The sequence below is a fragment of the Geobacter sulfurreducens PCA genome (genome assembly GCF_000007985.2).
GTDB classification, from domain to species: domain Bacteria; phylum Desulfobacterota; class Desulfuromonadia; order Geobacterales; family Geobacteraceae; genus Geobacter; species Geobacter sulfurreducens.
Genome location: NC_002939.5, coordinates 458268 through 682500, shown reverse-complemented (window position 1 = coordinate 682500; position 224233 = coordinate 458268). Strand labels below are relative to the sequence as shown.

At 61.9% G+C, this 224233-nt stretch carries 216 protein-coding genes, 3 tRNA genes, 1 pseudogene and 2 riboswitches (2 of these 222 only partly in view); of the genes and pseudogenes, 72 read left to right on the top strand and 148 right to left on the bottom strand.

The window, feature by feature from the left end:
• The 11 genes from GS_RS03225 to GS_RS03175 all read right to left on the bottom strand — a co-directional run.
• Nucleotides 1-642, bottom strand: partial view of a nitrilase-related carbon-nitrogen hydrolase gene (locus tag GS_RS03225; protein WP_010941312.1) — the 5' portion only. It extends 210 nt beyond the left edge of the window; the window shows 642 of its 852 coding nt (coding positions 1-642); it begins with the start codon at nucleotides 640-642; its stop codon lies beyond the left edge, outside the window.
• A 68-nt stretch (nucleotides 643-710) separates the two neighbouring features.
• Nucleotides 711-1097: a YraN family protein gene (locus GS_RS03220; protein ID WP_010941311.1), complete on the bottom strand. Its 387-nt coding sequence runs from the start codon at nucleotides 1095-1097 to the stop codon at nucleotides 711-713.
• The gene (locus GS_RS03215; RefSeq protein ID WP_010941310.1) at nucleotides 1088-1741 is read right to left on the bottom strand and encodes a ribonuclease HII; all 654 of its coding nucleotides are present in this window, start codon (nucleotides 1739-1741) and stop codon (nucleotides 1088-1090) included. Before GS_RS03215 ends, GS_RS03220 begins: the two co-directional genes overlap by 10 nt.
• A 54-nt stretch (nucleotides 1742-1795) precedes the next feature.
• Nucleotides 1796-2152: a 50S ribosomal protein L19 gene (gene rplS / locus GS_RS03210; RefSeq protein ID WP_010941309.1), complete on the bottom strand. Its 357-nt coding sequence runs from the start codon at nucleotides 2150-2152 to the stop codon at nucleotides 1796-1798.
• Nucleotides 2153-2226: 74 nt separating this feature from the next.
• Entirely contained in the window at nucleotides 2227-2811 is a 585-nt protein-coding gene (locus tag GS_RS03205) for an RNA methyltransferase (protein ID WP_010941308.1), read from the bottom strand.
• Nucleotides 2808-3545, bottom strand: coding sequence for a tRNA (guanosine(37)-N1)-methyltransferase TrmD (trmD, locus tag GS_RS03200; RefSeq protein WP_010941307.1), 738 nt, complete (start codon nucleotides 3543-3545; stop codon nucleotides 2808-2810). Before trmD ends, GS_RS03205 begins: the two co-directional genes overlap by 4 nt.
• Complete coding sequence (gene rimM, locus GS_RS03195; protein ID WP_200858943.1) at nucleotides 3542-4081, bottom strand: ribosome maturation factor RimM; 540 nt, start codon at nucleotides 4079-4081, stop codon at nucleotides 3542-3544. Before rimM ends, trmD begins: the two co-directional genes overlap by 4 nt.
• On the bottom strand, nucleotides 4081-4311 hold the full coding sequence (locus GS_RS03190; RefSeq protein WP_010941305.1) for a KH domain-containing protein: 231 nt from the start codon (nucleotides 4309-4311) through the stop codon (nucleotides 4081-4083). Before GS_RS03190 ends, rimM begins: the two co-directional genes overlap by 1 nt.
• 52 nt (nucleotides 4312-4363) lie before the next feature.
• Nucleotides 4364-4651 carry a 30S ribosomal protein S16 gene (gene rpsP, locus GS_RS03185; RefSeq protein WP_164930419.1) on the bottom strand — a complete coding sequence of 96 codons (288 nt, stop codon included), beginning with the start codon at nucleotides 4649-4651 and terminating at the stop codon, nucleotides 4364-4366.
• A 60-nt stretch (nucleotides 4652-4711) separates the two neighbouring features.
• Nucleotides 4712-6070 (bottom strand): signal recognition particle protein, encoded by a 1359-nt coding sequence (gene ffh / locus GS_RS03180; protein ID WP_010941303.1) that lies wholly within the window; start codon nucleotides 6068-6070, stop codon nucleotides 4712-4714.
• 202 nt (nucleotides 6071-6272) lie between these two features.
• A complete protein-coding gene (locus tag GS_RS03175) occupies nucleotides 6273-6527 on the bottom strand; it encodes a DUF3343 domain-containing protein (protein ID WP_010941302.1) in 255 nt (84 codons plus the stop codon).
• A gap of 80 nt (nucleotides 6528-6607) precedes the next feature.
• On the opposite strand from GS_RS03175, the gene GS_RS03170 reads away from it, so the two are divergent.
• Together GS_RS03170 and GS_RS03165 are read left to right on the top strand one after the other, a co-directional pair.
• Entirely contained in the window at nucleotides 6608-6865 is a 258-nt protein-coding gene (locus GS_RS03170; RefSeq protein WP_010941301.1) for a hypothetical protein, read from the top strand.
• The gene (locus tag GS_RS03165) at nucleotides 6858-7337 is read left to right on the top strand and encodes a DUF721 domain-containing protein (RefSeq protein WP_010941300.1); all 480 of its coding nucleotides are present in this window, start codon (nucleotides 6858-6860) and stop codon (nucleotides 7335-7337) included. Before GS_RS03170 ends, GS_RS03165 begins: the two co-directional genes overlap by 8 nt.
• Here GS_RS03165 and GS_RS03160 read toward each other — a convergent pair.
• From GS_RS03160 to alr, 30 genes are all read right to left on the bottom strand, one after another.
• On the bottom strand, nucleotides 7316-8092 hold the full coding sequence (locus GS_RS03160) for a tRNA1(Val) (adenine(37)-N6)-methyltransferase (protein WP_010941299.1): 777 nt from the start codon (nucleotides 8090-8092) through the stop codon (nucleotides 7316-7318). The two genes, GS_RS03165 and GS_RS03160, sit on opposite strands and share 22 nt — an antisense overlap.
• A 2-nt stretch (nucleotides 8093-8094) precedes the next feature.
• Nucleotides 8095-10530 carry a YfhO family protein gene (locus GS_RS03155; RefSeq protein WP_010941298.1) on the bottom strand — a complete coding sequence of 812 codons (2436 nt, stop codon included), beginning with the start codon at nucleotides 10528-10530 and terminating at the stop codon, nucleotides 8095-8097.
• The gene (locus GS_RS03150) at nucleotides 10527-11723 is read right to left on the bottom strand and encodes a glycosyltransferase family 4 protein (protein WP_010941297.1); all 1197 of its coding nucleotides are present in this window, start codon (nucleotides 11721-11723) and stop codon (nucleotides 10527-10529) included. The genes GS_RS03155 and GS_RS03150 overlap by 4 nt, the downstream gene beginning before the upstream one ends.
• A gap of 4 nt (nucleotides 11724-11727) precedes the next feature.
• Nucleotides 11728-12591, bottom strand: coding sequence for a glycosyltransferase family 2 protein (locus GS_RS03145; protein ID WP_010941296.1), 864 nt, complete (start codon nucleotides 12589-12591; stop codon nucleotides 11728-11730).
• Nucleotides 12588-13391, bottom strand: coding sequence for a methyltransferase domain-containing protein (locus tag GS_RS03140; protein WP_010941295.1), 804 nt, complete (start codon nucleotides 13389-13391; stop codon nucleotides 12588-12590). The genes GS_RS03145 and GS_RS03140 overlap by 4 nt, the downstream gene beginning before the upstream one ends.
• A gap of 25 nt (nucleotides 13392-13416) precedes the next feature.
• The gene (locus GS_RS03135) at nucleotides 13417-14382 is read right to left on the bottom strand and encodes a glycosyltransferase family 2 protein (protein ID WP_010941294.1); all 966 of its coding nucleotides are present in this window, start codon (nucleotides 14380-14382) and stop codon (nucleotides 13417-13419) included.
• Between the two features lie 11 nt (nucleotides 14383-14393).
• Entirely contained in the window at nucleotides 14394-15116 is a 723-nt protein-coding gene (locus tag GS_RS03130; RefSeq protein WP_010941293.1) for a class I SAM-dependent methyltransferase, read from the bottom strand.
• The gene (locus tag GS_RS03125; RefSeq protein WP_235044959.1) at nucleotides 15116-16519 is read right to left on the bottom strand and encodes an oligosaccharide flippase family protein; all 1404 of its coding nucleotides are present in this window, start codon (nucleotides 16517-16519) and stop codon (nucleotides 15116-15118) included. The genes GS_RS03130 and GS_RS03125 overlap by 1 nt, the downstream gene beginning before the upstream one ends.
• Nucleotides 16516-17361 (bottom strand): class I SAM-dependent methyltransferase, encoded by an 846-nt coding sequence (locus GS_RS03120; protein WP_010941291.1) that lies wholly within the window; start codon nucleotides 17359-17361, stop codon nucleotides 16516-16518. Before GS_RS03120 ends, GS_RS03125 begins: the two co-directional genes overlap by 4 nt.
• Nucleotides 17358-18302: a GDP-L-fucose synthase gene (locus GS_RS03115; protein WP_010941290.1), complete on the bottom strand. Its 945-nt coding sequence runs from the start codon at nucleotides 18300-18302 to the stop codon at nucleotides 17358-17360. The genes GS_RS03120 and GS_RS03115 overlap by 4 nt, the downstream gene beginning before the upstream one ends.
• The gene (gene gmd / locus GS_RS03110) at nucleotides 18295-19344 is read right to left on the bottom strand and encodes a GDP-mannose 4,6-dehydratase (RefSeq protein WP_010941289.1); all 1050 of its coding nucleotides are present in this window, start codon (nucleotides 19342-19344) and stop codon (nucleotides 18295-18297) included. Before gmd ends, GS_RS03115 begins: the two co-directional genes overlap by 8 nt.
• A complete protein-coding gene (locus tag GS_RS03105) occupies nucleotides 19341-19979 on the bottom strand; it encodes a winged helix-turn-helix transcriptional regulator (RefSeq protein ID WP_010941288.1) in 639 nt (212 codons plus the stop codon). Before GS_RS03105 ends, gmd begins: the two co-directional genes overlap by 4 nt.
• 40 nt (nucleotides 19980-20019) lie before the next feature.
• Entirely contained in the window at nucleotides 20020-21171 is a 1152-nt protein-coding gene (locus GS_RS03100) for a glycosyltransferase family 4 protein (RefSeq protein ID WP_010941287.1), read from the bottom strand.
• A 24-nt stretch (nucleotides 21172-21195) separates the two neighbouring features.
• Nucleotides 21196-22146 (bottom strand): glycosyltransferase family 2 protein, encoded by a 951-nt coding sequence (locus GS_RS03095; RefSeq protein ID WP_010941286.1) that lies wholly within the window; start codon nucleotides 22144-22146, stop codon nucleotides 21196-21198.
• 8 nt (nucleotides 22147-22154) lie between these two features.
• A complete protein-coding gene (locus tag GS_RS03090) occupies nucleotides 22155-23654 on the bottom strand; it encodes a tetratricopeptide repeat protein (RefSeq protein ID WP_010941285.1) in 1500 nt (499 codons plus the stop codon).
• The gene (locus GS_RS03085) at nucleotides 23651-24652 is read right to left on the bottom strand and encodes a glycosyltransferase family 2 protein (protein ID WP_010941284.1); all 1002 of its coding nucleotides are present in this window, start codon (nucleotides 24650-24652) and stop codon (nucleotides 23651-23653) included. Before GS_RS03085 ends, GS_RS03090 begins: the two co-directional genes overlap by 4 nt.
• Nucleotides 24653-24726: 74 nt before the next feature.
• Entirely contained in the window at nucleotides 24727-26985 is a 2259-nt protein-coding gene (locus tag GS_RS03080; protein ID WP_161598787.1) for a hypothetical protein, read from the bottom strand.
• A gap of 163 nt (nucleotides 26986-27148) precedes the next feature.
• Nucleotides 27149-27847 (bottom strand): cytochrome c3 family protein, encoded by a 699-nt coding sequence (locus GS_RS03075; RefSeq protein WP_010941282.1) that lies wholly within the window; start codon nucleotides 27845-27847, stop codon nucleotides 27149-27151.
• A gap of 575 nt (nucleotides 27848-28422) precedes the next feature.
• Nucleotides 28423-29508, bottom strand: coding sequence for a 6-bladed beta-propeller (locus GS_RS03070; RefSeq protein WP_010941279.1), 1086 nt, complete (start codon nucleotides 29506-29508; stop codon nucleotides 28423-28425).
• Between the two features lie 55 nt (nucleotides 29509-29563).
• Complete coding sequence (locus GS_RS03065) at nucleotides 29564-30556, bottom strand: cytochrome c3 family protein (RefSeq protein ID WP_010941278.1); 993 nt, start codon at nucleotides 30554-30556, stop codon at nucleotides 29564-29566.
• A gap of 14 nt (nucleotides 30557-30570) precedes the next feature.
• Complete coding sequence (locus GS_RS03060) at nucleotides 30571-31425, bottom strand: cytochrome c3 family protein (protein ID WP_235044958.1); 855 nt, start codon at nucleotides 31423-31425, stop codon at nucleotides 30571-30573.
• 272 nt (nucleotides 31426-31697) lie between these two features.
• The gene (gene ccsB, locus GS_RS03055) at nucleotides 31698-32549 is read right to left on the bottom strand and encodes a c-type cytochrome biogenesis protein CcsB (RefSeq protein ID WP_010941276.1); all 852 of its coding nucleotides are present in this window, start codon (nucleotides 32547-32549) and stop codon (nucleotides 31698-31700) included.
• Between the two features lie 21 nt (nucleotides 32550-32570).
• On the bottom strand, nucleotides 32571-33935 hold the full coding sequence (locus tag GS_RS03050) for a cytochrome c biogenesis protein ResB (protein ID WP_010941275.1): 1365 nt from the start codon (nucleotides 33933-33935) through the stop codon (nucleotides 32571-32573).
• Between the two features lie 198 nt (nucleotides 33936-34133).
• Entirely contained in the window at nucleotides 34134-34409 is a 276-nt protein-coding gene (locus tag GS_RS03045; RefSeq protein ID WP_010941274.1) for a cytochrome c7, read from the bottom strand.
• Nucleotides 34410-34541: 132 nt separating this feature from the next.
• Entirely contained in the window at nucleotides 34542-35051 is a 510-nt protein-coding gene (purE, locus tag GS_RS03040; protein WP_010941273.1) for a 5-(carboxyamino)imidazole ribonucleotide mutase, read from the bottom strand.
• A gap of 14 nt (nucleotides 35052-35065) precedes the next feature.
• The gene (gene purD, locus GS_RS03035; protein WP_010941272.1) at nucleotides 35066-36337 is read right to left on the bottom strand and encodes a phosphoribosylamine--glycine ligase; all 1272 of its coding nucleotides are present in this window, start codon (nucleotides 36335-36337) and stop codon (nucleotides 35066-35068) included.
• Nucleotides 36338-36365: 28 nt separating this feature from the next.
• Nucleotides 36366-37931 (bottom strand): bifunctional phosphoribosylaminoimidazolecarboxamide formyltransferase/IMP cyclohydrolase, encoded by a 1566-nt coding sequence (gene purH, locus GS_RS03030; RefSeq protein ID WP_010941271.1) that lies wholly within the window; start codon nucleotides 37929-37931, stop codon nucleotides 36366-36368.
• Between the two features lie 52 nt (nucleotides 37932-37983).
• The gene (locus GS_RS03025) at nucleotides 37984-39264 is read right to left on the bottom strand and encodes an ASKHA domain-containing protein (RefSeq protein WP_010941270.1); all 1281 of its coding nucleotides are present in this window, start codon (nucleotides 39262-39264) and stop codon (nucleotides 37984-37986) included.
• Nucleotides 39251-40288, bottom strand: a complete 1038-nt coding sequence (gene selD, locus GS_RS03020) for a selenide, water dikinase SelD (protein ID WP_010941269.1) — start codon at nucleotides 40286-40288, stop codon at nucleotides 39251-39253. The genes GS_RS03025 and selD overlap by 14 nt, the downstream gene beginning before the upstream one ends.
• A 16-nt stretch (nucleotides 40289-40304) precedes the next feature.
• Nucleotides 40305-41453, bottom strand: coding sequence for an alanine racemase (gene alr / locus GS_RS03015; RefSeq protein WP_010941268.1), 1149 nt, complete (start codon nucleotides 41451-41453; stop codon nucleotides 40305-40307).
• A 122-nt stretch (nucleotides 41454-41575) separates the two neighbouring features.
• A riboswitch (TPP riboswitch) is annotated at nucleotides 41576-41677 on the top strand.
• 66 nt (nucleotides 41678-41743) lie between these two features.
• Here alr and thiD point away from each other — a divergent pair.
• The 4 genes from thiD to GS_RS02995 all read left to right on the top strand — a co-directional run bounded on the left by thiD (nucleotide 41744) and on the right by GS_RS02995 (nucleotide 46018).
• A complete protein-coding gene (gene thiD / locus GS_RS03010; RefSeq protein ID WP_010941267.1) occupies nucleotides 41744-43216 on the top strand; it encodes a bifunctional hydroxymethylpyrimidine kinase/phosphomethylpyrimidine kinase in 1473 nt (490 codons plus the stop codon).
• 49 nt (nucleotides 43217-43265) lie between these two features.
• Nucleotides 43266-44576: a phosphomethylpyrimidine synthase ThiC gene (gene thiC / locus GS_RS03005; protein ID WP_010941266.1), complete on the top strand. Its 1311-nt coding sequence runs from the start codon at nucleotides 43266-43268 to the stop codon at nucleotides 44574-44576.
• Between the two features lie 146 nt (nucleotides 44577-44722).
• Nucleotides 44723-44798, top strand: a tRNA-Thr gene (locus GS_RS03000).
• 302 nt (nucleotides 44799-45100) lie between these two features.
• Nucleotides 45101-46018 (top strand): hypothetical protein, encoded by a 918-nt coding sequence (locus tag GS_RS02995; protein ID WP_235044957.1) that lies wholly within the window; start codon nucleotides 45101-45103, stop codon nucleotides 46016-46018.
• On the opposite strand, the gene GS_RS02990 is transcribed toward GS_RS02995, so the two are convergent.
• Entirely contained in the window at nucleotides 45988-46689 is a 702-nt protein-coding gene (locus GS_RS02990; RefSeq protein WP_235044956.1) for a zinc-dependent peptidase, read from the bottom strand. The two genes, GS_RS02995 and GS_RS02990, sit on opposite strands and share 31 nt — an antisense overlap.
• A 99-nt stretch (nucleotides 46690-46788) precedes the next feature.
• On the bottom strand, nucleotides 46789-50334 hold the full coding sequence (locus GS_RS02985) for an alpha-amylase family glycosyl hydrolase (RefSeq protein ID WP_010941263.1): 3546 nt from the start codon (nucleotides 50332-50334) through the stop codon (nucleotides 46789-46791).
• Nucleotides 50335-50531: 197 nt separating this feature from the next.
• Between GS_RS02985 and GS_RS02980 the strand changes: the two genes are divergently transcribed.
• Nucleotides 50532-52142 carry a sensor histidine kinase gene (locus tag GS_RS02980; protein ID WP_010941262.1) on the top strand — a complete coding sequence of 537 codons (1611 nt, stop codon included), beginning with the start codon at nucleotides 50532-50534 and terminating at the stop codon, nucleotides 52140-52142.
• 96 nt (nucleotides 52143-52238) lie between these two features.
• Here GS_RS02980 and GS_RS02975 read toward each other — a convergent pair whose 3' ends face one another.
• Nucleotides 52239-53651, bottom strand: a complete 1413-nt coding sequence (locus GS_RS02975) for a sigma-54-dependent transcriptional regulator (protein WP_010941261.1) — start codon at nucleotides 53649-53651, stop codon at nucleotides 52239-52241.
• Nucleotides 53652-54168: 517 nt separating this feature from the next.
• Here GS_RS02975 and GS_RS02970 point away from each other — a divergent pair.
• The 15 genes from GS_RS02970 to GS_RS02900 all read left to right on the top strand — a co-directional run bounded on the left by GS_RS02970 (nucleotide 54169) and on the right by GS_RS02900 (nucleotide 66798).
• Entirely contained in the window at nucleotides 54169-54411 is a 243-nt protein-coding gene (locus tag GS_RS02970; protein WP_010941260.1) for a hypothetical protein, read from the top strand.
• A 50-nt stretch (nucleotides 54412-54461) separates the two neighbouring features.
• Complete coding sequence (locus GS_RS02965) at nucleotides 54462-54854, top strand: response regulator (RefSeq protein WP_010941259.1); 393 nt, start codon at nucleotides 54462-54464, stop codon at nucleotides 54852-54854.
• Between the two features lie 73 nt (nucleotides 54855-54927).
• Nucleotides 54928-55161, top strand: a complete 234-nt coding sequence (locus GS_RS02960; RefSeq protein ID WP_010941258.1) for a hypothetical protein — start codon at nucleotides 54928-54930, stop codon at nucleotides 55159-55161.
• 90 nt (nucleotides 55162-55251) lie between these two features.
• Nucleotides 55252-56301 (top strand): cytochrome c3 family protein, encoded by a 1050-nt coding sequence (locus GS_RS02955; RefSeq protein WP_010941257.1) that lies wholly within the window; start codon nucleotides 55252-55254, stop codon nucleotides 56299-56301.
• A 3-nt stretch (nucleotides 56302-56304) separates the two neighbouring features.
• On the top strand, nucleotides 56305-56961 hold the full coding sequence (locus GS_RS02950; protein ID WP_010941256.1) for a cytochrome b/b6 domain-containing protein: 657 nt from the start codon (nucleotides 56305-56307) through the stop codon (nucleotides 56959-56961).
• A 187-nt stretch (nucleotides 56962-57148) separates the two neighbouring features.
• Complete coding sequence (locus GS_RS02945; protein ID WP_010941255.1) at nucleotides 57149-58138, top strand: cytochrome c3 family protein; 990 nt, start codon at nucleotides 57149-57151, stop codon at nucleotides 58136-58138.
• Nucleotides 58139-58254: 116 nt separating this feature from the next.
• On the top strand, nucleotides 58255-59106 hold the full coding sequence (locus GS_RS02940; protein ID WP_010941254.1) for a HAMP domain-containing protein: 852 nt from the start codon (nucleotides 58255-58257) through the stop codon (nucleotides 59104-59106).
• A gap of 35 nt (nucleotides 59107-59141) precedes the next feature.
• A complete protein-coding gene (locus GS_RS02935; protein ID WP_010941253.1) occupies nucleotides 59142-59672 on the top strand; it encodes a hypothetical protein in 531 nt (176 codons plus the stop codon).
• Between the two features lie 104 nt (nucleotides 59673-59776).
• Nucleotides 59777-59929, top strand: a riboswitch (TPP riboswitch).
• 73 nt (nucleotides 59930-60002) lie between these two features.
• Nucleotides 60003-60200, top strand: a complete 198-nt coding sequence (thiS, locus tag GS_RS02930) for a sulfur carrier protein ThiS (protein ID WP_010941252.1) — start codon at nucleotides 60003-60005, stop codon at nucleotides 60198-60200.
• Nucleotides 60201-60271: 71 nt separating this feature from the next.
• Nucleotides 60272-61054, top strand: a complete 783-nt coding sequence (locus tag GS_RS02925) for a thiazole synthase (protein ID WP_010941251.1) — start codon at nucleotides 60272-60274, stop codon at nucleotides 61052-61054.
• Complete coding sequence (gene thiE, locus GS_RS02920; protein WP_010941250.1) at nucleotides 61047-61688, top strand: thiamine phosphate synthase; 642 nt, start codon at nucleotides 61047-61049, stop codon at nucleotides 61686-61688. The genes GS_RS02925 and thiE overlap by 8 nt, the downstream gene beginning before the upstream one ends.
• A 3-nt stretch (nucleotides 61689-61691) precedes the next feature.
• On the top strand, nucleotides 61692-62651 hold the full coding sequence (locus GS_RS02915; RefSeq protein WP_010941249.1) for a TIGR01212 family radical SAM protein: 960 nt from the start codon (nucleotides 61692-61694) through the stop codon (nucleotides 62649-62651).
• Between the two features lie 27 nt (nucleotides 62652-62678).
• Complete coding sequence (locus GS_RS02910) at nucleotides 62679-63335, top strand: fumarylacetoacetate hydrolase family protein (protein WP_010941248.1); 657 nt, start codon at nucleotides 62679-62681, stop codon at nucleotides 63333-63335.
• Between the two features lie 377 nt (nucleotides 63336-63712).
• Complete coding sequence (locus GS_RS02905; protein WP_010941247.1) at nucleotides 63713-64987, top strand: hypothetical protein; 1275 nt, start codon at nucleotides 63713-63715, stop codon at nucleotides 64985-64987.
• A gap of 110 nt (nucleotides 64988-65097) precedes the next feature.
• Complete coding sequence (locus tag GS_RS02900; RefSeq protein ID WP_010941246.1) at nucleotides 65098-66798, top strand: methyl-accepting chemotaxis protein; 1701 nt, start codon at nucleotides 65098-65100, stop codon at nucleotides 66796-66798.
• A gap of 12 nt (nucleotides 66799-66810) precedes the next feature.
• Here the strand turns inward: GS_RS02900 and GS_RS02895 are convergent, their stop codons facing one another.
• The 32 genes and pseudogenes from GS_RS02895 to GS_RS02740 form a co-directional block, all read right to left on the bottom strand.
• Nucleotides 66811-68901, bottom strand: coding sequence for a methyl-accepting chemotaxis protein (locus tag GS_RS02895; protein WP_010941245.1), 2091 nt, complete (start codon nucleotides 68899-68901; stop codon nucleotides 66811-66813).
• A 200-nt stretch (nucleotides 68902-69101) separates the two neighbouring features.
• Nucleotides 69102-69302: a cold-shock protein gene (locus tag GS_RS02890; RefSeq protein WP_010941244.1), complete on the bottom strand. Its 201-nt coding sequence runs from the start codon at nucleotides 69300-69302 to the stop codon at nucleotides 69102-69104.
• Between the two features lie 157 nt (nucleotides 69303-69459).
• Nucleotides 69460-72126, bottom strand: coding sequence for a pyruvate, phosphate dikinase (gene ppdK / locus GS_RS02885; protein WP_010941243.1), 2667 nt, complete (start codon nucleotides 72124-72126; stop codon nucleotides 69460-69462).
• Between the two features lie 120 nt (nucleotides 72127-72246).
• Nucleotides 72247-74310 (bottom strand): glycine--tRNA ligase subunit beta, encoded by a 2064-nt coding sequence (glyS, locus tag GS_RS02880; RefSeq protein ID WP_010941242.1) that lies wholly within the window; start codon nucleotides 74308-74310, stop codon nucleotides 72247-72249.
• Between the two features lies 1 nt (nucleotide 74311).
• Nucleotides 74312-75190, bottom strand: a complete 879-nt coding sequence (gene glyQ, locus GS_RS02875; protein ID WP_010941241.1) for a glycine--tRNA ligase subunit alpha — start codon at nucleotides 75188-75190, stop codon at nucleotides 74312-74314.
• 277 nt (nucleotides 75191-75467) lie between these two features.
• The gene (gene recO / locus GS_RS02870; RefSeq protein WP_010941240.1) at nucleotides 75468-76199 is read right to left on the bottom strand and encodes a DNA repair protein RecO; all 732 of its coding nucleotides are present in this window, start codon (nucleotides 76197-76199) and stop codon (nucleotides 75468-75470) included.
• 66 nt (nucleotides 76200-76265) lie between these two features.
• A complete protein-coding gene (locus tag GS_RS02865) occupies nucleotides 76266-76709 on the bottom strand; it encodes a tetratricopeptide repeat protein (protein WP_010941239.1) in 444 nt (147 codons plus the stop codon).
• A 269-nt stretch (nucleotides 76710-76978) separates the two neighbouring features.
• Nucleotides 76979-78907, bottom strand: coding sequence for a carbon starvation CstA family protein (locus GS_RS02860; RefSeq protein WP_010941238.1), 1929 nt, complete (start codon nucleotides 78905-78907; stop codon nucleotides 76979-76981).
• A 124-nt stretch (nucleotides 78908-79031) separates the two neighbouring features.
• Nucleotides 79032-79958 (bottom strand): DMT family transporter, encoded by a 927-nt coding sequence (locus GS_RS02855; RefSeq protein ID WP_010941237.1) that lies wholly within the window; start codon nucleotides 79956-79958, stop codon nucleotides 79032-79034.
• A gap of 342 nt (nucleotides 79959-80300) precedes the next feature.
• Nucleotides 80301-81293: a zinc-dependent alcohol dehydrogenase family protein gene (locus GS_RS02850; protein WP_010941236.1), complete on the bottom strand. Its 993-nt coding sequence runs from the start codon at nucleotides 81291-81293 to the stop codon at nucleotides 80301-80303.
• A gap of 1 nt (nucleotide 81294) precedes the next feature.
• A complete protein-coding gene (locus GS_RS02845) occupies nucleotides 81295-82443 on the bottom strand; it encodes an HAD-IA family hydrolase (RefSeq protein ID WP_010941235.1) in 1149 nt (382 codons plus the stop codon).
• Nucleotides 82440-82922 (bottom strand): dihydrofolate reductase, encoded by a 483-nt coding sequence (locus tag GS_RS02840; RefSeq protein ID WP_010941234.1) that lies wholly within the window; start codon nucleotides 82920-82922, stop codon nucleotides 82440-82442. The genes GS_RS02845 and GS_RS02840 overlap by 4 nt, the downstream gene beginning before the upstream one ends.
• Before the next feature lie 14 nt (nucleotides 82923-82936).
• The gene (locus GS_RS02835) at nucleotides 82937-83542 is read right to left on the bottom strand and encodes an SAM-dependent methyltransferase (RefSeq protein WP_010941233.1); all 606 of its coding nucleotides are present in this window, start codon (nucleotides 83540-83542) and stop codon (nucleotides 82937-82939) included.
• Nucleotides 83543-83582: 40 nt separating this feature from the next.
• Nucleotides 83583-84131 carry a cysteine hydrolase family protein gene (locus tag GS_RS02830; protein WP_010941232.1) on the bottom strand — a complete coding sequence of 183 codons (549 nt, stop codon included), beginning with the start codon at nucleotides 84129-84131 and terminating at the stop codon, nucleotides 83583-83585.
• A gap of 39 nt (nucleotides 84132-84170) precedes the next feature.
• A complete protein-coding gene (locus GS_RS02825) occupies nucleotides 84171-84572 on the bottom strand; it encodes a hypothetical protein (RefSeq protein WP_010941231.1) in 402 nt (133 codons plus the stop codon).
• The gene (locus tag GS_RS02820; protein ID WP_010941230.1) at nucleotides 84569-85144 is read right to left on the bottom strand and encodes a DNA-3-methyladenine glycosylase I; all 576 of its coding nucleotides are present in this window, start codon (nucleotides 85142-85144) and stop codon (nucleotides 84569-84571) included. Before GS_RS02820 ends, GS_RS02825 begins: the two co-directional genes overlap by 4 nt.
• A 42-nt stretch (nucleotides 85145-85186) precedes the next feature.
• Nucleotides 85187-85678, bottom strand: coding sequence for a glutaredoxin domain-containing protein (locus tag GS_RS02815; RefSeq protein WP_010941229.1), 492 nt, complete (start codon nucleotides 85676-85678; stop codon nucleotides 85187-85189).
• 118 nt (nucleotides 85679-85796) lie between these two features.
• Nucleotides 85797-87020: a zinc ribbon domain-containing protein gene (locus GS_RS02810; RefSeq protein ID WP_010941228.1), complete on the bottom strand. Its 1224-nt coding sequence runs from the start codon at nucleotides 87018-87020 to the stop codon at nucleotides 85797-85799.
• 89 nt (nucleotides 87021-87109) lie between these two features.
• Nucleotides 87110-87553 (bottom strand): hypothetical protein, encoded by a 444-nt coding sequence (locus tag GS_RS02805; protein ID WP_164930418.1) that lies wholly within the window; start codon nucleotides 87551-87553, stop codon nucleotides 87110-87112.
• A gap of 128 nt (nucleotides 87554-87681) precedes the next feature.
• Nucleotides 87682-88278 (bottom strand): dihydrofolate reductase family protein, encoded by a 597-nt coding sequence (locus tag GS_RS02800; protein WP_010941226.1) that lies wholly within the window; start codon nucleotides 88276-88278, stop codon nucleotides 87682-87684.
• A gap of 63 nt (nucleotides 88279-88341) precedes the next feature.
• A pseudogene (locus GS_RS02795) lies at nucleotides 88342-90303 on the bottom strand (P-loop NTPase fold protein); the annotation flags it as partial.
• 160 nt (nucleotides 90304-90463) lie between these two features.
• Entirely contained in the window at nucleotides 90464-91549 is a 1086-nt protein-coding gene (locus GS_RS02790; protein ID WP_010941225.1) for an IS5-like element ISGsu2 family transposase, read from the bottom strand.
• 62 nt (nucleotides 91550-91611) lie between these two features.
• Entirely contained in the window at nucleotides 91612-91860 is a 249-nt protein-coding gene (locus GS_RS02785; RefSeq protein WP_010941224.1) for a P-loop NTPase fold protein, read from the bottom strand.
• Between the two features lie 124 nt (nucleotides 91861-91984).
• The gene (locus tag GS_RS02780; protein ID WP_164930417.1) at nucleotides 91985-92161 is read right to left on the bottom strand and encodes a hypothetical protein; all 177 of its coding nucleotides are present in this window, start codon (nucleotides 92159-92161) and stop codon (nucleotides 91985-91987) included.
• Nucleotides 92162-92215: 54 nt separating this feature from the next.
• Nucleotides 92216-93106: an IS3 family transposase gene (locus GS_RS02775; protein WP_010941223.1), complete on the bottom strand. Its 891-nt coding sequence runs from the start codon at nucleotides 93104-93106 to the stop codon at nucleotides 92216-92218.
• Nucleotides 93103-93465 carry an IS3 family transposase ISGsu7 gene (locus tag GS_RS02770; RefSeq protein WP_010941222.1) on the bottom strand — a complete coding sequence of 121 codons (363 nt, stop codon included), beginning with the start codon at nucleotides 93463-93465 and terminating at the stop codon, nucleotides 93103-93105. The genes GS_RS02775 and GS_RS02770 overlap by 4 nt, the downstream gene beginning before the upstream one ends.
• A gap of 25 nt (nucleotides 93466-93490) precedes the next feature.
• Nucleotides 93491-94852, bottom strand: a complete 1362-nt coding sequence (locus tag GS_RS02765) for a hypothetical protein (RefSeq protein ID WP_164930416.1) — start codon at nucleotides 94850-94852, stop codon at nucleotides 93491-93493.
• The gene (locus GS_RS02760) at nucleotides 94845-96260 is read right to left on the bottom strand and encodes a toll/interleukin-1 receptor domain-containing protein (RefSeq protein ID WP_164930415.1); all 1416 of its coding nucleotides are present in this window, start codon (nucleotides 96258-96260) and stop codon (nucleotides 94845-94847) included. Before GS_RS02760 ends, GS_RS02765 begins: the two co-directional genes overlap by 8 nt.
• Nucleotides 96261-96342: 82 nt before the next feature.
• Nucleotides 96343-97581 carry an RNA-directed DNA polymerase gene (locus GS_RS02755; protein WP_235045019.1) on the bottom strand — a complete coding sequence of 413 codons (1239 nt, stop codon included), beginning with the start codon at nucleotides 97579-97581 and terminating at the stop codon, nucleotides 96343-96345.
• Between the two features lie 432 nt (nucleotides 97582-98013).
• A complete protein-coding gene (locus GS_RS02750; RefSeq protein WP_010941219.1) occupies nucleotides 98014-98355 on the bottom strand; it encodes a transcriptional regulator in 342 nt (113 codons plus the stop codon).
• A 1-nt stretch (nucleotide 98356) separates the two neighbouring features.
• On the bottom strand, nucleotides 98357-98638 hold the full coding sequence (locus tag GS_RS02745) for a toxin-antitoxin system TumE family protein (protein ID WP_045668639.1): 282 nt from the start codon (nucleotides 98636-98638) through the stop codon (nucleotides 98357-98359).
• 62 nt (nucleotides 98639-98700) lie between these two features.
• Complete coding sequence (locus tag GS_RS02740) at nucleotides 98701-99381, bottom strand: class I SAM-dependent methyltransferase (protein ID WP_010941217.1); 681 nt, start codon at nucleotides 99379-99381, stop codon at nucleotides 98701-98703.
• 121 nt (nucleotides 99382-99502) lie between these two features.
• Between GS_RS02740 and GS_RS02735 the strand changes: the two genes are divergently transcribed.
• Nucleotides 99503-101017, top strand: a complete 1515-nt coding sequence (locus tag GS_RS02735) for a B12-binding domain-containing radical SAM protein (RefSeq protein WP_010941216.1) — start codon at nucleotides 99503-99505, stop codon at nucleotides 101015-101017.
• A 21-nt stretch (nucleotides 101018-101038) separates the two neighbouring features.
• Here the strand turns inward: GS_RS02735 and GS_RS02730 are convergent, their stop codons facing one another.
• The 3 genes from GS_RS02730 to GS_RS02720 are packed head-to-tail and all read right to left on the bottom strand — an operon-like array spanning nucleotide 101039 to nucleotide 104723.
• On the bottom strand, nucleotides 101039-103417 hold the full coding sequence (locus tag GS_RS02730; RefSeq protein ID WP_010941215.1) for an endonuclease MutS2: 2379 nt from the start codon (nucleotides 103415-103417) through the stop codon (nucleotides 101039-101041).
• A complete protein-coding gene (locus GS_RS02725; RefSeq protein ID WP_010941214.1) occupies nucleotides 103414-103794 on the bottom strand; it encodes a peptide chain release factor family protein in 381 nt (126 codons plus the stop codon). The genes GS_RS02730 and GS_RS02725 overlap by 4 nt, the downstream gene beginning before the upstream one ends.
• 2 nt (nucleotides 103795-103796) lie before the next feature.
• Nucleotides 103797-104723: a DMT family transporter gene (locus tag GS_RS02720; RefSeq protein ID WP_010941213.1), complete on the bottom strand. Its 927-nt coding sequence runs from the start codon at nucleotides 104721-104723 to the stop codon at nucleotides 103797-103799.
• Between the two features lie 148 nt (nucleotides 104724-104871).
• Between GS_RS02720 and GS_RS02715 the strand changes: the two genes are divergently transcribed.
• A complete protein-coding gene (locus GS_RS02715) occupies nucleotides 104872-105501 on the top strand; it encodes an O-methyltransferase (protein ID WP_010941212.1) in 630 nt (209 codons plus the stop codon).
• 16 nt (nucleotides 105502-105517) lie between these two features.
• A complete protein-coding gene (locus tag GS_RS02710) occupies nucleotides 105518-106015 on the top strand; it encodes a Slp family lipoprotein (protein ID WP_010941211.1) in 498 nt (165 codons plus the stop codon).
• Between the two features lie 24 nt (nucleotides 106016-106039).
• On the opposite strand, the gene GS_RS02705 is transcribed toward GS_RS02710, so the two are convergent.
• The 3 genes from GS_RS02705 to GS_RS02695 form a co-directional block, all read right to left on the bottom strand.
• A complete protein-coding gene (locus tag GS_RS02705) occupies nucleotides 106040-107065 on the bottom strand; it encodes a GGDEF domain-containing protein (RefSeq protein WP_010941210.1) in 1026 nt (341 codons plus the stop codon).
• Between the two features lie 189 nt (nucleotides 107066-107254).
• Entirely contained in the window at nucleotides 107255-109930 is a 2676-nt protein-coding gene (gene polA, locus GS_RS02700; protein WP_010941209.1) for a DNA polymerase I, read from the bottom strand.
• Entirely contained in the window at nucleotides 109931-110110 is a 180-nt protein-coding gene (locus tag GS_RS02695; RefSeq protein ID WP_010941208.1) for a DUF4177 domain-containing protein, read from the bottom strand.
• A gap of 279 nt (nucleotides 110111-110389) precedes the next feature.
• Between GS_RS02695 and GS_RS02690 the strand changes: the two genes are divergently transcribed.
• Complete coding sequence (locus GS_RS02690; RefSeq protein WP_162470143.1) at nucleotides 110390-110542, top strand: hypothetical protein; 153 nt, start codon at nucleotides 110390-110392, stop codon at nucleotides 110540-110542.
• A 146-nt stretch (nucleotides 110543-110688) separates the two neighbouring features.
• The gene (locus tag GS_RS02685; protein WP_010941206.1) at nucleotides 110689-111132 is read left to right on the top strand and encodes an Hsp20/alpha crystallin family protein; all 444 of its coding nucleotides are present in this window, start codon (nucleotides 110689-110691) and stop codon (nucleotides 111130-111132) included.
• Here the strand turns inward: GS_RS02685 and GS_RS02680 are convergent.
• The 6 genes from GS_RS02680 to GS_RS02655 all read right to left on the bottom strand — a co-directional run bounded on the left by GS_RS02680 (nucleotide 111113) and on the right by GS_RS02655 (nucleotide 116544).
• On the bottom strand, nucleotides 111113-113332 hold the full coding sequence (locus GS_RS02680; RefSeq protein WP_010941205.1) for a putative bifunctional diguanylate cyclase/phosphodiesterase: 2220 nt from the start codon (nucleotides 113330-113332) through the stop codon (nucleotides 111113-111115). The two genes, GS_RS02685 and GS_RS02680, sit on opposite strands and share 20 nt — an antisense overlap.
• Before the next feature lie 76 nt (nucleotides 113333-113408).
• Entirely contained in the window at nucleotides 113409-114218 is an 810-nt protein-coding gene (larE, locus tag GS_RS02675; protein WP_010941204.1) for an ATP-dependent sacrificial sulfur transferase LarE, read from the bottom strand.
• Nucleotides 114219-114281: 63 nt separating this feature from the next.
• Nucleotides 114282-115205: a cysteine synthase A gene (gene cysK, locus GS_RS02670; protein WP_010941203.1), complete on the bottom strand. Its 924-nt coding sequence runs from the start codon at nucleotides 115203-115205 to the stop codon at nucleotides 114282-114284.
• A gap of 20 nt (nucleotides 115206-115225) precedes the next feature.
• Complete coding sequence (locus GS_RS02665) at nucleotides 115226-115690, bottom strand: RrF2 family transcriptional regulator (protein WP_010941202.1); 465 nt, start codon at nucleotides 115688-115690, stop codon at nucleotides 115226-115228.
• Between the two features lie 149 nt (nucleotides 115691-115839).
• Entirely contained in the window at nucleotides 115840-116244 is a 405-nt protein-coding gene (locus GS_RS02660) for a cytochrome c3 family protein (RefSeq protein ID WP_010941201.1), read from the bottom strand.
• A gap of 90 nt (nucleotides 116245-116334) precedes the next feature.
• Nucleotides 116335-116544 carry a hypothetical protein gene (locus tag GS_RS02655; RefSeq protein ID WP_010941200.1) on the bottom strand — a complete coding sequence of 70 codons (210 nt, stop codon included), beginning with the start codon at nucleotides 116542-116544 and terminating at the stop codon, nucleotides 116335-116337.
• Nucleotides 116545-116700: 156 nt separating this feature from the next.
• On the opposite strand from GS_RS02655, the gene dapF reads away from it, so the two are divergent.
• From dapF to pabB, 9 genes are all read left to right on the top strand, one after another.
• Complete coding sequence (gene dapF, locus GS_RS02650) at nucleotides 116701-117549, top strand: diaminopimelate epimerase (protein ID WP_010941199.1); 849 nt, start codon at nucleotides 116701-116703, stop codon at nucleotides 117547-117549.
• A gap of 105 nt (nucleotides 117550-117654) precedes the next feature.
• Nucleotides 117655-118074, top strand: coding sequence for an HIT family protein (locus tag GS_RS02645; RefSeq protein ID WP_010941198.1), 420 nt, complete (start codon nucleotides 117655-117657; stop codon nucleotides 118072-118074).
• A gap of 3 nt (nucleotides 118075-118077) precedes the next feature.
• Entirely contained in the window at nucleotides 118078-118968 is an 891-nt protein-coding gene (locus GS_RS02640; protein WP_010941197.1) for a deoxyribonuclease IV, read from the top strand.
• Complete coding sequence (locus GS_RS02635; protein ID WP_010941196.1) at nucleotides 118956-119780, top strand: nitroreductase family protein; 825 nt, start codon at nucleotides 118956-118958, stop codon at nucleotides 119778-119780. Before GS_RS02640 ends, GS_RS02635 begins: the two co-directional genes overlap by 13 nt.
• A 21-nt stretch (nucleotides 119781-119801) precedes the next feature.
• Nucleotides 119802-121496 (top strand): potassium channel family protein, encoded by a 1695-nt coding sequence (locus tag GS_RS02630; RefSeq protein ID WP_010941195.1) that lies wholly within the window; start codon nucleotides 119802-119804, stop codon nucleotides 121494-121496.
• 144 nt (nucleotides 121497-121640) lie between these two features.
• Nucleotides 121641-122162 (top strand): O-acetyl-ADP-ribose deacetylase, encoded by a 522-nt coding sequence (locus tag GS_RS02625; protein ID WP_010941194.1) that lies wholly within the window; start codon nucleotides 121641-121643, stop codon nucleotides 122160-122162.
• Nucleotides 122159-122617 (top strand): D-aminoacyl-tRNA deacylase, encoded by a 459-nt coding sequence (dtd, locus tag GS_RS02620; RefSeq protein ID WP_010941193.1) that lies wholly within the window; start codon nucleotides 122159-122161, stop codon nucleotides 122615-122617. Before GS_RS02625 ends, dtd begins: the two co-directional genes overlap by 4 nt.
• A 142-nt stretch (nucleotides 122618-122759) precedes the next feature.
• On the top strand, nucleotides 122760-123617 hold the full coding sequence (locus tag GS_RS02615; protein WP_010941192.1) for a TIGR02757 family protein: 858 nt from the start codon (nucleotides 122760-122762) through the stop codon (nucleotides 123615-123617).
• Nucleotides 123614-125404: an aminodeoxychorismate synthase component I gene (gene pabB / locus GS_RS02610; protein WP_010941191.1), complete on the top strand. Its 1791-nt coding sequence runs from the start codon at nucleotides 123614-123616 to the stop codon at nucleotides 125402-125404. The genes GS_RS02615 and pabB overlap by 4 nt, the downstream gene beginning before the upstream one ends.
• A gap of 68 nt (nucleotides 125405-125472) precedes the next feature.
• Here the strand turns inward: pabB and GS_RS02605 are convergent, their stop codons facing one another.
• Nucleotides 125473-126804 (bottom strand): DEAD/DEAH box helicase, encoded by a 1332-nt coding sequence (locus tag GS_RS02605; protein ID WP_010941190.1) that lies wholly within the window; start codon nucleotides 126802-126804, stop codon nucleotides 125473-125475.
• A gap of 139 nt (nucleotides 126805-126943) precedes the next feature.
• Here GS_RS02605 and trmB point away from each other — a divergent pair, with 139 nt between their 5' ends.
• The 6 genes from trmB to GS_RS02575 all read left to right on the top strand — a co-directional run bounded on the left by trmB (nucleotide 126944) and on the right by GS_RS02575 (nucleotide 132755).
• The gene (gene trmB, locus GS_RS02600) at nucleotides 126944-127573 is read left to right on the top strand and encodes a tRNA (guanosine(46)-N7)-methyltransferase TrmB (protein WP_010941189.1); all 630 of its coding nucleotides are present in this window, start codon (nucleotides 126944-126946) and stop codon (nucleotides 127571-127573) included.
• Between the two features lie 3 nt (nucleotides 127574-127576).
• The gene (truD, locus tag GS_RS02595) at nucleotides 127577-128803 is read left to right on the top strand and encodes a tRNA pseudouridine(13) synthase TruD (RefSeq protein WP_010941188.1); all 1227 of its coding nucleotides are present in this window, start codon (nucleotides 127577-127579) and stop codon (nucleotides 128801-128803) included.
• Between the two features lie 76 nt (nucleotides 128804-128879).
• Nucleotides 128880-129206 carry a DUF4212 domain-containing protein gene (locus tag GS_RS02590; protein ID WP_010941187.1) on the top strand — a complete coding sequence of 109 codons (327 nt, stop codon included), beginning with the start codon at nucleotides 128880-128882 and terminating at the stop codon, nucleotides 129204-129206.
• Nucleotides 129199-130722, top strand: a complete 1524-nt coding sequence (locus tag GS_RS02585) for a sodium:solute symporter family protein (RefSeq protein ID WP_010941186.1) — start codon at nucleotides 129199-129201, stop codon at nucleotides 130720-130722. Before GS_RS02590 ends, GS_RS02585 begins: the two co-directional genes overlap by 8 nt.
• 21 nt (nucleotides 130723-130743) lie before the next feature.
• Nucleotides 130744-131958 (top strand): putative nucleotidyltransferase substrate binding domain-containing protein, encoded by a 1215-nt coding sequence (locus tag GS_RS02580; RefSeq protein WP_010941185.1) that lies wholly within the window; start codon nucleotides 130744-130746, stop codon nucleotides 131956-131958.
• 5 nt (nucleotides 131959-131963) lie between these two features.
• Nucleotides 131964-132755, top strand: coding sequence for a sugar phosphate isomerase/epimerase family protein (locus GS_RS02575; RefSeq protein ID WP_010941184.1), 792 nt, complete (start codon nucleotides 131964-131966; stop codon nucleotides 132753-132755).
• 132 nt (nucleotides 132756-132887) lie between these two features.
• On the opposite strand, the gene GS_RS02570 is transcribed toward GS_RS02575, so the two are convergent.
• Complete coding sequence (locus GS_RS02570) at nucleotides 132888-133343, bottom strand: universal stress protein (protein ID WP_010941183.1); 456 nt, start codon at nucleotides 133341-133343, stop codon at nucleotides 132888-132890.
• 313 nt (nucleotides 133344-133656) lie between these two features.
• Here GS_RS02570 and GS_RS02565 point away from each other — a divergent pair, with 313 nt between their 5' ends.
• Nucleotides 133657-134439 (top strand): IclR family transcriptional regulator, encoded by a 783-nt coding sequence (locus tag GS_RS02565; RefSeq protein ID WP_010941182.1) that lies wholly within the window; start codon nucleotides 133657-133659, stop codon nucleotides 134437-134439.
• Nucleotides 134440-134470: 31 nt separating this feature from the next.
• On the opposite strand, the gene coaE is transcribed toward GS_RS02565, so the two are convergent.
• The 3 genes from coaE to GS_RS02550 all read right to left on the bottom strand — a co-directional run bounded on the left by coaE (nucleotide 134471) and on the right by GS_RS02550 (nucleotide 138021).
• Nucleotides 134471-135064 carry a dephospho-CoA kinase gene (coaE, locus tag GS_RS02560; RefSeq protein ID WP_010941181.1) on the bottom strand — a complete coding sequence of 198 codons (594 nt, stop codon included), beginning with the start codon at nucleotides 135062-135064 and terminating at the stop codon, nucleotides 134471-134473.
• Nucleotides 135065-135166: 102 nt separating this feature from the next.
• Nucleotides 135167-136807: a FapA family protein gene (locus GS_RS02555; protein ID WP_010941180.1), complete on the bottom strand. Its 1641-nt coding sequence runs from the start codon at nucleotides 136805-136807 to the stop codon at nucleotides 135167-135169.
• An 89-nt stretch (nucleotides 136808-136896) separates the two neighbouring features.
• Nucleotides 136897-138021, bottom strand: a complete 1125-nt coding sequence (locus GS_RS02550) for an aminopeptidase (protein ID WP_010941179.1) — start codon at nucleotides 138019-138021, stop codon at nucleotides 136897-136899.
• Between the two features lie 269 nt (nucleotides 138022-138290).
• Between GS_RS02550 and GS_RS02545 the strand changes: the two genes are divergently transcribed.
• Both GS_RS02545 and GS_RS02540 read left to right on the top strand, forming a co-directional pair.
• On the top strand, nucleotides 138291-140309 hold the full coding sequence (locus GS_RS02545; RefSeq protein WP_010941178.1) for an FAD-dependent oxidoreductase: 2019 nt from the start codon (nucleotides 138291-138293) through the stop codon (nucleotides 140307-140309).
• Nucleotides 140310-140432: 123 nt separating this feature from the next.
• A complete protein-coding gene (locus GS_RS02540; protein ID WP_010941177.1) occupies nucleotides 140433-142967 on the top strand; it encodes a molybdopterin-dependent oxidoreductase in 2535 nt (844 codons plus the stop codon).
• 57 nt (nucleotides 142968-143024) lie between these two features.
• Here the strand turns inward: GS_RS02540 and mltG are convergent, their stop codons facing one another.
• From mltG to typA, 9 genes are all read right to left on the bottom strand, one after another.
• Nucleotides 143025-144047 carry an endolytic transglycosylase MltG gene (gene mltG, locus GS_RS02535; RefSeq protein WP_010941176.1) on the bottom strand — a complete coding sequence of 341 codons (1023 nt, stop codon included), beginning with the start codon at nucleotides 144045-144047 and terminating at the stop codon, nucleotides 143025-143027.
• Nucleotides 144044-144628, bottom strand: a complete 585-nt coding sequence (gene plsY / locus GS_RS02530) for a glycerol-3-phosphate 1-O-acyltransferase PlsY (RefSeq protein WP_010941175.1) — start codon at nucleotides 144626-144628, stop codon at nucleotides 144044-144046. The genes mltG and plsY overlap by 4 nt, the downstream gene beginning before the upstream one ends.
• A 73-nt stretch (nucleotides 144629-144701) precedes the next feature.
• The gene (locus GS_RS02525) at nucleotides 144702-145118 is read right to left on the bottom strand and encodes a MauE/DoxX family redox-associated membrane protein (protein WP_010941174.1); all 417 of its coding nucleotides are present in this window, start codon (nucleotides 145116-145118) and stop codon (nucleotides 144702-144704) included.
• Nucleotides 145118-145627: a rhodanese-like domain-containing protein gene (locus GS_RS02520; RefSeq protein ID WP_010941173.1), complete on the bottom strand. Its 510-nt coding sequence runs from the start codon at nucleotides 145625-145627 to the stop codon at nucleotides 145118-145120. Before GS_RS02520 ends, GS_RS02525 begins: the two co-directional genes overlap by 1 nt.
• The gene (locus tag GS_RS02515; protein ID WP_010941172.1) at nucleotides 145624-145983 is read right to left on the bottom strand and encodes a DUF190 domain-containing protein; all 360 of its coding nucleotides are present in this window, start codon (nucleotides 145981-145983) and stop codon (nucleotides 145624-145626) included. The genes GS_RS02520 and GS_RS02515 overlap by 4 nt, the downstream gene beginning before the upstream one ends.
• A 9-nt stretch (nucleotides 145984-145992) precedes the next feature.
• Nucleotides 145993-146367 carry a fluoride efflux transporter CrcB gene (gene crcB / locus GS_RS02510; protein WP_010941171.1) on the bottom strand — a complete coding sequence of 125 codons (375 nt, stop codon included), beginning with the start codon at nucleotides 146365-146367 and terminating at the stop codon, nucleotides 145993-145995.
• Nucleotides 146368-146398: 31 nt separating this feature from the next.
• Nucleotides 146399-146770 carry a YybH family protein gene (locus GS_RS02505; protein WP_010941170.1) on the bottom strand — a complete coding sequence of 124 codons (372 nt, stop codon included), beginning with the start codon at nucleotides 146768-146770 and terminating at the stop codon, nucleotides 146399-146401.
• Nucleotide 146771: 1 nt separating this feature from the next.
• Nucleotides 146772-147536 (bottom strand): outer membrane protein assembly factor BamD, encoded by a 765-nt coding sequence (locus GS_RS02500; protein WP_010941169.1) that lies wholly within the window; start codon nucleotides 147534-147536, stop codon nucleotides 146772-146774.
• A 115-nt stretch (nucleotides 147537-147651) separates the two neighbouring features.
• Nucleotides 147652-149448 carry a translational GTPase TypA gene (typA, locus tag GS_RS02495; protein ID WP_010941168.1) on the bottom strand — a complete coding sequence of 599 codons (1797 nt, stop codon included), beginning with the start codon at nucleotides 149446-149448 and terminating at the stop codon, nucleotides 147652-147654.
• A gap of 215 nt (nucleotides 149449-149663) precedes the next feature.
• Here typA and GS_RS17680 point away from each other — a divergent pair, with 215 nt between their 5' ends.
• Both GS_RS17680 and GS_RS02490 read left to right on the top strand, forming a co-directional pair.
• The gene (locus tag GS_RS17680; RefSeq protein WP_262421259.1) at nucleotides 149664-149795 is read left to right on the top strand and encodes a hypothetical protein; all 132 of its coding nucleotides are present in this window, start codon (nucleotides 149664-149666) and stop codon (nucleotides 149793-149795) included.
• Between the two features lie 8 nt (nucleotides 149796-149803).
• Nucleotides 149804-150409: a M23 family metallopeptidase gene (locus tag GS_RS02490; protein ID WP_010941167.1), complete on the top strand. Its 606-nt coding sequence runs from the start codon at nucleotides 149804-149806 to the stop codon at nucleotides 150407-150409.
• Nucleotides 150410-150416: 7 nt separating this feature from the next.
• Here GS_RS02490 and GS_RS17385 read toward each other — a convergent pair whose 3' ends face one another.
• From GS_RS17385 to GS_RS02465, 6 genes are all read right to left on the bottom strand, one after another.
• Entirely contained in the window at nucleotides 150417-150587 is a 171-nt protein-coding gene (locus tag GS_RS17385; protein WP_010941166.1) for a hypothetical protein, read from the bottom strand.
• A gap of 30 nt (nucleotides 150588-150617) precedes the next feature.
• Complete coding sequence (locus GS_RS02485) at nucleotides 150618-151844, bottom strand: ABC transporter permease (protein WP_010941165.1); 1227 nt, start codon at nucleotides 151842-151844, stop codon at nucleotides 150618-150620.
• The gene (locus GS_RS02480; RefSeq protein WP_010941164.1) at nucleotides 151841-152548 is read right to left on the bottom strand and encodes an ABC transporter ATP-binding protein; all 708 of its coding nucleotides are present in this window, start codon (nucleotides 152546-152548) and stop codon (nucleotides 151841-151843) included. Before GS_RS02480 ends, GS_RS02485 begins: the two co-directional genes overlap by 4 nt.
• Nucleotides 152549-153757: an efflux RND transporter periplasmic adaptor subunit gene (locus tag GS_RS02475; RefSeq protein WP_010941163.1), complete on the bottom strand. Its 1209-nt coding sequence runs from the start codon at nucleotides 153755-153757 to the stop codon at nucleotides 152549-152551.
• A 299-nt stretch (nucleotides 153758-154056) separates the two neighbouring features.
• Nucleotides 154057-155187, bottom strand: coding sequence for a DUF362 domain-containing protein (locus GS_RS02470; RefSeq protein WP_010941162.1), 1131 nt, complete (start codon nucleotides 155185-155187; stop codon nucleotides 154057-154059).
• On the bottom strand, nucleotides 155175-156434 hold the full coding sequence (locus GS_RS02465; protein WP_010941161.1) for an NAD(P)/FAD-dependent oxidoreductase: 1260 nt from the start codon (nucleotides 156432-156434) through the stop codon (nucleotides 155175-155177). The genes GS_RS02470 and GS_RS02465 overlap by 13 nt, the downstream gene beginning before the upstream one ends.
• 190 nt (nucleotides 156435-156624) lie before the next feature.
• On the opposite strand from GS_RS02465, the gene xerC reads away from it, so the two are divergent.
• Complete coding sequence (gene xerC, locus GS_RS02460; protein WP_010941160.1) at nucleotides 156625-157509, top strand: tyrosine recombinase XerC; 885 nt, start codon at nucleotides 156625-156627, stop codon at nucleotides 157507-157509.
• A gap of 427 nt (nucleotides 157510-157936) precedes the next feature.
• A complete protein-coding gene (locus GS_RS02455; protein WP_010941159.1) occupies nucleotides 157937-159289 on the top strand; it encodes a DEAD/DEAH box helicase in 1353 nt (450 codons plus the stop codon).
• A gap of 103 nt (nucleotides 159290-159392) precedes the next feature.
• On the opposite strand, the gene GS_RS02450 is transcribed toward GS_RS02455, so the two are convergent.
• The 3 genes from GS_RS02450 to trxB all read right to left on the bottom strand — a co-directional run bounded on the left by GS_RS02450 (nucleotide 159393) and on the right by trxB (nucleotide 163725).
• Nucleotides 159393-160988 carry an acetyl-CoA hydrolase/transferase C-terminal domain-containing protein gene (locus tag GS_RS02450; RefSeq protein WP_010941158.1) on the bottom strand — a complete coding sequence of 532 codons (1596 nt, stop codon included), beginning with the start codon at nucleotides 160986-160988 and terminating at the stop codon, nucleotides 159393-159395.
• 251 nt (nucleotides 160989-161239) lie between these two features.
• The gene (locus tag GS_RS02445) at nucleotides 161240-162769 is read right to left on the bottom strand and encodes a YifB family Mg chelatase-like AAA ATPase (protein WP_010941157.1); all 1530 of its coding nucleotides are present in this window, start codon (nucleotides 162767-162769) and stop codon (nucleotides 161240-161242) included.
• A 5-nt stretch (nucleotides 162770-162774) separates the two neighbouring features.
• Entirely contained in the window at nucleotides 162775-163725 is a 951-nt protein-coding gene (gene trxB / locus GS_RS02440; protein ID WP_010941156.1) for a thioredoxin-disulfide reductase, read from the bottom strand.
• Between the two features lie 157 nt (nucleotides 163726-163882).
• Here trxB and GS_RS02435 point away from each other — a divergent pair, with 157 nt between their 5' ends.
• A complete protein-coding gene (locus GS_RS02435; RefSeq protein ID WP_010941155.1) occupies nucleotides 163883-164878 on the top strand; it encodes a cation diffusion facilitator family transporter in 996 nt (331 codons plus the stop codon).
• 21 nt (nucleotides 164879-164899) lie between these two features.
• Nucleotides 164900-166108, top strand: a complete 1209-nt coding sequence (gene ilvA, locus GS_RS02430) for a threonine ammonia-lyase (protein WP_010941154.1) — start codon at nucleotides 164900-164902, stop codon at nucleotides 166106-166108.
• On the opposite strand, the gene GS_RS02425 is transcribed toward ilvA, so the two are convergent.
• From GS_RS02425 to GS_RS02380, 10 genes are all read right to left on the bottom strand, one after another.
• On the bottom strand, nucleotides 166059-166742 hold the full coding sequence (locus tag GS_RS02425) for a TIGR04282 family arsenosugar biosynthesis glycosyltransferase (RefSeq protein WP_238525120.1): 684 nt from the start codon (nucleotides 166740-166742) through the stop codon (nucleotides 166059-166061). The genes ilvA and GS_RS02425 overlap by 50 nt on opposite strands.
• A gap of 167 nt (nucleotides 166743-166909) precedes the next feature.
• Nucleotides 166910-167686 (bottom strand): GTP cyclohydrolase FolE2, encoded by a 777-nt coding sequence (folE2, locus tag GS_RS02420; protein ID WP_010941152.1) that lies wholly within the window; start codon nucleotides 167684-167686, stop codon nucleotides 166910-166912.
• Nucleotides 167687-167751: 65 nt separating this feature from the next.
• Nucleotides 167752-168465 carry a 7-cyano-7-deazaguanine synthase QueC gene (gene queC / locus GS_RS02415; RefSeq protein WP_010941151.1) on the bottom strand — a complete coding sequence of 238 codons (714 nt, stop codon included), beginning with the start codon at nucleotides 168463-168465 and terminating at the stop codon, nucleotides 167752-167754.
• Between the two features lie 90 nt (nucleotides 168466-168555).
• Nucleotides 168556-169746 carry a phospholipase D-like domain-containing protein gene (locus GS_RS02410; RefSeq protein WP_010941150.1) on the bottom strand — a complete coding sequence of 397 codons (1191 nt, stop codon included), beginning with the start codon at nucleotides 169744-169746 and terminating at the stop codon, nucleotides 168556-168558.
• 134 nt (nucleotides 169747-169880) lie between these two features.
• Entirely contained in the window at nucleotides 169881-170081 is a 201-nt protein-coding gene (locus tag GS_RS02405) for a hypothetical protein (RefSeq protein WP_010941149.1), read from the bottom strand.
• 36 nt (nucleotides 170082-170117) lie between these two features.
• Nucleotides 170118-170342, bottom strand: coding sequence for a NifU family protein (locus GS_RS02400; RefSeq protein WP_010941148.1), 225 nt, complete (start codon nucleotides 170340-170342; stop codon nucleotides 170118-170120).
• A gap of 43 nt (nucleotides 170343-170385) precedes the next feature.
• Nucleotides 170386-171777 (bottom strand): aspartate ammonia-lyase, encoded by a 1392-nt coding sequence (locus GS_RS02395; protein ID WP_010941147.1) that lies wholly within the window; start codon nucleotides 171775-171777, stop codon nucleotides 170386-170388.
• A gap of 31 nt (nucleotides 171778-171808) precedes the next feature.
• Nucleotides 171809-172267, bottom strand: coding sequence for a ferritin family protein (locus tag GS_RS02390; protein WP_010941146.1), 459 nt, complete (start codon nucleotides 172265-172267; stop codon nucleotides 171809-171811).
• Nucleotides 172264-172902 (bottom strand): HAD family hydrolase, encoded by a 639-nt coding sequence (locus tag GS_RS02385; RefSeq protein WP_010941145.1) that lies wholly within the window; start codon nucleotides 172900-172902, stop codon nucleotides 172264-172266. The genes GS_RS02390 and GS_RS02385 overlap by 4 nt, the downstream gene beginning before the upstream one ends.
• A gap of 70 nt (nucleotides 172903-172972) precedes the next feature.
• Nucleotides 172973-174133: a class I SAM-dependent methyltransferase gene (locus GS_RS02380; RefSeq protein ID WP_010941144.1), complete on the bottom strand. Its 1161-nt coding sequence runs from the start codon at nucleotides 174131-174133 to the stop codon at nucleotides 172973-172975.
• A 331-nt stretch (nucleotides 174134-174464) separates the two neighbouring features.
• Here GS_RS02380 and GS_RS02375 point away from each other — a divergent pair, with 331 nt between their 5' ends.
• Nucleotides 174465-176333 (top strand): sensor histidine kinase, encoded by a 1869-nt coding sequence (locus GS_RS02375; RefSeq protein ID WP_010941143.1) that lies wholly within the window; start codon nucleotides 174465-174467, stop codon nucleotides 176331-176333.
• On the opposite strand, the gene GS_RS02370 is transcribed toward GS_RS02375, so the two are convergent.
• The 3 genes from GS_RS02370 to GS_RS02360 all read right to left on the bottom strand — a co-directional run bounded on the left by GS_RS02370 (nucleotide 176323) and on the right by GS_RS02360 (nucleotide 180442).
• The gene (locus GS_RS02370) at nucleotides 176323-178701 is read right to left on the bottom strand and encodes a putative bifunctional diguanylate cyclase/phosphodiesterase (protein WP_010941142.1); all 2379 of its coding nucleotides are present in this window, start codon (nucleotides 178699-178701) and stop codon (nucleotides 176323-176325) included. The two genes, GS_RS02375 and GS_RS02370, sit on opposite strands and share 11 nt — an antisense overlap.
• A 132-nt stretch (nucleotides 178702-178833) precedes the next feature.
• Complete coding sequence (locus tag GS_RS02365; RefSeq protein WP_010941141.1) at nucleotides 178834-179838, bottom strand: helix-turn-helix transcriptional regulator; 1005 nt, start codon at nucleotides 179836-179838, stop codon at nucleotides 178834-178836.
• Nucleotides 179839-179971: 133 nt separating this feature from the next.
• Entirely contained in the window at nucleotides 179972-180442 is a 471-nt protein-coding gene (locus tag GS_RS02360; protein ID WP_010941140.1) for an SRPBCC family protein, read from the bottom strand.
• A gap of 162 nt (nucleotides 180443-180604) precedes the next feature.
• Between GS_RS02360 and GS_RS02355 the strand changes: the two genes are divergently transcribed.
• The 6 genes from GS_RS02355 to GS_RS02330 all read left to right on the top strand — a co-directional run bounded on the left by GS_RS02355 (nucleotide 180605) and on the right by GS_RS02330 (nucleotide 186337).
• Complete coding sequence (locus GS_RS02355) at nucleotides 180605-181840, top strand: two-component system sensor histidine kinase NtrB (RefSeq protein WP_010941139.1); 1236 nt, start codon at nucleotides 180605-180607, stop codon at nucleotides 181838-181840.
• 16 nt (nucleotides 181841-181856) lie between these two features.
• Nucleotides 181857-183218, top strand: coding sequence for a sigma-54-dependent transcriptional regulator (locus GS_RS02350; RefSeq protein ID WP_010941138.1), 1362 nt, complete (start codon nucleotides 181857-181859; stop codon nucleotides 183216-183218).
• 181 nt (nucleotides 183219-183399) lie between these two features.
• Nucleotides 183400-183753 carry a hypothetical protein gene (locus tag GS_RS02345; protein WP_010941137.1) on the top strand — a complete coding sequence of 118 codons (354 nt, stop codon included), beginning with the start codon at nucleotides 183400-183402 and terminating at the stop codon, nucleotides 183751-183753.
• Nucleotides 183754-183781: 28 nt separating this feature from the next.
• Nucleotides 183782-184294 carry a hypothetical protein gene (locus tag GS_RS02340; protein WP_010941136.1) on the top strand — a complete coding sequence of 171 codons (513 nt, stop codon included), beginning with the start codon at nucleotides 183782-183784 and terminating at the stop codon, nucleotides 184292-184294.
• A gap of 5 nt (nucleotides 184295-184299) precedes the next feature.
• A complete protein-coding gene (locus GS_RS02335; protein ID WP_235044954.1) occupies nucleotides 184300-185202 on the top strand; it encodes a transporter in 903 nt (300 codons plus the stop codon).
• Between the two features lie 94 nt (nucleotides 185203-185296).
• Nucleotides 185297-186337 (top strand): cytochrome-c peroxidase, encoded by a 1041-nt coding sequence (locus GS_RS02330; RefSeq protein WP_010941134.1) that lies wholly within the window; start codon nucleotides 185297-185299, stop codon nucleotides 186335-186337.
• Between the two features lie 64 nt (nucleotides 186338-186401).
• On the opposite strand, the gene GS_RS02325 is transcribed toward GS_RS02330, so the two are convergent.
• Both GS_RS02325 and GS_RS02320 read right to left on the bottom strand, forming a co-directional pair.
• Nucleotides 186402-186477 (bottom strand) — tRNA-Phe (locus GS_RS02325).
• Between the two features lie 100 nt (nucleotides 186478-186577).
• Nucleotides 186578-187141 carry an elongation factor P gene (locus GS_RS02320; RefSeq protein WP_010941133.1) on the bottom strand — a complete coding sequence of 188 codons (564 nt, stop codon included), beginning with the start codon at nucleotides 187139-187141 and terminating at the stop codon, nucleotides 186578-186580.
• 97 nt (nucleotides 187142-187238) lie between these two features.
• Here GS_RS02320 and GS_RS02315 point away from each other — a divergent pair, with 97 nt between their 5' ends.
• From GS_RS02315 to GS_RS02270, 10 genes are all read left to right on the top strand, one after another.
• On the top strand, nucleotides 187239-187436 hold the full coding sequence (locus GS_RS02315; RefSeq protein ID WP_010941132.1) for an RNA-binding S4 domain-containing protein: 198 nt from the start codon (nucleotides 187239-187241) through the stop codon (nucleotides 187434-187436).
• Between the two features lie 13 nt (nucleotides 187437-187449).
• Nucleotides 187450-188691 (top strand): DUF898 family protein, encoded by a 1242-nt coding sequence (locus GS_RS02310; RefSeq protein WP_010941131.1) that lies wholly within the window; start codon nucleotides 187450-187452, stop codon nucleotides 188689-188691.
• Entirely contained in the window at nucleotides 188688-189761 is a 1074-nt protein-coding gene (locus tag GS_RS02305) for a M48 family metallopeptidase (RefSeq protein WP_010941130.1), read from the top strand. The genes GS_RS02310 and GS_RS02305 overlap by 4 nt, the downstream gene beginning before the upstream one ends.
• A 48-nt stretch (nucleotides 189762-189809) precedes the next feature.
• Nucleotides 189810-190550, top strand: coding sequence for a 3-oxoacyl-ACP reductase family protein (locus GS_RS02300; protein WP_010941129.1), 741 nt, complete (start codon nucleotides 189810-189812; stop codon nucleotides 190548-190550).
• A gap of 134 nt (nucleotides 190551-190684) precedes the next feature.
• Nucleotides 190685-191890 (top strand): beta-ketoacyl-[acyl-carrier-protein] synthase family protein, encoded by a 1206-nt coding sequence (locus GS_RS02295; protein ID WP_010941128.1) that lies wholly within the window; start codon nucleotides 190685-190687, stop codon nucleotides 191888-191890.
• 11 nt (nucleotides 191891-191901) lie between these two features.
• Nucleotides 191902-192927 carry a beta-ketoacyl synthase N-terminal-like domain-containing protein gene (locus GS_RS02290; RefSeq protein WP_010941127.1) on the top strand — a complete coding sequence of 342 codons (1026 nt, stop codon included), beginning with the start codon at nucleotides 191902-191904 and terminating at the stop codon, nucleotides 192925-192927.
• Nucleotides 192920-193309: a 3-hydroxyacyl-ACP dehydratase FabZ family protein gene (locus GS_RS02285; RefSeq protein WP_010941126.1), complete on the top strand. Its 390-nt coding sequence runs from the start codon at nucleotides 192920-192922 to the stop codon at nucleotides 193307-193309. Before GS_RS02290 ends, GS_RS02285 begins: the two co-directional genes overlap by 8 nt.
• Entirely contained in the window at nucleotides 193309-193932 is a 624-nt protein-coding gene (locus GS_RS02280; protein ID WP_010941125.1) for a LolA family protein, read from the top strand. Before GS_RS02285 ends, GS_RS02280 begins: the two co-directional genes overlap by 1 nt.
• Nucleotides 193933-193945: 13 nt before the next feature.
• On the top strand, nucleotides 193946-194635 hold the full coding sequence (locus tag GS_RS02275; RefSeq protein ID WP_010941124.1) for an outer membrane lipoprotein LolB: 690 nt from the start codon (nucleotides 193946-193948) through the stop codon (nucleotides 194633-194635).
• Nucleotides 194636-197185, top strand: a complete 2550-nt coding sequence (locus tag GS_RS02270) for an efflux RND transporter permease subunit (RefSeq protein WP_010941123.1) — start codon at nucleotides 194636-194638, stop codon at nucleotides 197183-197185.
• Nucleotides 197186-197236: 51 nt separating this feature from the next.
• Here GS_RS02270 and GS_RS02265 read toward each other — a convergent pair whose 3' ends face one another.
• From GS_RS02265 to GS_RS02235, 7 genes are all read right to left on the bottom strand, one after another.
• Nucleotides 197237-197689, bottom strand: a complete 453-nt coding sequence (locus GS_RS02265; RefSeq protein WP_010941122.1) for a septal ring lytic transglycosylase RlpA family protein — start codon at nucleotides 197687-197689, stop codon at nucleotides 197237-197239.
• 102 nt (nucleotides 197690-197791) lie between these two features.
• Nucleotides 197792-198628, bottom strand: coding sequence for a 1,4-dihydroxy-6-naphthoate synthase (locus GS_RS02260; RefSeq protein ID WP_010941121.1), 837 nt, complete (start codon nucleotides 198626-198628; stop codon nucleotides 197792-197794).
• Nucleotides 198628-199359: a futalosine hydrolase gene (gene mqnB, locus GS_RS02255; protein ID WP_010941120.1), complete on the bottom strand. Its 732-nt coding sequence runs from the start codon at nucleotides 199357-199359 to the stop codon at nucleotides 198628-198630. The genes GS_RS02260 and mqnB overlap by 1 nt, the downstream gene beginning before the upstream one ends.
• Before the next feature lie 5 nt (nucleotides 199360-199364).
• Entirely contained in the window at nucleotides 199365-200774 is a 1410-nt protein-coding gene (locus GS_RS02250) for a sensor histidine kinase (protein ID WP_010941119.1), read from the bottom strand.
• Nucleotides 200775-200777: 3 nt separating this feature from the next.
• Nucleotides 200778-201452 carry a response regulator gene (locus GS_RS02245; RefSeq protein ID WP_010941118.1) on the bottom strand — a complete coding sequence of 225 codons (675 nt, stop codon included), beginning with the start codon at nucleotides 201450-201452 and terminating at the stop codon, nucleotides 200778-200780.
• A 47-nt stretch (nucleotides 201453-201499) separates the two neighbouring features.
• Nucleotides 201500-202309, bottom strand: a complete 810-nt coding sequence (locus tag GS_RS02240) for a pyruvate, water dikinase regulatory protein (protein WP_010941117.1) — start codon at nucleotides 202307-202309, stop codon at nucleotides 201500-201502.
• Nucleotides 202310-202445: 136 nt separating this feature from the next.
• Nucleotides 202446-203609: a M20 family metallopeptidase gene (locus GS_RS02235; RefSeq protein ID WP_010941116.1), complete on the bottom strand. Its 1164-nt coding sequence runs from the start codon at nucleotides 203607-203609 to the stop codon at nucleotides 202446-202448.
• Between the two features lie 144 nt (nucleotides 203610-203753).
• On the opposite strand from GS_RS02235, the gene prmA reads away from it, so the two are divergent.
• Genes prmA through GS_RS02220 form a run of 3 tightly spaced genes read left to right on the top strand, consistent with a single transcriptional unit; the run spans nucleotide 203754 to nucleotide 206200 of the window.
• Nucleotides 203754-204653, top strand: a complete 900-nt coding sequence (gene prmA / locus GS_RS02230) for a 50S ribosomal protein L11 methyltransferase (RefSeq protein ID WP_010941115.1) — start codon at nucleotides 203754-203756, stop codon at nucleotides 204651-204653.
• A gap of 2 nt (nucleotides 204654-204655) precedes the next feature.
• On the top strand, nucleotides 204656-205438 hold the full coding sequence (locus GS_RS02225; protein WP_010941114.1) for a 16S rRNA (uracil(1498)-N(3))-methyltransferase: 783 nt from the start codon (nucleotides 204656-204658) through the stop codon (nucleotides 205436-205438).
• A 39-nt stretch (nucleotides 205439-205477) separates the two neighbouring features.
• Nucleotides 205478-206200 carry a hypothetical protein gene (locus GS_RS02220; protein ID WP_010941113.1) on the top strand — a complete coding sequence of 241 codons (723 nt, stop codon included), beginning with the start codon at nucleotides 205478-205480 and terminating at the stop codon, nucleotides 206198-206200.
• A 137-nt stretch (nucleotides 206201-206337) separates the two neighbouring features.
• Here GS_RS02220 and GS_RS02215 read toward each other — a convergent pair whose 3' ends face one another.
• The 10 genes from GS_RS02215 to GS_RS02170 all read right to left on the bottom strand — a co-directional run bounded on the left by GS_RS02215 (nucleotide 206338) and on the right by GS_RS02170 (nucleotide 216382).
• Nucleotides 206338-207483, bottom strand: a complete 1146-nt coding sequence (locus GS_RS02215) for a ribonuclease D (RefSeq protein ID WP_010941112.1) — start codon at nucleotides 207481-207483, stop codon at nucleotides 206338-206340.
• Between the two features lie 166 nt (nucleotides 207484-207649).
• Nucleotides 207650-208699: a cyclic dehypoxanthinyl futalosine synthase gene (gene mqnC / locus GS_RS02210; protein WP_235044953.1), complete on the bottom strand. Its 1050-nt coding sequence runs from the start codon at nucleotides 208697-208699 to the stop codon at nucleotides 207650-207652.
• Between the two features lie 14 nt (nucleotides 208700-208713).
• Nucleotides 208714-209799 (bottom strand): aminofutalosine synthase MqnE, encoded by a 1086-nt coding sequence (gene mqnE / locus GS_RS02205; protein WP_010941110.1) that lies wholly within the window; start codon nucleotides 209797-209799, stop codon nucleotides 208714-208716.
• A 4-nt stretch (nucleotides 209800-209803) separates the two neighbouring features.
• Nucleotides 209804-210427 (bottom strand): UbiX family flavin prenyltransferase, encoded by a 624-nt coding sequence (locus tag GS_RS02200; RefSeq protein ID WP_010941109.1) that lies wholly within the window; start codon nucleotides 210425-210427, stop codon nucleotides 209804-209806.
• Entirely contained in the window at nucleotides 210424-211320 is an 897-nt protein-coding gene (locus tag GS_RS02195) for a 4-hydroxybenzoate octaprenyltransferase (protein WP_010941108.1), read from the bottom strand. The genes GS_RS02200 and GS_RS02195 overlap by 4 nt, the downstream gene beginning before the upstream one ends.
• A complete protein-coding gene (locus GS_RS02190) occupies nucleotides 211320-211850 on the bottom strand; it encodes a lipoprotein (RefSeq protein ID WP_010941107.1) in 531 nt (176 codons plus the stop codon). Before GS_RS02190 ends, GS_RS02195 begins: the two co-directional genes overlap by 1 nt.
• Nucleotides 211850-213265, bottom strand: coding sequence for a UbiD family decarboxylase (locus GS_RS02185; protein ID WP_010941106.1), 1416 nt, complete (start codon nucleotides 213263-213265; stop codon nucleotides 211850-211852). The genes GS_RS02190 and GS_RS02185 overlap by 1 nt, the downstream gene beginning before the upstream one ends.
• 249 nt (nucleotides 213266-213514) lie before the next feature.
• Nucleotides 213515-213591 (bottom strand) — tRNA-Pro (locus GS_RS02180).
• A 57-nt stretch (nucleotides 213592-213648) separates the two neighbouring features.
• Nucleotides 213649-214719 carry a type IV pilus twitching motility protein PilT gene (locus GS_RS02175; protein WP_010941105.1) on the bottom strand — a complete coding sequence of 357 codons (1071 nt, stop codon included), beginning with the start codon at nucleotides 214717-214719 and terminating at the stop codon, nucleotides 213649-213651.
• Nucleotides 214720-214732: 13 nt separating this feature from the next.
• Nucleotides 214733-216382: a GspE/PulE family protein gene (locus tag GS_RS02170; protein WP_010941104.1), complete on the bottom strand. Its 1650-nt coding sequence runs from the start codon at nucleotides 216380-216382 to the stop codon at nucleotides 214733-214735.
• A 173-nt stretch (nucleotides 216383-216555) separates the two neighbouring features.
• Between GS_RS02170 and GS_RS02165 the strand changes: the two genes are divergently transcribed.
• A complete protein-coding gene (locus GS_RS02165; RefSeq protein WP_010941103.1) occupies nucleotides 216556-217560 on the top strand; it encodes a hypothetical protein in 1005 nt (334 codons plus the stop codon).
• A 9-nt stretch (nucleotides 217561-217569) separates the two neighbouring features.
• Here GS_RS02165 and tssH read toward each other — a convergent pair whose 3' ends face one another.
• The 5 genes in view from tssH to tssK are tightly spaced (at most 28 nt apart) and all read right to left on the bottom strand, a layout consistent with a single transcriptional unit that may run on beyond the window.
• The gene (gene tssH / locus GS_RS02160) at nucleotides 217570-220197 is read right to left on the bottom strand and encodes a type VI secretion system ATPase TssH (protein WP_010941102.1); all 2628 of its coding nucleotides are present in this window, start codon (nucleotides 220195-220197) and stop codon (nucleotides 217570-217572) included.
• 12 nt (nucleotides 220198-220209) lie between these two features.
• Nucleotides 220210-221202, bottom strand: a complete 993-nt coding sequence (gene tssG, locus GS_RS02155; RefSeq protein ID WP_010941101.1) for a type VI secretion system baseplate subunit TssG — start codon at nucleotides 221200-221202, stop codon at nucleotides 220210-220212.
• Nucleotides 221166-222899, bottom strand: coding sequence for a type VI secretion system baseplate subunit TssF (gene tssF, locus GS_RS02150; RefSeq protein WP_010941100.1), 1734 nt, complete (start codon nucleotides 222897-222899; stop codon nucleotides 221166-221168). Before tssF ends, tssG begins: the two co-directional genes overlap by 37 nt.
• Before the next feature lie 28 nt (nucleotides 222900-222927).
• A complete protein-coding gene (gene tssE, locus GS_RS02145) occupies nucleotides 222928-223335 on the bottom strand; it encodes a type VI secretion system baseplate subunit TssE (RefSeq protein WP_010941099.1) in 408 nt (135 codons plus the stop codon).
• Nucleotides 223336-223338: 3 nt separating this feature from the next.
• Nucleotides 223339-224233 carry the 3' portion of a type VI secretion system baseplate subunit TssK gene (gene tssK / locus GS_RS02140; RefSeq protein ID WP_010941098.1) on the bottom strand. Its footprint extends 497 nt past the window's final position, so only the last 895 of its 1392 coding nucleotides appear in the window; the start codon falls outside the window, past its right edge; the stop codon is at nucleotides 223339-223341.

Genomic DNA, 224233 nt, shown 5'->3' with positions numbered 1-224233 from the left:
GTCTTCATAACCTACGCGGTTGCAGTAGAGAACACGGCAATTGAAAAACATGGCCGTCGTCGACGTCAGCTTCTGCCACGCAATGGTCGAACCGAGGCTGTCATCCTCGGTCAATCCCCGGCCAGGGCTGCTCGAGAGACAGATCACCGTGGTCGCACCGTCCATGGCAAGAATGTAGGGAGCGGAAAGATGCCACATATCCTCGCATATGAGGAGCCCCATCCGGCCGAAGCGGGAGTCGAAGGCCCGGAAGTGCTCGCCTCGCGCGAGATAACGCTGCTCATCGAAGAGCCCGTAGGTGGGCAGGTACACTTTTCTGTGAACGTGGCGCACCTCTCCCCCTTCAAGATAGAGAGAGGTATTGAAAAAACGATAGTCGGCCGACACCTCTACAAGGCCCACCGCAATGGAAATATGGCGGGAAAGCTCCCGGAGGGCATTGATTTCAGGCGCGTCCAGCCGCAGTGCTACATCGGGAACCAAGTCTTTGAGAAAGTAGCCCGTAAGCGCCAGTTCAGGAAAAACGACAAGATCGGCCTTCTCGTCGATTCCCCGCTCCACGGCCTGACGAACCATGAGGCAGTTATCGGCGACACAGCCAAGTTTCGGTTTGATCTGGGCCAGTGCAACAGTGAAATCCACGACATCTCCCCCGTAAGTTTCGGCCTACGGTACCACAGGGGTGGGGAGGTTTCAACGGTAATTCCGGGTCAGTAGGCAAGCTCGAAAGCGTTGGTGATATGTTCGATGCGGGGGGCGTCGGGGGAAAGAATGGTTATTGCGATAACATCGAACCTGGCGTTTACGTCTAACATGCCCTTGCGGGTGAGCCAGGCAAGAGCCGCCTTGGAAATCTGCCGCTGCTTGAAGGGAGTGACCGCCAACTGGGGGACGCCGTAACCGGCCGTCCTCCTGGTTTTGACCTCGACGAACACAAGTGTCTTTCCGTCACGGGCTACGATGTCGACCTCCCCCCCCCTGCAGCGGAAGTTCCGGTCGATGATACGGTAACGGAGCCGTTCAAGGTAGGCTGCGGCCAGGTCCTCGCCGCGAACACCGAGGATCTTGTTATGATGGCTGCCTTCTCCTACCGGCACCGACTTTCTCCCAGGTGCTCCCTGACCCCGCGGAAGGTTGTGCGGTGAATGGGCGAAGGCCCCAGTGCGGCAATAGCTGCCATATGGGAGGCGCTCCCGTACCCCTTGTGCTCGGCAAAGCCATACCCGGGGTAGAGTTGATCGTACTCCGCCATCAGCCGGTCGCGGGTGACCTTGGCAATGATAGAAGCTGCGGCAATGGAAATGCTCGCACTGTCGCCTTTTTTGATGGTTTGCTGAGCCACGGGAAGAGGGACGGGGGAAATCCCGTCCACCAGAAGGTAGTCGGGCGGATCGGTCAGACATTCCACGGCTTCGCGCATGGCTGCGAGAGTGGCCTGAAGGATATTGATCCGGTCAATGACCTTGTGGTCCGCCACACCGACACCGATAGCAAGGGCGGTGCCTTGGATGAGGGTAAACAGGTCATCTCGTCGTGCTGGGGTGAGCTTTTTGGAATCGTCGACGCCCGGCAGGTCGGTGCCGAAGGGAAGGATGACGGCCGCCGCCACTACGGGTCCGGCAAGGGGACCGCGCCCTGCCTCATCAATGCCCGCAATGGTGCGATAGCCGCGGCGAGCAGCCCGGCTCTCGAAATCCCAGACCGCCGGCTGCGGCTCATGATCGAACAGGGTTAACGACACTGCCTCCCCTCCAGCCGAAAAAACGAAAGCCCCGCACTGGGCGGGGCTTCGTGGTTACTGAGCCGCCACGTACTTCTTTTCGCGGATGCGGGCGGCCTTGCCGCGCAGCTTGCGGAGATAGTAGAGCTTTGCCCGGCGGACATGACCGCGGGTAATCACTTCAATAGCGTCAACGGTGGGCGAGTGAAGCGGGAACACACGCTCGACCCCGATGTTGTTGGAAATCTTGCGGACGGTGAACGACTCACGGATGCCGCCGTTTTGTCGGCTGATGCACACCCCTTGGAACGCCTGGATACGGCTCTTGTCGCCTTCCACGATTTTCACGTGAACCTTGAGAGTATCGCCCGGCTTGAAGGGGGGGATGTTCTTTTTCATTTGCTCCAGTTCGATTGCATCAATCTTGTTCATGCTTCTCTTCCTCCCGTTTATCTGACAGAAAACGTCTGTTTGTTGTCAGGTCTATCTGGCGCGGGGCACCGCTTTCATCGCACCCCGAACAGCCTGTCCATGATGATTGCCGCTGCCGACCGAACCGACAAGTGGTTATACTCGCCCGGCCCCTGAATCGGGGCGAGCACAAAGTCCGCCCGGTCGAAAAAATCCTCCGTAAGCCCCCATCCCGTACCGAACACAATGAGATAGGGATGCTCACGATCATGTGCCATTATCGACGCCATCTGCTCATACCCGATACTGCGCGGATGCTGGCGGGCGCCGGTGGTAACGAGCCGGGCAGGTGCGCCGTATTCGTTGCCGAGTTCTTCCAGGACCTCTTCAATGGAATTCGAAATCCGCACGAGGTCCAAAGCTGCCTTGCGTTTGGGGTTATAGGATGCCCCCCATCCTTCCCGCCAATGCCTGATAATCCGCCCGGCCAACTCCTTCTGGCCCTCGACGGGGGTAACCAGGTAGTAATGATTGAGGCCGAACGTCCTGGCAGAGCGGGAAATATCATGGATGTCAAGATTGGTGACGGCCGTTGCGACTACCTGCCGATTCTTGTCATACACCGGATAGTGGACAAGAGCCACACTCACCGCAGGCCTGCTGCACTCACCGCAGGTCATGGCTCGCCTTCCCTTTCGAGCATCGCCAGACAGTCCCGGTCACTGCTGCTTAGTTCCGCTTTGTGGAGCAGATCGGGACGCACCCGCCTCGTCAACTCAAGAGCTTTCTGGCGCCGCCATCGGCTGATCTCGGCGTGGTTTCCCGACAGGAGGACCCCTGGCACTTGAACCCCCCGGAACTCCACCGGACGGGTGTACTGAGGATATTCGAGCAGGCCGTCAGCGAATGAATCATATTCCGCCGAGCCGGGAGAACCGAGGACGCCGGGGATAAAACGGATCACCGCGTCGATCATGACCATTGCGGCAAGTTCGCCTCCCGTGAGGACGAAATCGCCGATGGAAAATTCGTCATCCACAAAGAGATCGCGCACCCGTTCGTCTATTCCTTCATAACGGCCGCAAACGATGATGAGCTCTTCGTAGCCGGCCAGCTCGCGGGCGGCGTCATGGTCGAATCGCCGCCCCCGGGGGGTGGTCAGGATGACCCGCGCTGCCGGCCGCTCTGCCTTCACCGCCTCAATGCAGGCGGCAAGAGGCTCGACTTTCATGACCATGCCATCACCGCCGCCGTACGGGGCATCATCAACGACCCGGTGCCGATCGGTTGCGTAGTCGCGAATATTGTGCAGACTGATATCCACGAACCCCCGTTCCACGGCCCGCCGGATGATGCTTTCGGTAAGAGGCCCGTCGAACATGGCTGGAAACAGCGTCAATATGTCAAATTTCATAGATCGAGCAGCCCCTCGGGGGGACTGACCGTCATGGTGCCTGCCTCAAGGTCGACCTGCACCACCACATCCTCTACGGCCGGGATGAGATATTCCCTGTCGGCACCGCGTACCACGTAGACATCATGACTTTCCGTGGGGAGTATCGAGTCGAGCCGGCCGATGACGGTTCCCGCCGCTGTCACAACCTGGAGACCTATGAGGTCGCACCAGTAATACTCCCCCTCTTCCAAGGGGGGAAACTGATCGCGATGGGCGTAGCTCACAGCCGAAATCAGATGAAGTACTTCGTTTATATTCGTAAACGGCGTAAGCGAAAGGAGCACCCGGTCATGATGCACGGTCGCCCGTGCCACGGGGAATGTCTCCATCCTGCCGTCCTTTCCCTTGAGCACGACCGTCTCAAGGGAAAGGATCGTATCAAATTCACCGGAAAAGGAAGCGACCTTGAGTTGCCCCCGAATCCCGTGAGTTGTTACTATCTTGCCGAGCAGCTTGAGATCATCCTGCCGCACCGGCTCACTGCTTCGCGTCATTATTCCACAATCTTCAGCACAGCTTTCTTGTTGTCCTTGGTCGAAACCGCATTTAGCAGGGTCCTGATGGCCTTGGCCGTACGACCCTCCTTACCGATGATTCTTCCCATGTCCTCCTTGGCAACGGTCAACTTAATCACCGTCGCATCGTCCTCCATCTCCTCGGTGGTCCGTACCTGGGTGGGATCGTCCACAAGCGCCCTGGCAATGGTCTCTACGAGTTCTCTCATGTCGGTAACCTCTGTGATGGAAATGACCGGCGGACCGGGAATCAGATTTCAGTTACACAGACTTTGCGACGAATTTCTCCCAGATACCTGCTTTTTTGAGAATCTGCTTGACCGTATCGGTCGGCTGAGCTCCCTTGCCAAGCCACTCGAGGGTTTTGGCTTCCTCGAACTTGACGGCGGCGGGGTTCTGATTGGGGTCATAGGTCCCCACGTTCTCGATGAATCGACCGTCTCTCCGACTACGCACGTCGGCGACGATAATCTGGTAAAAGGGCTTCTTCTTGGCCCCGGCACGAGCCAGACGAATCTTGTGGCCATCTCTTCCTCCTGGTGGTGTCACGGCCCGGAGGCCGCATAGGTGAATGTCGTTATATCCTGCTTCGGACTTCGTATGAATGCATCAAAAGGGAAACATCCCCTTGCCCATCCCTTTCATACCGCGCATCAGGCCCTTTGGTCCGAGCTTCTGAAGCTGCTTCATCATTTTCTGCGCCTCGGTGAAACGCTTGAGAAGCTGGTTCACCTCCTGAACGGTGGTGCCGCTCCCCTTGGCGATGCGCAGCCGCCTGCTGCCATTGATGATCGCGTGGTTCGCACGCTCGGCAGGGGTCATGGAGCCAATGATCGCCTCGATCCGCTTGAGCTCTCGCTCGGAAGGTTGAGCGCCCTGCAGTTGCTTCATGGCCTTACCGACCCCCGGAATCATGCCGAGAATCGACTCAATGGAGCCCATCTTCTTGATCTGTTGCAGCTGGTTGCGGAAATCCTCCAGATCGAACTGGCTTTTCTTGAGCTTCTGCTGAAGCCGTTCGGCCTCCTGAGAATCGAAGGTCGCCTGGGCCTTCTCCACAAGGGTAAGAATATCACCCATTCCGAGGATGCGCGACACCAGACGATCCGCATGAAAAACTTCCAGGGCGTCGAGCTTTTCGCCGACCCCCACAAGTTTCACCGGCTTGCCGGTCACCGCCCGGATTGAGAGCGCTGCCCCCCCCTTCGCATCACCGTCGAGCTTGGTAAGGACCACGCCGGTAATATCGAGCCGGTCATTGAAGCCGCTGGCCACATTGACCGCTTCCTGGCCGGTCATGGCGTCGGCGACGAAGAGGATTTCCCGCGGCTCCGCCGCCTCCTTGATCCTGACGAGCTCATTCATGAGATACTCGTCGATCTGGTGGCGGCCGGCGGTGTCAAGAATGACCACGTCGAAGCCGTTGAGAGTTGCGTAACGGAGCGCTTCGCGGCAGATGTCGACCGGATCCTGATCTGCCCGGGAATCGAACACTTCCACGGACAGCTGCCGCCCGAGGGTCTTCAGCTGCTCAATCGCAGCAGGCCGGTAGACGTCGGCAGGCACCAGGAGCGGTCGACGCCGCTGCCCCTTGAGCAGCCGGGCCAGCTTGCCGCAGGAGGTGGTCTTGCCGGCCCCCTGAAGGCCTACCATCATGATGGGGACCGGCGGCTTTGCAGCCAGATCGAGACTATTGTCCTCGCCCCCGCCCATGAGGGCCACAAGCTCTTCCTGAACAATCTTGATGACCTGCTGCCCCGGCGTGAGACTCTGGAGCACCTGGGTGCCGACGGCACGGACACGAACTCTTTCGACAAAGTCCTTGACGACCTTGAAGTTAACGTCGGCTTCAAGAAGAACGAGCCGCACCTCGCGCAGCGCCTCCTTGATATTCTCCTCGCTCATCACTCCCTGACCGCGGAGTTTTTTAAAGAGGACGTCAAGCTTGTCGGAAAGATTTTCGAGCATTATCTCAATTAATTCAATATATTATGCGGCCACACCAAAAACTACGGCTACTGCGCGCACGTTACCATGGAGAAAGAGGTTAACTATAGCCCCCCTGTCTTCGGCCTGTCAAGACAAAAAAAGACTTTGCCGCAGGCGAAGATAACGCCCCGGAAGGAACCGAACATGGCGACACGCGGCAACGGACGCTGCGTACCTAGGATTACGGCAACCGGCTGTAGCCGACAGCTGTCTTTTCGTGGATCTCCTCGGGCTCGAGATCGGCCTCCCGCAGGCTCGACTCAACCGCTACGGCATCGGCCGATGCATAGCGGATGGCAAGACCGCAATCAGCGTGGAGGTCGCGGGGCGCGGGAATGAGAAGTATCACCATCCCCTGGCCTTTGAGGAGTTTTTCGGCTTTCATGACGCGGTGGATCGAGTTGAAAATCGCAACGCGCTCTCCCTCGCGAACCATGGCGCTCCTTTCAGGTCGAGAGTTCGCTGGCCAATTGACAAACGGCACAGACTTCCATACTATGCCGAAAGAGGTGAACAATGCACGCATTTTTTATGATTTCGGGCCTGACGCTGACGGCTCTCCTCATCAATATTCCCCTCGGCTATCTTCGTCAAGGGTGCGAGAAGTTCACTTTCGGCTGGTATTTCTACATCCACATCTCCATTCCCCTTATCATCTACCTGCGTGTAAAGGCCGGCTTCAGCTGGAAATTCATCCCCCTCACCCTCGGTGGCGCCGTCGCGGGGCAGCTTATTGGCGGATTCATCCATCGCCGCCGCCAAAACAATGGGTGACGTTCGCGGACGGATGGGCAAGCCCCGGGTGGTAGGCGACCTCCTGGCCGATGTCCTGCGAGGCAAGCCCGCGGAACGTCGCCTGAAAGAGGGACGCATCTGGCTGTTCTGGGACGAGGCTGTGGGAGAACGCATTGCGGCCCGTGCCCGGCCGGTGGCCTTTCGCGACGGCACCCTCACCCTGGCCGTGGTGAGCGCGCCCTGGATGCAGCAGTTGAGTTTCCTGAAGGGTGAGATTACCGACAGATTGAATAGCCTGCTGGGCGAGCCGGTCGTGCGCGACATCTACCTCAAGGCCGGACACATCGCCCCACCGGCGCAAGACGGGGACACCCCGTCCAGGCCTTCCAGAGAACTGAGTTCCGCCGAAGAGCGGTTTATCGAGGACACCACGGACCAGATGGACGATGAGGAGCTCCGTGAGGCCCTAGCCTCGCTGATGCAACGCCACTATTGCTCCGACGTGGAGTAACCCCCTTCCGGGCCGTATTCCCCCAGCAGCTCCGCAACTTCTGCCGAGTAGGTATAGTCATCGTTTCGCACAACAAGAGGCGGCAGGACCTCAAGGTCGCCCCGGCGCCCCTTGGCGAACTCCACCATGGCCATGCGCGCCGGCGCGGTGCGGGTGCCGTGTACGAGCCGAAGGCGCAGACAGGCGAGTTTGAGGCTTGCAGCGTGGGCCATGAGCTCGGGGAGGCGGGCCGGGTGATAGATGAAACAGATCCGGCCCGTGGTTTTTACGAGATATTTGGCGCTTTCAAGAAAATCGGCCAGGGTTGCGGTCGATTCGTGGCGGGCATCGTCCCGACCGGCCCGTGGACTTATCTTTCCGGTCCCCCTCCTGCGGTAGGGAGGGTTGGACAGTACCAGATCAAAGGATGACACGGGAAAGCGTCGACGGAGACCGAGTACGTCTTCCCGCAGGATGGCGATCCTTTCGGCGAGGCCGTTGAGGTGAACGTTTCGCTCGGCGAGGTGCGCCATTCTTTCCTGGAACTCGACCCCAACGAAGGTGCTCCCCGGACAGCGGCGGGCAAGCACAAGGGGGATTATGCCGCTGCCAGTCCCCAGGTCGATTCCCCGTCCCCCCTCTGTCAGACAGGAAAACGCACACAGGAGCAGGGGATCGAGGGAAAAGCGGTAGCCGTCCCGTTGCTGGAGAATCTTGAGATCGTAAGCCCGGAGCTCATCCAGGGTTTCCGTCCCTTCCTCCGGGGCGCCACTCATCGTCACTCCCCGCCCCCTCTCCGCGTGCGGCTCAACAGCCACTCCCGTCCGACCATCAGGAGGAAAATAGCAAACGAAGTGAGCGTCAGGTACTTGCCGACCTTGAAGGGAAGCGGGTCGAAGGTGAACTCGACCCGGTGCCGGCCGGGGGAAAGGTAGACGCCTCGCAGGATGTAGTTGACGCGGTGAATCTCCGTGGGCGTTCCATCAACCCGGGCCCGCCATCCGGCGTGGAACTTCTCGCCCAACACCAGCAGGGCGTTGCGTCCCGCCCTGACGTCACAGGCGATATCGTTGGCCTCGTAGCGGGTTACCGTCACCTCGCCCGCATCGCCCTTGGGCTGAGCCATCGGCGGAGGCATGGGGATGGGAGGCTGCTCCTCAACGACGGCAAAGGAGCGGGGATTGTACGACGGCTGCTGCATGATGCCGAGGATCTGGCGTGGATCGCTGAGAAGCAAGGCGCTGGGTGCGAGCCACGCCTTGGGCAGGACTCCCCGGTTTTCCAGCACCAGCCGGCTACCGTCCGGCGAGGCAAAGACCGGCACATAGCGCGGGCCGAGCGCTTGGCGATCGTCCTCGTACTGTTGGGCATCGTGCACCAGATAGCGGACATTCATCATATCCGGCATGGCCGAATCAAAGCTGAAGGATTCGAGAAAATCCTGCCAGCGGGCGATCTGCACGGGATTCGAGGTAAACATGACCGGAATGCCGTGGCTCACATATTCCATGGGGTCGCTGCCGTCGATGGGGAGCACCCGGCCGGTCTTCGGCATGGGGGCAAGGAACTCCACCACCGGCGATTTCTCGCCCTTGACCTTCTGCGGCACATCCTGCAGCAGCATGAACTTGGCATTCACCCGCCCCACATCGACCAGGAATACCCCCACGAGCAGGTAGGGCAGGGCCCGACGCGAGAACCACCCCCGTGCCCAGCTCCACAACACGGCGCCGTAGACCGCGGCAAATGCGGCGGCAATGCCGATTTCCCGCTGAATGGTCTGCAACCGCTGGGCCACCAGGGCCGGTCCCTGCTCGAAGCGGGTCGGCTGGGTGATCATGGGTGACAGGAGATCCATAACATAGGGACGCGCGGCCATGGTGATGCCGAGCAAGGCCAGGAGCGCCGGAACAAGGGCGATGGCTCCTGCGAGATAGCGACTGAAAGCCGATGTGGCACGGACCTCGTCATCCAGCAGGAGGTCGGCTCCCCGGGCCGCGAGGACCGCGAGCCCCAGGGTCGTGACGAACAGCATCATTTTGGGGACCCGGAAATGATCGATACCGGGGAAGTGCTCGTAGAGCAGCCAGTAAAAAGGGGTGTACTTGCCGAAGGAGAAGAAGAGCCCCCCGACAACGGCGCCAAAGGCGAGCCAGGCATACCGGTCGCGGCGGAAGATGAACGGCAGCGGGGCCAGGAGCCAGGGGAGCAGCCCCATGTAGTCCGTGGTCTGGGTGAAGACCATCCGCCCCCAGTAGTAGGTGCCGTGAGAGGGATCATCGTAGCCCCCTTCCTGGCGGGACAGACCGAAAAATCCGGGGATCACGAAGGTGACAGCCTCCTCCGGCGGCATGGACCAGGACATGGCCTCTTCCACCTGGAGCCCCCCCTGCCCCTGGTTCGACCCGCTCTGGAGGCCGCGGGTGGTCTCCCTGGACCAATCGGCCAAGGGGATGAGGGAGATGGCGACAGTGGAAAGGAAAAAGCAGAGGATGACTGCATTGAGACCGACGAGCCGGGCAATCCCCTTACCCGTCCGGCTGTCGGGATCACCCGCGATGATGCCGGCGGTCCGGCACAGGCCGTACGCCCCGATGGCAAGGCAGGTATAGAAGGCGATCTGCCAGTGCATGTTGAAGAACTGGATGGCCAGCACCACGGCACTGGCGAGGAAGAATATCGTCCGCCGGGACTGGTATCCCCGCTCAAGGAAATAGAATGCCCACGGGGCAAAGCTGATGGTGGCGATCTTCTGGGCGTGTCCCGCATTGATAAGCGAGGCGTTTTCCGGCGCGATGGCGAAAATCAGCCCGCCCAGAAGCGCTGCGGCGCGCCCCGTGCCGATGGCGCGGCAGAGAAAATAGGTGCCAGCCCCACCCACGAAGAGGTGGAACACGATGAACCAGGCCACGTTGGCCGGCGCCGGGAAGAGCCAGAAAATGAGGCTGCGGTAGAAAAGGAACTGGAGCGACAGGGTCCCGCCCCCTTCGGTCGTCCCGCCGTTGGTAAGCCAGTCCCAGCCGGCCCGGAGATGCACTCGGAACAGGTCCAGGAACCCCATTTCCTTGTAGTGCTTGATGGTCCAGTAGAACTCGTTGGTAATGTCCGGAGCCCTGATGATCTTGCCGGTAAAGAGGATCTTGGCGAAAAAGAGCACGAGGATCGCCAGGAGTGCCCCCATCAGCAGGAGGTCTTTTTTTCGTTCGGTAGTCACGCTAGGTTCCGTCTCCTCGTCAGGTTGTCGTAGAAAGCGTCGAGCCGCGCCGCGGCATCGCGCCAATTGAAGCGGGACAGGATTCTCTCGCGTCCGGCCGTGCCCACGGCCCGGCGCCGGACCGGGTCGGCCAGGAGCTCGGCAATCCGCGCGATCATCTCGTCGGGGGCACTGGGGCGACAGAGGATGCCGGAGATGCCATCCTCAACGTATTCGGCGATCTGTCCCACCCGGTCGGCCACCACCGGCACGCCGGCGCGCATCAGCTCCGTCAACTTGGCGGGACATTTGGCGCGATTCACCAGGGTGTCCGCAAAGGGATAGAGGGCCACGTCGCCGGCGGCAAGCCAATGGGGCAGTTCATCGGGCTCCACCCAACCGGCGATGTGGAGGGAATCGGCAAAGCCCTCTGCCCGCGCCGCGGCCGCCAGCAGTTCCTCCTCCCGGTTCCGCCCCGTTCCCACCACCAGGAACCGGATGCCGGGCACCTTACGGGAAAGCCCGGCAAAAACCCGGTGCAGATCTTCCTGGCTGAACTCGAAAAAACGGGTATAGAGCAGGACCACGGGTGCGTTGCCGTCGATGCCGAGGCGTGCCCTCACCCGCGCGCCGTTACCCAGCGGCTGGTCATCAACGCAGTTGGGCAGGTAAAGCAGCCGTTCCGGCGCTACCCCCATGGCGGCAATCCGCGCCTCCAGCTCGCGGCTCGCCACAGTCACCCCCCTGACGCGGGGCGGCAGCCACTCTTCCTGGAACGCAAACAGGAGACGCTGGGCCGGGGAGTAGTCATGGAGGGCGTTCATGCCGCCCCGGCCTTCCCAATCGTCCGTATCGAGGAACAGCGGCGAGCTCCTGGACGCGGTCAGCAGGTGGAGCATGGCGGCAAGTCCCCCATACCCCTTTGGCTTGAACAGGTGGATCAGATCCGGCTCCTCCTCCCGCGCGGCCCGGTACATGCGCCAGGCCATGACCGGCGCCGACAGGGCTGCGCCGCCGGGAGCCAGCCGGATATTCCGCAGCCGCACCCCCCGGATCTCCTCCGTGTGCCCCGAATCTTCGGGATTGGTGTACGGCGGGGCGACAATCGTGACCCGGTGGCCGAGCGCCTGGAGCTCCGCCGCCAGGGGGACCATGCGGGCCACAACCGTTCCCTTGGGACGGATGCCGAAGGGTGCCAGGAAGACAATCTTCATGCCGCTATCCCCCATAGGGCCCGAACCTGCCGCGTCGGAAATCGAGGAATCCCCGCCACATCATGCGCAGCTTGGCCGTCTTTTCCCGCTCGAAGATGAGGATACTCGCCACCTCCTTGCCGAGCCGTACCAGGTCGAAGAGGCAATGGACCGGGAAGTCCCGCAGGTATTCGGCAAAGACGGCGCAGCGGTTGCGGGTCTTGTAATAGCGGCGCAGCGGCGAGTGGTGCGTGGCCACGAACGGCCCGTAGCGCCGCAGGTCACCGACCCGGTGATGGAGCAGCGCCCGGTTGGCGCGAACGACCTGAAAGCCCTTTTTCCGCAGGCGGAGACAGTATTCGTTGTCCACGAAGTCGATGAAAAAGTCGTCGCGGAACGGTCCGACCTCCCGGAATGCGGCGAGATTCACCAGACATCCCGATGTCATGGGGGTCATGACGTCGCTGCACGGGGTTGTTCCGCCGGGCGCCGGCCGGGCACCGGTCAGGTGGAAGGGGGCGATGAGCCCCACCCGCTCGCGCCAGTCGCTGCCGAGGCACGCCAGCATCTGCTCAACCATTCCGGGTTCGGCGCGGCTGTCCTGATCCATGGTCAGGAGGAGGTCGAAGCCTTCAGCCAGAGCCTCCCTGGCCGCCCGGTTCAGCGCGGCGGCAATGCCGAGGTTCCGGCCTTCGCCGACAATGGTCGCGCCGAACCTGTCCCGCAGTCGGGAATGGAGTTTATGGTCCTGCTCTTCGGAGTTGTCGACCACGATCAGTTCATGCACCTGATGCCGGTAACTCGCGATAGCGTCCAGGACAGAGCTGTCGGGCCGGTAGAGAACGACCACCCCGATCGTTCTGATGTCAGCCAGCCGATCACCCTTCATCTGCCGGCCCGGGGCGATCGTTCCAGAATTGCCAGGGATTCGGCCCCGCCCCGGGATCTGATCACTGCCTTGACGCTGAAATCGCTCCTGATGCTGGTGGTGAAGTAGTCGAGCAGGGTCACGAACGATTCCCTCGAAAAGACATGGAAATGGATTTCCGCCTTGCCGGCCGACATGGTTTCCACCAGGGACTCGAGCTCTTCGCCGGACAGGTTCCGGTAGTGCCGGTTTCGTGCATCGGAATTGGGCGTGGAGATGGTCAGCCACTCCCGATAATGCAGCCGGTTTCTTTCGTCCAGCGACTGGGACGTGCCATCCCGCACCAGTTCATAGTCATCGATGAAGTGCTGCAGAGGCGTCAGCGGACGCCCCTTGTCGAAACACCTGCTGCCGATCGGCACGGTAATGAACAGCGTTCCCCCCGGCCGGAGGACCCTTGCCCAGTTGGACAGGACCTGGAGTGGATTCGATGCGTGCTCGAGCACGTGGTTGGCGATCACGAAATCCTGGGAGCAGTCCGGAATACTGGCAAGGGTAAATCCATCTTCCAGGTAGTCGGTCGGCACGATGCTGGCCGCATCGAGCTCGGGGAATTTGCGGATGTTTTCCTCCCGCGACACGTAATCCACATACTTGACGGTTACGCCGGGCGGGACCTGCAGCGGAAAGTGGAGCGCTCCTATTTCGAGCCCGCTTCCCCTCAGGAATCGCGCGGCTGCCCTTTTTCTGGCCAGATACGACGGGAATATTCCCGATTCCTTGACCGCTGCCTTCAGGGATGACAAAAACCGTGTAGCCACTCTGCTCCCCTCTCTCCGTAACGAATCAGATTGCCCGGGCGGCAATGAGCTTGCTGAAGACGAACAGGAGTTTCTCCCACCTGCCGGCGGCGGGGAAAAGCGTCTCCCTGTATTTCAGTGCCAGAGCGAATGTTTTCATCCTGTTGCCGCCGGAAAGAAGAGATTCCGCATACTCGCCGATCTCTTCCAGAAACGACCGTTCCGCCGGGGTCAGGTTCAACCTGTCGGCCATGGCACGATAGCGACGCGCCCTGTTGGCAAGCAGCTCATAGTATCCGCGTTTTTCCGCCGCGGTTTTGCCCATGAGGTGGGCGGCGATCCGCGCCGGCAGCCCCGCCCTCACATTTGCGCCGGTATAATTGTGTGCATGCTGCCGATACTCCGTCAGCTTCGCGGCATGATAAACGACCCCGTTGCGGCGCGAGGCCGCGACCGCGAGCCACCAGTCGTGGTAGGTTTCCGCTTCGGGGATCGGCAGCGCGGTTGCCAGGAGATCACGCCTGAGCATGGCCGTGCACCCGGTGACACAATTGTTGCAGACAAAGTATTCAAAGCAGGTGCCGCTGACCGGCCTTACCCCGGAAACCTCCACCAGTGAGCCGGGCAACGGCTGGTCGTCCCCGTCGATCAGGAGCGCGTCGGTATATATCAGAGAGTGCGGGCCGATCTCTCGCACCAGGGTCTCGATCTTTTCGGGGAGCCAGATGTCATCCTGATCGGAAAGCGCTATGAACTCTCCGCGGCAACCGGCAAGGGCGCGTTCGAAATTCCTCACAAAGCCGAGATTGCGTTCATTCACCCGGAAGGTTATGCCGTGCGCCCGGCGGTACTCCTCCAGAATGGCAACCGTTCCATCGCGCGAACAGTCGTCGGAGACGACGATTTCGATGTTGCGATAGGTCTGCGCCAGAACCGAGTCAAGCTGGCGCCTGAGATAGCGTTCGCCGTTATAGGTCGCCAGGGCGACTGACACAAGCGGAATCTCGCGCATGCACGCCCCTCTCATTTGCGGGCCGTCAGCTCCCAGCCCCACGGGTCGTTCCGGACCGTGTCGAAACGGTCGAGGAAAAGAAGCATGGCCTGGCAGACGGGAATCACCAGTCCCAGCGCGACGCGGAGAGGATAGAGAAACACGCCGGCGAGACGGATTCCGGATACCCCGCTGTTCCGCGCCTTGGGGAACATGCGCAGCGCCCTGGGCAGTTCGTAGGCCCACCGCAGGAACATCCCGCCCATGGGGACAACGCTCACCTCGCTGAATCCCGCCGCCGTGCAGAGGTACTTGAGCCCGTACGAGGTATACCTGAAATAATCGTACGGGGTCTGATGTTCGTCCTGCGCCATGGGCACCGTCAGGAAAAGGCGGCCGCCCGGCTTCAGGACGCGGTACATCTCCTTGACGCATTCAAGGGGCTTCTGCAGGTGCTCAAGGACCTGGGTGCACAGCACGGCGTCGAAGCTGGCGTCCGGAATCGGCAGATTGTCGAGGGGGGCCTTATAGTCCAGGTGGTCGTAATTCCACGTGCTGTCGCCTATCGCCATATCAGCCGCCTTGTAGTCGCAGTGGCGGAAGAGCCCCTTGTAGGCGCATTCCCCCGCGCCGGCATCCAGCAGGCTGCTTCCCGGCGCAAGCCCGTCAGCGACCGATTTGACGAATGCCGTAACGCAGTAGCGGCCCAGATCGGAGTACTTTGATTTGGCGATGAAGTCATCGGTAATTGTCATCAAACTGCATCCTTCCAGAGACGAGAGTAACGGGTTCGTACCAGCACCAAAACGAGAACCGCATATGAAGCGGCATAGACCGTCATCAGGATTACGGCGTTTTCAACGGCCAGACCGAGTGCCAGCACGAGAAGCAGAGGAACGCACGCCATGACCGCAAACAGCAGCAGGTCGGAGAGTATCGGATAATCGGTCACGTTCCTGAAATGACGGTACGCGGCCAGGGCAACCGCCAGCTTGGCCGCCACGGTCGACAGGGCCGCACCCACGCCCCCCAGGGAAGGGATGAGCGCGATATTGAGCAGCACATTGAAGATGTTGCCGTATGTCATGGTTGCCCCATACTCCCGAGCCATATTCCAGGCCGAAAACGGCAGCACGATCGCCCCTGCCGCATAGCCGAGCGTAATAGCGAAGCCAAGCACCTGCAAACAGGCGATGCTTTCGCTGAACGAAGGACCGTACAGGGTTATGATGATGCTCTCCGAAAACAGCAGCAGGAAAAATCCCAGGGGAACCGTACCAACAAGCATCAAAAAGGTGAAGCGCGAAAGTACCGCGGCCGGTGTCCCCTGTTTGAACGATTGGGCAAGCGGCCGGAACATCGTCGGCGTGACGATGGAACTGATGGCATAGAACGGATTGATGATCTTGTATGCCGCCTCATAGATGCCGACCGCATGGGGAGTGGCGAAGTAATACAGGATCAGCCGGTCTGACGTAGTGAACACGTACAGAGAGAGATCCGCTTTGAGAAAGTGACGGCTCTCCGCGAACGCCTGGCGGATTTTCCGGCCATAGGTTGAACCGAACTGTCGCCGGTCCAGTGCACGCACCCTGTGCCGGCCGAGGAACAGCAGTGCGAGCACGCAGCCCAATGCCGAGTTCAGCACCATGATGTACGGCAGCTTCTGCCAGTCGAGGGGCGCCCGTATGAACGCAAACACGACCAGGGCATAGATGGAGCTTTGGGCGACCCGGATAAAGGACGCCGTGTTGATCTCTCCCAGTGCCACGAAAACCCACGCAGGAGAGAACACCTCGAAAAAGATGAGAAAGACGGCCGTTGATAGGAAGTACGCCAGCCGCGGATCGATCCCGGCGAACCTGACCACCAGCAGCGTTGCGGCGATCACCGCGCACGAGAGAACGATCTTCGGCGGAACAGTCAACGCGAGGAGAGCGCCCAGGGTGTCGTCGTCGCGGGCAAGCCGCTGCGAAGAAAGCGCGGTAAGTCCTCCGTCGGCGAAGCGGGTCAGCAGGAGCAGGACCGCACTTGTCGCGGCGCTGAAACCGACGTACTCCGGACCGACAACCCGGCTCATGTAGATCATGCTCGCCGCGCCCAGCAGAAGGGCGACTGCTTCGGCGACCGCCCGAAACGTAAGCTTGCCGTCCATCATGCTGCCTTTTTACCGATAAACACGGAGATGATCTCTCCGTGCCGGCCGGGGAGCTGCATCTCCAGGCACGGGAACCCTTCGCGGCTCAGACAGGAGGCGGCATCCCTGCCGAAATCCCTGAATACGAGCACGCCGGTGTTCCGCACCGTATCGCCGTGCATGACCGGCGACTTGAGATACTCGATGCCTCCCTGCCCCATGCGGGCTCTCTCGACAGTGTGCTCCAGGGAATAGTCGACCGGTACCGTCAGAACGTGATAACCACCGGGTTTCAGCACCCTTCGGACTTCTTCGAGCGACTTATCGAGATCCGCCACATGCTCAAGCACATCACTGTTGATAACCACATCGAAACTGTCGTCGGGAAAGGTCAGGCATTCGAGGGATTCGTTCCGCACGCCGCCGATGGTTTCGCCGAACCGGTCGGGAGCGAGATATTCCGAAACCACGTAGCGCGGGCATGCCTTCAGGGCGTCGATGCGGAAGATGTTGTATGCCGCTGTTTCGTAGACCGAAAACAGTGGGTCGGAGCAGAGCCTGCGCGCCAGGTCCCCGCTCGTGGCGTGGCCGCACAGATCGAGCACGGTCCGGGCCAGCATCCTCATCCTGGAATTGGCCATGCAGGTGACGCAGAGGAAATTCTCCCTCATGGCGAGCATACGCTTGAAGTCTTCCCCGGCCTCCCACGACGCGGTAAGGTCGGCCAGCCACCGTTCGAGTTCGCGCGAATAGACAATCATGCTCCGGGTGTCGCAGACGGGGCAGTAGTCGAACGAAACGAACCGCCACGCTCTCCGGTGCATCAGGAACCGGGCGATGTTTTTCACCGGAACAGGGATCACATCGTCTCCGCGGGGAACCCCTGGCCGACAAACCACTCGTACGTTTCCCGCACCCCGTCCTCCAGCCCGATCCGGTGCCGCCAGCCCAGCGAATGCAGCCGGGACACGTCCGAGAGCTTGCGGGGGGTGCCGTCGGGCTTTGACGCGTCAAAGACGAGCTCACCTTCGAAGCCCACGACTATTTTAACCAGCAGCGCCAGGTCCCGAATGGAGATCTCTTCGCCGCTGCCGATATTGACGATGTCATTGCCTTCGTGGTGGCGCATGAGATAGAGCGCGGCGTCGGCCACGTCATCCACGTGGATGAACTCCCGCAGCGGCGCCCCTGTTCCCCAGACCGTGACCGTCGGAGCTCCGGCGATCTTTGCCTCGTGGAACTTGCGGATCAGAGCGGGGAGGACATGGGACTTCTCAAGATCGAAGTTGTCGTTGGGACCGTAAAGGTTGGTCGGCATGGCCGCAATGAAGCGGGTGCCGTACTGCCGGTTGTAGGAGCGGCACAGGGATATGCCGGCGATCTTGGCGATGGCGTAGGCTTCGTTGGTGGGCTCCAGTGGACCGGTCAGGAGATACTCCTCGCGGATTGGCTGGGACGCCATCTTGGGGTAGATGCAGGTGCTCCCCAGGAAGAGGAGCTTCGACACGCCGGTGCGATAGGAGCTGTGGATGACGTTGGCCTCAATCATCAGGTTGTCGTAGATGAACTCGGCCGGATAGGTGTTGTTGGCGACGATGCCCCCCACCTTGGCCGCGGCGAGAAAGACGTAATCGGGCTGTTCCGCAGCGAAGAACGCCGCCACAGCGGCCTGGTCCCGCAGGTCCAGCTCACCGCTCGTGCGCAGGAGCAGGTTCCCGTATCCCTCTGCGGTCAGTTTCCGCACAATGGCCGACCCCACCAATCCCCGGTGGCCGGCAACGTAGATCCTGGCGTTCCTATCCATCGGCCCGCTTCTCCCGCTCGGCCAATGCCAGGTCCGCATCGGTCATCATATCCACGAGCCCCTGGAAGTCCACCCGGGGCTGCCAGCCGAGCTGGCGCCGGGCCTTGGCAGGATCGCCCAGCAGCAGGTCCACCTCCGCCGGCCGGAAATAGCGGGGGTCGATCTCGATCACGATCTTCCCGCTGTTCGTGTCGATCCCCTTCTCGTGCCCCCCTTTCCCCTGCCACTCAAGGGGCATGCCGAGCCGCGCGAAGACCCGTTCGGCGAACTCCCGCACCGACCAGGTCTCGCCCGTGGCCACCACGAAGTCGTCGGCCTCCTGCTGCTGGAGCATGAGCCACATGGCTTCCACGTAGTCCCCGGCAAAGCCCCAGTCGCGCTTGGCATCCAGATTCCCGAGATAGAGCCGATCCTGAAGACCCGTCTTGATCCGGCCGGCAGCCCGGGTGATCTTCCGGGTGACGAACGTCTCGCCGCGACGCGGCGACTCATGGTTGAACAGAATGCCGTTACAGGCATACATGCCATAACTCTCGCGATAGTTGACGGTGATGTAGTAGGCGTAGGCCTTGGCGCAGGCATAGGGTGAGCGGGGGTAGAAGGGGGTGGTTTCCTTCTGGGGCGTCTCCACCACCTTGCCGTACAGCTCGGAGGACGAGGCCTGGTAGAATCTCGTGTTCAGGCCGGTCTCGCGGATGCCTTCCAGTAGCCGCACCGTGCCGAGGGCATCGATTTCCCCGGTGTACTCGGGGACATCGAATGAAACCCGGACATGGCTCTGGGCGCCCAGGTTGTAGATCTCGTCGGGCCGCACCTCGCGCAGGACCCGGTTGATGGAGCTGGCGTCGTTCAAGTCGCCGTAGTGGAGGAAAAGCCGCACGTCGGGCTCGTGGGGGTCCCGATAGAGGTGGTCGATCCGCCCGGTATTGAATGATGACGAACGCCGGATGACGCCGTGAACCTCGTATCCCTTGCCAAGGAGCAGTTCCGCCAGGTACGAGCCGTCCTGGCCAGAAATGCCGGTTATGAGTGCGCGTTTCACGGATGTTCCTCCCTGATTGACTGAGTTTCCCCGGCCGGCTCGCCGGCTTGGTGCAGAAGTTCCGAAGCCACGCCCCGCTGCAGGAGTTCTTCCCGCAATGCCTCGCGGCGCTTGAACGTGGTGATGACGATATGGTGGTTGCCCGCCAGGAGCCCATGGGGAATGGACACCACGGGCTTGCCGAAGAACTCGCGTCCGTCGGTCGCCTGGTCCATGACCAGCGCCAGCTCCAGTCCCACCTCCCGCAGCGACAGATAGGCGATCTCCGCCACCTCGTCCACCCCGCAGAAGGCCACCCGCCCGACCCCCTGGGTCTTGAGCGCCCGGAACAGGGCGAGATAATCCTGGCGAGCGACCCGGAAAAGGGTCGTGAATGAGCTCAGGTGCTCATAGGCAAGGCGACTCTTTTCGGCAAGCCCCCGGGGGGTGAGGAGATAGGCGTAGCGGTTTCGGGGAAAGGACTTGATCCGCACGAACCCCTTGTCCACGAGGTGTTTCAGGTAGGAGTTGACGAGCCCGAGGGCGATGCCGACCTGGCGGGCGATCTCGCGCTGGGACAGGGGCTCCTCCGACGAGATGGCCGACAGGAGCAGAAAGGAACGATAGGATTCATCCTTTTCGCGAAGCTCGTTCATGAAATGAACGATACTCTACTTCCCACGGGAATGCAACCGGTTATGCGCGTTTCATCCGGCGGTAGACCGCTTCGAGGACATCGGCCCGCGCCTGCCAGGAATGTTCGCGCTCGGCCCGCTCCCGCGCCAGGCGAGCACGCTCGGCCCGAGCCGCCGCATCGCCGGCCAGGCCGGCCAGGTGCGCGGCCAGATCCGCCGCGTCGCCATAACGGGCGTAGATGCCCGTCTCACCCAGGATTTCCCGGTTCACCGGCGTATCGAACGCAATCGTAGGGAGCCCGCACGCCATGTAGTTGAAGAGCTTGCCGTTGGCCTCGGTGAGGGACACCTTGGGCGACACGGCCATATCCCCCGCCGAGAGGTAGAGGGGCGCCTTGCCGTAGTCGATCCGCCCGGTGAAGGTCACCATGTCGGCAATACCCAGGTCGCGCGCCTTCTGCCGGTACCCCTCTTCCGGAAATCCCATGACCAGGAGCCGGAGCGGGTTCCCCCGGGATTTGAGGATCACCATGGCCGACAGGAGAAGATCGATCCCCTGGTAGCGGTTCAGCACTCCTAGATAGACCGCCAGCGGCACGTCCGGCGCGATGCCGAGCCGGCGGCGAACCTCCGTGCGGTCATGGGGACGGAACACCGCGGTATCGACCCCGTCCATGAGGGCCGTCACCTTTACAGCCGGCACCCCCCATTTCGTGACGAGATCGTCCCTGCCCGGCCCCGAACTGGTCACGATGGCATCGGCGCTGCGGTTGATTCCCCCCTCCATTAGGGCGAAAAAACGGTAGAGCAGCGACCCTTCGCGGACAAACCCGTGGTCGGCCAGCTCCATGGTGAGGCTCCCCTGACAGTCGAACAGAAGGGGGATACCCATCAGTTTTTTCAGGAACACGCCGAAGAACGCCCCTTCATGCAGATGGGCATGAATCAGGTCGGGGCGCAGGCGCCGGGCGGTGCGCAGGGCGGTGCCGCAGAGGAGAACATCCAGGTAGGGCTTGTGCCAGGAGGGTCCGGCGGAAAGCTTCGTGTACCAGGGGACGCGCAGGGTGCGGTCCGTGGGGATGCCCGCCATGTCCCGCCCCAGATGGTAGGTGACTATCCGCACCTGGTGCCCGCGGGCAATGAGCGTCCGGGCCTCTTCGTAAATCCTGACGTGGCACCCGCGGTCGGCGAAAAACGGCGTGGGGGCCAGCATGAGAATCCTCACGGCGCCGCCCCCCTACCTTTCATCCAGGTTGATTTTCTCCCGGACGACGTAAATCGGTTTCCCCTGGGACTCGTGGTAGGTTCGGGCGTTCACCTCTCCCAGCAGCCCGAGGGCGATGAACTGCACCCCTCCGAAGAGGAGAAAGGCGGTCAGGATCAGCAGGGGATTGCGGTTCATGCTCATCCCCTCGAAGAGTTTCATAGAGAGGGTAAGCCCGCCGGTCAGGAACCCGGCCAGGATGGTATAGATGCCCCACTTGCCGAAGAGCTGGATCGGCTTGGTGGAATAGGTGAGCAGGAACTTCACCGTCATCAGGTCCAGAACGACGCGCATGGTACGGGAAATGCCGTATTTGCTCGTGCCATAGAGGCGGGCATGGTGGCGGACCGGTATCTCCGTCACCCGCGCCCCCACCTGGGAGGCCAGGGCGGGGACGAACCGGTGCATCTCTCCGTACAGATTGACCCCGTCCAGCACTTCGCGCCGGTAGGCCTTCAGGGTGCAGCCGTAATCGTGGAGGTGAACCCCTGTCATCCGGGAGATGAGCGCATTTGCGATAATGGAGGGAAGGCGCCGGTTGACGAAGGTGTCCTGCCGGTCCTTGCGCCAGCCCGAGACCACGTCGTACCCCTCGTCGATCGTGGCCAGGAGCATCGGAATGTCAGCCGGGTCGTTCTGGAGGTCGCCGTCCATGGGCACGATGACCCTTCCCCGGGCGGCATCGAAGCCGGCCGCCATGGCGGCGGTCTGGCCGAAGTTGCGGCGGAAGCGGATCACCTTCACCCGCCGGTCTTGTTGGGCAATCTCCCGCAGCAGGGCGAACGAGCCGTCAGAGGAGCCGTCATCCACGAGAATCAGCTCGTAGTCGATGCCTGACCCGACCAGGGCGTCGCTCACCCGCGCATGAAGATGCGGAATAGTCTCTTCCTCATTGTAGATCGGAACAACGATACTCAGTTCCACCGGGCACCTCACTGATGTTGCTTCTGCACTGCCTGACGCTGCCGCAGGACAGGCAGATAGAGCCTGACCTCGGCGGCTTCGTCCGGGTACTCCATGGCGCCGAACATGGCGAACATCTCGTAATTGAGCACCGCCTCGGCCAGATTGCCGCGCCGTTCCTCGGCCTTGGCCAGGGTCAGGTACGCCCGGATATTGAACCGGTCGATCCGTAGCGCCTCCCGCGCATGCGCCGCCGCCTGGTTGTAATCCCCCGTCAGCAGGTAACTCAGCCCCACCGTCTCGCGCACCCAGGTAGAGTCGGGATTGACCGTGACTGCATGCCGCCAGAGGGTATGTTCGCTGCGCCAGTACCCGTTTTGTATCACGGTGAGCCCGGCGAACACAACAATCACGAGGCAGGAGGCGCCGACAAATCTCCGGTGGGGCCAGCGTTGGAGGCACCCCGCCAGGACGAGCCCAACGCCGGGAAGGCAGAGGTACATGTACCGGTCCGCCGCCAGGTAGGCCACGGGAACCAGGTTGGAAACCGGCAGCCAGAAAATGAGGAACCAGCCGATACCGAACGATACCAGGGGAAGCCGGCGACGGAGAAAGACCGTCGCGCTTGCCACTGACGCAAGGAGCCCGAGCGACAGCAACGCCCACGGTTGCCAGAGGCTTTCGGAGAGTCGGAATACATACTCGGGGGCTAGGCGGACCGGGAGAACGATCTTGGAGAGATAGAATCCGAAGGCCTTCATGGCACCCATGAAGAGGGGAAGATAGTTCTCCGAAGCACCAAAGCTGTTCTTGGAATAGACCGTGAGCAGATGTTCAGGTGCCAGGAGCCCCCGGAACCGGTACATGAGCGCCGCACCGGCCGCCACGAGGAAGAGAAGTGTCACGAGGGGACGCCTGAGCAGCACCCTTTTTCTTGGTTCAACCATCAGCCATTCGTAGAGGAGAGCCACGAGCGGCAGCGTCACCGTGGCCTCATTGGCAAGGAGTGCGCCACCGTACGCGGCAAGAGCAGCGAGCCACAAGGCAAGGCGCCGCCCCCCGGCGGCGGCGAAACTCCCCACGAAACAGAGCACGGCACCGAGGGCAAAGAACAGGGCCAGCAACTCCTTGCGGTGCGCGATGCCGGCCACCGACTCGGACTGGAGGGGATGCACCAGGAAGAGGAGCGCCCCCATGAGGGCAAAGGGAAGCTCTACCCCCAGGGCGTGGAAAAGGGCGACCAGCAACAGTCCGTTCACTCCGTGCCAGGCCAGCTGCTGGATGCGATAGCCGGCGGGCTGGTCGCCGAACAGGAGATGGTCGGGGATGTAGGTGAGCTCGCGTATGGGGCGGCCGGGCATCGTGTTCCGGGCAAAACCGGCAAGCGAGTGGGCATCGGGATTCTTCAGGACAACGGGGATATCGTCATAGGTCCACTGGTTGAAAAAGGTGTTCCCGTAGACCGTCACGGTCACCAGAAGAAAAAAGACGAGCAGGATGCGCTTGTGCGGCAGCGGCGATGCCGTCATCGCGGGACCTCCCTGGGACCGTGGGCAGGCAGATGCCAAGGAGTGCCGAACTCCTTGACGCAACGGATCGTGACCGGCGCGGTTTCCCCGCCACCGGACCTGAAGCGGGGTGCCAGCAGGCCTTTCAAGAGGCCGGCCCCATAACAGAGGTGGAGTGTCGGATAGAGCACAACGAGCCACGGTAATGCGGCATAGAGGCGCGAATGCACGGCACCCGACAGGGCCGACACCATAACCGCCGCACCGTAGAGGGCAGCAGGCAGGAAACAGGGAGCCCAGGGCGCGACCGGCAGGAGAAGCAGGTAGATCAGAAACACCGTTGGCAGGAAATCCACCACTGAGCGCACACCGGCTATGCGGGTCTGCTCGCCGCGGCCCCTTCCATAGCCGAAAAACTGACGGACAAACGCCCGGAACGTGGGTCGCTGGCTCCGCCGGACAGCCAGGTCCGGATCGTGTACGAGGCTCATTCCCCGCTTCGAGATCCGGTCCATGAGTTCGTTCTCCTCGTTGGGGTAGAGCCGCTCGTCAAGCCCCCCCTCCGCCAGGAAGACATCCCGGCGCATGGCCAGGTTGCACAGGATCAGTTCCCGCTCGCTCGTGCGGCGGGGGCTGCCGGTGGCGCGGTAGCGGTTGCGCGCCCCGCCCCCACCCAGCCGCGATGCCAGAACGACGCCGATGGCGCGCTGGAATCGGCTGTCGGATGCAGGGGTGAGCGACGGGCCGCCCACGGCGGCTATGGATGGATCGGCCAGGTGTGCCGCAGCCCGCGCCAGAAAATCCGGTGACGTCAGAGAGTCGTCATCCAGAAAATAGAGTATCTCGCCCGCTGCAGCGGCTGCAGCCTGGTTACGCTGACGGCTCGGCCGCGTCCCCTCGGCCACCAGGACCTCCATGTGCGAGGAGGGATACTCGGCCGATCCGAGGCGATCGAGGGCACGGACGGTTCCGCCCGGCTTCACGGGAATGATGATGGAAAAGGTAATCGAATCGGCCATGGCGACAAAAGAAAAACCGGGTCCGGCCCGGTTTTTTTACAGTTGGTATCCAGGAGGGGCGACGGAACCCGTTGTCAGAAGAACTTCTTCACGTTTGCGGCGATCCGCTTCTCGATCCGGTTGTCGCTGCCGTCCCGCTTGCCGTAGGTATACTCCAGGTTAGCCTGGAGTTTCCGGAAATTGAGCCCCACCACGCCGGTATAGAGTTGCTCCGTGATGCTTCCCGGCTCGATGAGCGAGTAGCGCGCATCCGCCCCAACAAACAGGCTGCGGAGCGGGAAATACCGAACCCCCAGGGTAAACCGCCTGGTAGTGTTGAGCTCGTTGGCCACCGTCCCCGTGTTCAGGGTGCGATTATAGGTGAACTCCTCGTAGAGTTCCAGCAGTTTCCTGTTCGCCCCGCTCAGGGTGTAGAAGCTGTAACCCAGCCGCTGCCGCAGGTCCAGGAACTCGCTCCTGGTGTTCACGTCCACGTCGCCCACGTTGTAGGTATAGGTGAGAAGTCCCTCCAACTGCCGGACGGGACGGTATTCCAGGATGCCCACGCTTTCCAGATAGTCGATGCTCTCGCCACCGACCATCCGCACGTTGTAGCTGTTGCGCATCCGGGCCAAAAAGGTCGGCGTACTGTAGTCGATGGTACTGCGGAAGGTGGTCAGGAAGTCGGTCGGCGCTCCCGACTGCATGAGGACGTCTTCGCTGACCGAAAAGCTGAGCGAGGTGCGGGAGAAGGGACGCCAAGCCGCGCTGACCGTGGTAACGGAGCGGACATATTCGTCGATTTCGCTGTTGCGTCGCTGGAACGAGATGGCAGAGCCCGATACCGTGCTCGTGCCGCTGCTGAATCCGCTGTTCACGGTGATAGCCGAATTGTTGAAGTTGCGCGGATTGGTGCCGCTGGCCGCTGACAGGTCCTCCTCCACCTCGAAACGCCAGGTGGGCGATGCCGCATACGCCACGCGACCAAGGACGTTCTGGTTGAGGTAGCCGTCGCCCGAACCGGTACCGCCGGTCGCATCGAAGTACTTGACCGTATAGCTCCCCGACAGGCTGTAGTCGCGCGAAAGGCGCGCAGTGCTTGCCGTTTCGACGCCTCCTTCGAAGGAAAGCAGTTTCGAGCCGTAACTCTCGGTGCTCTCCCCACGCACCACCACCCCCAGAGTGAAGGGAGAGCGCCGGAACATGTCGGCGCGGACCGAAGCGCTGTAGTTGGAGTTGTTGACCACGCTGCCGCTGGGGGACTGAATCTTCTTTTCATTGGAATAGAGGCTGGCCTTCCAGTCTACATCGGCCCCGAGGACACCGCTTGCATAGAAGGGCACCGTCCGCTCCAGGGTAATCCCTTCATCGTCGAGCAGCCGGGAAAAACTGGAAAAGGTCCGAGCATCCCAGGTCTTGCGGGAAGCCACGGCGAACAGGTTAAGCTCGTAAGCTTCGAAGGAGTTGGCCGGCATTGAACTCGCGTGTTTGGTGAACTGGCCGTCGGCCGAGATCTTCACCCAGTTGGTCAAATCGATCCACCGCCGCGCCAGCAGGTGATCGACCGTGCCGATCTGCATCTGGGTTTCCTTGAAGGACTGGTCGGTGTTGAGGTAATCCCTGAAATCGGTGGTCCGGTAGTGGAACCAGTTGTCCCTCTTGTTCAGACTCACGAAGGCCAGACGGCGCATGCGCGTATCCACGGGAGCCAGACTCTTCAGGTCCCGGTTGACATCGTCGCGGTAGTCGAGCATGACCAGCGGGATATGCCGGAAAATGGCGTTATAACCGTTGGTCAGGCCGTTCTTGACCCCGAAGACGAGAGTTGCGCCACTGTTGATATGCATGCCGTCGTAAAGGTTGGTGATCAGCCTCGGCGCAAAGATCGACGAACCGTCAATGCCGGACAGGTCCTCGTGCATGTTGATCCGGTTCGTGTCATAGCTGTAGGCTCTGAGCCGCAGGGGGAGCTCCAGCGGATCGAGCACCACTTCGCCGCGATACAGCAGATGTCCGGCACTGACGGAGGGGTTGTAGTTGGTCTGGGGGTCGGTGGGATTGGAGGGATTCTTTATCTTAGTATCAAAGGAGCCCCACTCGTAGCCCAGGGCAAGGTCGTAGCGCCCTACCCTGCCCTTGTAAAGCTCGCCGGATGTCTCATACAGCAAGGAGTAGCGCTGATAGAACGAATGGGCATCGCTGACCCGCGCGCCGTTGGCATCGGCCTCATAGCGCACGTATCCCAGCTCCGCCTCGCCGGAAATACCGGCCCGCACCGATGCGGGCGAGCAAAGAACCAGGCCGGCCAAGACCGACACTGACGCCAGCCCTATGTGCATGCGTCCTAGCGTCATGGAACCCACGAATCACTCCGGTATACCGCCGGAGACGGCAACACATTCACACCCGCTCCACGAGAAACCACCCTCCGGGCGACCGGCTGCAGGCACCACAAGCCGGACTGCTGCGTAAAAAAAGGGTGGACCGGAGTCCACCCTTTTCCCGGAGAGGAACCCCCTACTTCTTGTGGCAACCCAGACAGAGCTTGCTGCCCGCCATGGTGGTACGGAGGAACGGAGCGTCGGTGTTGTCGTGGACCTTGTGGCAGCTGCCGCACTCGAGGGTCGTGGCTCCGCGGGCTGACTTGAAGAGGGGGAGGCCGTTGGTCACGTCCCCGGTCTTCATGGTCGGCGGGTTGGTGCCGGTATCGAGGGCGCCCAGGTTGCCGTCGGCGGCAATTCCGGCTGGGGTTACCTCGAAGTTAACGGGGTGATCATTGCTCAGATCGGTGCCCAGGTTGGCTTCACCGGTGATCAAATCGTTCCCCCCCACCATGGCGATTGCCGCACCATTGGGGTCGTTGTGCACCGCGCCCCCCAGGCCGGTGGCCCCGTCATGACAGCTCATGCAGAAGAGCGAGATGGAGTCGGCCGTAAAGCCCTGCTTGACCGGCACGTTATTCATGCTGCTGGACGAGTAGAGGGTGAAGGTGCTGGCCGTGGGGTTGCCGCGGTTCCACAGGGGAATGTCCTGTTGCGCGTTGTGCGGGGTGTGACAGAACACGCAGATCTGGTCGGTGTTCGTCGCCTTGAATGTGGCGCCGGTGCTTCCGGAGCTCAGGTCGTGCTTGGTATTCTTGATGCTGGCGGCTCCCGCCGCGGTAACGGCCACCAGAAGTGCGGTCAGGGCCAATCCGATTTTTACTTCGCTTCTCATTCTGCGTTCTCCTTTCACGTGAGTACTATGTGCTTTCTCAGCCGTTCGCGTTGACACCAATGGATGAAGAAACACAATGCAACCAGCACGCCAATATTCAACGCATTCTCATAAAAGAGCTGAAATGAATAATTACGGATAGATACACGCACACGAATCACACCAACCAAGCCCATTTCTCTCGGCAACGTTGTCCCAGGACGTATTTCCGAGAAGATCATACGTCATATAACGCTACATTTTTTTGGCACCAACCGCAATTCGCTACAACACCGGACGGAAGATGGCACCGGCACTCAATGCATCCGCGAAATAGCTTATTGATGACAAAAATAAGAAGGCCCCCGACAGCAACCATGCTGGCGAGGGCTCTTCGGAAACCGCGGGTTCCAGGCGTCTGCCGGACTTACCATAAAACTGCTGCAAATCCGTCTGGCCGGTTCATATTTCGCCGGGTTTCCGGCCAATAAAATGACCATTAACCTGCACAAGTCGACACAAGCAGCCCTGGCCCAGCCGAGTTTTTGCTTCGATTTCCAAGTCCGACAGGCTCCTGGCAGGTGATGAAACTGATATTACTCCTGCCATCCCGGGATGGGGTTGCGCTTGAGGAAATCGTCGGAGATGTACTGGAACACCTGGAACCGCCGATTGAGTTGGTCAACCACGTAAATGACGTCCTTATCGTCAATAAAGACTCCTTGCGGGATGACGAATCCGCCGGGGGCCTGCTTGCCGGTGGTGATGGCGGAGTAGAGTCCGCCCACGGTGAGAAGATACTCGCCGTTGGTGCCGAAGATAATGAGCTTGTGACCTTTTCCCTCGGTCACATAGATATGATCCTCCGAGTCGACGGCCACGCCTTTCATGATCTGGAAATCAGCCGGCCCGTCGCCACGGCGCCCGAACTTGCGGAGAAACTTCCCGTCCTGATCGAAGATCTGAACCCGGGCGTTCATGGCATCGCCCACGATAATCTCCCCCTTGTGATTGATGGCCACCGCCACGGGGAAGTTGAATTCGCCGTCTTCGATGCCACGCTTCCCAAAGGCGGAAAGCAGCCCCCCCTGCATGTCGAGGATGGCAATCCGGTGCTCGCGCGCATCCACCACGAGAATTCTCTGACCCTTTTCATCCACGGCGATGTCAGTGTTTCTCTTGACAGCAGCTTTGGTGTCGATAAAACGACGCGGCACCTCAAATCTGTCAAAAATCAGTATCCCACCCTTTTCCGCATCGGAAACATAAATATTCCCCTGGGAATCACCGGTGACCGAAACCGGGGTATTAAACTGGTTAGCCGCCTGGGGTCCGCCGAGCATCGACACGCTCCGCTCTTTCATATTGAACACAACCACGCCGCGAAGTCCCGGATCTGCCACATAAATCCGGTCCTGGCCATCCGCATAGACATCCAGCGGCTTGGTCAGGCTCATGGCCTGTTCTTCTCCGGCAATGGCTGCCATGAACGACGCGAATCCCTGCTTCGGGAAGTCGTTCTGGCTGCTGTAGGCACCGAGCCATTCGATCCTGGGACGCTCGGGCAGCGGCGGCCAGAAGTAGCGCCGCTCCTCCCGGACCTGTTGTCCTGCGCAACCGGCGCACAGGGCGCACAGGGCGGCCGCACCGACGAACCTGCGGATGAGCTTCAGAACGTTCATATGGTCACCTCGTTCCATGAGAATAGTCCGGCAATCGTACGCCGCCAGCCCCAGTCTACTTGTTATGGCACATCTGGCACAATGCCATGCGTTCTTCCGCGTTATTCACAAAGAAATAACGCACATCCGCCGCATGGGGATTGTGGCATGATATGCACGACATATCGCGCCCCGAGGCTGACGCAGAGGGGTCTTTCCTGCCGCTTACCGGGTGTCCCTCTCCCGACGGGGTCCTCAGGATATGGGGCCTCCTGGCAACGGTCTCATGGCAGGAAAGACAGAGCGTGTTGATCGGCATCCGCAACTGGGCCCGGTTGGCGCTGCCGTGGGGATCATGACAGACCTCGCACATGCCGCCGGCAATGGGGCCGTGAACGTATTTCCGCTTGGCGAAATCCGTTGACTTGTCCTCGTGGCACTCGACACAGAGCGCACTGTCGCGCTTGGGCACCGAATATTTCGGGGATGCCTTTTCCTTGTGACAATAGACGCAGGAGTAAGTCCCGGCCGGGCCATGGACAAACGCCACCTTGAGCATGCCGCGATGGCAGCCGAAACAGGGGTTTTCCCGCTCCTGGGTGCTCAGAAGCTGGGCCGGGCTCGGTTCCATGTTGTGGCAACCGGCACACCTGCTCTCCGTATCGGCCACATGGAAGACAAACGGCTTGAACTCAGGCGGCACCGTCGCACCATCCCTGCCAGGAGCGTAATAGACGGACGCTACGGCGGTCTCGACCCGCTCCTTGCCGGCATACGCCTCCACGGAGACTTCATTGCGGCCCTGATCCCAGAGGGGCTGCACGATGAGAAAATCCTGGAAGGCCTTGCGGTACTCGGGCGACGAGATAGCCAGCATATCGCCGACAACACCATTGACATTAATGCGGACAGCGGTGATTTCGGGATTGTTCAGCTTGAGAACCAGATGGTCCGATCGGCCGACCCAGGTATTCGGCGTCGGCGCCACAAAGGCGATTGTGCCCGCCGTCGCCGGCGTGCCCAGCAGTATCACGGCACAGACGGCCAGCCATAGTCCTTTCCCCAGCATGTATCCTCCAGCCGCTACGGGTTGCTCACCGCGCGGAGCCTGTCGTAGGATTTCGGCTTGTGGCACCCCACAACGCAGGTGCCGCCGGTATCCGTCTTTGTGTATCGGATGGGTATGTCCCAACTGCCGAAGCCGGGAATCCGCTCTTTGACAAGCCGCTGCTGCGGCGCCGCATGGGCGTCGTGGCAGGTCTTGCACGAACGCCCCTTGTCGGGTTTGTTGATGTGCAGATAGTGCAGATTATTGTCACCGTTGCGGAAGCCGGTGAGGGTATCCGTGCGGCGGTCGTCGGCCATCTGGCGGGAGTGGCACGTGAAACAGAGGGCAAAGTCATTCTGCTCGTAGCTCAGGTACAGCGCCTCGGGATAGGCATTCCGCAGAAGCTTCGGGAAGGAGGACCCGTGCGGGTTATGACAGTCGCAGCACTCTCCCCGCGCCACGGGTTGGTGAATTGACCGGCCCGCTGCCATTTTTTCGTCATGGCACCGGAAACAAAGAGCCGCCCCGCTCCCGCGGAGAAGCCTCGGGGAGTCTGACTGATGGGGGTCGTGGCACTTCAGGCATTCGCCGGTGGTGACGGGCAGATGGCCATGGCGGACGGAAAAGGCAGCGGCATCGTGGCAACCGAAGCAGAGCGCAGCACCGCGCGCCTTGAGAAGTGACGGATTGGCCGACTGGTGAGGGTCATGGCAGGAGAGGCACTCTCCTCCGCCAACCGGGGGATGAACCACCCTCTTCGATGCCATGCTTTCATGGCAGGTCTGGCAGAGGGCAGCACCTTTCGCCACGGGCCGGAACGCCCCCTGCTGCTTGGGGTGGACCGCCGCGCCGACGGGATTGTGACAGGCGATGCAATCATCGGAGGCCACCGGCCCATGCACTACGCCATCGCGGGCCTTGCTCCTGTGACAACGCGTGGCGCATCCGTCAGGGATGCCGGGTATAGGCGCCGACCAAAGGGAAGTGGCTGACATAACGAGGGAAACGGCCAGAAGGCGACAAACACTGCCGGCCAGCAACGCTTTCATGGCGGAACGCACGAACTTCGGCGCCCATGCGGGCGCCGAAGCGATGAGGGGATGTCGGGAGAAATTGTCAGGCATGCCCTGCACATGATGCAAGAGCATTGCCAACAGAAGGCCTACCCTCCTCCGTAACTGTGGAGACCGGAGAGAAGAAGGTTCACACCGAGGTAGCAGAAGATAGTGGCCGCGAATCCGACAATGGAAAGGATGGCGGCGCGCTTCCCGACCCACCCGCGGGTAAAGCGGGCATGCAGGAATGCGGCATAAACGAACCAGACGATCAGCGACCAGGTCTCTTTCGGGTCCCAGCTCCAGTAGGTACCCCAGGCGTAGTTGGCCCATGCTGCGCCGGTGATTATACCGAGCGTGAGCAGCGGGAACCCGATCATGATCGCCTTGTAGTTGAGATCATCAAGGATCTTCGTAGGGGGAAACATCGAGATGATTCCGCCGGCCTGTGCCGATTGGGATGAGTCCTCTTTCCCCGCCTTGATCAGATACATGATGGAGATGCCGCAGGCAACGGCAAAGGCGGCATACCCCAGGAAGCAGGTGACGACGTGATAGAGCAGCCAGTTGCTCTGGAGCGCCGGGACAAGAGGCTCGATGCCGCTGTTGAGCGTCAGCTGGGCCCAGGCCATGCCGAGGAGCGCAAAGGGCATGACGAACGCGCCCACGACCCGGTACTTGTACTTCAGGTCAATGATGCCGAAGATGAGAACGATGGTCCAGGCAAAGAAAACCACCGACTCGTAGAGATTCGACAGGGGAGCGTGGCCGTGCCCGATGTCATAGGACTCCTTCCAGCGGAGCAGAATGGCAGCCGTGTGGACGAAGAAGCCAAAATAGGAAATGAGACTCCCCGCCATCCCCAGGTGACGGTTCCTGCTCGCCAGGAAGGCAAAAAAAGCGAGCATGGAGACCAGGTAGGTGAACGTCGTGATGTTGAACAGCATGGAACTGGTCATTAGTCAATCCTCCGCCCGTACTTACAGAGTTTTCAGTTTATCGACAAGGGTGTCGAAGGCGAGTTGGAATCCCGGCTGGTTCTTGTTGGCGGTGCCGCCGAGGGTCACATGCCCCTTGCGAACCCGTATCCAGATCCGCTTGTGGGACATGAAGAAGGCCATGCAACAGCCAACCACCATCAGGGTGCATCCCAGCCACACTACCCAGACACCCGGGTCTTTGGCGACCTGAAGTCCGGTGAACATCTTGAGATCGGCCCCTTCATACGTGAAGATATGGTCCGCTCCACGCTGGACGTCGAATTCCGGATAGTTCTGGAACACGATGAACGCCTGGGGCTCGCCGCTCTTGGGCTCCACAGCGACCCGCACCGCCGGGCCCCGGAACTGGGGAATGAAGCGCCCGATTTCGTCAGTAGCCTCCAGGAGCTGGACTGCGGAGCCGTCGGGCAGGACCTTCCGCTCTCCCATGGACAGAGATAGCCGTACGGGAGCTCCTCCCTTGCGCTCGCGCACGGTGAGGTGATAGAGGCCGCCTTCATCCGCAGGGCCGTAGCTCGACTGGTAAAACGTTATCCCCTTGTAGGTCAGCGGCTCGTTCACGATGACAGGGCGTTTGTCGATGACCACCTTGCCGCCGTCGATGACGGTGAGGAGACTCTTGAATTCTTTTGGGGCCCCGGTGTCGTAAAACGAAACCGAAAAATCCTCACACTTAACCGTAAAGCCGAGATCAATCGGCACGCCCTTGCGAGACATGACCGTAGAGGCTCCCGAGCCTTCCACGATATTCACATAGGCCTTGTACCCGAAGAACGATCCGAGCAGGGCACCGATGAATATGATGACGATGCTCAGGTGCACGACATAAACACCCAGCCTGCTGTACGGCGACTTCTGGGCGAAGAGGTGGAACTCTCCGTCCCGCTCGGTCACCACCGGCTCGGCGAACTCGCTCTTGAGGAAAGCCTTCATCTTCTCGTTCAGGTCAGCCGCATCACCCTCTTTCTTGAAGTCATGGGTGAGCGTCAGGGTCCGCTCAAAGCCCTCGTCCATGACGAGCGTCGGCTCGGAAATGGTTTTCCATACCCGGGGCAGCCGCTTGATGGAACAGGCTACGATGTTGACCGTGAACAGATAGAGCAGGAGAATGAACCACCAGGAGTGGTACATATCAAAGAAGCCAAGGGTCGAGTAGACCTTGAACTTCATGCTTCCCGTGCCGCCTATGGCCGCGATGTACTCGGGGGGAAGCGGATTCTGCTGCGGAATGATCGTACCGATGATGGACGTTGCCGCTAGAAGAATGAGAAGGAAGATTGCCAACTTGAGGGAACAGAAGAAATCCCACAGTGCCTGCAAGAAGCCGCGATCGCTGGTTGTCAAGGTAACGCTCCCGCAATGTTTAGGATTATGGTCGTCAATGCCAGATCCCCGACCAGGGCAGAGACGATTATAAACAAAAATATCCGGAAAAAACAAACAGTTAATTTAATTTAATTATTTTAGCGGTCAAGAAAAAGGGATAACAGTAAGTTCTGTTATCCCTTCGGTGCACCTCAGTGAAGTAACGTCAAATCATCATTACTTCTTGTGGCACTCGCCGCACTTCGTCGGCCCCTTCTTCATTTCTTCGTGGCACCCCTTGCAGCCCTTGCCATGAGCCATCTCTTTGCCGAAGCCCTCGATCTTGCCCGGGCCTTTCTCGTGGCACTTCTTACAGTCGGGAACAGCCTTCTGGTGGGCCTTGTGCGGGAACTTCACATCACCGTTCTTGGCCTTGAGGACGATGTCGTCGGCGGCAAAGGCGAGGCCGGCGCAGAATACGGACAGCGCGAGAGAAGCAATAACCTTTTTCATGTGATTCTTACCCCTTTCTAACAGGTTGATGAAAACGCAACCTTTTATACAGCACATGCAGATTTTGTCAAGTGGAAAGCTGCCGGAAGCCGCGTCAAACCCGCACGATTACAGCAAGTTAATCTAGCCGGGCTACGCGCGGCCCAACTTGACCTGAAGGGCCCGATCCTTGGCCTCCACCTCTTCCGCCATACTCGCCTTGTATTCCACGAGCCTGCCGGCCATGGCGGCATCCCCGAGGGCCAGGATCTGCACCGCGAACAGCCCGGCATTTTTGGCTCCTGCCTTGCCGATGGCCATAGTAGCCACCGGAATCCCGCCAGGCATCTGCACCATGGAGTACAGGGCATCAACGCCGTTGAGCGCCCCTCCCGGCATTGGTACCGCGATAACCGGCAGAATAGTCTCGGCGGCGAGGACCCCCGCAAGGTGGGCAGCCACGCCGGCACCGGCGATGATCGCCTTCACGCCGCGCGCGGCCGCGTTCGAGGCGAGATCTGCCGCTTTTTTCGGCGAACGGTGGGCCGACGCCACTCGCATTTCCCAGGTCACGCCGAAAGCATCAAGGGCCTTTGCCGCTTCTTCCATGACGGGAACGTCCGAATCACTTCCCATAATGATGAGTACCTGCGGGTTTTCCATCGCGACCTCCCCTGTCAACGTGTGAGCGCCTTGGCGCCGATGTCTTTGCGGTAGTGGACGCCGTCCCATGAGATTGCCGCAACGCCCCGGTAGGCGCGATCAATGGCCTCACCCACCGTAGCGCCAAGGGCAGTAACCCCAAGCACCCGCCCCCCGCTGGTGACGATACGGCCGTTTTTCCGGGATGTGCCGGCGTGGAACACGAACAGATCCTCCATGCGAGCCGCATCCTCCAGCCCCCGGATCTCGTCTCCCTTGCGGTAATCGGCGGGATACCCCCCGGAAGCCATGACGACACAGACGGCAGCCATGTCATGCCATTCGAGCTCAATGCCCGACAGGTCGCCACGGGCAACCGCAAGGAGCACGGGCACGATGTCCGACTTCATCCGCATGAGCAGCGGCTGGCACTCTGGGTCGCCGAAGCGCGCGTTGAACTCGAGGGTTTTCACCTGGTCACCGTTGATCATGAGACCGGCATACAGCACCCCGCGATAAGGACGCCCCTCGGCAGCCATGCCGTCCACGGTCCGGCGCATCACCTCGGCCATGACCTTATCATGAATGGCAGGGGTGACTACCGGCGCGGGTGAATAGGCGCCCATGCCGCCGGTATTGGGTCCCGTGTCGCCGTCAAAGACCGCCTTGTGGTCCTGGGCGCTGGCCAGGGGAATGATGTTCTTGCCGTCGGTGAAGGCGAGAAACGATGCCTCCTCCCCGGTGAGAAACTCTTCGATGACCACCCGCGAACCGGCATCGCCGAAGGCGTTGCCCGACAGCATGTCCATCACGGCGCCAACGGCTTCCTCACGGGTATGGGCGATGATAACCCCTTTGCCGGCGGCCAGCCCGTCCGCCTTGACGACGATGGGCACCCCTACCCGGTCGATGAAAGCCACGGCCGGCTCCACCTCGGTAAAGACGTCATAGGCGGCGGTGGGTACCTGATACTTTTTCATCAGGTCTTTCGAAAACGCCTTGCTCGCTTCGATGATGGCGGCATTCCGGCGGGCGCCGAAGATCAGTAGCCCCTTTTCCTCGAACCGGTCAACGATGCCGAGGGAAAGAGGTAGTTCCGGCCCCACCACGGTGAGGTCGATAGACTGTTCCGTCGCAAAGGCGGCGAGCCCGTCCAGGTCATCCACCGCCAGGGACACGTTCTCGGCGATAAGGCCGATGCCGGGGTTGCCCGGCGCGCAGTACACCTTGCTTACCAGGGGTGACTGGGCGATTTTCCAGACCAGGGCGTGCTCCCTGCCCCCCCCTCCGATTACCAGTACCTTCATGGGTTCCTCCCCGTGATCGTTCCCTGTCTCAGTGTCTGAAATGCCTCATGCCGGTGAATACCATCGCCATGCCGTGCTCGTCGGCGGCGGCGATCACCTCAGCGTCGCGCATGCTGCCGCCCGGCTGGATAACCGCGGTGATGCCCACGGCAGCCGCGTTGTCGATGCCGTCGCGGAAGGGGAAGAAGGCATCGGACGCCATAACGGCCCCCTTCACCTCAAGCCCCGCGTGCTCGGCCTTGATGGCGGCGATGCGGGCCGAGTTGACCCGGCTCATCTGGCCGGCCCCCACGCCGATGGTCATATTGCCCTTGCCGTAGACAATGGCGTTGGACTTGACGAACTTGGCCACGCGCCAGGCAAAGAGCAGGTCCTTCATCTCCTGCTCCGTGGGCTGCCGCTTGGTCACGACCTTCAGTTCGGCGTACAGGTCGAGATCGGTGTCCTGCACCAGGATGCCGCCGTTCACCCGCTTCAGGTCGAGGCGCGGCTGTTGCTTCTCCGGCCAGGTGCCGCACTCCAGGAGACGCACGTTCTTCTTGGCGGCAACAACTTCCGTGGCCTCCGGCGATACGGCGGGAGCGATGATGACCTCCACGAACTGGCGGTCGCAGATTGCCCGCGCCGTGTCGGCGTCCAGTTCCCGGTTGAAGGCGATGATGCCCCCGAAGGCCGACTCGGGATCGGTGGCATAGGCCCGGTCGTAGGCCTCCAGCAACGTCCCGCCCACGGCCACGCCGCAGGGGTTGGCATGCTTTACGATGACGCAGGCGGGGCCTTCGGCAAACTGCTTCACGCACTCCAGGGCCGCGTCGGTGTCGGCGATGTTGTTGTAGGAAAGCTCCTTGCCCTGGAGCTGGCGGGCCGTGGCGACGGACGCTTCCTTCACCTGGCGCTCCACATAGAAGGCGGCACCCTGGTGGGGGTTCTCGCCGTAGCGCATCTCCTGGGCCTTTCTGAACTGAAGCGTGACGGTGTCGGGATAGGCGGCGATCCCTTCGCCGGTCCGGGCGCCGAGCCAGTTGGAAATGGCGCCGTCATAGGCTGCAGTGTGCTGGTAGACTTTCACCGCCAGGCAAAAGTTGGTCTCCCGGGACACGGCGCCGCCGGATGCCTTCATTTCATCGAGAACCGGCCGATAGTCCGCCGGATCCACGAGCACGGTCACGTCGGCGTTGTTCTTGGCCGCGGAGCGGAGCATGGTGGGACCGCCGATATCGATGTTCTCGATGGCATCTTCCAGGGTGCATTCGGGCTTGGCCACGGTGGCCTCGAAGGGGTAGAGGTTCACCACCACCAAGTCGATGGGCTCGATGCCGTGCGCCTTCATGGTTGCCACATGGTCTGGGTTGGAGCGCATTCCCAGAAGGCCCCCGTGGACCTTGGGGTGAAGCGTCTTGACCCGGCCGTCGAGCATCTCCGGAAAGCCGGTAAAATCGGAGACGTCCTTGACCGCGAGTCCCGCGTCGCGGAGAAGCTTTGCGGTACCGCCGGTGGAGAGGATCTCCACGCCGTAGCCGGCCAGTTCCCGGGCGAAATCAAGGATGCCGGTCTTGTCCGAGACGCTGATGAGCGCACGTGTTATCTTTGCCATGGTTTACCCCTTTGACATGAGCTGAGATCACCACGGAGCTCCGTGGCGGATGTTAGCGAGACGGGAAGTCGATGTGCTTCAGAAAGTGTTTCTCGAAGGCAGGCGTACCCGAGAGGGGGATGACCCGGAGCGCCCGGGCCAGTCGGTCAACGGCCTCGAACCCCTCCGGGGCGGTCAGTGCCCTTTCGGCACCGGCCAAGGCACCCTCCCGGACGAAACGGGTCGTTTGTACCATCTTTTCCGTGAAAATTCCAATGAATTTTAGGCTCCGGGGTGAGAGAACCGCGCCGAAAGAGCCGGTCAGGACAACCTCTTCAATATCCTCACACCGGATGCGGGCCCGTTCGCACAGGACCTCCATGCCGGCGCGGATTGCCCCCTTGGCGAGCTGCACCTGGCGGATATCCCCCTGGGAGAGATAGATGGTCCGCGCCGCATCCCGATGAAGAATGAACGCGGGCTCCCCGCCCACCGTTCCCATGCGGGCGCCGACAGGTGACGCGATCTCTTCCGGCGGCAGAAGGCGGCCGGTGGAGTCCAGAAGCCCCTCTTCCAGAAGAAGCGCAACCGTGTCCAGCACCGCAGAACCGCAGATACCGAGGGGCTGGCCGCCTCCGATCGTCGTGACGCGCACGCGGTCTCCATCCCGGATGATGCCGTTCACGGCCCCCGGCAGGGCAGCCATGCCGCAGGCGAGCCCTCCCCCCTCGAAGGCGGGACCGGCGGCGGCCGATGTGCCCAGCAGCACATCACCGCACTGGAGAACCATCTCGCCATTGGTTCCCATGTCCAGAAACAGACGGGGACCAGGGCACGGGGCACACACATCGGGAACACCGAACAAGAAGGCTACCGTATCGCCGCCCACAAAGCCGCCCGGCAGCGGGAAGAGCGCGACCCGGCCGGACAGGTCCCACCCCAGGTCTGCCGCGGAAATATGCGTGGAGGTCGAGAACAGCGGGCGGTAGGGGGGGTATGCCAGCCGGACAACGGGTAGTCCGAGCAGGAGGTGTTCCATGGCGGGATTGCCGGCCACAGCCACCATGCGCAGGCGGTCCCGTGCCTCGCCGGCGCTGTCGAGCAGACGGGCCGCGAGGCGGTACAACTCCTCCCTGACCAGCGCGGCCATGCGTTGCAGTGCCTCACCGGAACGACAGGCGGCATCGAGCCGCGAGACCACGTCGGCGCCGAATTCCCGCTGGGGGTTCAGAGACCCGGCGGAAGCCAGTCTTTCCCCGGATGAAAGATCGACCAGCGAAGCGGCAAGGGTAGTGGTGCCCAGGTCAACGGCAATGCCGAGGCCTGGATCAACGTTGGAGTCAGACGATGTCAACGGCGCACTCCCCGGCGGGGAGGACCTCCCCCACCTCCAGGGCAAACAGCCCCCGGTCGCCGGCCGCAGCGAGGAACCGGCCGGCGGAGGACGGAGACAAGGACAGGAGGAGCCCCCCCGATGTCTGGGGATCGAAGAGGGGAAGAAGCCGGTCGTCGTCGCTGCGGGGCGCGCCGACAAAGGGTGCATAGTGATCCCTGTTGCGATAGCAGCCGGCCGGCACGAGCCCGTCGGCCACCAGGCCCATGACGCCGTCCAGCACCGGCACCTGTTCCAGGTGAAGACGCAGGGTCACTCCTGCCCCCCGAGCCACCTCGCAGGCGTGTCCGACCAGGCCGAAACCGGTCACGTCGGTACAGGCGGAGGCCCCGCACTCGAGCATGAGCCCCGCGGCTTCGGCGTTCAGCATGGTCATCCAGCGGACGGCTTCGGCCGTGAGCGCAGCCGGTGCCATGTCGGCCTTGATTGCCGTCGAGACGATGCCGGTGCCGAGCGGCTTGGTGAGCACCAGCCGGTCCCCGGCACGTGCAGTGGCATTGCGCACCACGCGCGACGGACTGATGAGTCCGGTCACGGCCAGGCCGTACTTGAGCTCGTCGTCCTCCACCGTATGGCCGCCCACGAGACAGGCCCCCGCCTCGCGCAGGGCGTCGTGCCCGCCGGCCAGAATGGCGGAAAGGACCGACCCCGGTAGCGCGCACGCCGGGAAGAAGACGAGGTTCATGGCCGTGACCGGCCGGCCGCCCATGGCGAAGACATCCGACAGGGCATTGGCCGCCGCGATCCGGCCGAAGGTGTAGGGATCATCCACCAGTGGGGTGATGATGTCCACCGTCTCCACCAGGGCGAGCCCCTCCCCTATCCGGTACACCCCCGCGTCGTCGGCGGTTTCCGGCCCCACCAGCAGATTCGGATCGTCTTCCCGAACCATGTCGCTCAGCGCTTGTTCCAGGCCCGCCGGGCCCAGCTTGGCCGCTCAGCCGGCTGCTTTGACGAGCGATGTCAGCTTGATGCCTTCGGTCATCGGAGTTTCCCTTCTCTCACCTGTGCCTGATCGACGGGTTGAGGTAGACGCGCGGCACCCGCTTGCTGATGCCGCAGAAAATTTCGTAGGGGATGGTACCGGCCCACTCGGCAAGTTCTTCGGCACGGACGCAGTTTCCCTCCTGGTCGCACCCCAGAAGCGTCACCTCGTCGCCAACGGTCACGCCGGAGACGTGGGTCACGTCGGCCATGATCCAGTCCATGCAGACGGTGCCCACGACCGGAGCGCGCCGGCCGCGCACGACAACCTCCCCACGGTTGGTGAGAGAACGGCTGTAGCCGTCTGCGTAGCCAACCGGAATACTGGCCACGAGTCGCCGGTCGGGAGCGGTGAAGCGGCGGGCGTAGCTGATGCTTGTGCCCGGTTCCACCCATTTGAGCATGGCGATGGAACTGCGCAGGCGCATGATGGGCTTGAGCGCCATCTTCCCCTCGAAGTCGCCGGAAGGGAGCGCGCCGTAGAGGACGATGCCGGGCCGGACGAGGTTGCAGAACGGCAGGTCCATCCCGAAGGCGGCCGCGCTGTTGGCGATATGGACATAGCGAGGCTCGAACCCCTCGTGGCGGGCCGCCGCGACCGCCGCGGCAAACCGGCTCGCCTGGAGATCGGAGTAGCGCCGGCCATCCTCGTCGAGTTCGTCGGCGGAGGCGAAGTGGGAGATGATCCCCTCCAGGTCCAGGTGCTTCAACTCCCGCAGGGCGCTAAAAAAGGCCGACGCCTCCTCGTGGGGGATGCCGAGGCGCCCCATGCCGGTATCGATCTTCGCATGGACCCTGGCCCGGCGATACAGGCGACCGGCCGCATCGTCCAGAACCCGCGCCTGCTCCAGGCTGAACAGGGCCGTGGACAGATTGAACCCGACACACTTGCGTTCCTGGCCGGGATAAACCCCTCCCAGGATCAGGACGGGACGATCGATTCCGCTCTTGCGCAGTTGAATTCCCTCGGCCAGAAAGGCAACGCCGAAGGCAGTCACTCCCAGTGTCTCCAACTCGCGGGCGATATCCATGAAACCGTGGCCGTAGGCGTCGGCCTTGACTACCGCCAGGATTCCGCACCCCCGGGGAATCGTACGGACGACAAGGTCGTAGTTGTGGCGGAGGGCGGCGAGATCGACTTCAGCAATGGTGGGCCGGCTGTCCATGCCCCTTTAGGTACCACTTCTCACCCCGCCTGTAAAGGATGAAAACCTGCGCCTTCCCGCCCGGCAAATCCATGTTAATTCCGTTGACTTGTGGGGGATTATCGTTTAGCTTTGTTTACACCATAGTCTGCTGGGGGAGTTCTTGGGAACTGAGACGGGCAACGCCCGAACCCTTTGAACCTGATCCGGTTTATACCGGCGTAGGGAAGCGGCCAGAAACAATCATCCGTACGTCTTTTCTGGAACCGCGACTTTGCCGTCGCGGTTTTTTTTTGAGGAGATTTCCTTTCATGGCCTCTAACGGTCACACGCTTCGGCTCGTCATAAACCGGGACAAGCACGACTCGGTCATCCGGGGGCTCTACCTGGTGACCGATCACGACGACAACCTCATCCCGCGGGTTGAGGCGGCCATCGACGGCGGCGCCCGAGTGGTCCAGTACCGCAACAAGAATCAGGACCGGGAGAGCCGGCTCGCCCTCGGCCTGGAGCTGCGGGAGCTGTGCCGCAGGCGGAGCATCCCCTTCATCGTGAACGACGACCTGGAGATGGCCGTGAGCCTCAAGGCCGACGGGCTTCACCTGGGCCAGGGTGACGGCGATCCCCGCGAAGCGCGACGCGTTCTCGGCCCCGGCAAGATCATCGGCGTGTCCACCCACACCCTGAGCGAAGCCTTGGAGGCCCAGGCGGCCGGGGTGGACTACATCGGCCTCGGCGCCATGTTCCCCTCCCGGAGTAAGGAGGTCGAGCATGTGGCCGGATCGGAGCTGCTCGCGGCCATCCGGAGTTCCATCAGCATCCCCATTGTCGCCATCGGCGGCATTACCCGCGATAACGGCGCCAGCGTCATTGATGCCGGTGCCGATGCCGTGGCAGTCATATCGGCGGTTCTGTCCCATCCCGATCCGGCCCTGGCGGCCACCGAGATAGCACTGCTCTTCAACCGGCGCGCACCGTTTCCGCGCGGCTCCGTCCTCACCGTGGCCGGCAGCGATTCGGGGGGAGGCGCGGGCATCCAGGCAGACCTGAAAACCGTCACCCTGCTCGGGAGCTATGGCTCGTCGGTCCTCACGGCCCTGACAGCCCAGAACACCCGGGGGGTCAGCGGCATCCACGGCGTACCGCCGGCGTTCGTTGCCGACCAGCTCGACGCGGTCTTCTCCGACATTCCCGTGGATGTGGTCAAGACCGGCATGCTCTTCTCGGCGGAAACCATCGTCGCAATCGCCGCGAAGCTTACCGAGTACCGGCGGCGAATGGTAGTGGTCGATCCCGTTATGGTGGCCAAGGGGGGGGCGAACCTGATCGACCGCGGAGCGGTAAGCGTGCTCAAGGAGCGGCTCTTTCCCCTCGCCTACCTCGTTACCCCCAATATACCCGAGGCCGAGCGGCTCACCGGTGCAAACATCTCCGACGAAGAATCGATGCGGGAGGCGGCCCGCCGCCTGCACCGGCTGGGGGCACGCAACGTTCTTCTCAAGGGCGGCCACCTGCTGGCCGGCGACTCGGTGGACATCCTCTTCGACGGGGCAGCCTTCCACCGCTTCGTCTCACCGCGAATCCTCTCGAAAAACACCCACGGCACCGGCTGTACCTTCGCCTCGGCCATTGCCACCTATCTGGCCCAGGGCGACCCCCTGCGCGAAGCCATCGCCCGGGCCAAACGTTACATCACCGCTGCCATCCGCCTTGCCCAGCCCTTGGGACGCGGACACGGACCGGTCAACCATATCCTCGCCGCGGAGGACGTCAGGGACCGGTGATCGGGGACCGGCAGAAATCACCCGGATAACGACCAAGGAGTATCGACACATGGCTATGACGCAACTGGAATACGCCCGCAACGGAATCATCACCGACAAGATGAAAGAGGCCGCCCTGGCCGAAGGGGTATCGCCCGAATTCATCAAGGCGGGCATTGCCGACGGGACCATCATCATCTGCCACAACAACAAGCATCACAACGGCCGCCCCCTGGCCGTGGGCACAGGGCTACGGACCAAGGTCAACGCAAACATCGGCACCTCCGCCGACGACACGGATATCACCAAGGAGCTTGAGAAGGCCCGGGTGGCGGTTCGCCACGGTGCCGACGCCATCATGGATCTCTCCACCGGCGGACCGGTGGACGAAATCCGCCGCGCGATCATCGCCGAGACGAATGCCTGCATCGGCAGCGTCCCCCTCTACCAGGCGGCCCTTGATGCGGTCAGGACCAAGAAAAAGGCCATCGTCGACATGACCGTGGACGATATCTTCGAGGGGATCATCAAGCATGCCGAGGACGGAGTCGACTTCATAACCGTCCACTGCGGCGTGACCCGCGCCACGGTCGAGCGCATGAAGAACGAGGGGCGCATCATGGACGTGGTTTCCCGCGGCGGCGCCTTCACCGTGGAGTGGATGACCTACAACAACGCCGAAAACCCTCTCTTCGAGCACTTTGACCGGCTGCTCGACATCGTCAAGGCATATGACATGACCCTGTCGCTGGGGGACGGCTTCCGCCCCGGCTGCCTCGCGGATGCCACTGACCGGGCCCAGATCCACGAGCTGATCCTTCTGGGCGAGCTGACCCAGCGGGCTCAGGACGTCGGGGTTCAGGTCATGATCGAAGGCCCCGGGCACGTGCCGCTCAACCAGATCGAAGCGAACATTCTCCTCCAGAAGCGACTCTGCCACGGCGCTCCCTTTTATGTCCTCGGCCCGCTGGTAACCGATATCGCTCCCGGCTACGACCACATCACCTGCGCGATCGGCGGCGCCATCGCCGCGGCGGCCGGGGCCGACTTCCTCTGCTACGTGACACCGAGCGAGCACCTGCGACTGCCGAGCGTGGAAGACGTCCGCGAAGGGGTCATCGCCTCCCGCATCGCCGCCCATGCCGCCGATATAGCCAAAGGGGTAAAGGGGGCCATGGCTAAGGACATCGCCATGGCTAAATGCCGTAAGAAGCTGGACTGGGAAGGTCAATTCGAACAGGCCCTCGACCCGGAAAAAGCCCGGCGCATGCGCGACGAATCGGGCGTGGCCGAGCACGGCGCCTGCACCATGTGTGGCGAGTTCTGTGCTTACAAGGTGATGGACGACGCCATGGAAAAGCAGCGGACGGCAACCCTCTAGCGACCGGGATTACTTATTGACACCATCCGCCAGTTAGGTTAAATACTGGTGTCTCTTCATTGCAGACGATGCATTCCATGGCAGGCCGCCGGCTTCCGATGAAATGCAGCCGCCTGATCAGGGACACAATGCAGTTTGCAGCACAGGCCACCGTAGCTCAGTCGGTAGAGCAGCTGATTCGTAATCAGCAGGTCGTCCGTTCAAGTCGGATCGGTGGCTCCAGCATATACAAATGGGGCTGCGGCACACGCCGCAGCCCCATTTGCGCTTTCCGGCCCGAACGCAGCAAAGCCGATGCCCCACCCCGCCAAACATTTTGCTGGAAATCGAGTAGCGGATATGTATAATTAGACATTCCTAACTATCCGCAACCCACCCCATCCTCCGGCAGTATCAGAAACAGACCGTTCGTCTTCCTTCCTGGCGGGATGAATCTCTTCATGCGTGTCATTGACGGAAGCGAACCAGCTCGAAAGGAGATCCCCGTGCGTTTGGACAGATGCATTCACTTCGCGAGACAGGCCATGGCAGCAACGGCAGGTACCGCGTTGTTACTCGCAGCACCCGTGCAGGCAATGGTTTCGGCGGCCCCGCAGGATTACCTGACGGTGGAGGCACACGAAGCCTCTCCGGCCGAACGGACGCTCGCCCCCCTCTTCTCCCCCTCGTTCCAGTACCGGGATATTACGGTTACCACAGAGGGAGATCGCCGGCTCGTGACCATCACCTCAGACCGGGGAATTACCAGCAGAAACGTGCGCAAACTTAATGAAAGCCTGATTTCCCGGGGGATCAGCATCTACGGGGCCGCCTACTATGGCGACTTCGCATGGGATCGGACCGTCCTGGACGCGGCAATCACCATGACGCGAAAGGTGGAAGGCGAACCGGATACCATTGAAATCTCCGACGGAACGGTCCGGGACATCAAGACCAACAAACCTCTTGTTCCTCTTACGGCGGCGGTTTACGAGCTTCACATCCCCGTGAGTACCGGTTTTGCCACCTCATGGAAAAAACAGCGAATCATTCCCGCCGTCGACATTCCCGCCCCTGAGCCGCGGACCGGCCGCTTTCCCGGCTCCCGCGTGTTTCAGATCCGCGAAAATGAGGCTCTGCGGCGTAACGTGCTCTACGCGGTAAAGGGAGAACTGCGGGAGGTGGAACAATTCTTCGACCGGAAGCTCAAAGAGATTCACCGGACCGTGATCGTGGCTGGGGATGCTGAGGGGATGCCGGCGCCCGCCGAGGTTTTCGGCATCAAGACATCGGCACAGGTCATCGTGTTGTCGGGGTACTCCTACGTCAACAAGAAACTTGTCTCCACCGAGGTCACCCTGCGCCGCGCCAGCGACCCCAACCTCTCGGACTACATCGAAATTGAGGTGGTGGAGACTTCACCTGACGAGGGTTATTCCCAGACGGCAGGGTCCTGGCGGTAGTACGAACGCAACAATTCGTAGAGTCCCGTATGACGGGCCTTCAACTCGCCGGGCATCTCGAAAAAGCTCTCGGTCGCCACTGCGAAAAATTCCGCTGGGCTTTCGGCCCCGTAGGGGTCGAGAAACGTCCAGCGGCCGGCTTCGTCATCGTCAATCAGGCGCCGGTATTCCCGCTCCAGAATCTCACGCCAGGGCGACTGCTCGGGTTCATTGGGCAGAAAGCCGTCATAATCGGTGAGCCGGTCCTCGTGATCGAGCTGGTGAGCGAATTCATGGAACACCACATTGAACCCGTCATCGGGTGCCTGGGCGTCCAGCACCACATCCTTCCAGGAAAGGACAACGGTCCCCAACTCCCATGACTCGCCCACCCGGGGCTCGGGACCCTCGGTGACCACCCCTCCCTCGTCCCAGCGCTGCCGCTGGCCGACGTATTCATCGGGGTAGATGACGATCGATGAAAGGTACGGGTAGTAATCGCCGGGTCGATGGAGGATGAGCAGGCAGGCAAGGGCGGCAACCGTAACCTTTATCTCGTCGGTTACCTGTATGCCGCTGCAGCCTTCGAAACTCTTTTCTGCCACGAATACCTGCACATGCCGCAGCAGCTCCTGTTGGTCGTCAACACAAAGACGACCGTAGAACGGCACGTTGCGTTCAACGATTTTCAACCATTGGGGCGGGAATCCGCCTCTCCGCAACCTTTTTCTCCGCCATCGCGCAAACAGGCCCATTAGCTCCGCCACCACCCACAGAGACAAGCCATCGCGTTACCGGTTGCCACAAGGTTTAGGCGCCGAAACAGGTTTCTTGCTGGCGCGAGGACGTTTGCGCTCCGTCGTCTCCAGCAGGGCCGCCCGCATGAGATCGACCCGATAGCCGGCCGTGCGCGCCATCGCCGTCAGGCGCGCCACCTCGCGGGCACGCATCGTTCGGTAGCCGGCATGCCAGCCCGTTTGTTTCGAAACGGCGGCATCCCGGCCTGCGAGGGACAGAATCCAGCCCACCAGGGCCTCGAACCGCTCCTGAACGAACCAGTCGATACCCCCGCTACGGTGGACGCCGAGAAGACGGGCTGCCTCGCGGTCGGCAAAAAGTCCCGCCAGGCAGCGATCCAGCGCCTCTGGGGTGTCAAGGCCTTCCTCTCCCAGACCCAGGAGCACTTCGACCAGAAGGACAGCCCAATCCGCGCGCGACGCCTCACTGTCGCCGCTATCGCATGCTGCGCGAAGGATGTTGGCCAGAGCTCGCCGCAGCCCCAGGGTCACAAACCATTCAGCGGAGCGGGCGCGGTAGCCTTCAGCGCTGGCGAGTCGACCCGCTTCGCCGACAACCGCGAGGCAACCACGGATCAATCGGTCCAGCGAGGCGTCACCGGGAGCGGCACAGGTGCCGGGGCCATGCTCGTCCGTCTTTCCCGGCTTGACTGCGCCCAGCGTCACCCGCAGAGCCAGCCGGGCCATGATCGTGTCAGCAACGGTCCCCACCTCGCCTGACGCCCCTGTCTCCCGGGCCAACTCCGTCAGGAACGCCACGAGCTTCTCACGGAACGCCGCCGTCACCTTCCGGCGCGCTGCAGTGACGCTGCCGGGGGAGGCGAGGATGTCAAGCACCGCCGGCTCGTCCCAGAGATCGACGAACCGCGCCACGAGCGTACCATGGCGGACGAGCTTTACCTCCTCGTCGATGCTTGGCGCCCCACCTCCACTCAATCGATGGCAGAGGTGACCCCAGGTTCCGAAATCGTCATCACGGATTTCTCTGAAATCGAGGAACACATGGAACTCGTACGGCTCCAGGGAAACGAACAGCCCCTCCCTGCAAAGCTCACGGCCGTTTCGCAGGTATTCGAGTCCCGCCGCGTGGTCGCGGAACGCGTAGTAGTGCCGGCCATCGTCGTTGAAGCCGAGGGCCGTCCCCAGATCGGTCTGGACGGGGGCAGTGTCACCCGTTTCAGGGTTGGCGACCTTGGCGCATGAACTCCTGATCCAGCCGGAAGTGGCGGCAAACCGGTTGTGGAAGACAACGAGCGCCCGATCGTCTCCCCGGCGGTTGGAGTAGGCGAACACATCCTCGTTTACCGCTCCGTTCACGAAAAAGTCATAGAGCACGAAGTTGCCCGACCCGGAGAAAAGGGGGCGACGGCGCATGAGCGGGAAAATCCAACGCTCGTGTCCGGACACCAAATGCTCGTCCACCGGCTCGTCCCAGTAGGCGCGCCGGTACTCCATGCCGTACTTCTCGTGGAATCCCTCAACCTGTCCGTGGCCGAGCATGGGAAGGCCCGGCATGGTGACCAGCAGCACTGCGGCACCGAAGTACTTTCCCTCCTTGCCGAACTGCTCTACGGCGGTCCGCTCGTCGGGGTTGTTCATGAAGTTCACGAACCGCTGGAGAATGCGGTGATCATAGGCCAGTACATTCTTGATGGTCTGGCGGTACTTGGCGTTCTCCTCCATCTTGAGCATGTTCATGAAGGCGCTGTTGTATACCCTGTGCATACCGAGGGTCCGGACGAAGTATCCCTCCATCAGCCAGAAGGCCTCGGCCAGCAGCAGGGTATCGGGCGCTTCGGCGGCAACCCGGTCCACCACCTGACGCCAGAACTCCTCGGGCATGGCGGCATCAAAAGCGGCCCTGGTCATGCCGTGCTCGGCCCGTGAGGGGACTCCGCTGTGCCCCGGCTGAGGAAACCAGAGGCGCTGGTAGTGGCGTTTGGCCAGGGTCATGGCCGCGTCGAACCGGATAATGGGGAAGTTGTGGGCCACATGGAGTATGGTCCGGATCACCGCCTCGCGCACTTCCGGCTTGAGGTAGTCCAGTTGGGCCGTATCGTTCCAGGGGGTGCTCGTGCCGTCGTTGCCGTGGTACACGTAGCGGGTGGACCCATCCCGATGATCGTACATTTTGAAGACGACGGCGGCGTCGGTGCGGTCCCAGTAGCCGTCCTCGATGTGAACGCTCACCTCGGGGGAACCGGAGAGATCGGGACCGGTGAAGCGGTACGTGGGGTAGGGGGGGTGGTCGAGCTGGATGAACCAGTCAGGGTGCTCCACGATCCACTTGGAGTAGATGCCGGTGTGGTTGGGGACCATGTCGCTGGCGAGGCGGATGCCGCGGCGCAACGCCCGTTCCTTCAGGTCGTGGAGCGCGTCCCATCCGCCCAAGTCGTCGGCAATCCGATAGTCGAAGAGTGAATATGCGGATGCGATGGCGTCGACATTGCCGGAGCGGTGCTTGATGGCACGCGAGGCGCTGGAGCGCTCCCATATGCCGATGAGCCAGAGTCCCGTAACTCCCCAGCTGGCCAGCTTGTCGAGCTCCGCATCGGGAACCTGGTCCAGGCGGGTGATCTCGCGGCCGTACCAACGGGACAACTGCCCGAGCCATACGTAGACCATCTTTGCAATGAGGACCACGTTCGGCATCCAGTCCACGTCGGGGGAGAACCGCTCGGGCTCCGGATAGTGGTCGTCAGGACCGGAGAACCCGGCCCCGGGTCCGAACCTGAGAACCTGCGGAGGCCCGGCTCCTCCCCAGCGTGCGCGGGTTTCTTCCTCAAGGATGCCGAAGGCGATGGCGATATCCTCCACAAGCTCGGACGGCAGAAAGGTCCCCCATTGCTCCCGGACAAATGAGAGTTGCCCCTCCAGGGAGTCGGGCGCAGCCTTGAGGGGGGCACGCAGCAGTTCGGGAAGGGTCAGACCGAGTCCCGGCACGTGAGGAAGCGCTCCAAGCGTGCCCTCGACCGCTTCCATCACGCGTCGGTAGGGAGAAACGGCTGCCAGCTCGCCGTCGTCAAACAGGTGGCGGAAGGTATCGGTCGCCCGGTTTTCCGACGCCACCCGCAGGAGCAGGAGTTCGGTCGCCACATGGCAACGCCGCTGTTCGCGGTATGCGGCAACGTCCAGAAAGCGATCAGGACTCTCTCCGCCGAGAAGCACCGCGGCAGGAGGGAAAAGCCCCACGAAACTCCGCTCAACCGTCTCGACAGCGTCTTCGCCGCAGACGGCGCCGGCCGTTCCCAGTGACGACAGGAGCGCTCCCGGCAGTCCCTTTTCATCGTAGAGGGCGACCATGCCGCGCAACGCCCGAAGCAAGAGCGTATAGAGGTTAAGGGCTCCGGCGAAGACCTGCCGCCCCTTCGCTTCAGAAGCGACATCAAGACGCTCTGCGATCCGGCGCAGGAACAGAATGCGCCCCCCTGATGGCGGAAGCCCCTTGGCTGCCGTTTCCAGGTCGAGGCGTTGCCACGCCCGGCCGGACACGTGCAGTTCAAAGGGGAAATAGAGTTCTCTACGTTTCGTTCCGGTCATTACCACCTCGTGAAGCGCCTCGTTCAGGCCAACCATTTCACATCATACATACTATTCCCGCCGGTGTCACCTCCGGAGACTCCCGATCCGGAGTCACAAGCAGCTTGACTATTAATGCCCTGCACATTAATCTTCTGTTAATACAATTTTTACAGTCACTTCACAGCAACTCCGTCAGATAATCGGGAACCGCTGCCGTGCGCCTGAGCCTTCTCGCCAAATTCACGATTGCCACCAGCTTCGTACTCCTCGTCACCATGGGGCTCTTTGCCTATATCAACGTGGAGCAGCTGGAGAAACTCCTCTTTGAAGAGGCGGTTTCCGACGCCGACAAGCTCAGCGAAACGATCATCCGCACCACCCACTACCACATGCTCGAAGACAACCGCGAGCGCGCCTATCAGATCATCAACGAGGTGGGGAGTCAGAAGGGAATCACCCAGCGGATCAGAATGATCAACAAGTTCGGCCAGGTGACCCATTCGACGGACCAGAGGGAAATCGGCTACTTCCTGGATAAAAAGGCCGAGGCTTGCAACATGTGCCATTCGGGCCCCTCGCCCCTGGTCCATGCCACCACCATGAACCGCAGCCGCCTCTTCACCGACAGGGAAGGAAAACAGGTTCTCGGCCTTGCAAAGGCCATCTACAACGACGAGCGCTGCTTTACCGCCCCCTGCCACTATCACCCGAAGGAGGCAAAAGTCCTGGGAGTCCTCGACGTTATCGTCTCCCTCGACCCCATGCATCAGAAGGTCTACGCCTACCGCAACGAGATCATCGTGCTGACGGTGCTGCAGATCACGCTCATCGCCCTCTGCCTGACCTTTTTCACCCAGCGCTTCGTCAACAGACCGGTACGGCAGCTAGTCAGGCTTACCCAGCAGGTTGGCGAAGGAGATCTGGATACTCGGGTGACGCTGTCGTCCCATGACGAGCTGGGAGAATTGGCATCGGCCTTCAACTCCATGACCGTCAACCTCAAGAAGGTTCATGGCGAGCTTGAGGATTGGGGCAAAAACCTGGAGGTAAAAGTTGAGGAGCGGACCCAGGAGCTCAAGAACATTCAGGCCCAGCTCGTCCATTCCGAAAAACTTGCCTCTCTGGGCGAACTGGTGGCCGGCATTGCCCACGAAATCAACAACCCCCTGACCGGCATCCTGGTCTTCGCGTCGCTCATGGCCAGTGACAAAAAACTTGATCCGTCGCTCAAGGCCGACCTGGACCTGATCGTCAAAGAGACCCAGCGCTGTGCCAAGATCGTCAAGGGGCTCCTCGATTTCTCCAGGGAGTCGATCCCGCAGAAAAAGCCCTCTTCCATCAATGCCATCATGGATGCCACCCTGACCTTGGTGGTCCACCAGTCATGCTTCCACGACATCACCGTCGTTAAAGAGTACAACCCGGACATACCGGAAATGCTCCTTGATCCCCACCAGATTGAACAGGTATTCATCAACCTCCTCCTGAACGCCTGCCACGCCATTGCCGGCTCGGGAGAAGTACACATCAGGACGGGGTTTGATCACGTGAATGACGAGGTCAGCGTTGCAATTACCGATACAGGCTGTGGTATCCCCGATGAAATAATCGGCAAGATATTCGACCCCTTCTTTACCACCAAGGAAACCAAAGGGACGGGGCTGGGCCTCTCGGTTTCTTACGGGATCATCGAGGGGCACGGCGGCAGGATCGATGTGCAGAGTACCGTGGGGGCGGGTACCACGTTCACTGTGCGCCTCCCCCTCCTCCACGAGGCGCCCCTCGAAGCTGCAGCAGCAGCCGGCCAGCGACAGCAAAGCGCCTGATCCGACTGCGGTACGGACATCAAGACAGCCGTAAATACAAAAAGGGGCACACGCGCGTGTGCCCCTTTTTGTATTTGAGCCGGTACGCCGAGATGTTCAGTTCGTCATCTGGTTACGTACTGAAATCCGGAGTTTTTTGAGCAATGCCTGAAAGTTGGGACGCAACATCCCCGTCTCTTCGGCTGCCCTGGTAATGTTCCAGTTGTTGCGCTTGAGCGCCTGGAGCACGAACGCCTTCTCTATGGGCTCCACGGCCCGCTCCCGTATCTGGCGCTTTGTCTCCTTGAGCTCTTCCACATTCTGGGGAACATAGCCACCAACCCCGGCCTGGGAGTCCGTAGCGACGCGAAGCTCCAGGTCCTCCTTCTGAATCAGGTCTCCCTCTGCGAGAACAACGGCCCGTTCAATGATGTTCTCAAGCTCCCGTACGTTGCCCGGGAAGGCATAGTCTTCCAGAAGGGCCAGGGCATCAGGGGCTAGCCCGCGGATATCCCGCCCCATCTCCTCGGAAAAGGTGGCGAGAAAATGCCCGATGAGGAGGTGGAGATCGCCCTTGCGCTCCCGTAGGGGCGGCAGATCAATGGGAATGATGTTGAGCCGGAAGAAGAGGTCCTCCCGGAACGTCCCTTGGGAGACGAGAGTGCGCAGATTCTTGTTGGTGGCGGCCACGAGCCGGATGTCGATGGGGATCGGCTGGGTACCGCCGATGGGGGTAATCTCCCGCTCCTGCAGCACCCTCAGCAGTTTTGCCTGAGTGGTGAGACTGATGTTGGAGATTTCGTCCAAAAAGAGCGTGCCGCCGTCGGCCACCTTGAACAAGCCGGTTTTGGTCTGGATGGCCCCGGTGAACGAGCCCTTGATGTGGCCGAACAGCTCGCTTTCCAGAAGATTTTCAGCAAGGGAGGTGCAGTCCACCGCCACAAAGGGGTTGTCGCGACGGTGACTGTTGTTGTGGACGGCCCGGGCCACCAGTTCTTTGCCGGTCCCGCTTTCACCGGTAATGAGAACGGTGCTGTCGGTGGGAGCAACCTGGATGATGCGGCGATAAACCTTCTGCATCTCTTTGCTCTCGCCCACGAAGATATCGAAACCGTGGTGCTCGCCCAGCTCCTTTTTCAGAAAGATGTTCTCGAGCAGTACTGCTCGCTGCTCGAGGGCTTTCCTCACTTTCTCCGTAATCTGGTCCGGAGTAAAAGGTTTCGCAATATAGTCGAAGGCGCCGTTTTTCATAGCCTCGACCGCGGTATCGACGGTGGAGAATCCGGTAATGATGATGACGGGAACTTCGGGCTGCAGGACCTTGATGGCCTTGAGAACTTCCATGCCGCTCATGCCGGGCATTTTAAGGTCGGTAATAACCAGACCGTAGTTCTCATCCTGCAGTCTCTCCAGGGCAATCTGTCCGCTGGCGGAGGTCTCCACATGGTAGCCCTCCTTTTCGAGGATCCTCCGCAGACCCTCCCGGATAATCGCTTCATCGTCAACTACAAGTACATCAATGTTTTCCATCCGCCACCATCCCCTTTCCGTTGCCGCCCCTACCCCATTTATTCATGAGAACAGCGACTGAACTCTATGGTTCCAGACAGATTAACCCCCTGACAAATAAAGGTAAATATTAGTTGTTTTTAAATTACATCAATCAGGAGGGGAAGTCAAACCCATTGACAACGCGCAGGTAAAAAGTGATGCATACACCTTTCATCAGCATCTAGCAATTTCAACATGTTACACTGCAAACTAAGTGTATATTTTTTTATACACAGTATCCGAAGCCGACAATGCCCGCAACTTCAGCCAGTTACATAACACGCGGTCTCGCAGCGAGCCAGACACCATTGGCTACCGTGTATAGGGCAACCATACAGCCCTCACTCGCTCGAAAAGACTCGCACCATTCTGGCCTGCAAAATACCCCTGTCATTTCAGTACAATAGAAAATTTTAATAAATAAAACTCATCCTGGCATACGGGGTGCACTACCTGAAATCAAAAGGCTCACATCTCCGGATCAGGGAGGATTGATATGAAAACGACGTCGAAAGCACTGATGGTAACACTGGCAACGGGAGGGACGGTATGGGCGGCCAGCGGCGCTGAATCAGAAGCGAACGGCCTGCTGGTAACCATGTTTCTCGCATTCGGCGCACTGATCATCGTGTTCCAACTCCTGCCGGGGCTCATGCTCTTCGCAGCGATGGTCAAGGGACTGTTTATCAGGCCGGCGAAAGATATCGCCACCGGAACATCGGGCAACGAAACGGCGTAAGCGGCGCGGAACGAGCTGCCACAGCGAAGCCGACAGAGAGAGGGACGACCATGTTAGGACTTCTCATAGCGGACAATGATACGGAAGCTCGCAAGCAGATGGCTGATCTCTTCATTGAGGCGGGGTACAACGTCATCGTGACCAACTCGGCGGCCAACGCGATCTACGGAATCCTCAAGAGGGCGGCCCAGGTTGTCCTGATGGGGAGCGAGTTCGATGAGTTCAAGGCTGGCGAACTGGTCCCCCTGCTCAAAAAATGCAACCGTGACCTGACAATCATCCTGGTGTCAGATGAGGCGTCTCTGCCGACCATGAGAAAACTCCGCAAAGAAGGGATTTTCTATCACGCCCTGAAGCCCAGCAAGCCGGAGGATAAGGAAGAAATACGCCAAGCCGTTCGCTGCGCGTTCGACAGCCTGCTCAGTTGCCGGCCGGCGCGATAGCGATCCGGTTCATCGACCAGAGCAACTCGATCATCAATAGCAGGAGCCATAAAACTCGAAGGAGGAAACAGCCATGAAACCCACAACGATCACACAGGCAGCGGCACTTTGGCTCGGCAGCGTCGTACCGGCTCTGGCAGCCTCGGGAGCACGGGAAGACAACAGCGGCGTCTTCGTATGGATATTCCTCGGATTCTGCGCGCTCATCATCGTGGCGCAGCTGATGCCCGCCGTTCTCATGATGCTCGGCTTTGCCAAGGGGCTCCAGAAAGAACCGACCATGGCCAAGGAAGAGGCACGCCACTAGCCAATCGGCGCGGGAGCGACACCTCCGCGCGCCACGGAGCCCGGCCGGCCCTTGGGGGCCGGCCCCGACATCACTTCAAGGAGGCACACGATGCGCACCCTACGGAAGACGGCAATTGTGCTGTCGCTCCTCGCGATACTCCCCGCCGCGGCTCTGGCTGAAGACAAAACGGCCGATGCCTGCCTCAGCTGCCACAGCAGTAAGGATATCGGGAAGAGCGGTTCCCACCTCTATATTGATGCCGCAAAATACAGCCGTACCACCCACGCCATCATCGGCTGCACCTCGTGTCATGACAGTGTCACTGCGAGCCACCCCGACGATGGCATCCGCCCCTCACGGGCTGCGTGCCGTGAATGCCATTCACCGATCGCCAAAGAATACACCGCGAGCCTCCACGCCAATAATGCCGGCTGCGCGGACTGCCACGACCCCCATACGGTGAAGCCGCCCGCCCTGACTTCCGGCCGGGACATGAACGCCATGTGCGCTAAATGCCATGAGACGGCAAAAATGATCGAAGTTCACAGCAAATGGCTTCCTCAGGCGGATCTGCATATCGATGCTCTGCCGTGCATCACCTGCCACACCGGTTCCGAAAACTACGTGATCACCTTGTACATCCAGAAGCGGGCCGGGGAAAAACCCCAGAGCGACTTCAAAACGGCGACCTATGAAGATCTCTCCCGCACCCTCCCCGGCGACCGGGACGTGAAGGCGATCATCGACACCAATAACGACAACTACATCTCATTGGCCGAGCTGCGCTCGTTCAACAAAAGCGCCAGACACGACGGCATGAGACTCTGGGGGATGATGACCCCTGAAAAAGTGACCCACACCTACCAGATTCTGGATAACCGCTGGGACTGCACCTTCTGTCACGCATCGGGTCCCCGGGCAATGCAGACGAGCTTCGTCGCATTCCCCGACAAAAACGGCACCTACAGCCGCGTTGCGGTTGAAAAAGGTGCGGTCCTCGACCTTCTCTACGGGACCCCCGACTTCTACATGATGGGCTCCACCCGCAGCATGGCACTGTCCATCATCGGCGGACTGATAGTAAGCGGCGGCATCGCCTTCGCGGGGATTCACGGGACCTTCAGATTCCTGACCAGGAAAAACAGAAAGGAGCACTGAGCCATGAGCGCCCATAACGAGCATGCCGAACATAAGGAATTCATCTACCTCACCCCGATGCCGATCAGGATCTGGCACTGGATCAACGCCCTCGGGATCGTGACCCTCTGCCTGACCGGCATCCAGATCCGCTTCCCCGAATATGTGAACATCTTCGGGACCTACAAGGCAGCCATCAGGCTCCACAACACGGCAGGGATCACGGTATCGATCTTCTATGCCATCTGGTTTGCCTATTACCTGATCGTCAAGGGCAACCTGTTCAAGCTCTATGTACCGAACACTTACGACATCAAAATGGGAATCTTCCGGCAGGTGCTCTACTACTTCTACTACTTCTTCAAAGGGGGACAAAGCCCCCATCACGCCACCCCCGACGACAAGTTCAACCCCATGCAGAAGGTGGCCTACATGGGACTCATGCTCGCCCTGATGCCTCTTGTGATCGTGACCGGCATCCTGATTCTGAACGTAGCACCTCTTCGCGAACTGATCCTGCTCATGGGAGGGCTCAAAATCCTCGTAAGCGCACACTTCCTGATTGCGTGCTGCTTCTTCGCCTTCCTCTTCGTCCACGTCTACCTTGCCACCATGGGGCACACCCCCCTTGCTCACTTCAAACCCATGTGGGATGGCTGGGAAGAGGTTGAGCATCACTGAATACCTCCCGGCAGAGCCAAAGGCGAAACGGTCCGATCCGTTTCGCCTTTTTTATGGAAATCGCCGGAAATCCACCGCCTGCCAGACCGGAAACAGTATTTAAAATTGACTAATCTAGACCTGTTACTTATAATCCAGCTGCTTTGTGCATACAGCATACAGTATCCACTTGTCACAGGAGGCTACCATGAGATTCCGCTGTTTACCCCTTCTCGCGGTATGTATCATCTCACTTGCCGGTTTCGCCTACGGCATCACCATCAAAGATGCGGTATTCCAAACGAAGGACGCCGGTCGGGTAGTCTTCAGCCACAAGGCTCACATCGGCAAGAAGGGGATAGAAAATAACTGCAAGGCGTGTCACGACGGGATCTTCAGCCTCAGGAAGAAGGTCTCGTACACCATGGCCGACATGGAAAAGGGCAAATCGTGCGGCGCCTGCCATAATGGCAAGGAGGGAGTATTCCCCCTGAAGGAATGTGCCCGCTGTCACGCAGTGAAAGAGATCACGTATCAGGTCAAGTCCACGGGGCCGACCCCCTTCAGCCACCAGAAACATTTGGCCGTCTATGACAACTGCAATGCCTGCCACCCCAAACTCTTCAACGCCGGCCCAAACAAGCGCGCAACCATGGCCGACATGGAAAAAGGCAAGTCGTGCGGCGCCTGCCACAACGGCAAGACCGCCTTCGGTCTCAATGAATGCGCCACCTGCCACATGGTGAAGGAGGTCCTCCTCTCTTCGCCCGGCACGGGCAAGATAATCTTCAGCCACAAGCTGCACGCCGGCAAGATGAAGTGCGACCAGTGTCACAACAAACTCTATGTGCCGGGAAGGAACAAGCCGGTCGGCATGGCCGCCATGGAGAAAGGTAAATCGTGCGGTGCCTGCCACAACGGCAAATCGGTCTTCGACGTGAAGCAGTGCGCCAAGTGCCACCCGGTGAAAGAAGTGAACTACAAGGTCAAGGGAGCCGGTCCTGCCACCTTCAGCCATGCCCTGCACCTCTCCATGTACACGTGCTCCGATTGCCACAACAAGCTCTACAAGACGGGTCGCAACACGAAGGTCGTGACGATGCACGAAATGGAGAAGGGCAAGTCGTGCGGCGCCTGCCACAACGGCAAGACCGCCTTCAGCGTCCGGGAAGACTGCGTCAAGTGCCACAACATGTAACCGCATGACATCACGGTAACCAGCTACGAAAAGGGCGGGGGAGCGTACCCCGCCCTTGCATTTTGTGTAATTGAGGATAACCTTCAACATGAAAACCTTTTTTTAAAGGAGCCCTCATGCCCCGGAGTTTCGCCGCAAAAGCCATCGTCCCGCCGGCTATTGCCGTAACAGGGTTCGTCATTGTCTGCTGCATCCTCCTTTACTCGGTCATCAAGACCGACATGCTGAATGATGCCATCCAGCATGAGACCAATCTGGCGGATACCATCGTCAAGTCGGCGCGCTATGCCATGCTCAAGGACGACCGGGAAACCCTGCGCAACATCATTGACAACGTGGGGCAGCAGAAAGGAGTCGAGCACGCCCGCATCTTCAACAAAAAAGGGGTGATCATGTTTTCGGCCCACCCCGAGGACATCGGAAAACTCCTGGACAAAAAGGAGGCGGGATGCGTGGCCTGCCACTCCGGCCCGGTTCCCCTCACCAGCATGGGGCGTATGGATCAAGCGCGCCGCTTCATCAATGAAAAGGGGCGGCACGTCATCGCCATAACCGTTCCCGTCTACAATGAGCCCGAATGTTTCAACGCAGCGTGCCACGTTCACAGCCCGAGCCAGAAGGTGCTCGGCACCCTCGACATAGGCCTGTCCGAAGCCCCGCTTCAGAAAACCCTCAACGTCATGCAGGGGAGGATGATCGTCTTCTGCCTGATGGTGCTGTTGCTGACCGTGGGAGGGGTCTCGGCCCTGCTGCGCCGGAATGTGCTGCTGCCGGTCCGGGAACTGGCCGATTACGTCTCCGCCGTCAAGAGGGGAGACCTGAGCCGTAAGGCACCAGCCTACCGCGATGAAGTGGGAGAGCTGGCCCGGGCCTACCAGGAGTTGGCCCACCAGTTGAAAGAGCGGCGCGAGTCACCGGACGAGGCCACCCAAGACGGACCGGCCGGCGACCGCGGGAACCGCTCCTGACGCCGTCGTCAGGCCAGCGCATCGAAACGGCACCCATGAAGCGAACAACCGAACGTTCCCCCTCACACGACAATGGCATTTCACCGCCCAACCGCGACCTGGTAAGACAGGAAGCGGTTGGGCGCATCCGCCGCTACCGCGTCACGGCAAGCCGTGGGCTGTGGGCCATGGCCCTGTTCCTTGCGGTAAGCACCGCTGCCCTCTGGGACTTCAGCTTCCTGCCACCCATGTCGGACCAGGTCCGGGCATTCCTGGGGAAACCGCCTTCAGCGACCATGATCAGCGGGGTACTCATGCTCTATACCTTCTCTGCCATCATCCTCATACTGGCCCGGATGATGGGGGGAGCGGAACAGTACAGCGGGTTCGCCCACGTGGGATACCTGACAGCCTTCTATCTGTTCTACCATTTTGCAAGGGCGCTGAATGACAACTACTGGGCCGTTTTCGTGGCGGGAATCACCATCCTGGGACTTGAGAGCTACCACATCTGGAACTTCTGCTCTGAAGCGATCCGCAAGGACCAAGAGATTATCGACACCATCGACCGGAACCGCAGAGAGTAGCGGCCGGGGCAGCCCCAGCGGCCGGGGCGGGAAAAGGCTTGACGAAAATGGGGAGAATTGCTAGCTTTGTCTGAGCGTTAGACTGTTTCGACAATCACATACCATCGAACCGCTAGGGGAGTTTCGGCTGAGAGCCCGTCTGTGATGCCGTTCGGACCGCGCCCGGATAACAGGGAATAACGCGGCACGGAGCGGCAGGGCGACCCTTCGAACCTGATCCGGGTAATACCGGCGTAGGGAAGCGATAGAACATGGATCACCACAACCCATGGGCCGCTTCTGCGGCCTTTTTTGTTTACACAACCCCACCGTATCCCGACAGGAGGCCCCATGAACATAACCGTCAACGGCGAAGCCAAGAGCATCGCAACCATGAACGTCCATGACTTTCTCCACTCCATCGACATCGATCCGCGCAGGGTCGCAGTGGAGTTGAACATGGACATCCTGCCCAAGGCGGAGTACCAGGCCACCGTCCTCAAGGACGGCGACGCACTGGAAATCGTCCACTTCGTAGGTGGCGGGTAAGGTCGGCCGCATCGGTCCGCCCCAGCGCCCGACAATGCGTCGCGATTCAAACACTTCAAGGAGATTACACCATGTCCAATGCAGCCGATAAACTGGTCATCGCCGGCCGCGAGTTTTCCTCCCGCCTCATGGTCGGCACCGGCAAGTACGCCAGCAACGAGCAGATGATCAAGGCCCTGGAGGTTTCAGGCGCAGAAATCATTACGGTGGCGGTACGTCGGGTGAATCTGGCCGACCGGGGCAAAGGGTGCCTGCTTGACTTCATCGATCCGAAAAAGTACACGCTCCTGCCCAACACCGCCGGCTGCTACACGGCCGATGACGCGGTCAGAACCTGCCGACTGGCCCGGGAGGCCGGCATGAGCGATCTGGTGAAGCTGGAGGTGCTCGGCGACGAGAAGACCCTCTTCCCTGACAATGAAGAACTGCTCAAGGCAGCAAAAATCTTGGTGAAGGAAGGGTTTACCGTCCTTCCCTACACCAGCGACGATCCCATTGTCTGCAAAAAGCTTGAAGATATCGGCTGTGCCGCGGTCATGCCGCTGGGCGCCCCCATCGGCAGCGGCCTGGGCATTCGGAATCCGTACAACATCCTGATCATCAAGGAAACGGTCAAGGTGCCGGTCATCGTCGATGCCGGTGTCGGCACCGCCTCCGACGCCGCCATCGCCATGGAGTTGGGCATCGACGGAGTTCTCATGAATACCGGCATCGCCGGCGCCAGGGATCCCATCGCCATGGCAGAGGCAATGAACATGGCGGTGCGGGCCGGCCGGCTCGCCTACCTGGCGGGACGCATTCCCAAGAAACTCTATGCCACGGCATCGAGCCCCATCGAGGGGATGATTGGCTAAGGTCGATTTTTCGCTCTACCTGATCACCGACCGCCACCAGGCTGGTGGCAGGGACCTGCTCGCCGTGGTCGAGGGAGCCCTGGCCGGTGGCGTGCGGTGCGTTCAACTCAGGGAAAAGGACCTGCCGGCCCGGACGCTGCTTGAGCTGGCCCGGGCCATGCGCCGCCTCACCGACCGCTTCGGGGCCAGGCTCCTGATCAACGACCGGGTCGACATCGCCCTGGCCGCGGGAGCCGACGGCGTTCACCTGGGCGAGGAGGGCATGCCGGCTGCCGTGGCGCGGGAACTGCTCGGTTCCGGGCGACTCATCGGTGTTTCGTGTCACGGCCGCGGCGGGGCAGCAGCAGCCGTAGCACAGGGGGCAGACTTCATCACGTTCGGGCCGGTCTACCCCACCCCGTCGAAAGCAGCCTACGGTGAGCCGGTGGGCATTGACCAACTGGCCGCAACGACGAAGGAGATACACATTCCGGTGTTCGCCTTGGGAGGAATCAAGGAGGCGAACATCCCCGAGGCGCTGGCTGCCGGTGCGGCAGGGGTTGCCCTGATTTCTGCCATCATCGCCGACCCGGACCCCAGGGAACGCGCCCGGGCGCTCCTTGCGCTCCTGCCGCCCCGAACCCGAGACGAGTAAGCCATGTCAGACCTGTTCATACATCCCGAGCTTCGCTTCCACTCCTACGGCACCTGGCTGCGCCGCCGCTTCGGCTGCAACGTGAGCAAGGTGAACGTGGACGGCGGCTTCACCTGCCCCAATCGCGACGGCAGCCGCGGCACCGGCGGCTGCATCTACTGCGACAACGCCTCCTTTTCCCCCGGCGGCACCGTCCCCGACAAGTCGATCGAACTGCAGATGGCCGAGGGCATGGCCTACCACCGGCAACGGCTGGGAAGCGAGAAGTTCATCATCTACTTCCAGAAGTTCACCAACACCTACGCGCCGGCTGCCCGTTTGCGGGACCTGTATACCCGCGCCCTGTCCCATCCCGACGTGGTGGGGATTTCGGTGGGCACCAGGCCCGACGCCCTGGCGGACGAGGCCCTTGAGCTACTGGCCGATCTGGCGCAGGAGCACTACGTCTGCATTGAACTGGGGCTTCAGTCCATGGACGACGCCATCCTGGAGCGGATCAACCGGGGCCACACCCTGGACGAGTACCTCCGAACCGTGGATCGGATCGCGGGACGCGGCATCGCCCTCTGCACCCATCTCATTTACGGCTTTCCCGGCGAAACCCGCGAAGGATTCCTGAAAACCGCGCACCTGCTGGCAGGACTCCCGGTGGACTCGGTGAAGCTCCACCAGCTCCATGCGGTAAAGGGAACCCGTCTGGCCGAACTCTACCATCGGCGCGAATTCGTGCCGATAACCCTTGCTGAGTACGTGACCACGGCCTGCGACTTCCTGGAGCTTCTTCCCCCCCGCATTGCCGTCCAGCGACTCTACGGCTCGGCCCCCCTCGCCATCCGGGTGGCGCCCACCTGGAACCTGAAGAACAACCAGATGTGGTACGCAATCGTGAACGAGCTGCGTCGGCGCGGCACCTGGCAGGGGTGCAGGCTCGACCGGGAGCACTGCCGCGTCGGCAACCTGTAGACCTCATCCACCCCAAGGAGGCACGAGATGAAAACCGCCAGGCTTTCCCCGTCGGGGAATGAGTTTCCCATCGGCAAGATACTCTGCATCGGCCGCAATTACGCCGAGCACATCAAGGAGTTGGGCAACGAAACTCCCGACGCGCCGGTTGTTTTCATGAAGCCCGCCACGGCCGTCATCGGCGACGGGGAAACCATCATCATCCCCTCCTATTCGCGCGAATGTCACCATGAGGCCGAGCTGGCGCTCCTCATCGGAAAAGGGGGGAAAGACATCCCGCCCGAACGGGCACTGGAGCATGTGGCCGGTTACGGGGTTGCCATCGATTTGACGCTGCGGGACGTGCAGGCCGAATTGAAGAAGAAGGGGTTGCCCTGGGAGATCGCCAAGGGATTCGACACCTCCTGCCCCCTTTCCTCTTTTGTCCCGGCAGACCGGGTGGCCGATCCCCACGACCTGCACATTACCCTCCGGGTGAACGGAGAGATGCGCCAGGACGGCTCCTCTTCCCTCATGATCCACCGGATTCCCCAGATCCTCAGTTACATGTCGGGAGTTTTCACCCTGGAACCGGGAGACGTGATCCTGACCGGGACCCCCGCCGGCGTCGGCCCCCTCGCGGCGGGAGACGCCGTGGAAGCCGAGGTCGTCGGCGTGGCGGCGATCCGGGTTACCGTTAAATAATATAAATTATCATATTATTGACACTATTTTTGCACTTCCTCTCGTTAGCGAGTGAATAACTGACGGGGGTATTCTATGGAAACACAGAAAAACTGCCCTGAATGTCAGGGGCTTATGCTCCTGCTGCCGGGGTGAGGGGGCCTCTTCTGGCGGTGCCAGAAGTGCGGCAAGAAAGCGCCGTTTGGCGGACGAGAGATGCATTCTTGCGGTTGCGGCGACTGAGCCACTGAAAAGGGGAATGGGTAATCCATTCCCCTTTTTCTTTGCCGGCAAACGGTCCGGTGGTTTTCCGGCGCCGGCAAGGCATTGATTGTAGTTGACCGGCCCGGTGGTAGAATGGTACCGATACTATTGACCCTACAATCAGCGGAGCACCGATGCCCATAGACGTTTTCGATGCCATCAAGCCGAGCCTCCAGGGACTGCTCGGCGGAGCCCGGGTTGCCCTCACGGGGCCGGGAGAGGAAGAAGCCGAAGAGGGGCACGTCCTGCGCAAACCCATGGTCGTCGATGAGGTCACCTACCTCTTTTCGGCGTGCCGGCACTCCATTCCCTTCACCCGCACCGAGGAAGTTTTCTGCGGCGAACTGGTAGCCGCCTTTGCCGTGCTCTACTCGGGGTTCAGACAGGAGGGCTATGCAGCTCACTTTCGCACCGCACTCCTGGCCTCCCTGATGGACATCACGGTGGCCCGCTTCCTCCGGGGCGACCACCGCAAGGCATTCTGGTCCATCCAGCAGTTGATCCAGCTCCTCAAGAACCTCTCCTACCAGCGCTACGAGGGGAAGCCCGCCACCACCGGCTTCCTCGTATACCGGACAACGCTGGTGGAGTTCCGCAAACGGGTGCGCTACCAGAAGAGCGCATGGCTCGATCTGAATCCCCAGCAGGCGCTGACGCCCACTCTTTTCGACAATCCCATCACCTACCGCTTCATCGATGGAACCAATTCGCTGTTTGCCGCCAATGTCCAGATGCAGCTCACCGGTATCGTCAAGCCCAGCGGCCTTGCCGAACGGGATGAGGTGGACCGCCATGCCCACCGCAGCGTCTTCGCCCTGCTCCGAAACGCCGGGGCCGGCGCCTTTGCGGTCAAAGTCAACGAGTCATCGGAAATCGAAGCCATCATCTGCCCCGACAAACTCCTGGTGCGACGCAGGGGGCAATGGGGCATTTTTGATCCAGACATCTTCCGCTCGTTCCTGGCCGGCTGCCTCGATCCGGAGGAAATCGAGGAACTGGCCTGGACCCTCTATACGCTTTCCAAAGCCCGCCACGGCACGGTAGTGCTGATCCTGGAGCGGGGGGACCGGCAACTTGCCCGTCTCAAGCGGGGCTCGGTGGGGGGCGACGACCCCCTTGGCATGATGTTGGCGAAGCGGGTGAAAGGAAAGACCATCAGCCAGCTCAAGCAATCGGGCGAACTGATGCGACTCCTCTCGTCCGACGGCATGACCGTCTTCAGCCGCCGTGGCAGGCTGCTGGACACGGGGGTCATCATTGACACCTCCCACGCCCGGGAACTGGTGACCGGCGGCGGCCGTACTACCGCGGCCACGGCAGCTTCCTTTTCGGGGAGGGTCATCAAGGTTTCCGAGGATGGCCCCATCGAACTCTACCAGGGAGGAGCGCGCGTTTATTCTTTTGGGTAACGCCGTTCCGGCCATCATGTCGGGAATGCCATTTGCATACAACCTCGCAACTTGACGTATTGCGTCAGCATTCCGCACACCTTACCACCACCATATACCGGGAGATTGCCGTGGCAAAGAATCTCAGCCTGGGGTCCAGACTCATTCGTTTCTCGCTCACCGCCGGCTTTATCGTGGGAACGGCGGGAGCAGTCATGGCGCTTAACTATGCACCAGCAGCCGGCTACGACAGGGGACATGCGCACCTTCTGGCGGGCATGCTCGGGTGCAACGCCCTGCTGTCGCTCTTCGCCCTCTGGATGCTTTCCGCCAGAAAACTGGTGGTTCGTGTCAACAATCTGGCATCTGCCATGGACCGCGGCGCCGAAGGAGACCTCACGGTCACCGTCACTGATGAATCGTCCGACGAACTCGGGCAGCTAACCGACAACTTTAATGCCATGTTCGGCCGCCTGGCGGGCATGGTCACCCGGGTCAAGGAGGCCGTCGAAGAGCTGCGGGCCATCTCGGCCACGGTCAAGGACGCGGTTGAGCGTGGGCTCGACACGGCGGAAGTCCAGACAGGGGCAGTGCAGCGGACGACCGACGGCATCCGCGCCATCGACCGGTCGGTGAACGAGGTCGCCCAGTCGGTGGAAAGCCTGTCGCGCACGGCCTCCGAGAATGCCGCCGCCATCGTCCAGATGTCAACGAGCATCGAGGTGGTGGCGGAGCACATGGAAGGGCTTGCCCGGGAGGTAGACGAGGTGAGTTCATCCATCATCCAGATGGCGGCTGCGGAAAAGGAAATAGGCAGAAGCGTCCGGGTGCTCATGGAGGATGCGTCCCGCACCGCCTCGCTCGTTGCCGAAATGGATCTGTCCATCAGGCAGGTGGAGAAAAGCGCCCTGGAAACCGCCGCCATTTCGGAAGAAGTGCTGCGCGATGCGGAACTGGGACGTGACTCGGTTGACCGGACCATCTCGGGCATCAGCGAGATCCGCCGTTCCTCCCGCAGTGCCTCTGACACCATTACCACCCTCTCCCACCGGGTCGGCGACATCGGCACCATCATCTCGGTCATCAACGAAATCGCGGAGCAGACCAAGCTCCTGGCCCTCAATGCCTCCATCATCGCAGCCCAAGCCGGGGAACACGGCAAGGGTTTCGCCGTGGTGGCGAACGAAATCAAGGAACTTGCCAAACGGACCACCAGTTCCACCGGAGAAATCGCAGAAATCATCTCGGGACTCCGGGAGGAAACGGTTCGGGCGGTTCAGGCCATCAAGCAGGCGGAAGACCGGATCGGCGAGGGGGAAACGCTCTCCTACCGTTCGGGTGAGGCGCTCGAAAAGATCGTGGACGGGGTGAAAATGGCGGTCGACCAGGTGGGCGAGATCGCGCGGACGACCGTTGAGCAGGCCCAGGGCAGCGAAAATATGCGCCGGGCCATGGAACGGGTTGCGGAAATGGTCGAGCAGATCATGCGCGCCACCCAGGAGCAGGCCCACGGCACCGAGTTGATCACCGAGGCTGCGGACCGCATGAAGAGCCTCACGGGGCGCGTCTTCAGTTCCACCCGGGAACAGCGCGATACCAGTACCCACATCGTCCGCTCCAGTGAAGGTGTGACGCACATGATCTCAACCATCCGCCAGGCATCCCAGGTTCAGGCGGAAAACAGCCAGAAGATCGTTGAAGCAGTTGAAAACATGGAGACTACTGCGGTCAACGGTCTCGATACGACCCGGCTCATGGAAGAGGCCGTCTCCCGACTTGCGCGCCAGACAGAAGGGCTCACCGAGGCCATGGCCGGCTTCAAGGTCCGGTAACCGGAGCCGGCCTCAATCGTCGGCCCGGTAGCCGATCCTCACGGCACCCCAGTGCCTGCCGCCGATAACAATCGGCACTGAAAGGTCATTCATCACCTCGCCCGTGTCCCGCAGGTAGGTCTGCAGCAGGAAACTCCCCGTATTGCCCGCGCACCGCAGCCCCGTACGATCCTCAAAAATCCGTTTGGTCCGGTTATGCTCCTTGTCCGCCTCCCGGTTGCCGGTAAGAGGGCGCGAATAGCGGAGGTTATGGGAAGGACAGTAACCGCGCCGGTCAACGCAGATGGCGTAGTACATGCCGCTGTCGCGCCCCAGGATCTCCTCCTGGATCGGTGAAATAATCTCGTCGAAGAGCCGGTCTGAGGGCGTGCGGTATTTCTGGGGGAAGGTGTCGGGGATCGGCGTGTACTCGCTGCTGAACAGCGCATCAAGAGTAACGCGCCGATCCGACGCGGCCCGCTCAAGCGTCGCGACGACCCGGTCGCGCATCTCCGACGCCAGCCCTTTGACCGTATCGTGATAGGTCCCCACCTTGAACCGCCCCACGGTGCCGTAAATCTGCTCGGCCGTCTCCGAGAGCTCCCGGAAGATTCCCGCCGTCTGCTCCATCTGGCCGTTTACCCGTTCAGCCGTGCCCGAAACCTGGGATATCTTTTCGGATATCTCGCCGGTGGTGGCGCTCTGCTCCTCTGTTGCCGTGGCGATCTGGTTGATCATGTCCGTGGACTCAGCCGCCAGGCGCAGGATATCCTCCAGCTGCCGCCGCGCCGTAGTTGACCGTTCGACGCCCACCTCGACCTTGTCCTTCCCTTCGGCAATGGATGCCACCACCGCGCGGATCTCCGCCTGAATGCTCCTGATGATGGTCCCGATTTCCCGGGTGGAGGAGGCAGTCCGGTCCGACAGTACCTTCACCTCATTGGCCACCACCGCGAATCCCTTGCCCGAGTCTCCCGCCCGGGCCGCTTCTATTGCCGCGTTGAGCGCCAGGAGGTTGGTCTGGTCGGCGATGTCCCCGATGATGCCGACAATCTCACCGATCTGGCCCGACGACTGCTGCAGCTTGTCCATGGTGTCGAGCGTTGCCATGACGCTGTCCTTGATCCGGTCGATACTCTCGGCGGTCTCCGTCACGGTGGCCATCCCCTCATGGGCGGCCCGGTCCACGGAAAGGGACAGCTGGGCTGCCCGCTGGGTATTGACGGCGACATCGTTGAGTGTTGCCGCCATCTCCTCGGAGGCAACCGCCACTGACGTGGACAGATCCTTCTGCTCGTGGGTGGAGGCCACCAGCCGCTCGGTTTCCTTGATGGTGCGGCAGGCGGAAATGGCGATATGTCCGGCCTGGTGATACAGGCCCGAGATAATCTCCCTGAGCTTGGTTACAAGAAGGTTGATTCCCTCGGCCAGAACCCCGAGTTCGTCGCTTGAACGCACCGGCACGGAGGCGGTAAGGTCCCCCTCACCCTGGGCGATTTCCTGCACCCGTCTCGATATCTCACCGATATTCCTGATGATGACCCGATTGAAAAACAGGTACATCACGCCAAGGAGGAGAAAGAACGAGCATACGCCCACCAGGGCCAGGGCCAGGGTCAGGTTCCGGGCGCCGGCGTATCCTTCCTCCAGCGACGTTGTGAGAAGCATGGCGCCATTGAAGCGGGCGCCCTGCTCATGGCACGACTGACAGCGCACCTCATTGGCCAGGGGAACGATAAAGCTCAGCACGTGCCGCCCGTCCACCTTGTGACGCTTTTCCGCAGTGGCCCCGGAGGTCAGGGCCGCCTGCACCTCTCCGTCGGGCGCATCCTGCTTTTTGCCGGCCGGCCTTCCCGCGGCATCATAGATGCGCAGGTCGAGAACGGCACCCTTGCCTCGAACGTCGGCCACGTAGCGCTCAATGACGGCCATGTCACCCGCCATCATGAGTTCGCCGATGTCACGGACCACCAGGGTCGAGAGCCCGCGGGTGTTGCGGGTCTGGAGATCCATGATTGCGTTGTATTCAAGCCAGATAGAGGTGATTCCGAGGGCGGCAAACCCTAAAAACAGAGTTATACCGATAATGGCGAGAACCTTGAAGGCAAGTCTCGTTCGAAACATGACGGGGCTCCTTCTGACCGTGGCGTGTACTTATCTTATTGTATCGGCAGGCCTCCCCAGACCTTTAACAATTTATAAAATTGTTTTAGCAAGATGAATACACTGCGACGATCATCCGTTCATTCCCGCACTCTGAACACGCAAAAAGCCCCGGGTTCCCCCGGGGCTTCGCAATGCGCAACCGTGTGCGGATGTGCTGCCTACGCCTTCATGACATTGGCCGCCTGGAGGCCCTTGGCCCCCTGAACCACATCAAAGGTCACCGCCTGTCCTTCGACCAAGGTCTTGAACCCGTCGCCCTGGATCGAGGAAAAATGAACAAACACATCCTCGCCGTTTTCCTGCTCGATAAAGCCATACCCCTTGCTGTCATTGAACCATTTCACCACACCTTTAGCCATTACTCCTCTCCTCCTGTTACTGCCAGCGGCATAATGGGGCTTTGGGTGAGCCCGGACGAATTTTTCGCTTTCTAGCACCAATACACACGGCCTGTCAAGCTGATATTTGGCCGAAAAAAAGCGGGGGAGACCCTGTCCCCCCCGCTGATGCACTCTGCTACTTCCCTTCCTCCAGGGCGGCATGGGCCGCCGCGAGCCGGGCGATGGGCACCCGGAACGGCGAGCAGGATACATAGTCGAGACCGATCTGGTGGCAGAAGATGACCGAGGACGGATCGCCGCCATGCTCGCCGCAAATGCCGAGCTTGATGCCGGGGCGGGTGGCGCGCCCTTTTTCCACTGCCATCTTCACAAGAAGACCGACCCCGTTCTGGTCAAGGGAGACAAAGGGGTCGTCTTCCAGCAAACCGGTTTCCACATAGAACGGCAGGAACTTGCCGGCATCGTCGCGGGAAAGGCCGAACGTGGTCTGGGTCAGGTCGTTGGTGCCGAAGGAGAAGAATTCGGCCTCCCGGGCAATCTCATCGGCGGTGAGGGCGGCACGGGGGAGCTCGATCATGGTGCCGATCAGGTACTCCACCTTGACGCCGTAGGCGGCGACGACCTCCTCGCACACGCGCACCGTGTTCTCCCGCAGGCGGGCAAGCTCGGTCACCACCCCCACCAGCGGGATCATGATCTCGGGCACGATGCTGAACCCTTCGTTCTTGGTCAGTTCGCAGGCGGCTTCCATGATGGCCTGCACCTGCATGTCGTAAATCTCCGGGAAGGTGAGCCCAAGCCGGCAGCCGCGGTGGCCGAGCATCGGGTTGAACTCGTGGAGGTAATCCACCTTGGCCCTGAGCGATTGAGGCGTTACCCCCATGGTCTTGGCCAGGGCATCGATGTCCTTGTCCTCGTGGGGAAGGAACTCGTGGAGCGGCGGATCCAGCAGGCGAATGGTGACGGGCAGTCCTTTCATCTCCCTGAAGATGCCGACGAAGTCACCCTTCTGCATGGGCAGAATCTTGGCAAGGGCCTTCTTGCGCCCCTCAACGTCCTCGGCGAGAATCATCTCGCGCACGGCGGCAATCCGGTCGGCCTCGAAGAACATGTGCTCGGTGCGGCAGAGGCCGATCCCCTCGGCGCCGAACTCGCGGGCCACCCGCGAATCATTGGGGGTGTCGGCATTAGTTCGCACTTTCAACTTGCGGAAGCGGTCCACCCACTCCATCAGGGTGCCGAAGTCCCCGGTAAGCTGCGGCGGAACTGTCGGCACCTCGCCGAGCATCACCTCGCCGGTGGAGCCGTCCAGGGTGATGACATCCCCCTTCTTGACCACCTGCCCCTTGGCGGTGGCGAACTGGCTCCCGGCGTAATCGACCTTGATGTCGCCGCAGCCGGCGACGCAGCACTTGCCCATGCCCCTTGCGACCACCGCCGCGTGGGAGGTCATGCCGCCCCGGGCGGTGAGGATCCCCTGGGCCGCGTGCATGCCGTGAATATCCTCGGGGCTCGTCTCGACCCGAACTAGGATCACCTTGAGCCCCAGGCGGGCGGCAGCCTCAGCCTCGTCCGCGGTGAAGACAACCTCGCCGCTGGCCGCTCCGGGGGAGGCAGGAAGGCCCTTGGCAATGACCCTTTTCTGAGCCTTGGGATCAAGGGACGGATGGAGGAGCTGGTCAAGCTGGGACGGAGACACCCGCAGCACAGCGGTCTTTTCGTCGATGAGCCCCTCCCGCACCATGTCCACGGCGATCTTGATGGCCGCCTTGGCGGTCCGCTTGCCGTTGCGGGTCTGGAGCATGAACAGCTTGCCCTTCTCGATGGTGAACTCGATGTCCTGCATGTCCCTGTAGTGCTTCTCAAGGATGCCGCGGATCTGGACGAGCTGCTGATAGCACTCGGGCAGCACGTCTTCCATGGCCGGGAGGGTGGTGTCCTTGCTGTTGGCCCGGTTGATGGGCTGCGGGGTTCGGATGCCGGCCACCACGTCCTCACCCTGGGCGTTCACCAGGTACTCGCCGTAGAAATAGTTTTCACCAGTGGAGGGGTCGCGGGTAAAGGCAACGCCGGTGGCGCAGTCGTTCCCCATGTTGCCGTAAACCATGGACTGAACGTTGACTGCGGTGCCCCAGTCGGCGGGAATGTTATTGAGCCGGCGATAGGTGATGGCCCGCTGGTTCATCCAGGAGCCGAACACGGCACCCACGGCGCCCCAGAGCTGCTCCTGCGGATCTTCGGGGAACTCCTTGCCGAGGGTCTCGCGGATCTTGGCCTTGAACTTGCCGACCAGTTCCTTCCAGTCGGCGGCGGTGAGATCCGTGTCCAGATGGACCCCTTTCTCCTCCTTCTTCTGCTCCAAGAGGTGTTCGAGCAGGTCCTTGTCCATGCCCATGACCACATCGGAATACATCTGCACGAAGCGGCGGTAGGCATCGTAGGCGAAACGCTCGTCTCCGCTCTGGGCGATGATTCCCTGGACTGTCTCATCGTTGAGTCCCAGGTTAAGGATGGTATCCATCATACCCGGCATGGAAGCCCGGGCGCCGGAACGGACCGACACCAGCAGGGGGTTGTTCCGGTCGCCGAAGGTGCGCCCCATGAGGGCCTCCACCTTCTTCAGGTTATCGGCAACCTCGGCCGCCAGGGTCGGCGGATAGCTCCGGTTGTTGGCGTAGTAGTAGGTGCAGACCTCGGTGGTGATGGTGAACCCCGGCGGAACCGGGAGCCCGATCGCTGTCATCTCCGCCAGGTTGGCACCCTTGCCCCCCAGCAGATTCTTCATCTCGGCCTTTCCTTCGGCCTGGCCATTGCCGAAGAAGTAAACATACTTGCCAGCCATTGCACGCCTCCTTGAGTTTTTACTGACGGTCAAACCCGTTCAGCTGCGATAAATTTTTTTTAATGCTGCTCAAGCGGTATTTAGGGAAATTAAAACGATAAAAAAACCGCCTAGCATGAGCTAGGCGGCTATCTTCGCGAAGTCCGCGACGCCTCCGAAGAGCCGGGCGATCCCGGTCAGCAATGCTAACCGGTTTGTTCGGACCCGTTCGTCCTCGGCCATAACCATCACCTTGTCGAAGAAGTCGTCCACGGCGCCCTTGAGAGCGGCAATACCGGTGAGCGCAGCCAGGTAATCGCCGGATGCGGTGCGGGCCTCCACGTCGGCGCGGACCTGCTGGAACGCCGCGAACAGGGCACCCTCGGCCGGCTCCTGGAACAGGGCGGCATCCACGGGCTGATCGACCCCGTCCTTGACGATGTTGCAGACCCGTTTGAAGGCCACTGCCAGGGAGTCGAAATCCGGGCGCCCCTTGAAGGCCGCCAGTGCGCCGATGCGGGCCTCGGCGTCCACCAGGTCGTCGAAGCCGGCGGCAATGGCCGCGTCCACGGCATCGGCCGGATAGCGGTCGGCCATGAGGTTCACGAACCGGCCCCGGAAGAATTCCAGCACATCAGCCATCACCTCGGCGGCGGGGCGGGTCAGTTTGGCGGAGAGGAGTTCCAGGGCCTTCCCGATCTCTCCTTCCAGCGAGAGGCGGCAGCCCCGGTCGAGAATGATGTTGATGATGCCCAGGGCCGAACGGCGCAGGGCATAGGGATCGGCCGAACCGGTGGGGATCAGCCCCACCCCGAAGCAGCCGCAGATGGTATCGAGCTTGTCGGCGATGGAGACGAAGGCGCCGATGTCGGATGCGGGGAGGTCCCCACCGGCCTGGGTGGGGAGGTAGTGCTCGGCGATGGCGGCGGCAACTTCGGCGTCTTCGCCTTGGAGCAGGGCATACTCACGGCCCATGATCCCCTGTACCTCGGGGAACTCACCGACCATACCCGAAACCAGGTCGGCCTTGCAGAGGAAGGCGGCCCGGGATGTCTTGGCCTTAACCGCCGGATTGAGGAGGTCGGCCAGCCCCTCGGCCAGGGCGCGAAAGCGCTCCATCTTCTCGTAGGAGGTGCCGAGCTTCTGCTGGTAGACCACGTTTTTCAAGGACTCCACCCGGGTCTCCAGCTTCACCTTCTGATCTTCCTCGAAGAAGAAGCGGGCGTCGGAGAGGCGGGCGCGCAGGACGCGCTCGTTCCCCTTGACCACCACGGAGGGGTCCTCGGTCAGGGTATTGTTGATGGTGATGAAACCGGGCATGAGCTTGCCGGCGTCGTCGACGATGGAGAAGTAGCGCTGGTGGCTCCGCATGGAGGTGATGAGCACCTCGCGGGGAACCTTGAGAAAATCGGGCGAGAAGGTGCCGTGGACCACGCTGGGGTACTCCACCAGGTAAGCAACCTCGTCCAGGAGTCCCTCGTCGGGGAGGAGGTGGCCACCGGCGGTCTTGGCAACCCGGTGGATCTCCCGGCGGATGGTTTCCTTTCGCCGCTCGGGATCGGGGATCACGAAGTGCCGCTCGCACTCGTCCAGGTAGTGGGCGAAGTCACGGACCGGGAACGGCTGGTTGGCCATGAACCGGTGCCCCCGCGAGACATTGCCGCTCTGGACGTTGCCGAAGGCGAAGGGGACGACGACCCCGTCGAACAGGGCCACGATCCAGTGGATCGGGCGGGCGAAACGCACGTCCAGATCAGCCCAGCGCATGGACTTGCGGAACGGGATGCCCCCCACCAGCCGCGGCAGGATCTCGGCGAGGAGGTCCGGTACCGGCCGGCCGCTCTCCTTGCGGACAGCGGCCACGTATTCGCCCTTCTCGGTGGAGACCAGGGTCAGGGACGCCACGTCGACCCCCTGGCCACGGGCGAAGCCCTCGGCCGCCTTGGACGGCGTGCCGTCGGGACCGAAGGCGATGTTCCTGGCCGGCCCCAGGGCGGTAATCTCGGCATCGGGCTGAACTGTCGGCAGCCCCTTCACCACCAGCGCCAGACGACGGGGGGTGGCGAAGGTCTTCACCTCGCCGAAGGCAAGGCGGGCGTTCTCCAGCTCCTTCGTGACGATGGCCTCCATGTCGGCCATGGCCTTGGGCAGGAAGCCGGCGGGGATCTCCTCGGTGCCTATTTCGAGAAACAGTTCCTTGCTCATGTTACTTCCGTCCTCCTTTCAGCAGCGGGAAGCCCAGGCTTTCGCGGAGCTTCAGGTAGCCTTCGGCGCAGAGACGGGCCACATTGCGGACCCGGCCGATGTAGGAGGCGCGCTCGGTGACCGAGATGGCCCCCCGGGCATCCAGGAGGTTGAAGGTGTGGGAGCACTTCATGACGAAATCGTAGGCCGGGAGCACGAGACCGCGCTCCACCAGGCGCACGCACTCCTTCTCGTACATGGTGAACAGGGTGAGGAGCATGTCCACGTCCGCTTCCTCGAAGTTGTAGGTGGAAAACTCCACCTCGGTCCGGTGGTGGATATCGCCGTAGCTCACCCCCTTGACCCACTCCAGGTCGTAGACGTTGTCGACCCCTTGCAGGTACATGGCGATCCGCTCGCAGCCGTAGGTGATCTCCGACGATACCGGCTTCAGGTCGATCCCGCCGGCCTGCTGGAAATAGGTGAACTGGGTGATCTCCATGCCGTCGAGCCAGACCTCCCAGCCCAAGCCCCAGGCACCAAGGGTCGGCGACTCCCAGTCATCCTCAACGAAGCGGATGTCGTGCTTCGCGGGGTCGATGCCGAAGGCCCGGAGCGAATCCAGATAGAGATCCAGGATATTCATGGGGGACGGCTTCATGATCACCTGGAACTGGTAGTAGTGCTGGAGGCGGTTGGGGTTTTCACCGTAGCGCCCGTCGGTGGGACGGCGGGACGGCTCCACGTAGGCGACGTTCCACGGCTCGGGGCCGAGAACGCGAAGGAAGGTGGCGGGGTTGAAGGTACCGGCACCCTTTTCGGTGTCGTAGGGCTGCTGGATGACGCATCCCTGCTGTGCCCAGTATCCCTGGAGGGCGAGAATCAGATCCTGGAAGGTCAAGGTGGTTCCTCCCCTGGCATAAAATGAAAAAAGCTTTATCGTGCGTAAACAGGATTTGGCCAAAGTGAAAAAGCGTCCAAGTTACGCACAATTAGAGCACACGAGATTACAATGCTTCTCCCCCCCTGTCAAGGATTAATCCGCCGCAACCCGCAATCCATCAGGCCCGGAAATCAGTCGTCCCCGAAGCACCCGCGTCCGTCGCGCCGGCACCCATTCGTTCAGCCGCGCCTTCCGGAATCGCGGATTCAGTGGTGCCGCGACGGGCACAATGGGTTCACGGGGTCAACTGGCGCAGAAAGGCGAGGGAATTGAGAGGACGGGCGAGATGGGCCCCGATGGCGCCATCCAGGAGTGGCCCCGCTTCCCCGAGGGGCTCGGGGGGGAAGACAATGGCGCCGAACCGCCCGGTACCCAGGCACCGGTGCAGGAGACGGACGGTCTCCGCCGACAGCGGCGCACCGTAGCGGCCGCAACCAGTGCAGAGCACCGTGCCCGCCGCACCGGCGCGCCGAGCCGCATCGGCGGGGAACTCAACGCCGCAGGCGGCACAGGCATCGAGGGAAAGGCGGTAGCCGAGGATATTCAGCAGATTGGCTTCAAAGAAGCGCCGATCCGAGGGAGAGGCGCCCCCCTGGTCCAGGTGCTCCAGGTAAGAAACGAGGAGCCGGAACAGCCGGGGAACCGACGCCCCGTCGGGCAGGAGGCGGTCGACCAGCTCCACGGCATACCCGCCGTGGCCGATGGCGGCCAGGTCCTGCCGGATGCGGGGATAGACGGTCACAATGTCCACGCCGCGCAGGGACGAGAGCCCCTCCCGGACGACCAACTCCACGCTCAGGCGGGCAAAGGGCTCCAGGGCGCCCCCGAAGCGCCGCATGCTCTTGCGGGCGCCCCGGGCCAGGCCGCGCACCTTGCCGTGGCAGAGCGTGAACAGGGTGACGATCCGGTCGCTCTCCCGGTAGTCCATGGTGGCGAGCACAACGGCTTCGCAGCGGATGGGATGCATGGGGCAACCGTACCACCTCCGTCCCCCGGCGGTCAATCCCCGCGGAAACGGGCGGCGGCGAAGGGGCTACCGCAGGCCCAGGCGGGAGAGGACGATCCCCAGGTACTTGTTGACGGGGTGATTGCGGGGCAGACGCTTGATGGGGGGAGCACGGCGGGTGCCGAGCCGTTCGAGCTCGCTGGTAATATCCTCTCCGCCCCCAACGCGCAGCCCCTGGCGGAAGGTTTCGATGGCCTCGGTCCGCTTGCCCGCCAGCAGATAGATGCACCCCAGGTTATGGTAGAGTGCAGGGTTTGCGGGATCAGCCGCCACAGCCTCCCGTGCGCTGGCAATGGCGTCGCTGAAGGTGCCCCGCGTCTTGGCCTGGCAAAGGGCCAGGTAGGATGAGGAAAGCGGTGACCGCTGCTCTGTCACCGCCTGCTCGAAGCAGGCGCGGGCCAGATAGACGTGGTCGTGGTGGAGGGCTTCGACTCCCTTGGCAAACCATTCCGTCATATTCGTCACTGTCATGATGTGCCTCGTTCGTTGACCTGCCGGGACAGGAAATCCATGCCGTGCGAACGAGGCAATTCAATTATCAGGCCAGCTAAAAAACGAAATAAACCGTGCCCACCAACATAGTGCAACTACGGGCATTAAATAGACTATACAATAAATTACACACAGATCGGCACTCGTTATGCCAGAAAATCAATGACAGTATTTACGTTAAATAACCAAAATATGCACAATTCAAGATAGGGAGCGACCAATTCTGTCACCATCCCGAAACGGCACCATTACGCCGCCTCTTCGTACTCCAGGACCTCGCTCGTGACCACCGGGCGGGTGGAGGTGAGGTATCCGTACCACTTGTGGAGCATGTCGCCCAGGGTCACTACCGCCAGGATCGCCATGACCGCCACCAGCCCGCCGTTGATCCTGAAGGTGAGAGCCTCGGCCGCGGTGGGGGCCGTTGCCGCCTTGCGCAGGAATGAGCCGGTCAGCTGCCAGGAGGCGGCAAAGGTGGTGACATACATGAACGCCATGGGCAGAGCCGTAGTCCAGGCATATCGGACCTTGCCCCCCTTGATCAGGACCGTGGTGCCGATGCCCAGGGCGATCGCCGCCAGCAGCTGGTTGGAAACCCCGAACATGGGCCAGATGGTGGAGACGTTGCCGGACCAGATCAGGTACGACCAGGCAACCACCACCATCAGGCTCGTGGCGATGATACCCGGCAGCCAGCGGGGTTGCCCCAGGGGAGCGTAGACCCGGCTCCCCAGCTCCTGGAGGAGGAAACGGGCCACGCGGGTGCCGGTGTCCACGGTGGTGAGGATGAACAGAGCCTCGAACATGAGGGCGAAATTGTACCAGTAGGGCATGAGCCCCGCCATGCCCGGGAGCGAGGAAAGAATGGAAGCCATCCCCACGGCCAGGGAAACCGCTCCGCCGGGACGACCGGCCACATCGGTCCCCACCAAGGCCGACAGCTCCCGCACCCGCTCAACCGGGAAGCCGAGCGCCGCGATGGCGTCGAAGGAGAGCTTGGTGTTGATGGCGAAGTAGTCGCCGGGGATCAGGATGGTGGCCGCCACCAGCGCCATGACCGCCACGAATCCCTCGGCCAGCATGGCGCCATAGCCGATCATCGGGATCTCGCGCTCGGAGGTGATCATCTTGGGGGTGGTGCCCGAGGAGATCAGGGAGTGGAACCCCGAAATGGCCCCGCAGGCGATGGTGATGAACATGAAGGGGAAGAGCGTGCCGGGGATGATCGGCCCTCCCCCGCTCACGAACCGGGTCACCGGCGGCATCTGGAGGGTCGGGGCCATGAAGATGACCCCGCAGGCCAGCAGCAGCACCGTCCCGATCTTCATATAGGTGGAGAGGTAGTCGCGGGGGCAGAGGAGCATCCAGACCGGCAGAATGGAGGCCACAAAGCCGTAGGCCGCCATGGCCACCACCAGGCCGTGCTTGGAGAGGTTGAAATACGGTTCGATGGGTGAGCCGGGAATGTAGTGGCCGGCAAAGACCGCAGCCAAGAGCAGTACGAAGCCGATGGCGCTCACCTCGCCCACCCTGCCCGGTCGGATCTTGTACAGGTAGAGCCCCATAAAGAGGGCGATGGGGATGGTGAGAAAGATGGTAAAGGTCCCCCAGGGGCTCTTGGCCAGGGAGTTGACCACCGCCAGGCCCAGGCCGGCCAAGGCCACGATCAGGATGAAGAGAATGGCCAGGGAGGCGGCCAGCCCCCCCACCGGGCCGATCTCGTCCTTGGCGATCTGGGCCAGGGAGCGGCCGTTGCGCCGCACCGACGCCCCCAGGATGACCATGTCGTGCACGGCCCCCACCAGCACCGAGCCGATCAGAATCCAGAGGAAGCCGGGGAGATAGCCGAACTGGGCCGCCAGCATGGGGCCGATGAGGGGGCCCGCCCCGGCAATGGCCGCGAAATGATGGCCGAAGAGGACCCAGCGGTTGGTGGGGTGGAAATCCATCCCGTCGGCCAGACGCCGGGCCGGGGTGCGGAGCGCCGGATCCAGGGAGAGGACCCGGGCCGCCAGGAAGGCCCCGTAGAACCGGTAGGCGACCATGTAGAAACAGGCCGCCGCGGTCACCAGCCAGAGGGCGTTCACCTTTTCCGCCGGATTCACCACCCCGGCCACCACGGCCAGTGAACAGGCGGCAACCAGCGAGACAACCAGCCAGAATCCCTTTGCAAGCATGACAGGCACCTCCCCACGGACATGAACACGACCGGGAGGGAATTATACACCTCTCATGGTATGGAGGGGGGGTGAAAAATGTGCCGGCAGCCATTTCCCGACCGGTTCATTTCCCCCCCCGGGCTCAGGCAGCTGAAGACTGACGGCGGCGGACCGGCCGGGCCAGGAGGCCGATGGCCCCGAACAAGAGGACCGCGCCGACGGCGCCGAGCGGACCCAGCCGTTCGCCGAAGATGAGCCAGGCCAGGACCGTCGACACCAGCGGCTCCAGAAGGGTGCAGATACTCGCGGCCGTGGCCGTGGTGGTCCGCATGCCCGCCAGAAAAAGGGCATAGGCCAGGGCCGTGGGTACCACCCCCAGGTAGAGGAGCAGCACCCAGCCCGCGGCCGGATAGGTCAGCACCAGGCCGTCGGCCAGGGCCGTGGGAAGCAGGAACAGGGCGCCCGCGGCAAAACCGATGGCCACCGGCTGGAGCGGGTGGTAGCGGCCCGCCAGGGTACGGCTGGCCACGGTCACCGAGGCATAGCTGAAGGCCGAGCCGAGGGCCTGGGCAATCCCCAGGGGGATGTTGCCCCCTTCGCCGGCCAGCGGCCGCAGCCCCACCAGGAGCGCCGTGCCGGCCAGGGCGCAGGCCAGGGAGAGGAGCACCCGGCCCGAGGGTCGCTCGCCGGTCAGGATGGCGGAAAGAAGCGCCACGATCACCGGCGCCGTGCAGAGGGTGACGAGCGTGGCGGCTGCCACGCCGATCTGGCGGATGGCCGCGAAATAGCAAACCTGGTAGAGGGCCGTCATGGCCCCCACCACAATCATGGTGCCCAGGTCGCGCCGCGCCACCCGGAACATGGCCGGACCGGTGGCGAGCCGGCAGGCCGCCACGAGCACGGGCACGGCCAGCGCCAGCCGGAAAAAGCCTATGGAAAGGGGAGTTGTGTCGGCCAGGCCGTAGAGGGCCTTGGTGGTGATGCCCACGGTTCCCCAGAGCATGGCCGAAAAAAGGATGAGAAAAAGCCCGTGCCGCGAATCGGCATGGGCTCTCGATGCTGTCTGCATGGAAGCCTCCTGTCCTCACGGTGTCGATGAACGGTGTGAACAGGGCAGGAGGGCGCACGCCGCCGGCAGGCGCGCCGGCGCGATGGTGTGTGCCGCGTGGTTATGTCCCGAACGTCATCCCGGATCGTCCGATCTGCGTCGCTACGCAGCGACTAGACCGGAAGCCCTCGGCATTCCTTCGGTGACCGACCAGACGGCCCACAAGGGGAAAACTGCGGCCGACCTGCCCTGTCAGGCAGGAACGACCGGAGGGGGAGTTGCGGTGAGAAAATTGAGCGTATTCATGCCTCTACCGATAGCACGGCGGCGGTCCGGGTGTCAACCCTCCCGGAGCACGGCACATTATCCCTCGTCGATCACCAGGACGCCGGCGCCCCGCAGGCGCCCGCGCCGCAGGTCGTCGAGGGCTTCGTTGGCCGCGCTGAGGGGATAGGCAGTCACCTCGGTCCTGACGGGCACCTTCGGCGCCAGGGCGAGGAATTCCTCCCCGTCGCGCCGGGTCAGGTTGGCCACGGAGCGGATGCTCCGCTCCCCCCAGAGGATATCGTAGGGGATCGGCGGGATGTCGCTCATGTGGATGCCGCCGCAGACCACGACGCCCCCCTTGCCCACCGCCCGCAGCGCCGCCGGCACCAGCTCTCCGGCGGGCGCGAAGATGATGGCGGCGTCAAGCTCCTCGGGCGGCCGCTCGTGGGAGGCCCCGGCCCAGACCGCTCCCATCTCCCGGGCAAAGGCCTGGCCGGCACGGTCGTCGGGACGGGTGAAGGCGTAGACCCGCCATCCCCGGAAGCGGGCCACCTGGGTCACGATGTGGGCCGCGGCGCCGAAGCCATAAATGCCCAGCCGTTCCCCCTCACCGGCCATGACCAGGGAGCGGTAGCCGATGAGCCCGGCGCAGAGCAGCGGCGCCGCCTGGAGGTCCGGGTATCCCCCGGGGATCGGAAAGCAGAAGCGGGCATCGGCAACGGTGAACTCGGCAAAGCCGCCGTCGCGCTGATACCCGGTGAACCGGGCGTGGTCGCACAGGTTTTCCCGTCCCGACCGGCAGTAGCGGCAGGCGCCGCAGGTGGCGCCGAGCCAGGGGACCCCCACCCGCGTCCCCTCCCGGAAACGCTCGACCCCCTCCCCCAGCTTTGCCACGCTCCCCACGATCTGGTGGCCGGGGATGAGCGGCAGGGCGGGCTCCGTCAGCTCGCCGTCCACGATGTGAACATCCGTCCGGCAGATACCGCAGGCGTGAACCTTGAGCAGCACCTCGCCCGGCCCCGGTTCGGGGACCGGCACCCGGACCGGCCGCAGCGGTTTTCCCACCTCCTCGAACAGCATGGCGCGCATGCTACACCTCCGTGTACCGTTTCAGGTCCCGCTCGAACCGTGGCTCGTCCTCGAACAGGATGCCCCGCATCCCCCGGCTTTCGGCCCGCACCACGTTGGCGAGCATGTCGTCCACAAAGAGCGCCTCGCCGGGGGCGATGCCCAGCTCCCGCGCCACGTCGTCGAACACCGAAGGGTCCCGCTTCCCCTTGCCCAGCCGGTAGCTGTTGAAGACCCGTTCGAACTCCCGGAAAAAGCCGTCGCGCCGGTCGAGCCACTCGAGCCAGTCGGTCTGGTCGCTGAGGATGACGGTCCGGTACCCCTGCGCCCTCAGGGCGCGGACGGCCTCCATCATCCGGGGCCGGAGCACGAAGCGGTCGAGGATCAGGTTCGACAGCTCCCGGTCGCTCCCCCGCAGACCGGTCCGCTCCCGCAGCGACTGCCAGAATGCCGACTGGCTTCCCTTACCCAGCACGTAGCCGCTGGCGTAGACCGCCTCCATGCCGGCACCGTGCACCGCAACGGGGTCGAGCCCCTGGCGCCGGGCAAGCTCGAACAGCCCCTCCCGGAATCCCTCCTCGGCCAGCACCCCGCCATAGTCGAAAATAACCGTCGTAACCTTCTCCGCCGGTGCCCCCAGCCGCAACCGGAAGAGGGTCTGCCAGCGCCGGGCGTCGCTCCAGCCGGTGACTGGATCGGGGACCACGATCTTCACCTGGTCGAAGCGGATCTCCCGCCGGTCCAGGGCCACCGTGCGGGCGGCAGCCTCCTTGGCCGCCAGGGGCAGATCGGCATAGAGGAGCGAGAGATGCGGAACGAGCACGTAGCCCGGGTCCTGCGCCACCGCACCTTTCACTGCCTCGTGGAGCCGCCGGAGCGCCGGGTCTTCTCCGAACGCTACGAACAGCGACCGGAAGTATTCCTCGGTCACGCCGAGCCCGGCCACCGGCAGGGTGATCTGACCCGTCCCGGCCGCAGCATCCGCTAGGGCCCGCCGTACCGGCTCCAGTTCGGCATCGTTGCTGAACGCGCCGCCGTAGACCGTCACGTGGGGCTCGAAGGGGAGCGTATCGTAGCGGTCGGCCAGCTCGTGGATCACTCCATCCGCCCACCGGCGGTCCCCGGCCGCGGGGACGAGGAAGACGGAGAACCTGCGTGGTTCGGTGCTCATGGGGCCTCTTTCCTCCGCTCATAGGTCAGGAACAGGTGGGCCGGCCCCCCTACCCCCTCCTCCCGCGCCGTTTCCACGAAATCAGCCGGAACCTCCGGAAAGGTGACGTCGCCGGGAAATTCCCCCTGCACCAGAGTGAGAAGAATCCGGTCGGCCAGGGGCAGCGCTTCCCGGTAGAGCTCGCCGCCGCCGCAGACAAAGAGCTCCGCCGCGTCCCGGGCCAGCTCCAGCGCCGCGGCCAGGTCCCGGGCCACCAAGCACCCCGGCGGGGCATAGCCTTCCCGATGGGAAAGGACGATGTTCAGCCGCCCCGGCAGCGGCCGACCGATGGACTCGAAGGTCCTGCGCCCCATGAGGACCGGGTGCCCCAGGGTGATGGCCCTGAAGCGGGCCAGGTCGTCCGGCAGGTGCCAGGGGATGGCCCCCCGGTTGCCGATGACGCGGTTTTCGGCCATGGCCGCGATAAGGGTGATGCGCATGGAATCCGGCCCCCTCACGGCTTGCGCGCCACGATCTGCACCACGGCGCCCCGGCCCGTGTGGAGCCGCCCTTCCACCACGTCCCGCTCGATTTCCCGGGCCTGCAGGAATTCGAGGCCCGCCAGTTCCTCCCGCAGATCGGCCAGGGTCATCAGCAGCTCGACCGTGGGGGGGCCGCCGGTCCGGAGCTCCAGCTGCGCCGGGGTGTACGCCTCCAGCACGAAGAGCCCGCCCGGACGGAGCCCCGCCACTGCCTGCCGGTGCAGAACCCGCCGGACAGGGGGCGGCACGTGGCAGAAGATGGAGACAATGGCGTCCCAGCGCCCCGGTTCGATAACCAGGTCGGCCAGGTCGGTGGTCAGGGTCTCGATCCGCACCCCGTGCTCCTCAGCCAGCCGCGCCGCCTTGGACAGCCCCACGGCGGAGGCATCCACCGCCAGCACCCGGTGACCCTGCCGCGCCAGGAAGACCGCGTTCCGCCCCTCCCCCTCGGCCAGACAGAGGACATCCCCCGGCGGCATCATTGCGCTCACTCCGGCCAGGAAGGCGTTGGGCTCCCGGCCGTAGACGAATTCCTCAGTATCGTATCGTTCATTCCACGTGTTCGTGACATCGGACATGGTTCGTTCTCCTTTGCTCCGGCAGGACGAGGTGGCAGCTTCAGCGGAACGAGCCGATCCATTCCCCGGTGGTCATCACCGTGGCGAACATCAGTTGCTGGGTCACGAGCACCGCCCGGTGCAGCTCCTCGGCAGTGACCGCGCCCGCGCTGTTAGCAAAGGCCAGGGTGCCGGTGGCGTCGGCGAGAAACTCCACGGCAAAGCCCCGGTGAAACGCCTGGCGAGAGGTGGTATCGCAGCACATCTGGGTCATGTAGCCGCTGATGACCAGGGTGTCGATCCCCCGCTCCCTGAGCCAGGCCTCCAGGTTCGTATCCGTGAAGCTGCCGGGCAGGTTCTTTTCCAGCAGCAGATCGAAGGGCCGCCGCGCCACCTCGGGGTGCAGCTCCCACCCGGGAGAGCCCGGCCGGAACGTAGCCGAATCGGGCCGCCGAGACGCATGGCGGACCACCACCACCGGAATCCCGTTGGCCGTGGCAGTATCCATGGCCGCCAGGATGTTGGGGAAGCTCCCCTCCGGATAGCTGACCGGCAGGGCGCCGGTGAAATATTCGTTCTGGACGTCGATAACCAGCAGTGCGCGTTTCATTCCGTAGCCTCCCTTGATTCGTGGAGCCCGTGGCCCCCGCTACACCAGCCCCCGCAACCGGGCCGCCAAGTACGGGGCCGCCGCGATCACCAGCAGCACCGCCACCCAGAGGTTCCCGCCCCGCGGGTCATAGGCCTCCAGCAGCTTCGCCCAGGGGTGCCCCATGACGACGCGGCCGAAGAAAAACTCGAAAAAGACAGTCAACACCAGCCATATCCCGCCGATCAGCCGGCAGCGCGAAGGGGTGAGCCCTCCCGCCAGCGGGATCAGGAGCGTGGCAACGGCAACGATCAGGGCGCCGAGGGTGACGCCGCTCAGCGGCAGCGCCACCTGCGCCCCCACCAGCGGGTTCAGGACCTTTTCACGCACAACGCCGTTCACGATTCCCAGCGGGATGAACAGGAGCCAGATGGCGCATGCCTTGAGGATGGAAGACGTCATCCCCCGCTCCGCCTGATCTCGTCGTGCCGAAAGCAGTGGACCACATGGTCGTTCACCATCCCCACCGCCTGCATGAACGCGTAGCAAATGGTCGACCCCACGAAATTGAAGCCCCGCCGCTTCAGGTCCTTGCTCATGGCATCGGACTGCTCCGTCCGGGCCGGGATATCGGTCAGGCTGCGCCAGGCATTGTGCCGGGGCGCATGGTCCACGAACCGCCACAGGTAGGCATCGAGAGAGCCGAACTCCTCCCGGATCTTCAGCACGCCCCGGGCATTCCTGATGGTCGACTCGATCTTGAGCCGGTTGCGCACGATCCCCGGATCGGCCAGCAGCCGCGCCACGTCGGCCTCGGACCAGGCGGCCACCGTTTCCGCGTCGAACCCGGCGAATGCCCGGCGGTACGCCTCGCGCTTGCGCAGGATCGTCAGCCATGAAAGCCCCGCCTGGGCCCCCTCCAGGATCAGCATCTCGAAGAGGTGCCGGTCATCGTGGGCGGGCACGCCCCATTCCCCGTCGTGGTAGGCCACGTAGAGGGGATCGGTGCCGCACCATTCGCATCGTTGGATCATGTCATGCTCCTGTCGTAACGGAGACGGCTGCGGGCAATGGCCTTACCGGCCGTTCTCCAGATAATAATCGATCGTCTCGGGCGAAAACCCGGAAATCTTGTGAGAGCCCACCACGATCAGCGGCACACCCCGGCCCCCCAGATCCTTGTGCCGCTGCATGGCGGCGCTGTCCTTTTCGATGTCGTAGGCCACATAGGAAACGCCCTTGCTCTGCAGGTACCTCTCCGCCCGCTTGCAGTAACCGCACCAGTCGGTCACGTACAGCTCAACCGTGCCGGTGAAGCGCTGCTTCACGGGCGGTGCGGGCTGCGGTGCCGACGTAGCCCTGCGCGGAGCCGCCGGTTGCGGAGACGGCGCCGGCGCGAAATCGCCGTCGGTGTAGACCTTCACCTTTTTCCCCTTCTTCGTTGCCGGCGGAGGCGTGTCCTTGAACGTCACCACCCCGTGCTCGTCCACCCACTTATACATCTCGGCTCCAGCAAGGGAACAGGTCAGCAGCAGGGTGACGATGGGGAGGAGGATGCGGATTGGCATGGGGGCTCCTGGGGATGAGGGGTGCGGTTGGTTCTGTAACAATCAACGGGGCGGCCGGTGACCTGGTGCAGGTTTATCGCGCCGACTGAGTGCCGCCTCGTTGTGCCTTGGCTTCGCGTCAGTCAGTCGCCTTCTGGCCACATTCTCGGCAAAATTTGCCATATACATGCATCTGCTTCTGGCAATGGCTGCATAGCTTATACTGGCCAAAACCACAGAAAGGACAAGCTGATGACCCGCTTGGCAAATGCTTTCCACATTGTTGGCAGTCTCCATTGGAAATCCGGCGCTCAATTATTCTGCCGATTCTTTCACTGGAGAAAAGCTTTTTCTGAATGATGTATATTAAAAGAAGTGAAACACCCACCGAGATAGCAATTACAATGTAGTGCCATAATGCTATGAGCTTAAATGATTCCAAGAAATCAATCAGTTGCTTCAACAGTTTTTTAGGAATTATGTCATAGACAGCTTCGGTGATTTTAAAAAGGATCGGAATACATGATACGCCAAGAAGGTGCGAAGATACGAGAGTCTGTATTCCCCGGCTTTTCCTTATGCTTGTGCTGTTCCAGAGGTAAAAAGCAATGAAAAGCGGAATCAGGAACATCAACTGCATTCCAAGTCTTTTAACTGGGTACCAGAAATTTATCGTTCGCAGGTCGGATAGCAGTTTTTGTCTGTCCTGCTCTTGCAAGGTTTGCAGTTTTTCCCAGAGAAGCTTTATTTTCGGGTCACCGTTAATCGACTGTTCCAAAGATGCAATTTTTGCTTTCAACGTATCAAGGGCAGCACTCTTCTTTAGAAAATCTTCCTTTATCGCGGCTACTTTGGTTTGACTTTCCTGCTTTTTCGCAATGGTTTCGAGCAGGGACGTATCGTAAGCTCCTTTCAGATTGTCAATTTCTCTTTGTAGCTCGCGTGCCTCACGTTCAGCCTTACTCCGCTCTTCGAAGATGCCGACAAGCACCTTATCGCTTTTGATTTGGTCAACAAGATCACTATAGGGCACACAGACAGGATGCTGTTCGCGTTTCCTTTCCTCGCCCCGGTAATAGGTTGTGCTTGAAGCAATGATGATTTGCGAAATGTTGTCAATCCGGTTAGTAGGATTCCATTGGCGATTGACTATGATCTCACGGCAGGCATTAGGGATGTAGTCGTCAGGGGATGAAAGCTGCCTAGTGTGTGCTTCGAGTCCGTTAAAAATGGAAACAAGGATGAAAACATCCAGGAAAATAATGATTACAAGCGCAGCTTTACCTAATGGCTGATCATCCAAGCTTGTGAGGTGGGTTCTGATCTTGCCGAATTTATTTTTGAATTTTTCCCATGCGCTCATAGTCGCCTCTGCTTGTCAGTAAATTTGATTGCGCCCAGTTGGGCGGGGAGTTGACCAGCTCGGCTGGTCCAACTTCCTGGTTGGACTTTTTACTCGACATACAAGTCGATCACTGCACGCCTCCGCTCTCGGTCGGCTAAGACCTTCACATGGCCGCCGTGCTTGAGTTCCTTCGGAACTGCGGTGAATTCCACTGCGAGAGGGAACTCAGGTCCGACTTTAGTGAAAACAGCGGAATGACTCGTTTCTGTTGTTGGCGATTCGGAAAAGTTATAGCCACTGAGCAGGTCTGGGAAATCGTTCGCATCTATTTCTATTGAGCACGTATCAACAACATCTGTGGGAATGAATGCAGCATTGCAATCGATGACTCGTGCGGATTTCGGAAGTGAAGGTATGTTCAAGATTGAAGCCACTCGTTTTGGGCGTTCGTTGATGTCGACTACCTTGGCCACGGCAATCGCCGCCAAAACGAAACCTCCACTCCAGAGCAGGATTTTCTTCCACTTTGATTTCATAGTTTCGAGGTCCACCAGGGGACGGAGTTGATTTGTCGACTTACCCTTCGCTACTCAACTAATCAACCATGTCCCCGTAGACCGTCCCAACCCGTTGCAGGCGGCGATGCATTCCGCTGCGCGGATGCAATGAAAATCCAAGCTCAAAACGAGCCCGTCTGCACCTCACCGGCACGCTCGTAATTGGCGACGATGACACCACGTGGCGTTGCCTCAGAGTGCATGAGCGTGAATGCCGCCGGCATCGTCCCTTCGCCGAAAAGACGCTTGCCCGTGCCGAGGGTAACAGGAAAAATCTTGAGCCACAACTCATCTGCCAGGTCATGCTGTAAGAGCGTCTGGAGAAGGTTGCTACTGCCATACACCTGTAGGTCAGGGCCGACTTGCTGCTTCAATCTCCGTATTTCTTCCACGACGTGATCTTTGATAATGACCGTGTTGTCCCAAAGCGACTCTGTAAGCGTATCCGAAACAACGTACTTCGTCGCCGAGTTGATGCCCGGCCACGCGCTTTCGTGTGTCGGCCAATAGGAGGCGAATATTTCGTAGGTCTTTCTTCCGAGCAAAAGAGCGCGCGTTCTGGACATCTGCTCCTGCATAATGTCGCCACTTCGCTCGTCGAAATAGGGCACAATCCAGCCGCCATACTTGAAGTTACCGTCGGTATCCTCCTGCGGCCCGCCCGGCGCTTGGATGACCCCATCGAGGGAAACAAATTCAAGAGCGATGATTTTTCGCATGGCTATTTTCCTTTATGTGCGTTGTTTTTTTTCATTCCGCAATGCTGGGGCAACCATAACGTCTCAAGGCGCAGCGGCTTGTCCGTCTGCCGCCGCTTGTTGGCCTTGTTCTTCGGCAGCTCGCGCCTGCTCTTTAAGGACATAATCGTGCAACCAAAGAAATTGGTTTGCAAGCAATTGGTTTCTATCTTTATCGTCTCTTGGATATTCTTTCGAAACGGAGGGCAGTTGACCTATTTCATGAGTTATTGCTGAGAGGATGATCTCAGGGTCAACTAAGCCAACTATGTAATTATACTGCTCTCTTTCGAGGTCTGACTTATGTGAGATTCCAGATTCCATCCCCCAGGCCGTTGGAGTGAAGGTGTCTAAGAACCTGAAAATAGATTGTTCACAGGTTTTGAAGAAGCTGGTAAGATATTCTTCGACATCTGATTTGCCGTTGTACTTTTTTACTTGATACAATAAGTGGCCGCATATTTTAGGGTAGACTGTAGTGATATCTACATCACCCTCCAGAATTGATTTAATTCGCTCGGCTAAAATATTGCCTATTGCACTTATTTCATCTTCTGTAAAACCGTCTATTTCAGGTCTATCTTTATCCTTCACTCGTAACCATCGAAAAATTTCCGCAGAGAATTCAATGTCTGGTGCATTTTTGATGCAGAGCTGAGATAAAGATATTTTTTCACCTTTTTCAGAGATATTCTGGATTAGATCACTAACAAGCATTGCGGCTTGAGCAAATGGATTATTGAAATTAAATAAGTTTTCTGGATTAGGGAATCGGTCAGAATACAGCAAAAGAACTCCCGCCAATGTCATTGATGATTTTTGCGAAACAGATTTTGCCCTTGAGCGTAGTTTTCGTATCAGCCTATCTGCATTTTGGGTCGTCAATAATTGATCGAATAATTTTGCAGTATCAGCGAGATCATCTTTCGATGAAACGTCGATAATGTTTTGTATGGTTTGGTCTGGGATATCATCCTCAGGGATCGCATATGTGAAATACCGTTGAAAATAAGCAGGAGAGCATATCCTCTGAGCCTCCGACCAGCTTTTTTCCCAATCGCTCCCGTAGTGTGTGTTTCCATACATTGCTTGAAGTTTAGGAAACATGGATTTTAATAAGCTTAATATTCCGTCAATTTCTTCCGGGTCTGACGAGTCTATTGACTTTTCAATCGTGGCTATAGTATGCGATTTTTCTTTATCGCGGTTACTACCATACGAATCTCTTACGCTACCGGTGAACATCTCCGCATTTTTTTTGATTACCTCATAAACTTTAGGAAAAAATACTCTCACACCTTCTATCAACATGACATCTACTGGATTTGTCTCTCCTTTAAGAATAGGCAAGGAGAACATCAAAATATTGCCATACATCCTGGCTTTTCTTGGTGTTTTTAGTCTTTTGTCAAAAGCAGCCGTAAAGTCTCTTACAAATTCTTGAACTTGCTGTTCCGTTAACTTGATTTCAGCTAAAGTGAGAGCACTGTCGACACCTTCAAAACAAAAACCTCTTAAAATCTTCCTATCGACAGACGGCAAATTAAGTGGCACCTGAATAATTTTTTCAAGAAACGCTTTTCCTGCGTTCTCAGCCCCTGCGCCATATCTATCTTGTAATGCTGACGAAACCACTTGCTCATCAAATGCAAGTATATATGAAGTAAATTTAAAGTCGGCTGTCAGCTTTACCAGTCTAAATGTTGCGTGAATTTCTTCTTTTTCCAACCGATCGATATCGTCGGCTAATATCACGACTCTCTTTTTTGTTTCTTCCAATGCTGCTTCTATTCTAGACCTGAGTTCGCTTAGGGACGGACCAGCTATGAATTGAGCTACCCCATCACCTATCCCCTGTTGACCAAATGCACCGGCAGCTGCAGGTGCAACTTTCTTGAAAATGTCCTTTATTTTTTCTCCTGAAGTTATGAGCTTTGTGTCAAGAGCATCAGCAATGTTATGGAAGAATCCTTCCAGTAATTGTTCCTCAGTGCCATATCGCCAAGGATTAAACCTAACAGGCTGTTGAAAATCGGCCCCATTTGACTTGCTGAACTTTGCAGTTCGTTTTTTTTTGAATCAGTTTTGTTGCTCAGAACCTTTGTTTCTCGTTCTTTTTGCTCTTTATCAACCTCATATACTGCTGATGTAGCCTGGTTTTCCCCTCTCAGGTGACACCGAGACCCAGGTTTTTCATCCGAACCAGGTTGTAGGCCGCAGCGTGCAGATCAAGTTGCATGGCGATCTTCTCGATTCCCCGGTACATCGTCTTGCGTAAGCTGCCCACGGTCTTCATCCAGCCAAAGCCTTCTTCGATTCGTTTCCTGATCTTCTGGCTGATGGTGTAGTTCGGATGCTTGGTGGTTCTGCCGTCGATGGCCGATTTCCTGTTGGAGGTGTTCTGGGCCACGTGTGGCGTTATCTTTAGCCTACGCAGCTCTTTGACGAATGATTCTGTGTCGTAGCCTTTGTCGCAGCCAAGAGTGATCCGTCGGGTCGTCCTTGGCAATTGCTGCACCATGGCCTTTGCTGCGTCGCGCTCACCGCAACCGGTTGCCGTTGTCACCTTGGTCCTGATGATGAGGCCACTACGATTCTCCATCAGGGTATGTCCCTGGTAGCAGAGCTTGGCTTCCTTGTTCTTCCCCTTGCGGTAGAGCCGGGCATCAGGGTCAGTGGTGGAACCATGGGTTTCGTTGGTAAGTTTCTGTCCCTTGAAATCCACGGTATCGTTTCTGCCGCCACCACCGGCTGAAGGAGGTCCATCCTTGGGCTTGAAGCTCTTGATGGAAGCCCAGGCTTCGATGAGAGTTCCGTCAACGGTGAAGTGTTCGCGGGACAACAGTCGCTTACGCTCTGCCTGGGCCAGAACCCGGGAAAGAAACTCGGCGGCAACTTCGGAGCCAATCAATCGGTCACTGTTCTTGGTAAAGCTGGAATGATCCCAGACTTTCTCGTCCAAGCCCATGCCGAGGAACCAGCGGAACAGGAAGTTGTAATGGATCTGCTCTACCAACTGCCGGTTGCTGCGGATGGAGTAGAGGATCATCAGCAGTTGGGCTTTCAAGAGCTTCTCCGGTGGGATTGAGGAGCGGCCGGTTGTGGCGTACATGCTGTCAAAGAGCTTGTCCATCCCTGCCAGGGCTTCGTCGGCCATTTTACGGATGGCCCGCAAGGGGTGGTCCTTCGGGACAAAGGATTCAGGTGTCACATAGGTAAAGAGAGCTTCTGTGTTGCTGTCAAAGCCGCGCATAACTTTCCTCAATAATTGTAGAGCGTTATGCGCGACAATGTACCACAAATAGGCTGTTTTCTCTATTTCAATTTCAACAGCCTGCTAATACATATTACATTTGATTCGGTTTTTAATGCTTCCTCAATAAAGTTCAGAACTGTAGTTTTACCATCACCCCAAGCCCCATATAATCCGATCACGATGCTACTTGGATCAGTCCTTTTAGCGATGACCTCGGAAATCCGTTTGGAAAAAGGCCATCTGGAGAATCTATCCTTATCAGGGCTCGATATTGGCGCGTCTGATGAGTAATTCATGTTATCTGCCATCGTATTCTCCTTCTGTGGGCCAACCGCGCAAAAGGCGCACCGGCGGAGCGCAGCGGAGTCCGTGTGCCGCCGCGTGTTGGGCGTCGCTTTGTGCTTTATAGGTCCTATTGTGGCCCGTTAAGTGTCAAATGTAATGCTTGAAGGTCAATACTTCGGCCCTGATATTCTTGCCAGCTGTCAGCACCTCCCCGATGCTATTGGCAAAACGAAGCGTCACGGGCAACCCATCGCCAAATATGCAGGCGTTATAATTCAACTTGGTCAGTGACAGTATGTCCTGACAGACGGTTTTGAAGTCCATTTCCCCCTTGGTTATTTCTGTAGCGCGCCCGGTACCCTGGACACAAGATAAGAGTCACGCAGCCTTCTTGAGTTGATACTCCTCGAAAGCCTGTCGTGGGCTTCTGAACCCGAGCTTTTCAACCAGCCACAGCCGGTTGTAACGATCCATGAAGTCAGCTACTGCCATCCTTACTTCTTCGATTGTGCGGTAATGGCGGCCATAGATGACCTGCTCTTTGATAGTCCGATTAAACCGTTCCGTCACCCCGTTGGTCTGCGGTTCGGCAACAAATGAGAAACTTGGGGCAATTCCCCAGAACTTGATCTGATTCTGGAAATGCTCTGAGAGGTATTGGCTGCCGTGATCCATCCTCAGTGCCAACCCTCGAGCAGCAGCGGCACCGACCGAGCCGAAACGGGCCTTGATTCCCATGGCGAGCGGCTGCAATGCGGCAAACCGGTCGCCATTCTTGGTCACATGCCAACCGACGCACTCGGCATTCCAATGCTCGACGGCGGTAAACAACCAGCACCACCCTTCTTCCAGGGTGAAGATCTTGGTGCCATCGGTACCCCACATGACGTTGGGGGCCGCCGTGATGATCTTGCCGGCGTGGTCCTTGGGCTGTCCCTGAACAACCCGGTGAGGGGAGAGCAGATTGTTCTCCCGCATGAGACGCAACACTCGTTTGCGGCCGACTTTTATCCCTTTGACGAAGCGTAGTCGTCCCCAGACCTTACGGTGCCCTTCGCCGACAAAGGGGGATGTCTCCAGGTCGGTCCGGATGAGAGAAAGTACCTCGTCGTCAGAGAGCGGTGTTTTTGGACCACGCTTGAGCAGTACAGCAGGCAATGTTTTTCTGCCTGCACGGCTATAGAACGACGAGCGGGGCACTCCCCAGGCAAGGCAGACGCGCTGAACGCCATAGGCTTTACCGGTGGCAGGGGAGATCGTAGCACTCATTTCTTCGATCTCCTCTGGGCCAAAGGGTGGGCACGCCTCGCTTTCTCCCGCAGTAGCTCGTTTTCCATGGTGATCTCACCGATGCGCTTGAAGGCTGCATCGAGTTCCGCTGCCAACGGATCACCTTCACGAGCCTTGAGAGCAGATTCTATCCCCTGGAGTGCTTTCTGATGCCACTCTTCCAGGCGATAGATTTCGATGCCCAACTCACGGGACAAGGCATCGATTGGTTCACCGCGCATCAACCGCAGGACAACCTCCTTTTTGCGGTTGGCGCTCCAACGTTTGACTTCCGGTGCTGCTCCAGTCGAGCTACGCTCTCCTTCCGCCGCACCGGAGACACTGACATCCTTTTCCATTGACGACCTCCTTGAACACCTAGATTTACCTCATTTTCGTGTCCAAGAAAACCGGGGCCGCCATACCCTTGGTTATTTCTATGCTCAGAGGATTCGGCACTTCAAGGCCCATCTGGGTTTGCAAACGTGGAACGAATCCGCGAGACCATAAATAGCCCTGCTTATCGGAAACCTGTAGAACCGTACCACGGGGAACGCAGTAAGGGTGATCTCGGTAGATTTTGAATGTCCCATCACTCCTGATTTTCACGCCAACAACGTTAGTCTTTCCCTCAGCAGCACCGGTAAACCCTTCCCACTCATCATCGTTGAAATTCGTCCGGGCGTGGATGAATATCTGCTCTGGATAGAAACCGGATTTCTCCTTGAACGCTACAAGAGACTGATTCAGCAACTCGCTCGCATCGCTCTTCCTGAGATGGAATTCCTTGGTTGTCGGATTATACCAAGGCCCCAGGTTTCCCCGGAATACCATGCCGTCGCCGCTATCGAGGAACATCTGGGCGGCACAGCAGGCATTGGTATTGCTTTCAGTGGTATCGGTCTTTTTGTACACCAGACCGAGGTAGCAGACCTTCTCCCGGACATCCCCCAACTTCCATGGAATTCCGCCTGTCTTGTAATAAAGGGTTGTGGCTATGTTCCATGCCTTCGCAGTGTCGAACTTCCTAGCGGATAGGATATTCTCTTCATCTGACCATATCTGGTCGTAGGCAATGGTACTCTCTTTGATTATCTGGGTCACGACCTTGGCAGAGAGCAATTTTGCTTTCAATTGATGATGGAAGTTAATCTCGAAGTTGTAAGCTTCCTGCATCTTGTTCATGTCATCAAACAAAAATGACTGCGCCGAATCACGGTCCTTTTTCTTCAAGCCTGCCCTTATGTTGTCTGTCGCTTTCGGAATAGTTGATTTGGGACGACCATACGTGTAGATGCTGTCGGGAATGACAACGAACCATACCGTGACAGGCATCTCTTCCTCGTTGCCATATTTTTCAAGGGGGGTGGCATACAAGTTCGTCAGGTTGTGAACCCGTTGATAGCCATCGGTGAATCTCAGGCATCTCTCAACTTCTGAGCTTTTGACATCAATCTCGGCAAGATTGTCAAAGTTGATAAAGATGTCGAAGGCGGCTTCCAGGCCGGGGAATGAAGGACGTGCTTTGTCGGGAGTTTCCGGAGTAACAGGTCGGTGGATTCTTTTCAGATACTCCCTCAGATATCCCCGTTGTGGTTCCGGGCCGACGATACCGATATTCACCTGCCCCTTGAGCTTGTTACGGGTGAAGGGGCCGAAGAGCATGAGACCGTCTCGGGGGTCTTGGAGTTTCTGCCCGTAACCGAATGTCAGCTTGGGTTCCTGGATATGGTAAAGGTCAGACATTTGCCACCTCGTCGGGGTCAATATCTTCCCTGTCTTGATACTCATATTCCGCCGCCAGGATATCGTGCCTGTCCTGACCTTTTGGCTCGATATATCCGAAATCCGAGTGATAGGTGTTGGTCCACGGTTTCAGGGCCAGTTCAAAGGTCGGATTCAGCATGATGTTCACCGTTGTCCCTCCCTGGCAGAGGGCATGCAGGAACGCAAAGAGCAAGTCCCGCCACTCCTCGTTAAACATCAAACGCCCCTTCCGCCTTCTGGCCGTGTGCATCTTGGCTTTGTCGTCCCACAACTTCACGCCATCGGTGGTAAACACGATATGGGACTTGAGGCCGAAAGCCAACTGCGGGGTAATTATCGGCTTCGCAGAAAGGGCGTAATGCCAGAAGCTGCTTAGATGCTTGCCGAAGATGACCTTGCTCTTTCCTGCCTTGGTAGCACGGTGAGGATATTCGAATTTGATTTTTGGATGACTCTTTGCCGAGAAAAAATACGCCTGCTTCATGTTTGCCATTTCATACCAGTGAAGATGACGCTCTTTCATGATGAGGTGGAAGGTTCTCTGCAGTAAGGACCGGAAATAGTTTTCGACATCCCGTGTGCCGGGGAAACCCAATCGGACGGTTCTGGCGATGACATCACTGACCTTGATTTCATGCTTGGCCGTAAAGGGGATCCTTTCGAGTTGCCCATCTATTTCGACTTCAAATTCTGATGTGTCGTAAAAGGAAGCGAGGATGTTGGAAGCTTTGCCTGTGGGATATTTGGACCTCTGGTGCACCTGTGATGCAACCACGTTGTTCGGGAAGATATAGACGAAAAAGGATTCGGGGAGTTCGGGAATCGGCCACCAGCAGTCGTAATAAATTTCGTGTAGGTTCTCGATGCCATGGTGGATGACATACTCATCCTCATACCACTTGGAAAAATCGCCTACAGGGGAGCCTGTCGGCTCTAGCCCTTCCTTTTTGAACTTCTTCCGCAGCTGGGAATAGCCGCCAGCCCAGTTTTCGTAGAAAGGAACCTGGTTGAGGGTATCCGCTCCGATAAAAAGGTTGTATTCGGAACCATCGACGTTGAGGAGAATCATGAAATCTTTGAGTCCGTTTGTTGTGGCAATGCCCTCCGCCATGCTTATTTCTTTAGCGACCCCATTTTTGAGGATACCGCGTTGCTTCTGGTAACAGATGTTCTCACTGTAGACCAGCAGGAACTTGACAGCCTTGTGTCGAATTACCTGGTCAATTTCCTGCCAGAACTTTTCGCCACCAACGAGAGCCTGTTTATCAATCCAAACCTCAAACCCCTCGGCTTGCAGTCTTGAGGCAAGCCAAATGGTGAAATCATTGTCTTCCGGGGTTGCGTGGCTGATGAATATGACATTTCTTGTAATAGTAGAAGGTAACAAAAACACCTCTCAGTTTATTTACGGATTCAGGGAGAAAAGTAGCCCCTTTTCTTGCCTTTTCTAGTACTAGAGGTTTGGCTTTTCAATAGGTGTCCGGACCCGGTGGTTCAGGGATATCAAGGGTTGCAGCAGTATCATAGAATCTGACATCTTGAGTACGAAGGTGATTGAAAAAGGGGTCTGCGAGTGCTGGATCCCCTCCAACTGGTGGGGGAAGCCAACCTTGCCCAATGGCCTCGAATAATAGTAGCCAGTGTTCTTCTTTCAGGCTTGTGTTGTTGATGATGTATTCCCAATTGTTTGTATTTGGCGGAGTTTCAAATGCCCCTTTTTGGATTCCATCCAATGCGGTCAGTGCAACTACGTCATCAACCATATTTCCGATGCAGTTGGCAGAAGATGTGGAAAGCTGGACAGTAAATACGTCGGCTGCCCATATACACCATGCGACCTCACTGCTATGACCTAGAAGGGCATGTCTCTGGACAATAAAATCTAAAGCTCTTTTCAAGGCGACTAGATCGAGATCTCGACCAGCGGACCGGTGATCCCAAAAGGAACGTAATGTATGTTGAAGTGTGCCTGAATCTACGCAAGCCGCCTGTAGGGACAGACGCTGGATTAAGTTTGCCGCCGCATCATCGGGTGGATTGTCCGGCAATCGAGCTGCAGCGTACTTAAGGACTGGATCACCTGGGAACTTGCATGTCAATTCGAAGGCATCCGTAAAGTACCGAGTAAGTTGCCGTTGTAATTTCGGAGACTCGGCGGCGAACTCTAATTCACAGAAGGCGTTTACCCATGTGGTATCCAGTGCCGTTGGAAGTTCCTTGATAGTTGTTTTCTTGGGGTTGAGACTCAACTCGAACTCTGCGAGTGCCCATTGAAGAACGGATAGAACCTGTTCAGCTTGTTCAAGTGTGTCACATACGAACTCGTAGTCATCAACAAACCTAAAGCCGCGCGCACCGGCGATTTTTGACGCAACTAGTTGATCTACTGCAGACAGAAGTGCTTCGGCAAGTACAAAGGAGGTGTCCGGTCCGACTGGGAGGCCAATAGTTTGTGCGTCTTGCAGGTTCCTTGACCATAGGTCAAGTCCGTTGCCGACCAAAGGAGGTTTTCCTCCAGCGGGAGGCCATTTTTGGTTGTTCTTTGCTACGGGCTTAGTGTGTAACGCCCATGGTAGGCTGTGAGTGTATATAGTGTGGTAGCACTTCGATACGTCCGCGTTGAGGAGGAAGCGCCCCGAAGAACGAACCTCGGCACGGGCATTAGGAAGGGCATTGAAATTTGTATTTCCTTCTACCGCCCTGGTCATGGATGGAACAGGGGCACTACGTGTGTAGGGAGAGTTATTCCATTGTGTCTCGACCTCCCCCCAGTGCGCTGATAACAGGGCGGCCAACTCGTAGAATGGGTATGGGTTCGGAATTGATAGATCACGACGAAGAGATGCGTATTTCGAGTGGGAAAATCTGATACATTTGGTTTGTTTGAAGTTAGAATCGGGCACAGTTCCAAGGCCGTTCAACGCATCTGCGTACGAACTCGTTGTGAACGGTGGTAGCAACTCTTTGGGGAAATATCCCCTACGCAAGAAATCATCGAGTGATGGCACTCTGCTACCTCCTTAATAAATATTGCATTCCCTCATATATTCGACCAACTCAGCATTGACCGGTTCACGCGCGCACGCGCGTGAACCGGTGATCCACCCAATTGGAACATTTCTCCGACGGTGCTCGACTACTCACGCCGCATTCAGCATAAAATCCACATGCACCGCATCAAAGGGGAAGACAATCAGGCCTTCCTCGGTTTTCTGTAGTATCCCGGCGTTGAGCAGCACGTGCACATCGGTATGGACCGCCTTCACATCCCTTTTCATCCGGCGCGCCGCCTCGCGGATCGTCATGGGCCCCGCGCCGGTCATAATTTTAAGCAGGTCCCAGCGTTTGCCCGAAATGACCCTGAACAGGAGTTCCGGCGACTCGAAGCTGATGACATCCCCCTGAGGTTTGCCTTCGAATGCCCGCAAGAATCTTTGACTAATTTTTTCGCGGGAAGAAATTTCCAGTGTTACGGTACGCATATCAGGACCTCCATTCGTCCACATCTTTCCAGAAATCGTCCAGCAGATCCTGTGGTGTGGTGAAACGATACGGTAGTTCTTTTTCGCCAATGTGTTTGTGATCGCCATTGCCAGCCTCATTGTCATAACGCAGCGCGCACAGGCCACCGACAATAAAGGCCAGGCGGTACTTGAAAGAATGGGCGCTGCCGGAAAGGGGCGACGGCACACGCCACACCACCATCTCAACAAACGCATTGTCAGATAGGATATGACGTCCGTTCAGCAAGAGCGTTGCATTCATGTTGGAGAGAATAACAACAGCACCACGTGTTGTCAAGATTGACAACACAGAACATTTTCGCCTTACCTCCTCCGCAGCACATTGAGCCGTCGGCCGGCGTCGAGGACGATGCCCTCCGGGGTGCGATGCGAAGCGAGGAAAGCCCGCACCTCCTGTTGATACGCTGCGGGTTGTTCGGCAAAGCCGGGGAGTTTGGAGCTGATGAAGTCGTCTTCGTCCGTGAAGAGGAAGCCGACCCGGAAGTGAACCGTGTCCCCCACGGTCCAGCCGGGGAGGGCGTGCATGGCGCGGATGGCGGCCTCCTGGGCGGGGCGTTCGTCGCCGCTGCCGGCGCCGAAGCGTTCCTTGGCTTCGGTGAAGGAGCCCCCCTCGCCCGGCTCCACCACGACCACGGCGCCGCCGGGGCGCACAAGGCCGGCGGCGGTGGCGAGGCTTTCGTCCATTTGATGGAGGGGAACATGGTGGAAGGAAAGGGTGTAGATGACGATGTCGAAGGAGGCAGGGGGGAAGCTGAGGACGCCGTCGGGCATGGGGAGGAAGCTGACGTTGGCGGCGGTGACGGCGGCCCGGGCCTGTGCCAGGGCGCGTTCGTCCGGGTCAACGGCCACAACCCGGGCGGCGTGGCGCGCCAGGTCGCGGGTGATGCGGCCGGCGCCGCAGCCCACTTCGAGGACCTCTGCGCCCCGCAGGTCACAGTGGCTGGTGATGGTGCGGATGTACTCGCCGGTGGGGTCTTGGTTCATGGGAGACCTCCGTTCACACATTTTACAGAAAAATTACGCGGGCGCCGGTGGAGAAGGAGTAAAATTTACCCAATCGAGCCGTCCCCACCCGACGGGAAACTCATGGATCACGGAGGATCCCATGAACGTTCTCCTCGTCTACCCCCGCTATCCGGATTCCTTCTGGAGCTTCCGCCACGCCCTGAAATTCGTCGGCAAGAAGGCCGCCTTCCCGCCCCTGGGGCTCCTTACCGTTGCCGCTCTCTTCCCCGACACCTGGCAGGCACGCCTGATTGACCAGAATGTCCGGGAAGTGACCGATGCCGATCTCGCCCGGGCCGATCTCATTTTCGTGAGCGCCATGACCATCCAGCGGGATGCGGTGCGGGAAATCCTCTGTCGCTGCCGGCAACTGGGGGTCACCACGGTGGCCGGGGGGCCCCTCTTCACTACCGCGCCGGAGGAGTTTCCCGAGGCGGACCACCTGGTGCTCAACGAGGCCGAGCTCACCCTCCCGCGGTTTCTGGACGACCTGGCCATGGACCGCGCCCAGCGTATCTATACTACCGAGGCACGGGCCGACGTGACCCGGACCCCGCTGCCACGGTGGGATATCCTGGACATCCGGGATTACGCGGCCATGAACATCCAGTATTCCCGGGGCTGCCCCTTTGACTGCGAGTTTTGCGACATCACCCGGCTCTTCGGCCGCAGGCCGCGCACCAAGGGCCGGGAGCAGTTGACGGCGGAACTGGACAGCCTCCATGCCCGCGGCTGGCAGGGGGGTGTTTTCTTCGTGGACGACAACTTCATCGGCGACCGGGCAAAGCTGAAACGGGAAGTGCTTCCCGCCATGGTCGACTGGCAGGAGCAGCGGAGACGGCCCTTCTCTTTCTTCACCGAGTCCTCCATCGACCTGGCCGACGATCCCGAGCTCATGGGGCTCATGGTGCGGGCGGGGTTCACGGAGGTCTTTGTGGGCATCGAGACCCCCCACGACGAGGGGCTCCACGAGAGCGGCAAGGTTCAGAACCGCAACCGCGACCTGCTGGAAAGCGTCAAACGGATCCAGCGGGCGGGACTCCAGGTGCAGGGAGGATTCATCGTCGGCTTTGACAGCGACCCGGAGACGATCTTCGAGCGGCAGATCCGCTTCATCCAGGAGAGCGGCATCGTGACCGCCATGGTCGGAATGCTCACCGCCCTGCGGGGGACCAGGCTTCACCGGCGTCTTGCACAGGAGGGACGGCTGCTGCGGAACGCCTCGGGCAACAATACCGCCATTGCCCTCAACTTCGTCCCCCGGATGCCGGCGGATGCGCTCGTCGGCGGTTACCGGAAAATTCTCGACACCATCTATGCCCCACGGCACTACTACCGCCGGGTCATCACCTTCCTCACGGAGTACCGGACCCCGCCGGGGGGGTTCCAGCCGAATCCGGCCCGACTGCGGGCGTTCCTGGCGTCGGTGGTGTTGCTGGGGGTGATCGGGAGGGAGCGCCTCTACTACTGGAAACTCTTCTTCTGGTCACTGGCGCGGCGGCCACGGCTCTTTCCCCTGGCGATCACCCTGGCCATCTACGGCTTTCACTTCCGAAAGGTGGCGGAGAGCATCGGTGCCACCGGCATGTTCGAGGAACAGGAATGCGTCGAGTGAGTCGACGGGGCGCGGTGCGCCTTACCGCAGCGTCACCACCGTGGCGCCCTCGCCACCTTCGAAGGGCTCGCCGGGACGAAACTCGCGCACCAGGGGGTGACCGTCAAGGTATTCGCGCACAGCCCGCATCAGGGCGCCGGTCCCCTTGCCGTGGACAATCCGCAGCTCGCCGTATCCTTCCAGGGAGGCGTGGTTCAGGAAGGGCTCCAACCGCGCCAGGGCGTCGTCCACTCGCAGGCCGATCAGGTTGATTTCGCGGGGGGTCTCCGCATCCGGCGCCGGTCTTCTGCCCGAGCCGGTGCGGATTTTGGCCTCGGTGGCCTTGCCCCGGCGCGGGGAAACGTCCGTGGCCGCCACTTCCAGTTCCATGGCGCCGGCCCGCACCCGGAGCCGGCCGGTCCGGCGGTCCACGGCGGTGACGGTGCCGTCGTGGCCGATGGCCTTGACGAAGACAGTGTCGCCCTCGCGGACGGCATCCAGGGAAAGGGTCTCCTCGGGGTGGAACTCCTGGAGCTTCGCCTCCACCGCGGCCTCGGCCTCGTCGATCTTCTTCCGGGCCTCCCTGCTCTTCTCCCTGCGGGCTTCCTCGATGATGGCGTTCACGTCGCGCCGGGCGGCCCGGACGATCTCCTTTGCCTCCTGGAGGGCCTTCTCGGTTGCCTCGCGCCGCCGGGTCTCGGCCTCGGCCAGCCGCTCGCGGGCGATGCGGGCCTTCTCCTCGGCATCGCGCCGGAGCCGTTCCGCCTCGGCCAGGGCCTCTTCGTGGCGCCGGCGCTGGTCCTTGAGCTCGGCCAGCAGTTCGTGGAATTCAGTCTCCATGCGAGAGAGCATGCCGGTGGCCACGGCCACGACCCGGTCGGGAAGGCCATACCGGCGAGCGATCTCCAGGGCGTGGGACTGGCCCGGCTCGCCCACGGTGAGACGGTAGAGGGGGGTGAGGGTCTGGCGGTCGAACTCCATGGAAGCGTTGACCATGCCGTCCCGTTTGTGGACGAAGCCCACGATGTCGGTCAGGTGGGTGGTGGCGATGACCAGCGCCCCCTTGTCCTGCAGGTCGGCCAGGACGGCGCAGGAGATGGCCGCCCCCTGGACCGGCTCGGTGCCGGTGCCCAGTTCGTCCAGCAGCACCACGGTGCGGCGGTCGGCCCGCTCCAGGATGCCGGCGATGTTGGAGACGTGGGCCGAGAAGGTGGAAAGGCTCTGCTCGATGGACTGCTCGTCGCCGATGTCCACCAGGAGGTCGGAGATCAGGGGGAACGACGAAGTGGAGGCCGCCGGCACCGGAATCCCCGCCAGGGCCATGAGGTGAAGGAGGCCGGTGGTCTTGAGGGAGATGGTTTTGCCTCCCGCGTTGGGCCCGGTGATGACCATGACCTGATTCGCCACATGCGAATCAGGACGTTCAGCTCCCCCCAGCCCCAGGTCCAGCGGCACCACCCGGCCGACCCCCCGTTCCCGCGCCATGAGCGCCAGGAGCGGGTGGCGCCCCTCCCGGACCCGAATGAAGCGGGCGTCGGTGATCTCGGGGGTCTCGGCGCCGAGGGAATCGGCGAACAAGGCAATGCCGTTCAGCACGTCAAGCCGGACCAGAATGCGGAACTGCTCATCCAGGCCGTCGGCTTCCTGGCGGATCATCCGGCAGATGGTCCGGACGATGCGGATCATCTCGGCCTTTTCCTCAGCCACCAGGTTTTCCAGCTCGTTGGCCAGGCCGATGATCTCCAGGGGCTCCATGAAGGCGGTCTCGCCTGAATTGGAGACGTCGTGCACCACGCCGGGGACCATTCCCTTGGAATCCATCCGCACCGGGATCACCCACCGCCCGCCCCGCTGGGTGATGAAATCGTCCTGGAGGAAGGTGGTGACCCCGGTCTCGCGGACGATCTCGGCCAGCCGCCGCCTGATCCGCTCGGTGAGGTGGCGCTTCTTCTGGCGCAGGTCCGAGAGGAGCGGCGAGGCGGAATCGAGGATCTCCCCCTCGGAGTCGATGGATACCTCCAGCTCGTCCAGGAGGTCGGGGAAGCCGGTCAGGGTGCCGGCCAGTTCCCGCAGCAGGGGGATGTCGGTCCGGTAGGCGAACTGCTTGGCAATGGCGGTCATGGTCCGCAGGATCGGGAACAGGACCACCAGCTCCGTGGGGTCCAGCACCGCGCCGTCGGGGCGGACTGCCGCCAGCAGCGGTGCGATGTCCTCGAAGGAGCGGAGGGAAAGATCGATCCCCAGCTGGCGCAGCCGCCGGATCTCGTCCACCTGGCCGAAGCGCCGGACAATGGCCTCCCGGTCGTCCAGGGGCCGGATCAGGGCGGTTTCGTCCCGCGTGGCGCCGCTGTGGGCGTAGCCCGACACGGCCGAAAGTATTTTATCGAATTCGAGGGTACGGAGGGTTTCGGTTCTGATCATTGCTGATTGTCCTTCTCTGGGTCGTATTTCGTGGTGGCCCGCCGTTTCCGCCGCGCCTTCTGCTTCCGGAGCTTCTCGACCCGGACGTCCCGGGGGCTCTCCCCCTTGTTGAGCCGTTCGATCCGCTCCAGGATCTCGCGCCGGGCCAGAAAGCGGTTCACGGACTGGCTCCGGTCCTTCATGCACTTCACTTCGATGCCGGTGGGGCGATGCCGGATCTGGACGCAGGTGGCGGTCTTGTTCACGTGCTGGCCGCCGGCGCCGGAGGAGCGGACAAAGGTTTCCTCCAGGTCCGCCTCGCTCACCCCCAGTTCGGCCATCTTGTCCCGGAGCCAGCGGTTTTTCTCTTCACTCACGGCAAAGGTCGGTGGCGCCACGGCTAGGTCCCTTCGGCGCCATCGAGCCGGTAGAGCCGCCGATGGCGCTGCTCCAGATAGAGCCGGGCCAGGAGCGGCCCGGCCACGGCCATGAGGATGAGGACACAGCCCGCCAGTTCGCGGGGGGTGAGCCGCTCACCCAGGATAAAGACGCCGAACAGCATGCTCCAGACCGGGTCGAGGGTGTAGATCAGCCCCGCCCTGGTGGGGGTGGTGAAGCGCTGGTAGGCGTTCTGGAGGGTAAAGCAGATGACTGTGGGAAAGAGGGCGCAGTACGCCAGGGACCAGGCCCCGGCCCGGCCGATGGTGAATTCCGGCCAGGGGAGAACCAGGCAGAGGACGAGCCCCACGGCGGCCACGGTGACGAACTGCACGAAGGTCACCAGATAGACGTCCTCGTCCCGCAGCACCCGGGAAACGGCTATGATGTGGATGGCGATGAACAGGGCGCAGACCGTGGAGAGGAGATCCCCTTGATTGAATCCCTCGGCCCCACCGCTGGCCAGGGCCCAGAGCCCGACCACGGCCAGGGCGATGCCGCCGAAGGTCACCCGGTCGACCCGCTCGCGCCACAGGGCGAACGTAAGGAGCGGGATAAAGAGGACAAAGAGGTTGTTCAGGTACCCGGCCCGGGAGATGGTGGTGCCCGACACGCCGAGGACGAAGGTGAGGTTCACCGCGGCCAGGGCCAGGCCGACCACTGCTCCGCGCACGGCGATGTGGCGGTTGAGGCGCGCCAGACGCGGCAGGCAGACCCCCCCCATGAGGAGCGCCGCCAGGGCGAACCGGAAGAAGAAAAAGTGGACCGGAGGCACCTCGCGCATCCCGATCTTGTTGAAGAGGAAGCTCCCCCCCCACATGAGAGTGGTGAACAGGAGGATAGCCGTTACCTTTGCGTGCGGCGGTGCCGCGGTCTGAGCCTGGATCATTCTGCTATTAAAGAACGGTGCCGCCGGTCAAGTCAACAGACAGTTTGCGCTTTTCTCGGAGGGGTGATTGCGCATTCGGCCGTAAGTGTTAGACTTGTCTAACCACCCGGACCGTATGAAAAAAATAGGCGGAAGGAAGGGACGAGCGATGATTCCGATAGTCGACTCCCGCATCGGGGCGTATCTGGACGGACTCCTGCCCGAAGCCGACCCGGTGGTGGCCGCCATGGAGCAGATTGCCCGTGAGCGGAATATTCCCATCGTGGACCGGCAGACGGGGCGCCTGCTCTATCTGCTGGCGCGGATCAAGCAGCCACAGTTGGTGGTGGTGCCCGGCGACGGCCTCGGCTGCGCCAGCTGGTGGTTCGCCCGGGCGATCAGCATCAGCAGCAGGGTGGTGATGATCGACCCCGACCGGGACAACGTGGAGCATGCCCGCCGCATGCTCCACGACAACGGACTCATCGACCGGGTTGAGCTGCAGGTCGGGGATCCCCTGGGAATCGCCGCCGGCCAGCGGGACATCGATATCCTGTTCATGGACTGCGACGTCTTCAACGGGGCTGACGTGCTGGAGCGGATGAACCGGTGCCTGGCAAAAAATGCACTTCTCATCGCCGTGAACGCCCTCCGGCGCGGATCGGTGGCCGAAAGCCACGAGGACCCTGAGACCGCTGCCCTGCGGGAGTTCAACCACCATCTGTCCAGGCGGCGGGATTTCTTCACCACCATCGTGCCGGTGGGAAACGGCGTGCTCCTGGGCTACCGCCTCAGTTGAAGGAAAGGGGCGCATCATGCCGATACGGTTGCTGTTCGTTCTGGTCATTGCCTGCACCCTGGCCGGTTGCGCCCGGCAGGTCATCAGCCGGGAGTCCCTCCTTCTGGCTGAACGGAGCCTGTCCTTTGCCGTGGTGCGGGAGAACCCCAACGCATACATGGGGCGTCACCTCCTGCTGGGAGGGGCGGTGGCCGAAACGGCAAACCGGCCCGATGGAGCAGAACTGGAAGTGGTCCAGTTTTCTCTGGACTCCGACGACCGGCCCCAGGAGAAACACGGGTCCGAAGGGCGTTTCCTCGCCCGCAGCCGCGAATTTCTCGACCCGCTGATCTTCAGCCGGGGAAGGCTCGTGACTCTGGTGGGAACGGTGACCGGCGTGACGGAACGGCGCCTCGACGGAACCAGCTACCGTTATCCGGTGATTGCTATCAGGGAGATGTACGTCTGGAGACCTGAGGATCCCTATGCCCAGCCGGCGGTGCACTTCGGCATAGGGGTGGGGGTAGGGTTCTGACCGCGGCCTGGACCGCCGGCAGCGCTATTTCACGACAACCTTGTTCTTGCCGGTGTACTTGGCCTGCATGAGACACTCGTCGGCCAGGCGGACCAGCTCTTCGATCCCCCCGTCCACGTCGGTGCCGAGAATGCCCTGGGCAACGCCGATGCTGGCGGTGACCGGCACCATGCGGGCGCTTTCCTCCTCAATGCTGCGCCGCAGGTTCTCGGCCACGGTCCGGAGCGACGCCGGTTCCACCGGCGACAGGTAGACCACGAATTCGTCGCCGTCGTAGCGCCCAACCACGTCGGAGCGGCGCAGGTGGGAGGTGATGGTTTCCGCCACCAGCTGCAGGATGCGGTCGCCGGTCTGGTGGCCGTAGTTGTCCCCCACCAGTTTGAAATAATCCAGATCAATGAGCATGATGCCCACGTTGCTTCCGCTGCGCTGGGCCGCGTAGGCGAGTGAGCCCACGGTCTTGAAGAAGCCGGCCCGTGTCATGACCCCCGTGAGGGCGTCGAAGTGGGACTGGGCTGCCAGCTGCCGCGCCTCGTTCCAGAGCCGGAACAGGGCCTCGCCCAGCAGTTCCGTTTCGGCGGTGGCCAGGCCGCAGGAGCCGATGCCGTCGATAAAACGACGCAGGTAGCGGCCGTAGCCGATATCGGGCAGGTCCTCGCCGCTGGCATCCCTGGTCAGGCGACAGAGACTCGCAAAGGCGGGATGGAGGAGGTAGAGCTGCAGGCGGAAGCCGAGCAGACAGGCGGCCTCGCTGGAGGGGGCCTCGGTATAGCGCTCGACCTGCTCGTCGATGCTCTTGCCGATCATTTCCAGTTCTTCCAGGGTCTCGGCCGGCTTGTAGATGATGATCGGCAGGTTCTCGCGCCCGCCCCTCTCCTGCAGGCGCTCATACACGGCACTGTGATGACGGGTTTCGTCGGCAACGGTCTCCCAGAAACGCCGCGCCTCGTCGCTGCCGGCGTGTGCCGCGAACATCTTGAATACCGATGAGGCCTTGCGTTCAAGCTCCAGGCATGCTGCAACGATGTCGTTCAGAATGTCGCCGGACATGCGGCACCTCCTGCCCCCAGGGAAATCGGCGGAACCAGCGTCGGAAAAAGTATACGCTCCTCGCCCGATTATTTCATTAGAATTCTGAGCCGAGGCGATTAAAAAATTCGACGCATATTCGGCAGTTGAACACTACCTGCCGCCGTGGCAACGGTCCCCCCCTGCAGTTTCAGGTTCAGGCATTCCGGTTCAGTGGGCCTCGCTCCAGTTACGCCCCACGTTCACGTCCGCCCGCAGCGGCACCCGGAGGGGGGCAGCATGCTCCATCTCGTGTTGCACGAGCCGCTCCATGGCGGTCCGTTCGCCCTCCGGCACCTCGAAGACCAGTTCGTCGTGGACCTGCATGATCAGGCGACTGGTGAGCCCCTCTCGCCGCATCCGCTCCGTGACCCGCACCATGGCCGCCTTGATGATGTCCGCGGCCGAGCCCTGAATGGGGTAGTTGACGGCGTTGCGCTGGGCAAAGGCCCGGATGTTGCCGTTGCTGCTGGCGATGTCCGGAATGGGGAGCCGCCGCCCCATGAGGGTGGTCACGTAGCCCCTGGCCTCGGCCTCGGCCACGCAGCCGTCCAGGAAGGCCCGGGCGCCAGGATGGCGGGCGAAGTAGTTGTCGATGAACTCCTTGGCCACCTTGGTGGTGATCCCCAGTTGCTTGGCCAGACTGAAGGCCCCCTGTCCGTAGATGACCCCGAAGTTGATGGCCTTGGCCTGGCGCCTCATCTCGGGCGTCACCATCTCCGGGAAGAGGCCGAACACCTCGGCCGCGGTCCGGGTGTGGATGTCCTCGTCCCGGGCAAAGGCGTCGCAGAAGACCCGGTCCTCCGAGAGATGGGCCAGGACCCGCAGCTCGATCTGGGAGTAGTCGGCCGAGAGGATCAGGTGGCCCTCCTCCGCGATGAAGGCGCGCCGGATCTTCCGCCCCTCGTCGGTGCGGACCGGGATGTTCTGCAGGTTGGGCTCCGAGGACGAGAGCCGCCCGGTGTTGGTGACGGTCTGGTTGTAGGAGGTGTGCACCCTCCCGCTGGCCGGGTGCACCAGCCTGGGCAGGGCATCGGTGTAGGTGGACTTGAGCTTGGCGAGCCCCCGGTACCGGAGGATGGCCGCGGCGATCTCGTGCCCGGCCTCGGCCAGCCGTTCCAGCTCCTCCACGTTGGTGGACCAGCCGGTTTTGGTCTTGGTCTTTTTCCCGGCTGGGAGCTTCATTTTCTCGAACAGCACCTCTCCCAGCTGCTTGGGCGAGTTGAGGTTGAACGGCTCGGGCGCGAGCGCCATGACCTGCTCCTCCAGAGCCGTCAACTGGCTGCCGAGCCCGGCGGAGAGTTCCCCCAGCAGCGCCAGGTCCAGCTTGACCCCGGCCGTTTCCATCTCGGCCAGGATCGGTACGAGCGGCATCTCCAGATCGAAGAACAGGCGCTCCATGCCGGCCTCGGCCACCCGGGGCAGGAACAGCCGGTGCAGGAGCCAGGCGGCGTCGGCATCCTCGCAGGAATAGGTGGACGCCTTTTCCACCGGCACCCGGGCAAAGTTCAGCTGGTCCTTTCCCTTCCCGGCCACCTCCTCGTAGGAGATCATCCGGTGGTCCAGGTGCTCCACCGCCAGGGAGTCCAGGCCGTGGCCCGACCGGACCGGGTTGATCAGATAGGAGGCGACCATGGTATCGCACCAGACCCCGGCCATGACGATGCCGTGACGGCGCAGCACCTGGTAGTCGTACTTGAGGTTCTGCCCCACCTTGCGCACCGCGGGGTCGGTGAGGAGCGGCCGCAGCCCCTCCAGCACCAGGGTGCGGTCGAGCTGGGCCGGGGCGCCGTCATAGGCGTGCCCCACCGGGATGTAGCAGGCTTCGTGATCCCGGAACGACAGGGAGATGCCCACGATGTCCGCCTCAAGAGGATTGAGGCTCGTGGTTTCCAGGTCCACCGAAAAGACCCCGGCCCCGGCCAGGTCGGCGAGCAGGGCCCGGAAATCGGCCTCCGCGAAAATGGTGCGGTAGTGCTCGGTGGTCAGGGTGGCCTCGCTGGTCAGCTCCTTCATGAGGGTCGTGAACCCATATTCCTTGAAGAGTTCGGCCAATCGGCGATTGTCGGCGGGGGCCACGGCAAAGGCGTCGAGGTCGAAGTCCAGGGGCACGTCGCGGACAATGGTGGCGAGACGCCGGGAAAGCCGGGCCTGCTCCGCGAACTCGCGCAGGCGCTCGCCGGTCTTTCCCTTAACCTCGCCGGCCCGCTCCAGCAGGGCGTCCAGAGAGCCAAACTCCTGGATCAGCTTGGTGGCGGTCTTTTCGCCGATGCCGGGGACGCCGGGGATGTTGTCGGAGGTGTCGCCCGCCAGGCCCAGTATGTCGATGACCTGCCCGGGGCCGACGCCGAAGCGCTCCACCACCTCGGGGATGCCGGACACCCGGTCCTTCATGGTGTCGAGCAGCCGGATGCGGTCGCTCACGATCTGCATCAGATCCTTGTCGCCGGTGACGACCACGGCCTCCAAACCCTGCTCCTCGCACCGCCGGGCAATGGTGCCGATGATGTCGTCGGCCTCGTAGCCCTCCAACTCCAGAACCGGGATGCTGAAGGCCCGGACCATCTCCTTGATGGGTCCGATCTGGGGAACCAGATCATCGGGCATGGCGGCCCGGTTCGCCTTGTAATCGGGGTAGATCTCGGTGCGGAAGGTGGTGCGCCCCTTGTCGAAGACCACGGCCAAGCGGCCGGGATGGTGATCCTTGATGACCTTGAGGAGCATCTGGGTGAAGCCGTAGAGCGCATTGGTGGGGAAACCCGCGGGCGACGACAGATGCCTGATGGCGAAGTAGGCCCGGTAGATGTACGAGGAGCCGTCGATGAGAAACAGCGTGTCGGTCGCCATCTACGCCTCCTCAGCTTCGCGGGTGAAGATGAGAAACGCCATGGAGGGACGACGGCTCGCCTCGCGCATGGCGAACTGCATCCCGTCGAAGCGCCACCCCTTTGCGGTCCATTCGTTGAGGGCCTCCTCGATGACGTCCTCCGTCACGGTCCCGATCTCCACCACCTTGTATGTGAGCACAGTGCACCTCTTTCGTTTTTTGGGTCGCATGGTAGCCCAGAATCACCCCCGCTTCAAGAACTGATATGGGATCAAAGCCCGGCCAACAGGGCCTTAACTCATTAAAATAACTACAAAACTTTAATCTTGCAGCAATTGCATCTCCCCTGGCCCATGGTATCATTGTGTCAGCATCGGGAGGAGGCCCGATGCCGTAACGCTCCCCCTTAACCGGCTCGCCCCGGGCGGGCCCGTCAGCCACGCGAGGTGCACGGTATGATGATGGAAAAGCAAACGGAAATGATCGAACAATTGGCCGAGGATGCGGAAGTTACTCTCTCCACCGACTACGAGCGCAAAGATCTCAAGGAGCGCCGTTCGGTCGCCAAGAGCAGCCTCTATGACGGCTCTAAAAAGCTTAAACACAGCGTTCCCAAGGGGAAGCGGGTATAGCACGCCGCAGCACGCGCGAGCTCAAGTGAATAGGTACACAGAGAGGGGGGAGGCGCCGACAGAGGAGGCCTCCCCCTTGACTTTGAAAAACGGGTGATTATGTTGTGATCAGATCGAACACATCACCACCAAGGAGGTGCGCAGTCATGGCAATCGTCAAGTACAGCCCGTTTCGCGACATGATGAATATGCAGGAGCAGATGAACCGGCTTCTGGATCTGGCCTGGAGCAAGCAGGGCGGGGAAGAGTTGCGGGAAGGGGCCTGGCAGCCCCCCGTGGACATCTTCGAGGATGAAAACGCGGTGATCATCAAGGCCGAGCTGCCCGGCATCGACCAGAAGGACATCGAGGTGCGGATCGAGGACAACACCCTCACCATCCGGGGCGAACGCAAGCACGAGGAAGAGGTCCGCAAGGAGAACTACCATCGGGTGGAACGCTACTACGGCAGCTTCCAGCGGAGCTTCTCGATCCCCGCCACCATCGACCAGGAGAAGGTCAGGGCCAGCTCCGACAAAGGGGTCCTCACCATCACCCTTCCCAAGCGGGAGGAGGTGAAGCCCAAGCAGATTACGGTTGAAGTGACCTGAGCATGGGGCGGGCGGCACGATCCTCCTGCCGCGCTTCAAGGAATTCGAGCAGATTCCGGGGAGGAAGGGGACGGGCGATGTGATACCCCTGGACCACGTCGCAGCGGAGCGCCGCCAGGAAGGCAAGTTGTTCGGCGGTCTCCACCCCTTCCGCCACGACATCCAGATTCAGCACGTGGGCCAGGGCGACGATCGCCTCGGCAATGGCGGCATTGTCCTGGTCCACGGTCACTTCTTTGACAAAGGTGCGGTCGATCTTGAGCCGGTCGATGGGAAAGTGCTTCAGGTAACTCAGGGATGAGTAGCCGGTACCAAAATCATCGATGGCGAGCGACACCCCCATCTGCTTCAGCTTCCGCAGAATCCCCTTGGCCGTCTCTGAGCGCTCCATGATGACGCTCTCGGTAAGTTCCAGCTCCAGATACCGGGGATCGAGCCCCACTGCCGCCAGCACGGCGGCCACCATGGCGCAGAACCCGTCGTGCCGGAACTGCCGCGCCGACACGTTCACGGACACGCACAATTCGGTGTAGCCCAGCTCGTGGAGGGCCCTGAGCTGTTCGCAGGCCGAGCGCAGGACCCACTCGCCGATCGGCACGATGAGCCCCGTCTCCTCGGCCAGGGGGATGAAACGGGCCGGCGACACCATGCCCAGTTCCGGCGAGTCCCACCGCAACAGTGCCTCCACCCCGACAATCCGGCCTGACCCGATACCGAGCAGCGGCTGGTAGTGCAGGAGAAACTCCCGGCGCTCCAGCGCGCGGCGCAGGCTGGTCTCCAGGGTCAGCCGCTCCATGGCCCGGTGGTTCAACTCGCTCGAGTAGAACTGGTAGCCGTCACCCCCGAACTCCTTGGCCTTGTGCATGGCCATGTCGGCATTTTTGAGCAGGATGTCCGCACTGGAACCGTCCGTCGGATAGATGGCGATGCCGATGCTGGCGGTGCAGAAGATATCATTACCCTGGATGACGATAGGCCGGTTCAGCTCTTCCACTATCTTGCGGACGACCGCCACCACGTCCTCTTCGTGCCCCACCCCCGGCAGAATCACCACGAACTCGTCGCTCCCCAGCCGCGCCACGGTGTCGCTCTCCCGGATACTCGAAGCGATCCGTCCGGCCACGGTGGAGAGCAGAACGTCGCCGCAGGCATGCCCCAGCGAGTCATTCACCCCTTTGAACCGGTCCACATCCAGGTGCAGGACGCCGAAACCTCCCCCCTCCCGCCGCGCCTGGGACAGCAGCTGGCTGACGCGGTCCCTGAGCAGGGTCCGGTTCGGCAGTCCCGTGAGCGCATCGAAATAGGCCAGTTGCTGGATAGCCTCCTCGGCCCGCTTGCGTTCGGTGATATCGAGGATCGTGCCGACGATGCCGCCGATGGAACCGTCGGTATTCCCGAAGACCGTCTTGCTGAAGATGATGTCACGGATGCTGCCGTCAGTGTGGATCATGGTGCTGTCGTAGCTTTCCACCCCGCCGTTAGCGAGCAGCTTGCGGTCCACGGCATCGCAGATGCGCGCCCGGCCCTCCGCGCCGATGTCGAAGACCGTCTTGCCGATAATCTCCTCGCGCGTGCGCCCGATGAACGATTCCAGGGCGGCATTGCAGCCGATATAACGCCGGTCGGCGTCCTTGTAGAAGATGGGATGGGGGATGGAGTCGATGAGGACCTGGAGGAAGTGGAGCTGCTCGCGCCGGGCCTGCTCGGCCTTGGTCCGCTCCAGCTCGGCCGAGGCGCGGGCCGCGAAGATCCGGAGCATCGTTTCCGCCAGCTCGCTGTCGCCCAGCGGCCGGCGGCTCAAGACGGCCAGCGGCCCCAGAACGTTGCCCGCCGCATCGGTCAGGGCGATCCCCGCGTACCCCTCGACCCCCATGGCCATGGCCAGATGGTCCAGGGGGAACAGCGTGCAGACCCCTTCAGGAGTGCAATAGTAGGCATCCAGAACCACCCGCTCGCAGGGAGTGCCCACCAGGTCGAATTCAAGGGGCTCCGCCTCCTGCCCGTCGGCACGGAAGGCAACGGTCTTCACCCGCATGGCCTCCCGGTCGGTATATTCGGCGATGAAGGCGTATTCCACATCCAGTGCCCTGGTGAGATGCTCCAGCAGGGAGTGGAAAAACTGGTCCCCCACGGCGACCGATACGCCGAGAACCATTTCGTGGAGGGTTTCCTTCAGATTGTGATTCTTGCGCAAGGGCATGACGGACTCGATGCTGCCAAGGGAATATGCTTTCTTATCGGCAGATCAGTCCGCGACTTGAGGTGGAAAACAAAGATCACCCGGCGTCGGTATTCATGGAACCGGTTCGGTATCCCTCCAGGTCAACGGCCACATGGGCAAAGCCGGCCTCCCTGAAGAACGCCGCAATGCGGAGACGCAGGGAGGGGTCGAACAGCCGCGGGATTTCCTCCGGCGCCGTCTCGATCCGGGCGGTGTCGCCATGAAACCTCACCCGGTAGACGCGGAAGCCGTTCTCCCTGAGGAACTCCTCGCAGGCACCCACCATCCGGAGCCGCTCGGGCGTGATCTCCGTTCCGTAAGGGAAACGGCTCGACAGGCAGGCAAAGGCCTGCTTGTCCCAGGTGGGAAGACCCAGTTCGCGTGACAGTTCCCGGATATCAGCCTTGGTGAGCCCCGCCTCCACCAGGGGACTGCGGACCCCCAGTTCGCCGGCCGCGGCCCGGCCGGGGCGATAATCGTCCAGGTCGTCGCAATTGCTGCCGTCGGCCACCCAGGCGAGCCCCAGTTCCGCCGCCGTGCGACCGCAGAGACCGAAGAGCTCCTTCTTGCAGTGATAGCAGCGATTGCGGGGGTTGAAGGCGAACCCGGGAATTTCAAGTTCATTGGACTCCACCACCACCTGCCTGGCCCCCATTGACCGGGCAAGCCCGACAGCCTCCCGGAACTCCGATTCCGGATAGGTGGGCGACGTGGCGGTGAACGCAACGGCCTTGTCGCCCAGCAGGCCGTGGGCCACCCTGAGCAGGAACGTGGAATCGACCCCTCCGGAAAAGGCGACGAGCACCGACCCCATCTCCCGGAGGATGGCCTTGAGTTGTTCATATTTCAGATGCGTTTGTTCCATCGGACACCTCAAAAAAAACGCCCCGTGAGGGGCGTTGCGGTTGAATCGGACGAGGAGCGGCGATCAGTCGAACACCCCGGTGGAAAGGTACCGCTCGCCGGTGTCGCACAGGATCGTTACCACGTTCTTGCCCGGCCCGAGCTTGGCAGCCACCTGAAGGGCGGCGAAGACGTTGGCACCTGAGGAGATGCCGACGAGGATGCCCTCCTCGCGGGCCAAGTCGCGCACGGTGGCATAGGCATCGTCGTTGGAAACGGTGATGATCTCGTCATACACCTTGGTATTGAGCACATCGGGAACGAAGCCGGCTCCGATTCCCTGGATCTTGTGGGGACCGGGCTGGCCTCCCGAGAGGACCGGCGAATCAGCCGGCTCCACCGCCACGACCCGCACCGAGGAGTTGTGCGTCCTGAGCACCTCGCCGACGCCGGTGATGGTGCCGCCGGTGCCCACCCCCGCCACGAAGGCGTCGATGGTCGTGCCGGACAGGGTTTCCACGATCTCCGGCCCCGTGGTCCGGCGATGGATATCCGGGTTTGCCGGGTTCTTGAACTGGTGCATCATCACGTGCCCCGGCTGGGCCGCCAGTTCCTCCGCCTTCATAACGGCCCCGCGCATCCCCTGGGCGCCGGGGGTGAGGATCAGTTCGGCGCCGTACGCCGCCAGCAGCCGCCGCCGCTCCACAGTCATGGTATCGGGCATGGTCAGGATGAGCTTGTACCCCTTGACCGCGCAGATCATGGACAGGCCGATGCCCGTATTGCCGCTGGTGGGCTCCACCACCGTGGCGCCGGGCTTGAGGGTGCCGTCACGCTCGGCGGCCTCGATCATGGCGAGGCAGATACGATCCTTGATGCTGCCGCCGGGGTTGAAGAACTCCGCCTTGCCGAATACGGCTGCCGAACCCTTTCGCTCAAGCTTTGCCAGTCTCAGGAGAGGGGTATTGCCGATCTGCTCGATTACCTTGTCGTTGGTTAGTAGCGGCATGAATGTCTCCTTCCCGCATGTCAGATAAAGTACATGAACCGGTGATCCTGCTCCCGCTTGACCCCCATCTGCTGTCCCCGGTCGCACAGATCCTTGACCGTGAAGCCCGAGAAGAAATCAAGGAGCTTCGCTCCCGCCTCGCACCAGAGCTCCTGGGTCACGCAGGTCCCGTCAAAGGTACATTCCCCTTTTTTCTTTCTCTTGCTGGTACACTCAACCAGATTGATATCGCGCTCGGTGGCGAGAAGCACGTCGGCAACGGTGATCTCTTCCGGCTTTTTGGCCAGGCAGTACCCCCCCTGGGGACCCCTCTTGCTCTTGAGGATGCCGGCCCGCTTGAGCCCCTGGAAGATCTGCTCCAGATAACGGGGTGAAATGCCCTGGCGCCGGGATATGTCCTGCACCTGCGCCGGCAGGGACCCCGAATTGTACGCAATGTCGAAAATAGCCCGAAGCCCGTACCGGCTTTTCGTTGAGAGCTTCATAATCCCCCCTTCGCCTTAGTGTCTACGTGATGCCAACTATAACATTCTGCTACTCACCTTGTCAAGAACACAAAACCATACACCACTACATTCCCGTAAATAATTACGGTTGAATCAACAAGCGGAGTGACTACAGAGCTGGAGAGGAATTACTTGAGGTGACAGGCAAAACAGAGGCGGCTCTCCTTCATTTCGATCGCCAACTGGTGCCGGCCGGGGTTGTGAAGGTCATGGCAGGAGATACAGACCATCATGCCGTTGATGAAGCGAATGCCCGCCCCCTCCAGCTCATCGGCCGACCGGAATGATTGTTCCTTTCCCCGGGGGGGATAGGGACGATTGACGGGATGGGCTGACGACAGGGCGCATCCACCGAGGCAGTAGCCGACATCCGTGGCGATCTGGCCGTCGTGGCAGGAAAGGCAGTCTTCGGTGGCACCAGCCGCATCAACGACCTGGCCAAAATGGGAAACGGTTTCGGCGTAAAGTGACGGCGCCCGGGAGAACATCGCCCAGAGCGCCGCCAGACAAACAACAAGGGCGCGTACCACCATTGCTGTGCCACCTCCAGACAGGAAATGCCGCACAGAATTAATGGTACCACGAAAGAAAAACAACTCAACAAGCTGATAGTTCGAAGGAATTTACCACGTGATATTCGGTGGCTCCACCTTCTCAACCACGACGATCTCCGCGTTCCTGACCTCGAACACAAAGCCGAGCGAATTCGTCCAGCGGTCCCCTTCATCAAGGGGGATCGGCACCTCACGGCGACCGAGCCACACCTCTTCGTCGCCGATATAGGCAAACCAGTCAAGGTTGCCCGTCATCCAGATCTTATTTTTCAGTTCCATTGAATATCCTCCGCAATCGTTTCGGCAATCATAACGAATCCCCTCGCAGGGGGTCAAGGGACGCGGGATTTTTTCTTGTTGGCGATCCCCGTTTCTGCTATTTCTAAAGGAATTTTAGCGATATTTCCACTTATACCAACGAGAGGGATGACTATCATGAAATTCACCAAAATGCATGGGGCCGGCAACGACTACGTCTATGTCAACTGCTTCGAGGAGACCGTAGGGAACCCTGAGCAGACGGCCATCAAGGTTTCCAACCGCAACTTCGGCATCGGCTCCGACGGGCTCATCCTGATCATGCCCTCCGACAAGGCCGACGTCCGGATGCGCATGTTCAACTCCGACGGATCCGAGTCCGAGATGTGCGGCAACGGCATCCGCTGCGTGGCCAAGTACGCCTACGACCATGGCATCGTGACCAAGAAGGAGATCACCGCTGAAACCGGCGCGGGCGTCCTGACGCTCCAGCTCTTCACCGGCGCCGACGGCAGGGTTGACCGGGTCCGCGTCAACATGGGCAAGCCGCGCCTCACCCGTGCGGAAATTCCCATGCTGGGCGACCCGGGCGACGGCCAGGTGGTCGGTCAGCCTCTGAACATCCTCCACACCACGTTCAACATTACCTGCGTTTCCATGGGGAACCCCCACTGCGTCATCTTTGTGGATGACGTGGAGAACTTCCAGGTGGAAAAGTACGGCCCCCTCATCGAGAATCACGAGATGTTCCCCCGCCGAACCAACGTGGAATTCGTCCAGATCATCTCCCGCACCGAGGTACGCCAGAGGACCTGGGAGCGGGGAGCCGGCGAAACGCTGGCTTGCGGCACCGGCGCCAGCGCCGTCTGCGTGGCCGGGGCTCTCAACGGCCTCACCGAGAAGAATATCCTCAACCACCTATCCGGCGGCGACCTGGAGCTGGAGTGGGCCGAGGACGGCTTCCTCTACATGACCGGTCCGGCCACCGAGGTGTTCAGCGGCGAAATCAATCTCGGCACGCTGTAGCAGGCGCTGCCGGCACAAACCAGGGGCCGGCGGCGGTCCGGTCGAACCGGGCCGTCGCCGGCCTTTCGTCTATCAGGCTGAGGCAAACGCCATGGAGGATCTCCCATGTCACCATCCTGCCCCATGTGCACCAAGTGGCTCGACGAGCCGGAGTTTCGCATTGCGGAGTTGGAGCACACCCGCGTCATGCTCAACCGCGACCAGTTCTTTCCCGGCTACACCTTTGTCTTCACCCGGGAGCACGTGACTGAGCTGTTCCATCTCTCCCCGCCGGTCCGCCAGGGGGTCATGGAAGAGGTGACGGCCGTTGCCGCGGCCCTGTACGACCTGTTCCAGCCCGCCAAGATGAACTACGAGCTGCTCGGCAACATGGTGCCGCACATGCACTGGCACCTGGTGCCCCGCTTCGCCACGGACCCCCTGTGGCCCCGCCCCATCTGGAGCGAACCCCATGCGGAAACCCTGCTCGCACCGGAGGAGTACGCCGGGCGGATCGCGCTGATCCGGGACAGGCTCGGGCTCTAGGCCATGAACGACTATCTCGGCGCGCACATGTCCATCGCCGGCGGGATTCACAAGGCTCCGGCGCGGGGAAACCGGGTCGGGTGCGGCGTGATCCAGGTCTTCACCCAGAACTCCAACCAGTGGCGGGGGAAGATGCCCACCGAGGGGGAGGCGGCTCTGTTCCGTGAACAGTGGGAAGCCGCGGGCCTCCACGAAATCATCGCCCATGACATCTACCTCATCAACCTGGCGGCCCCGCCGGGCGAGACACGGGACAAGAGCCTCGCGGCCTTCCGGGAGGAGATGGAGCGCTGTACCCGCCTCGGTATCGGCACTATCGTGATGCATCCCGGTGCCCACCTGGGCGACGGAGAAGAGACCGGCATCCGGCGGATCTGTGAGGCCTTCAACCGCCTGATCCCCGCGGTTCCCGAGTTCACCGGCGTGATCCTGCTGGAGACCACCGCAGGCCAAGGCACCAGCCTGGGTCATACCTTCGAGCAGTTGGCCGCCATTATCGCCGGGACCGCGTTTCCCGACCGCTTCGCGGTCTGCTTCGACACCTGCCACACCTTTGCCGCCGGATACGACTTCACCACCGGAGAGGGGTACCGGCGCGTCTTCGCCGAGTTCGACCGGCTGATCGGCCTGGACCGGCTCCGGTGCTTCCACCTGAACGATTCCCGGAAGGGGCTCAACTCCCGGGTGGACCGGCACGAGCATATCGGCCGGGGAACGCTGGGGCTGGAGCCGTTCCGGTTCCTCATGAACGATGACCGCTTCACGACGGTGCCCAAGATTCTCGAAACGCCAAAGGGAGATGACGACGAGTTTGATATCATGAACCTGAACACGCTCCGGAGACTCGTCCGCCGGCGCACAACAAAGGAAAGAACCGAGCCATGCCCGAGTTGATCGTAACCGACGCTGCCTGCACCCGTTGCGGCGCCTGCGTCTCCGTCTGCCCCTTGCGCATCGTCGAACTGCCCGAGGGGAACCTGCCGCCCCGCTTCACCGAAGAGGGAGCCGGACGGTGCATCATCTGCGGCCACTGCGAGGCGGTCTGCCCCACGGCAGCCCTGGCGGTGGACGATCCGCGCCTGGACCCGGCCGTCTACTCGCCGCCGACGGCACCCTTTGCCCCGGCTGAGCTCGATGCGTACCTGCGGATGCGGCGGTCGATCCGCCATTTCCGGCCGGAGCCGGTCCCCCGGGAAACCATTGCGGGGATGCTGGACGTGGTCCGCTACGCTCCCACCGGCAGCAACAGTCAGCGGGTCAAGTGGCTGATCATCCACGATACCGCCGAAGTGCGGCGACTGACCGGCTTGGTGGTGGACTGGCTCCGCTCCCAGCAGGAGGGCGACACCCACCTGAGCCGGCACTTCAACATTGCCGCCATGATCCGCTCCTGGCGCAAGGGTAACGACCCCATCTGCCGCAATGCACCGCACCTGGCCATTGCCTACACCGACCGGCGCCATCCCACGGTTGCGGTGGATGCCGTCATTGCTGCCACGCACCTGGACATCCTGGCCCCCGCCCACGGGGTGGGCACCTGCTGGGCCGGCTTTTTCCAGATGGCCGCCGAGGCATGGGAGCCCCTGCAACAGGCCATCGGCCTCCCCGAGGGGCACCACGCCGGCTATACGCTCCTGCTGGGCTACCCGGCCGTCACCTATCGCCGACCTCCCCGGCGCAACCGGCTGGACGTGGTCTGGCGGTGACAACGTGAGGGAAGGTGCTCCATGAAGGTACTCGCCTCCGAACTGGCCTATTTCCTGAGGGGCCGCGCCAGACAGAACCTGAAGGTCCTGCTCCTGTATTGCGCCTTCCTTCTTGTCATGCTCCTGGCCTACGCGTCCATCTTCCGCTACCTGATGTGGCATCTCGAAGGACGCGAATACTCGTTCATGGCGGGGATCTACTGGACTATCACGGTGATGACCACCCTCGGGTTCGGCGACATCACCTTCCAGAGCGACGCCGGGTACCTGTTCGCCTCTATTGTCACCGTTTCGGGGGTGATCTTTCTCCTGATCATCCTCCCCTTCGGCTTTGTCAGCATGTTCCTGGCTCCCTGGATTGAACGGCGCCTCCGCTACCACCCCACCATCGAGCTGCCGGACGACACCCGGGGGCACATCCTCATCTTCGGCATCGACCCCATCACCCGGACCCTGATCCGCAAACTGGAGAGCCGCAACCACCTGTTCGTCGTGGTAACGGACAACTACGACCAGGCCCTGCACCTGGAAGAGCAGGAGGGGTTCAAGGTGGTCTACGGTTCGCCCACCGATGCCCACGTCCTGGCCGGCCTGCGGGTGGCGGCGGCCCGAAGCATCATTGCCAACCTGAGCGACCCTGACAACGCCAACCTGTGCCTCACCGTCCGCTCCCTCTGCCAGACCCCCATCATTGCCGTGGTCAAGGAACCGGTGCACGGAGAACTGCTCCGGCTGGCCGGAGCGAACCAGGTCGTCCCCCTGACCAGAATCCTCGGCCGCTACCTGGGCATCCGGGCCACCACCTGCGGGGCGCTGGCCCATATTCTCGACTCCTTCGGCAACCTGCAGATCGCCGAACTGCCCGTCCACGGCACCCCTTTCGCCGGCAAAACCATCGGGGAATCGGGGATTCGCCAGCGGACGGGGCTTTCAATCATCGGTGTCTGGGAACGGGGCAGCCTCACCACCCCGCAACGGGAGACGGTCCTGACCGAGCAGTCGCTGCTGGTGCTGGCCGGCACCAAGAGCCAGTTGGCCGCCCTGGAGTATCTGATCGGCGAGGCACCGGAAGACGAGTTGATCTTCATCATCGGCCACGGCCGCATCGGCTGCGCCGCCGCAGCGTTCCTCGACCGCAAGCCGGTCCCCTTCATCCTGATCGACCGCCAGGAGAGCCCCGTCTGCAACGATCACGTCGTGGTCTACGGCGACGCCACCGTGGGCCAGACCCTCAGGCAGGCGGGCATCGACCGCGCCAGCGGCATCATCGTCACCACCAATGACGACAGCACCAACATCTTCCTGACCCTGGCCTGCCGGCACCTCCACTCCCACATCCGCATCGTGGCCCGTGCCAACGGGGAGGAAAACGTCGACCAGCTCTACGCTGCCGGCGCCGACTTCGTCGTCTCCAACGCCTCGGTGGGTGCCAACATCCTGGGCAACCTGCTGGAGCACAAGGAATCGGCCTTCCTCTCCGAGGGGATGGCCGTCTTCCGGCGGCCGCTGCCCCCCGCCATGGCCGGCAAAACCATTGCCGAGACCCGCCTGCGCCCCCTCACCGGCTGCTCCATCGTGGCGATCGAGGCGCCCGACCGGGCCGACATCCTCATTTCGCCGCCACCGGAAACCATCCTCGCAGAAGGGGCCAGACTCATCCTGATCGGCACGTCGGAACAGGAGAAAACCTTTGATCAGACCATTGCCGCCCGCTAACGGGACAGGGGGGATGAAAACAGGCAGTGATCAGCTGTAGAACTGGTGTTCGCTCGCACGAATGCGACTCGGCTGCATGACAGAAGGCAACCGGCTGCGGGCGCATTCTTGAGCCGGTCCCTCATGGGGCAGAGAGGAGATGGCATGAAGGGAAAAATAGAGATCATCCCCGGCGACATCACCACGCTGGCGGTGGACGCCATTGTGAACGCGGCCAACAATTCGCTCCTGGGCGGGGGCGGAGTGGACGGGGCCATCCACCGGGCAGCGGGGCCGGAGCTGCTGGCGGAGTGCCGGACCCTGAACGGTTGCGCCACCGGCGACGCCAAAATAACCGCGGGATACCGGCTGCCGGCGAAGCACGTGATCCACACGGTGGGGCCGGTGTGGCACGGCGGCGCCAGGGGGGAGCCGGATTTGCTGCGGAGCTGCTACCGCCGCTCGTTTGAGGTGGCCCACGGGGCCGGTCTCAGGTCCATCGCCTTCCCGGCCATCAGCTGCGGGGTCTACGGCTATCCCCTGGATGAGGCGTGCTCCATCGCCCTGGAGGAGACTAAGGCGGCCCTGGAGCGCTACCCGGAACTGGAGCGGGTGATCTTCACCCCCTTCGGCGCGGAGGCGGAGGCGGCCTACCGGGCGGCTCTCGCGCGGGTGTTCGGCCCATGAAGGCGGTGATCCAGCGGGTAAGCGAGGCCCGGGTGGAGGTGGACGGGTCAACGGTGGGAGCCATCGGCCGGGGGATTCTGGTTCTTCTCGGAGTGGAGAAGGGGGATACAGAGCGGGACGCGGCCTGGCTGGCGGAGAAAATGGCGGGGCTGCGCATCTTCGAGGATGACGCAGGCAAGATGAATCTGTCGGTGCGGGAGGTTGAGGGATCGATCCTTGCCGTATCCCAGTTCACCCTGGCGGGAAACTGTGCCAAGGGAAGGCGCCCCTCCTTCGACACGGCGGCCCCACCGGATGAGGGGAAGCGGCTCTACGACCGGTTCGTCGATTTAATCCGGGAAACCGGCATCCCCACCGCCACCGGCATTTTCCAGGCAGATATGAAGGTGCATCTGGTGAATGACGGTCCGGTGACCTTCATCCTGGACACCAAAAGCCGGAGTTCCTCCACGTGATACCGGGAACGCAAATCGGACGGAGCGCGGCGCAGCTCTCCCGGCAGGGGGCCATCGTCCCTTTTTTTCTTCATGAAGACGATCACCCTGTGGTATACCATACGCCGTCCGAGTGTCCATCCCCGTCGGCCCTGGAGCCCCCGTGGAACTGAAAGCCGTCCTCGACAACCTTTACGCATCCCGCTCTCCCCGCCACCTGGCGAACGACCCCCTTTCCTTCTGCCACCGCTACGCCTCCCCGGCGGACCGGGAGATTGCGGGACTTCTGGCGTCATGCCTCGCCTACGGCAACGTGAAGATCATCCTCAGAAACCTGGCAACAGTCTTCGGGGCAGTGGGGCCGTCGCCCCGGCGGTTCGTGGAGGAGTTCGAGCCGGAGGCGGGGATGCGGCTCTTTGCCGGCTTCAAGCACCGCTTCAATGACGGCCGTGACCTCTGTGCCCTTTTCCTGGCCGCCCGGACCATGATCGAGGAGGCCGACACCATCGGCGACTTCTTCCTGGGGTGCCACGACCCGGAGGCCGAGGATATCACCCCCTCCCTCACGGAGTTCAGCTCAGCGATCCTCGCCTTCGACTATTCCCCCGTCTTCGGCACCGCCGCCATCCCGGCCGATTCGGCCTTCCCCTTCTTCTTTCCCTCCCCGGCCTCGGGCAGTGCCTGCAAACGGTTGTGCATGTTCCTGCGCTGGATGGTGCGTGCCGACGACGGCATCGACCTGGGCCTCTGGAAGGAGATTTCGCCGGCACAACTCGTGATCCCGGTGGACACGCACATCCACCGCATCGCCCGAAACCTGGGCCTCACCGCCCGGCGGCAGGCCGACTGGCGCACAGCCAGGGAGATCACGGCAGCGCTGCGGCGCCTCGATCCCGACGATCCGGTGAAGTACGACTTTTCCCTCTGCCACCTGGGAATCTCCGAGGGGTGCGACGGCACGGTGACCCCTCTCTGCGAGGCATGCCCGGTGGTGAAATGCTGCGCCGGAGAGCTGTCATGAGCGGCGCGCCCACGGTCATTCTCGCCTCTTTCGATGCCGAGCGGCATTCGGCCTCGTACCGGTTCGAGGAGTTTGTGGAAGCCGTGACGGCCCTGACCCCTGCCGAGGTCGTGCCGGCCCTGCGCCGGGTGGAAGCGGCGGTGGCCGGCGGTCTCCACGCGGCGGGATTCGTCAGCTATGAGGCGGCGCCCGGCCTGGACGAAACCCTGACAACCCGCGAACCGGTGCCGGACACCCCGCTGGTCTGGTTCGGCCTGTTCCGCCGCCGCATCGGCTTTGCGCCCCGGCTCCCCGAATGCGAGCAGGACGTGCCACCCGGCTACGAGACCAGCCAGTGGAGCGCCACGCTCCAGCGGGAGCCCTACCTGGAGTCAGTCGGTCGGATCAGGCAGTACATAACGGCCGGCGACTGCTATCAGGTCAACTTCACCTTCCGCCAGCAGTTCCGCTTCACGGGCGATCCCCAGGCATGGTTCCACGATCTCTGCCGGGCCCAGAGAGCCCCTTTCTGTGCCTTCATCGATACGGGATCGCTCCGGGTCCTCTCCACCTCGCCCGAACTGTTCTTCGACCTGCGCCAGGGGACCCTCACCTGCCGCCCCATGAAGGGAACCGCCCGCAGGGGACGCTGGCGGGCCGAGGACGAGGAGTTACGCGCGGGACTTGCCGCCAGCGAGAAGGAGCGGGCCGAAAACCTGATGATCGTCGACCTGCTGCGCAACGACATGGGAATGGTGGCTGAAACGGGCTCGGTGCGGGTGGAGTCGCTCTTTGACGTGGAAAGCCTCGAAACGCTCCACCAGATGACCTCCACCATCACGGCCCGGCCGCAGGCCGGGGTCGGCCTCGCCGATCTCTTCCGGGCGCTCTTCCCCTGCGGGTCGGTGACCGGTGCGCCCAAGCGGCGGAGCATGGAGATAATCCGGGAGCTGGAGGATTCGCCCCGGGGGATCTACACCGGCGCCATCGGCTACGTCTCCCCGGCGGCGCAGGGGGCACCCGCCCCCTTTGAGGCGACCTTCAGTGTCGCCATCAGGACAGTGGTCCTGGACGCCGCATCGGGGCAGGGGCAGTTGGGCATCGGCAGCGGTGTGACCATCGGCTCGACCCCTTCGTCGGAGTATGACGAGTGCCTCGCCAAGAGCAGATTCGCCCGGGAGCGTGTCCCCGACTTCCAGTTGGTGGAGACGCTGCTCCACGAGGAAGGAGCGGGATTTTTCCTGCTGGAGCGCCATCTGGCGCGACTCTACCGGTCAGCCGCCCATTTCGGGATTCCGCTCCGGCTCGGCAGCCTCCAGGAGATCCTCAACCGACGGGCCGCCCTGATGGAGGGTCGGCAAAAGGTGCGCGTACTGGTGAACCGGCGGGGGGCGTTCACCATCCAGGAAGCACCGCTGACCGAAGCGCCCTGCCCGGAACCGATTCCCGTCCGCTTTGCGGCCACGTCAGTGGACCCGGCCGATCAGTTCCTCTACCACAAGACCACCTACCGCCCCCTCTACCGGCACGAACTGGCGGCGGCGCCCGACTGCGCAGACGTCATCTTCGTAAACCGGCACGGTGAAGTGACCGAGGGAACCACGGCCAATGTGGCCGCCCGCATCGACGGGGAAATGGTCACCCCTCCCCTTGCCGCCGGCATCCTCCCCGGCACCTTCCGGGAAGAGCTCCTGGCCGAGGGCGCCCTCCGCGAACGGCCCATCACGCGGGAGGAACTGGAACGGTGCCCGGAGATCTACCTCATCAACTCGGTCCGCCGGTGGCGGCCGGTGACTCTCATCACCTGACCAAACAAAAAGAGGGAACGCATCCATAGATGCGTTCCCCCGCGTTCCCTGCCTCTCGTTCCTGCCACCTACTCCGCGGCCGGAGGCGTGCCCCCCTCGCCGGCCGCCGGATTCTTTTTGCGGCGGGGCCGGCTCCGTTTCTTCTTCTCCCCTTCCGGCTCCTTCTTCTCGGCCTCCGGGTGCTTCCTGCCGTGACGGGTGGGACCCTTGGCACGGGTCTCCTGTCCCTTGGGCCGCGGCTTCACCCGCTTGAAGTCGTGCACGAAGAGATCATCCTCGGCCCACTCCACCGGGATCTTGTCCTTGATGTACTCGTGGATCGCCTCAAGGTGAAACGCTCCGTCCTCGTCGGCCATGGAGATGGCCTTACCCTCGGCACCTGCCCGGGCCGTGCGGCCGATGCGGTGGACGTAGTCCTCGGCGTCCTGGGGGAGGTCATAGTTGATGACGTGGGAGACCCCATCGATGTGGAGCCCCCGCGAAGCCACGTCGGTGGCGATCATTATCGGGAGCTTGCCGCTCTTGAAGTCCTCCAGGATTTTGAGCCGCTTGCGCTGCTCCACGTCGCCGGAGATGACCCGGCAGGGGAAGTCGTTGGCATTGAGCCGCTCATCCAGGAACTCCGCCTCACGCTTGGTGTTGACGAAGATCATGGTCCGCTCCATCCCCTCCTTGCGCAAGAGGCCCAGCAGCAGCGGAAACTTCTCCTTCCGGCCCACATGGTAGAGGACCTGCTCCACCCGCTCGGCGGTCATCTGTTCGGGGGTGACCGCCACCTTCTCAGGGACGTTCATGAACTCGTAGGCCAGCTCCATCACCCGCTGGTTCAAGGTGGCGGAGAACATCAGGTTCTGCCTCTTGTCGTAGGGGGGAAGGCGCCGGAGGATGAAGCGGAGGTCGGCGATGAAGCCCATGTCGAACATCCGGTCCGCCTCGTCGATGACCAGCATCTCGATCTCTTTGAGCGAGTAGACCTTCTGCTTCAGGTAATCGATGAGCCGCCCCGGCGTGCCGACCACCACATCGGCCCCCTCCTTGAGGGCGTTTTTCTGCTTCATGTAGTCCACACCGCCGTAGATGGCCTGGATGGTGAACCCGCAGTGGGCGCCGAGCACCTGGGCGTCCTTCTCGATCTGGACCACCAGCTCGCGGGTGGGGGCAAGGATGATGGCGCGGGGATGGCGGCGCTCGCCTCCCCGTCCGGAGCGGAGAAGCTTCGTGAAGAGGCTGATCAGGAAGGCCGCGGTCTTGCCGGTGCCGGTCTGGGCCTGTCCGGCCACATCTTTTCCCCCCAGCGAGAGGGGCAACGTTTTTTCCTGAATGGGGGTGCAGTCGCTGAAGCCTGCGTCTGCCACCCCCTGCATGACCTGCTCGGGCAGGTTCAAGTCGGCAAATTTCATCTCGTTGTTCCTTTTTTTCGTTATTTCAACCGTATAGCAATAACACAGCACGGCGCGTTTCTCAAGCCGGAAGCGCAGTCTTCCTCGTTGACACGCTTTGTGCTATGGTACGCCCACTTTATCGCACCAAGGACAGCCAATGCAGCGCATCATCCCCATCGATTCCCCCTTCTTTCTGAACCCTGACGAGCTCGGAACGCCCGCGGACTGGACTGCCGTATTCGGCAACGACAACCCCCTTGCCCTGGAAATCGGCTGCGGCATCGGCGATTTCATCGCCCGGACCGCCCTCGATCACCCCACAACCAACTTTATCGCCATCGACTATTACAACAAGGGATGCCTCAAAACATGCAGCCGGTTGGAGCGGCACGGGATCACCAACGTGCGGGTTGTGCGGGCCGAGGCGCGCCAGTTCATCGTGGAGCGGATTCAGAAGGGGTCGCTGGCGGCGGTCTACATCAACTGCCCCGATCCGTGGCCAAAAAAGCGGCACCGCAAGCGTCGGCTCGTGAACACGCAGTTCGTCCGGTTCATCCGGGACTACCTGGCACCGGGGGGCGATTTCTATTTCGCCACCGACTTTGACGACTACGGCGAGGACGTGGCAGCCTTCATGCCCCAGATGCCGGGGTATGCGAACATGCTGGCTCCCGACATCTTCCGGCACGAACTGGAAGGCTATCACCTCTCCAAATACATGCAGAAGTTCATGGCCGAGGGAAAACGGATCTACTTCATCCACTACCGCACGACAATGGAGGGGTGACGCGTGGCGCGCGATGAGCATGACAGCCGTTACCTGACGGCAGAGCTTCCCGGCACGGGCGGCCTCTTCAAGGAAACGCCCGAGGATTTCCTGGTTGAGGAGATCTCTCTCTACCTCCCCTGCGGCGAGGGTGAGCACACCTACGCAGTGATCGAAAAGCGGGGTATCACCACTCTGGAGGCCATCAGGCGCCTCTGCCGCGCCACGGGCGCCCCCGAGCGGGACACGGGCTATGCCGGCATGAAGGACGCCAGGGGGATAACCCGGCAGACGGTTTCCCTGCCGCGGGTGACACCGGCAGAGGTGATGGGGCTCAACATACCGGGCATCCGAATCCTGTCCGCGGACCGGCATCGGAACAAGCTGCGCTTGGGCCACTTGGCCGGCAACCGCTTCCGGCTCCGGCTCCGGGAGACGGTCCCCGACGCGGCCGACCGGGCACGCGCCATCCTCGACGTTCTCGCCCGGCGCGGGGTCCCCAACCGCTTCGGCGAGCAGCGCTACGGCATCCAGGGAAACAGCCACCTGGTGGGCCGGGCCATGCTGGCCGGCGACTGGCGCGGAGCTGTGGACCTCCTGATGGGCGACCCGGCAAAGGTGGAGGGCGAACGGTGGCGGGCCGCCATCGAGGCCTACCGACAGGGCGACCTGGCCGGGAGCCTCAGCCTCTTTCCCGGACACTGCCGGACCGAGCGGGACGTGCTCCAGCGCCTGGCAAAGCGCCCGGACGACTTTGAGCGCGCCGTCCACGGGGTCCACCCCCGGCTCAAGAAACTCTACCTCTCGGCCTGCCAGTCGGCCCTCTTCGACCGGGTTCTGGAGACCCGGCTCCAGACCATCGACCACGTGATGGAGGGTGACCTGGCCTGGAAACACGATAACGGCGCCTGCTTCCTGGTGACCGATGCCAAGGCCGAGGCACCCCGGGCCGAGCGATTCGAGATATCCCCCACCGGTCCCCTCTTCGGCTGTCGCATGACCTCTCCCGAAGGGGAACCGGCGGCCCTGGAAAAGAGCATTCTCGATGCGGCGGGACTCACGCCGGCAGCCTTCAACCTGGCCGGCGGGCTGCGGATGGAGGGGGAGCGCCGCCCCCTGAGGGTTCCCCTGGAGGGACCCGAGCTATCCTGCGAGGAGGAAGACCTGGTGCTCCGGTTCTCGCTGCCCCGGGGAAGCTATGCCACGGCAGTGCTGCGGGAGGTCATGAAGCGCCCGGGAAACGGCGCCTGACAGGAGACCTATTAATGATACAATGCATTGTGATGCGCGTGGCCGGCTACAGCCCGCGCCCGGGAGGGCACAGCCCATGAACGATCCGCAAAAACTTTGCGACGTAAACTTCTTCCGTCCGAGAAAAGGCTACATGACCGGCGAGGTGGCCATCATCGCCGCCGTGCTGGTGGGATGGGCCGTGGCCAACTTCGGCTTCCAGGGCGTACTGGCGCTCCTGGCCCAGTCGCCTGATGGCGAAGGCATACTCACCAGGCTCACCTTTCTCTCCTTTCCCTGGCATTTCTGGTTCACGGGCCAGTTCCTCCCCCTCTGGTTCATCATTCTTTGCGTCCTCTTCAACATCTACATAGACCGGCACACCGAGCAGCACAGCCGCAGGAGGGACCGCAGCCATGACTGACGCGAATCTCGTCCCCCTCCTTATCGTGACGGCTGCCCTGGCCACCTTCATCATTACCGGGCTGCGGGCACGGGCGCGGGAAGCGGGAGACTACGGCTTCGGCGGGCGCTACATCGGCCGGATCGGCGGGGGTGCCGCCATTGCCAGCAACTGGATGAGCGCGGCCAGCTTCCTGGGCATGGGCGGCCTTCTCTACCTCCAGGGCTACTACGCCCTTGCGTACGTCATAGGCTGGACCGGCGGCTACGTGCTGCTGCTGGTCCTCATGGCCGGCCAGATTCGCCGCTTCGGCAAGTACACGGCCCCGGACTTCGTGGGGGACCGGTATGCGTCGCCGGGCGCGCGCCTCATCTCGGCGGCCATTTCCATTACTATTTCGGTGATCTACTGCACGGCTCAGTTCAAGGGAATCGGCATGCTCTTCGGCTGGCTCTTCGCCACCGACTACCGCACCGGAGTCATTCTGGGCGCCACCGTGGCGGTGGGGTACGTAATTCTTTCGGGAATGCTGGGGGTGGCCCGCAACCAGCAGCTCCAGTACACCCTGCTCATTGTCTCGTTCATCCTCCCTCTCATGGCCCTGGCTCATAAGCTCGGCTACTTCTGGGTACTCCCCCAGTTCGGCTACGGCGTTGCCATCCAGGACCTCAAGCGCGAGTTCGGCATCAACTTCGCAGCCCCCTTCGCCTCGGCCGGCCTCTTCCAGTGGGTGGCCCTCTGCTTCACCCTTATGGTTGGCACCGCCGGTCTTCCCCACGTCCTGTCGCGCTTCTACGTGGTCCCAAACATTCGCGACGCCCGGTGGAGCCTGGTCTGGGGCCTGTTCTTCATCGCTCTCATCTACTGGTCGGCTCCCGCCTACGCCGTCTTCGCCCGGCTGCTGGAGGCCCGCTCCGGCATGGCCCCCCCGCCGGTGGCCGCCGGCAAGATGGCCGACATCATCGTGATCAAGACCGCAGTCATGGGAGGGCTTCCCTCCTGGATGATCGGCATCCTGGCCGCCGGCGCCATGAGCGCCGCCTTTTTCACAGTGGCGGGACTGCTCATCACCGGCGCGGCATCCCTTTCCCACGATATCTATTACCGCCTCATCAACCCCCGTGCCTCCGAGGGTTCCAAGATGGCCCTGGCCAAGGGTGCGGTGGTGGTCCTTGCGGCGATCGTCCTGGCCATCGCACTGAACCCGCCAGGGCTCATCGCCGAGATCACGGCCGTCGCCTTCGCCCTGGCCGGCAACACGATCTTCCCCGCCTTTCTCCTGGGAATCTGGTGGAGCCGCGCCAACCGCCACGGTGTCATCGCCGGAATGCTGACCGGCGTCCTCATCACCTTCTCCACCCCCCTGTTCGGTGGCCTGGTACCGGCGGTGGCGAAGGTCTTCCCCCTCACCTCATCGGCCCTGATCGGCGCGCCGCTGGTGATAGGAGTCATGATTGTCGTGTCGCTGCTCACGCCGCCGCCCCCAGAAGCGGTGCGTCGCTTCCTGGCTGAACAGGTTCACGGCCACATGGACTGACGCACGGAACAAGGAGACGCCATGCCGCTCTTTCTCGCGGTAAAAAATGACGATGTCCTTAGCCGCCGGGGAACCGCGGACTTCCTGGAAGGGATGCGCCGCGACCTCTTCGCCAGACTCAAGAGCCTCCCCCCCGGCGGCGAATGCCGTTTGCTCAAGGGAGTGACCGAAGCCCTCGACAAAGAGCTCGCCTTCGAGGATGCCTTCGGCCAGGACTTTCCCCGTCTGCTTGCCGAGACTGAAACAGCCACCGACGTGAACGGCCTCATCGACCTTCAACGGCAACTGGCGGAGAAGGCAGCCGAATACTTTCGCCAACGCGGCTCGGTGCCGGCCTTCGACATCCTCTGTACCACCATGACGGACTACCTGACACGGAGAGCGCTCCAGCTCGCTTTCCGCTGGATGGAAGAGCACGGTCCGGCAGCTCCGGCTGTCGGCTGGGCCTGGCTCGCCCTGGGCGCCTTGGGGCGCGGCGAAGCGGGCCTTTCGGGAGCAGCGGACTTTGCCGTCATCCACGACGGGGAGGCCCCCGAAGAGACCTCGTTCTTCGTGGGCCTGGCCGGACGGGCTGCCGGCATCCTGGAACGATTGGGCCTTGCCAGCCCCGGCGGAGTCACTCCGGTCGGCGCAGCATGGCGGGGAAGCATGACCGATTGGCGCAAACGGATCACCAGCCGGGTTACGGAAGGGGACGGCGACCTGGGATGGCTTATCGGGCTCACCGATTTGCGCTGCGTAGCCGGCGACTCCGCCCTGGCCGAGGGAATGAACAACCTGGTCCGGTCCATGCTCGCCTTTCACAGGGACCAGTTCCGGGAGACGGCACGGCACATATCCATGATGCCCTCGGGATTCGACTTTTTCGGCAGATTCAGGACGGAGCGGATTGGTGAGTCGCGGGGAATGTTCAACCTGGGCTACTACGGCATCTCCCCCCTGGTAGCCAACGTCAGGGTTCTGGCGGTCCACGCGGAGATACCGGAAACGGGCACCATCGAGCGCATCCGGGCACTGCTCCGGAAGGGGCACATGGATGTGGATCTGGCCGAGCGGTTGCTGCGCGCCTGCCACTGCTTCGGCCGGAGGCGCGCCGCCATGGGCGGTGAGGCCTCCGGCATTTACGTGGATACGGCGAGACTGACCGAGCAGGAGGAAGATGAACTCAAGGCAGGCATCGAAGCGGTGGGGACTCTTCAGCGGCTGGTCTACACCACCATTACCGGGCAGGGATAGACACGATGCGGATCTCTCTTTCCACCGGCACGCTCTTCACCTTTCCCCTGGGGAAAGTCATGCGGATCGCCCGGGAAGCGGGATTCGACGGCGTCGAGCTCATCATCAACCAGGACTTTCAGAAGGTCAACTGTCGCAAACTCATTGAAGAACTGGCCGAAATCCTCCCCATCAACTCCATCCACGCCCCATTCATGCCTCTTGACGGATGGGGCGGCCCCATCGACTCCCTGGAGCGTTGCGTGGAACTGGCGGCGGGCGCGGGAATACCGCTCGTCAACTTCCATCCCCCCTCGTGGATGGGATTCGAGATCGGCTTCTGGCGCTGGCTCTACCGGGTGATGGACTTCCAGAAAGAGGTGGGGCGGGAAACGGTCATCGTGACCCTGGAGAACATGCCGTGGGTGGGAACCCGCTTCCGGGTGAACCCTCACATCCTCTCGAATACCGAGAAACTGATCGAATTTATCCAGGAGCGCAATCTCTACATGACCTTCGACACCACCCACATGGGATCGGGCAAGGCCAACTTCATCAATGACTTCTACCACTGCTACAATTCGGGCCGCATCAGGAACATCCACTTCTCCGACTACGGCCACGGCAGGGAACACCTGATCCCCGGCCACGGCATCCTTCCACTCACCCGCTTCCTCAATCACCTGAGGAGCACCGACTACGCCGATACGCTCACCCTGGAGCTCTCGCCTGAGGAATTCCCCCGGGACGAGCGGATCATAGTGGAGAGCCTCAGGGAAATCCTCCAGTACCTTCGCCGGGAAACATCCCCCGCCTGAGTCCGCCAAACTGAAACAAGCACCGTGAAAACTCGGCCGGGCAAGGACGGATTTTGTCGGCCGCACGGTTCCGGGGACCGGAGGTGCGGCGAACTGCGAGCTGCCCGGACGGATTTTCGCCGAAAGCTCCCCCTACCCCTTGACAATATAGACCGAGCATGAGGCGGTCTTTACCACCTTGTGGGAGACGCTGCCCAACAACTGCCGCTTCAGGAATCCCTTGCCCGAACTGCCGAGCACGATCACGTCGATCTGCTCCTTGTCAGCAAATTTAACGAGTTCCTCCGCCGGTTCGCCGTACACCACCCGGATCTCAAGGGGGATGTCCGCCTCCCGGGCGTTTTTTTCTATCACATAGAACACCCGCTGCCGAAGTTCTTCCCACTCGGGCGTTTCCGTGATGGGCGGAGGAGGAACGAAGTCGGTGAACGTGCTGCGCGGCGCACTGGGCAGAACCAGCATGGCGTAAATCTTGCTTTTAAATTGGCTTGGATTGCCCGCAGCCATCCTGACAGCCTCCTCGGCTGCCTTGTCCGACAGGGGAGAGCCGTCGATGGCCACGAGAATCTTCTTGCGCAGATGGAGCATTGTCTCCTCCTGAAAATAGAACAAGCTGGGACTGGTCAACGAAGCGGCGATGCCGGGAAAAAACAATCGCCCACTGCTGACTTGCCTGCAGGAACCCGCATGGTTCCTGTGATCAGACAGTGATCCGACTATAGAAAAAATATTCCGCCTTGACAATTATAAAACAATATTCTATCGTTTCAGGGATTATTTTTCATTGAGTTCAGCCTTTCGTGTGAAGAGTCGACTGACGTGACCGGATTGATTGTCTTGACTTCCGTACGTTTCCGACTTAAATTGATACGTTCATCTTTTCATGAGAAGAGGGATTGAGATGGCGAAGAAGGACAAATCCGAATACATCATCCAGGCAGTCGATCACGCCCTCGATCTCCTGGAACAGTTCCACGACGATGTGGACGAGCTGGGCGTGACCGAACTGTCAAAACGCCTGAAACTGCACAAGAACAATGTGTTCCGGCTCCTGGCAACCCTGGAGTCGAGGGGATATATCGAGCAAAACAAGGTTACGGAGAATTACAGGCTCGGTCTCAAGACGCTTGAACTGGGCCAGACCTTCATCCGGCAGATGGGCCTGCTGCGCCAGTCGCGGCCAGTGCTTGAATGGCTCGTCAACCAGTGTAACGAAACCGCCTACGTCGCCATCCTCAAGGATCAGAGCATTGTGTACCTGGACGTGGTGGAAACCGATCTGACGGTGCGGGTTGTTCCCCGGGTCGGCTCTCGCCTCCCCGCTTACTGCACGGCGGCCGGCAAAGTCCAGATCGCCTGGATGAATGACGAGGAACTGGACAGCTTCTTCCCCCAGCGCGAACTGAAGCCTTTCACCCCCAATACCATCACTGACCGGGAAGTTCTCAGAAAACACCTCAGGGAGGTGGTTGAGCAGGGGTATGCGGTGGACAACGAAGAACTCGATATCGGTGTGCGCTGCGTCGGCGCACCGATCCGTGATTACACCCGACGGATCATCGGCGCGGTGAGCCTTTCAGGACCTTCAATGCGCTTTACCGACGAGCGGCTGGACAAAGAGTTGATACCGCTTGTCAAAAAGGCTGCCGACGAGATATCCATGAAGCTCGGCTTTCATCGGTAACAGAAAAGCCCCCGTCTACCGGGGGCTTTTTTCATGGGAAGCGCTTCGCCCAGATCTCCTCGATCCGTCGCTCCAACTCTTCAGGTGTGCCGTTGTTGTCTATGACCACCTGCCCCCTCGCAGCCTTCTCCTCCATGGGCATCTGGGCCGCCAGCCGCTGCTCGGCCTCCGAGCGGCTCAGACCATCCCGCGCCATTACACGCCGGACCTGAGTTTCCCGGTCCACATACACTACCCAGACCTCGTCAACCCGATCGGTTGCGCCTGCTTCGATCAGGAGCGCAGCCATGTACACGGCAACCGGCACGCCGGACCGGCGCAGCTCGGCAAGACGCAGCTCGGCAAGGTCCCTGATGGCCGGGTGTGTTATCGCCTCCAGCCGTTTCCGGGCAGAGGAGTCGGCGAAGATGATGCTGCCGAGAGCCTTCCGGTCAATGGCACCGTCAGGCAGCAGAATCCCCTCGCCGAAGGCCGCCACGATGGACCGATGGGCGGACGTACCCGGCATGACCGCCTCACGGGCCAGCTGATCCGCATCAATCACCACCGCTCCGAGCCGCTCAAGAATCCGCGACACCGTACTCTTCCCCGAAGCGATCCCACCGGTAAGTCCGATTATGTTCATGGCTTATCCAAACCTCCCTGGTCAGGAACCATTTCACAGTCGGTTGCCGGTGTCAACGGCAATCAGGGGGAGAACGGCGGAAGCCGCAATGCACCGCTTGCCTCAGGAAGAAGCGACAATGGCTCCTTCTTCGATGCGGAAGACCGTTGCGCCCAGATCCTCGTCAACCTGGAAGACCTTCGCGCCGATGGATATCACGACCCCGACCAGGGCCTCTCGTTCCACAACGACCTGGGCGCTGGCCACCTGTTCCAGGCGCTTCTGGAGACGCTTCTTTTCCCCCGTGAGCTCCGAAATGACCGACTGAAGCTTGTCCCTGGCCTCACGGGTGCGCGCAACCTGTTCCGGCTGGGCCGACGGCAGCGACACGTAGTACTCAAGCTTCTTCGCAAGCTCGTCCATTTCCCGCTCTTTTTCCTGGAGCTTGAGGCGCACAGTGGAAAAACGTTCCCGAACATGGGGGTCGACCCCCACGCTCACGGTGGTATGCACGCCGGCGTGCGAACCGAGGGTTACCGCCCGGACCAGATTGATCGCTTGGCAGCTGCCACCAATGACGTGCCCCTTGCTTCCGCCGTCATGCCCTACGACAATCTGGTTGCCCGCCACCAGTTCGCTCTGCATGCAGAACTCCTGCACCTGGATGCTGTCGCCCGCCTCAACGAAGGCATTCTCGACAAACTGGGCAGAGACGCACCCACCGGCCCTTATCCGCACCGTGTCCCTCCCCGCTTCCGCAGCCGAGGAGCGGGTATCCCCCTGGCCGATGACACCGCCACGGACCTCAATATTCCCACCAGCTTCAATTCTGGATGCCTCAACCACTCCGCCAATGATGATGTCACCGCTGGCTTTGACGGTCATTCCCGCAACCACGTCTCCGGCGATATCGATGGTTCCGTTGAAATCCAGATTGCCGACGGACAGATCGACGAGCTTCAGCCGGAGAACCTGTTCGACGACGATTCCGTTGGCAACCAGGACGGGTTGGCCGTCCACGGCGGCCACGAGGAGGTTGGGATCATCAGCATCAAAGGCAGTCCCCGGTAGATTCGGGGCAAAGGCTACATCCCGTGCAGGCGGGGAGGAAATGGCTTTCCCCGTGATACTGGTCCCCGCAACACCCTCAACGGGCGGAATGCGGCGCATGAGGGGTTCGCCGGCACGGACACTGAGAATCTGCCCCAGGTTCCGGTAGTCGACCCTGTCATCATCGAGGAGTTGAGGCTGGCGATCGCGGATCTCGGGAACGAAGCTCACCAGTTCACCATCGGTGCCCGACTGGGGTGGTATTCCCCGTGCCACCAGGAGATCAGAGGCCACGCCGTCGGCAATGGCCCGATTGATGGCCTCTTCGTCAACACCGAAGACGATCCCCTTTTCCTTCAGTGCCTGCCTGACCTGCTCCGCAGCGACCGCTTTGCCGCCGTACGCCGGAATGATCGTTAGACGGGCTTCCAGGTTATCGGGGGTACAGGTGATGGTGAAAGAACCGTTGCGACGCTCGCCCAGGTCAAAGGTGAACGGCTGGCTAGCGGCGTTGTAACGCTTCAGCAGCTCCACCAGGGCGTGCTCGTAGAGATAGAGGTCGGCAAACCCCGCTGCGGCTAGAGCCTGCTTGATCCAAGTGAGGTTGATGGGCGGTTTTTCATCGGTCGGCACAAAGCTCGCGCTGAGCTTGTACCCTCCACCGTCAAGCCGAAAGGTGAGACCGACTTTTGCGTCTTCTATCTCCCCGGCCATAGCACACCCCCTTGAGGGGTAATAGATACCTTCTTACGTATACATATCGACAGAATAAGCCGATTCTTGAGACAAAAACTCTTGAATATTCAGAGCAAGAGACTGCCGTTGCGCAGCAGGACGGTTTCAGTGCCGGCTTCCGAGACAAGGATGAGGGTGGGACGGTAAAAAACATAGTCTTCGTGGAACGGTGTCTGCACCGTGCCACCGAAGCCGGAATTATCACCCAGGGCAATATGAATGGTGCCAAGGATTTTTTCTGCTTCGAGGACGTTGTCCGGCCGGGTTGCCCGATCATTGGTACCGATGCCCAGTTCGGCGATATTCCGGTTCAGATCGCTCTCGGCGAACTTCCGCTCCAGTGCTGCTCTCAGGAGATCGTCGCCTCGTACCTCCACGACAGCACCGGCCCTGACCACCAGTTCGACCGGAGTGTCGAGCCGGCGCGTCGGCCCCCATTCGAGCACCATGACTCCTTCACTTGTTCCTTCCAGCGGAGCCAGGTAGACCTCTCCCGCAGGGAGGTTGCCGAAACTTCCCGCTGCGGAAAGAAGCCCATCGTCTCCCTTGGCAACCCGCCCCTCCTTGCTGAAACTCATACGCGTACCGTTCGGTGTTTCCACCCGCAGGGCGGTCGCGCCATTAACCGCATCAGCCACCCGGCGGGTCCGTTCGGCCAACTGGTGCCAATCAACCCGCATGGAGGAAAAGAACATGTCAGGGTCAAAATGGGGAAGACTGGCAAAGCGGCCGCCAACCGCATTGACCAGGTGACGGAACCGCGTATGACTCGTGGAGTTGTTGGAGAGAGCAACCACCACCTGCGCGGCGGCATGACGGTTGGACAACACGACCCGGCGAGCCCGCTCCAGGTCCTCCGGGGTCGCCTCCTTTGCCAGCAGGCGCGTAAGAACCCCCTCTGCCGCCAGGGCATTCACTGCGGCATCGCCAAAGGCGGCACGCCAGAGAACTTCAGGCGGTTCGGCACCCGACGCGGCGGTGGCTGGGAATGAGACAAAAGAGGCATTACCGTATGAGGTATCGGCATATCGGCCGGCTTCTTCCGCAACGGCCAGAAGCCGCTGCCGGCGGACGGCATCCTCAGCCGAAAGCACCTCGTCAGATCTTGCCCTGTCGCCGAAAACAAGAATACGTTCTCCAGCCGTCACGCCCATATTAATTCCGAACAGCGATGCGAACGCCTCCCGGTACATACAGCCCTCCCTTCCCGGCCCGGCACTGCCGGACTCCGTGCCGCCGCAACGATCCCCCCAGCGCCGCTGAGGCTCCGGGCAGCCAAAACTATAGCAAATGACAATCCCGCCCGGAAACAGCTTTTTAATTATTTTTTCCCTTGATTTATCAAAGAATGTTGTGTTAGATAGTGCATACTGTATACACTTTGCAAAGCAATATTTGTTTTGTAAATTCAAAAAGTTAAGCATCGTCGACCATCTCTGCGAAGGTCTGAACGGAGGCGTACGTGGCACAGGTGGTTTTTTCCAGCTGGGGAAGAACAATCGTCGATAACCGCAAGGGGGGAGAAGCCCAGGACGTGAGCTTCCGCCTTCCGACCACCCTCGATGGCGAGCGGCAGATTGCCGCGTTCATGGGGTGGGATGGGATCATCCTTTACGACCTGAAGGTTGACGTGCCGGCCATGGCGGCCGAATATATGAAGCGCGTGCAGACCCAGTATTGCTGCGGCAAGTGCACCCCCGGCAAAAAGGGGACCAAGGTTCTTGCCGACGTTTTGGCGGCCATCATTGAGGGGCGGGCCACAGAGGCAGACCTCGACACCATCGACGATCTGGCGGACCTGCTCACCAATTGCAAGTGCACCCTCTGCCAAAGCTCAACGATCCCGGTTCTCGATGCAGTGAAACACTTCCGGGAAGATTTCCTCGCCTATATCACCGGCATCCGCAAACCCGCCAACGTACACCGGTTCATCGACAAGTACACCGCCCCCTGCATGGACCGCTGCCCGGCCCATATCGACATTCCCGCCTACATCGAGGCGATCAAGGAATACCGATTCGATGAGTCGCTTGATATCATCCGCGACAACATGCCGTTGCCGTCGGTCTGCGGCAGGGTGTGCCCGCACCCCTGCGAGACCCACTGTCGCCGCAAGAACGTGGACGACTCGGTCAACATCATGGTGCTCAAGCGTTCCGCCTCCGACTACGAGTGGATGCACAACGCAGCCCCCCCCATGCAACCCAAGCCGCAAAAAAACAAGAAAGTCGCCATTGTCGGGGCCGGCCCGGCAGGCCTTGCCTGCGCCTACTACCTGGCCCTTGAAGGATATCCCTGCACCATCTACGAGGCCCTGCCCGAAGGATACGGCGGCGGTATGATCGCCGTCGGCATCCCCCCCTACCGCCAACCGCGGCACCTGCTCCAACGCGATATCGACATCATTTCCTCCATGGGTGTGGATATCATCTATGACACCCGCATCGGCAAAGACATCTCCCTAGAAGAGCTCAAGCAGAAATTCGACGCCGTCTTCCTGGCACCAGGCGCCCACCGCTCCAAGCCCATGGGCGTCGAGGGAGAAGACAAGGGCTACAAGGGCTTCCTGAAGGGCGGTATCGACTTTCTCCGGGAAGCCTACATGGGACGCCCCACCGGCATGGGGAAAAAGGTGGTCGTGGTTGGCGGCGGCAACACTGCCATTGACTGCGTGCGGGTTGCTCTCCGGGAAGGAGCGGAAGAATCCACACTTCTCTATCGTCGTTCGCGCAAGGAAATGCCGGCCGACGTATGGGAAGTGGACGGTGCCGACGAAGAAGGGGTACGATTTGAGTTCCAGGTCCTCCCCACACGGGTACTCGTGGATGAGAACGAGCAGGTGACCGGTGTGGAATGTGTCCGAATGGCCCTCGGTGAGCCTGACGCCTCGGGGAGGCGCCGGCCCGAGCCGGTTCCCGGCAGCGAGTTCGTGGTCGAGTGTGACACCGTCATCCCGGCCATTGGCCAGGATCCCGATCTTTCCTTCATCCCCGACAACCTGGGAATCGACATCACCAAGTGGAACACCGTTGTCACCAAGTACGTTCCTCTCAAGGATGCGGCGGGCAAGGACTTGAAAGACGGCATGGGCAACCCCCTTGCACGGGTACTCATCACTGACCTTGAGGGTGTTTTCGCGGGCGGCGATGCCGAAATAGGCCCCCTGACCGTCGTCGCCTGCATTGGAAATGCACATCGGGCCGCGCGGGTGATTCAGCGCTGGCTTGAAGAAGGAAAGGCATACCTTACCGAGGACGAACTCATGGAGGACATCCTCACGAACATGCCGGTCTACGACAAGAACGAAAAGGTTCCCTGGCTCGACTCCCGGGAGCGGGCCCACCAAGCCGAGGTCCACGGCCAAGAGCGGGCGAGCAAGGGCAACTACCAGGAAGTGGAACTCGGCTTTGTCGATACCCAGGCAGTGGAGGAAGCAGAGCGCTGCCTCCGGTGCTACCGGGTCGCCATGGCCGCCATTTAGTCCATCACATTCAGCATGCCACTTCGGCCCACGGCCGGGGCCACGGCGGCCCGGGTATCGGCAACGATCCCGGGCGTCGGTGCGTTCCCGGCCGGGAGCCTCTTATCCAGGGGTGAAACGGATATGGTCAGTCTTACAATCGACGGGAAGGACATCACAGTAGCGAAGGAGACCACGATCCTCGATGCGGCGGCGCTCCTCGGGATCACGATACCGACCCTCTGCTGGCTCAAGAAGGTGTCGCCTACCGGTGCCTGCCGCGTCTGCGCGGTTGAGATCGAAGGGGTCGACCGGCCCATGACGGCCTGCAACACGCCGGTCAAAGACGGGATCAAGGTAACGACCCAGTCGGAGAAACTATCGAGGATTCGCCAGAAGATCATGGAACTGATGCTGGTGAACCACCCCCTCGACTGTCCCGTCTGTGATGCAGGCGGTGAATGCGATCTCCAGAATGCCTGCTATGGCCTCGGCGCTGCAAAACAGGAATACGGCGCCGTGCTTGAGCGTCGCAAAATCCGTTACGACTGGCCCCTGATTGAGAGCGATCCTAACCGTTGCATCCTCTGCGAGAAATGCGTCAAGGTCGACCATGAAATTGTCGGCTGCAACGCCATCAGGGTAGTCAACAGGGGTGAAGCCACCATTATCGATACGGTGGACGGCAACCCTCTCAACTGCGAATTCTGCGGCAACTGTGTGGCCGCCTGCCCCACCGGCACTCTTATCAGCAAGCCGTTCAAATTCCGCGGCCGCCCCTGGGCCTTCACGACAACGCCGAGCGTGTGTCCCTTCTGCGCTACCGGCTGCCAGATCGAATACCACAGCCGTAACGGTCGGGTGGAACGCGTAACCAGCGACGACTCGACCTACAACAGCGGCAACCTCTGCATCAATGGCCGCTTCGGCTACAGCTACATCAATTCCCCGGATCGCCTTGCCGAGCCGATGGTGAAAGGCCAGAAAGCCGATTGGAATACGGCTATGGGAACTGCAGCAACAGCGCTCAAGCAGATCGTGGCCAGCCATGGCGCCGACGCCGTCGCGGGATTCGGTTCTCCCCGGGTCACCAACGAAGATAACTACCTTTTCCAGAAGCTCATGCGTTCGGCGATCGGCACCGGCAACATCGATTCGGAGGCGCGCCTCGGCTTTGCCGCGACTCAGAAGGTCCTGAGGGAAATGCTTGGCATCGCCGGTGCCAGCACTACCATTGATGCCATTGACCGAGCTACCGCTGTTCTCGTTGTCGGCTGCGACCTGAACGCCGAGGCGACCGGCATGGAGTATCGGGTCATCAAGGCAGCAACAAAGAACAATGCAAAGCTGGTTCTTGCCGCCATGCGCGACATTAAGCTCAAGAAGTTCGCCAACAGCCATCTTAAATACCGGCCGGGAAACGAAACTCTTCTCATCAATGCCCTGACCAAAGCTGTTCTCGAAGAAGGCCTGGAAAACAAGGAGTTCTGCAGCGCGAACATCAGCAATCTTTCCGACCTGACCGCGGCCCTGGCAGGAGTCTCGATTGCCGATGCCGCCGCGGCGACCGGCGTCACAGAAGCGGATCTGCGCGCAGCAGCGCGGCTTGTCGGAGGCAAGAAGGGAGTTGCCGTCATCTTCGGCGCCGAACTCATGCGTGGCGGCAATACCGACGCGGTGAAGGCTCTAATCAACCTCGCACTGATTCTTGGCGCCACTGCAGGCGATACCGGCGGGCTTTTCCCGGTGTATGAGAAGACCAATATCCGCGGTCTTCTCGATATGGGGGTTGCTCCCGACCACTTCCCCGGTCATCAGACAGACGGCACCACCTTCGAGAAAGCGTGGGGCAAAAAACTTCCTGCCGCTGCCGGCAAGGATCTCTGGCAAATCATTGAAGGCATCGAGCAGGGAAGCGTCAAGGCCCTCTACCTCCTCGGCTGCGACCCGGTGGCATCGTTTCCGGAAGGAGAGCGGATACGTAAGGCCCTGGAGAAGTTGGAACTCCTCATTGTCCAGGACCCATTCCCTGGTGAGGCCGCAAAAATGGCCCACGTGGTCTTCCCTTCATCCGTAGCCGCCGAGAAGAACGGAACATTCACGACCATTGACGGCAGAGTGCAACCCCTTGCCAAGGCGGTTGCTCCGTCGGGCGACGCCCGTGAGGACTGGGACATCCTTACCGAACTGTACAATCGCCTGACGGGTGAGAGCCGCATACATTCACCCGCAGCCGTGCTCGACGAAGTTGCGGCGCTCGTTCCCGCCTATGCATCTGTTGGCCGGACCGGCGGCACCATTACCGCGCAGCCGCGTTCGGGCGGCCTAGCCCTGGCGCCGGTATCCGCCAGGGCGGTTGCCGGATCACCAACGACCCTTCTGGTCGGCACCATCCTCTATCACAGCGGAACGACCACCACATGGTCTAAAAACAATCTGGAAATCATCCCCAAGGGATATATCGAGATTCATCCGAACGATGCGGCAAAGCTCGGCATTGCCGAAGGAGGTAAGGTGCGGCTGAGTGCCGGGTCGGTGAAGGTTGAAGGAACGGCGAAGATAACGCCGCGGGTTCAACCGGGGCTGCTTTTCGCACCCAGCCATTTCCGCGGCATGAACGTGAACGCCCTTCTGTCCCGTGACGGCGGAGTTGTTCCCGTCACGGTGGAAAAAGCTTGATTCCGGGCGAACAATCGTATTCGAAACAAAAAGCCCCGCTTAACGGCGGGGCTTTTTTCATTTGGTGGGATCTTTCAAGTATCGTTGGACTGCTGCGTTATGTTCCACCAGCGTGGCTGAAAAATGGTGCGTACCGTCCTTACGGGCCACGAAATAGAGATAGCGGGTGGCGGCCGGATTGAGGGCGGCAGCCAGAGCGTCGCGTCCCGGATTACCGATGGGGCCCGGCGGAAGTCCGGCGATGCGGTAGGTATTGTGCGAGGTATTCCGCAGGATATCTTGACGGGTCACGTTCCCGCCAAAGGCTCGCACACCATAGACCGCAGTGGGGTCGCTCTGGAGGCGCATGCCCTTGGCCAAGCGATTGTGGAAAACCGAGGAGATCAGAGGGCGTTCCGCCGGAGAAACAGCCTCCTTTTCAATCATTGAGGCAAGGGTCACCACTCGATGCCGCGATATCCCCCGGCGACGCGCCTCCTCTGCGAATCCGGCCGCATAGATCTTGTCGAACTGGGATACCATGACCCGAATCAGATCCTTTTCGTCCATGGATCGGGAAACGGCATAGGTGCTCGGGTAGAGGTAGCCCTCGACACTGCTGCTCTGGATGCCGAGTTCGGCCAGAAACGACGGATCAGTAGCGGCAGCCAGGAAGCGTTCCCGCGAGAACATTCCTTTACCTTCCAGCAATTCCGCGACCTGGTACATGGAATATCCTTCGGGAACGGCGAAAGGTTGAGCATAGACCTCGCCGGCCACCAGCTTGTGGAGAATTTCTGCGGGCTTCATGGCATCGGAGAATTGGTATTCGCCGGCCTTGAGCCGTTCGGCCTCTCCATGCAGACGGGCATGGAATACAAACAGCCGGGCACTGGTGATCAGCCCGGCCGCCTCAAGCTCACCGGCAATACGCCGAGGGGTGGCCCCCTTTTCGAAGGAGAGAATCCGGACGTTTTTCCCGTTGCCGGCTGGCACGGCGAGGAAGAGCCCATAACGGACCAACGGGGCAAGGATACTGGCGATGATCAGGGCCGCCACCACAAGGAGGCGTCTGTCGCGGAGGTTGACGGATACTTTCATGCCTTGAAACGGTTCTCGGTTCCCTCGCGCAATCGGCGTATGTTCTCCCGGTGCTTGACGATGACGATGACCGCGATGACAAGCGTCATCCCCACAAGGAGGGGGCGTCGCTCCACGGCGGCCACAAATAAAGGCATGGCGGCAGCAGCGATGATGGATCCGAGCGAGATGTAGCGAGTTGTGGCGACAATGCCGATGAAGAGGGCGAGCGCCCCGAGTACGGACAGAGGTGAAACGCCAAGAAAAACCCCCAGAGCCGTGGCGACTCCCTTCCCTCCCTTGAAGCCGAGAAAGATGGTATACACATGGCCGAGAAAGGCGGCAAGTCCGACGGCGGCCACCCAGGGATCGGCAAAGCCGAGCTTGCGCGCCACGAGAACCGGCACAAGTCCTTTAAGACAGTCGCCCAGCAGGGTGGCGATGCCGACGGTACGGCCAAGGGTGCGGTAAACATTGGTGGCACCGATGTTTCCGCTGCCGGTGGCGCGGATGTCGACGCCGGAGGCACGGGCCAGGAGCAGTCCCGTGGGAATCGATCCGACAATGTAGGCGACGGCGGTAAGAATGAGCTCGTTCAGCACGCGGGTCTCCAGCTGTTCATGAAACGTACGCATCCTACATCAATTTTCGGGATGCGGCAATATGGCGGACTGTTCATTGTTTTGTTTTGCGAAAGACGAAAACGGCCGCAACAAGCAACATAATATCGCGGAAAATGGCCGTCCAGGCAGAAGTTTTCTCTCCCCCCTGGCGGAAGCAGCCGCAGTCGATGTCAAGCCCCCGGGCCACGGTGGAAATGAGCAGAACGATAAACAGGATGTTCATGACCGCCACGAGGGCTGCGGCGCTGCGGGCTCTCCAGCCCGTGACGAGCAACAAACCGCAGATTGCCTCAATCCATGGCAGGATGGCTGCTACCAGGTAGTTGCCGGCATACGGGAGCAGTTGGTAGGCGGCCACATTGCCGGCAAAGGCGGGAGGATTAGCTATCTTAATGACAGCTGCGTAGAGAAAGACCACGCCGAGAGCAACCCGCAGCAGTGCCGTGAGGTGACGTTTCACCGCATCCATCACGCACCTCCCCTAGCTACCGGATAGCCTGCGTCCCGCCATTCGGGGAACCCTCCCTCAAAGACGAAAACCTGGCCAAAGCCCGCCCGGATGAGTTTCTCCCCCAAAGCGCGGCTGTCGTGACAGTCGTATCCGTTGCAGTAGACGATCAGAAAGCGATCCTTGGGGGTGTTGGCCGCCAGTGGCGGGATAAGTTGGTCAGCCTCGCCAAGGGGGAGCAGGACAGCGCCCCTGATATGTCCGGCGCCATAAGAGTCGCGATCCCTGGCGTCGATGATGAGGGCCTCGTTGCGGTCAAAGAGCTCCTTCACCTGCATGAGTCCCAGAGGGAGAGGGATTGGTGCCGATGCAACGGTCGCCGCCGGGGGAGGGTCAGATGTTCCCGCCCCCACGGCGCGCCCCTGAAAGACATCTGCCAGAAGCCGGTAATTCCAGGTTATGCCGATGATGGCGGCCACGACGACAATGATCGCCATTTCAGCGGCAAGTCGTTTCGGATCTGACTTCATGGCGTTGCGGCTCCTCCCTTCCCTGCCGGCGTATAGCGGATCACCGTAGCCTTCTCCAACGTGATCATCCCGCCCGTCATCATGTCGTCTATCTTCGGCATCAGAGCATCGAGCCGCTCCTGATCGTCAACCACTTCCACCACCATGGGAAGGTCGGCGGAAAGATCCAGAAGCCTGGCAGTATGACAGACACTTGATGCCCCGAAGCCTGCCACCCCCCGCAGCACCGTGGCGCCGGCGCATCCTTCACGCCTGAGCAGCTCCAGAAGCGCCTCGTGGAGAGGGCGGGATCCCCAGCGATCTCCCTCGCCGATGAAAATTCGCATGAGTATCTTTTCGCCGATGAATCTCGTCATGACGCCTCCCTACAGCTGCCGCGCCGCCATTATCCCGGCCCACGTACCGACGAGGCAGAGGGCCACGCTGGCAAGGACGTTAAGCGAGGCAGAGAAAAACTCTCCATCTTCCAAGAGTTTGAACGTCTCATAGCTGAAGGTGGAAAAGGTGGTGAATCCGCCGAGAAAACCGATGGTGAGCCCCAGGCGCAGTTCCTGGGACATTAAGGTGGTCCGGAGAGCGGCTTCCATGATCAGGCCGATGAGGAATGCCCCTATGACGTTGACCGCCAACGTCCCCCAAGGGAACGCCCTGCCGGCCAGGGCGTAGACCCCGCCCGCCAGGAGATAGCGGGCAACACAGCCGACGGCGCCGAAAACGGCTATGGCAAGGATGGTCGTCATGAATGGGTGTCCAACGAGGCGAGGATTGCTCTCACAGCCCGCCGGCAATCTTCCAGCCGTCCTTCTCCCGATGCAGAACAATGGTTTCCTGTCCCGCCAACTCCAAGATCCGCCCCTTGACGTTCGCCTTCATCACGTAGCGTCCGGCAACCTCGGCAGTGGTTCCATCCAGGCGGATTCGGCGTTCCAGCGAGCGGTAGCCGATCGGACCGGAAATCAGCAGGTTCTGCTCCAGGTCGGGCCGCGCCTGCCGGTACGCGGGAGCAAGAAGAGATGCATAAAGGGCAGCGTCTCCCCGGCTGAGAGCCTCCTCTCGAAGCCGCAGGACCTCTTCCACGGCGCGCCGGTCACTGCCGCAACCGGCAAGGGAAAGCAGGAACAGCAGCGCCGCAAGGCGTCTCATGTCAGAAGTTCTTGTCCAGGAACGAGCGGGCTTCGTCCACGTACTTACTCGTGCGGAACTCATTGAAAAGCCGCTGGAACGCCTCACGTCCGCCGGCTTTGTCGCCAGCTTTGATATAGGCCTTGCCCAGGTAGTAGAGGGTCTCGTCGTGGAGCGGAGAACGGGGATAGCGCTTGAGGGCATCCTCCAGCCGCTTGATGGCGGAGGTGTACTTTTCGGTACGGTAATAGAACTGTCCCACGTAAATCTCGTACTGGACCTGGTTCTGGCGCGCCGCGTCAAGCTTGTTGCGCACCTCTTCCGCATGCTCGGACTGGGGATAGAGGCGCAAAAACGACTCGAAAATGGTTACCGTGTTGGATACGGGGGTCTGGTCGGTGTCGAATCCGTGGATCTGGTTGAAATAGCTCAGGCCTTGGCGGTAAAGTGCATAAGCCGACTTCTCGTGGTTGGGATGAAGTTTGCGGAACTCTTCGTAGGATGCGGCAGCTTCAATGTAGTTGCCGCTGTCGAACTGGGCGTCGGCGATCTTGATCTCGGCGAGGGTTATCAGTTCAGGGGAAATGTAACTTTCCTTCACCTTGCGCCACTGGGCTATGGCGTCCTCGAATCGACGGGAACTCTGAAACTCCTCAGCCTCCCGGGCCATGGACTCGGGGCTGCGGCTCACCGGAGCCGTAGAAGAGGCGAAAAGCCCGCAGCCGGCCACAAAGAGCAGCGGGATAAGCAGGGTCGGGTAGAGGGAGCAGAGCCTGGACACGTTCATGGTCTCACCTTCCGTCGGATATCACTGATGAAAGTAGAAAAATCACCCGGCAAAGTCAAGTAAAGTTCCCTAGCCGGAGCCGGGGGAACTTTACACACCGGTGAAGCGTCTCCTTTCACTTCCGTTTCCGCTTGTTCGGGTCGAGTTCTTTCTTTCTGAGCCTGATGGACTGCGGGGTCACTTCTACCAGTTCGTCGTCGTCAATGAACTCCAGGGCCTGCTCCAGGGTAAGGATGCGCGGCGGGGTGAGCTTGATGGCGTCGTCCGAACCGGAGGCACGGACATTGGTAAGTTTCTTTCCCTTGCAGGGGTTCACGTCCAGATCGTTGTCCTTGGCGTGCTGGCCGATGATCATCCCCCCGTAGACTTCCACACCGGGACCGATGAAGAGGATTCCCCGGGGCTGGAGTGCGTCGAGGGCATAGGCAGTGGTTTCGCCGAGTTCCATGGCAATGAGGACGCCGTTCTTGCGCCCCGGGATATCACCCTTGTAAGGGGCATAGTCGTGGAAGGTGTGGGTCATGACCGCAGTGCCCCGCGTCTCGGTGAGGAGTTCTCCCCGCAGCCCGATGAGCCCCCGGGCCGGCACGACAAACTCCAGCCGCACTGTCTCGCCCATGGGCTGCAGGGAGGTCATCTCCCCCTTGCGAGGTCCCATCTTCTCGATGATGGCACCCTGGAACTCGGAGGGAACGTCCACCACCAGGTACTCCATCGGCTCCATCTTCGTGCCGTCGATCACCCGCAAGATGACCTCCGGCTTGGAAACCGCCATCTCGAATCCTTCGCGCCGCATGTTCTCGATAAGGATGGACAGGTGAAGCTCGCCCCTGCCGGAAACCTTGAACGTGTCCGCGTTGGCCGTATCCTCCACCCGTAGCGACACGTTGGTGCGCAACTCCCGGTCAAGGCGCTCCCGGATGTTGCGGGAGGTGACGAACTTCCCCTCACGGCCGGCAAAGGGGGAGGAATTGACAATGAAGTTCATTGAAATGGTCGGCTCGTCGATCGACACATAGGGAAGCGCCACCGGATTGTCTGCAGCGGCCAGCGTCTCGCCGATGCCCACGTCGTCAAAACCGGCCACGGTAACGATGTCGCCGGTACACGCCTCGGGGATCTCCACCTGCTTGAGCCCCTCGTATCCCAGGAGCTTGGTGATGCGTCCCCGCTCGATGCTCCCGTCGCGCCGCACGAGCGCCACGGTCTCGCCGGCCTTCACCCGGCCGTTGAATATCCTGCCGGTGGCGATCCGGCCGATGTAGTCGTTGTAGTCGATATTGGTCACGAGGAGCTGGAACGGGGCCTTCGAATCGCCGGCCGGCGGATGGACGTTACTCTCGATTACCGCGAAGAGGGGCTCCATGCTGTTAGAGTCGGAATTGAGGTCGAGTTTGGCGAATCCGAGCTTGGCACTGGTATAGACGATGGGGAAGTCGAGCTGCTCATCGGTCGCGTTCAGTTCGCAAAACAGGTCGAAAACCATGTCCACCACCTCGTCGGGGCGTGAACCGGGGCGGTCAATCTTATTGATGACCACGATCGGCTTCAGACCGAGGTCGAGGGACTTCTTGAGCACGAAGCGGGTCTGGGGCATGGGGCCGTCCAGGGCATCGACCAGAAGCAGCACCGAATCGACCATCTTGAGCACCCGCTCCACCTCGCCGCCGAAGTCGGCGTGGCCCGGGGTATCGACAATGTTGATCTTGTAGCGGCCATGGTGGACCGACAGGTTTTTTGCCAGGATGGTGATGCCCCGCTCCTTCTCCAGGTCGTTGGAATCCATGACCCGCTCGGTGATGGCTTCGTTTTCCCGGAACACTCCGGCGTGCTTGAGCATGGCATCCACGAGAGTGGTCTTGCCGTGGTCAACGTGGGCAATGATGGCGATGTTTCTGATTCTCTCCTGCATGAAACGCGACTCCTGACTGAAGGGTACGGCCGCTGTGCGCGGACCGGTAAAAAACAAAAGACGAGCGTGACGCCCGTCTTCAAAGTATGGTCACTATGACAATTTTGCCTTGAAATGACAAGTTAAAAGTGGCGATAGGGTTGATTTCGGCCCGGCACTCATGGCATATATGTTGCTCTGATATGTTCAGCCTCACGCAATCGGAGTGCGCTGCCATGTCACTATTCAAAGACGTTCTGCATACGCTTACTCGTGGCGCAATCAAGGAAGACAGGCCAATCATGGCCTTCATGCTCGGTCTCGCCGCATTGTCCGTCAGCCTCATCATTCTCGGGCTGACCAGGTAAAAACCGCCGTGACCCGTCGTATCCTCGCTATACTCCTGTCTCTTTCCCTGGCCGTGGGCCTGGGAAGTTCGCCTGCCGCAGCGGCTCGCCGCTTGCCCGTGGACGGCGGCACCGTCACCTCCGGCATCGGCTGGAGGATCGACCCCTTCGGCAGCGGCCGCCAGGTCTACCATCACGGGGTCGACATCGCCGTGCCCGAAGGCACGCCGGTCTATCCCACCGAGCGGGGTATGGTCCTCCATGCGGGACTCTACAAGGGGTACGGCAACCTGGTTGCAGTGGACCACGGTAACGGCTATGTTTCCCTGTATGGGCACAACGCGACACTTCTCGTCACGGAAGGACAAAAAGTCGACACGTCCACGGTTATCGCCCTGTCGGGCAACACCGGGCGCTCAACCGGCCCCCATGTTCACTACGAGGTCCGCCAAATCCCCGGGTACACACAAAAAGCACGGGACCGGATGGAGGAACAACTGAAAGTGCTGGTGGCAGAGCGGATCGAGGGATGGGTTGAAGACCACGTGGCGACCGCCCAGGGTGACGGAACCGATACCGGCCCCCGAGACCCCTTGGCCGAGCTGGCGCTCCCCTCAGACGACGGTTTCCAGTAACGGCGGGTCACAGACTTTTGCGATAGCGCACCAGCAGGTAGATGCAGAACGCACCGACGACGACCATGGCGGCCACCAGCCACCACGACACCTCCCTCTCCAGCCCCAGATAGAACAGCGGATAGAGAAACGCCCCATTCAGCAGGGTCACGGCCAGAAACACCAGCAGCGTCTTCACAGCCCCTCCCCATAGCGTCCAAAATCCAACTCATTCATAGCGCAGTGCCTCGATGGGGTTGAGCCCCGCAGCCTTGCGTGCCGGATAGAATCCGAAAAATATCCCGACTCCGCCGGAGAAGGCAAAGGCGAGCAGGATTGCCTTTGATGAAATCATCGTGGGCCAGCCAAAGAACTGCGAAATCAGCGTGGCCCCCCCGATGCCAATGGCCATGCCGATGACTCCCCCCAGAAGTGTCAGAAGCACCGCCTCGGCCAGAAACTGAAGGAGAATGTCGCGCTGCCGGGCGCCGATGGCCATCCGGATGCCGATCTCCCGCGTTCGCTCCGTGACCGATACCAGCATGATGTTCATGATGCCGATGCCGCCCACGATCAGTGAAATGGATGCCACAGCACCGAAGAGAATCGTGAGCATCTTCTGGGACTGCTCCGAGGCGGCCAGGATCTCGGTCAGGTTACGCACCGTGTAGTCCCTCTCTTTGGCCGGACCGATCCGGTGGCGCTGGTCGAGAAGCGTTGTCAGTTCCTCTTCGGCCTGATCCATCAATTCCCGGCTCTTGGCCTGCACCATGATCGCCCCCACGGTGTTGGGAAACTGGGAACCGAGGATCTTGCGCTGGGCCGTACTCAGAGGAAGCAGAATGATGTCGTCCTGGTCGCTCCCCTGAGGGGACTGCCCCTTGCGGTCCAGCAGCCCGACCACGATGAAGGGAACCCGCTTGATCCGGACGGTCTTGCCGATGGGATCTTCGGAACCGAAGAGATTCTCGGCCACGGTCTGCCCAAGGATACAGTTCTTTGAGGCCCCCTCGATGTCTGAAGGGGAAAGCTCACGCCCCGACACCACCTGCCACTCCCGCACCTGCAGAAACTCCGGCGTAACCCCCATGATCATGGTCGACCAGTTCATGTTGCCGGCCACCACTTGAGCGGTGCCCCGCACCGTTGGGGCAGCGCGCAGCACCGAGGGGAGTTCGGTGTTAATGGCTCGGGCATCGTCCTGAGTCAGGGAGGGAACTGAGCCGGCGCCGATACGAAGCCCGCCGCTGGTGGTGGAGCCGGGGATTACCAGAATGATGTTGCTGCCGATGCTGGCGATGACGTCGGACACCACCTTCTGGGCGCCGCTGCCGATGGCCACGATGATGATGACGGCCGCGATGCCGATGATGATACCGAGCATGGTGAGAAATGAGCGCATCTTGTTGGCGAGCAGGGCCCGCAACGAGATCCGGAGGCTCATGAGGAGGTTCATGCCTGGCCCTCCCCCGGCGCGGGCACGGTGGTATCGGCAATGATCCGGCCATCGCGGAAGGTTATGGAGCGGGACGCCCACGCAGCGATGTCGGGCTCGTGGGTGACCATGAGGATGGTGATTCCTTTGCCGTGGAGCTCCGCGAAAATCCGCATGATCTCTTCACTGGTGGTGCTGTCCAGGTTGCCGGTCGGCTCGTCCGCCAGGAGCAGGGCCGGGGCGTTCACCAGTGCCCGGGCAATGGCAACCCGCTGCTGCTGACCGCCGGAAAGCTGATTGCTGTAGTGACCCGCCCGTTCGGCAAGCCCCACCATGGCCAGGGCCGCCAGCGCGCGCTCACGCCGTTGTGCGGCGTTAACTCCAGCGTAGACGAGGGGAAGCTCGACGTTTTCCCGTGCCGTGGTGCGAGGGAGGAGGTTGAACCCCTGAAAGACAAAGCCGAGCTTGCGGTTGCGGATGGCGGCCAGCTCATTCTGCGAAAGATCACCTACGTTCACCCCTTCCAGCAGATAGGTGCCGGAGGTCGGTACGTCCAGGCAGCCGAGCATGTTCATACAGGTGGACTTGCCGCTCCCGGACGACCCCATGATGGCGATGAACTCCCCCTGCTCCACCGAGAAGGATATGCCCCGCAGGGCCTCCACCCGCTGGTCCCCCATGGTGTAGACCTTGGCGACGTTATCGAGCCTGACGACCGCGCCCATCTAGAACCGCATCCCCATGGGAGATCTGCCGCTGCCGCCGCTCTTCTGTTTATCCCTGGGAGTGGTCTCCTGAACGATCACCTCGTCTCCCTCCTTCAAGGCTCCGGAGACGATCTCCACATGGCTGTCGTTGCCGAGACCGGTCTGTACCTTCACCGGCACCGGCTTCTTCTCCGGTGACAGGATGAAGACCTGCTGTCCCGCCTCCCGCTTCGCCTTTGCCGGACCGGACGGAGCGCGGCGCTCACCCTCGTCACCGTCCGCGCGGGGCTTGAACCGCAGTGCAGCCATCGGAACTTTGAGCACTTTTTCCTTTTTGCCCACCTCAATGGCCACATTGGCAGTCATGCCCGGCTTGAGCTTCAAGTCGGGGTTGTCAACGGTGATAACCACCACGTAGGTGACCACATTCTGGGTAATGACCGGGGCATTGCGGATCTGGGCCACCCGGGCATTGAACTTCTCGTCCGGGTAGGCATCCACGGTGAAGGTAACCTGCTGTCCCATCCGCACGCGGCTGATGTCGGCCTCGTCAACGCTGGTCTCGATCTGCATCCGGGTGAGATCCTGGGCGATGGTGAACAGGGTCGGGGTCTGGAAGGAGGCGGCCACGGTCTGTCCCACGTCCACGGCCCGGGATATGACGACACCATCCACCGGCGACCGGATGGTGGCGTTCTTCAGGTTGGTTTCCGCCCGGGACAGGGCACCCCGGGTCTGGACGACCGAGGCTTCAGCGGCCTTGACGGCGGCGGCGGCCTCTTGGGCACCGGTTTCGGCGGTGTCGAAGTCGCTCTGGGAGACAACTCCCTCCTTGACCAGTTGCCGGTTGCGCTCCATGGTCCGCTTGGCATCGGCGGCAGTGGCCCTGGCTTTCAGGAGATTCGCCTGCGCGCTCAGAAGGTTGCCCCTTGCCTGCTCCACGTCGGCCCGAAACAGTGCCGGATCGATCTCGGCGATGACCTGTCCCTTTTTCACGGGGGTATTGTAGTCCACGAGCAGGCGATAGATGGTGCCGGAGACCTGGGTCCCGACCTGAACGGTAGTGACGGCGCTCAGGTTGCCCGTGGCGGAGACGGTGGCAACGACATCGCCCCGTTCCACTTTTGCAGTCTTGTAGGTCCGTTCGGGTTCACGCTTGCCGAAGGCGAAATAGATTCCCGCTACGGCTACGATGACAACCGCCGCGATGATGGCTGCTTTTTTCATTCTCACCTCATGGGGGAAAGATGGCACGGGGATTATATATCAAAAACGGCAGAACGCACCAACCGTTGACATGAAAAAGCCCCCTGCCGCAAACGACAGGGGGCTCATCGTAACGCCCGCCACCATCAGGCGACGGGCCGGCGTCGGCAACCCTCCTTGCAGCGGGTAACCGGACGAAGCATATAGATCGTGGTCCACATGGCCTGGGGTCTCCTTTCAGGGGGATTTCCTCAGTGCGCGAGGTTATAGTTATGATAATCCTGCCCCCCCGCAACGTCAAGGAGCGGAGCCATTAAAGTTTACTCCTTGAATTTCTTGAGCAGTTTCAGCAGCACTCCATCCCGTACCCCGAGGGAGCCGTCGGGGCAGAGTTCGCGGCAGCAGAAGCAGCGGATGCAGGCGTGGTAGTCGAAATGGAGACGCCCGTCGCGCACGGAGATGGCCCGTGGAGGACAGGCGTCAAGGCACGCCCCGCACAGGTGGCACCCCTCGGGGTTCGGCACCGGCCGCGCAGTGAGATGATGACGAAGCCGGTTCTTGAGGAAACCGGGGATGCCGAACTGGACGTCCGACAGGTGCGGCAAGCGAAAGTCCGGCACCCGGGCATCGTCGGGCGGGAGTCCGACCGTCGCGATGCGGGACCGGTCCCAGCCGTCGATGCCGAGCCGTTCGGCGGCACGCTCGACCCAGAGGAGCTGCTTCGGAATACCCGCCAGTTCCGCGGCTACCACATCCACCGCCACGGCATTGGCTCCAGCCAGAATGAGCCCCATCGGCCTGGGGTCTCCGCTGCCCGGACCATCACCCTCCATGGCCACAATGCCGTCAACGATGGTCAGATCCGGTGGCCTCAGAAGGTAGATTTCCAGGAGAAGCCGGGCAAACAGCTCCCGGTCGGCGCCGGCCTTGAGATGCCAGCCCGCCTTGGCGGTCCCGACCACTGCGCCGAAAAGATTCTTCACGGCGCAGGTCATGGTCATCATCTCGTGGGTCTTGAGCTTGGGAAGGTTGATGAGCCGATCGGCTTCCAGGTAGGGTCGCGCCACATCCATACGCCTGAAGAGCCCGCTGCCCGGAACGGCAACAGCCTCGTCAAACGGGACCAGTTCGGCACCGGCCTCCCGGACGACGGCAGCCATGCCGCTCTTTTCCGCCACGGCCCGAAAGCCGCCGATACCGGGAGAATCGCCCACCAGCGGGATTCCGCCGGCCTTCCGGACGAGCCGAATCACGGCCCGCAGCACCTCCGGGTGGGTGGTCACCGCCCGCTCGGGTGCCTTGGCAGCCAGCATGTTCGGCTTGATCAGAACCCGCTCACCAGGACGGACAAAGGTATCCATTCCTCCCAGGGAAGCGAGGGCCCGGTCCATGGCTTCGGCAACCTCTGAAGGATCGTAGCGTGCGGCCCGTTCGACGGCTACCGTGTGCATCCGTTGCCCGGTGTTTCACGCTCCGTGATGAGGCGCACCTGGCGCTCATGGAACCAGTAGTACCAGATCCAGTTGAGCATGACCACAATACGGTTGCGAAAGCCGATGAGGTAGTAGAGGTGCAGCAGGAGCCAAGCTATCCAGGCCGCATATCCGCGGAGATTCATGCCGAAGGCGCTGGCCACGGCGGCGCTCCGGCCGATGGTGGCCATACTTCCCTTGTCGTGATACCTGAAAGGGGGGGCAGGCGCCCCCTGCTCACGGGCCAGAATCGACTTTCCGGCATGGATTCCCATCTGCATTGCCACCGGAGCCACCATGGGCAGGGGAGCACCATCCTGCTCCAGCCAGGCCATATCCCCGACCACATAGACATCGGGATGGCCGGGCAACGTCAGATCGGGCTCCACCGCGATCCGTCCGCCCGGGTTCTGTTCAACGCCGAGGGTCGCCGCCAGAGGTGCAGCCTTGACCCCTGCGGACCAGAACAGAGTATGGGCCGGAATGACGGCACCGTCATGCAGGGTTACCCGTTCAGGCCCTGCGTCTACCACGCGGGCGTTGAGCAGCACCTCGACCCCCATGCCCCGGAGCTTTTCCAGGGTGTAGCCCTGCAGCTCGGCCGGCATGGCTGCCAGAAGCCGGTCAAAGGCCTCCACCAGCACGACCCGCGCAGCCTGAACGCTCAGTTCCGGGTAATCCTTGGTCAGCACGTACCGGACCAGCTCGATGAGGGCGCCGGCAAACTCGACGCCGGTGGGGCCGCCGCCCACGATCACGAATGTCATGAGAGCTCGGCGCTTGGCCGGATCGGGTTCAACCACGGCCCGCTCGAAAGCCGTGAGGATATGGTTGCGCAGCCGCTCGGCATCGACCAGCTCTTTCAGGTCAAAGGCATGCTGCTCCACCGATTTCAGCCCGAAATAGTTGGTGACGCTTCCTGCACCGATCACGAGATAGTCGTAAGGTATGGTACCGTTGTCGGTAACGACTTGGCGGGCCTCGAAGTCGACGCCGGTCACCTCGGCCAGTTGGAACCGTGTCCCGGTCCAACCGCGGGCCATTGCGCGGACCGGATAGGCAATAGATTCCTGCTCGAGACCGGCGGTTGCCACCTGGTAGAGGAGTGGCTGGAAGAGGTGGTAATTGTTTCGGTCCACGAGAACCACATCCAGCCCCTTTTGCGCCAGGGTTCGTGCCGCCCTGATGCCGCCAAAACCCATACCGATGATAACCACTCGTTTCACGCCGTTCGTACCTCCCGAAAATAGTTACATAAGAATATCGCCCTTCCGCCGCACCCGCCTTGACACAGGTCAAGCGGACAGGACAACTGAGGAAGCATACCCCGATTCAGGGCGATACACAACCGGCCTTCGCACGGTCAATGGAATCTGTTATCATAGGCCGATCGCACGATCCTACCCGGAGGCAGCCGTGGAGTTTGAAGTAACCACTTTCATCCGCTACCTGGAGAACGAGCGCGCCGTTTCCCCCCACACTCGCGCCGCCTATGAGTCCGACCTTGCCCAATTCAGGGACTTCGTCCGGGGAGAACTGGGCGCCGGAGCCGGCGCGGCGGCCATAAGCCACCTCCTGGTCCGGCGCTGGCTTGCCCAGCTCCATCAATCTCACGCCAGGAGCTCAATCGGCCGTAAACTGGCCGCAGTGCGTGCATTTTTTACCTACCTTGTCCGCACCGGAGCCCTGCCGCGCAACCCGGCAGAACTGGTCAGCACCCCCAAGCGCGAGAAGAAGGTCCCGTTCCACCTGAACATCGATGAGGTGACCGCCCTGGTGGAGTCTCCCCGGGAACCCGGCGTCCTGAGCCTGCGCGACCGGGCCATTCTGGAAACCCTCTATTCCTGCGGCGTCAGGGTTTCGGAGCTGACCGGCCTCAATGTGGGGGGGATCGACCTGGCTGACGGCACGGTCCGTGTCCTCGGCAAGGGTGGCAAGGAACGGGTAGTTCCGATCGGGAGCCATGCCCGCCTCGCCCTAAGCTCCTATCTGGCCGCCCGTAACCACCCTCCCCTGGAGGTCCCCCTTTTCACCAACGCTCGGGGAGGCCGGCTTACCGCCCGTAGCGTCCGGCGGGTGGTGGACAAGCATATCCTGAAAGTCGCCGCCATGAGGAAGATATCTCCCCACACCCTGCGCCACACCTTTGCCACTCACCTCCTTGAGGGAGGAGCCGATCTGCGTGCCATCCAGGAACTGCTGGGACATGCCTCGCTCTCAACCACCCAGAAATATACCCACGTGGGAATCGACCGTCTCATGGAAGTGTACGACAAGGCCCATCCCAAGGCACGCACCTGAGCCTCATCCGGATGCGCAAAGCCGCCACCGGACGGTGTTCAGCGCCCGCCGACAAAAAATCCTTGTCATTTCCACCAGTATCCCGTACAGTTACCGCTGACTGAACAACGCTCAGGCGGATTCTGCCCTCCGGCATACCCCGAAGTACCCCCGCCCTTTGCTTCATCGATCACTAACCCCCTCTGCTTTCAGCACGCTCTTCGGCGCGGCAGCACACATGGTTGGCGACGATGTTTCATGCCAGTCAGTTCTGTGTTGTTGCCGACCCTGTTCAGGGCATCAGGTTGCCCTGCGGCGCGCACATAAACTTTTTCCCGTTTCGACGACAGCTACGGCAGCCCTGACGGCTCGTGCGGCGTGGTGCGTTGCACCCGTGCGGCCCGTTAGCGGCTTGCCCCTGGCCGGCGAAACCCACAAGGATCCTTGCATGACCTTTGCTGAACTGAAACTTGCCCCGCACATTCTCAAAGCCGTAGCCGCCTGTGGTTACACAGAGCCGACGCCGGTCCAGGCTGCCGCAGTTCCCCGCGCACTGGAGAACGTGGACCTGCTTGCCACCGCCCAGACCGGTACCGGCAAAACCGCCGCATTCGTCCTCCCGGCCCTGCAACGGCTGAGTTCTCCGCCTCAGGGCCCCGGGCGCGGGCCGCGTGTGCTCGTGCTCACTCCTACCCGTGAGCTGGCCCAGCAGGTTACCGACGCAGTGCGGACGTACGGGGCATTCATGCGGGTACGCAGTGGCGCCATCCTCGGCGGCATGCCCTACCACGCACAGCTCCGCCTTCTCTCCGCGCCCGTTGATTTCATCGTGGCCACGCCGGGTCGGCTGGTAGACCTGCTCGACCGGAGGAGTCTCGATCTTTCCCGTCTCGAATTGCTGGTCCTCGACGAAGCGGACCGGATGCTCGACATGGGGTTCAGCGACGACGTGGACCGCATCGCCGCCGCATCCCCCGCCACGCGTCAGACCCTGCTGTTTACGGCAACCATGGACAGCGCCATGGCCAGACTGGCGGGCCGGCTCCTGCGTGAGCCGGAGCGGATCGACATCGCCGGCACCAAAACTACCCATGAGCACATTGAACAGCGCCTTCACGTGGCAGATGACCTGCACCACAAGAACCGGCTGCTGCGGCACCTGATTACCGACGAAAGCCTGCGCAGGGCAATTATCTTTTCGGCGACCAAGCGTGATGCCGAAAACCTGGCACTGGAACTCAAGGCCCAGGGCCATTCGGCAGCAGCACTCCATGGCGACATGCCCCAGAACGCCCGGAATCGAACCATTGCCGCCATGAAGCAAGGACGGATCAGGCTTCTCGTAGCCACCGACGTGGCAGCCCGGGGGCTGGATGTTACCGGCATCAGCCATGTCATCAACTTCGACCTGCCCAAGTTCGCCGAGGATTACGTCCATCGCATCGGCCGCACCGGCCGGGCAGGCGCCTCGGGAATCGCCATCTCCTTCGCCTCGCTCAACGAGGTCAATTACCTGGCCCGCATTGAGCGTTACATCGGCCAGACACTCCCCGAACACCACATCCCTGGGCTGGAACCCTCGCGCCCGCTTCGCCGCGTATCAGCGGGATCAGGCCGTAAACCGGGAATGGGAGCCGGTCCCGCCCGGAAGGGCTCCTCGAACCGCCCCTCCGGCGCCGCGCCCGGCCGGTCCGGTAAATCGTCGGACCGTACATCCTGGGGGAGCAGACGGTCAAAAGATCCGGTTGTGGAATACCGGACAGGGAGGCACGGAGCAGGACAACCCCGTAGATCATCATAATTCGCCAGGGGATACCGTTCCCGTTTTCCCCCGTTGAGAGATACGAAAAAGCCCCGCCGAAGTTCGGCGGGGCTTTTTTCATGCCTGATACTGACTGTCGACCTTACTCGCAGAGATCGACCTTCACGTCCCAGTTCTTGATCTTCATGGTGCCGTTGCGCTCCAGGTTGAGGTGCATCTTGAAGGCGCGGTCCCACAGTTGCGGCTCGTGGCCCACCTTGCGCTTGAGGCAATCGGCACTGGCGATTGCCAAGTACTCGCTGAGAATCGGCTTGTAGTCCGGGTGGGCGCACTTCTCGATAATCCGCTTTGCGCGATCCTTCGGTGCCAGACCACGGAGGTCGGCCAGACCCTGCTCGGTGACCACGCAGTCCAGATCGTGCTCGGTGTGGTCGATGTGGGAGCAGTGCGGCACCACGCAGGAGATACCGGTCGGGTCGGTCTTGGATGGACGGCTCGACGGAGTGTGCATGATCTTCAAGAAGCCGTTGCGAAGGAAGTCGCCGGAACCGCCGAGGCCGTTGATCATCCGTGTGCCGCCGACCAGCGTGGAGTTGGCGTGGGCATAGATGTCGATCTCGACCGGGGTGTTCATGGCGATGCACCCGAGACGGCGGATCGGCTCCGGTGCGTTGGAGATGGAGAGCGGACGCAGGGTGATCTTGTCGAAGTACTTCTCCCAGTTCTCGAAGAAACGGGGGAAGCCCGGGGTCTCGGAGAGAGAGAGGGAGCAGGAGGAAGCGGCATCCAGCTTGCCCGAATCGAACAGGTCGAGCATGGTGTCCTGGAGAACTTCGGTGTAAACGGTCAGGTTGGAGAAAGGACCCTTGGCCAGGCCGCCGATTACAGCGTTGGCGATGGAACCGACGCCTGACTGGAGCGGAAGCAGGTTCTTGGGCAGACGACCCATCTTTACTTCATGGCTGAAGAAGTCGATGATGTTGTTGGCAATGGCCTCGGAGGTGTCGTCCTGCTCGGAGAAGGCACGCCCCTTGTCACGGTACTTGGACTCAACCACGGCGATGATCTTGCTCGGGTCGCACGGTACGTAGGTTGTACCGATCCGCTCACCGGCATGGGTGATGCCCAGAATCTGGCGCTTCGGGGGGTGGTTGCAGACGACGATGTCGTGCATCCCCTCGAAGGAGGGCTGACCGGTGTTCACTTCCACGATGATCTTGTCGCAGATCATGAGGATCTCGGGAATAACGCCGCAAGAGGTGGTGGGGACCAGTCCGCCGTCTTCGGTGATGGCGGAAACCTCGATGATGGCGAGGTCAAGCTTGCCGGTTTCGCTGTCCTTGGTGTAGAAGCCGTAGCCCAGATCCTGGGCAAAGAGGGAGAGGTGCTTGTCACCCATCCGGATGCGGCCCTCGTTGATGCCGGCGGCGATGTTCTTACCGGTCTGATACGGCCAGCGACGGTCGATCATGTCGAGAGTGGCCCAGCGGTCTTCGGTTTCGGCCCCGACGGAGGCGCCGATGAAGAGGTTGAACTTCATCTTGCCCTGCAGGCTGTTCTTCTCAACGTGATCTGCCAGTGCGATGGGCACTGCCTTAGGATAACCTGCCGGGGTGAAGCCGGACCAGCCAAGGTTCATGCCCGGCTTGAAGAACTGGATAGTCTCCTCGGCCGACATAACCTTGTTGAGCAGTGACTTGCAACGTACGCGGTCCTGCAGTGTGCCGTACTCTGACATCTCTTACCTCCGTTCTGTTTTGTTGTTTACAGCGACGTTCTGCGGCTTAACGAAACTTCGCCGTTACCTCATTTGCATAACATCAACGCTACTGAACGCTTTACCGTCTACCAAAAAGTAGAACCGGATTCTACTTAAGTGGATTTCTTTAGTCAAGCTAAAAAGTCATTAATGATTCATGAGCTAGCTTTTCGCATACAGTATACTGCATACATAAAAATGATCAAGGGGAAGAGCGGGATTCTACAAAATCAGAACGTCTTGCGATCAAGAGTACGGTACTGGATCGCTTCGGAGAGGTGTTCTTCCCGCACCTGTTCGCTGCCGGCGAGATCGGCAATAGTACGGGCCACCTTAAGGATGCGGCTATAGGAACGGGCCGAGAGGCCGAGTCGGTCGGTGACGAGCTCCAGGAGGCGGTTCCCTGCACTGTCCGGTTCGCAGTACTTTTTGATGAAGCGGGGGGTCATCTGGGCATTGCTGTGAACCTTCGAACCGCGGAAACGGTCACGCTGGACCTCGCGAGCCGACTCCACACGCCTGCTGATATCCAGGGATCCCTCCCCCTCGCGGCCGTCGGCCAGATCCCGGTACTTGACCGCAGGGACTTCGATGTGGATATCGATCCGGTCGAGCAGGGGGCCCGAGATGCGCGAACGGTAGCGGTGAACCATGAGCGGCGTACAGGAACAGGCGTGATGGGCGTCCCCCAGATAGCCGCACGGGCAGGGGTTCATGGCCGCAACAAGCATGAAGCGCGACGGATAGGTGAGAGACATGAGTGCCCGAGAAATGGTCACTTTGCCATCTTCGAGGGGCTGGCGCAACACCTCGAGGACATTCTTCTTGAATTCGGGGAGTTCATCCAGAAATAAAACGCCGTAATGGGAAAGAGAGACCTCGCCGGGGCGGGGCGTATTGCCTCCGCCGATTAACCCGATGTCGGAGACGGTGTGATGGGGGCTGCGAAAGGGCCTTTGGGCGATGAGGGCATGTTCTCGGTCCAACAGGCCGGTAATGCTGTACACCTTGGTTGTCTCAATGGCCTCTTCAAAGGACATCCGGGGGAGAATGGTCGGGATCCTGCGGGCGAGCATGGTTTTGCCTGAGCCCGGGGGACCGATCATGAGGAGGTTATGGGAGCCGGCCGCGGCCACTTCCAGGGCACGCTTGGCATGCTCCTGCCCTTTCACCTCGGCGAAATCGTCGCCGGTTTCGGCGTTGCGCTCGAAGAGCTCCGCCACATCGACCCGGTGGGGATCGATACGCCGCTCACCGTTCAGAAACTCGACCACCTCGGCCAGCTCCGACACGCCAATGACGTCGACGCCCTCAACCACTGCCGCCTCCGGCGCGTTCTCCCGAGGAACGACGATGCCAGCAAGGCCTGCGTTGCGCGCTGCAACGGCCACCGAAAGACAGCCGCGCACGGGCTTGATGATCCCGTCCAGGGAGAGCTCTCCCAACAGGAGATACTCCTTTAGTCGCCCTCCTTCGACGACACCGGTGGCGGCGAGTATCCCGACGGAGATGGGCAGGTCGAAGGCGGCGCCCTCCTTTTTCAGATCGGCGGGGGCCAGATTGACGGTTATCTTTCGGGGCGGAAAGTCGTACCCGGCGTTCTTGAGGGCCGACTTGACCCGGTCCTTGCTCTCCTTGACCGCCCCGTCGGGGAGGCCGACGGTGGCGAACTGGGGAAGCCCCGGCGAAATATCCACCTCCACGTCGACGATGACGGCATCGATTCCGAGAAGGGCGCTGGAGAGGGCTTTGGCGAGCATGGCGGTCAGGGTTTGAGCATATCCAGATAGCGCTCGGCGTCGAGGGCAGCCATGCAACCGGTGCCGGCAGAGGTGATCGCTTGGCGGTAATGCTGGTCCTGAACATCGCCGGCGGCGAAGACACCGGGAATACTCGTGGCGGTGAAGTTCCCTTCGGCACCGCACTGGGTCCGTATATACCCCTCGTCCATCTCCAGCTGTCCCTCGAACAGGTGAGTGTTGGGAGTATGCCCGATGGCAATGAAACAGCCGTGGACATCGAGCTCCTTGGTGGATCCGCTCGTATGGCGGATGCGGACGCCGGTCACCCCGGCCTGATCGCCGAGGACCTCATCCAGGACGTGGTTCCACTCGATGGTGACGTTGCCGCCGCGCGTCTTTTCGATCAGCTTGTCAGCCAGGATTTTCTCGGCTCTCAGCTTGTCGCGCCGGTGGACGAGCGTGACGTGGCTGGCAATGTTGGATAGATAGAGGGCCTCCTCAACGGCCGTGTTACCGCCGCCGATTACCGCCACCGGTTTCCCGCGGTAGAAGAAGCCATCGCAGGTGGCGCAGGCGGATACGCCTTTGCCCTTGAACGCTTCTTCTGAAGGAAGCCCGAGATAGCGTGCCGATGCACCGGTGGCGATGATGAGTGCGTCGCAGGTGTAGATACCGGAATCCCCCTCGAGCCGGAACGGGCGCTCCCGAAGATTGGCGGTATGGATATGATCATAGATCATGGCGGTGTTGAAGCGCTCGGCGTGGCGCCGCATCCGGTCCATGAGGTCGGGACCGAGCACGCCGTCGGGGTCGCCGGGCCAGTTGTCCACCTCGGTGGTGGTCATGAGTTGGCCGCCCTGCTGGAGTCCGGTGATGAGGGCTGGGCTCAGGTTGGCGCGAGCCGCGTAGACGGCAGCGGTGTAGCCGGCGGGGCCGGAACCGAGAATAAGGAGACGATGGTGGGTTGCTTGCATATTAAAGCCCTCCAAAAAACTATCGCGACAAGATACCAGCAACCTTGGGGAATTGCAAGCGTAGACGGGCTCTTTACCATTGACCGGCCAGTCGGCGCTTTGATACACTTCGCCGACAAGCGACCCGCACAAGCGGTGCCCCCCCGGGAGACCTCTGATGCACGCAGACTCTCATCTGGACAGAAGCATTACCGGACGGCTGAAATATGCCATCGCCCTGACTGCGCTGACCCTCGTGGCGGAAATTGTCGGCGGCATCTGGACCAACTCGCTCGCGCTCCTGTCGGACGCGGCCCATGTGTTTCTCGATCTCTTCGCCCTGGTGCTCTCGCTGGCCGCCATCAAGCTCGCGTCATACCCCGCCAGCGACACCAAAACTTTCGGCTGGCACCGGGCGGAGGTCTTTGCCTCGTTCATCAACGGCGCCACGGTCTTTCTCATGGCACTGGGCATCTTTTACGAGGCGGTGGGACGGCTGATGAACCCCGAAGCGGTGAAGAGCCTGCCGATGCTGCTCATCGCCACTCTGGGTCTGGTGATGAATCTCATTTCGGCCACGGCCCTCCATGGGCACTCCCACGACGATCTTAACGTCCGCAGCGCCTTCCTCCACGTTGTTGGCGACGCGGCGGCATCAGTGGGAGTCATCGTCGGCGGGCTCATCATGTACTTCACCGGTTGGTACGTCTTGGACGCCCTCATCTCCATCGGCATCGGCTGCGTCATCTTCGCAGGCTCGTGGCGGGTATTGCGGGAGGCGGCCCACATTCTCCTGGAAGGAGTACCCCGGGGAATGAGCACGCAGCAGGTGGCCAACGAGATGGCAGGCGTGGAAGGGGTCAATGCCGTTCATCAGATGAACATCTGGACCATCTGCTCCCATATCCTGGCGCTGTCCGCCCACGTGGACGTAAAACCCGAGTACAAGGGACAGCAAGCCGAGGTTCTACGACAGATCGAACAACTGCTCTTTGAGCGTTACCACATCACCCACACGACCCTCCAGGCCGAGTGCACCCGCTGCGTCGACGGGCCGGTCATCAAGGACCTCCGGCACCGACCGCGCCACGGCCAGAGCCATGACGACCATCACCACGCCCATGCGCACTGCACCCACGGCCCCCACGGACATCATCACGGGCATTCACACTAGCAGGCCGGAGGCGCAATCGCAATGCTCCCCTACACACTGATTCAGGAAGCCGACGACCGACTCAGGAAGCGGGTTCGTCGCACCGAGCTCATCCACTCCCATCACTTCAGCGAGAAACTGGGAATCCCGATCTATTTCAAGTGCGAGAACCTCCAGCGCACCGGTGCGTTCAAGATCCGAGGCGCCCTGAACTTCATGACGTCGCAGCCGCGGGAGGCACTGGCAAAGGGTGTCATTACCGCTTCTGCCGGTAACCATGCCCAAGGAGTCGCGTTCTCGGCCGACCTGCTGGGAGTGCCGTCCACGGTGTTCATGCCGGAAAGCACGCCGCCGCAGAAGGTCTTTGCCACCCGTGACTACGGCGCCGAGGTGGTACTCACCGGCCGCAACTTCGACGAGGCATACGCTGCAGCGGTCCAGGCGCAGGAGGAACGGGGCGCCCTCTTCGTCCACCCCTTTGACGACCCGCTCGTGATGGCCGGGCAAGGCACCATCGGCCTGGAAGTTCTCCAGGAGCTTCCCGATGTAGCCAATATCCTCGTCCCCATCGGCGGCGGCGGTCTCATCGCGGGCATCGCCACGGCCATCAGAGAAACCCACCCCCACGTGCGGATCATCGGCGTTGAAACAGCGGCGGCCCCATCCGCCCACTATTCGCTGCAAAAGGGGAAGATCGTCCAGGTCCCCGTGACGGTCACCCTTGCCGACGGCATCGCGGTCAAGAAGCCAGGGGTGAACACCTTTCCCATCATCAGGGACTTGGTGGACGAGGTGGTCTTGGTGGAAGAAGAGGAGATCGCCCTTGCCATCGTGGCGCTGCTGGAGCGAACCAAGCTCTTGGTCGAGGGGGCCGGGGCCGTTCCGTTGGCCGCGCTTCTCAACCGGCGGGTGACTGATCTTTCGGGAAAAACGGTCTGCGTGCTGTCGGGCGGGAATATCGACGTGAAGACCATCTCAGTAGTGGTGGAACGGGGTCTGGTGGCTGCCGGGCGCTACCTGAAGCTGAAGGTGGAGCTGGACGATCTCCCCGGTGCCCTGGCGCGACTTGCGACGGAAATTGCCGAGGCTAAAGCCAACATCTCCATCATCACCCATGACCGGCGCTCGAAATCGCTCCCCATCGGCAAGACCGAGGTCCTCATCGAGCTGGAGACCCGGGGGTTCGAGCACATTCAGGAGGTTATCTCTCACCTGCAGGGGGTGGGGTATCTGGTGGATGTGCTGAAATAAGGCCGGAAACGAATTCCGCCGTAAGTGGTGCCACGGTGCCGGCCCCGGCCAGCCCCGGACGCCACAGATCGGCGATGCTATCCACATCATACCAGACAGGGAGGAGCTCGACCCGCACGCCTACCGCCTTGGCTCGAGCCAGCGAGTGCTCCAGGACCTCCCCGGTGGACCAGGGGATATCGCGGAAAAGCTCCGGCCGGTGTTGCTTCAGAGCCAGGAGGTAGTAACCGCCATCTTCAGAGGGACCATAGACCGCGTCCACCGCCCGGTGGTCCAACAGATCGAACGCCAGCCGCACATACTCTTCAGGCAGGTCGGGGGAGTCGGTACCGATCACGGCAACTTCACCATACCCTTCACCGAAAGCAAGCCGAAAGGCCGAATCGAGCCGCGCCCCCAGATCACCCCCCTCCTGGGGACGACATGCCCACCCCGGAGCCGCCTCTTCAAAGAAACGGCCGCTTCCTTCCCCGGGCTCGTAGAAGAGCAGGAGATCCACGCCGACCATTCGGGCACACTTCGCAAGGATATCCAGCAGCATCCGCCGGTAGAGCTCAGCGGCATCCCCGGGAGAGAGGGGGGGGGTCAGCCGTGTCTTCACCCGGCCGGCCATCGGTCTTTTGGCGAAGATCATCAAAGCTTTTCGACATGGCTGAAGGCTCATGGGCAGGGGGTTTACAGCGGACAACGGCTAGCGTTATCCACAACTTTGGGGGTTTTCCACATAGTTATCCACACGGGATGTCGTCAGCCGCTTCGGCGCGTATTAACAAGGAACGTGCGTGAGTACATGAACTACGCTCATGCCTTTCGCTTATCCTGCTCAATGGCGGCATAGGCGGAATGCTTGTGGATCGACTCGAAATTTTCGGCTTCCACCGAGAACCAGGTTATGGCCTCATGGGCGGCTAGAGCCAGGGTCGCTTCACGGACGATATCCTCCACGAATTTCGGATTCTCGTAAGCCCGCTCGGTCACGAACTTCTCGTCGGCACGCTTGAGAAGCGACCACACCGGGCTGGAACCGCAGCCCTCGATCAGTTCCACCAGCTCCTCGATCCAGACGAAGCCGGCATACCGGACCCGTACCGTGATATGGCTGCGCTGGTTGTGGGCGCCATAGCGGGAAAGCTCCTTGCTGCACGGGCACAGAGAGGTTACCGGCACCTGGACCCCGAGCACGAAATCGAAGGTCTCGGCCAGAGTCCCCGTGAAGGTGCAGGTATACTCCATGAGGCTCCTGGCCCCGGACACCGGCGCCCGCTTCTCGATAAAGTAGGGAAACTCAATCTCCAGGTGGGCCGAGGATGCACCGAGCTTTTTTTTCATCTCCTGGAGGATCGGTTCCATCTTGTCCAGGGCGATATCCTCGCGGTAGGCGTTGAGGATCTCGATGAAGCGGCTCATGTGGGTTCCCTTGAAATGATGGGGAAGATCCACATACATGTTCACCCGGGCCACGGTCTGCTGGAACTTCCGGTTCTTGTCCATCACCACGATGGGATAGGAGATGTCCTTCACCCCCACCTTGCTGATGGGGATCTTGCGGGTGTCGCGGCTGGTCTGCATATCGGGCATTGGCGCGGACGTCGACGACCGTGTCTCGGAGGCCGTTGTACGGCTTTCTTCTGTTTTCTGTCCCTTCATGGCGTTTCCTTCCCGCCCCCCAGGCCCTGTCCACCAGTCACGTACGGAACCGGGTCCGCCACTCCCACTTCAGCAAACCCCTTGAGCCGCAGGCGACAGGAATCGCAAAGCCCGCAGGCAACTCCTGCGGGAGAGGGATCGTAGCAGGAGTGGGTGAGCCCGTAGTCGACTCCCAGAGCGAGCCCCTTCCGGATGATCTCCGCCTTAGTGAGACGCATGAGGGGGGCATGGATACGGAAGCGGCCCGTCCCTTCTACACCAACCCGGGTCGCCAGATTGGCCATGGTTTCGAATGCGGAGATGTACTCGGGGCGGCAGTCGGGGTAGCCCGAATAATCCAGGGCGTTCACGCCGATGAAGATGTCGAAGGCACCGAGCACCTCGGCCCACCCCAGGGCGAAGGAGAGAAAAATGGTGTTGCGCGCCGGCACATAGGTAACCGGGATATCATCCCCCACCCCCTCCTTTGGCACGGCGATATCGGCAGTCAGGGCGCTGCCGCCGACCTTGCGCAAATCGAACTCCACCACCATGTGTTCGACGGCCCCTGCGGGCCGCGCATTTCTTTTTGCCAGTTCCAGCTCTACGCTGTGGCGTTGGCCGTAGGAGAAACTCATTGCATGGGGCTCGAATCCCTCGGCCCGCGCAATGGCGAGACAGGTGGTGGAGTCGAGGCCGCCACTGTAAAGGACAACGGCTTTTCTAGTCATGGGAATACCTCGCCGGACAGGGCGTTTCATGGGCATGGAAGCCCAGAGTCATCGTACAACAGGAATGGATGAGGGACAAGGGTGAAGACACTACAGAAACCAGCTCACCGATCCGCAGAGACGCTCCAGCAAGCGTACATGCCAGCCCCGCTGCTCGTGTTCCTCAAGGACCACACGTCGCGATCCGGCAAGGTCCTCGGCGAACATTTCCGCCACCTGGCTGCCGAACTCGTGGCTGGCAACGATGGTATTCACCTCATAGTTGCGGTGAAAACTGCGCTGGTCGAGATTTGCCGAGCCGACGACCCCCCAGGCGTCGTCAATGAGCATGACCTTGGCGTGGAGAACCGGCCCCTGGCGCTCGAAGAGTTCGATTCCCTCCCGCAGGAGGGGGGTATAGTAGCTGCGGCTCACGAGACGCACGATGGGCACATCGTTCTTGGCGGGAAGTATGATCTGGACTCTGACGCCCCGCCGGACGGCCCGCAGCAGAGACCGAACCACCCGCGGTCCCGGCACGAAGTAAGGATTCATGATCCGGATCGACTCGCCCGCGCCGGCCATGGCGATACGGAAGGCATTGCGGATAAAGGAACGGGCATGGTAAGGGCCGTCACTGATGACCATTACGTCGGCATCACCGACCGCGGCCACGGGCAGGCGCTCCTGATGCCAAGCCGGTGAGGAACTCCCCTTCTCAGCAAGCCAGAACCCCCGAAAGAGCCGCGACAGATCTATGACCGCCGGTCCGTCGATCCTGATGCCCACATCCCTCCACCGTTCATGGGGAAAGCCGAACCCCGAATACTCGTCGCCGACATTGACTCCGCCCGTGAACGCGGTTTCCCCGTCGACCACAGCCATCTTGCGGTGATCCCGCTTGTCGAACCAAGCGATTCCCCCCTTGAAGGGGGGAGGATTGAAGGCGAGGCAGCGAACTCCGCCCTGTTCCAGCCGGCGGAAATAGGCGGAAGGTGTGTCGAAGCAACCAATGTAGTCATAGATAAGGGAGACTTCCACCCCGCGGGCAGCGGCGGCCAGCAGTGCTTCGGCAAAGGCCGCGCCCGTGGCGTCGTCGCGCACAATATAGAACTCGGCGTGGATATGGTGGCGCGCCTCGGCAAAGGCGCCGAGCATGGCCGGAAAGAAATCAGCCCCCGAGGTGAACAGTTTCACCCTGTTTCCCCGGGAATGGGCTGCCTCGGCGTTCCGCCTGAAGACCCTCAGAAAGCGGGGGGCGCGGGGAGTGCCCATAATCATTTTGCGGCGAACGATGGACATGGCCTTGCTCCTGCTTCAAGGGTAACGCAGGCACGCCGGGGGAGCAAGGGAAGATGGGCATGACGCAACAAAGGGGCGCGGAGTTTCCCCCGCGCCCCTAGGCACCCACTAGTGCGGCTTCGCCAGTGGTCGCCTCAGTCCTCGTAGGCGACCACCCTGACGAGGCCGATTGTTTCGCCCTTGTCATCGGTGGTCGGCGAGTCGGAGACGGAAACGATCCGCTTCACGCCATTTTCAGCTACGAATGCGTTGACCATGGCATCCAGGGCGAAAAGCTCCTGCATGGCCTTGAGGGGACGGAGCTCCATGCCAAACGTTTTGACCTTGTAACCCATGTCATCCTCCTTTTACGACGATTCGCCGCGGGTCCACTACTGGACGGATACCACTTCCTTCACTCCCGGCACCTTCTCCTTCAGGGTCCGCTCGATCCCCATCTTGAGGGTCATGGTGGACATGGGGCAGTGGCCGCAGGCACCGACCAGCTTAACCTTCACCACGCCGTCCTCGGTAACCTCAACCAGCTCCACGTCACCGCCATCCGCCTGGAGCGCGGGGCGGACCAGATCAAGAACCTTCTTAACGTCTTCCAGCATTGTTGTCTCCTCCTTGGGTTGTGTTCTCTGCTTGATGTGTGGCTCACGGAACGCCAGGGCTGGTGAGAGGGAAGGGGTCGAGGATCTCCGCCAGACGCCCGGCCGACAGGAGCTGCCGGTCTTCCACGATCTGCCGGATACTCCGGCCCGTGGCAGTCGATTCCTTGGCCACCTCCGCGGCCGCGGCATAGCCGATGTAGGGCGCGAGCACCGTGGCCAGTCCTACCGACTGCTCCAGGTACCGGAGGCAGCGCTCCCGGTCCGCAGTGATGCCGGCGATGCAGGCATCAGCCAGCTTGGGCACCGTGTTCTTCAGGATTTCAAGGCTGAACAGAAGGTTGAACGCGATGACCGGCATCATGACGTTAAGCTCCAGCTGCCCTGCCTGGGCGGCGAGCATGATTGTCGTGTCCGCACCCATCACTTGAAAGGCGACCATGTCGGTCACCTCGGCCATGACCGGGTTGACCTTCCCCGGCATGATAGAGGAGCCGGGCTGCAGCGCCGGCAGCGCGATCTCGGCCAGCCCGGTCCGGGGGCCAGAGGAAAGGAGCCGCAGGTCGTTGGCGATACGGGCGAGGTTTACGGCAAGTCCCTTGAGAGCGGAGGAGAGGGCCACGAAGGGGTCCATGTTCTGCATCCGCTCAACCAGGTTCGCACCCCGTACGAGGGGAAAGCCGGTTTCCCGGGCGAGCTCTGCCACCACAAGATCGATGTAGGCCGGCTCGGCGTTCATGCCGGTACCTGCCGCGGTGCCGCCGATACCCAGTTCCGCAAGGCCCGGCACCGCCCCCTCGATGGCGGCCAGGTTCTTCTCCAGCGCCACGGCCCACGCCTCGAACTCCTGGCCGAGACGGATCGGCACCGCATCCTGCAGGTGAGTCCGGCCGCTCTTGAGAATGCCGTCGAATTCAGCGGACTTTTTCCGAAGCGCGGCAACGAGTCCCTCTAGGGCCGGCCGGAGATCCCCCGCCACCCGAAGGGCCGCCAGACGCATGGCCGTGGGGAAGACGTCGTTGGTGGACTGGGCCATGTTCACGTGGTCGTTGGGATGGACGGGAGCATACCTGCCCCGCTCCTCTCCCAGCAGTTCATTGGCCCGGTTGGCGAGGACCTCGTTCACGTTCATGTTGTGGGAGGTGCCGGCGCCGGCTTGAAACGGGTCCACCACGAAGTGGGCATCAAAGGCACCGGCCAGGCACTCGTCGGCCGCCCGGACGATAGCGTCTCCAAGCCGGGAATCGAGCCTGCCCGTGGCCATGTTGGCCCGGGCCGCACACATTTTGACGAGCACCGTCGCCCGGACGAGGGCCGGATGGGGCCGCAGCCCGGAGATGGGGAAATTCTCCACGGCCCGGACCGTCTGGGCGCCGTAGTAGGCGTCCGCCGGAACCCGCACCTCACCGAGGGTATCCTTCTCGACCCGGAACGTCACGCGTCAACCCCTTCCTGTCCCGGCTCCCCGCTTACCGCTGGAGCGCATTGTACTTTTCGGTTACGATCCGCAAGTGCTCCGCCTCCTCGTCGCGCAAGGCACGGAGCATGCTCTTGCCTTGGGGGTCGGTTGCCTTCTCCATGAGCTCTTCGAAGTGGGCGATTCCCTTTTTCTCGATCTCCATGGCTATTTCCAGTGCCTGGCGATCATCGGTGTCGAACGCCACCTGCTTCTCGCCCGGGCCGGCCGGGTCGAGGGAGACGGTGGAGCCGCCGTAGAAGACCCAGCGGCCCCCCTCGTGGAGCGACTGGTAGAGTTCGTTGAGCTTGAGGTAGTGCTGCTCCTCCGTGCGGGCGAGCCAGCGGAAGATCCGTTTGCCTTCCGGATTGAACGTCTTGTGCTCGGCCCGTGTGTAGAAGTCGAAGGTTTCTTTCTCGATCTCCATGGCCCTCATGATGGCATCGAGCATTTCCTTGCCGTGTTCGTTCATTGCTGTTCCTCGCTGAGTGGTAGTGTCAAGCCGAGCAGTTCATCAACGGTGCGGGAGAGATAGACCGAGCAGCCGAGTTCCGCCGGAAGCCGCAGGTCGATATCGTAACGGTCGCCCACAAAGAGGCATTCGGAGGGTTTCCGGCCGAGGGCGGCAAACAGAGCTTCCAACGCCTGGAGATCCGGCTTAGGCCGCCAGCTGTCCTCAATAGTGACGACACGGCGAAAGAGCCCCGTCACGCCGATGGCATCCATGATCCGGCCGGAAAGGGCACGGTTGTTGTTGGTATAGAGGTACAGCTCCCGGTTAGCGCCGAGAGTGCGCAGGAGTTGCACCACCCGACTATCGCGCCGCAGGTGGGGTTCCGGTGCCACCTCGGCGGCAAAGCGACGATGAAGCTCCCTGAGGTCTCCGCCGAGTTCCCGACAGGCATCGCTCAGGGAGGCCTCCCTGCCGAAGCGGGCGGTCAGTTCGCGCCGGACCCGCCGGACAATCTCGCCCGCCTCTTCCGGGCTCACGCTGAGCAAATCCGCCAGATAGCGGTCGGCGCAGGCTGCGATCTGCCCTCCCAACGACTCACTCTGGTAGAGAGTGCCGTCCAGATCGAACACGATGGCCCCGATACCGGTCAGCATGAAGCGTATCTCCGGGGCCACAATGGCGCGGGCTGTCGCAGGAAACAGTCTATCACCTGAGCCGGGGCTGTCAAAAGAGCTTGCTCCAGTCGCGCATGCAGAGCAGGCGGGGATTCTCGACCCCCTTTGCCTGCACGAGAATCTTGAAGGTGTCGCCCATCCCCCCCTCGGGCAGGACGAGCTTCTTCAGCACCAACCGGATCTTGATCCGCTCCTCTTCGGTGGCGGCCGCCGCCTCCAGGGCCATGAGTTCCTCCATGAGCCCCGCAGCCATGAGAAAGCGGTACTGCTCGCCGAACCAAGCCTTGTGCAGCCCCAGTTCCTCACCACGTAGGATGAGCGTCGTGAAATCCACATGGCTCGTGATGTCCTGATGACCGACTCGTTGGTACGGGTCTTCCTGGATCGTGTGGCGGAAGTAGCAGAGAAGGGTTCCGTTCTGGCGCATGGGGCCGTAAAGTTCGGGCGAGAGGAAACCGTAATCGACTGTCAGCACGAAGCCCCGCTCCAGGCAGCGGGCGACCCCCTCCAGCCATCGGCAGGCATTGAGGTTGATCTCGGTCCGCTGCCCCGGCTGGAGATTGACGTCGATCCGCCGAAAATAGTCGGCCAGGTCGGGCGTCGAAGGAAGGTCGAGCTGTTCGGCGAAGCCATCGCCGTCGGCGGTAACGAAGACTTCCCGCAGGCCGGCAGGGGTCATTTCAACCACATGGGTCGGGAAGGAGTCGATGAGTTCGTTGGAGTAAAGGCAGCCGGTAAACGTGAGGGTACCCCCCATCAGCTCGGCAGGATCGTTCCACGCCACGCGATCGAGGTGCTCGGCCAACACCTGCCGTTGGGCTTCGGCCAGGGACGGCTCAGCCTCCACGAGCCGCAGGGTGAGGCTGGCATAGAGTTCCGGGTTCAGCTCCCGGACGGCGTCGAGCACATCCGCCGCCAGACGGCCGTGGCCGGCGCCGGCCTCCACCAGGGTGAAAGGCGCCGGGCATCCCATGACCTCCCACATCCGGCAGATCTCCCGTCCGATGAGTCGGCCGAAGACCCGATGAACGTTGATGCTGGTGTAGAAATCCCCCTCGGCACCCACCTTGCGGCCCGGGGACGTGTAGTAGCCGAGGCCCGGCTCATACAGGCACGCCGCCATAAAGTCGGCAAAAGGGATACGTCCGCCCCGCTCCTTGATCCGGTCGTGAATGATGCCGCGCAGCCTGGAATCGTCGATCTGTTCCACAAACCCTCCCGAAAAATACGATTGTATAGTGTAAGGGCCGCTATTTGTCAATCACCGGTACGGCTCAACGATTTCTTGCTCTCAGCAGAGGACAGTGGTACAAACTATCTGTGTGAACATGCAGCAGCCTTCGCCGCCGTCCACCGGCGGCCCCGGTACAACTCATCCAGCCCCGTGCGGCATGGTGGGATGGTTCAGCGTCTGACGGTCATGGCCGGAATTCCGGCCACAAGGGGGTATTTCTCCCTTGCGAAGCCAACTTGAAATGATATGGTATCTGTGATCCGAGCTTAATTAGCAGGATCAAAATAATAACTGATCATCCCTACTCATGACCAGCTCCGACCTCGTATCGCGAAGCGCACGCTTCGCCCTGGTGATGCTGTTCCTCGCCGCGCTCGTCCTGACGAGCCGCGTCAACTATCTCTTATTTCATACGCTTACCGAAATCGTCACCGTAGTCGCGGGATGCGGCATCTTCATGGTCGCTTGGCACGCCCGGCGCCAGATCGATAACCACTGCATTCTGCTCATCGGCATCTCCCACCTGTTCGTGGCAATCATTACCCTGTTCCACGCCCTGAGCTACCGGGGGATGGGGGTCTTCCCCGGCGCGGGCACAAACCTCTCCACCCAGCTCTGGATCGGCTCGCGACTGCTGCAGGGAGCGTCGCTGGCGCTTGCACCGCTGTTCGTCAGAAAGCGGCTCAATCCCTCTGTTACCGTTACCGCTTACATGGCCGCAACGTCACTTTTCCTGCTGTCAATCCTGTGCGGGGATATCTTCCCCCTCTGCTTCTCGGACGAGGTGGGGCTCACCCCGTTCAAAAAGGGCGCCGAGTTCCTGGCTGGGATATTCATTCTCGCTGCCCTGACAGGCTTGCTGACCAAGCGCCGGCACTTCGACGCCCGAGTGTTCCGGATGCTTTCGCTCTCCCTGGTCTTTCTTGCAACGAGCGGCTTCGTTTTTGCTCTCAACACCGGCATCTCCAGCCTCACCGGCATGACGGGACATCTGCTTACGCTCGGCGGCTTCATACTCATCTACCGCGCCATGGTGGAAACGGGGCTGGAACGCCCCTACGATCTGCTGTTCCGTGACCTGAAAGAAAGCGAAGAGCGCTACCGCAGCCTCTACAACAGGACTCCCGTCATGCTCCACTCCATTGACCGGGAGGGAAAAATCGTCAATGTCAGCGATTTTTGGCTGGAAACCCTCGGCTACCGGCGCGACGAGGTGCTGGGCAGGCTTTCCGCCGATTTCATGACTGACGAGTCACGGTCGTACGTGATCGGGACGGTCGTCCCGGAATTCCTCCGTACCGGACGCACCAGAGATATCCCGCTCCATCTGCTGACCAGCAGCGGAAAGGTCATCGACGTTCTCCTTTCGTCTGAGGCGGAACGAGATGAAGAGGGAGAAATCGTGCGTTCCCTGTCGGTCATGACCGACGTGACGGAGCAGCGGCGTGCGGCCCGGCAGATCGAGCGACTCAACGAAAGTCTCGCCTCCCGGGCCATGGACCTGGAAGTGGCCAATGGCGACCTGGAGGCGTTCAACTACAGCGTCTCGCACGATCTGAGATCGCACCTGACCGTGATCCGGGGCTTCAGCGACGTTCTGCTCGAGATCTGCACAGACAAACTCGACGATGAATGCCGCAGCTACGTGCGTCACATCGGGGAAGAGACGGGGCGCATGAACGGACTCATCGGCACCCTGCTCGACTTTTCCCGCGTGGCCCGCGTAGAACTGGAACGGGTACCGGTCAACCTGAGCACGCTGGCAGAGGAAATTGCCCTGGAGCTCAGGATGAAGGACCAGGAGCGCATGGCAGAGTTCATCATTATCGATGACGCCGACGTGACCGCCGATCCGGGGCTCATGAGGGTTGTGATGGAGAATCTGCTGGGCAATGCCTGGAAATACACGGGCAGGCGGGAACAGGCCGTAATCGAGTTCGGCAAGGAAGAGATGGAGGGTCAAACCGTGTTTTTCGTCCGGGACAACGGAGCGGGGTTCTCGTCACAACAGGCCGACAAACTCTTTCTTCCCTTCCAGCGCCTCCACGGCCGGAGCGAATTCCCGGGGCACGGCATCGGCCTCGCAACGGTCCACAGGATCATCTCCCGCCATGGTGGCACAATCTGGGCCCAAGGGGAAGAGGGCGCCGGAGCCGTATTCTATTTTACGCTGTAACGCGGCAGTCATCAGCGGATGACGCCAGGGCGCGAATGCGCTCCTCGCTCCTCTGGCCCGGCAACCCATCCCGGAGCGCCCGAAGATCCAGAAACCTCTCCTCGCGAAGCAGCTCCTCGCATCCCTCAGCGGTAAGCGGCCTGCTGAAATAGTATCCCTGCACTTCTTCGCAGCCGTGCCGATAGAGGAAATCAATCTGCTCAAGAGATTCGACCCCTTCGCCGACGGTCTTCATGCCGAGGCCGTGGGCCATGGTGATGATGGTCCGCACCAGAATGGCGTCGTCCGGATCGCTCGCTATGTCGCGGATGAACGATTGATCGATCTTCAGGTTCGTAATCGGGAACCGCTTGAGATACCCCAGAGACGAATAGCCGGTGCCGAAATCGTCCACGGCGATGTCGATCCCCATATCCGCCAGGGAGCGGAGGATCGACACGGACTGCTCGGCCCGCTCCATGAGGAGGCTTTCGGTCAGCTCCAGCTCCAGCCAGCGGGGGTCGAGACCCGTTTCGGCCAAGGCGTCGGCGACCATCTGGATGAGATTTTCCTGACGGAACTGCCGGGCCGAAAGGTTCACCGCCATCCTCAGTGGCGGGAGCCCCGCATCCTGCCATGCCTTGTTCTGGGCGCAGGCGGTGCGCAGGACCCACTCGCCGATGGGCACGATGAGCCCCGTTTCCTCGGCCAGAGGGATGAACCTGGCCGGCGGCACGAGCCCCATCTCCGGGTGGTTCCAACGCACAAGGGCTTCCACCCCGCTGATCCTTCCGGTCCGCAGATCGACCCGAGGCTGGTAGCAGAGCAGAAACTCATGCTGCCGAATCGCCCGATGGAGGCTCGTTTCCAGAGCCATCCGCTCGAAGACCCGCGTGTTCATCTCCTCTGAATAGAACTGGTAGTTGTTCTTCCCCTGCTCCTTGGCATGATACATGGCGGCATCGGCATTCTTGAGGAGCGCATCCACCGTGTCGCCATCGGAGGGGAAGAGGGTGATACCGATGCTTGCCGTGATGTAGAGCTCGTGTCCCATGAGCAGGAACGGCGTGGAAAATACGCCGAGCAGCTTCTTGGCCACAGTGGTCACGTCATGCATTTCCTTTACATTGGGAAGGATAAGGATGTATTCGTCCCCTCCCAGCCGCGAAACCGTGTCGCCGCCGCGCACGCAGTTGCGCAGGCGGTTGGCGACGGCCTTGAGCAGCATGTCTCCCACCGTGTGCCCCAGGGTATCGTTGATCTTTTTGAAGTTGTCGAGATCCAGGAACATGACGCCGATGGGATTGCGACGGCGGAAGGATTCCAGAGCGAGCGCCTGCCCAAGGCGGTCCTGCAGGAGATTACGGTTGGGAAGGCCGGTCAGGGGGTCGTGAGTGGCCTGGTAGACCAGCTGTTCCTCGTAGCGCCGCTGGTCGCTGATATCATTCATGATGCCGATGTAATTGGTGACTGCGCCATCACGGTCGCGCACCGGCGCCACGTAAAGTTCGTTCATGAACTGGCTGCCGTCCTTGCGGTAGTTGCGCAGGACAAAGTAGCCCTCCCTGCGTTCCTCCAGGGCCATGGCCAGCTTCCTGAGTTCCACCTGGTCCCGGTCATCCCCCCTGAGAAAACGCGGGTTCTTCCCAAGAACCTCGTGTCCCGCGTAGCCGGTCATCCGCTCGAATGCAGGATTCACGTAAATGATTAGGTTTTCGCCGTTAGTCGCGTCGGTGATAGTGATGCCGTTTACGCTCGACTCGATGGCCCGTTTGAAGACGAGGAGATTCTGCTCGTCCCGTTTGCGGGCGGTGATGTCCCGGACAATGCCGATCACTGCCCGGTGATCTTCAAAAACGATCCGGCTGACGGAAAGATCGGCAACGAAGCGGCTGCCATCCCGGCGGATCCCTTCCAGTTCATAGGCGAGCTGGCGTGTGCCATGGCCGCCGGATGCCTGTACCGCAAATCGGAAATAGCCCCCGTCGGCCGACAGCAGGCAGTCGATGGCCATGCCGGCGGCCTCATCGTCCCGATAGCCGAACATCCGCTCGGCGGCCGGATTGAGGGAACGGATCGTGCCGTCTTCCCCGAAAGTAATCACCCCGTCGACCATCTGGCGGAGGAGTACCTCCTCCCGGAAAACGGCCGCAACGGCCGTGCGGCGCAGGGGACGCACAATGAAAGCCCACAGAAACGGCGCGGCAACCGTGACGAGCCCCATGCTGTCGACAAGTGCATCCTTAAACTCGACTTCACGGCCGGTAACTTGGGGCAGGACCGCCATGAGCAGCATTTCGATCAGAAAAATGATCGAAAGCAGCACGATGAACTGCCGCACCGGTGAAGGAAGGCGGTAGTGGAGTGCGGAGATTTTTGTGAAATCCATGCTGAACTCCGCTGAGAGGGGAATAGCCCGCCCGGCCCGCGCGACAGCGGGACATCAGGGATACGGGAACACTACTCAATACGTATCGGCATCCGTCGCGCAAACTTTACCGCCTTCTGTCACCGATGACCGTCACCCCCCGACAGACACGTAACGGGCGGCAACGGCGGCGGCGACGCGGGCCACCTCGGCCCGCAAATCGGGAGGGGAGAGGACCTCGGCATGAGCACCGTAGGAGAGAACCCAGGCGATGATCTCCATGCGGCCGCCTGCGGTGAAGGAAAGGATGCAGGCGCCGTCGGACTCCATACGGACCTGCTGGGTGGGATGCCAGATCCGGTCGCGGACTGTGTGGGCAAGTTCGGGCGAAAAGCGGATCGCCACCGACAGGGGTTCCTCCTCAACGATCCCGAAGGCATCCCGCAGCCGCTCGGACGGCCGGTAGTCATCGGGGATCTCGAACCGGTCGCGGGTCACCTCAACGGCGGTGATCCGTTCGGCTGCGAACGTGCGCAGCGCCCGCCGGTTGTGAGCGTAACCGACCAGATAGAGCCCTCCCTTGTAGAAGACCAGGGTATAGGGGTCTACCTCGTACAGGGCGGGACGACCCTGCCCCTTGGCCTGGTAGGAAAGCCGTACCCGGTACTGGTAAATGAGGGCATCGCGCAGGCTGCGCAGCCCATCCCCAACCCGTGAATAGTCGCGCCGTCCCTGCAGAAGCGGAACGGACACCTCGGCAATCCGCTCCATATGGGCCGCGTAGCGTGGGGGGAGGACCGAGCTCACCTTGCGGAAGACCGCATCCAGGTCCTCCCGGAAGGGGGTGCCGTCAAGAAAATGAAGCTGGGTGCGGAAAAATGAGAGCGCTACCAGTTCCTGAAGGGTGAAGGTAATGGGGGGAACGTCCCGGAATCGGGTGATGAAGCGGTAGACCTTGCGCCCATCCTCCCAGTCGGAGATCAGGGGATATCCCGCCTCGTGGATGGCGGCCAGGTCACGGTGAATGGTGCGGCGGTCCACGCCGGTTTCCTCGGCCATTTCGGCAATGGTCACGCCGTGCCGCGCCTCGATGAGGCGGATGAGGTCATGGACCCGGGCTGCCTGGGAGTACTTTTTCGCCGGTTTTCCCTTTTTCATGGGGCACCTCCTGGGGAAGGGATGATAGCCCGGAACAGAAGGCGGGAAAAGCGGAAAAAGGTCCGCCGGAGGCCGACCGGGACAGGCGTGCCGCTGCGTGCAGCCTGCCCCCCAGCCGGGGAGGATATGACCGTCAGGCGCCCCGTGAAAGAGCGGCGAAGCGGACAGCGAGCGTATCGCGCCGGTAGTCGAAGATCGCCTTAAGCCGCTTCGCCACAACGGGCGCGGAAAGACGTCCGATGATGCCGAAGGGGAGTATGTAGTGGACGATATCTCGCATTTCTACCCCGCCGGACACTTCCAGAAAGTGGTGCTGGTGGTGCCAGAAACGGTATGGCCCGAAACGCTGCTCGTCCACGAAAAGAGAGGGCTCCGCGCAATGGGTGATCTCGGTAACCCACGGCAACCGAAGGCCACCGAATGGTGAGACCGCATAGGTTACCACCATCCCCGCATGGGTCCGCTCCGGCACCGGCGAGGTAATGACGAACCCCATATCCGGCGGGGTAATGGCGGCAAGATTGCGCGGATCCGAGAAAAAGTCCCAGGCTACCGTCAACGGCACGGGCAGGATCTGCGTTCTGGACAATTGATACATTTTCATTGAAAACTCCATACCTGGCCGCGCATAATGACGGCAGCCCTTCTTCCAGCATACCTCCGAAACCGTTCGGGGCAAGACATCATATCCGTTTGCACGGACAGCCGGCAATGCTATAGTACATTCAAATAAACAGATTAAATGGATTCGACAACAATCCTACGTATGCGCGGCAATATCGTTTCCCTCATCGCCCTTGCGGCCGGAGTCATCCTGTCACTGCTTCTCGGCTGGTTCGCCGTGGGAAACTACCGGAGCGCACGCCCCATTGCCGAAGGGAACCTCCGGGGGCTTGCCCTTTCACTCACGTCGGCGCTGGAATCGATTGCGGCACGCGACTCGTCCCTGGCTTCACTGGCCGCCTTTCGCGCCCGGGACATCGCCTATATCTCGGTCATCGACCGCAACGGCACCATCGTCTTTCACTCCAATGCCGACCTGATCGGATCGCGGGTGACGGATCAACGGTACGTGACGGTTCTCGGCGGACGGGGCTTGGCGGAAAACCGCATCAGACTCGGCACGGGCGAAGAGGTGTACGAATATCATGCCCCCCTCCACCTCCCCGGCCGAACCCTGGCCCTGCGCCTGGCACTTCACCCCTGGCGAGCCGATGCGGTGATCCACCGGGCCAGGGTAGGCATGGTCGTGCTGTTTTCGCTGCTGGCGGCGGCCTGGACGATGGGGGTGCTCCTCTATCGCTACGCCCGCCGGGCCCAGGAGCACCGGCTCGAAATGGTCCGACGGGAGCGGCTTGCGCAACTGGGAGAAATGGGGGCGGTGCTTGCCCACGAGGTGCGCAACCCCCTGTCCGGGATCAAGGGCTACGCCCAACTGCTCATGGAACGGAGCAACGACGATGAAAACCGGGAGTTCTCCGCACTGATCGTCACCGAGGCAATCCGGCTCGAATCGCTCGTCAGCGACCTTCTTGCCTACGCCCGGCCGGAGCCCGGGCCAGAAGGGCCGCTCCAGGTAAACGCGGTGATTGACCATGTGCTGGCACTGGTGGACCCCGAAGCGCGGGCCGCCGGCGTCACCATTGCGGCATCCCTTGCCGAAGGATTGGCCACAAGAGGAAATGAAGCGCGGTTGGAGCAACTCATTCTCAATCTGGCAAAGAACGGCATTCAGGCCATGCCGGACGGGGGAACGCTCACCGTTGTCACCCGGCGCGAAGGTAAAACGGTCGAGATCAGTGTGGCAGACCACGGCCACGGCATCGCCCCCCACGACCGGGAGCGGATATTCACCCCGTTCTTCACCACAAAGGCCCGGGGCAGCGGCCTGGGGCTCGCCGTCTGCCGCAAGATAGCCGAAGCCCATGGGGGGAGCATCAGCGTGGCGGATAATCCCGGCGGCGGCACCGTTTTTCGGGTAACACTCCCCCTTCACCGATGAGAGGCATACTACACACATGACGACACGCATACTCATAGCCGAAGATGACAGCACCTTCCGGGGATTTCTCAGGACAGTCCTCAAGGGAGAGGGATACGACATCAGGGAGGCCGCTGACGGAGAAGAAGCCCTGGCCCTGCTGCGCCGCGAATCCTTCGACTTGGTCCTCTCTGACCTGAGGATGCCCGGCATCGGAGGACTGGAACTTCTCCGGGCGAGCCGTGATGATGACTATCCGCCTGCATTCGTCATTCTCACGGCATTCGGAACCATCGAAGAAGCAGTGGCCGCGGTGAAAGAGGGGGCGGCTGATTTCCTCACCAAGCCCCTGAAGGACCCGGACACCCTGCGAGTTCTCGTAGGACGGGTCCTGTCCGGAAAGAGCCGTGAGCGGGAATACCTGGCCCTCAAGGAAACCGAAGCGGCGGGACTCCCGCCGGAGGATCTCATCTTCGCCGGCGAGGCCATGGCCCCGGTACGGCGACTCGTGGGAGAGGTCGCCCCCACCGGCACCACCGTTCTGGTAAGCGGGGAAAGCGGCACCGGCAAGGAGCTCATCGCCCGGGCCGTGCATCTCCTGTCACCCCGACACGGTGCCGGCTTCGTGGCGGTAAACTGTGCGGCAATCCCCGAAACCCTGCTCGAAAGCGAGCTGTTCGGCCACGAGCGGGGAGCCTTCACCGGCGCGGTCCAGGCCCGGCGGGGGAAATTCGAACTGGCCCAGGGGGGAACTCTCTTCCTTGACGAAATCGGGGAGCTCTCTCTCCCCCTTCAGGCGAAGCTCCTGCGGGTCCTCCAGGAGCGGGCCTTCGAGCGGGTGGGAGGAAACCGGGAAATTCGGGCGGACGTGCGGGTAGTGGCTGCCACCAACCGGGATCTGGTCGTTGAAATCCGCGAACGGCGCTTCAGGGAAGACCTTTTCTATCGCCTGAACGTGTTCCCCGTCGCGCTTCCCCCCCTACGGGAGCGCCGCGACGCCCTGCCACACCTGGTGAACTGGTTCATCCGTCGATTTTCGGGAGTAACCGGCAAAAAAATCCGGGGGATCGAACCCGATGCTATGGCGGCCCTCAAGCGCTACCCCTGGCCCGGCAACATCCGCGAACTCCAGAACGTCATTGAACGAGGAGTAATCCTCGCCCGGCACGCCCTGACCCTGGACGATCTCCCTGAGACCTTCAGGGCACCTCTTCCTGCCGGGCAGGACGGGGAAGGAGTTCTCAAGGGGCTGGAGCGGGAAGCAATCCTGGCCGCCCTCAAAAGCTGCGGCAACAACCGGCGCCTGACCGCCGAAAAGCTTGGCATCTCCCGGCGTACCCTCCAGTACCGCCTTCGGGAGTATGGGTTGGTGGGGGATGATCGGGACGGTGCAAATTAGTCGTGAACATGTGCAATTTCTGCACTGAAATAACTGTGAAACATTTCGTCGCTACAAAAAATTACAAGCCATTTCAGCATGATACACCAGACACCAACCCTGGCATGGTGCGTGGAATACTGATTGACAGAGATTGTCGATCCCGCATCGACACCACTAACCACACAGGGAGGAAAAAGAAATGACCAGAAAAGTTCTTGCAGTAGCAGTGATGGTGGCAGCCGGCGCCCTTGCCCTCGGCGGCGAGGCCATGGCTCGGGGCGGTAAGGGCCCCATGGCCGGCCAGGGGACCGGAGACCGGCTCCAGCTCCGCGACGGAAGCTGCCTCTCCAGTACGGCAACGGCAACGGCGGCGTCAGCTGCGACCTCGTCCCGCCAGCAACTCCGTGATGGCAGCGGAGCCGGCACCGCCCGTCAGGGCGTCGGGACGGGAGCCATGAGGCGCCTCGGCCCCGGCGACGGCACCGGCAACGTAACTCCTCCCCAGGACGGCACCGGCTACGGCTCCGCCTATACCGGCGGAACCGCCCGGTAGTCGACTCACCAAGAGGTAAGGAACAACCATGATCAGAGGCCGCTCGACCCTCATACTCACGATTCTTGTCTTCCTGGCCCTTTTCCATGCGGGAAACGCCACGGCAGGCTGGGGATTCGGCTTCGGATGGGGATGGGAGAAGAGCGGCCTCGATCTCGATGAAGGCTACGACCTCAACACGGTAGTCACAGTGACGGGCACTATCGCCTCCGTCGAGCCAGGCGGCGATGGCAAGCATATGCTCGTAGCGATCAAAGAGGGGGAAGACGCCGTTGTCCTGGCGCTCGGTCCGCGCTGGTACTGGAATGAAAAAGGCTTCCCCCTGAAACCGGGCGACCGGCTCACTGCCAAGGGGGCCAAGGCCATCGGCAAGGACGGCACAATCTACCTCCTGACCCAAAAGGTCGGCAATAGCTTAACCGGCGAGGAAACCGCCATCCGGAGCGATGCAGGGCGCCCCTTCTGGTCCGGCAGCGGCCGTGGCAATACGACCCGGCCCACGGCTCCGATACGACGCGGAGGAGGACGACACGGGAGATGAAGCGAATGAATGAAACAACAAAGATCATGCTATGGCGCGGAAGGCTCTTGCTTCCGCTTTTTTTCGCGTGTGCCCTGCTTTGCCTCAGCTGGACAGCGGCCCTTGCCTCTGAGCGGCGAGACGTTTCCGTCGAGGGACGATGGGGTGCCGTGGGGCTGGGGGTCGATTTCGCCACGGGCGACTACGGCAGCGGGACCAGGACCGATTTCATCTCGGTGCCCCTCATCGTGGACCTCTACCCCACCGAGCGGCTGGACCTTGAACTGGTTATCCCCTGGGTGTACCAGACCAATGGCGACAATGCCTACGGCACGGTCATGCCCTACCGGCAGGGATATGCCCGCGGTGCCGCCACGGCGGCGGGCACCCGGTTTCAGGCGGGAGCCGGCGGCAATTCCGGCTCAACGGCAGGCGGATCAACGGGCTCGGCCAACGGCCTCGGCGACATTACCCTCACGGCCGGCTACATCATCATTCCCGAGGGAACGGTGGCGCCCCGGGTACGCCCGCTCCTCTACCTGAAGTTCCCCACCGCCGACGAGGACAAGGGACTCGGTACCGGCAAATTCGACGCAGGTGGAGGCCTTTCGCTGGACAAGTGGCTCGGGGACTGGCGTCCCTTCGGTGAAGCTGTCTGGATCGTCCAGGGCTCCTCCGACCTCTACGCCACCAAGGACTACCTCAGCTACGAGGCCGGCCTCGGCAGGCAGTTCACGCCATCTCTCTATGCTGCGATCCTCGGTCGTGGCGCAACGGCCCCGGCAGAGGATTCCGACGCGCCGTTCGAGGGGCGGCTCAAGGGTGTCTACGCCTTTGATTCTATGGCTCTGGAAGGCTATGTGGCTGCAGGGCTGTCAGACGCAAGCCCCGACTTCGCCGCAGGGCTGGCGGTTTTCTATGACTTTTGACGGGCAGGGAGCAGCAGTCCGGTCGTCTTGCGCAACCGCCGTGCTGCTCTATACTTAACCCTGTTAATTCATTTCACGTTCAGGAGGAACTCGAATGAAAACCCGAAATCTCGCATGGGGAATGGCCCTCACCCTGGTAGCGGGCGTCGCCTGGGGGAAAGAGGATGTCATGAAACGTGCGCAGGGGCTCTTCAAGCCGATCCCTGCCAAGCCGCCGGTCATGAAGGACAATCCGGCCAGTCCGTCCAGGGTCGAGCTGGGGAGGATGCTGTTCTTCGATCCGCGGCTTTCGGCTTCGCACTTAATCAGCTGTAACACCTGTCACAACGTAGGCCTGGGCGGCACCGACATCCTGGAGACATCCATCGGTCACGGCTGGCAAAAGGGGCCACGCAACTCCCCCACTGTGCTCAATGCCGTCTACAACATCGCCCAGTTCTGGGACGGCCGTGCCGAGGACCTGGCAGCCCAGGCCAAGGGGCCGGTTCAGGCATCGGTGGAGATGAACAACAAGCCCGAAAACCTGGTCGCCACCCTCAAGAGCATTCCCGGTTACCCTCCCCTTTTCCGCAAGGCCTTCCCCGGGCAGGGTGATCCGGTAACCTTCGACAACGTGGCCAAGGCCATCGAGGTCTTCGAGGCCACGCTCGTCACCCCCGATGCCCCCTTCGACAAATACCTGAAGGGCAACCGCAAGGCCATCAGCAGCACAGCGGAACAGGGGCTCGCCCTCTTCCTGGACAAAGGATGCGCGGCCTGCCACAGCGGCGTCAACATGGGCGGAACCGGCTACTTCCCCTTCGGCGTCCGTGAAGATCCGGGGCCGGTGGTGAGACCCGTGGACGACACCGGCCGTTACAAGGTGACCAGCACGGCCGCGGACAAATACGTGTTCCGTTCGCCGAGCCTGCGCAACGTGGCCATCACCATGCCCTACTTCCACTCGGGCAAGGTCTGGAAACTGAAGGACGCCGTCAAGATCATGGGGAGCGCTCAACTCGGCATCTCCATCACCGACGCCGACGCTGACAAGATTGTCACGTTCCTCAACACCCTCACCGGCGCGCAGCCGAAGGTGATGCACCCTGTCCTGCCGCCCAACTCGGACGATACCCCCAGGCCGGTCAGCAACTGACAGCGCTTTGCACCGGCAACGAAAAAAGGCTTCGCGGATCATCCGCGAAGCCTTTTGATTTTTATGGTGCCCAGAGACGGAATCGAACCGCCGACACGAGGATTTTCAGTCCTCTGCTCTACCAGCTGAGCTATCTGGGCGAAAAGAGCTTTAGGTTATAAACCGAAGCAGGGTTTGTGTCAACCCTTTTTTCGAGTAATCCGGAGCCGGCACGAGGATACTCAGCCCCCTGATCCCCGCTCAGGCGCGGGATATGAACCGGCAGTCGCGGGTGTCGACTTTGATCTTCTCGCCAACCTCCAGATAGGGAGGGACCTGGAGGGTGAGGCCGGTTTCGAGGGTGGCCTCCTTGGTCTGGGCAGTGGCGGTGGCATTCTTGATGACCGGCGGGGTATCGGTGATGGTCAGCTCCACCACCTGGGGCGGATCGACGCTGACGAGCCGCTCTTGGAAGAGACCGAGGACCACCTCGGTTCCGTCGAGGAGGTAGGGCTGGATGACCTGGAAGGACTCGGCGTCCATCTCGAACTGTTCATAGGTCTCCATATCCATGAAGACGCCGCGGTCGCCGTCGGCGTAGAGGTATTGCCCCTTGTGGCGCTCGAAGTCGGCCTCTTCCACCTTGTCGCCGGAGCGGAAGGTCTTGTCGAGCACCTGGCCGGTCAGGAGGTTGCGGTAGCGGGTCTTGACCATGGTGCTGGCCCCCCGGGCGGACGGGGACTGGAAGTGGACGTCGAGGATGAGGCACGGGGAGTTGTCGAGCTTGATGACAAGGCCGCGTTTGAAATCGGATGTGGTAAGCATGTGTCGTTCTCCATGGGTAAAAAATCTCGCTATTCTTACCAGAAAAATGCTACAAAGACAACCGTATGAACGGGGCATGATGCCCCGCGGAGAGCCCATGAAGATCGATACCGACCACATCAAGCTCGACAGCTTTCTCAAGGCGGCGAACCTGGTTGCCAGCGGCGGCGAGGCAAAAATCATCATCGCAGAAGGTGCCGTGCGGGTGAACGGCGAAACCGAGCTTCGCCGGGGCCGCAAGCTTCGCCCGGGAGACCAGGTGGAGGTGGCGGGCGAGTGCTTCGTCATTGAGTAACCAAGGAGCGGCTGTGGACCGTGAAACCGTAAGCTGCCCCGCCTGTGGGTTCAGCAGGGACATGCCGGCCGGGACCATTCCCGACGGCGCCCAGGTCACCTGTCCCCGGTGCAGGGATACGTTCATGTTCGCCCGAGGCGCTGCTGCCGAAGCCGACCCGGTTCCGACGATCGCGTCTCCGCAGGGTCCGGAAGCAGCCGTTGCCGCCCCCGCAGCCCCGCCAACGGCCTGCCCCCGGACCCTTCGCTTCAGCTTCACCGGCGCGGCCAGGGAATACTTCGGCATCTGGATCGTCAACACCCTTCTCAAGATCCTCACCCTGGGGGTCTATTCGGCCTGGGCCAAGGTCCGCAAGCGCCGCTACCTCTACGGCAACACCATGCTCCACGGTGCGCCCTTCGACTACCTGGCCAATCCCCGAGTCCTGTTCCGGGGCTGGCTCATCGGGGTGCTGGCCTTTCTGCTCTATACCCTCGGGACCAATTACAGCCCCACCCTCTCCTTCGTCATCGGCGCCCTGTTCTTCGCGGCCGTGCCGTGGCTCGTGGTCCGCTCGCGCCTCTTCAACCTCCGCAACACGAGTTATCGTAACCTGCGCTTCACCTTCCGGGCCGACTACCGCCAGGCCTACCTGGTCTACGGGCTCCTCTCCCTGCTGGTGCCGCTGACGCTGGGACTCCTCTACCCCTATGCGGCCTACCGGCGAAAACGATTCCTCGTGGAAAACTCCGCCTACGGTACGACTTCATTTTCCTTCACCGCCACGACCAGGGATTTTTACCTCCTCTACCTCAAGGCCGTGGCAGGCTTTGTTGCGATCGTGATAGTTGCGGTCCCGTTTCTGTTCCTGGCCGGAGGGGCGTTTCTGCCTGCGGGTACGGGAGGCCCCTGGCGACTGGCAGCCGTGCTGCCGGCGTTCCTCATTCCCCTGGCCTACCTTTATTTCGTCATCTATATCAGCACCAACGAGACGAACCTCGTCTGGAGCGGCACGCAGGTAGCAGGCGCCCGTTTCACCTGCTCGCTCCGGGCCCGTCACATGGCATGGCTCTATCTCTCCAATGCCGTGGCCATCTTCCTGACCCTGGGGCTCATGATCCCGTGGGCCACGGTGAGGGTCCTCCGCTACCGGATGGAGAACCTGACAGTCCTTGCCACCGGAGACCTGGAGGAGTTTGCCGCGGCACCGACCGAGGAGGTTACGGCCACCGGCGAGGAGATCGGCGACATCTTCGGCATCGATGTGGCCCTATGAGTGAAGCACGCGGCCTGTTCTACGACGGGATCAGTTCAGCCCAAACCGCGGTCACGCTGGTTGTGGAAGGCTCGAAGCTAAGGGTGCGGGGAGAGGGAATGGAGCGAACCTACCTCATCACCGAGGTGACGGTTTCACCCCGGCTGGCAACGGTCCGCCGCTCCATCCGCTTCCCCGACGGCGCCCTCTGCGAGCTCTCCGACGAACGGTTCGCTGACGGCCTTCTCCACCGCCAGGGACGGGGGCGAAGCTCGGCGGCGCTTCACCGGTGGGAGAGAAGCCTGCCGCGCGCCCTCGTGGCCCTCGTCCTGACCGTCGCGGTCATCGCGGCTTTCGTGACGTATGGCATTCCCGCTCTGGCGAGAAAAGCGGCGTTCGCTATCCCACCATCCACCGAAGAATCCCTGGGGCGGGAAGGGCTTGCACTCCTTGACCGGATGATCTTCACCCCCTCGCAGATCCCTGCCGCGCGCCGCCGGGAACTGACCCGCCTCTTCGCCCGAATGACCCGCGAGCTTCCCTACGCGGGGGGATACCGAATCGAATTCCGGCGGAGCGACCGGCTCGGCGCCAATGCCCTGGCGCTGCCCTCGGGAATCATCGTGGTGACCGACGGCCTGGTGAAACTGGCAAAAAACGACGACGAAATCGCCGCGGTCCTGGCCCACGAGATGGGGCATGTACGCAACCGCCACGCCCTGCGCCACGTTCTCCAGAATTCCGCTACGGGACTTCTGCTGGCAACCATCACCGGCGACATCACCTCGGTGACATCCCTGTCGGCAGGGCTCCCCACGGCTCTGGTCGACGCCCGGTTCTCCCGCGAGTTTGAGGTGGAGGCCGACGACGCGGCGGTCGAATATCTCCACGGCAAAAGAATACCGCTTTCCCGGTACGCAGATATCCTGGCCCGGCTCGAACAGGATCACCAGCGCAGAGCCGGGGAAGGAGAGGACCGGAAGAAAGAGCGTTCGCTCAGCGACTACTTCTCCACCCACCCGGCCACCGACGAACGGATCAGGCGCTTCATGACGAGCGGTGACGGAGCAGGCGCTCCCTCGGGCCGTTGACAGCCATCACACGGGGCATCGCCCGCCACCTACAGGAGAGACAATCCCATGGAATTTAAGGATAGCATCGTGGTCGTCACCGGAGGGACCCGCGGGATCGGCCGGGCCATTTCCCTTCACTTCGCCCGGCAAGGGGCACTGGTGACCGCCGCCTACCGCGCCGACGATGAGGCGGCCCGCGCCCTGGAAGCCGAGGCGGCGGGGCTGCCCGGCTCCATTGCCGTGATACGGGCGGACGTGGGCACGGCAGAGGGGGCCATGGCCGTCATCGACGCGGCGAGCGGGGAGAGCGGCACCCTCCACGTCCTCGTGAACAACGCGGGGATCATCCGGGACGGCTACCTGGCCATGATGGCCGAGGACGACTGGGATGCGGTCATGCGGGCCAACCTCTCTCCCCTCTTCCACTGCTGCAAGTGGGGGGTACGGAAGATGCTCGCCAGACGAAGGGGCGCCATCATCAACCTCTCTTCCGTATCGGCCTTTGCCGGCACTGCCGGGCAGACCAACTACGCCGCAACCAAGGGGGCCGCGGTCAGTTTCACCAAATCTCTGGCCCGGGAAGTGGGCCCTCTCGGCATCAGGGTGAACGCCGTGGCGCCGGGACTCATCGAAACGGAGATGATTGCCGGCATGAAGCGGGAGATGGTCGATCGGATCGTGGGTAGCAGCATCCTCGGCCGCACCGGGCGCCCGGAGGAAGTGGCCGAAGCAGTGGCCTTCCTGGCCTCGGACCGGGCATCCTACATAACCGGCCAGTGCCTCGTGGTCGACGGCGGAATCCTCTGACGGGCCACGCAACACTGTCGAAGACCGGCAACTTTTCTTTGCCTTCGCCGGACCGTCCGGCTACAATATCACCATATGGCAGTTATCCACTAAAGAGCCTTGCCCGGCACTTCGAGCCGTTCGAACGAATCACGATGGACAAAACCCGCATCGCCATAACCGGTCTCGGCATCTTCTGCGCGGCCGGCAAAGACCTGGCATCCTTCACCGACGCCCTGCTGCACGGACGCTGCGGCATCGGTCCGGTGGATCTTTTCGACGTCTCTCCCTTCCCTTCCCACATCGGAGCCCAGGTGCGCGACTACTCCCCCCTGGACTACTTTGACCGGGCCGACGCCCGGCGGCTTTCCCGCACCGACCAGTTCGCCGCCGTTGCAGCCGCGGAGGCCCTCGGCATGAGCGGCGCAAGGGAACACTACGACCCCTTTACCGTGGGGATCTGCGTGGGGGCCGGTGCATCGGGGATGATCCACGGCGAGGCCTGGCTCCGTGACCGTCTTGCGGGCGGGAAGGGAAGGCCGGGCGACCTGCGTTGCATCCTGCCGGACCGGACCACCACCGCCCTGGCGGAGCGCTTCGGCCTCTGGGGCTACCAGGGAAGCATCACTACCGCCTGCTCCTCGTCGGCCACGGCTATCGGCTGGGGTGCCGACCTCATCGCCACAGGTCAGCTCGACGCCTGCCTCTGCGGCGGAAGCGACACGCTCTCCATCCTCACCTATGCCGGATTCAACTCTCTGCGGGTCGTCGATCCCGAGCCCTGCTCCCCCTTCAGCCTGGGCCGCCAGGGAATATCCCTCGGCGAAGGGGCGGCCTTCGTGGTCCTGGAACGGGAGGAGACGGCACGCAGCAGGGGCGCTCGCATCTACGGCCGCGTTCTGGGCTATGCCTTGGCCGGCGAGGCCCATCACATGACCGCACCGGAGCCATCCGGATCGGAAGCGGCCCGGGTAATGCGGGCCGCCCTCGACAATGCAGGGGTTTCTGCCGGCGAAATCGGCTGGGTTAACGCCCACGGCACCGGCACTCCCCTCAACGACGTGGTGGAAAGCAAGGCCATGAAACTCGTGTTCGGCGCTGACGTGCAGCACGTCCCCCTGGTCTCCACCAAGGGGATGACCGGCCACTGCCTGGGCGCCGCCGGCTCCATCGAAATCGTCGCCACCGTAACGGCCCTGGGGGCAGGGATTATCCCCCGGACCCTCAACTTCCGGGGGAGCGATCCGGAGTGCGACCTGGACTACTGCCACGACGGCCCACGGGAGAGCTCGGCAACCGTCGCCCTCTCCAATTCCTTTGCCTTTGGCGGCAACGTTACCTCGGTGGTGATCGGACGATGAGCATCCCGTCAATGGACATAGCCGTCACCGGCCTCGCCGCCATCTCCGCCGCCGGGGTGGGAATCGAACCGTTGCGGGAAACGGTGGCACAGCGTCAATGCCGCCTCACCCCCGTCCCCGTTGAAGTCCTCGGTGAAGACGGATATCTCTGGGGCAAGGCGGATGGCTTCAGGGCCGCCGATTTCATGCCTCCCCTCAAGGCCCGAAAGTTCGACCGGTGCAGCCTTCTGGCCACTGTGGCCGCAGGCATGGCCCTGGCCGATGCCGGCATCGACCCGAAGGGGGGCGATCCCACACGCATCGGCATCGCCCTGGGCTGCGGCTTCGGCGGCATCGCCAATTCCGTGGAGTTTCTGGGCGGCTACTTCTCCAGGGGCGTGGAAGGGCTCGTGCCCATGCTCTTCCCCAATACCGTTGCCAATGCCGCCGCCAGCAACGCCTCCATCGAGCATGGCCTCAAGGGGCCCAACGTGACCCAAGTACAGCGCTTCTGCTCCGCAGAGGCTGCTATCCAGATGGCCTGTCGTTTCCTGGAGGAAGGGCGGGCCGACGTGATGCTGGCGGGCGGAGTGGATGAGCTGACCCCGCTGATGATGGCCGGCTTCCAGGCCGTGGGCCAGTTGCGGACCTATGCCCGCTCCTTCAGCGAGGGGTGCGGCATCCTGGTCCTTGAGCGGCGAGACCATGCGGAACGACGCGCCGCCAGGCTGCGGGGCCGAATCACGGGACTGCGAACGGTGGGCATGCTGCCCGCCGGCCGGGAACAGGAGACGGTCGACCGACTCATGCCACCCGCGGCACCGGCCCTGGTGTCGCTCTCGGGAATCGCAGCCGACATCACAGCCCTCATCGCTCCACTCCCTGCCGTGCCGACTTTGGAATCGGGCAACCTTATCGGACGATCCCTGGCCATGGGGGGGCTTGCCCTGGCCTCGCTCCTGCTGGTCCTCCCCGAAGGTGCCCGGGGGCTCCACCTGGCAGCGTCGCCCGAAGGACCGTACCACGCCATCGACGTCACCGGGGGTATGCGTGCATAGCCCCGCTCCGTGGGACTTCCTGCCCCATCGCTATCCTTTTCTCGTCCTCGACCGTATAATCGCCAAGGAGCCCGGCCGATCGGCCACGGCCCTCATGCGGACGACCGCCGCCGGTACGCGGGGATGGTCCTCCCTGCTCCTGCTGGAGGCCATGGCCCAGCTGGGCGGCATCGCCGCGGCGGACGACACAAACGGCGGCGGCATCCTTGCAGCCGTTGACCACGCTGACTTTCACGGCACGGTGGAAGCGGGAGATACCTTGACCGTCTCCGTGACGGTCGTAAAATCTTTCGGCCCCCTCCACCTGATCGCGGGCGAGGTGACGGCCGACGGGCGCCCGGCCGCCTCCGCCACAATAACCCTCAAGGTAGGAAACCTCTGATGACGACAAGCCGCCTCGCACGCATTCTGCTCGCGTTGGCAGTCCTGGCGCTGGCCGTCCCCGCGCCCGGCCAGGCAGCACGGATCTCTCCGCGGGAAGGGCTCGAACTCCTCCGCTCGGCCTTCGCCGGGGTCAATGACTTCACCGCCGAGATCACGCAGGAAAAGCAGATCGCCCTTATGAAAAAAAAGCTGGTGACGAACGGAATGGTCCGTTTCCGCAAGCCCGACAGCTTCATGATGGAACTCAATCCTCCCCACGCCAGCCGGGTGTTGCTGCGGGACAACGTCATCTCCACCCTGCTCCCCGCCGACGGAGTCCGGCAGAAGATCGTACTCCCTCCTGACGAAGGGCTTGCCCGCTGGTTTGCGCTCATGGAAAACCCGGTCACCTCGCTCCCCGACGGGGTCGCCGTCCAGGCGGAGCGAAACGGCGACGCCGTCACTATTTCCATAGCCCCCTCCCAGGGACGGGGAGTGAAGAACCTTCAGGTCATCCTCGCCGCCGACGGGAAACTGAGACGCGTGATCATCGAAGAGCAGAACCGCGACCGGACCGTCATCTCCTTCCGCAATGTCCGCCGCAACGTGGGGCTCACCGACCGCGACTTCAGGATAGAGTGAGGGCACTGCCGCCATGAGACGACTCGCCCTGTTCCTCATCCTTGCCGTCGCCCTTGCGGCCGGTTGTGCCACGGTGCCGCAGCCCCAGGTGCCTCTCGAACCGGGGGCCAGGGTGGAAACCCTGGCCGCCACGGTCTCACTTTCGGTTAAAACGCCCGACGGGAGCACCGGCGGCAACGGCTATCTCCTCTATCGCCGTCCCGACCGCTTCCACATGGTCATGCTCACCCCCTTCGGCACCACGGCCCTGGAATTTTTCGCCGCCGGCGAGCGGATCACTATCCTGCTCCCCTCCAAAGGGCAGGCCTACGTGGGAACCTTCGCCGACCTGCCGGCCAAGGGAGGGCTCCAGGGGTGGCGCATGATGCAGTGGGTGGTGGAAGGTTCCCCCCTCTACCGCCCCGAGGCGGCCGGGCGGACCGAAGAGCAGTCGGACGACGGCGGCGTCACCCTCGCCACCTATGGCCCCGACGGACTTCTGGAGCGCAAGCGGTCGGCACGGGGCGAGGTGATTTACCGGAACTACCGCTCCCTGGAAGGGGTGCCGTTTCCCGCCCTGGTCGAGTTCAGCGACAGCCACGGTGTGCGGGTGAAGATAACCTTCGACGAGCCGGAGGTGAACGCTCCCCTTGACGATGCAGCGCTCACCCCCACCCTGGAGGGGGTGACGGTCATGCCGCTGGCTAACCTGAAGGGGCTTTAAATGCGGCGCATCGTCGCATTTGTTCATTCAGCCATCGGCCGGCACCTGGCATGGCTCTTCAGGGTCACCTGGCATCATCCCCGGGCGACCCTGGCCGGCTCACTTCTGGCCCTCTGCCTGGCAATCACATCTATCTCCGGCATCCGCTTCGAAGCGGACATATTCAAACTTTTCCCCACCGACCGGGGGGCACTTCGCCTCTTCCTGGATACCCTTGAGTGGACCGGCAGCGCCGGCGAGGCGTACCTTCTCCTTGAAGGGAACCGTGAACGGCTCCCCGCCGAGGCAGAAGTCCTGGCCGCACGGCTTCGCGCCCTGCGGGTGGACGGCGAACCCGCCCTTCGCTCGGTCTCCTACCGGGTGGTGGAATCCGCCGATCTGCCTGACTTCGCAGCCTTTGTCGGGCGGGCTGTAACGCTGCCCCATCTCTTTCTCTCCCCTGATCAGGCGGACGAGTTCACAAACCGCCTGGATGCTTCCCGCATGGATGCGGCATTGCGACGCGCCACGGCGGAACTGGCCGCCGGAGGAGGGGTGGGGAGCCGGGATCTGGTGGCCGCCGACCCCTTGGCCCTCCGCGAATTGATCCTGCCGCGTCTCCAGTCGGCAAGTCAGGCGCTGGACCTGGATCCGGAGTCCCCCTACTTTCTCTCCCGAGACGGACAGCTCCTCGTCATGATAGCGGAGCCGGCCCGGCCGGTACAGGACATGGAATTCGCCCGCAAGCTCGTGGCGGGTATCAACGAGGCACGGGCCGCCGTGGGACCGGGGGTTTCGGTTTCCTGCGCCGGAGCCCATCTCTCGGCGGTCATTGATGAAGCGGTCATGAAGCGTAACATTCTCGCCTGCATCGCATCATCCCTGGCGGTGGTTCTCGGGCTCTTCTTCATGACCTACCGCCGGGTGCTGCCGACCATTCTCATCCCCGTCATCATCGCCTTCGGCACGGTCATGGCCCTGGGCACGGCAGGGCTCCTCCTGCCGTCGGTCCACATCATATCCTTTGCTTTCACGGCGCTCATCATCGGGCTCGGCACCGACTACTCCATTCACCTCTACGACCGCTACCGTACGGAACGAAGTGCGGGTCGCAACACCGAAGAGTCACTGCGGCTCGCCGTGGTCGACACCGGCCACGGCGTCTTCACAGCCGCCACCACCACGGCATTCCCCTTCCTGGCCCTGGTGATTTCAGACGTACGGGCGCTCTCCGAACTGGGACTCCTGGTGGGGCTGGGTGTCCTCTACTCCCTCTATGCCACCTTCTTTTTCCTGCCGCCGCTTCTCATCTTTGCCGAGCGGCGTGCTCCCGACGTACGCCATAACCCTCTCCCGAGCCTGGGGCTGGCCCGCCTCTGGCGCCTTACCCAACGAGGGCCCCGAACCATCGCATTCATTTCCCTGGCCACCGCTGCCGGACTGACCCTGACCGCCTTTTCCATCTCCTTCGAAGGGGACCTGAAGAACCTGCAGCCGCGGCACTCGGAAGCGTTCCTGACCCAGGAACGGATCGAGCGACACCTGAGCATTTCCCCGCGGCAGATGGTGGTCGCGGTGGAAGGGAGCGACCTTTCCGACGTGATGCGAAAGGGCGGAGAGGTTGCGGCTCTGGCCGAGGGGTACCGGCAACGCCGGGAAGTGGTGGCCATAACCTGGCTCGGCAGCGTCATGAATGGTGCAGGGGAACAGCAGCAGGTGCTGGAACGGCTCCAGAAGCGGTCGGCAGTGCGCGAAGCGGGCAGAGAATTGGGACTTGCGCTTGAACGGGCAGACTTCGACGCGGCCATGTTCCCCGAAGCCGTCTCCGGCCTCGGTCGGCTCTCCTCGGCCGGACCGGTTCCAACAGCAGAGGCGGTGGCACTTCTCAGGGGATCTCCCCTCGGCAGCATGGTGGATCGGTTCCTGGTGGAGCGAAACGGACGCTGGCACCTTCTCCTCACCCTCCACTATCGAGGCGATGCCTTTCCCCAGGAGCGCTTCCTGGCCCAGCTGGAAGCCGTGGCCCCCGGCGCGCGGGCCACGGGTCCCGACCTCATAAGCCGCCAGCTGGCAGAATCGGTTCGGGGAAGCTTTCTGGAGGGCTTCGCCATCGGCGGAGTCCTGATCCTCTTTCTCCTGGTGGTCCACTTCGAATCCCTGGCCGGCATCGCAGCATCGCTCCTGCCGGTCGTTGCAGGGGTGATCTCCATGCTCGGTCTCATGGCCGTCACCGGTATGAAGATCAACTTCATGAACGCCATGGTCCTGGTCACCATCCTCGGCATGGGAAGCGACTATGGGCTCCACGTCTACCACCGGTTGCGCGAGGGAGATGGCAGCGAAGCAGGCGACCGCTATGTCCAGGCGGGTCGGGCGGTACTCCTTTCCGCCCTCACCACCGTCGCCGGGTTTGGCTCTCTGGCCTTTACCGACTATGGTGCCATGTCGTCCATCGGCTGGGCCACCAACTTCGGCATCGGCGCCACGGCCTTCTTCGCCCTGGTGTCTCTTCCCGCCTTCCTGGGGCTTCGACGCAGCCGTAAACCGGCCGGCCTCTCCACAAAAGAATAGGGCCGACATCGCTGCCGGCCCTATTCCCTGTTTCGCCCAAAATGTGTTGTTTCAGGATGCGGTTTCGTCGAGGGTGATGATTCGCACCTGCGTCACCCCTTTGCCGAGGAATCCAAGCCTCCTGGCCGCTTCCCGGGAGAGGTCGATGAAATGGTTCACCCTCTTCCGGCAGCGATCGGTTATGGTGACCGTCACCTCACGGTCGTTGGTCAGGTTAACCACCTTGACCTTGGTACCGAGAGGGAGGGTGGGGTGTGCGGCGGTAAGCTTCTTCGGATCGTACCGCTTCCCCGATGTCGTTCTTCTTCCGTGATAGCGCTTGGCGTAGTACGAAGCGGTCCCCGTGACCCCTTCGTCGGCCGCGGCCGCAATTGCGGCCTCTTTGTCGGATGTTTCCTTTGCTGCAATTTCCTCTGCTTGCAAGGACAGTGTCTGGATCTGGAAGAACGCCTGGCAGAGAATGATCAAGATGGCCAGACGCCCTTTCCGGAGTGCAGATACCATAGGCACCTCCTTCTGGGCGAGGCACTCCTATAGCACAACCAAGGGGACGAGGTCAAGCCCAAAGAAGGGCGGCTCCACGCAATACCTTTTAAATTCAAACAGTTAGAGAGAGGGAAACAGTAGCACGTCCGACGGAGGGATCACCCCTGCAGCCTCGGCCCTGGAAAAGAGCTCAATCACGGCTGCCTCCCCTTCGGGCCCCAGTTGCAGGGAAAAATCATTCACATAGAGGTCGATGTGGGCGGCGCAGACTTCGTCGCTCATCTCCTGGGAATGGGCGCGAATGTAAGCCTTCGCCTCGCCGGGGTTTGCTTGGGCAAACGCCACGCTCGACCGTAGCGCCTGCTCCACGGCGATGATGGTCTCCACGCCCAGGTCGCGTCGGGCAACGATCCCGCCCAAGGGGATGGGGCAGCCGGTTTCCCCCTCCCACCACTCCCCCAGGTCCAGAAGCTGGGTGAGCCCGTAGTCGCGGAAGGTAAAGCGCGATTCGTGAATGATGACCCCCGCAGCCACCTCGCCCCGCGCCACGGCCCCCATGATCTCGTGGAACGGCATGTACACGAGGGTGTCGATGGCGGGGTCCGCAAGGCGCAGCAGCAGTGCGGCCGTAGTGAAACGCCCCGGCACGGCCACGGGCTTCCCCCTCAGGTCGGCGAGGGTTGCCCCCCCCCGCGCCACCACCAAGGGACCGCAGCCGCGCCCCAGCGCCCCTCCCGAGCGGAGAAGACAGTAACGGTCGCGCAGATAGCCGAGGGCATGGTAGGAAACTTTGCAAATATCCAGAGCTCCCGCCAGGGCAAGACCGTTCAGGGTTTCCACATCTTCGAGCCTCTCCCGGAAGGTAAGTCCGCTGGTCGGCACACGTCCGTGGATCAGGCCATAGAAGATGAACGTATCGTTGGGACAGGGCGAAAAGCCGAGCGAGAGCGCGTCCATCACTGCTCCTCCCCGCAGGTTTCGAGATATTTGATAATGAAACGCTGGGCCTTTTCCACGGCCAGGGGCAGGTTCCAGCGGGAGAGGTCACGGTCTTCCACCATGTTGCTGACCCCCCGTACCTCCAGGCAGTCGACACCGTAGTCCAAGGCGACCTGGGCCATGGCGGCCCCCTCCATGTTTTCGCAGATTGCATCGAAGCGGCTGGCCAGTTCGTCGCCGCGGGCCGTGATGCCGCTGCAGGTCGAGACGGTGACGAACTTCCCCCGGCGGAGCGGGATGCCGAGGGCCGTGGCCAGTTGGACCGCCTGCTCGGCGGGATGGAGAGAAAGTGGAAACTCGTTGAAGTAGCGCACCCCTTTACGCTCCAAGGCGGGGATACCGATAAGATCGAGGCCTTCCCACCCTTGGGGGGTGAGGACCCCCTCATCGCCGGAAATTTCGGCTGAGGCAACGGCCAGGTCGCCGACCCGAAGACCGCTCGCGGTGTACGCGCCGGCGCAGCCGGTATTGATCACCAGTCGGGGGATGAAGTTCTCGAACAGCGCGGCAAGGGCAGCCGCGGTATTGACTTTGCCGATGCCGGTCTCGGCCAGGACCACCGGCAGCAACCCCACCTTGCCGAGCCAGCTGGGACGGCGACCGGCGCCTCCACGCTCCCGGGCGCCGAGACTTCGGATCAGCAGCGTCAGCTCCTGCCGGGTTGCGGCAACAACAAGAATCGGTTCCATGGGGATCATCCTGCGACGACCCGCGGCAGCAGGACCGTGAAGATGCTCCCCTTGCCCGCTTCGCTCACCACCTCAATGCGTCCGCCATGAGCCTCCACGAACGTCTTGACCAGGGAGAGTCCCAAGCCGCAACCGCCGTCGGCCCGGTTGCGGGCCTTGTCGACCCGGTAGAACCGCTCGAAGATGTGCGGCAGATCTTCGGGAGGAATACCCGGGCCGCTGTCGATGATCGCCACGCGGGCGCTGTCACCGGTCGTATCAACCACCACGGAGATCTCCCCATCGGCAGGGGTATACTTGACGGCATTGTCCAGCAGGTTCATGAAAACCTGGCGCAGCCGAAGCCAGTCGCCGAGGATGGTAACCGGCTCCTGCCCCACGAAAGCGATGCGGAGACTCTTGTCCGGTGCGATGAGGCGCGACTGCTGAACCAGTTCGGCAAGAAGGTCGCTCAGATCCAGATCGGCGAGCTCCAGCTTGACTCCCCCCTCAACCCGGGAGAGTTCCAGGAGCGTCTCGATGATCTTGGACATCCGGTTGATCTCTTCCAGATTGCTACGCAGAAGCTCACGAAACTCCTCCGGCTCCTTGGCCCACTTGAGCCCCACCTCGGCTTCGCCGCGCAGGATGGTGAGGGGCGTCCGCAGTTCGTGGGAGACGTCACCGGTGAATTGCCTGATCCGGTTGAAGGCGTTTTCCAGGCGTTCCAGGGTATCGTTGAACGTAGTGGCGAGCCGGCCGATCTCGTCCTGGGGATTGATGACCTCCAGGCGCAGTCCCAGGTTTTCGGCAGTAATCTTGCGGGCGCTGCGGGTTATCAGGTCAACCGGTTTCAGCGCCCTGCCCGCCAGGAACCATCCGCCCAGGCTCCACAGGATGAGAGCCAGGGGGATGGAGACGGCAAAGACCAGCTGGACCTTTTCAAGGGTCTCGGCCGGCCCCCGCATGGACGTTCCGACCAGAACGATCTGGTCGAGCCGGCCGTCGGTCATGATGGGGTACACGATGGTGCGGACCGGATACACGTCCAGATTGACCCTGGTTTCATAGGAAACCTTGCCGGCCTGAACGCGACGCAACGCAGTCTTGCCCAGAGGAATGCGCAGTTCCTCCATGCTCTTGGACGAGGCGGCAACCGCGCCGGAGCCGTCGAGCACCTGGACGTGCTTGCCCGTCAGGCGCGTGCCGATGAAGTCTTCGAGCACCTGGTCGAAGACCGACGGAGCGGCATGGCGGAAAGGCTCCAGAGTCGGGCTTGCAACGGCCTCGGCCACGGTCAGCAGTTCACGATCAATCCCCTTGTTGAGCTGATTGCTCAGAACCAGGTAGATGAACGAGCTGAACAGAACCAAAATGACCGCGAGCGTCACCGCATACCAAAGGGTGAGCGAAAAGCGGATTGACCTGAAAAACAACGATCAATCCTCCTCCTTCAGGATATAGCCCACGCCGCGGACGGTGTGGATGAGCTTCTTGTCGGACTCCCGGTCGATCTTCTTGCGCAGGTAGTTGACGTAGACGTCAATGATATTGGTGAAGCTGTCAAAGGTGTAGTCCCACACGTGCTCGGCGATCATGGTGCGGGTAAGGACCTGGTTGGGGTTCCGCATGAAGTACTCGAGCAGCGAATACTCCTTGGCGGTGAGGTCGATCTCTTTGTCCTTGCGCCAGACCTTGTGGGTCACCGGGTCGAGCCGCAGATCAGCAAAGCGGATCTCTGCCCCGCGATCCTGCTCGCTGCGACGCACCAAGGCCCGGACCCGGGCCAGAAGCTCAGCAAAAGCGAAGGGCTTGGTCAGGTAGTCGTCGGAACCCGAATCGAGACCGGCCACGATATCCTCCACCGAGTCCTTGGCTGTCAGCATCAGAACCGGTGTGCTGTTCTTGCGCTCCCGGAGCTCACGTACCACGCTGAGACCATCCTTTTTGGGCAGCATCACGTCGAGAACGATCAGATCGTAGCCCTTGTCCAGGGCCATCTTGAGCCCTTCCTCGCCGTTGAACGCGGCATCGACCTCGTACTTCTCTTCCTCGAGCCCCCGCTTGATGAAGCTGGACACCTTCTTCTCATCTTCGACCACGAGAACCTTCATTGAGCGCTCCTTTCTTAACTCCGTCTCCGCTCATCGGGACGGGTTCTTCAACCAGCGAGTTTTTGTATGATCTCGGCCGCGGACTCCTCCACCGACTTCTTCGTCACATCAATGACCAGCCACTGGGGATTGCGTCGGTAGAGCCTGCGGCAGAATTCCAGCTCCTCTTCGATCCGTTCGTAATCGGCATAGCTCCCTTTGGGCATCTGCCCCAGGTTCCTCAGGCGGGCGGTGCGGATCTGCACGAGCCGCTCGGCATCGATGATCAGGCCTACCACCCGTTTCTGGTCCACCTTGTAGAGCTCCGGCGGCGGATCGATCCCCTTTACGATGGGGACGTTGGCCACCTTGTACCCCTTGTGGGCCAGGTACATGGAGAGGGGCGTCTTGGACGAGCGCGACACCCCCACCAGAATGAAATCCGCCTTAGCCAGCCCCCTCGGGTCCTGGCCGTCGTCGTGCTTCACGGTGAAGTCGACGGCATCGACCCGTTTGTGGTATTCGGAGTTGATCTGGTGGAGGAGCCCCGGTTCCTTCTGGGGTGCTTCGCCGAAGAAGTCAGACAGCTTGAACAGGAGCGGGCTGATCAGGTCGATCGCGTCAAGCCCGTGGGCTTCGGCCTCGTCCCGCAGCAGTTGGGCCAGCTCCGTGTCGACCAGGGTGTAAACGACCATCCCCGGCTCGCGCAGCACCTCCTCCAGCGCCCAGATCACATCCTCGCGGCTCCTGATCCTCGTTACCCGGTGGAAGCGCGCCTCAACGTCCCGGAACTGGGAAAGGGCTGCGCGCACGACCCGCTCCACGGTTTCACCCGTGGCATCAGATAGCAGATAAATGTGCTTGATGCTCCTCTTCATATCAGTCCCGGCACCGGCTCAAGCGATTTTTCATTAAGGTATACCATCTTTTTTCCGCAAGGCAAAAAAATGACCGTTCCTTGAGGCTTTTTCCTTTTTCCCCCAGGCGCGAGCGAATGAGGGGATTGCAGGGGTCTCAGCGGCGAAACTCGCAAAGGATCTCTTCCCGCAGCTCCGGGCGAGCGATCAGTTCGGCAGCGGTCAGGGCCAGGGCGGTTGCCCCTTCCACGACGGCGGCTTTCCCTTGGGCCGAGACCGTGGCCCGGGCAAAGGCGTCACTGTGAATATTGATCCCCTCTCCGATGGGAACGTGGGGATGGATGGTCGGCATGATCTGGGAGACGTTGCCGATATCCGACGACCCCTTGTTCCTGTCGGGCCTGCTCTCGGAAAGCTCCAACCCCAGATACGCCAGCTGTTCGGCATAGAGATCCGAAAAGCGGTAATTCACCTTGAGGGGGGCCATGACTCGCGGGTCCTCCTCGATCTCCAGCCTGCAGCCGGTGGCGGTGGCGGCACCCCGGGCACAGGCGATGACCCGCTCCCTCACCCGCTCCAGTTCCGCCATGTCGTCGGCCCGCACGTAGAAAAACGCCGATGCCCTCTCGGGGATGATATTCGGCGCGACACCCCCTTCGGGGATGATGCCGTGGACCCGCACGTCCTGCCGAAGTTGCTGACGCAGCGCATTGACTGCGTTGAAGGCCTGGATCACGCCGTCAAGGGCATTGATCCCCTCTTCGGGATAGGCGGCAGCGTGGGCCGGTTTGCCCAGGAAGACGAACCGGATCTTGGCAAGCCCGAGGTAGTGCTTGATGACGTATCGCCGGGACGAGGGATGCACCATCATGGCGAACTCCACATCGTCGAAGATGCCGTGCCGGATCATCTCAACCTTGCCGACCCCGATCTCCTCCGCCGGCGTGCCCAGGACCACGAGGCGCGCCGCGTCGGCGGGAAGCACGCGGCGCAGGGCGATGGCGGCGCCCAGAGCCGCCGCCGCGATCACGTTGTGACCACAGGCGTGGCCAAGCCCGGGCAGGGCATCCATCTCGGCGATAATGCCGACGGTCGGTCCCTTTTCACCGGAATCGGCCCGGAACGCCGTGGGCAGCCCCGCTACCCCGCGGGCCACCCGAAATCCCTCGGCTTCCAGACGATCGGCCAGCAGAGCCGCGCTTCGCACCTCGTTGAGACCTGTCTCGGGATTGTGGAACAACTCCTCCGATACATGGATAAAGTCGTCGCGCCGGGCATCGACAAACGCAACCAGTTCCTGTTTGATTTGTTCCAGATCCATGGAGTCCACCGAATCTATTTTAATGAGAATTAGAACCCAGACCAGACGGTTTGTCAAGGTTTTTATTGTCATAATCTTTTAGTTTTGGTACGTTAGCACACCCTGCCACCCCCCCGGCAGACTCAAACTTACCGAGGTACAGGCATGGATAAACAATGGGCCGAAGTTTGCTGCCAGGTCCCGGCCGGACTGGTCGACCTGCTGGCCGATTTTCTCGTGGAGCTCTCCGGCAATGGCGTCAGCATCGACAACCGGGCGCTTGACACCTTCACCCTGGACGGCATCGAGGAACTGGACACCGCAACCGTGCGGGCCTACTTCGATCCGGCAACGGACATGGCAGGGCAGATCGCCCAGATCGAGCGGTTCCTTGGTGACAACGCAGCCGCCTTCGGCGGCGCCCCCATCCCCGCCCCCACCGTCACCCTCATCCGCGACGAAGACTGGGCCACCGGCTGGCGCCAGCACTTCGTCCCCACCCGCATCGGCCGTCATCTGGTCATCAAGCCTACGTGGGAACCGTTCGCCCCAGAACCGGGAGACCAAGTCATCGAGCTGGACCCCGGCATGGCCTTCGGCACCGGCACGCACCCCACCACGCGACTCTGCCTGGAGGCCCTGGAAACGCTCGGGCGCCCCGACAGGGTACTCGACGTGGGAACCGGGTCGGGCATCCTGGCCATCGCGGCCGTCCGGCTGGGGGCCCGGCAGGTGATCGGCACCGATATCGACCCGGACGCCGTGATCGTGGCCGGGGAGAACTGCGCGCTCAACGGCGTTGAGGTTGAACTGGTCACCACCCCCCTGGCCCTGATTCCGGGACGCTTCGATGTGGTGCTGGCCAACATTCTGGCCGAAGACCTGGTCCGCATGGCCGGGGACTTGGCCGCAAAGGTCGCGGCTGGCGGGCACCTGATCCTCTCGGGCATCCTCACGGAGCGGGAAGCCTTCGTCGTCGAGGGATTCGGCCGGAGCGGTCTCGCGCTGGTGGCAGTCTCCCGGGAAGGGGAATGGAGTTGTCTCGTATACCGGAACGAGGGGTGAGCATGCGCCGGTTTATCGTCACGGGCCTTGATCTGTCGGGTAAAAACGTGGTTGTGCGGGGGGACCTTTTTCGTCACATGGCCCGGTCGCTTCGTCTAAAAATTGACACCGAGGTCATTCTCGCGGATGGGAAAGAGGCCGAGTGCACGGGAGTCATCACGGCCATGGGACGAGACAGCCTGACGGTGACCATCAGCGAGCGGCGGCAGATCAGGGGGGATGGAGACGGCCTCTGGCTCACCCTCTGCCAGGGTCTGCCCAAAGGCGACAAAATGGAACTCATCTTGCAGAAATCCACTGAACTCGGCGTATCCGAAGTGGTTCCCTTCCTGGCCGAGCGCTCGGTCCCCCGCATTTCGCCGGAGCGGGAGCAGGAGCGGTTACGGCGCTGGCAACGGGTGGCCGAAGAGGCAGCCCGCCAGGCTGGATGTCCAGCAGTACCCCGGGTACAACTGGCGCGGGGGCTGACCGAGGCGGTTCGGGGAACGGACCACGACCTGAAGCTTCTGCTCTGGGAGGACGAACGGACCACGACCCTCGCCGGAGTCCTGGCCGCAGCGCAGACACCGAAACGCATCGCCGTGGTGGTGGGCCCCGAGGGGGGATTCACGGCGGCCGAGGCAGCCGAGGCCCGGGAGGCGGGATTCGTTCCCGTCACCCTCGGCCGTCGGATTCTCAGAACCGAAACCGCCGGCATCGCCCTGGTGGCGATACTGCAATACCTGTACGGAGACCTGGGCAGCGGGCCGCATCCCCGCCCCGCCCCGGCGCAACCGATACCATAGCGGCCAGCATCGAAGCCGGCCGCACAAGGAGTTCCCACGATGAAATGTCCCAAGTGCGGCTACAACAGCTTCGAATTCCTCGATAACTGCAAGAAGTGCAGCCACGATCTCTCCGCCTTCAAGCAGACCCACGGTATCCGGGCCGTGGTGCTCCCCTTGGCGGGACTGACCGTAGCGGCACCGGCCGTCGCCGTTGCGGCGCCGTCGGCAGCAAACGCTGCGAATGCCGAAGAAAGCTTCACCTGGGAAGTCCCTGCGGCGCCGGAGTCTTTCAAGCCGGGGGACGACATCTTCTCCGACCTGGACCTGGGGCTCTCACCGTCACCGGCGCCGGCTGAGCCGGCATCCGCCGGGCTTGACCTGGGCGACTTTTCCTTCGACGACACCCCTGCGGCACCCGCCGTACCCGCTCCCTCAACCACTGATGCCGACGCCGGCACCGATGATTTCGCGACGCTCCTGGAAACCGGCGACAACAGTGAGATAACGGCTGCCGCGCCCGGCGCCGCGCAGGTGCCGGAGATGGAAAGCCCCTGGGAAGTGCCGACTGACAGCTTCGGCGGGTTCGGAGATACACCCGCGCCCGCGGCAGAACCGGCCGCAGCCGGCGACTTTGACCTGGAAAGCTTCAGTTGGGACGATAAGGAGACGAAAACGGCGACGACGCCTGCCGCCCCCAAGGGGCCGGAGGCGGGAGTTGAAAGTTTTCCGGGGACCGATTTTGACTCCCTCTTCGGCGATGCCGGAGAGGAGGAGAAGTAGACATTTCTGCAGGGCCAGCCCATGCCCTGCAGCGAGCAGCCCTGGCGCGACTGAGCAACAGGGCTACGTCGGGCATGGTACGATTGAAGCTTCGCCGCAGAGCCGCCGGAACGACAGAGTTTGTTTGCGATGTGCCGTCAGCGCCTCGGGCTCACGATGGACAGGATCTGTTCGCCGAACTCGCTGCGCTGCCAGCAGCGCATGGGGGGCAGAGCCTCCAGGTCCCCCATGGTGCGCGGGGCCTTGACGGCCACCAGTTCCAGCAGAGCGTTGTTGGCGATGTAGCCCGGCTCGATGCCGAGCCGTCCCGCCTCTTCGGTCCGCCATTCCTTGAGCCGCTTCAGCCGATCTTCTTCCCCCCGCTCCATTTTGCGACGCTCCTCCCGGGGATACGCCGGCAACTGCTGCGCCGGTACCGCGCACCCCCGTTCGACGGCACGCAGAATCCCTTCGCCGTAGCGGGCCGCGACCTTGTCCGTCAGGCCGGTGATTCCCTGCAGCTCCTCCGGGAGGCGAGGACGCCGCTCAGCCAGTTCACGCACGGTATCGGTACCCAGCACCTTGAACGGCGGTACATCAAACTGGCGGGCCCGTCCGTCGCGGAACAGCAGAAGTTCTTCCAGGACCGCCAGGGTCCGGCCGTCCATCCGGGATGCCCCCTTGAACCGGAGAAAGAACGGCTCATCGCCCCGCTCCGCCACCCGCACCCGCGACAGCAGCTCACACTCTTCCTCAACCCAGCCGCGTCGCCCCTTTTCCTCCAGTTCGGCCACCAGCTGCCGGTACAGCTCGATCAGGAGCGTCGTGTCCTTCACCGCATACTCAATCATCCCCACCGTGAGAGGGCGCCTGCTCCAATCGGCCCGCTGGTACTGCTTGTCCAACTCCACGCCGAACCGCTTGCGCAGCTGGGCGGCCAGGCCGAACTCCCGCTCGCCCAACAGCTGACAGGCAATCATGGTGTCGAAGAGATTGTTCACCTCTATGCCGAAATCCCGGTGGAGGGAGCGGATGTCGTAGTCGGCCCCGTGAAAGACCTTGCGGATGGCGGCGTTCGCAAACAGCGGCGCCAGCGGTGAGATGTCCGGGGCTGCCAGGGGGTCGACGATGGCGGCGTAGCCGGGTACCGCGAACTGGATCAGGCAGACCTTCTCCTGATAGTGGTGCATGGAATCTGCTTCCAGGTCGCACGCCACGATGGGCTCGCTCCCGAGGCGGTCGGCAAGACGGCGCACTCCATCGACGGTGGTGATGATCTCAGGTGAAGCGGGTTGCAGAGGCAAGGAAAACTCCAGTCATGGGATTAAACTGCGGCAATAACGCAGGGTAGCAGAGAATTCAGCGCGTCGGTAACATTCTGCCTTATGCCATCAAGAGGCGAAGTTGAACTTGAACGGAGGCTCTTCCAGATTTTGCTCTGTTGCTCTGTGTTTCAACTGCTTATTCAGGTCAATACTCGCGGATTATCGAATAGAGCGTCGTCCTCTGGGCAGCCCGGAACCCGGCCTCACGGATGAGCTCCACCATCTCCTCGCGGCTCATGCGGAAGGTGCAGCCGGCCGCGGCCACCACGTTCTCCTCCAGCATGGTCCCGCCCAGGTCATTGGCGCCGAAGAAGAGCGACACCTGGGCCATAGCTGCACCCTGGGTCACCCAGCTGGCCTGGATGCTGGGAATGTTGTCGAGGACGATCCGCGACAGGGCCAGGACCTTCAGGTACTCCACGCCGGTGGCCCCCGTGCCGCCGAGCTCGGTGTTGCCCGGCTGGTAGGTCCAGGGGATGAAGGCGGTGAAGGACCCTCCGGCGGCCTGGAGCTCCCGGACGCGGAAGAGGTGCTCCACGATATCCTCGGGGGTCTCGCGGCTGCCGAACATCATAGTAGCCGTGGTGGCCATTCCCTGGCGGGCTGCCTCACTCATCACCGCGGCCCAGCCCTCCCAGCCGATCTTGCGGGGCGAGATTTCCTGCCGCACGCTGTCCACCAGGATCTCGGCGCCGCCGCCGGGAATGGAGTCGAGCCCCGCCTCCCGGAGCCGGCGCACCGTCTCCGGGATGGTGAGTTTCGAGACCGTGGCGATCTGAGTGATCTCCGCCGGCGAGAGTGAATGGTTCTGTACCTGCGGAAAGCGGGCCTTGATCCCCCGAAAAAGGTCCTCGAACCAGTCGATCCCCAACTGGGGATGGAGCCCCCCCTGCATGAGGAGCTGGGTCCCGCCGTGTTCCACCAGCTCGGCGATCTTGGCGAAGATGGCCTCCTCGGCCAGCAGATAGGCGTCGGGAGCTGCCTCGTCGCGGTAGAACGCACAAAATTTGCACTTGGACTCGCAGACGTTGGTGTAGTTGACGTTGCGGTCCACCACGAAGGTAACCAGGTTTTCCGGGTGCATCCTCCGGCGGACAGCATCGGCGAGCCGGCCCAGGGCGAGGAGGTCCCCCTCCGTCAGGAGGCTGAGCGCTTCGGCCCGCGTGAGGAGTTTCCCGGCGGTTGCTTTTTCCATGGCACGTATCGGCATCAGTACACCCGCAGTTCGTTGTACAGCGTATCCCGCTCTACCGGCACCCGGCCGGCCGTGCGGATCAGGGAGACGATTTCGTCGCGCCCCATGGTCTGGGGGGAAGCGGCGCCGGCATCATGGCCGATCTTCTCCTCCACCACCGTGCCGTCCAGATCGTTTACCCCGAAGGCCAGGGAAGTCTGGGCGATCTTTACCCCGAGCATGACCCAGTAGGCTTTGATATTGGCGAAATTGTCCAGGTAGATGCGGGCCACGGCCAGGGTGAGCAGGGCGTCGACCCCACCGGGCCCGGGGCGTTTCAGGTGCCCCAGGGGGTTGTTATCCTTCTGGAAGGCCAGGGGGATGAAGACCTGGAAGCCGCCGGTGCGGTCCTGAAGCTCACGCAGGCGGCGCATGTGGTCCACGCGGTCCGCGTAGCTCTCGATGTGGCCGTAGAGCATGGTGGCATTGGATTTGAGCCCGGCCCGGTGGACCTCCTCCATGATGGCCAGCCACTTGTCGCCGGAGATCTTCTCGGGACAGAGCCGGTTGCGCACGGCCGGAGCAAAGATTTCCGCCCCGCCGCCGGGGAGCGAGCCGAGTCCCGCCTCCTTCAGCACTGTCAGGGTTTCGGCCGTCGAAAGGCCGGCGAGCCGCGACAGGTACTCGATCTCAACCGCGGTAAAGGCCTTCACGTGGAGGTCCGGGGAGACCTCCTTCACGGTCCGGAGCATGGCGAGATAGAAGTCGAAGGGAAGATCGGGGTGGAGGCCGCCCACGATGTGAATCTCGGTGGCACCCTGGGCGTGGGCCTCGGCCGCGCGGTTGCGGATCTCCTCCAGGTCGTAGAGGTATGCCCCCGGCTCGTCGGCGGCGCGGTAGAAGGCACAGAAGGAGCAGCGGTTGACGCAGATGTTCGTGTGGTTGATGTGCCGGTTCACGTTGAAGAAGACCCGGTCGCCGTTGCGGCGGCGGTTGACGGCTGCGGCCAGTTCTCCCACGGCCAGGGGGTCGCGGCTCTCGAAGAGGAACAGGGCCTCCTCGTCGCTGATCCGTTCGCCGGCATGGACCCGGCCGCTAATTGTCGCCAATGAAATACTCATCCCATCACTCCTCCACCCGGGATACGTCACCCCAGCGGGTGAACAACTCATGGGGAATCTGAAGTGCGTCCAGCACCTTGCCCACCACAAAACCGACCAGGTCGTCCACGGTGCGCGGTTCGTGGTAGAAACCGGGCATGGCCGGCACGATCCGAACCCCGAGCCGCGCCAGCTTCAGCATATTTTCCAGGTGGATGGCCGACAAGGGGGTCTCCCGCGGCACCAGCACCAGGGGTCTCCCCTCCTTGAGGGTCACGTCGGCACACCGCTCGGTCAGGGTGCTTGAAAGGCCCGCCGCGATCCGGGCCAGGCTCCCCATGGAGCAGGGACAGACGACCATGGCGTCAGGCGCACGGGAACCACTCGCCACCGGAGCCATGAGATCGTCCTCCGTATAGTAGGCGAGCATCCCCGGCGCAGGCCGAAAGTACTCCTCCAGGGCGCCCAGGGTCTCATGGGGCCAATCCCCCCAATCGAGGCCGCACTCTTCCCGAATGACGGTAAAACCCGGCCGGCTGATCAGAAGAGTGAGCCGACAGCCCGCCGCCAGAAGCTCACAACCCAGGCGAAGCCCGTACACTGCCCCGGATGCGCCGGTGATGGCCAAGACCACGTGCCGCCCGCTCATACGCCCCCCCGTCCCGCCAGCACATCGGCCAGGGTTGCCACGAACAGCGTGATGCTGATGTAGCCGTTCATGGTGAAAAAGGCTGCGTCGAGCTTGGTCAGGTCGCCGTGGCGCAGGAGCCAGTGCTCATAGCCGAGCATGGCGATGGTGGCGGCCAGGCCGGCCAGGAACCAGGGGCCGAGCCCCGCGCTTAGGTAGAGCCCGGCCAGGAGCCCCAGCATCACCAGATGAAAGACCCGGGCTGCCCAGAGTGAGCCGTTTACCCCGAGCCGCACCGGGATGGAATGGAGCCCGCTGGCGCGGTCGAAGTCCAGATCCTGGAGGGCATAGAGGATATCGAACCCGGCCACCCAGAAGAGGACCGCGAGTCCCAGCAGGATCGCCGGCACCTCCACCGTGCCCCTGATGGCGATCCAGGCACCCAGCGGCGCGGCTGCCAGGCAGATGCCGAGGACCACGTGAGCCAGGGAGGTGAACCGCTTGCAGTAGGAATAGAGCCCCAGGAAGAAAAGGGCCACGGGCGAAAGATAGAGGCAGAGCGGATTGAGCTGCCAGGCGGCGTAGAGCATGAGCAGAATGGAGAGTACGATGAAAAGGGCCACCGTCCCCGTGCCGATGAGCCCTGCCGGGATGGCGCGGCTTGCGGTACGGGGGTTCCGGGCGTCGATTTCGGCGTCGATCAGGCGGTTCATGCCCATGGCGGCGGTCCGCGCCCCCACCATAGCCATCAGAATCCAGAACACCTGGTGCGCCGACGGCATGCCGTCGGCCGCAAGCACCGCGCCGGTAAAGGCGAACGGCAGGGCGAACACCGTGTGGGAAAACTTGATCATCTCCAGAAATACTCTGATCTTGGCAAACATACCCTTCTCCAGCCCTTCCTCGCTCACCATCATCGTTCCCCCTGCCGCAGAGCGGCCTCCAGCATCCCTCTCACCCGCGCCAGTTCTCGATCCACCGCCTTCAGGTCGAACATGCCGGGATACTGCTCGTAGGGGTAGCGCTTGGCAAACGAACGAACTGCGCCCCCCTCCTCATAGACGTAGCTGGAACGGATTTCCAGGCCGGTGGATTCCATGAGGATCTCGGCCCCCTCTTCGCCGCCGTTCACGGTGATCATCAACCGGTGATAGTAGAGGCGCCCCCCGACCGGCTGGGAAATTCCCCCGGCCCGGGTCGAGAAGTGGCGGTATCCGCAGGTGATGACGCCCCCCTCGCCGTTGTCCCGCCTCTCGTCCCGCTCCACGGCGTATCCGTCCTGGACGAGAACATCCCGCACCCGATCAAAGACATCGGCAGCCGAACGGGCCGTAACGGCCCGCTGAACCGGCAACGCAGCCGGCTCGAGCCGCAAGTGATAGCATCCCGCTGCCAGAGCCAGAAAGAGGCATACGAGTATTCCCCAGCCAAGCCGGAACATCATCAGAATCCGTATTCCCTCCAACGCGAGTCCACACGCCGGGCCGTCTCCCGGTCCGGCACGAGTTCTTCTGCTCCGTAGCGGCGGGCAGCGGATCGGGTGGCGTCGATGGCCAGCCGCGAACCGAGGCCGGGCCAGGCGGCTGCGGCGTCACGCTCGGCAATGATCAGATCGGTCCGCCAGTCCACCGCGTTCATGGCCCGCCAAGCCACGTCGGCGGGATCATCGACCCGCGTCCCCTCGTCCACCGCCACCAGAAGCCTGCCGGGCCCGGCAAGCCCCGAACTCCAAAGTTCCGTGACGATCCGGCGGACCCGGGAGGAAGAGCATTCCCGCAGCGAAAGAACAGCGCCTCCGTTGAATATCCATTCCAGCGGATAGTTGATGTCGACGATCTCGGGCCAGCGCATCCTGAGCACCGGCAGCAGGAGCCGCTCCGCCGCCTTGGCCAGATAGCAGTCCTCCATGGGGGGCCGGCCCACCACCGTGGCCGGGCAGAGGCAATCGGCGCGGCGCGTTATGCAGGTGAGCCGCATGAGGGGCACCGATGCCGCCGGGGCGTAAAAGCCCGTATGGTTGCCGAAGGCGCCGTCCATGACCGTCTCGCCGGGCTCCACATAGCCTTCCAGAACCAGTTCCGCCCCGGCCGGGACCAGCAGGTCGCTGGTCCGGCAGCGCGCCAGCTCCAGGGGGCGCCCCCGGAGAAAACCAGCAAAGAGCATTTCGTCGAACCCCTCGGGAAGGGGAAGGATCGCCGCCAGGATTGCCGCCGGATCGCCGCCGATGGCCACGGCCACGGGCATCCGCTCCCCGCGCTCCCGATGGCGCCGACAGTGGAGCTCGCCCCCCTTCCCCGCATACCACCGGATGCCGGCGCTGGCTCCATCCACCACCCGCACGCGGTACATGCCGCAGTTGGGAGTGTTCGTCTCCGGGTCACGGGTAACAACAAGGGGAAGAGTGATGAAGCGGCCACCGTCGCCGGGCCAGGAGTGCGGAAACGGGTAGCGCAGGAGGTCCGGCGCCTCCACCACCTCCTGGCAGGGCGCCTTCTCCACGATCATGGGGGCAAAGCGCCGCATCTCGGCCAGGGAGGCCATCGCCTCCAGGGGGGATGCCGTTTTCGCGGGGGGCACGGCGGCGAGGAGCGACTCCATCCGCGCCGTCAAGTCGTCGAGGGTTGCCGCGCCAAGGGCGGCTGCCACCCGTCCGGCCGAGCCGAAGACGTTGGTGACCAGTGGGAAGCGGGAGCCCTTCACGCGCTCGAAAAGAAGCCCCTTCCCCCCGCCCGGCAGCTTGCTCACCCGGTCGGTGATGGCGGCCACCTCAAGCACCGGGTCGACTTCAGCCGCCACCCGATGAAGGTCACCGAGCCGTTCCAACTCGGCAAGAAAATCGTGAAGATCACCGTTAGCCATGGAGTTCAGACAGAACCGTGCGAAATGACGCCAAATAAAATCTTGTAGCATTTCGACCCGCGGGTGACAACCCTTTTAACGACGCGGAACGGGATGCCCGAAACGGTCGGACGGAACAAGGGCTTTAGAAGCAGGTCGGTGGGGGATGTAGCTGTCGGGCGGACCTGAAAGAAGCGAGAAGCTCTGCGCAGAGAGATCGCAAAAGAAGTAAGGGGCTACAGCGTTCGCCGTAACCCCTTGATCTTTTTATGGTCGGGGCGAGAGGATTTGAACCTCCGACCCCCTGCTCCCGAAGCAGGTGCGCTACCAGGCTGCGCTACGCCCCGACTAAGAAGCAATTTATATATCATGCGACCTGCTGCTCTGGCAAGGTTTTTTTCATCCTACTGGCCCGGCTTTTCCGTCAGGTACTGCTCGAACTGCTTCTTGTCCTGGGCGCAGCGGTAGGCCTCTTCGGCGGTGATCCGCTTGGTCTTGAAGAGGTCCAGCAGGTGCTGGTCCATGAGCTGCATGCCGTCACGCTTGGCAGTCTGGATGATGGAGGGGATCTGGAAGGTTTTCCCCTCCCTGATCAGGTTGGCGATGGCCGGTGTGCCGAGCATGATCTCCAGTGCCGCAACCCGCCCCTTGCCGTCGGCGGTTTTGAGAAGCTGCTGGCAGACGACCCCTTTGAGAGATTCGGAGAGCATGGCCCGGGTCTGCTCCTGCTGATCGGTGGGAAAAACGTCGATGATCCGGTCGATGGTCTTGGCCGCCGAGTTGGTATGGAGGGTGCCGAAGACCAGGTGGCCGGTCTCGGCTGCGCTCATGGCGAGGCCTATGGTCTCCAGGTCCCGCATCTCGCCCACGAGGATCACGTCGGGGTCCTCCCGCAGGGCGGCGCGAAGGGCGGCGGAAAAACTCAGGGAGTGCTCGCCGATCTGCCGCTGGTTCAGGAGCGACATCTTGTTCTCGTGGATGAATTCGAGAGGATCTTCCAGAGTGAGGATGTGCTCCTTGCGGGTGGCGTTGATGAGGTCGATCATGGCGGCAAGGGTGGTGGACTTGCCCGACCCCGTGGGCCCGGTGACCAGCACGAGCCCCTTCTTGAACTGGGTCATGCGGCGAACCCCGTCGGGAAGGCTCAGGTCGTCTGCCGAGAGGATCTTGCTGGGGATGATCCGGAAGACCGCGGCGATGCCCCGGTGGGTCATCATGTAGTTCCCCCGGAACCGGGCCAGGCCGGGAATGGCATAGGCGAAGTCCAGGTCCCGCCGCTCCTCGAAATCGGCCTTCTGCTTGTCGGTCAGGATTTCGTAGAGGATGGCCGTCAGTTCCTCGTGGGAAAGAACCTTGAAGTTCTGCCGCGCCATCTCTCCGTGAAGCCTGAAAATGGGCGGAGCCCCGGACGACAGGTGGAGGTCGGAGGCCCCTTGCTCCTTCAGCAGCTTGAACAGTGCGTCGATACGTGCCATGAAACCGTCTCCGTCAACCGTGCAGGGAGGAGGCGTACTCCTCCAGCGAAATAGTGCCTTCAGCCAGCAGGGTCTGCCGCTCGTCCGTGATCCCGCGCCAACCCTGTCCGCGCAAATGCTCGATCACCTCTGCCCCGTTGCGGGCCGCCTCGAACCGCTCCCGGAGGTCGTGGTCCAAAACCAGCACATCCAGCAGGTAGCGCCTGCCGTCATGGCCGGTCTGGTCGCAGGATTCGCATCCCGCCGACCGCCAGCAAGAGGTGACGTCGGCACCGATCCCCAGAGCCGCCCGCTCTGCGGCGGGGAATGGCTCGCTTCGCCGGCATGCGGGGCACAGGGGCCGGATCGGCGTGCAGGTAATCACCCCCCGCAGATACGCAGGCACGAGAACGTGCATGTCCCGGAAGGCGATAAGCTGGTCCAGGGCGCCGACGGCGTCACCGCAGCCGATCCCCGCCACCACCAGCTTACCGCGCAGAGTTGCCCGGCATGCTGCCGCAAAGGCCTGGCCGTCAGTGACATCCTCCAGGACGAGAATATCCGGATCATGCTCCAGACAGGCTGAAACCACAGCGCTCAGATCCGCGTCGGACGGCACCGGAATACGGGGGAACCGCTGCTCTCCCGTGCCGGCGCCGCTGCCGACGACCAGCACGGTCTTCCCCTCCGCCTCATGCTCCTGAAGGTAGAGATCCGTGAGCCGGCGGCGAATCTCCCGATCCCGGGCTCCGGTCACCACCATGCCGCGACCGGCCGCCGCCAGATCGGCAAACTGCCGGACTTGGTCGTCCGTCAGCCCCAGGTCGGCAAGGGATGTCGGGAACAATGCCGCCACCGTCATCCTGAAGGTGAGGTGATCGCCGCCTTCTCCCCGCAGGGTAGCCACCTGAAAGGGAATGGAGCGGCCCTTCAGGGCAAAGGATAGCCCCCCACGGGCGGAGAACCGGGCCCCGTCGATGTGGGCAAGTTTCTTGACGTGCATGACCACGTCGGGATAGCGGGAAGGGGCAAGCTGTCCGACCTCCCGCGTGGTGCCGCCGCGCCGGCCAATCACCGACACCCTGTCCCCCAGGGGGTGGAGCGAAAGGGAGCTGAGCTTTTGCTGGGCCACGAACAGCAACAGGTAATCGATGAACTTCCCCCCTGTCAGGTCGTGATTCATGGCGGCAAGGGCCTGGGGTGGGAACGCCGACGACGTGAACCCCAGGCGTTCCTCCGTGTCGGGCGGTCCGTAGAAACGCTCCTGCATCTCCCGGATCTCCCGGATGAGCGCCACGGAAACCGACACGGCGCACCCGGTCTCCTTTTCCACGGCCGCCACTGCCGCCACGTTGAGCGGGTCGGCAATGGCGATGCTCAGTTCCTCGCCGGCCCTGATCAGGGGGATGAGATTATGCTGTCGGGCCATGACCGCCGGGACCAACGCCACGGCATCCCGGTCGACCATGGCCGGCTTGAGGCGTACGTAGGGGATGTTGAGCTGGTTCGACAGGGCCCAGTCGATGTCTTCCTGGGTTACAATGCCGAGTGATACCAGTGCCTCGCCGAAGCGGCCTCCGGTGCGCTCCTGCTCATCGAGTGCCCGCCGGATGTCGTCCTCGCTGATGATCTGGCATTTGAAGAGAATGGACCCGAGAGACCCTTCCTTGACGATGCTTTCCATGGGTGCTCCTCCCTCTACATCCAATCGGCCGGAACCTGCCGTGACTTGAGGGTTATTTTCAGGCGCGAGCACCCTTTACTTTTTTCGCCCCCCCGTGCTACCCTCGTGAAAAATCAGGTTCCGTAACGGGCACCGCGGTTGCCGACGCCCGTCATGGCGCCCCAGGAGACGACATGAAACGAAAAGCCCTTGCCCTCCTCTCGGGGGGACTCGACTCTACCCTTGCGGTCAAGGTCATGCTTGAGCAGGGAATCGAGGTCGAGGCCCTCAACTTCACCTCTCCCTTCTGCACCTGTACGGGAAAAAACGCCGGCTGCAAATCCGAAGCGATTCGGGTGGCCGAAGAATTCGGCATCCCCATCAAGGTCATGCACAAGGGGGTCGACTATCTGGAAGTGGTCCGCGCGCCGCGGCACGGTTACGGGAAGGGGATGAACCCCTGCGTGGACTGTCGCATCTTCCTCCTCCGCAAGGCAAAGGAGTACATGGCCGAAAGCGGTGCCGATTTCGTCATTACCGGCGAGGTGCTGGGGCAGCGCCCCATGAGCCAGCGCCGGGACACGCTCCGCGTCATCGAGCGGGAAAGCGGGCTGGAGGGGCTGCTGCTGCGCCCCCTTTCGGCCAAGCACTTCGAGCCGACGCGCCCCGAGCGGGAGGGATGGGTCGACCGCGAAAAGCTCTTGGCTATCCAGGGACGCTCACGCAAGGAACAGATGCAGCTGGCCGAGGATCTCGATGTGAAGAACTACCCGTGCCCGGCCGGCGGTTGCCTTCTCACTGAGGTCTCCTTCGTCTCCAAGGTCAGGGACGTCTTCGACCACTCGGACCAGCTCAACCTGCGTGATTTCCGCCTGCTTAAAGTTGCGCGCCACTTCCGCGTCGGCCCCCGCACCAAGGTGCTGATCGGCCGTAACGAGGCCGAGAACGAACTCCTTTCCCACCATGTCCAGCCGGGCGAAGCCGCCATCCGGTGGCTAGACGGATCAAGCCCCCTCGGCGTCCTCATGGGAACGGTGGACGACGTCCTCCTTGAGACCGCCGCAAAGGTTCTCCTCCGCTACACCAAGGCCGAGCCCGGCAGCGACTGCCGGATCAAGGTCACGGTCGACGGCAGCGAACAGATGCTCACGGTCTCCCACACCTTCTCCGAAACCTGCATCGAGCAGTACCGCGTTTGACGCCTCCGGTCACCGGACCGCCGCACCGTCCCCACAGCCGACGGTAAAGGAACCGTCGGCTGCTACATCGAGCCGGATTGCCTCCAGCTCCTCTCCTCCGCCGATCCGCGCCAGGATCTCCCGGGAGAGGAGCGGCAGGAGGGTTCCGCGCAGGATATGGTCGATGGCCCTGGCGCCGCTCTCCACTTCGGAGCAACGGGCAGCGAGCCGGGCCGCAACCGCCGGGGTCCACGCAAGCTCCGTTCGGCTGTTCTCCCGGAGCCGCTCCGCCACCCGGCCGAGCTTGAGGCCCACGATCTCCTCCAGGCTGTCCGGCGCCAGGGTCAGGTAGGGGACCACGGTCATGCGGGCCAGGAGCGCCGGTTTGAAGTGCCGCGCGAGATGGGGGCGGATGGCGGCGGCCAGCTCCTCTGTCGTGGGCTGCGGCTCTTCCGCGCAGCGCGAGACGACGACATCCGCCGCCAGATTGCTCGTCAGAAAGATGACCGTGTTGGCGAAGTCGATCACCCGCCCCTCCCCGTCGGCCAGCATCCCCTTGTCGAACACCTGGTAAAAGAGATTGAGGACGTCGGGGTGGGCTTTTTCCACCTCGTCCAGCAGCACCGCCGAGTAGGGGCTGCGGCGGACCGCCTCGGTAAGGACGCCGCCCTCACCATACCCCACGTACCCCGGCGGCGAGCCGATGAGACGGCTGGTGGTGTGGCGCTCCTGAAATTCGCTCATGTTGATGACGGTGAGGAACCGTTCGCCGCCGAAAAGAAGATCGGCCACGGCCACGGCGGTTTCGGTCTTGCCGACGCCGGAGGGGCCGACAAGCAGGAAGACCCCCAGAGGCTGGCGCGGGTCCTTGAGGCCAGCAGCCGAGGAACGGAGCACCTCGGCCACGGCGGCCAGCGCCGGTTCCTGCCCCCGGATGCGCCGGCGCAGGCCCTCTTCCAGGGCAAGCACCCCGGCGGTCCGGTCCTTGCGGAGGCGCCCTAGGGGAATGCCGGTCCAGTCGGCCACCACCTGCGCAACCACCTCCGGGTCCACCTCGATCCTGACCAGCGGCTCATCCCCCTGGACTTCCGCCAGCTTTGCCGCGGGTTCCGCCATCTTCAGCCCCACTGCGTCCCCACCTGCGTCACGGCCCTCCGCTGCCTCGTTCCGCAGGGCCACCACCGCCCCGGCCAGCTCTCGTTCCCGGTGCCAGCGAGCCGTTACGGCAGCCAGCTCCTCCCGCAACAGCGCCAGCTCCTCCTTCAGCACCGCCAGCCGTCCTTCGTCCTCCGGCCGCCCCTGGAGCCGATCACGGCGGAGGGCGGCCTCTTCCCGCTCCAGGGCCTGGATGCGCCGCTCCGCCTCCTCTACCCTTCCCGGCTTGCCGGTGAGCAGGAGCTTCACCCGGGCCGCAGCCGTATCAAGGAGATCCACCGCCTTGTCCGGCAGCTGCCGGCCCGACAGGTAGCGGGACGAGAGCTCCGCCGCCGCCCGGACTGCGTCATCCCGGATGGTGACCCCATGGGCCGCCTCGTACGTATCCTTGAGGCCCCGCAGGATCAGCACCGCCGTCTCCACCGACGGTTCGTCCAGCTTCACCGGCTGGAAGCGCCTGGCCAAGGCGGCATCCTTCTCGAAATATTTCTTGTATTCGCTCCAGGTGGTGGCGGCTATGGTGCGCAGCTCACCCCGGGCCAGGGCCGGCTTCAGAAGGTTGGCGGCATCACCCCCGCCCGCCTGGTTGCCGGCACCGATCAGGGTGTGGGCCTCATCGATAAAGAGAATCACCGGCCGGGAAGCCCCCTTTACCTCTTCGATAACGCTCTTCAGACGGCTCTCGAACTCCCCTTTCACCCCTGCCCCCGCCTGGAGCAGGCCGAGATCAAGCCCCAGGAGCCTCACCTCCCGCAATGCCTCCGGCACCTCCCCCTCAACGATACGGAGTGCCAGCCCCTCCACCACGGCGGTCTTGCCGACCCCCGCCTCTCCCACCACGATGGGGTTGTTCTTCCGCCGCCGGGCCAGGATGTCGATCATCCGGCCGATCTCCCGATCACGGCCGAAGACCGGGTCCATGCCCCCCTCGGCCGCTCGTGCGGTGAAGTCGGTGCAGAAGCGGGAAAGTGCCGTGCCATCCCGGCCGGGCCCGGCGACGGAAGCGGTGTCGCCGCCCATGCAGGAGTTCTCCTCCGAGCCGGAAACAGCGCGCGAAAAGCCGGAGAGAAGCCCCTCCCGTCCCACGGGCATGAGCTGGTCCACGTAGCGGCCCGCCGCGAACCGCAGCGGCCGGGCCAAGAGCGCCGCGAAGAGCGCTCCGGAGCGGACCCGCTCCTCGTTCAGATCGAGGGAGGCCGTGAGCCACCCCGCCTGGAGCCACTCCAGGAGGATCGGGGAGAAGACCGGCCGCCCCCCGTTGCCGGTGGGCAACTCGTCGAGAACCCGGACGACTCCGATCTTCAGCGGGGAGGCGTCGATGTTAGAGTTCCGCAGAACGGCAACAAGGTCCCCCCCCGCCTCATCGAGCAACCTGGCCAGGAAGTGTTCAACAGTCACTTCGTAGTGCCCTCTGGCCACGCAGAGTCCTGCGGCCCCCTCCAGTACCCGGGTGCAGAGGGGGTTGAGTCGCTTGAGAAGAGCGGTAAGGTCGACGGTCAGCACGGAAGGGTCTCCTTAGGGAAAATGTCCGGGAAATACAACGCAAGGCAGGGATTCGCCGGCTGCGACACCAAGCCAGGTGTCCCATCCGACCCGTGCCCCCCGACAAGCGCCGAGACGTGCTTCCGGCGTCTCTCCCGGGGCCAGGGTCAACTCCACGTCCCAGGCGAGGGGGGCATCCAGGTAGAGTTCCACGATCAGGTCCAGAGTCGAGCGGCCAGGGGCGCCGGGGAGGAGATCCGCGAACTGTTCGCGGGAAAGGGGCCCCAGGCACAGGCGGAACATGCCCAGCCGGTCATCCAGATTGGTTCCGACGACCGTGTCGATGCCGAGACTGCTCGCGGCTATGCCCACGGCTAGCCGCTGTCCGGGGGGAATCGACACCTGCCGGTGCTGGCAGGGGATGACTTCAACCGGTACGCCGAGGGCGTCGGCGACCATGGTCCGCAACCCCAGGGCAGAGCGGGGAACCTGTCCCAGGAGACCCACATAGCGGAGCCAGCGGCCGGACTCCGGCAGGACTGTCTGCCCCTGGGCCAGGTCGAGCCCAGCCAAACAAAAAAGACGTTCGAGGTCATCCCCGCTTCCGTCCTCCACAACCCGGTTGAACAGGCGATACTTGGCGTCGCCGGCGACCCAGAGATCAAAGATCCGGTGGCTCAGCACGTCGAGAAAATCCCGTGAAGCAGAGCCGTCTTCCCGCTCCTCGTCTATCAGTTCTTCGGTGTAGAAGGTTGGCAGGGGAGATGACGGGCCGTAGAGACCGAGGAAGCGGGCCGTTATCCGGTAGCCGTCGCTCTGCCGCTCGATCCGCGCCACATCAGCAACCGGAAAGGAGAGGGAAAGCTCGGGCCGGACCCGTACCCCGCACGGGCAAGCGCCCTCCCTCCCCTGAGCGGCCGCAAGAAGCCGCAGCAGGCGCACCGCCTGGGCAAAGGAGAACTCATGCCCCCGCTCGAACAGCTGCGTCTCTAGAGAAGCTGGCGGTGACCAAGGCGGGGAGCCCATGAGTACACCTCTCCCCGAACGCTTTCGCGGACGGTCAGGCGGGTGAAGCTGTTGAGCGAGGCATAGCCCCCCAGAAAGCGGTCGAGCACCGCCCCGAAGAGGAACAGATCGCCCGGGCTGGCAAAGTGGTCCCCCCGCAGAGTAAGGACAATCTCGCTGCCCCGCAGTAGGTGCCCCCCCACGAGGCGGCCGGCCGGCTTGGCGATAACCGCTTCGATCCCGTCCAGCCGCTTCCGGTTGGCGGCCAAGTCACCCCGGTCCCCTCCCTCCTCGAACAGGTAGAGCGCCAGGAGAGTGCGGAGATTGTCGGCGCTGGCCAGGGAGAGGCGGTTAAGGGACAGATGGGAAACGAGTCGCCAGAGGAGATTTTTCCCCAGTGGCGGCAGCAGCGTCGGGGTAAGTGGCGTGATGTTGTGGAAGGTGGCACTCTCGGGTGAGGAGGAGGTCGGTTCGCACAGGTCGCCGAGCCACAGATTTTCCGGCAGGCGGCCGTTGCTGCAGGTAAGAGCGATGGAAAGCGTCTCCGTCTCCGGCAACCCCTCCCCCTGTGGGTAGGCAACGGCCAGGTGCACATCGAATCCGGCGCGGACCGGCGAAGCGGATACGGCGGTATGAAAGGTTGGCTGGGCATCTGCGCCATCCCTGAACTGCTCGAAGGGGTGATAGATGCGCTCCGTTGCCGCCCCCCGGACGATACCGGTCACACGATCGACGGAATATACCTGACCGTGCCCCGGTTCCAGACCCGCAGGCCTCACCGGGTATCTCCCGACCCGGTGGTCGAGGAGAATCGGTTCGGCGTCGTGTGAAAAGAGGTTCACGGCCGGGGAGGCGAAAAGAACAAAGCTATCCCGCCGCACCGGGGGCGGAGGGATAGTGAGTTCGCCTAACTCGAAGGTAATGGTGAATCTCGAGCCGCTGCCACGGGTGGTCCAGCGTTCCCAGCCGGTCAACTCCAGGAACAGGAACCGTTGGGGCGCGGCAAAATATTCCTGCAACAGCCGATAGCCGGGAAAGGCGTGGGATGGCCAGGGAATCAGGTGCTCGTCGTCATTGAGGCCCACCGGCTGAAGACAGGCTGCGGGCAGGCTGGCCGACGCCCCTCTCTCCTCCGGGGTGATCACGATTCGCTTCAGGTGCCGGGAGAGGATCAGGAACAGCTCCGCTGCCGGGGCATGGTCGCCGGCCAGAAAAAATCGCAGCGATCGTGGCTCCCAGTGGTCGAGCGAGAGGCCAGTGAGCGACAGGGACAGGGTTACGACTGGAGCGCTCCCTGCTGGTTGGGCAAACGTTGCCTCGAGAAGTTCCAGAGGATGAAGTTCTACCGGGCTCGTTGTCCGGAAGAGGCAGCGGGTTCCCTCCACCGGGATCGACGCAAGCTCGGTCCCGGCCGGAATCAGCCGTGAGCGAGTCAGTGACGGCTTCGGTTCGAAGGCGACGATGGTGGTGGCCGGCACCGGCCGCAGGTAGTGGGGGGCCACAAGACGAACCAGATCGTGGACCACTTCGGGGAAATCATCATCGAGTTTTTGGCGAAGGAGAGCCGTCTGGAAGGCAACGCCCTCCAGGAGCCGCTCCACATCCGGGTCGGTCGACGGACCGCCGAGCATCGGCGCCAACGCCGGGTGGGTCACGGAGAACTCGGCCCCCAACTCCTTGAGTCGGGCGAGTTCATCCTGAAAATGACGGGTGATCATCGTGTATGCTCTCTCTTCCCGGGCATGGTCAACGTCTCACCGTAACCTTCCCGTCGGTATCCACCAGCGTTTCAAAACAGACCGCTCCGCCGTCGCTGCCAAGCCGGGCGGAGATGGCAAACCGGAGCGCCAGCACGTCGTCCTCCTGCGGGACGAAGGCAACCCTTACGTCGGCGAGACGCGGCTCAAAGCCCTGGATGGCGGCACGGATGCTCCGTTCGATCTCCCGCACCGAATCTGGGTAGCTCTGAAGCACGTCGAGCATGTCAGGGATGCCGAAGTCAGGGGCGATAGGCACGCTCCCCCGGCGCGTGTTAATAATCCGGCGGACGTGTGCCAGGATTGAATCCACCAGACGGCCCCGATCAGTCCCCCCGCGGCGCGACGGATCCCGCTCCAGGGAGCGGATACGTTCCAGAAGGCGTTCTTCGCGCATGAGCTACCCCTTGGCCACCACCATCAGCTCCACCTCCAGATCGGCCGGGGCGCCGGTCCAGTGGAGGGCAAGGGCGTGTTCCCGCTCCACCAGGGGCCATTGGTCACCGGCAGTATCAACGGCGAAGTAGTGGGTGTCGGCGCGGCGCGGCAGCTCCTGGGGCGGGACCGGCAGGTGGCTCAGGCCGATGCCGGGGAGGGCGCGGGCGGCCAGGACCGGCAGGTGGTTCCGGGCGCTGAGCTTGGCGGCGGCTTCAAGGGACGGGAGGAACGCAGCCGGCTCCGTGGTGGTCCGCAGGGCCAGGTAATAGCGGCTGCCGGTTTCAAAGATGCCCGGCTTCAGGTCGGCGCTGAAGAAGGTGCCGTCGTGGGTGAGGCGGATCACGTAATCGGGACCGGCGGTGATCTCGTCCAGAAGTCGGGCGATGAGGTCACGGGCCACGAAAAAGCGCTCCCCGAGTGCCCGGTGATCATAGGGAGGGAGAAGCCGGACGCCGTCGTCCAGTTTGCCAAGGGCCGAGACCCGCTCGGAGAAGGAGGAGAGTTCGCCGATGAGCTGGCGCAGGGCCCCGTAGACGTCCCACGGGTGGACCTGCCGCGCCTCGGTCAGGTGGAAGAGGAGAGGCACATGCCGGTTGAGAGAACGGAGCGCCAGGAGGTAGACCATGTCCCGAGAGCCGAACCCGGCGTTCTGGATGCCGCGCTGCTTCTTGTGCTCCTCCAGCTGTCTGGCGCGGGCCGCCACCTGGTCCCGGATCTCCCGGACGATGCGAAAGAGGGGCTCGCTCGCTTCGAGGGAGAGGCAAGGGGGGATGAAGCGGCCGGAGAGCCGCACGTCGGCCCCGAAGCGCTCCAGCCGCGCCACCGGGATCAGGTGCCAGTCGCCCAGTTGGTCCCGC

Coding starts and splice junctions, on each gene's coding strand:
- rplS (WP_010941309.1), bottom strand. CDS start 2,152: ATGAACAAGATTGATGCAATCGAACTGGAGCAAATGAAAAAGAACATC.
- GS_RS03205 (WP_010941308.1), bottom strand. CDS start 2,811: ATGACCTGCGGTGAGTGCAGCAGGCCTGCGGTGAGTGTGGCTCTTGTC.
- trmD (WP_010941307.1), bottom strand. CDS start 3,545: ATGAAATTTGACATATTGACGCTGTTTCCAGCCATGTTCGACGGGCCT.
- rimM (WP_200858943.1), bottom strand. CDS start 4,081: ATGACGCGAAGCAGTGAGCCGGTGCGGCAGGATGATCTCAAGCTGCTC.
- GS_RS03190 (WP_010941305.1), bottom strand. CDS start 4,311: ATGAGAGAACTCGTAGAGACCATTGCCAGGGCGCTTGTGGACGATCCC.
- ffh (WP_010941303.1), bottom strand. CDS start 6,070: ATGCTCGAAAATCTTTCCGACAAGCTTGACGTCCTCTTTAAAAAACTC.
- GS_RS03175 (WP_010941302.1), bottom strand. CDS start 6,527: ATGGTTCGCGAGGGAGAGCGCGTTGCGATTTTCAACTCGATCCACCGC.
- GS_RS03170 (WP_010941301.1), top strand. CDS start 6,608: ATGCACGCATTTTTTATGATTTCGGGCCTGACGCTGACGGCTCTCCTC.
- GS_RS03165 (WP_010941300.1), top strand. CDS start 6,858: ATGGGTGACGTTCGCGGACGGATGGGCAAGCCCCGGGTGGTAGGCGAC.
- GS_RS03160 (WP_010941299.1), bottom strand. CDS start 8,092: ATGAGTGGCGCCCCGGAGGAAGGGACGGAAACCCTGGATGAGCTCCGG.
- GS_RS03150 (WP_010941297.1), bottom strand. CDS start 11,723: ATGAAGATTGTCTTCCTGGCACCCTTCGGCATCCGTCCCAAGGGAACG.
- GS_RS03145 (WP_010941296.1), bottom strand. CDS start 12,591: ATGAAGGGTGATCGGCTGGCTGACATCAGAACGATCGGGGTGGTCGTT.
- GS_RS03135 (WP_010941294.1), bottom strand. CDS start 14,382: ATGCGCGAGATTCCGCTTGTGTCAGTCGCCCTGGCGACCTATAACGGC.
- GS_RS03130 (WP_010941293.1), bottom strand. CDS start 15,116: ATGACAATTACCGATGACTTCATCGCCAAATCAAAGTACTCCGATCTG.
- GS_RS03125 (WP_235044959.1), bottom strand. CDS start 16,519: ATGATGGACGGCAAGCTTACGTTTCGGGCGGTCGCCGAAGCAGTCGCC.
- GS_RS03115 (WP_010941290.1), bottom strand. CDS start 18,302: ATGGATAGGAACGCCAGGATCTACGTTGCCGGCCACCGGGGATTGGTG.
- GS_RS03105 (WP_010941288.1), bottom strand. CDS start 19,979: ATGAACGAGCTTCGCGAAAAGGATGAATCCTATCGTTCCTTTCTGCTC.
- GS_RS03100 (WP_010941287.1), bottom strand. CDS start 21,171: ATGCTGGCCCCCACGCCGTTTTTCGCCGACCGCGGGTGCCACGTCAGG.
- GS_RS03090 (WP_010941285.1), bottom strand. CDS start 23,654: ATGACGGCATCGCCGCTGCCGCACAAGCGCATCCTGCTCGTCTTTTTT.
- GS_RS03085 (WP_010941284.1), bottom strand. CDS start 24,652: ATGGCCGATTCGATTACCTTTTCCATCATCATTCCCGTGAAGCCGGGC.
- GS_RS03080 (WP_161598787.1), bottom strand. CDS start 26,985: ATGACGCTAGGACGCATGCACATAGGGCTGGCGTCAGTGTCGGTCTTG.
- GS_RS03075 (WP_010941282.1), bottom strand. CDS start 27,847: ATGAGAAGCGAAGTAAAAATCGGATTGGCCCTGACCGCACTTCTGGTG.
- GS_RS03070 (WP_010941279.1), bottom strand. CDS start 29,508: ATGAACGTTCTGAAGCTCATCCGCAGGTTCGTCGGTGCGGCCGCCCTG.
- GS_RS03065 (WP_010941278.1), bottom strand. CDS start 30,556: ATGCTGGGGAAAGGACTATGGCTGGCCGTCTGTGCCGTGATACTGCTG.
- ccsB (WP_010941276.1), bottom strand. CDS start 32,549: ATGACCAGTTCCATGCTGTTCAACATCACGACGTTCACCTACCTGGTC.
- GS_RS03045 (WP_010941274.1), bottom strand. CDS start 34,409: ATGAAAAAGGTTATTGCTTCTCTCGCGCTGTCCGTATTCTGCGCCGGC.
- purE (WP_010941273.1), bottom strand. CDS start 35,051: ATGGAAAACCCGCAGGTACTCATCATTATGGGAAGTGATTCGGACGTT.
- purD (WP_010941272.1), bottom strand. CDS start 36,337: ATGAAGGTACTGGTAATCGGAGGGGGGGGCAGGGAGCACGCCCTGGTC.
- purH (WP_010941271.1), bottom strand. CDS start 37,931: ATGGCAAAGATAACACGTGCGCTCATCAGCGTCTCGGACAAGACCGGC.
- alr (WP_010941268.1), bottom strand. CDS start 41,453: ATGGACAGCCGGCCCACCATTGCTGAAGTCGATCTCGCCGCCCTCCGC.
- thiD (WP_010941267.1), top strand. CDS start 41,744: ATGGCCTCTAACGGTCACACGCTTCGGCTCGTCATAAACCGGGACAAG.
- thiC (WP_010941266.1), top strand. CDS start 43,266: ATGGCTATGACGCAACTGGAATACGCCCGCAACGGAATCATCACCGAC.
- GS_RS02995 (WP_235044957.1), top strand. CDS start 45,101: ATGGCAGCAACGGCAGGTACCGCGTTGTTACTCGCAGCACCCGTGCAG.
- GS_RS02985 (WP_010941263.1), bottom strand. CDS start 50,334: ATGACCGGAACGAAACGTAGAGAACTCTATTTCCCCTTTGAACTGCAC.
- GS_RS02975 (WP_010941261.1), bottom strand. CDS start 53,651: ATGGAAAACATTGATGTACTTGTAGTTGACGATGAAGCGATTATCCGG.
- GS_RS02970 (WP_010941260.1), top strand. CDS start 54,169: ATGAAAACGACGTCGAAAGCACTGATGGTAACACTGGCAACGGGAGGG.
- GS_RS02965 (WP_010941259.1), top strand. CDS start 54,462: ATGTTAGGACTTCTCATAGCGGACAATGATACGGAAGCTCGCAAGCAG.
- GS_RS02960 (WP_010941258.1), top strand. CDS start 54,928: ATGAAACCCACAACGATCACACAGGCAGCGGCACTTTGGCTCGGCAGC.
- GS_RS02955 (WP_010941257.1), top strand. CDS start 55,252: ATGCGCACCCTACGGAAGACGGCAATTGTGCTGTCGCTCCTCGCGATA.
- GS_RS02950 (WP_010941256.1), top strand. CDS start 56,305: ATGAGCGCCCATAACGAGCATGCCGAACATAAGGAATTCATCTACCTC.
- GS_RS02945 (WP_010941255.1), top strand. CDS start 57,149: ATGAGATTCCGCTGTTTACCCCTTCTCGCGGTATGTATCATCTCACTT.
- GS_RS02940 (WP_010941254.1), top strand. CDS start 58,255: ATGCCCCGGAGTTTCGCCGCAAAAGCCATCGTCCCGCCGGCTATTGCC.
- GS_RS02935 (WP_010941253.1), top strand. CDS start 59,142: ATGAAGCGAACAACCGAACGTTCCCCCTCACACGACAATGGCATTTCA.
- thiS (WP_010941252.1), top strand. CDS start 60,003: ATGAACATAACCGTCAACGGCGAAGCCAAGAGCATCGCAACCATGAAC.
- GS_RS02925 (WP_010941251.1), top strand. CDS start 60,272: ATGTCCAATGCAGCCGATAAACTGGTCATCGCCGGCCGCGAGTTTTCC.
- GS_RS02915 (WP_010941249.1), top strand. CDS start 61,692: ATGTCAGACCTGTTCATACATCCCGAGCTTCGCTTCCACTCCTACGGC.
- GS_RS02910 (WP_010941248.1), top strand. CDS start 62,679: ATGAAAACCGCCAGGCTTTCCCCGTCGGGGAATGAGTTTCCCATCGGC.
- GS_RS02905 (WP_010941247.1), top strand. CDS start 63,713: ATGCCCATAGACGTTTTCGATGCCATCAAGCCGAGCCTCCAGGGACTG.
- GS_RS02895 (WP_010941245.1), bottom strand. CDS start 68,901: ATGTTTCGAACGAGACTTGCCTTCAAGGTTCTCGCCATTATCGGTATA.
- GS_RS02890 (WP_010941244.1), bottom strand. CDS start 69,302: ATGGCTAAAGGTGTGGTGAAATGGTTCAATGACAGCAAGGGGTATGGC.
- ppdK (WP_010941243.1), bottom strand. CDS start 72,126: ATGGCTGGCAAGTATGTTTACTTCTTCGGCAATGGCCAGGCCGAAGGA.
- glyS (WP_010941242.1), bottom strand. CDS start 74,310: ATGAGCAAGGAACTGTTTCTCGAAATAGGCACCGAGGAGATCCCCGCC.
- recO (WP_010941240.1), bottom strand. CDS start 76,199: ATGCATCCCATCCGCTGCGAAGCCGTTGTGCTCGCCACCATGGACTAC.
- GS_RS02865 (WP_010941239.1), bottom strand. CDS start 76,709: ATGACAGTGACGAATATGACGGAATGGTTTGCCAAGGGAGTCGAAGCC.
- GS_RS02860 (WP_010941238.1), bottom strand. CDS start 78,907: ATGCTTGCAAAGGGATTCTGGCTGGTTGTCTCGCTGGTTGCCGCCTGT.
- GS_RS02855 (WP_010941237.1), bottom strand. CDS start 79,958: ATGCAGACAGCATCGAGAGCCCATGCCGATTCGCGGCACGGGCTTTTT.
- GS_RS02850 (WP_010941236.1), bottom strand. CDS start 81,293: ATGCGCGCCATGCTGTTCGAGGAGGTGGGAAAACCGCTGCGGCCGGTC.
- GS_RS02845 (WP_010941235.1), bottom strand. CDS start 82,443: ATGAGCACCGAACCACGCAGGTTCTCCGTCTTCCTCGTCCCCGCGGCC.
- GS_RS02840 (WP_010941234.1), bottom strand. CDS start 82,922: ATGCGCATCACCCTTATCGCGGCCATGGCCGAAAACCGCGTCATCGGC.
- GS_RS02835 (WP_010941233.1), bottom strand. CDS start 83,542: ATGTCCGATGTCACGAACACGTGGAATGAACGATACGATACTGAGGAA.
- GS_RS02830 (WP_010941232.1), bottom strand. CDS start 84,131: ATGAAACGCGCACTGCTGGTTATCGACGTCCAGAACGAATATTTCACC.
- GS_RS02825 (WP_010941231.1), bottom strand. CDS start 84,572: ATGACGTCTTCCATCCTCAAGGCATGCGCCATCTGGCTCCTGTTCATC.
- GS_RS02820 (WP_010941230.1), bottom strand. CDS start 85,144: ATGATCCAACGATGCGAATGGTGCGGCACCGATCCCCTCTACGTGGCC.
- GS_RS02815 (WP_010941229.1), bottom strand. CDS start 85,678: ATGCCAATCCGCATCCTCCTCCCCATCGTCACCCTGCTGCTGACCTGT.
- GS_RS02810 (WP_010941228.1), bottom strand. CDS start 87,020: ATGAGCGCATGGGAAAAATTCAAAAATAAATTCGGCAAGATCAGAACC.
- GS_RS02800 (WP_010941226.1), bottom strand. CDS start 88,278: ATGCGAAAAATCATCGCTCTTGAATTTGTTTCCCTCGATGGGGTCATC.
- GS_RS02790 (WP_010941225.1), bottom strand. CDS start 91,549: ATGCGCGGCTTTGACAGCAACACAGAAGCTCTCTTTACCTATGTGACA.
- GS_RS02785 (WP_010941224.1), bottom strand. CDS start 91,860: ATGGCAGATAACATGAATTACTCATCAGACGCGCCAATATCGAGCCCT.
- GS_RS02780 (WP_164930417.1), bottom strand. CDS start 92,161: ATGGACTTCAAAACCGTCTGTCAGGACATACTGTCACTGACCAAGTTG.
- GS_RS02775 (WP_010941223.1), bottom strand. CDS start 93,106: ATGAGTGCTACGATCTCCCCTGCCACCGGTAAAGCCTATGGCGTTCAG.
- GS_RS02770 (WP_010941222.1), bottom strand. CDS start 93,465: ATGGAAAAGGATGTCAGTGTCTCCGGTGCGGCGGAAGGAGAGCGTAGC.
- GS_RS02765 (WP_164930416.1), bottom strand. CDS start 94,852: ATGTCTGACCTTTACCATATCCAGGAACCCAAGCTGACATTCGGTTAC.
- GS_RS02755 (WP_235045019.1), bottom strand. CDS start 97,581: ATGACCAGGGCGGTAGAAGGAAATACAAATTTCAATGCCCTTCCTAAT.
- GS_RS02750 (WP_010941219.1), bottom strand. CDS start 98,355: ATGCGTACCGTAACACTGGAAATTTCTTCCCGCGAAAAAATTAGTCAA.
- GS_RS02745 (WP_045668639.1), bottom strand. CDS start 98,638: ATGAATGCAACGCTCTTGCTGAACGGACGTCATATCCTATCTGACAAT.
- GS_RS02740 (WP_010941217.1), bottom strand. CDS start 99,381: ATGAACCAAGACCCCACCGGCGAGTACATCCGCACCATCACCAGCCAC.
- GS_RS02735 (WP_010941216.1), top strand. CDS start 99,503: ATGAACGTTCTCCTCGTCTACCCCCGCTATCCGGATTCCTTCTGGAGC.
- GS_RS02730 (WP_010941215.1), bottom strand. CDS start 103,417: ATGATCAGAACCGAAACCCTCCGTACCCTCGAATTCGATAAAATACTT.
- GS_RS02720 (WP_010941213.1), bottom strand. CDS start 104,723: ATGATCCAGGCTCAGACCGCGGCACCGCCGCACGCAAAGGTAACGGCT.
- GS_RS02715 (WP_010941212.1), top strand. CDS start 104,872: ATGATTCCGATAGTCGACTCCCGCATCGGGGCGTATCTGGACGGACTC.
- GS_RS02710 (WP_010941211.1), top strand. CDS start 105,518: ATGCCGATACGGTTGCTGTTCGTTCTGGTCATTGCCTGCACCCTGGCC.
- GS_RS02705 (WP_010941210.1), bottom strand. CDS start 107,065: ATGTCCGGCGACATTCTGAACGACATCGTTGCAGCATGCCTGGAGCTT.
- polA (WP_010941209.1), bottom strand. CDS start 109,930: ATGGCGACCGACACGCTGTTTCTCATCGACGGCTCCTCGTACATCTAC.
- GS_RS02690 (WP_162470143.1), top strand. CDS start 110,390: ATGATCGAACAATTGGCCGAGGATGCGGAAGTTACTCTCTCCACCGAC.
- GS_RS02685 (WP_010941206.1), top strand. CDS start 110,689: ATGGCAATCGTCAAGTACAGCCCGTTTCGCGACATGATGAATATGCAG.
- GS_RS02680 (WP_010941205.1), bottom strand. CDS start 113,332: ATGCCCTTGCGCAAGAATCACAATCTGAAGGAAACCCTCCACGAAATG.
- larE (WP_010941204.1), bottom strand. CDS start 114,218: ATGGAACAAACGCATCTGAAATATGAACAACTCAAGGCCATCCTCCGG.
- cysK (WP_010941203.1), bottom strand. CDS start 115,205: ATGCCGCTACTAACCAACGACAAGGTAATCGAGCAGATCGGCAATACC.
- GS_RS02665 (WP_010941202.1), bottom strand. CDS start 115,690: ATGAAGCTCTCAACGAAAAGCCGGTACGGGCTTCGGGCTATTTTCGAC.
- GS_RS02660 (WP_010941201.1), bottom strand. CDS start 116,244: ATGGTGGTACGCGCCCTTGTTGTTTGTCTGGCGGCGCTCTGGGCGATG.
- GS_RS02655 (WP_010941200.1), bottom strand. CDS start 116,544: ATGGAACTGAAAAATAAGATCTGGATGACGGGCAACCTTGACTGGTTT.
- dapF (WP_010941199.1), top strand. CDS start 116,701: ATGAAATTCACCAAAATGCATGGGGCCGGCAACGACTACGTCTATGTC.
- GS_RS02645 (WP_010941198.1), top strand. CDS start 117,655: ATGTCACCATCCTGCCCCATGTGCACCAAGTGGCTCGACGAGCCGGAG.
- GS_RS02640 (WP_010941197.1), top strand. CDS start 118,078: ATGAACGACTATCTCGGCGCGCACATGTCCATCGCCGGCGGGATTCAC.
- GS_RS02635 (WP_010941196.1), top strand. CDS start 118,956: ATGCCCGAGTTGATCGTAACCGACGCTGCCTGCACCCGTTGCGGCGCC.
- GS_RS02630 (WP_010941195.1), top strand. CDS start 119,802: ATGAAGGTACTCGCCTCCGAACTGGCCTATTTCCTGAGGGGCCGCGCC.
- GS_RS02625 (WP_010941194.1), top strand. CDS start 121,641: ATGAAGGGAAAAATAGAGATCATCCCCGGCGACATCACCACGCTGGCG.
- dtd (WP_010941193.1), top strand. CDS start 122,159: ATGAAGGCGGTGATCCAGCGGGTAAGCGAGGCCCGGGTGGAGGTGGAC.
- pabB (WP_010941191.1), top strand. CDS start 123,614: ATGAGCGGCGCGCCCACGGTCATTCTCGCCTCTTTCGATGCCGAGCGG.
- GS_RS02605 (WP_010941190.1), bottom strand. CDS start 126,804: ATGAAATTTGCCGACTTGAACCTGCCCGAGCAGGTCATGCAGGGGGTG.
- trmB (WP_010941189.1), top strand. CDS start 126,944: ATGCAGCGCATCATCCCCATCGATTCCCCCTTCTTTCTGAACCCTGAC.
- GS_RS02590 (WP_010941187.1), top strand. CDS start 128,880: ATGAACGATCCGCAAAAACTTTGCGACGTAAACTTCTTCCGTCCGAGA.
- GS_RS02585 (WP_010941186.1), top strand. CDS start 129,199: ATGACTGACGCGAATCTCGTCCCCCTCCTTATCGTGACGGCTGCCCTG.
- GS_RS02580 (WP_010941185.1), top strand. CDS start 130,744: ATGCCGCTCTTTCTCGCGGTAAAAAATGACGATGTCCTTAGCCGCCGG.
- GS_RS02575 (WP_010941184.1), top strand. CDS start 131,964: ATGCGGATCTCTCTTTCCACCGGCACGCTCTTCACCTTTCCCCTGGGG.
- GS_RS02570 (WP_010941183.1), bottom strand. CDS start 133,343: ATGCTCCATCTGCGCAAGAAGATTCTCGTGGCCATCGACGGCTCTCCC.
- GS_RS02565 (WP_010941182.1), top strand. CDS start 133,657: ATGGCGAAGAAGGACAAATCCGAATACATCATCCAGGCAGTCGATCAC.
- coaE (WP_010941181.1), bottom strand. CDS start 135,064: ATGAACATAATCGGACTTACCGGTGGGATCGCTTCGGGGAAGAGTACG.
- GS_RS02555 (WP_010941180.1), bottom strand. CDS start 136,807: ATGGCCGGGGAGATAGAAGACGCAAAAGTCGGTCTCACCTTTCGGCTT.
- GS_RS02550 (WP_010941179.1), bottom strand. CDS start 138,021: ATGTACCGGGAGGCGTTCGCATCGCTGTTCGGAATTAATATGGGCGTG.
- GS_RS02540 (WP_010941177.1), top strand. CDS start 140,433: ATGGTCAGTCTTACAATCGACGGGAAGGACATCACAGTAGCGAAGGAG.
- mltG (WP_010941176.1), bottom strand. CDS start 144,047: ATGAAAGTATCCGTCAACCTCCGCGACAGACGCCTCCTTGTGGTGGCG.
- GS_RS02525 (WP_010941174.1), bottom strand. CDS start 145,118: ATGGATGCGGTGAAACGTCACCTCACGGCACTGCTGCGGGTTGCTCTC.
- GS_RS02520 (WP_010941173.1), bottom strand. CDS start 145,627: ATGAAGTCAGATCCGAAACGACTTGCCGCTGAAATGGCGATCATTGTC.
- GS_RS02515 (WP_010941172.1), bottom strand. CDS start 145,983: ATGACGAGATTCATCGGCGAAAAGATACTCATGCGAATTTTCATCGGC.
- crcB (WP_010941171.1), bottom strand. CDS start 146,367: ATGACGACCATCCTTGCCATAGCCGTTTTCGGCGCCGTCGGCTGTGTT.
- GS_RS02505 (WP_010941170.1), bottom strand. CDS start 146,770: ATGAGACGCCTTGCGGCGCTGCTGTTCCTGCTTTCCCTTGCCGGTTGC.
- GS_RS02500 (WP_010941169.1), bottom strand. CDS start 147,536: ATGAACGTGTCCAGGCTCTGCTCCCTCTACCCGACCCTGCTTATCCCG.
- typA (WP_010941168.1), bottom strand. CDS start 149,448: ATGCAGGAGAGAATCAGAAACATCGCCATCATTGCCCACGTTGACCAC.
- GS_RS17680 (WP_262421259.1), top strand. CDS start 149,664: ATGTCACTATTCAAAGACGTTCTGCATACGCTTACTCGTGGCGCAATC.
- GS_RS02485 (WP_010941165.1), bottom strand. CDS start 151,844: ATGAACCTCCTCATGAGCCTCCGGATCTCGTTGCGGGCCCTGCTCGCC.
- GS_RS02480 (WP_010941164.1), bottom strand. CDS start 152,548: ATGGGCGCGGTCGTCAGGCTCGATAACGTCGCCAAGGTCTACACCATG.
- GS_RS02475 (WP_010941163.1), bottom strand. CDS start 153,757: ATGAAAAAAGCAGCCATCATCGCGGCGGTTGTCATCGTAGCCGTAGCG.
- GS_RS02470 (WP_010941162.1), bottom strand. CDS start 155,187: ATGCACACGGTAGCCGTCGAACGGGCCGCACGCTACGATCCTTCAGAG.
- GS_RS02455 (WP_010941159.1), top strand. CDS start 157,937: ATGACCTTTGCTGAACTGAAACTTGCCCCGCACATTCTCAAAGCCGTA.
- GS_RS02450 (WP_010941158.1), bottom strand. CDS start 160,988: ATGTCAGAGTACGGCACACTGCAGGACCGCGTACGTTGCAAGTCACTG.
- GS_RS02445 (WP_010941157.1), bottom strand. CDS start 162,769: ATGCTCGCCAAAGCCCTCTCCAGCGCCCTTCTCGGAATCGATGCCGTC.
- trxB (WP_010941156.1), bottom strand. CDS start 163,725: ATGCAAGCAACCCACCATCGTCTCCTTATTCTCGGTTCCGGCCCCGCC.
- GS_RS02435 (WP_010941155.1), top strand. CDS start 163,883: ATGCACGCAGACTCTCATCTGGACAGAAGCATTACCGGACGGCTGAAA.
- ilvA (WP_010941154.1), top strand. CDS start 164,900: ATGCTCCCCTACACACTGATTCAGGAAGCCGACGACCGACTCAGGAAG.
- GS_RS02425 (WP_238525120.1), bottom strand. CDS start 166,742: ATGATCTTCGCCAAAAGACCGATGGCCGGCCGGGTGAAGACACGGCTG.
- folE2 (WP_010941152.1), bottom strand. CDS start 167,686: ATGCCCGATATGCAGACCAGCCGCGACACCCGCAAGATCCCCATCAGC.
- queC (WP_010941151.1), bottom strand. CDS start 168,465: ATGACTAGAAAAGCCGTTGTCCTTTACAGTGGCGGCCTCGACTCCACC.
- GS_RS02410 (WP_010941150.1), bottom strand. CDS start 169,746: ATGTCCATCGTTCGCCGCAAAATGATTATGGGCACTCCCCGCGCCCCC.
- GS_RS02405 (WP_010941149.1), bottom strand. CDS start 170,081: ATGGGTTACAAGGTCAAAACGTTTGGCATGGAGCTCCGTCCCCTCAAG.
- GS_RS02400 (WP_010941148.1), bottom strand. CDS start 170,342: ATGCTGGAAGACGTTAAGAAGGTTCTTGATCTGGTCCGCCCCGCGCTC.
- GS_RS02390 (WP_010941146.1), bottom strand. CDS start 172,267: ATGAACGAACACGGCAAGGAAATGCTCGATGCCATCATGAGGGCCATG.
- GS_RS02385 (WP_010941145.1), bottom strand. CDS start 172,902: ATGCTGACCGGTATCGGGGCCATCGTGTTCGATCTGGACGGCACTCTC.
- GS_RS02375 (WP_010941143.1), top strand. CDS start 174,465: ATGACCAGCTCCGACCTCGTATCGCGAAGCGCACGCTTCGCCCTGGTG.
- GS_RS02370 (WP_010941142.1), bottom strand. CDS start 178,701: ATGGATTTCACAAAAATCTCCGCACTCCACTACCGCCTTCCTTCACCG.
- GS_RS02365 (WP_010941141.1), bottom strand. CDS start 179,838: ATGAAAAAGGGAAAACCGGCGAAAAAGTACTCCCAGGCAGCCCGGGTC.
- GS_RS02360 (WP_010941140.1), bottom strand. CDS start 180,442: ATGAAAATGTATCAATTGTCCAGAACGCAGATCCTGCCCGTGCCGTTG.
- GS_RS02355 (WP_010941139.1), top strand. CDS start 180,605: ATGCGCGGCAATATCGTTTCCCTCATCGCCCTTGCGGCCGGAGTCATC.
- GS_RS02350 (WP_010941138.1), top strand. CDS start 181,857: ATGACGACACGCATACTCATAGCCGAAGATGACAGCACCTTCCGGGGA.
- GS_RS02345 (WP_010941137.1), top strand. CDS start 183,400: ATGACCAGAAAAGTTCTTGCAGTAGCAGTGATGGTGGCAGCCGGCGCC.
- GS_RS02340 (WP_010941136.1), top strand. CDS start 183,782: ATGATCAGAGGCCGCTCGACCCTCATACTCACGATTCTTGTCTTCCTG.
- GS_RS02335 (WP_235044954.1), top strand. CDS start 184,300: ATGAATGAAACAACAAAGATCATGCTATGGCGCGGAAGGCTCTTGCTT.
- GS_RS02330 (WP_010941134.1), top strand. CDS start 185,297: ATGAAAACCCGAAATCTCGCATGGGGAATGGCCCTCACCCTGGTAGCG.
- GS_RS02320 (WP_010941133.1), bottom strand. CDS start 187,141: ATGCTTACCACATCCGATTTCAAACGCGGCCTTGTCATCAAGCTCGAC.
- GS_RS02315 (WP_010941132.1), top strand. CDS start 187,239: ATGAAGATCGATACCGACCACATCAAGCTCGACAGCTTTCTCAAGGCG.
- GS_RS02305 (WP_010941130.1), top strand. CDS start 188,688: ATGAGTGAAGCACGCGGCCTGTTCTACGACGGGATCAGTTCAGCCCAA.
- GS_RS02300 (WP_010941129.1), top strand. CDS start 189,810: ATGGAATTTAAGGATAGCATCGTGGTCGTCACCGGAGGGACCCGCGGG.
- GS_RS02295 (WP_010941128.1), top strand. CDS start 190,685: ATGGACAAAACCCGCATCGCCATAACCGGTCTCGGCATCTTCTGCGCG.
- GS_RS02290 (WP_010941127.1), top strand. CDS start 191,902: ATGGACATAGCCGTCACCGGCCTCGCCGCCATCTCCGCCGCCGGGGTG.
- GS_RS02280 (WP_010941125.1), top strand. CDS start 193,309: ATGACGACAAGCCGCCTCGCACGCATTCTGCTCGCGTTGGCAGTCCTG.
- GS_RS02275 (WP_010941124.1), top strand. CDS start 193,946: ATGAGACGACTCGCCCTGTTCCTCATCCTTGCCGTCGCCCTTGCGGCC.
- GS_RS02270 (WP_010941123.1), top strand. CDS start 194,636: ATGCGGCGCATCGTCGCATTTGTTCATTCAGCCATCGGCCGGCACCTG.
- GS_RS02265 (WP_010941122.1), bottom strand. CDS start 197,689: ATGGTATCTGCACTCCGGAAAGGGCGTCTGGCCATCTTGATCATTCTC.
- GS_RS02260 (WP_010941121.1), bottom strand. CDS start 198,628: ATGGACGCGCTCTCGCTCGGCTTTTCGCCCTGTCCCAACGATACGTTC.
- mqnB (WP_010941120.1), bottom strand. CDS start 199,359: ATGGAACCGATTCTTGTTGTTGCCGCAACCCGGCAGGAGCTGACGCTG.
- GS_RS02245 (WP_010941118.1), bottom strand. CDS start 201,452: ATGAAGGTTCTCGTGGTCGAAGATGAGAAGAAGGTGTCCAGCTTCATC.
- GS_RS02240 (WP_010941117.1), bottom strand. CDS start 202,309: ATGAAGAGGAGCATCAAGCACATTTATCTGCTATCTGATGCCACGGGT.
- GS_RS02235 (WP_010941116.1), bottom strand. CDS start 203,609: ATGGATCTGGAACAAATCAAACAGGAACTGGTTGCGTTTGTCGATGCC.
- prmA (WP_010941115.1), top strand. CDS start 203,754: ATGGATAAACAATGGGCCGAAGTTTGCTGCCAGGTCCCGGCCGGACTG.
- GS_RS02225 (WP_010941114.1), top strand. CDS start 204,656: ATGCGCCGGTTTATCGTCACGGGCCTTGATCTGTCGGGTAAAAACGTG.
- GS_RS02220 (WP_010941113.1), top strand. CDS start 205,478: ATGAAATGTCCCAAGTGCGGCTACAACAGCTTCGAATTCCTCGATAAC.
- mqnC (WP_235044953.1), bottom strand. CDS start 208,699: ATGGAAAAAGCAACCGCCGGGAAACTCCTCACGCGGGCCGAAGCGCTC.
- mqnE (WP_010941110.1), bottom strand. CDS start 209,799: ATGAGTATTTCATTGGCGACAATTAGCGGCCGGGTCCATGCCGGCGAA.
- GS_RS02200 (WP_010941109.1), bottom strand. CDS start 210,427: ATGAGCGGGCGGCACGTGGTCTTGGCCATCACCGGCGCATCCGGGGCA.
- GS_RS02195 (WP_010941108.1), bottom strand. CDS start 211,320: ATGGTGAGCGAGGAAGGGCTGGAGAAGGGTATGTTTGCCAAGATCAGA.
- GS_RS02190 (WP_010941107.1), bottom strand. CDS start 211,850: ATGATGTTCCGGCTTGGCTGGGGAATACTCGTATGCCTCTTTCTGGCT.
- GS_RS02185 (WP_010941106.1), bottom strand. CDS start 213,265: ATGGCTAACGGTGATCTTCACGATTTTCTTGCCGAGTTGGAACGGCTC.
- GS_RS02175 (WP_010941105.1), bottom strand. CDS start 214,719: ATGGCACGTATCGACGCACTGTTCAAGCTGCTGAAGGAGCAAGGGGCC.
- GS_RS02170 (WP_010941104.1), bottom strand. CDS start 216,382: ATGGAAAGCATCGTCAAGGAAGGGTCTCTCGGGTCCATTCTCTTCAAA.
- GS_RS02165 (WP_010941103.1), top strand. CDS start 216,556: ATGAAACGAAAAGCCCTTGCCCTCCTCTCGGGGGGACTCGACTCTACC.
- tssG (WP_010941101.1), bottom strand. CDS start 221,202: ATGGGCTCCCCGCCTTGGTCACCGCCAGCTTCTCTAGAGACGCAGCTG.
- tssF (WP_010941100.1), bottom strand. CDS start 222,899: ATGATCACCCGTCATTTTCAGGATGAACTCGCCCGACTCAAGGAGTTG.
- tssE (WP_010941099.1), bottom strand. CDS start 223,335: ATGCGCGAAGAACGCCTTCTGGAACGTATCCGCTCCCTGGAGCGGGAT.